Annotated in this window: 212 protein-coding genes, 2 tRNA genes and 2 pseudogenes (1 of these 216 only partly in view); 112 read left to right on the top strand and 104 right to left on the bottom strand. The window is 68.2% G+C overall.

Annotation, left to right across the window (positions count from 1 at the left end):
- Positions 1-186: 186 nt before the first annotated feature.
- From AB6807_RS23100 to AB6807_RS23075, 6 genes are all read right to left on the bottom strand, one after another.
- On the bottom strand, positions 187-747 hold the full coding sequence (locus AB6807_RS23100; RefSeq protein ID WP_371086378.1) for a bacterioferritin: 561 nt from the start codon (positions 745-747) through the stop codon (positions 187-189).
- Entirely contained in the window at positions 744-1259 is a 516-nt protein-coding gene (locus AB6807_RS23095; protein ID WP_371086377.1) for a hypothetical protein, read from the bottom strand. The genes AB6807_RS23100 and AB6807_RS23095 overlap by 4 nt, the downstream gene beginning before the upstream one ends.
- Positions 1246-1629, bottom strand: a complete 384-nt coding sequence (locus tag AB6807_RS23090) for a hypothetical protein (protein ID WP_371086376.1) — start codon at positions 1627-1629, stop codon at positions 1246-1248. The genes AB6807_RS23095 and AB6807_RS23090 overlap by 14 nt, the downstream gene beginning before the upstream one ends.
- Before the next feature lie 38 nt (positions 1630-1667).
- Positions 1668-2042, bottom strand: a complete 375-nt coding sequence (locus tag AB6807_RS23085) for a hypothetical protein (protein WP_371086375.1) — start codon at positions 2040-2042, stop codon at positions 1668-1670.
- A gap of 54 nt (positions 2043-2096) precedes the next feature.
- Positions 2097-2261, bottom strand: a complete 165-nt coding sequence (locus AB6807_RS23080; RefSeq protein WP_093133218.1) for a DUF1328 domain-containing protein — start codon at positions 2259-2261, stop codon at positions 2097-2099.
- A gap of 203 nt (positions 2262-2464) precedes the next feature.
- Entirely contained in the window at positions 2465-3793 is a 1329-nt protein-coding gene (locus tag AB6807_RS23075; RefSeq protein ID WP_371086374.1) for a CHASE3 domain-containing protein, read from the bottom strand.
- 131 nt (positions 3794-3924) lie between these two features.
- Here AB6807_RS23075 and AB6807_RS23070 point away from each other — a divergent pair, with 131 nt between their 5' ends.
- Positions 3925-4557, top strand: coding sequence for a response regulator transcription factor (locus AB6807_RS23070; RefSeq protein ID WP_007837167.1), 633 nt, complete (start codon positions 3925-3927; stop codon positions 4555-4557).
- Between the two features lie 52 nt (positions 4558-4609).
- Here AB6807_RS23070 and AB6807_RS23065 read toward each other — a convergent pair whose 3' ends face one another.
- The gene (locus AB6807_RS23065) at positions 4610-5014 is read right to left on the bottom strand and encodes a response regulator (protein ID WP_371086388.1); all 405 of its coding nucleotides are present in this window, start codon (positions 5012-5014) and stop codon (positions 4610-4612) included.
- A gap of 244 nt (positions 5015-5258) precedes the next feature.
- Here AB6807_RS23065 and AB6807_RS23060 point away from each other — a divergent pair, with 244 nt between their 5' ends.
- Positions 5259-7268, top strand: coding sequence for an AsmA family protein (locus AB6807_RS23060; protein WP_371086373.1), 2010 nt, complete (start codon positions 5259-5261; stop codon positions 7266-7268).
- Between the two features lie 9 nt (positions 7269-7277).
- Here the strand turns inward: AB6807_RS23060 and AB6807_RS23055 are convergent, their stop codons facing one another.
- The 3 genes from AB6807_RS23055 to gpmA all read right to left on the bottom strand — a co-directional run bounded on the left by AB6807_RS23055 (position 7278) and on the right by gpmA (position 10357).
- Positions 7278-8054, bottom strand: coding sequence for a ThiF family adenylyltransferase (locus AB6807_RS23055; protein WP_371086372.1), 777 nt, complete (start codon positions 8052-8054; stop codon positions 7278-7280).
- Positions 8055-8065: 11 nt separating this feature from the next.
- Positions 8066-9508 (bottom strand): S41 family peptidase, encoded by a 1443-nt coding sequence (locus tag AB6807_RS23050; RefSeq protein ID WP_116911108.1) that lies wholly within the window; start codon positions 9506-9508, stop codon positions 8066-8068.
- Between the two features lie 105 nt (positions 9509-9613).
- Positions 9614-10357, bottom strand: a complete 744-nt coding sequence (gene gpmA, locus AB6807_RS23045; protein ID WP_116910838.1) for a 2,3-diphosphoglycerate-dependent phosphoglycerate mutase — start codon at positions 10355-10357, stop codon at positions 9614-9616.
- Between the two features lie 105 nt (positions 10358-10462).
- On the opposite strand from gpmA, the gene AB6807_RS23040 reads away from it, so the two are divergent.
- The 6 genes from AB6807_RS23040 (at position 10463) to nadA (ending at position 14846) form a co-directional block, all read left to right on the top strand.
- The gene (locus tag AB6807_RS23040) at positions 10463-10846 is read left to right on the top strand and encodes a rhodanese-like domain-containing protein (RefSeq protein WP_371086387.1); all 384 of its coding nucleotides are present in this window, start codon (positions 10463-10465) and stop codon (positions 10844-10846) included.
- Positions 10847-10866: 20 nt separating this feature from the next.
- Positions 10867-11127, top strand: coding sequence for a glutaredoxin 3 (gene grxC, locus AB6807_RS23035; RefSeq protein WP_116910840.1), 261 nt, complete (start codon positions 10867-10869; stop codon positions 11125-11127).
- 127 nt (positions 11128-11254) lie between these two features.
- A complete protein-coding gene (gene secB / locus AB6807_RS23030) occupies positions 11255-11719 on the top strand; it encodes a protein-export chaperone SecB (RefSeq protein WP_116910841.1) in 465 nt (154 codons plus the stop codon).
- Positions 11720-11755: 36 nt separating this feature from the next.
- Positions 11756-12835 (top strand): NAD(P)H-dependent glycerol-3-phosphate dehydrogenase, encoded by a 1080-nt coding sequence (locus AB6807_RS23025; protein WP_371086371.1) that lies wholly within the window; start codon positions 11756-11758, stop codon positions 12833-12835.
- The gene (nadC, locus tag AB6807_RS23020; protein WP_371086370.1) at positions 12819-13691 is read left to right on the top strand and encodes a carboxylating nicotinate-nucleotide diphosphorylase; all 873 of its coding nucleotides are present in this window, start codon (positions 12819-12821) and stop codon (positions 13689-13691) included. Before AB6807_RS23025 ends, nadC begins: the two co-directional genes overlap by 17 nt.
- 30 nt (positions 13692-13721) lie before the next feature.
- Positions 13722-14846, top strand: a complete 1125-nt coding sequence (gene nadA, locus AB6807_RS23015; RefSeq protein WP_371086369.1) for a quinolinate synthase NadA — start codon at positions 13722-13724, stop codon at positions 14844-14846.
- 193 nt (positions 14847-15039) lie between these two features.
- On the opposite strand, the gene AB6807_RS23010 is transcribed toward nadA, so the two are convergent.
- From AB6807_RS23010 to AB6807_RS22985, 6 genes are all read right to left on the bottom strand, one after another.
- A complete protein-coding gene (locus AB6807_RS23010) occupies positions 15040-15402 on the bottom strand; it encodes a 6-carboxytetrahydropterin synthase (RefSeq protein WP_371086368.1) in 363 nt (120 codons plus the stop codon).
- A gap of 34 nt (positions 15403-15436) precedes the next feature.
- Positions 15437-16075, bottom strand: a complete 639-nt coding sequence (gene queE, locus AB6807_RS23005; RefSeq protein WP_371086367.1) for a 7-carboxy-7-deazaguanine synthase — start codon at positions 16073-16075, stop codon at positions 15437-15439.
- A complete protein-coding gene (panC, locus tag AB6807_RS23000; protein WP_371086366.1) occupies positions 16072-16923 on the bottom strand; it encodes a pantoate--beta-alanine ligase in 852 nt (283 codons plus the stop codon). Before panC ends, queE begins: the two co-directional genes overlap by 4 nt.
- 67 nt (positions 16924-16990) lie before the next feature.
- On the bottom strand, positions 16991-18577 hold the full coding sequence (gene nadB / locus AB6807_RS22995; protein ID WP_371086365.1) for an L-aspartate oxidase: 1587 nt from the start codon (positions 18575-18577) through the stop codon (positions 16991-16993).
- A gap of 10 nt (positions 18578-18587) precedes the next feature.
- On the bottom strand, positions 18588-19424 hold the full coding sequence (locus tag AB6807_RS22990; protein WP_371086364.1) for a ScpA family protein: 837 nt from the start codon (positions 19422-19424) through the stop codon (positions 18588-18590).
- Between the two features lie 48 nt (positions 19425-19472).
- Complete coding sequence (locus tag AB6807_RS22985; RefSeq protein ID WP_116910850.1) at positions 19473-19679, bottom strand: DUF3460 family protein; 207 nt, start codon at positions 19677-19679, stop codon at positions 19473-19475.
- A 69-nt stretch (positions 19680-19748) separates the two neighbouring features.
- On the opposite strand from AB6807_RS22985, the gene AB6807_RS22980 reads away from it, so the two are divergent.
- On the top strand, positions 19749-20234 hold the full coding sequence (locus tag AB6807_RS22980; RefSeq protein WP_116910851.1) for an outer membrane protein assembly factor BamE: 486 nt from the start codon (positions 19749-19751) through the stop codon (positions 20232-20234).
- A 35-nt stretch (positions 20235-20269) separates the two neighbouring features.
- Here AB6807_RS22980 and AB6807_RS22975 read toward each other — a convergent pair whose 3' ends face one another.
- The gene (locus AB6807_RS22975; protein WP_371086363.1) at positions 20270-21160 is read right to left on the bottom strand and encodes a LysR substrate-binding domain-containing protein; all 891 of its coding nucleotides are present in this window, start codon (positions 21158-21160) and stop codon (positions 20270-20272) included.
- A gap of 111 nt (positions 21161-21271) precedes the next feature.
- Between AB6807_RS22975 and AB6807_RS22970 the strand changes: the two genes are divergently transcribed.
- From AB6807_RS22970 to AB6807_RS22950, 5 genes are all read left to right on the top strand, one after another.
- Positions 21272-22294 carry a Bug family tripartite tricarboxylate transporter substrate binding protein gene (locus AB6807_RS22970; RefSeq protein WP_371086362.1) on the top strand — a complete coding sequence of 341 codons (1023 nt, stop codon included), beginning with the start codon at positions 21272-21274 and terminating at the stop codon, positions 22292-22294.
- 80 nt (positions 22295-22374) lie between these two features.
- A complete protein-coding gene (locus AB6807_RS22965) occupies positions 22375-23856 on the top strand; it encodes an FAD-dependent oxidoreductase (protein WP_371086361.1) in 1482 nt (493 codons plus the stop codon).
- Positions 23853-24731, top strand: coding sequence for a sugar phosphate isomerase/epimerase family protein (locus AB6807_RS22960; RefSeq protein ID WP_371086360.1), 879 nt, complete (start codon positions 23853-23855; stop codon positions 24729-24731). The genes AB6807_RS22965 and AB6807_RS22960 overlap by 4 nt, the downstream gene beginning before the upstream one ends.
- Positions 24718-25536, top strand: coding sequence for a shikimate dehydrogenase (locus AB6807_RS22955; protein WP_371086359.1), 819 nt, complete (start codon positions 24718-24720; stop codon positions 25534-25536). Before AB6807_RS22960 ends, AB6807_RS22955 begins: the two co-directional genes overlap by 14 nt.
- Complete coding sequence (locus tag AB6807_RS22950) at positions 25533-26429, top strand: alpha/beta fold hydrolase (protein ID WP_371086358.1); 897 nt, start codon at positions 25533-25535, stop codon at positions 26427-26429. The genes AB6807_RS22955 and AB6807_RS22950 overlap by 4 nt, the downstream gene beginning before the upstream one ends.
- Before the next feature lie 25 nt (positions 26430-26454).
- Here AB6807_RS22950 and AB6807_RS22945 read toward each other — a convergent pair whose 3' ends face one another.
- The gene (locus AB6807_RS22945; RefSeq protein ID WP_371086357.1) at positions 26455-26676 is read right to left on the bottom strand and encodes a hypothetical protein; all 222 of its coding nucleotides are present in this window, start codon (positions 26674-26676) and stop codon (positions 26455-26457) included.
- A 31-nt stretch (positions 26677-26707) separates the two neighbouring features.
- Positions 26708-28813 (bottom strand): methionine--tRNA ligase, encoded by a 2106-nt coding sequence (gene metG / locus AB6807_RS22940; protein ID WP_371086356.1) that lies wholly within the window; start codon positions 28811-28813, stop codon positions 26708-26710.
- A 149-nt stretch (positions 28814-28962) separates the two neighbouring features.
- Between metG and AB6807_RS22935 the strand changes: the two genes are divergently transcribed.
- The 4 genes from AB6807_RS22935 (at position 28963) to AB6807_RS22920 (ending at position 32154) form a co-directional block, all read left to right on the top strand.
- Positions 28963-29619: an LpxA family transferase gene (locus AB6807_RS22935; protein WP_371086355.1), complete on the top strand. Its 657-nt coding sequence runs from the start codon at positions 28963-28965 to the stop codon at positions 29617-29619.
- A gap of 72 nt (positions 29620-29691) precedes the next feature.
- Positions 29692-30723 carry an isocitrate/isopropylmalate dehydrogenase family protein gene (locus AB6807_RS22930; protein ID WP_116910860.1) on the top strand — a complete coding sequence of 344 codons (1032 nt, stop codon included), beginning with the start codon at positions 29692-29694 and terminating at the stop codon, positions 30721-30723.
- A 107-nt stretch (positions 30724-30830) separates the two neighbouring features.
- On the top strand, positions 30831-31520 hold the full coding sequence (locus AB6807_RS22925) for a YceH family protein (protein ID WP_371086354.1): 690 nt from the start codon (positions 30831-30833) through the stop codon (positions 31518-31520).
- Between the two features lie 109 nt (positions 31521-31629).
- Complete coding sequence (locus tag AB6807_RS22920; protein ID WP_371086353.1) at positions 31630-32154, top strand: hypothetical protein; 525 nt, start codon at positions 31630-31632, stop codon at positions 32152-32154.
- Here the strand turns inward: AB6807_RS22920 and AB6807_RS22915 are convergent.
- Positions 32096-32686: a TMEM175 family protein gene (locus AB6807_RS22915; RefSeq protein ID WP_371086352.1), complete on the bottom strand. Its 591-nt coding sequence runs from the start codon at positions 32684-32686 to the stop codon at positions 32096-32098. The genes AB6807_RS22920 and AB6807_RS22915 overlap by 59 nt on opposite strands.
- Positions 32687-32704: 18 nt before the next feature.
- Positions 32705-33214 carry an Lrp/AsnC family transcriptional regulator gene (locus tag AB6807_RS22910; protein ID WP_371086351.1) on the bottom strand — a complete coding sequence of 170 codons (510 nt, stop codon included), beginning with the start codon at positions 33212-33214 and terminating at the stop codon, positions 32705-32707.
- A 137-nt stretch (positions 33215-33351) separates the two neighbouring features.
- Between AB6807_RS22910 and AB6807_RS22905 the strand changes: the two genes are divergently transcribed.
- The 3 genes from AB6807_RS22905 to AB6807_RS22895 all read left to right on the top strand — a co-directional run bounded on the left by AB6807_RS22905 (position 33352) and on the right by AB6807_RS22895 (position 37726).
- The gene (locus AB6807_RS22905) at positions 33352-34521 is read left to right on the top strand and encodes a M20 aminoacylase family protein (protein ID WP_371086350.1); all 1170 of its coding nucleotides are present in this window, start codon (positions 33352-33354) and stop codon (positions 34519-34521) included.
- Positions 34522-34547: 26 nt separating this feature from the next.
- Positions 34548-35771, top strand: a complete 1224-nt coding sequence (locus AB6807_RS22900; RefSeq protein WP_371086349.1) for a diaminopropionate ammonia-lyase — start codon at positions 34548-34550, stop codon at positions 35769-35771.
- Positions 35772-35905: 134 nt separating this feature from the next.
- Entirely contained in the window at positions 35906-37726 is a 1821-nt protein-coding gene (locus tag AB6807_RS22895) for a hybrid sensor histidine kinase/response regulator (protein ID WP_371086348.1), read from the top strand.
- A gap of 39 nt (positions 37727-37765) precedes the next feature.
- Here AB6807_RS22895 and AB6807_RS22890 read toward each other — a convergent pair whose 3' ends face one another.
- Positions 37766-38965, bottom strand: a complete 1200-nt coding sequence (locus AB6807_RS22890) for a patatin-like phospholipase family protein (RefSeq protein WP_371086347.1) — start codon at positions 38963-38965, stop codon at positions 37766-37768.
- Between the two features lie 86 nt (positions 38966-39051).
- Between AB6807_RS22890 and apbC the strand changes: the two genes are divergently transcribed.
- The 3 genes from apbC (at position 39052) to AB6807_RS22875 (ending at position 42927) form a co-directional block, all read left to right on the top strand.
- The gene (gene apbC, locus AB6807_RS22885) at positions 39052-40143 is read left to right on the top strand and encodes an iron-sulfur cluster carrier protein ApbC (RefSeq protein WP_371086346.1); all 1092 of its coding nucleotides are present in this window, start codon (positions 39052-39054) and stop codon (positions 40141-40143) included.
- A gap of 3 nt (positions 40144-40146) precedes the next feature.
- Positions 40147-41100, top strand: a complete 954-nt coding sequence (locus AB6807_RS22880) for a LysR family transcriptional regulator (RefSeq protein WP_371086345.1) — start codon at positions 40147-40149, stop codon at positions 41098-41100.
- A gap of 123 nt (positions 41101-41223) precedes the next feature.
- Positions 41224-42927 (top strand): OFA family MFS transporter, encoded by a 1704-nt coding sequence (locus AB6807_RS22875; protein ID WP_116910872.1) that lies wholly within the window; start codon positions 41224-41226, stop codon positions 42925-42927.
- 25 nt (positions 42928-42952) lie between these two features.
- Here the strand turns inward: AB6807_RS22875 and AB6807_RS22870 are convergent, their stop codons facing one another.
- Complete coding sequence (locus AB6807_RS22870; RefSeq protein ID WP_371086344.1) at positions 42953-43414, bottom strand: molybdopterin-dependent oxidoreductase; 462 nt, start codon at positions 43412-43414, stop codon at positions 42953-42955.
- A gap of 244 nt (positions 43415-43658) precedes the next feature.
- Here AB6807_RS22870 and AB6807_RS22865 point away from each other — a divergent pair, with 244 nt between their 5' ends.
- Both AB6807_RS22865 and tsaA read left to right on the top strand, forming a co-directional pair.
- Complete coding sequence (locus tag AB6807_RS22865) at positions 43659-44006, top strand: winged helix-turn-helix domain-containing protein (protein WP_116910874.1); 348 nt, start codon at positions 43659-43661, stop codon at positions 44004-44006.
- Positions 44003-44497: a tRNA (N6-threonylcarbamoyladenosine(37)-N6)-methyltransferase TrmO gene (tsaA, locus tag AB6807_RS22860; RefSeq protein WP_371086343.1), complete on the top strand. Its 495-nt coding sequence runs from the start codon at positions 44003-44005 to the stop codon at positions 44495-44497. Before AB6807_RS22865 ends, tsaA begins: the two co-directional genes overlap by 4 nt.
- On the opposite strand, the gene AB6807_RS22855 is transcribed toward tsaA, so the two are convergent.
- Both AB6807_RS22855 and AB6807_RS22850 read right to left on the bottom strand, forming a co-directional pair.
- Positions 44458-45147 carry a nitroreductase gene (locus AB6807_RS22855; RefSeq protein ID WP_371086342.1) on the bottom strand — a complete coding sequence of 230 codons (690 nt, stop codon included), beginning with the start codon at positions 45145-45147 and terminating at the stop codon, positions 44458-44460. The two genes, tsaA and AB6807_RS22855, sit on opposite strands and share 40 nt — an antisense overlap.
- Before the next feature lie 8 nt (positions 45148-45155).
- Complete coding sequence (locus AB6807_RS22850; RefSeq protein ID WP_116910877.1) at positions 45156-45395, bottom strand: hypothetical protein; 240 nt, start codon at positions 45393-45395, stop codon at positions 45156-45158.
- A gap of 106 nt (positions 45396-45501) precedes the next feature.
- Here AB6807_RS22850 and modB point away from each other — a divergent pair, with 106 nt between their 5' ends.
- The 13 genes from modB to AB6807_RS22785 all read left to right on the top strand — a co-directional run bounded on the left by modB (position 45502) and on the right by AB6807_RS22785 (position 65718).
- A complete protein-coding gene (gene modB, locus AB6807_RS22845) occupies positions 45502-46185 on the top strand; it encodes a molybdate ABC transporter permease subunit (protein ID WP_116910878.1) in 684 nt (227 codons plus the stop codon).
- Between the two features lie 31 nt (positions 46186-46216).
- Complete coding sequence (gene modA / locus AB6807_RS22840; protein WP_116910879.1) at positions 46217-46975, top strand: molybdate ABC transporter substrate-binding protein; 759 nt, start codon at positions 46217-46219, stop codon at positions 46973-46975.
- The gene (locus AB6807_RS22835) at positions 46972-47760 is read left to right on the top strand and encodes an ABC transporter ATP-binding protein (protein WP_116910880.1); all 789 of its coding nucleotides are present in this window, start codon (positions 46972-46974) and stop codon (positions 47758-47760) included. The genes modA and AB6807_RS22835 overlap by 4 nt, the downstream gene beginning before the upstream one ends.
- Positions 47761-47794: 34 nt before the next feature.
- Entirely contained in the window at positions 47795-48076 is a 282-nt protein-coding gene (locus tag AB6807_RS22830; protein WP_116910881.1) for a YlcI/YnfO family protein, read from the top strand.
- Positions 48073-48387: a type II toxin-antitoxin system RelE/ParE family toxin gene (locus AB6807_RS22825; RefSeq protein WP_371086341.1), complete on the top strand. Its 315-nt coding sequence runs from the start codon at positions 48073-48075 to the stop codon at positions 48385-48387. The genes AB6807_RS22830 and AB6807_RS22825 overlap by 4 nt, the downstream gene beginning before the upstream one ends.
- 106 nt (positions 48388-48493) lie before the next feature.
- Entirely contained in the window at positions 48494-50842 is a 2349-nt protein-coding gene (locus AB6807_RS22820; protein WP_371086340.1) for an FdhF/YdeP family oxidoreductase, read from the top strand.
- Positions 50839-51144 carry a hypothetical protein gene (locus tag AB6807_RS22815; RefSeq protein WP_371086339.1) on the top strand — a complete coding sequence of 102 codons (306 nt, stop codon included), beginning with the start codon at positions 50839-50841 and terminating at the stop codon, positions 51142-51144. Before AB6807_RS22820 ends, AB6807_RS22815 begins: the two co-directional genes overlap by 4 nt.
- Before the next feature lie 19 nt (positions 51145-51163).
- Positions 51164-52036: a formate dehydrogenase accessory sulfurtransferase FdhD gene (fdhD, locus tag AB6807_RS22810; protein ID WP_371086338.1), complete on the top strand. Its 873-nt coding sequence runs from the start codon at positions 51164-51166 to the stop codon at positions 52034-52036.
- Between the two features lie 210 nt (positions 52037-52246).
- Positions 52247-54013, top strand: coding sequence for a ShlB/FhaC/HecB family hemolysin secretion/activation protein (locus AB6807_RS22805; RefSeq protein ID WP_371086337.1), 1767 nt, complete (start codon positions 52247-52249; stop codon positions 54011-54013).
- A 20-nt stretch (positions 54014-54033) separates the two neighbouring features.
- A complete protein-coding gene (locus AB6807_RS22800) occupies positions 54034-64149 on the top strand; it encodes a hemagglutinin repeat-containing protein (protein ID WP_371086336.1) in 10116 nt (3371 codons plus the stop codon).
- Positions 64106-64621: a hypothetical protein gene (locus AB6807_RS22795; RefSeq protein ID WP_371086335.1), complete on the top strand. Its 516-nt coding sequence runs from the start codon at positions 64106-64108 to the stop codon at positions 64619-64621. Before AB6807_RS22800 ends, AB6807_RS22795 begins: the two co-directional genes overlap by 44 nt.
- A gap of 179 nt (positions 64622-64800) precedes the next feature.
- Positions 64801-65229, top strand: a complete 429-nt coding sequence (locus AB6807_RS22790; protein ID WP_371086334.1) for a hypothetical protein — start codon at positions 64801-64803, stop codon at positions 65227-65229.
- A 207-nt stretch (positions 65230-65436) separates the two neighbouring features.
- Positions 65437-65718 carry a hypothetical protein gene (locus AB6807_RS22785; RefSeq protein WP_371086333.1) on the top strand — a complete coding sequence of 94 codons (282 nt, stop codon included), beginning with the start codon at positions 65437-65439 and terminating at the stop codon, positions 65716-65718.
- 612 nt (positions 65719-66330) lie between these two features.
- Here AB6807_RS22785 and mnmH read toward each other — a convergent pair.
- The 5 genes from mnmH to AB6807_RS22760 form a co-directional block, all read right to left on the bottom strand.
- Positions 66331-67383 (bottom strand): tRNA 2-selenouridine(34) synthase MnmH, encoded by a 1053-nt coding sequence (mnmH, locus tag AB6807_RS22780; protein ID WP_371086332.1) that lies wholly within the window; start codon positions 67381-67383, stop codon positions 66331-66333.
- A 39-nt stretch (positions 67384-67422) separates the two neighbouring features.
- Positions 67423-68241 carry a phosphonate ABC transporter, permease protein PhnE gene (gene phnE / locus AB6807_RS22775; protein ID WP_371086331.1) on the bottom strand — a complete coding sequence of 273 codons (819 nt, stop codon included), beginning with the start codon at positions 68239-68241 and terminating at the stop codon, positions 67423-67425.
- Positions 68238-69080, bottom strand: a complete 843-nt coding sequence (locus AB6807_RS22770) for a PhnE/PtxC family ABC transporter permease (RefSeq protein ID WP_371086330.1) — start codon at positions 69078-69080, stop codon at positions 68238-68240. The genes phnE and AB6807_RS22770 overlap by 4 nt, the downstream gene beginning before the upstream one ends.
- Positions 69077-69895, bottom strand: a complete 819-nt coding sequence (locus AB6807_RS22765; RefSeq protein ID WP_371086329.1) for a phosphonate ABC transporter ATP-binding protein — start codon at positions 69893-69895, stop codon at positions 69077-69079. The genes AB6807_RS22770 and AB6807_RS22765 overlap by 4 nt, the downstream gene beginning before the upstream one ends.
- A 154-nt stretch (positions 69896-70049) precedes the next feature.
- Positions 70050-70907 carry a putative selenate ABC transporter substrate-binding protein gene (locus AB6807_RS22760; protein WP_371086328.1) on the bottom strand — a complete coding sequence of 286 codons (858 nt, stop codon included), beginning with the start codon at positions 70905-70907 and terminating at the stop codon, positions 70050-70052.
- 74 nt (positions 70908-70981) lie between these two features.
- Here AB6807_RS22760 and selD point away from each other — a divergent pair, with 74 nt between their 5' ends.
- Positions 70982-72049, top strand: coding sequence for a selenide, water dikinase SelD (gene selD / locus AB6807_RS22755; protein WP_371086327.1), 1068 nt, complete (start codon positions 70982-70984; stop codon positions 72047-72049).
- A 141-nt stretch (positions 72050-72190) separates the two neighbouring features.
- Here selD and AB6807_RS22750 read toward each other — a convergent pair.
- From AB6807_RS22750 to AB6807_RS22715, 8 genes are all read right to left on the bottom strand, one after another.
- A tRNA-Sec gene (locus AB6807_RS22750) sits at positions 72191-72283 on the bottom strand.
- 17 nt (positions 72284-72300) lie between these two features.
- Positions 72301-74208: a selenocysteine-specific translation elongation factor gene (gene selB, locus AB6807_RS22745; RefSeq protein ID WP_371086326.1), complete on the bottom strand. Its 1908-nt coding sequence runs from the start codon at positions 74206-74208 to the stop codon at positions 72301-72303.
- Between the two features lie 292 nt (positions 74209-74500).
- Entirely contained in the window at positions 74501-75949 is a 1449-nt protein-coding gene (gene selA, locus AB6807_RS22740; RefSeq protein WP_371086325.1) for an L-seryl-tRNA(Sec) selenium transferase, read from the bottom strand.
- The gene (fdhE, locus tag AB6807_RS22735; RefSeq protein ID WP_371086324.1) at positions 75949-77004 is read right to left on the bottom strand and encodes a formate dehydrogenase accessory protein FdhE; all 1056 of its coding nucleotides are present in this window, start codon (positions 77002-77004) and stop codon (positions 75949-75951) included. The genes selA and fdhE overlap by 1 nt, the downstream gene beginning before the upstream one ends.
- A 24-nt stretch (positions 77005-77028) precedes the next feature.
- Positions 77029-77652: a formate dehydrogenase subunit gamma gene (locus AB6807_RS22730; RefSeq protein WP_371086323.1), complete on the bottom strand. Its 624-nt coding sequence runs from the start codon at positions 77650-77652 to the stop codon at positions 77029-77031.
- A gap of 10 nt (positions 77653-77662) precedes the next feature.
- Positions 77663-78679 carry a formate dehydrogenase subunit beta gene (fdxH, locus tag AB6807_RS22725; protein ID WP_371086322.1) on the bottom strand — a complete coding sequence of 339 codons (1017 nt, stop codon included), beginning with the start codon at positions 78677-78679 and terminating at the stop codon, positions 77663-77665.
- Positions 78680-78865: 186 nt separating this feature from the next.
- Positions 78866-81943, bottom strand: coding sequence for a formate dehydrogenase-N subunit alpha (gene fdnG / locus AB6807_RS22720; protein WP_371086321.1), 3078 nt, complete (start codon positions 81941-81943; stop codon positions 78866-78868).
- 100 nt (positions 81944-82043) lie between these two features.
- A complete protein-coding gene (locus AB6807_RS22715; RefSeq protein ID WP_116910899.1) occupies positions 82044-82385 on the bottom strand; it encodes a hypothetical protein in 342 nt (113 codons plus the stop codon).
- 211 nt (positions 82386-82596) lie between these two features.
- Here AB6807_RS22715 and AB6807_RS22710 point away from each other — a divergent pair, with 211 nt between their 5' ends.
- Positions 82597-85113, top strand: a complete 2517-nt coding sequence (locus tag AB6807_RS22710; RefSeq protein ID WP_371086320.1) for an ABC transporter permease — start codon at positions 82597-82599, stop codon at positions 85111-85113.
- Between the two features lie 96 nt (positions 85114-85209).
- Positions 85210-86766, top strand: a complete 1557-nt coding sequence (locus AB6807_RS22705; protein WP_371086319.1) for an AAA family ATPase — start codon at positions 85210-85212, stop codon at positions 86764-86766.
- A 4-nt stretch (positions 86767-86770) separates the two neighbouring features.
- Here AB6807_RS22705 and AB6807_RS22700 read toward each other — a convergent pair whose 3' ends face one another.
- Positions 86771-88135 (bottom strand): HD-GYP domain-containing protein, encoded by a 1365-nt coding sequence (locus tag AB6807_RS22700; protein ID WP_371086318.1) that lies wholly within the window; start codon positions 88133-88135, stop codon positions 86771-86773.
- Between the two features lie 38 nt (positions 88136-88173).
- Positions 88174-89088, bottom strand: coding sequence for a LysR family transcriptional regulator (locus AB6807_RS22695; protein ID WP_116910903.1), 915 nt, complete (start codon positions 89086-89088; stop codon positions 88174-88176).
- 112 nt (positions 89089-89200) lie between these two features.
- Here AB6807_RS22695 and AB6807_RS22690 point away from each other — a divergent pair, with 112 nt between their 5' ends.
- A complete protein-coding gene (locus AB6807_RS22690; protein WP_371086317.1) occupies positions 89201-90733 on the top strand; it encodes an MFS transporter in 1533 nt (510 codons plus the stop codon).
- A 24-nt stretch (positions 90734-90757) separates the two neighbouring features.
- On the opposite strand, the gene AB6807_RS22685 is transcribed toward AB6807_RS22690, so the two are convergent.
- The 4 genes from AB6807_RS22685 to AB6807_RS22670 form a co-directional block, all read right to left on the bottom strand.
- Positions 90758-91927 (bottom strand): hypothetical protein, encoded by a 1170-nt coding sequence (locus tag AB6807_RS22685; RefSeq protein WP_371086316.1) that lies wholly within the window; start codon positions 91925-91927, stop codon positions 90758-90760.
- A gap of 83 nt (positions 91928-92010) precedes the next feature.
- A complete protein-coding gene (locus AB6807_RS22680; RefSeq protein ID WP_371086315.1) occupies positions 92011-93276 on the bottom strand; it encodes a pentapeptide repeat-containing protein in 1266 nt (421 codons plus the stop codon).
- The gene (locus AB6807_RS22675) at positions 93273-96425 is read right to left on the bottom strand and encodes a metallophosphoesterase (protein WP_371086314.1); all 3153 of its coding nucleotides are present in this window, start codon (positions 96423-96425) and stop codon (positions 93273-93275) included. The genes AB6807_RS22680 and AB6807_RS22675 overlap by 4 nt, the downstream gene beginning before the upstream one ends.
- A gap of 110 nt (positions 96426-96535) precedes the next feature.
- Complete coding sequence (locus AB6807_RS22670; RefSeq protein ID WP_371086313.1) at positions 96536-97429, bottom strand: LysR substrate-binding domain-containing protein; 894 nt, start codon at positions 97427-97429, stop codon at positions 96536-96538.
- A 124-nt stretch (positions 97430-97553) separates the two neighbouring features.
- Between AB6807_RS22670 and AB6807_RS22665 the strand changes: the two genes are divergently transcribed.
- The 3 genes from AB6807_RS22665 (at position 97554) to AB6807_RS22655 (ending at position 99550) form a co-directional block, all read left to right on the top strand.
- Positions 97554-98306, top strand: coding sequence for an SDR family oxidoreductase (locus AB6807_RS22665; protein WP_371086312.1), 753 nt, complete (start codon positions 97554-97556; stop codon positions 98304-98306).
- Positions 98307-98345: 39 nt separating this feature from the next.
- Complete coding sequence (locus tag AB6807_RS22660) at positions 98346-99242, top strand: SDR family NAD(P)-dependent oxidoreductase (protein WP_371086311.1); 897 nt, start codon at positions 98346-98348, stop codon at positions 99240-99242.
- An 83-nt stretch (positions 99243-99325) separates the two neighbouring features.
- Positions 99326-99550, top strand: coding sequence for a SlyX family protein (locus tag AB6807_RS22655; protein WP_371086310.1), 225 nt, complete (start codon positions 99326-99328; stop codon positions 99548-99550).
- 64 nt (positions 99551-99614) lie between these two features.
- On the opposite strand, the gene AB6807_RS22650 is transcribed toward AB6807_RS22655, so the two are convergent.
- The 8 genes from AB6807_RS22650 to cyoA all read right to left on the bottom strand — a co-directional run bounded on the left by AB6807_RS22650 (position 99615) and on the right by cyoA (position 107294).
- Positions 99615-100301, bottom strand: coding sequence for a hemolysin III family protein (locus tag AB6807_RS22650; RefSeq protein WP_116910910.1), 687 nt, complete (start codon positions 100299-100301; stop codon positions 99615-99617).
- A 104-nt stretch (positions 100302-100405) separates the two neighbouring features.
- The gene (locus tag AB6807_RS22645) at positions 100406-100951 is read right to left on the bottom strand and encodes a response regulator transcription factor (protein ID WP_116910911.1); all 546 of its coding nucleotides are present in this window, start codon (positions 100949-100951) and stop codon (positions 100406-100408) included.
- Positions 100932-102353 carry an ATP-binding protein gene (locus AB6807_RS22640; RefSeq protein WP_371086386.1) on the bottom strand — a complete coding sequence of 474 codons (1422 nt, stop codon included), beginning with the start codon at positions 102351-102353 and terminating at the stop codon, positions 100932-100934. Before AB6807_RS22640 ends, AB6807_RS22645 begins: the two co-directional genes overlap by 20 nt.
- 53 nt (positions 102354-102406) lie before the next feature.
- Complete coding sequence (locus AB6807_RS22635; protein ID WP_371086309.1) at positions 102407-103198, bottom strand: SURF1 family protein; 792 nt, start codon at positions 103196-103198, stop codon at positions 102407-102409.
- The gene (gene cyoD, locus AB6807_RS22630; RefSeq protein ID WP_371086308.1) at positions 103198-103608 is read right to left on the bottom strand and encodes a cytochrome o ubiquinol oxidase subunit IV; all 411 of its coding nucleotides are present in this window, start codon (positions 103606-103608) and stop codon (positions 103198-103200) included. Before cyoD ends, AB6807_RS22635 begins: the two co-directional genes overlap by 1 nt.
- Positions 103605-104270: a cytochrome o ubiquinol oxidase subunit III gene (gene cyoC / locus AB6807_RS22625; RefSeq protein ID WP_371086307.1), complete on the bottom strand. Its 666-nt coding sequence runs from the start codon at positions 104268-104270 to the stop codon at positions 103605-103607. The genes cyoD and cyoC overlap by 4 nt, the downstream gene beginning before the upstream one ends.
- Positions 104263-106266 (bottom strand): cytochrome o ubiquinol oxidase subunit I, encoded by a 2004-nt coding sequence (gene cyoB / locus AB6807_RS22620; RefSeq protein WP_116910913.1) that lies wholly within the window; start codon positions 106264-106266, stop codon positions 104263-104265. The genes cyoC and cyoB overlap by 8 nt, the downstream gene beginning before the upstream one ends.
- Before the next feature lie 2 nt (positions 106267-106268).
- Positions 106269-107294: a ubiquinol oxidase subunit II gene (gene cyoA, locus AB6807_RS22615; protein ID WP_116910914.1), complete on the bottom strand. Its 1026-nt coding sequence runs from the start codon at positions 107292-107294 to the stop codon at positions 106269-106271.
- A 180-nt stretch (positions 107295-107474) separates the two neighbouring features.
- Between cyoA and AB6807_RS22610 the strand changes: the two genes are divergently transcribed.
- The 3 genes from AB6807_RS22610 to AB6807_RS22600 all read left to right on the top strand — a co-directional run bounded on the left by AB6807_RS22610 (position 107475) and on the right by AB6807_RS22600 (position 109905).
- Positions 107475-108812: an MFS transporter gene (locus AB6807_RS22610; protein WP_116910915.1), complete on the top strand. Its 1338-nt coding sequence runs from the start codon at positions 107475-107477 to the stop codon at positions 108810-108812.
- A gap of 83 nt (positions 108813-108895) precedes the next feature.
- Positions 108896-109579: an HAD family hydrolase gene (locus AB6807_RS22605; protein WP_371086306.1), complete on the top strand. Its 684-nt coding sequence runs from the start codon at positions 108896-108898 to the stop codon at positions 109577-109579.
- Complete coding sequence (locus tag AB6807_RS22600; protein WP_371086305.1) at positions 109576-109905, top strand: hypothetical protein; 330 nt, start codon at positions 109576-109578, stop codon at positions 109903-109905. Before AB6807_RS22605 ends, AB6807_RS22600 begins: the two co-directional genes overlap by 4 nt.
- Here AB6807_RS22600 and AB6807_RS22595 read toward each other — a convergent pair.
- From AB6807_RS22595 to AB6807_RS22575, 5 genes are all read right to left on the bottom strand, one after another.
- Positions 109848-110861 carry an isopenicillin N synthase family dioxygenase gene (locus AB6807_RS22595; RefSeq protein WP_371086304.1) on the bottom strand — a complete coding sequence of 338 codons (1014 nt, stop codon included), beginning with the start codon at positions 110859-110861 and terminating at the stop codon, positions 109848-109850. The genes AB6807_RS22600 and AB6807_RS22595 overlap by 58 nt on opposite strands.
- Positions 110858-111628 carry an amino acid ABC transporter ATP-binding protein gene (locus tag AB6807_RS22590; protein ID WP_371086303.1) on the bottom strand — a complete coding sequence of 257 codons (771 nt, stop codon included), beginning with the start codon at positions 111626-111628 and terminating at the stop codon, positions 110858-110860. The genes AB6807_RS22595 and AB6807_RS22590 overlap by 4 nt, the downstream gene beginning before the upstream one ends.
- Positions 111625-112335, bottom strand: a complete 711-nt coding sequence (locus AB6807_RS22585) for an amino acid ABC transporter permease (RefSeq protein ID WP_371086302.1) — start codon at positions 112333-112335, stop codon at positions 111625-111627. The genes AB6807_RS22590 and AB6807_RS22585 overlap by 4 nt, the downstream gene beginning before the upstream one ends.
- A 13-nt stretch (positions 112336-112348) precedes the next feature.
- Positions 112349-113044, bottom strand: a complete 696-nt coding sequence (locus AB6807_RS22580) for an amino acid ABC transporter permease (protein ID WP_116910921.1) — start codon at positions 113042-113044, stop codon at positions 112349-112351.
- 126 nt (positions 113045-113170) lie between these two features.
- Complete coding sequence (locus AB6807_RS22575) at positions 113171-113998, bottom strand: ABC transporter substrate-binding protein (protein ID WP_371086301.1); 828 nt, start codon at positions 113996-113998, stop codon at positions 113171-113173.
- A gap of 275 nt (positions 113999-114273) precedes the next feature.
- On the opposite strand from AB6807_RS22575, the gene fabV reads away from it, so the two are divergent.
- The 4 genes from fabV (at position 114274) to AB6807_RS22555 (ending at position 119432) form a co-directional block, all read left to right on the top strand.
- A complete protein-coding gene (gene fabV, locus AB6807_RS22570) occupies positions 114274-115470 on the top strand; it encodes an enoyl-ACP reductase FabV (RefSeq protein WP_371086300.1) in 1197 nt (398 codons plus the stop codon).
- Positions 115471-115497: 27 nt separating this feature from the next.
- Positions 115498-115917 carry a group II truncated hemoglobin gene (locus tag AB6807_RS22565; RefSeq protein ID WP_371086299.1) on the top strand — a complete coding sequence of 140 codons (420 nt, stop codon included), beginning with the start codon at positions 115498-115500 and terminating at the stop codon, positions 115915-115917.
- Between the two features lie 38 nt (positions 115918-115955).
- Positions 115956-117179, top strand: coding sequence for an NAD(P)/FAD-dependent oxidoreductase (locus tag AB6807_RS22560; protein ID WP_371086298.1), 1224 nt, complete (start codon positions 115956-115958; stop codon positions 117177-117179).
- Positions 117180-117362: 183 nt separating this feature from the next.
- A complete protein-coding gene (locus AB6807_RS22555; protein WP_371086297.1) occupies positions 117363-119432 on the top strand; it encodes a bifunctional 2',3'-cyclic-nucleotide 2'-phosphodiesterase/3'-nucleotidase in 2070 nt (689 codons plus the stop codon).
- Between the two features lie 151 nt (positions 119433-119583).
- Here the strand turns inward: AB6807_RS22555 and AB6807_RS22550 are convergent, their stop codons facing one another.
- Together AB6807_RS22550 and radC are read right to left on the bottom strand one after the other, a co-directional pair.
- Complete coding sequence (locus AB6807_RS22550) at positions 119584-120240, bottom strand: Smr/MutS family protein (protein ID WP_371086296.1); 657 nt, start codon at positions 120238-120240, stop codon at positions 119584-119586.
- Positions 120240-120917 (bottom strand): DNA repair protein RadC, encoded by a 678-nt coding sequence (gene radC / locus AB6807_RS22545; RefSeq protein ID WP_116910927.1) that lies wholly within the window; start codon positions 120915-120917, stop codon positions 120240-120242. The genes AB6807_RS22550 and radC overlap by 1 nt, the downstream gene beginning before the upstream one ends.
- A 108-nt stretch (positions 120918-121025) precedes the next feature.
- Here radC and AB6807_RS22540 point away from each other — a divergent pair, with 108 nt between their 5' ends.
- From AB6807_RS22540 to AB6807_RS22520, 5 genes are all read left to right on the top strand, one after another.
- Positions 121026-121469 carry a peptidylprolyl isomerase gene (locus tag AB6807_RS22540; RefSeq protein WP_116910928.1) on the top strand — a complete coding sequence of 148 codons (444 nt, stop codon included), beginning with the start codon at positions 121026-121028 and terminating at the stop codon, positions 121467-121469.
- Positions 121466-122431, top strand: coding sequence for a 4-hydroxy-3-methylbut-2-enyl diphosphate reductase (gene ispH, locus AB6807_RS22535; RefSeq protein ID WP_116910929.1), 966 nt, complete (start codon positions 121466-121468; stop codon positions 122429-122431). The genes AB6807_RS22540 and ispH overlap by 4 nt, the downstream gene beginning before the upstream one ends.
- Complete coding sequence (locus AB6807_RS22530; protein ID WP_371086295.1) at positions 122428-123393, top strand: threonine/serine dehydratase; 966 nt, start codon at positions 122428-122430, stop codon at positions 123391-123393. Before ispH ends, AB6807_RS22530 begins: the two co-directional genes overlap by 4 nt.
- Before the next feature lie 43 nt (positions 123394-123436).
- Positions 123437-124768: a serine--tRNA ligase gene (gene serS / locus AB6807_RS22525; RefSeq protein ID WP_371086294.1), complete on the top strand. Its 1332-nt coding sequence runs from the start codon at positions 123437-123439 to the stop codon at positions 124766-124768.
- 56 nt (positions 124769-124824) lie between these two features.
- Positions 124825-124914, top strand: a tRNA-Ser gene (locus tag AB6807_RS22520).
- A gap of 134 nt (positions 124915-125048) precedes the next feature.
- On the opposite strand, the gene AB6807_RS22515 is transcribed toward AB6807_RS22520, so the two are convergent.
- From AB6807_RS22515 to AB6807_RS22460, 12 genes and pseudogenes are all read right to left on the bottom strand, one after another.
- Positions 125049-125705 carry an energy transducer TonB gene (locus AB6807_RS22515; protein WP_371086293.1) on the bottom strand — a complete coding sequence of 219 codons (657 nt, stop codon included), beginning with the start codon at positions 125703-125705 and terminating at the stop codon, positions 125049-125051.
- Complete coding sequence (locus AB6807_RS22510) at positions 125702-126082, bottom strand: ExbD/TolR family protein (protein ID WP_371086292.1); 381 nt, start codon at positions 126080-126082, stop codon at positions 125702-125704. The genes AB6807_RS22515 and AB6807_RS22510 overlap by 4 nt, the downstream gene beginning before the upstream one ends.
- 66 nt (positions 126083-126148) lie before the next feature.
- The gene (locus AB6807_RS22505) at positions 126149-126577 is read right to left on the bottom strand and encodes a biopolymer transporter ExbD (protein WP_116910933.1); all 429 of its coding nucleotides are present in this window, start codon (positions 126575-126577) and stop codon (positions 126149-126151) included.
- 37 nt (positions 126578-126614) lie between these two features.
- A complete protein-coding gene (locus tag AB6807_RS22500; protein ID WP_371086291.1) occupies positions 126615-127502 on the bottom strand; it encodes a MotA/TolQ/ExbB proton channel family protein in 888 nt (295 codons plus the stop codon).
- Between the two features lie 33 nt (positions 127503-127535).
- Positions 127536-128792: an alanine racemase gene (locus tag AB6807_RS22495; RefSeq protein ID WP_371086290.1), complete on the bottom strand. Its 1257-nt coding sequence runs from the start codon at positions 128790-128792 to the stop codon at positions 127536-127538.
- A 23-nt stretch (positions 128793-128815) separates the two neighbouring features.
- Positions 128816-129601 (bottom strand): annotated as a pseudogene (locus AB6807_RS22490) (alpha/beta fold hydrolase); the annotation flags it as partial.
- A 159-nt stretch (positions 129602-129760) separates the two neighbouring features.
- Positions 129761-131197, bottom strand: a pseudogene (locus AB6807_RS22485) (M81 family metallopeptidase); the annotation flags it as partial.
- Positions 131194-132900, bottom strand: a complete 1707-nt coding sequence (locus tag AB6807_RS22480) for a serine hydrolase domain-containing protein (RefSeq protein ID WP_371086289.1) — start codon at positions 132898-132900, stop codon at positions 131194-131196. The pseudogene AB6807_RS22485 and the gene AB6807_RS22480, both read right to left, overlap by 4 nt.
- A 41-nt stretch (positions 132901-132941) precedes the next feature.
- Positions 132942-134393 carry an MFS transporter gene (locus AB6807_RS22475; RefSeq protein WP_371086288.1) on the bottom strand — a complete coding sequence of 484 codons (1452 nt, stop codon included), beginning with the start codon at positions 134391-134393 and terminating at the stop codon, positions 132942-132944.
- Position 134394: 1 nt separating this feature from the next.
- The gene (locus AB6807_RS22470; protein ID WP_371086287.1) at positions 134395-136884 is read right to left on the bottom strand and encodes a TonB-dependent receptor domain-containing protein; all 2490 of its coding nucleotides are present in this window, start codon (positions 136882-136884) and stop codon (positions 134395-134397) included.
- 112 nt (positions 136885-136996) lie between these two features.
- Positions 136997-138064, bottom strand: a complete 1068-nt coding sequence (locus AB6807_RS22465) for a FecR domain-containing protein (protein WP_371086286.1) — start codon at positions 138062-138064, stop codon at positions 136997-136999.
- Positions 138061-138618: an RNA polymerase sigma factor gene (locus AB6807_RS22460; RefSeq protein WP_371086285.1), complete on the bottom strand. Its 558-nt coding sequence runs from the start codon at positions 138616-138618 to the stop codon at positions 138061-138063. Before AB6807_RS22460 ends, AB6807_RS22465 begins: the two co-directional genes overlap by 4 nt.
- A 279-nt stretch (positions 138619-138897) precedes the next feature.
- Between AB6807_RS22460 and AB6807_RS22455 the strand changes: the two genes are divergently transcribed.
- Positions 138898-139197 carry an STN domain-containing protein gene (locus tag AB6807_RS22455; RefSeq protein WP_371086284.1) on the top strand — a complete coding sequence of 100 codons (300 nt, stop codon included), beginning with the start codon at positions 138898-138900 and terminating at the stop codon, positions 139195-139197.
- A 360-nt stretch (positions 139198-139557) separates the two neighbouring features.
- On the opposite strand, the gene AB6807_RS22450 is transcribed toward AB6807_RS22455, so the two are convergent.
- The 4 genes from AB6807_RS22450 to flgA all read right to left on the bottom strand — a co-directional run bounded on the left by AB6807_RS22450 (position 139558) and on the right by flgA (position 142131).
- A complete protein-coding gene (locus tag AB6807_RS22450) occupies positions 139558-140409 on the bottom strand; it encodes a winged helix-turn-helix domain-containing protein (RefSeq protein WP_371086283.1) in 852 nt (283 codons plus the stop codon).
- 35 nt (positions 140410-140444) lie between these two features.
- Positions 140445-140903 (bottom strand): flagella synthesis protein FlgN, encoded by a 459-nt coding sequence (locus tag AB6807_RS22445; protein WP_207786742.1) that lies wholly within the window; start codon positions 140901-140903, stop codon positions 140445-140447.
- Complete coding sequence (gene flgM / locus AB6807_RS22440; protein ID WP_371086282.1) at positions 140900-141256, bottom strand: flagellar biosynthesis anti-sigma factor FlgM; 357 nt, start codon at positions 141254-141256, stop codon at positions 140900-140902. The genes AB6807_RS22445 and flgM overlap by 4 nt, the downstream gene beginning before the upstream one ends.
- A 101-nt stretch (positions 141257-141357) precedes the next feature.
- Positions 141358-142131, bottom strand: a complete 774-nt coding sequence (gene flgA / locus AB6807_RS22435; RefSeq protein WP_371086281.1) for a flagellar basal body P-ring formation chaperone FlgA — start codon at positions 142129-142131, stop codon at positions 141358-141360.
- Positions 142132-142350: 219 nt separating this feature from the next.
- On the opposite strand from flgA, the gene flgB reads away from it, so the two are divergent.
- The 22 genes from flgB to flgL all read left to right on the top strand — a co-directional run bounded on the left by flgB (position 142351) and on the right by flgL (position 168337).
- Positions 142351-142758 carry a flagellar basal body rod protein FlgB gene (gene flgB / locus AB6807_RS22430; RefSeq protein ID WP_116910942.1) on the top strand — a complete coding sequence of 136 codons (408 nt, stop codon included), beginning with the start codon at positions 142351-142353 and terminating at the stop codon, positions 142756-142758.
- Between the two features lie 28 nt (positions 142759-142786).
- Positions 142787-143203 (top strand): flagellar basal body rod protein FlgC, encoded by a 417-nt coding sequence (flgC, locus tag AB6807_RS22425; protein WP_116910943.1) that lies wholly within the window; start codon positions 142787-142789, stop codon positions 143201-143203.
- A gap of 33 nt (positions 143204-143236) precedes the next feature.
- Positions 143237-143926, top strand: coding sequence for a flagellar hook assembly protein FlgD (locus tag AB6807_RS22420; protein ID WP_371086280.1), 690 nt, complete (start codon positions 143237-143239; stop codon positions 143924-143926).
- A gap of 41 nt (positions 143927-143967) precedes the next feature.
- A complete protein-coding gene (gene flgE / locus AB6807_RS22415; protein WP_116910945.1) occupies positions 143968-145188 on the top strand; it encodes a flagellar hook protein FlgE in 1221 nt (406 codons plus the stop codon).
- Between the two features lie 37 nt (positions 145189-145225).
- On the top strand, positions 145226-145972 hold the full coding sequence (gene flgF, locus AB6807_RS22410) for a flagellar basal-body rod protein FlgF (RefSeq protein ID WP_116910946.1): 747 nt from the start codon (positions 145226-145228) through the stop codon (positions 145970-145972).
- A 76-nt stretch (positions 145973-146048) separates the two neighbouring features.
- The gene (gene flgG, locus AB6807_RS22405; protein ID WP_116910947.1) at positions 146049-146831 is read left to right on the top strand and encodes a flagellar basal-body rod protein FlgG; all 783 of its coding nucleotides are present in this window, start codon (positions 146049-146051) and stop codon (positions 146829-146831) included.
- Positions 146831-147556, top strand: coding sequence for a flagellar basal body L-ring protein FlgH (locus tag AB6807_RS22400; RefSeq protein WP_116910948.1), 726 nt, complete (start codon positions 146831-146833; stop codon positions 147554-147556). The genes flgG and AB6807_RS22400 overlap by 1 nt, the downstream gene beginning before the upstream one ends.
- Before the next feature lie 2 nt (positions 147557-147558).
- Positions 147559-148686 (top strand): flagellar basal body P-ring protein FlgI, encoded by a 1128-nt coding sequence (locus AB6807_RS22395; RefSeq protein ID WP_286516372.1) that lies wholly within the window; start codon positions 147559-147561, stop codon positions 148684-148686.
- A 13-nt stretch (positions 148687-148699) separates the two neighbouring features.
- Positions 148700-149704, top strand: coding sequence for a flagellar assembly peptidoglycan hydrolase FlgJ (flgJ, locus tag AB6807_RS22390; RefSeq protein WP_371086279.1), 1005 nt, complete (start codon positions 148700-148702; stop codon positions 149702-149704).
- Between the two features lie 32 nt (positions 149705-149736).
- Complete coding sequence (locus AB6807_RS22385) at positions 149737-150258, top strand: chemotaxis protein CheW (RefSeq protein WP_371086278.1); 522 nt, start codon at positions 149737-149739, stop codon at positions 150256-150258.
- 42 nt (positions 150259-150300) lie between these two features.
- Positions 150301-151866, top strand: a complete 1566-nt coding sequence (locus tag AB6807_RS22380) for a methyl-accepting chemotaxis protein (protein WP_116910950.1) — start codon at positions 150301-150303, stop codon at positions 151864-151866.
- 8 nt (positions 151867-151874) lie between these two features.
- Positions 151875-152156, top strand: a complete 282-nt coding sequence (locus tag AB6807_RS22375) for a hypothetical protein (protein ID WP_116910951.1) — start codon at positions 151875-151877, stop codon at positions 152154-152156.
- An 8-nt stretch (positions 152157-152164) separates the two neighbouring features.
- Positions 152165-153901 (top strand): methyl-accepting chemotaxis protein, encoded by a 1737-nt coding sequence (locus tag AB6807_RS22370; RefSeq protein ID WP_371086277.1) that lies wholly within the window; start codon positions 152165-152167, stop codon positions 153899-153901.
- A 79-nt stretch (positions 153902-153980) separates the two neighbouring features.
- The gene (locus AB6807_RS22365) at positions 153981-155594 is read left to right on the top strand and encodes a methyl-accepting chemotaxis protein (protein ID WP_116910953.1); all 1614 of its coding nucleotides are present in this window, start codon (positions 153981-153983) and stop codon (positions 155592-155594) included.
- Positions 155595-155610: 16 nt separating this feature from the next.
- Positions 155611-157206: a methyl-accepting chemotaxis protein gene (locus AB6807_RS22360; protein WP_371086276.1), complete on the top strand. Its 1596-nt coding sequence runs from the start codon at positions 155611-155613 to the stop codon at positions 157204-157206.
- 44 nt (positions 157207-157250) lie between these two features.
- A complete protein-coding gene (locus tag AB6807_RS22355) occupies positions 157251-158873 on the top strand; it encodes a methyl-accepting chemotaxis protein (protein WP_371086275.1) in 1623 nt (540 codons plus the stop codon).
- A gap of 78 nt (positions 158874-158951) precedes the next feature.
- Positions 158952-159473, top strand: a complete 522-nt coding sequence (locus AB6807_RS22350; protein ID WP_371086274.1) for a chemotaxis protein CheW — start codon at positions 158952-158954, stop codon at positions 159471-159473.
- Positions 159474-159525: 52 nt separating this feature from the next.
- Complete coding sequence (locus AB6807_RS22345; RefSeq protein ID WP_371086273.1) at positions 159526-161286, top strand: methyl-accepting chemotaxis protein; 1761 nt, start codon at positions 159526-159528, stop codon at positions 161284-161286.
- Between the two features lie 64 nt (positions 161287-161350).
- On the top strand, positions 161351-163129 hold the full coding sequence (locus AB6807_RS22340) for a methyl-accepting chemotaxis protein (RefSeq protein ID WP_371086385.1): 1779 nt from the start codon (positions 161351-161353) through the stop codon (positions 163127-163129).
- A gap of 108 nt (positions 163130-163237) precedes the next feature.
- On the top strand, positions 163238-164977 hold the full coding sequence (locus tag AB6807_RS22335) for a methyl-accepting chemotaxis protein (protein ID WP_371086272.1): 1740 nt from the start codon (positions 163238-163240) through the stop codon (positions 164975-164977).
- A 133-nt stretch (positions 164978-165110) separates the two neighbouring features.
- Complete coding sequence (flgK, locus tag AB6807_RS22330) at positions 165111-167075, top strand: flagellar hook-associated protein FlgK (protein WP_371086271.1); 1965 nt, start codon at positions 165111-165113, stop codon at positions 167073-167075.
- Between the two features lie 50 nt (positions 167076-167125).
- Positions 167126-168337, top strand: coding sequence for a flagellar hook-associated protein FlgL (gene flgL / locus AB6807_RS22325; RefSeq protein WP_116910960.1), 1212 nt, complete (start codon positions 167126-167128; stop codon positions 168335-168337).
- A 36-nt stretch (positions 168338-168373) separates the two neighbouring features.
- On the opposite strand, the gene AB6807_RS22320 is transcribed toward flgL, so the two are convergent.
- From AB6807_RS22320 to fliF, 14 genes are all read right to left on the bottom strand, one after another.
- Positions 168374-169036, bottom strand: coding sequence for a hypothetical protein (locus AB6807_RS22320; protein ID WP_371086270.1), 663 nt, complete (start codon positions 169034-169036; stop codon positions 168374-168376).
- A 329-nt stretch (positions 169037-169365) separates the two neighbouring features.
- Positions 169366-170151, bottom strand: a complete 786-nt coding sequence (gene fliR / locus AB6807_RS22315; RefSeq protein ID WP_371086384.1) for a flagellar biosynthetic protein FliR — start codon at positions 170149-170151, stop codon at positions 169366-169368.
- 8 nt (positions 170152-170159) lie between these two features.
- On the bottom strand, positions 170160-170429 hold the full coding sequence (gene fliQ / locus AB6807_RS22310; RefSeq protein ID WP_116910963.1) for a flagellar biosynthesis protein FliQ: 270 nt from the start codon (positions 170427-170429) through the stop codon (positions 170160-170162).
- A 10-nt stretch (positions 170430-170439) separates the two neighbouring features.
- Positions 170440-171171: a flagellar type III secretion system pore protein FliP gene (gene fliP / locus AB6807_RS22305; RefSeq protein WP_371086383.1), complete on the bottom strand. Its 732-nt coding sequence runs from the start codon at positions 171169-171171 to the stop codon at positions 170440-170442.
- 23 nt (positions 171172-171194) lie between these two features.
- Positions 171195-171692: a flagellar biosynthetic protein FliO gene (gene fliO / locus AB6807_RS22300; protein WP_371086269.1), complete on the bottom strand. Its 498-nt coding sequence runs from the start codon at positions 171690-171692 to the stop codon at positions 171195-171197.
- Positions 171689-172135 carry a flagellar motor switch protein FliN gene (gene fliN, locus AB6807_RS22295; protein WP_116910966.1) on the bottom strand — a complete coding sequence of 149 codons (447 nt, stop codon included), beginning with the start codon at positions 172133-172135 and terminating at the stop codon, positions 171689-171691. Before fliN ends, fliO begins: the two co-directional genes overlap by 4 nt.
- Complete coding sequence (gene fliM, locus AB6807_RS22290) at positions 172128-173126, bottom strand: flagellar motor switch protein FliM (RefSeq protein WP_116910967.1); 999 nt, start codon at positions 173124-173126, stop codon at positions 172128-172130. The genes fliN and fliM overlap by 8 nt, the downstream gene beginning before the upstream one ends.
- A gap of 24 nt (positions 173127-173150) precedes the next feature.
- Positions 173151-173660 carry a flagellar basal body-associated protein FliL gene (gene fliL, locus AB6807_RS22285; RefSeq protein WP_116910968.1) on the bottom strand — a complete coding sequence of 170 codons (510 nt, stop codon included), beginning with the start codon at positions 173658-173660 and terminating at the stop codon, positions 173151-173153.
- Positions 173661-173795: 135 nt separating this feature from the next.
- Positions 173796-175250 carry a flagellar hook-length control protein FliK gene (locus AB6807_RS22280; protein WP_371086268.1) on the bottom strand — a complete coding sequence of 485 codons (1455 nt, stop codon included), beginning with the start codon at positions 175248-175250 and terminating at the stop codon, positions 173796-173798.
- A gap of 16 nt (positions 175251-175266) precedes the next feature.
- Positions 175267-175722, bottom strand: a complete 456-nt coding sequence (gene fliJ, locus AB6807_RS22275; RefSeq protein WP_116910969.1) for a flagellar export protein FliJ — start codon at positions 175720-175722, stop codon at positions 175267-175269.
- A 71-nt stretch (positions 175723-175793) separates the two neighbouring features.
- Positions 175794-177257 (bottom strand): flagellar protein export ATPase FliI, encoded by a 1464-nt coding sequence (gene fliI, locus AB6807_RS22270; protein ID WP_371086267.1) that lies wholly within the window; start codon positions 177255-177257, stop codon positions 175794-175796.
- A gap of 14 nt (positions 177258-177271) precedes the next feature.
- Positions 177272-178207 carry a flagellar assembly protein FliH gene (fliH, locus tag AB6807_RS22265; protein ID WP_371086266.1) on the bottom strand — a complete coding sequence of 312 codons (936 nt, stop codon included), beginning with the start codon at positions 178205-178207 and terminating at the stop codon, positions 177272-177274.
- Entirely contained in the window at positions 178194-179192 is a 999-nt protein-coding gene (gene fliG / locus AB6807_RS22260) for a flagellar motor switch protein FliG (RefSeq protein ID WP_116910972.1), read from the bottom strand. The genes fliH and fliG overlap by 14 nt, the downstream gene beginning before the upstream one ends.
- Positions 179185-180939, bottom strand: coding sequence for a flagellar basal-body MS-ring/collar protein FliF (fliF, locus tag AB6807_RS22255; RefSeq protein WP_116910973.1), 1755 nt, complete (start codon positions 180937-180939; stop codon positions 179185-179187). The genes fliG and fliF overlap by 8 nt, the downstream gene beginning before the upstream one ends.
- Before the next feature lie 296 nt (positions 180940-181235).
- Here fliF and fliE point away from each other — a divergent pair, with 296 nt between their 5' ends.
- From fliE to AB6807_RS22135, 24 genes are all read left to right on the top strand, one after another.
- Positions 181236-181559: a flagellar hook-basal body complex protein FliE gene (gene fliE / locus AB6807_RS22250; RefSeq protein ID WP_116910974.1), complete on the top strand. Its 324-nt coding sequence runs from the start codon at positions 181236-181238 to the stop codon at positions 181557-181559.
- Between the two features lie 176 nt (positions 181560-181735).
- Positions 181736-183394, top strand: a complete 1659-nt coding sequence (locus AB6807_RS22245; RefSeq protein ID WP_371086265.1) for a flagellin — start codon at positions 181736-181738, stop codon at positions 183392-183394.
- Positions 183395-183599: 205 nt separating this feature from the next.
- A complete protein-coding gene (locus AB6807_RS22240; protein WP_165840387.1) occupies positions 183600-183947 on the top strand; it encodes a flagellar protein FlaG in 348 nt (115 codons plus the stop codon).
- Positions 183948-184029: 82 nt separating this feature from the next.
- Entirely contained in the window at positions 184030-185469 is a 1440-nt protein-coding gene (gene fliD, locus AB6807_RS22235) for a flagellar filament capping protein FliD (protein ID WP_371086264.1), read from the top strand.
- Positions 185470-185501: 32 nt separating this feature from the next.
- Complete coding sequence (gene fliS, locus AB6807_RS22230) at positions 185502-185921, top strand: flagellar export chaperone FliS (RefSeq protein ID WP_116910978.1); 420 nt, start codon at positions 185502-185504, stop codon at positions 185919-185921.
- Positions 185922-185973: 52 nt separating this feature from the next.
- A complete protein-coding gene (locus AB6807_RS22225) occupies positions 185974-186306 on the top strand; it encodes a flagellar protein FliT (RefSeq protein WP_165840388.1) in 333 nt (110 codons plus the stop codon).
- Positions 186307-186369: 63 nt separating this feature from the next.
- Positions 186370-187680, top strand: coding sequence for a flagellar hook-length control protein FliK (locus tag AB6807_RS22220; protein ID WP_371086263.1), 1311 nt, complete (start codon positions 186370-186372; stop codon positions 187678-187680).
- The gene (locus tag AB6807_RS22215; protein WP_371086262.1) at positions 187677-187967 is read left to right on the top strand and encodes an EscU/YscU/HrcU family type III secretion system export apparatus switch protein; all 291 of its coding nucleotides are present in this window, start codon (positions 187677-187679) and stop codon (positions 187965-187967) included. Before AB6807_RS22220 ends, AB6807_RS22215 begins: the two co-directional genes overlap by 4 nt.
- A 346-nt stretch (positions 187968-188313) precedes the next feature.
- Complete coding sequence (flhD, locus tag AB6807_RS22210) at positions 188314-188694, top strand: flagellar transcriptional regulator FlhD (protein ID WP_116910982.1); 381 nt, start codon at positions 188314-188316, stop codon at positions 188692-188694.
- On the top strand, positions 188691-189281 hold the full coding sequence (gene flhC, locus AB6807_RS22205; protein ID WP_116910983.1) for a flagellar transcriptional regulator FlhC: 591 nt from the start codon (positions 188691-188693) through the stop codon (positions 189279-189281). The genes flhD and flhC overlap by 4 nt, the downstream gene beginning before the upstream one ends.
- Before the next feature lie 77 nt (positions 189282-189358).
- Positions 189359-190219, top strand: a complete 861-nt coding sequence (gene motA / locus AB6807_RS22200; RefSeq protein ID WP_116910984.1) for a flagellar motor stator protein MotA — start codon at positions 189359-189361, stop codon at positions 190217-190219.
- 42 nt (positions 190220-190261) lie between these two features.
- On the top strand, positions 190262-191158 hold the full coding sequence (gene motB / locus AB6807_RS22195; RefSeq protein ID WP_116910985.1) for a flagellar motor protein MotB: 897 nt from the start codon (positions 190262-190264) through the stop codon (positions 191156-191158).
- A 56-nt stretch (positions 191159-191214) separates the two neighbouring features.
- Complete coding sequence (cheA, locus tag AB6807_RS22190) at positions 191215-193347, top strand: chemotaxis protein CheA (RefSeq protein ID WP_371086261.1); 2133 nt, start codon at positions 191215-191217, stop codon at positions 193345-193347.
- A gap of 22 nt (positions 193348-193369) precedes the next feature.
- Positions 193370-194686: an EAL and HDOD domain-containing protein gene (locus AB6807_RS22185; RefSeq protein ID WP_116910987.1), complete on the top strand. Its 1317-nt coding sequence runs from the start codon at positions 193370-193372 to the stop codon at positions 194684-194686.
- 126 nt (positions 194687-194812) lie between these two features.
- Positions 194813-195679, top strand: a complete 867-nt coding sequence (locus AB6807_RS22180; protein WP_165840389.1) for a CheR family methyltransferase — start codon at positions 194813-194815, stop codon at positions 195677-195679.
- Positions 195676-196389: a chemoreceptor glutamine deamidase CheD gene (cheD, locus tag AB6807_RS22175; protein WP_371086260.1), complete on the top strand. Its 714-nt coding sequence runs from the start codon at positions 195676-195678 to the stop codon at positions 196387-196389. The genes AB6807_RS22180 and cheD overlap by 4 nt, the downstream gene beginning before the upstream one ends.
- 59 nt (positions 196390-196448) lie before the next feature.
- Complete coding sequence (locus AB6807_RS22170; RefSeq protein ID WP_371086382.1) at positions 196449-197483, top strand: chemotaxis response regulator protein-glutamate methylesterase; 1035 nt, start codon at positions 196449-196451, stop codon at positions 197481-197483.
- A gap of 31 nt (positions 197484-197514) precedes the next feature.
- The gene (gene cheY, locus AB6807_RS22165; RefSeq protein ID WP_172839779.1) at positions 197515-197910 is read left to right on the top strand and encodes a chemotaxis response regulator CheY; all 396 of its coding nucleotides are present in this window, start codon (positions 197515-197517) and stop codon (positions 197908-197910) included.
- A gap of 1 nt (position 197911) precedes the next feature.
- Positions 197912-198553 carry a protein phosphatase CheZ gene (cheZ, locus tag AB6807_RS22160; protein WP_116910989.1) on the top strand — a complete coding sequence of 214 codons (642 nt, stop codon included), beginning with the start codon at positions 197912-197914 and terminating at the stop codon, positions 198551-198553.
- A 154-nt stretch (positions 198554-198707) separates the two neighbouring features.
- Positions 198708-199889: a flagellar biosynthesis protein FlhB gene (gene flhB, locus AB6807_RS22155; protein ID WP_116910990.1), complete on the top strand. Its 1182-nt coding sequence runs from the start codon at positions 198708-198710 to the stop codon at positions 199887-199889.
- The gene (gene flhA / locus AB6807_RS22150; RefSeq protein ID WP_116910991.1) at positions 199886-201985 is read left to right on the top strand and encodes a flagellar biosynthesis protein FlhA; all 2100 of its coding nucleotides are present in this window, start codon (positions 199886-199888) and stop codon (positions 201983-201985) included. The genes flhB and flhA overlap by 4 nt, the downstream gene beginning before the upstream one ends.
- Positions 201982-204615, top strand: a complete 2634-nt coding sequence (gene flhF / locus AB6807_RS22145) for a flagellar biosynthesis protein FlhF (protein ID WP_371086259.1) — start codon at positions 201982-201984, stop codon at positions 204613-204615. Before flhA ends, flhF begins: the two co-directional genes overlap by 4 nt.
- Positions 204616-204628: 13 nt before the next feature.
- A complete protein-coding gene (locus AB6807_RS22140; protein WP_116910993.1) occupies positions 204629-205423 on the top strand; it encodes a flagellar biosynthesis protein FlhG in 795 nt (264 codons plus the stop codon).
- A gap of 31 nt (positions 205424-205454) precedes the next feature.
- A complete protein-coding gene (locus AB6807_RS22135; protein ID WP_116910994.1) occupies positions 205455-206189 on the top strand; it encodes an RNA polymerase sigma factor FliA in 735 nt (244 codons plus the stop codon).
- On the opposite strand, the gene AB6807_RS22130 is transcribed toward AB6807_RS22135, so the two are convergent.
- Positions 206173-208179, bottom strand: a complete 2007-nt coding sequence (locus AB6807_RS22130) for a type VI immunity family protein (RefSeq protein ID WP_371086258.1) — start codon at positions 208177-208179, stop codon at positions 206173-206175. The genes AB6807_RS22135 and AB6807_RS22130 overlap by 17 nt on opposite strands.
- A 345-nt stretch (positions 208180-208524) precedes the next feature.
- Here AB6807_RS22130 and AB6807_RS22125 point away from each other — a divergent pair, with 345 nt between their 5' ends.
- The gene (locus AB6807_RS22125; protein ID WP_371086381.1) at positions 208525-210423 is read left to right on the top strand and encodes a glycoside hydrolase family 15 protein; all 1899 of its coding nucleotides are present in this window, start codon (positions 208525-208527) and stop codon (positions 210421-210423) included.
- Here AB6807_RS22125 and AB6807_RS22120 read toward each other — a convergent pair.
- From AB6807_RS22120 to AB6807_RS22110, 3 genes are read right to left on the bottom strand one after another with little or no spacing between them, the layout of a single operon-like run.
- Positions 210392-210727, bottom strand: a complete 336-nt coding sequence (locus AB6807_RS22120; protein WP_371086380.1) for a hypothetical protein — start codon at positions 210725-210727, stop codon at positions 210392-210394. The genes AB6807_RS22125 and AB6807_RS22120 overlap by 32 nt on opposite strands.
- Positions 210728-210771: 44 nt before the next feature.
- Complete coding sequence (locus AB6807_RS22115; RefSeq protein ID WP_371086257.1) at positions 210772-211329, bottom strand: gluconokinase; 558 nt, start codon at positions 211327-211329, stop codon at positions 210772-210774.
- A 37-nt stretch (positions 211330-211366) separates the two neighbouring features.
- Positions 211367-212128 (bottom strand): SDR family oxidoreductase, encoded by a 762-nt coding sequence (locus AB6807_RS22110; RefSeq protein ID WP_371086256.1) that lies wholly within the window; start codon positions 212126-212128, stop codon positions 211367-211369.
- A gap of 215 nt (positions 212129-212343) precedes the next feature.
- Here AB6807_RS22110 and AB6807_RS22105 point away from each other — a divergent pair, with 215 nt between their 5' ends.
- Both AB6807_RS22105 and AB6807_RS22100 read left to right on the top strand, forming a co-directional pair.
- Positions 212344-213297, top strand: coding sequence for a 2-hydroxyacid dehydrogenase (locus AB6807_RS22105; protein ID WP_371086255.1), 954 nt, complete (start codon positions 212344-212346; stop codon positions 213295-213297).
- Positions 213298-213350: 53 nt separating this feature from the next.
- Positions 213351-214412 carry an L-idonate 5-dehydrogenase gene (locus AB6807_RS22100; RefSeq protein WP_371086254.1) on the top strand — a complete coding sequence of 354 codons (1062 nt, stop codon included), beginning with the start codon at positions 213351-213353 and terminating at the stop codon, positions 214410-214412.
- Positions 214413-214459: 47 nt separating this feature from the next.
- On the opposite strand, the gene AB6807_RS22095 is transcribed toward AB6807_RS22100, so the two are convergent.
- Together AB6807_RS22095 and AB6807_RS22090 are read right to left on the bottom strand one after the other, a co-directional pair.
- A complete protein-coding gene (locus tag AB6807_RS22095; RefSeq protein WP_371086253.1) occupies positions 214460-215425 on the bottom strand; it encodes a PLP-dependent cysteine synthase family protein in 966 nt (321 codons plus the stop codon).
- A gap of 27 nt (positions 215426-215452) precedes the next feature.
- Complete coding sequence (locus AB6807_RS22090; protein ID WP_371086252.1) at positions 215453-215857, bottom strand: MAPEG family protein; 405 nt, start codon at positions 215855-215857, stop codon at positions 215453-215455.
- A gap of 127 nt (positions 215858-215984) precedes the next feature.
- Here AB6807_RS22090 and AB6807_RS22085 point away from each other — a divergent pair, with 127 nt between their 5' ends.
- Complete coding sequence (locus AB6807_RS22085) at positions 215985-217016, top strand: GlxA family transcriptional regulator (RefSeq protein ID WP_371086251.1); 1032 nt, start codon at positions 215985-215987, stop codon at positions 217014-217016.
- Here AB6807_RS22085 and AB6807_RS22080 read toward each other — a convergent pair.
- The 3 genes from AB6807_RS22080 to AB6807_RS22070 all read right to left on the bottom strand — a co-directional run bounded on the left by AB6807_RS22080 (position 217013) and on the right by AB6807_RS22070 (position 220194).
- Positions 217013-218023, bottom strand: a complete 1011-nt coding sequence (locus AB6807_RS22080) for a LacI family DNA-binding transcriptional regulator (protein WP_116911005.1) — start codon at positions 218021-218023, stop codon at positions 217013-217015. The genes AB6807_RS22085 and AB6807_RS22080 overlap by 4 nt on opposite strands.
- 256 nt (positions 218024-218279) lie before the next feature.
- Positions 218280-219197: an alkaline phosphatase D family protein gene (locus AB6807_RS22075; protein ID WP_371086250.1), complete on the bottom strand. Its 918-nt coding sequence runs from the start codon at positions 219195-219197 to the stop codon at positions 218280-218282.
- A 97-nt stretch (positions 219198-219294) separates the two neighbouring features.
- Positions 219295-220194, bottom strand: a complete 900-nt coding sequence (locus tag AB6807_RS22070; RefSeq protein WP_165840390.1) for a LysR family transcriptional regulator — start codon at positions 220192-220194, stop codon at positions 219295-219297.
- Positions 220195-220440: 246 nt separating this feature from the next.
- Between AB6807_RS22070 and AB6807_RS22065 the strand changes: the two genes are divergently transcribed.
- Together AB6807_RS22065 and AB6807_RS22060 are read left to right on the top strand one after the other, a co-directional pair.
- Positions 220441-221406 (top strand): Bug family tripartite tricarboxylate transporter substrate binding protein, encoded by a 966-nt coding sequence (locus AB6807_RS22065; protein WP_371086249.1) that lies wholly within the window; start codon positions 220441-220443, stop codon positions 221404-221406.
- A 124-nt stretch (positions 221407-221530) separates the two neighbouring features.
- A complete protein-coding gene (locus tag AB6807_RS22060) occupies positions 221531-222853 on the top strand; it encodes an FAD-dependent oxidoreductase (RefSeq protein ID WP_371086248.1) in 1323 nt (440 codons plus the stop codon).
- 14 nt (positions 222854-222867) lie between these two features.
- Here AB6807_RS22060 and AB6807_RS22055 read toward each other — a convergent pair whose 3' ends face one another.
- Positions 222868-223269: a phage holin family protein gene (locus tag AB6807_RS22055; RefSeq protein WP_116911010.1), complete on the bottom strand. Its 402-nt coding sequence runs from the start codon at positions 223267-223269 to the stop codon at positions 222868-222870.
- A 257-nt stretch (positions 223270-223526) separates the two neighbouring features.
- Between AB6807_RS22055 and AB6807_RS22050 the strand changes: the two genes are divergently transcribed.
- Positions 223527-224921, top strand: a complete 1395-nt coding sequence (locus tag AB6807_RS22050; RefSeq protein ID WP_371086247.1) for a sensor histidine kinase — start codon at positions 223527-223529, stop codon at positions 224919-224921.
- 67 nt (positions 224922-224988) lie between these two features.
- On the opposite strand, the gene AB6807_RS22045 is transcribed toward AB6807_RS22050, so the two are convergent.
- The 5 genes from AB6807_RS22045 to AB6807_RS22025 form a co-directional block, all read right to left on the bottom strand.
- Positions 224989-225591 carry a response regulator transcription factor gene (locus AB6807_RS22045; RefSeq protein ID WP_116911012.1) on the bottom strand — a complete coding sequence of 201 codons (603 nt, stop codon included), beginning with the start codon at positions 225589-225591 and terminating at the stop codon, positions 224989-224991.
- Positions 225592-225669: 78 nt separating this feature from the next.
- Entirely contained in the window at positions 225670-227001 is a 1332-nt protein-coding gene (locus tag AB6807_RS22040) for a tryptophan--tRNA ligase (protein WP_371086246.1), read from the bottom strand.
- A 13-nt stretch (positions 227002-227014) separates the two neighbouring features.
- Complete coding sequence (locus tag AB6807_RS22035; protein WP_116911014.1) at positions 227015-227686, bottom strand: site-2 protease family protein; 672 nt, start codon at positions 227684-227686, stop codon at positions 227015-227017.
- A gap of 41 nt (positions 227687-227727) precedes the next feature.
- Complete coding sequence (locus tag AB6807_RS22030; protein WP_371086245.1) at positions 227728-228363, bottom strand: L-threonylcarbamoyladenylate synthase; 636 nt, start codon at positions 228361-228363, stop codon at positions 227728-227730.
- A gap of 16 nt (positions 228364-228379) precedes the next feature.
- A protein-coding gene (locus tag AB6807_RS22025; protein WP_116911016.1) for a DMT family transporter crosses the window boundary here: on the bottom strand, positions 228380-228676 show its 3' portion. Its footprint extends 681 nt past the window's final position; 297 of the gene's 978 nt are visible here — the last part of the coding sequence; its start codon lies beyond the right edge, outside the window; its stop codon occupies positions 228380-228382.

Raw genomic sequence — 228676 nt, 5'->3', positions numbered from 1 at the left:
TGAAAGTAGGTCATCGTCAGGCTCTTACAGCCCAGAAAACCCCAGTCAGAATTGACTGGGGTTTTTTGCTTTGCGCGTCAGATAACTGAAGTGAATTCGCAATCGAACTCGCAAAGCACTCAGGCAATAAAAAAAGCCCGGAAGGATCAACCTCCGGGCTTTTGTTATTAAGGACGAGGCTCGCAGTTAATGACCAAGCCAGTCCTTCAATTCATCCGCATGCTCTTCTTCATCGGAAAGAATGTCTTCCAACATGCGACGCGTCGTCGGATCCTTGTCACCGATCAGCACGATCATCTGCCGATACGACTCGACGGCGATGCGCTCGGCAATCAGGTTGGCACGCACCATCGCCTGAAGGTCCGTCGATTCGTCGTACGACGCGTGGCTGCGCTCGAGCAGGTGAGAGGGCGCAAAGTCCGGCTCACCGCCCAGTTGCACGATGCGTTCCGCAATTCGGTCGGCATGGCCGGACTCTTCATTGGCATGCACCAGGAATTCATCTGCAATGGCCGGCGACTCCACACCGTTGGCGGTGAAGTAATGGCGCTTGTAGCGCAGCACGCACACCAGCTCCGTGGCCAGCGCATCGTTCAGCAGCTTGACGACATCGTCACGCCATGGGCCATAGCTGGGCGTGACAGCGCCTTCGTCCAGGCTGTTGCGGGCAGCGTCCAGACCACTTTGATCGAGCACCAGGTGCTTATGTTCAGAGGCCTTGGGAGAAGAGGAAACATCGGCTTTCATGGAAGGTCCTTTCGTGGGGGGCTTGAGTTCTTCTGCATCAGCGTGTTGACAACGTCAGCCACGTCGGATGTCTTCAGTACCGCTGCCAGCACGGCCGTGACCGACAGCAGGCGCCACGGCTTCACGAGCACCACCACGGCGCCTGTAGCCGCGGCGATGGCCATGAGCTTGGCTGGCTGCTTTCTCGCGTAGCTTTCCAGCAGCGGGCGGGCCAATTGACCGACCGCATGGGCCGGATGCCTGCGCCACCAGCGTTCTGCGACGCTGCGGCCCATCGAGAGCCACACATTGCCGCCTGCGCCACGTGTATGCGCTTCGTGCGCGCCGTGCGGCGGCATTCCGGCCAACGACTCGTGATGCGCATATTCAAGATCGTCATCGGACTCGAAGCTAGCTGGCCCGCGTCCGATGTCTGGTTCGTCTTCGCCACCATGAAGCTGCCTCACCAGTGCACGACGCGACAGCGCCAAGCGCTGCTGCGGCGTCAGTGGCGAGCGCTCAATGCCGTTCATGGCGTGCGCCTGCTGCATGCAGGGCCTCGAGGTCGGCGTTGACCTGCGAGCGCAGGTCGTCGAATCCATGGCTTGGACTAGGCCGCATCGCGTACCAGGCGCAGAAGGCGGCTATCACCACAGCCACACCGGGCACAGCTACGAGCACCCAGTGAAAGCTGCCATGAAGCACGCCGAGCAGCACGGCAACGCCGATCAGCCCGAGGGCCAGCATGGCGCTGGCAGCCGCCAGAACGCCCGCGACGAGGCGGGCGACAAGGCTGCGCCCCGCTTGCACAGTTTCCTGGCGAACGAGGGCGGCGTAGTTGGCGATGTGGTCAGCGACGAGTTCCGGATGCCCGAGCACCGTGGAAAAAATCGGATGAAGCATGGTGCCGGGAATCGATGGAACGGCGGGTATTCAGCGGATCAGTAGTCGTCCCGGCTGCGGCGGCTGGCGAGCACGATCAAGGCCGTGATGGCGGCGCCGGCGGCAGCTGCAATCAGCACCGAACGAACAGGCTGGTCGGAGATGTAGCGGCCGGTCACGTCTGCGGCCTGTTCGAGGCGGCGCTGGGCGCGTGCGCTGGTGGTCGAAGCGGCATCGAGGCCGCGCTGCACGGCTTGCTGCACGCGGGCTGCGAGCTGCTCGACTGCGGGCTCTGCATCGCGGCGCAGGTCGCGGACCTTTTCGCCAGCCGCATTCACCGCATTCTGTGCGTAGGCGCGGGTGGATTCCACCGCCTCGTTGGCGGTCTGGCGCGCGTCGTCGGCGAGTTGCGAAGCGGTCTTGGTCGTGTTCATGTGAAAGTCCTTTCCGGGAAGATGAAATGCGAGAGCCTGTGGATCGTAACGACGCTACTTGCGTCGTAGCAAGCCGGCAAGGAAGCTGGCAATCGCGAGGATGGCGAAGATCACGAAAAGGATCTTCGCGATACCCACCGCGCTCGCCGCGATGCCGCTGAAGCCGAGCAGGGCGGCAATCAGCGCGATGACCAGAAACACCACTGCGTAATGCAACATGCGGAACTCCTTCGAGGCTGGCCTCGTGTCTTTGAAACAGCCCATCCAGCAACCCTGTGGGGAGTTCCGGATGGCACAGGAGTTACCTTAAGTGGGGGGCTGCCCGGGACCTGTCAGCGGTCGCGGGCGGGGTGCGTAGGAGATGGCCGAGTCACCCTCGCGCAACACCGTGAACAAGTGCCCAGGTGGCCGGATGCCGCGCGTCAGGCGCTTGCCGGCATCTTCACCAGCGGCAGCATCGCGCTCAGGCGCGTGCCGTGCCCTGGCGTCGAAGACACCGTGAGCTTGCCGCGCGCCGCCTCCACCCGGTGGCGCATGCCGGCCAGGCCGTGCGTCGACGGCCGCATGCGCTGCGTGTCGAAGCCCTTGCCGTTGTCCGCCACTTCCACCACCACGTGGTTCTCGTAGTTCTTCATCACGATGGTGGCTTCGCTGGCCTCCGCGTACTTGCCGATGTTGGTCAGGCTCTCCTGCACCATGCGGTAGATGGTGAGCTGGCGCGACTCGTCCATGCTCACCGGCTCGAGCGCCATCTCGATCTGCAGGCCCGAGCGCTCCGCGAATTCGCGCCCCAGAATTTCCAGAGACGCCACCAGCCCCAGGTTCGACAGCGACGAGGGCCGCAGGTCTTCGATGATGCGGCGCTTCAGCGCGATGCCGCTGTTCAGCAGCTCGGTCAGATGCTGCAGCCGCTGGATGGCGTCGGGTGCGTCGGCCAGCCGCGACTTCAGCCGCGCCACGTCCAGCTTGGCGGCGGTGAGCAACGACCCCAGTTCGTCGTGCAGTTCACGCGCGAGGTAGCCGCGCTCGGTTTCGCGCACGTCCTGCAGATGGGTTGCCAGCTCGGCCAGCGAGGCGGTGCGCTCGCGCACCTCGTCTTCCAGTGCGTTGCGTTCGCGCTGCAGGGCTTCCTGCTGGCGCTCGCCGATGGAGCGCAGCGCGTGGGTCTGGCGCAGGTACAGGTAGAACGCGAACAGCGCCGCCAGCGCCACGATGGCCGTGCCGATGCGCGCGAGCAGCAGCGAGCGCAGCACCTGCCCCTGGCTCTCGTGCAGGGTGGTGTTGCTGATCTTCACCAGCTCGCCGGCCGTGGCGCGAATGGCGTCCATTTCCTCGCGGCCGACGTCGGTGGTGATGACGAATTTCCACGCATCCTCCTTGCCGTCCTGCCGCAGGCGCACGCTCATGTCCATCTCGGCCACCTTGCGCAGCACGTGCTTCGACAGTTCCCCCAATTGATTCAGCTCGGCCGGGTGGCCGGCGTACAGGCGGCGCAGCGTGGCCAGGCGGCCGTCGACCTCCTTGACCGCCTTGTCGTAGGGTTGTCGGTAGCTGGTTTCGCCCGTCAGCAGGTAGCCTCTCTGTCCGGTCTCGGCGTCGAGCATGTTCTGCATGATCTGGTTGAGTTCGCCGCGCACCTGCTGCGCCTCGTCGATGTCGACGAGGGCGCGGCTGGACTGCCGGTACCCGGCCTCGTTGATCCCGACGAGGGCCAGCGCGGCGAGTGCCGCGAGCAGCAGGCTCAGGGCCATTTTTGGAGGTGCTAACCAGTGCATGAAACTTTCAGGGCTGCTTACTACGCAAGTTCGTGAATAATTGACAACAATCAGGGACCCGGAATGTTGCGACCCGCATGTCCGCAACACAACGACGAAAGTAACAGATGATCAAAATTGGAATTGTGGACGACCACGCCATCGTGCGATCGGGCCTCCGGCAGTTCTTCTCCGAGCACGTGGACCTGCGCGTGGCGGGCGAAGCTGCCAGCGGGCGCGAAGCCATCGAACTGGTGCGCACCACGGAGCTGGATGTGCTGGTCATGGACCTTTCGATGCCCGGGCAAAGCGGTATCGACGCGCTCGCCATGATCCGCGCCAAGGCGCCGGACGTGGGCATCCTGATCCTGAGCGGGTATCCGGAGGAGCACTACGCGATGAACCTGATCCGTCAGGGCGCGAGCGGCTACCTCAACAAGGAGTGCGATCCGATCGAGATCGTCAATGCCATCCGCACCATTTCGCTGGGCCGGCGCTACATCACGCCCGCCGTGGCCGAACTGCTGGCCCGCCAGCTCGACCGCAAGGACGACGCCGCGCCGCACGAGCAGCTGTCGGAGCGTGAGTTCCAGGTGTTCCTGAAGCTGGCCAAGGGCGAGACCGCTGGCGACATCGCCAAGACGCTGTCGCTGTCCGTGAAGACCGTGAGCACCTACCGCACGCGCCTGATGGAGAAGATGAACCTCTCCTCCAACAGCGACCTGACCTACTACGCGCTGAAGAACAAGCTGATCGATTGAGATCGCCCCCACGCCCTGACCGGCGCCTCTTGAGGCGCTTTTCAGGGCGTTTTCACTCCGCCTTGGGCGAAGGGTGCAACGCCCGGGCCTGCGAGAGGCAGAAGTCGACGAGTGCTTCGATTTCGTTCGACTTGTCGAACACCGCGTCGACCCCGAAGTCGGCGCAGCGCCGCCGGATGTCGGGCGTCGCGTAGTTGCTGAGCACCACCACTTTCTGGCCGGGCCCTCGCCGCTGGCAGGCCTGCAACACGCCCAGCCCGCTGCCTTGCTTGAGAAAAAGATCGACGACGATGAGGTTCCATCCCTCAGCGTGCCCGTCGAGCCAGGCACGCGCCACGCCTTCGGTCTCGGCAAAGCCGACGACCGTGGTGGGGGTGAGCTCTTCCAGCGTGCCAATGAGGTTTTCACGGATCGTGAGGTTGTCTTCGACAACGTAGGTCTGCAATCTGGAGTCCATGCCGAACCGCGTTTCCTCTGACGTTGGCAGGTGCATTCGCAGCGTTGCCGCTGCCTGAACGACCGTCTTGAAGAATGCAGCCGTTCCGACGCGCATCATGCAAGCTTCGCGGGCCGGGCGTTGTAGGCGGGTTCCGATGCTTTCACGGGACGTGCCTCGAAGCGCGCTTCGTAGGCAATCCCTCACGGGTTGTGCGGTCCATTGCCGACCCGAATGGCACGATCTCTGGGGTAACAAGGGCATCATGGCAACGAACATTTTCCGCACCCGGCCGCTCTGGCAAAAGCTGCTGGGCTCCGTCGTTCTGCTGTTCGCGGTACTGGTCGTCGTGCTCATGTTTTTCCCGTGGGATGTGCTGCGCGAGCCGCTGAACCGCTACGTCAGCGAGAAGACCGGGCGCAAGTTCGAGATCACGCGGCGGCTGGATGTGGGCCTCGGCTGGCGCCAGGCCACCGTCAAGTTCGACGGCATCGAGTTCGCCAACCCCGACTGGGCGCGCGACCCCTACTTGGTGAAGGCCGACCGCGCCGAGTTCGACATCCGGATCTGGCCACTAATTGGCAGCAAGATCGTCATTCCGCGGCTCGCGCTGTTCTCGCCGACGGTGGGTCTCCAAATGGAGGCCGACGGGCGACGCACTTGGGCGCTCGGCAAGGACACTTCCGATTCCGGCACGGTGCCCGACATCGGCCTGATCCAGGTCGACACCGGCGCCGTCGACTTCCTGGCCAAGCACCTCGGCGTGGACATCCATGCCGACCTGAGCTACGACTCCGGCCGCGGCGAGATGCCGCTCGACTACCGCATCAAGGGCCGCTACAAGGGCCAGCCGCTGACCGCGAACGGTCGCGCCGGCAACGTGTTGCAGATCAGCGCCGCGGGGGCGCCTCCGTTTCCGGTCGAGATCAACGCGGCTGCGGGCCAGACCAAGCTGAAGGCGGCCGGCACCGTGGCCGCCCTGTCTGACCTCGACGGCGTCGACGCCACCTTCGACATCCGGGGCCAGACGCTGGGCGCGCTGTACCCGCTGCTGGGCATCGCGCTGCCGCAGACATCGCCTTACGCCCTGAGCGGCAAGCTGGGCAAGCGCGGCAAGCTCTGGGAGGCCAACGCCCTCAAGGGCAAGCTGGGCCTTTCGGACATTTCCGGCGACATGAAGTTCGACCAGGCCGGCAAGCTGCCGCACCTGTCGGGCGACCTGCGTTCCCGCGTGATGGACATGGACGACCTCGGCCCGCTGATCGGCCTGCCGCCGACCGCCCGCACCGCCAACACCGTCGAAGGTGTGGCGCCGCCGCCGACTGTCACCCAGGTCAAGCGCCCGGGCGGCAAGGTGCTGCCCACCGCGCCGCTGGACTTCGAGCGCCTGCGCGCCATGAATGCCGACGTGAAGTACACGGCCGACAAGATCCAGAACGTGCGCGACATTCCGCTGGACCGCGGCAGCGTGCAGGTGAAGCTGGCCGACGGCGTGCTCACGCTCGATCCGCTCGACCTGGGCGTGGCGGGCGGCAAGCTGGCCGGCGCGATCCGCATCGACGCCTCGAAGAATCCGGCGGACATTCGTGCCTCGCTCGACGTACGCGCCATGCAACTGGCCCGGCTGATTCCCAAGCTGGAGACCACGGGCAACAGCGTGGGCCGGCTCGACGGGCGCGTCAATTTGTCCGGCTCCGGCAGCACCGTGGCCAACTGGCTGGGTGGGGTGTCGGGCGACGTGGCCATCATTTCCGGCCGCGGGCAGTTCGGCAACCTGCTCCCGGTGTTCGCGACGCTGGTGGGCGGCGACATCATCAAGTTCCTGCTGCGCGGCGACCGCAACGTCGAGCTGCGCTGCGCGGCCATCGCCTTCGACGTCAACAAGGGGCTGATGACCGGGCGCACGCTGGTGCTGGACACGACCAACGCCGTGTTCACCGCCACCGGCCAGGCCAACCTCGCGACCGAGGGCCTCGACTTCGTGGTTCGCCCGGAGCCCAAGAGCAAGAGCATCCTGTCGATCCGCACGCCGCTGGTGGTGGGCGGCACCTTCGGGGCGCCGCGCGGGGGCCTGCAGGTCACGCCGTTGGCAGAGCGCGGCCTGGCCGCCCTGGCCTTGGGCGCGATCAACCCGCTGCTGGCGTTGGCCGCGACCATCGAGACGGGCCCGGGTGAAGACGCCGATTGCAAGGGCGTGCTGGCGGACGCGAACAAGCCGACAGCTGGTGCGGCTGCCAACGGCGCCGCGCGGGCCAAGGGCGCAAAGCAGCCCTGAACCCTGGCCCTAGGCGGTTTCTTGTGGGAAGAGAGCAGGGCGCTGCGCGCAGACGCCGCATTGCGGGTCGCGCGCCATGCGCAAGGTGTCGAACGAGGTGCTGCGCCCGTCGAACATCAGCAGCTTGCCCGCCAGCGACGGGCCGATGCCAGCCAGCAGCTTGAGCGCCTCGCTTGCCTGCAGCGTGCCGATGGTGCCGACCACCGGGCCGAACACCCCCAGCACCGCACAGCGCGTTTCCTCGAACGCCGCATCGGGCGGGAACAGGCAGGCGTAGCAGGGTGAGGCGTCGTCGCGGGTGTCGTACACGCTCAACTGGCCGTCGAAGCGAATCGCCGCGCCCGCCACCAGCGGTTTCGCATGCATCACGCAGGCGCGGTTGACAGCCTGGCGGGTGACGAAGTTGTCGCAGCAATCGACCACCACGTCGGCCTCGGCGACCAGGCGCGACAGCAAGGCCTCGTCCGCGCGCCCGGCGTGGGTGGTGATGGAAATACCGGGATTGATGTCGCGCATCGCCTGCGCGGCGGAGTCCACCTTGGCCAGCCCGACACGCGCTTGCGTGTGCGCGACCTGGCGCTGGAGATTGGTGAGATCGACCTCGTCGTCGTCGACCAGCGTGATGTGGCCGACCCCCGCTGCCGCGAGGTAAAGGGCCACCGGCGAGCCCAGCCCGCCGGCACCTATGACCAGGACCCGTCCGGCACTGACGCGCTCCTGGCCGTCGATGCCGAACTCTTCGAGAAGGATGTGGCGCGAGTAGCGCAGCAGCTCGCTATCTTCCATGCGCCACCGGGTCAGTTTTCCTTCTTCTCTTCCTTGTTCTCGACGATCACCTGCGTCTTGCTGACCAGCACCGGCTGGCCCTTCAGGCGGTTGATGGCCTGCACCAGCGGAAAGTCCTTGTCGGTACCGAACTCGGGCGTCTTGCGGTCCTGCGGCGGCTTCTTGGCTTCTTCCTCGAGGCGCTTGCGGGCTTCGTCGCGGGCCTTTTCGCGTTCTGGGTCCTTCACTTCGGGGCCCTGGCCGCTGGCCAGATGCTTCTCGAGGTCGGCCTCGCGCATGCGCAGGGCGGCGAACGGGCTGCCTTCGGCGCTTTCGTCGACCAGCACGTTGGGCACGATGCCCTTGGCCTGGATCGAGGTACCGCTCGGCGTGTAGTAACGCGCCGTGGTGATCTTCAGGCCGGTGTCGGGGCCCAGCGGGCGCACCGTTTGCACGGAGCCCTTGCCGAAGGTCTGGCTGCCCATGATGACGCCGCGCTTGTGGTCCTGCAGGGCGCCAGCCACGATCTCGCTGGCCGAGGCCGAGCCTTCGTTCACCAGCACCACCAGCGGCACCGTTTTCAGCGCGGCCGGCAGGCTGCGCAGCGGGTCGCTGCCCGAACGGCGCTGGTAAAACTCCGGCGCCGCCTTGTAGACCGACTTGCTTTCGGCCAGCTGGCCGTCGGTGGTGACCACCGTGACGTTCTCGGGCAGGAAGGCCGACGACACCGCCACCGCCGCGTCGAGCAGGCCGCCCGGGTCGTTGCGCAGGTCGAGCACCAGGCCCTTGAGGTTCGGATCTTCCTTGTACAGCTCGTCGATCTTCTTCACGAAGTCGTCGACGGTGCGTTCCTGGAATTGCGAGAGGCGGATCCAGCCGTAGCCGGGTTCGATCATCTTGCCGCGCACCGACTGCGTGCGAATTTCCTCGCGCGTGATCGTCACGGGGAAGGTGCGGCTCTCGTCCTTGCGGAAGATGGTCAGCAGCACCTTGGTGTTGGCTTCGCCGCGCATGCGCTTGACCGCCTCGTTCAGCGACAGGCCGCGCACGGCGGTGTCGTCGATCTTGGTGATCAGGTCATTGGGCTTCAGGCCGGCGCGGAACGCCGGGGAGCCTTCGATGGGAGACACGACCTTGATAAGGCCGTCTTCCTGCGAAATCTCGATGCCCACGCCGACGAAGCGGCCGGTGGTGCCCTCGCGGAATTCCTTGAAGGACTTCTTGTCGAAGTACTGGGAATGCGGGTCGAGCCCGGCGACCATGCCCGAAATGGCGTCGGAGATGAGCTTTTTCTCGTCGACCGGCTCGACGTAGTCGCTCTTGACCATGCCGAAGACGGCAGCGAGCTGCTGCAATTCCTCGAGCGGCAGTGGCGCAAGCGATCCGCGTGCGACTGTCTGCAACGAGACGGTGGTCAGGACGCCTGCAACGGCGCCGGCGGCGACCCAGCCGGTGATCTTCAATTTCTGGCCCATCATGAGTGCTTGTCCTTGTCGGCGGCTGTCGAACCAATATACACAGCTTGGAAGCAATTTGTTTGCCGGGGTTCCACGGGGGAGCGGCAAGCGGGGGTTTTTCTTTCAGCCCTTGCCTTGCGAAGCCACCGCGGCGGCGGCCTGCTCGGCGGCCGCGGCATCGCCGAGGTAGTAGTGGCGCAGGGGCTTCAGGTCGTCGTCGAGCTCGTAGACCAGCGGAATGCCGTTCGGGATGTTCAGGCCGACGATGGCGTCGTCCGAGATGCCGTCGAGGTACTTCACCAGCGCCCGAATCGAATTGCCATGGGCCGCCACCACCAGGCGGCGCCCGGTGCGGATGGCGGGTGCCATCGATTCGTTCCAGAACGGCAGCACGCGCGCCACCGTGTCCTTCAGGCATTCGGTCAGCGGAATCTGTTCGGGCGACAGCTTGGCGTAGCGCACGTCGGAGCGCTCGCTGCGCGGGTCGTCGGCTTCCAGCGGCGGGGGCGGGGTGCCGTAGCTGCGGCGCCAGACCAGCACCTGCTCGTCGCCGTACTTCTTGGCCGTCTCGGCCTTGTTCAGGCCCTGCAGGCCGCCGTAGTGGCGTTCGTTCAGGCGCCACGAATGCACCACGGGCAGCCAGGTGCGGTCGAGCTCGTCGAGCGTGTGCCACAGGGTGCGGGTGGCGCGCTTGAGCACGCTGGTGTAGGCCACGTCGAAGTCGTAGCCCTCGGCCTTGAGCAGCCGGCCGGCCTGCTTGGCCTGCTCCACGCCGGTCTCGGTCAGGTCGACGTCGGTCCAACCGGTGAAGCGATTTTCGAGATTCCAGGTGGATTCGCCGTGGCGAATCAATACCAGTTTGTGCATGTGGGAGGCCTTTGGCAGCGCTTGCGAAACCTCGCATTCTAAAATCCCCGGTTTGCCATTCAAGGAACCCCCGTGAAATTGATCGAATTCGTCACCGCGAACTGGATGCTGATCCTGATCGCGCTCAGCTCGGGCGCCATGCTCGCCTGGCCGCTGGTGCGGGGCGCGGGCGGCGGAACGCTCACGGCGCAGGGTGCCGTGCAGCTCATCAACCGCGAGCGCGCGGTGCTGGTCGATGTGCGCGAGCCCGAGGAGTTCGCCACCGGCCACATGATCGGCGCCAAGAACGTCCCGCTGGCCCAGCTCGAAGAAAAGCTGGCCGCCGCCGTCAAGAACAAGAACGTGCCGCTGCTGCTGGTGTGCGCTACCGGTGCCCGCGCCCAGCGCGCCGTGGCCACCGCCAAGAAGCTCGGCTACGAGCAGGCCCAAGCCGTGGCCGGCGGGCTGAAAGCCTGGAAAGACGCTAACCTGCCGGTTGAAAAAGCTTAGGTCTTCCCAAGGTAAAGAGCATGCAAGCCGTCAAGATGTACACCACCGCCGTCTGCCCGTACTGCACCCGTGCGAAGCAGATCCTGAAGTCCAAGGGCGTCGAGCAGATCGAAGAGATCCGCATCGACAGCGACCCCCAGGCCCGCGCCACGATGATGGAAATCACCCAGCGCCGCACGGTGCCGCAGATCTTCATCGGCGAAACGCACGTTGGCGGCTGCGACGACCTGATTGCGCTGGACGGCCGCGGCGGCCTCGTTCCCCTGCTGCAGGGCGCCTGAAACACAAAGCAACCGGCGTCACGAAAGTGGCCCGGTCGGCGGGCGATAATCGTCCGCTCTTCCATCTGCAGCCCGCTGCGGGAACCTCTCCCCGGCGGGCATTGTTTTGATCCTCGAAAGTTCAGCCATGGCCGACCAGCAAGCCCAAGATCCCATCTTCCAGATCCAGCGCGTCTACCTCAAGGACCTGTCGCTCGAACAGCCCAATTCGCCCGCGATCCTGCTGGAACAAGAACAGCCCACCGTCGACATCCAGCTCGGCGTGGACGCCCAGCCCGTGGCCGATGGCATCTTCGAGATCACCGTGTCGGCCACCGTGCAGACCAAGATCCAGGACAAGACCGTGTTCCTGGTCGAAGCCAAGCAAGCCGGCATCTTCGAGATCCGCCACCTGCCCGAAGACCAGATGGGCGCCATCCTCGGCATCGCCTGCCCGCAAATCGTGTACCCGTACCTGCGCGGCAACGTGGCCGACGTGATCCAGCGCGGCGGCTTCCCGCCCGTGCACCTCGCCGAAATCAACTTCCAGGCGATGTACGAACAGCAACAGGCGCAGGCCGCCGGCCAAGCCGCTCCGACCCTCACGCAGTAAATCCCGGCGCACCGCCATGGATGCCGCCAAGGCACGATGAAGATCTGCGTTCATGGCGCCGGTGCCTGGGGCACGGCCGTCGCGGTCAACGCGGCGGCTCGCCACGAGGTCACGCTCTGGGCGCGCGACGCCGCCCAGGCCGACGCCATGTCGGCCGCGCGTGAAAACACCCGCTACCTTCCCGGGCTGGCACTGCCGGCCTCCCTGGCCGTGCGCGCCGGCGGCATCGCGCAGGCGCAGGCGGGTTCCGATCTCGTCATCGTCGCCACGCCCATGGCTGCCCTGCGTGAACAGCTTGTTGCATTGCGCGGCACCGCCGCGCAGGTGGCATGGCTGTGCAAGGGCGTGGAGCCTGCGCGCGACACATCTCCCGCATCTTTCGGCCTGCTGGCCCATGAAATCTGGGCGCAGGTAGCGCCCGAGCTGCGCGCCGGCGTGCTCAGCGGCCCCAGCTTCGCGCAGGAGGTCGCCGAAGGGCGCCCGACCGCGCTGGTGGCCGCCAGCCCGCATGCCAGCGTGCGCGACGCGCTGGTCGACGCCTTCCACGGACCGGCCCTGCGCGTCTATGCCAACGAGGACATCGTGGGCGTGGAGGTGGGCGGTGCGGTGAAGAACGTGCTGGCCATCGCCACCGGCCTGTGCGACGGCCTTGCGCTGGGCCTCAACGCCCGCGCGGCGCTCATCACCCGCGGCCTGGCCGAAATGACACGCTTCGGCCTGGCGCTGGGCGCCCGCGCCGAGACCTTCATGGGCCTGTCAGGCCTGGGCGACCTGGTGCTGACCTCCACCGGCGACCTGTCGCGCAACCGCAAGGTAGGCCTGCTGCTGGCCCAGGGCCGCACGCTGGCCCAGGCCGTCGATTCGCTGGGCCACGTCGCCGAAGGCGTGTACTGCGCCCGCACCGTGGTGCAGCGCGCGCGCGGCCTCGGCATCGAGATGCCCATCGCCGAAGGCGTGGTCGCCCTGCTCGACGGCCGTGTGAGCCCGCAGGACGCCGTCGCCGCGCTGACCGGGCGCGATCCCGTGCCCGAATCGGTCCAGCCCGGCGCGGTGCCTTCCCCCCCGTCAATCCCCCTAAAAAACGCAGAGACAAAGAGCCATGAGCCTTCGCTTTGATTTTTCAGCGTCGGCCGTGGCCGCGCTGGCCCTGTCCGACGCCACGCGCGCCTTGCAGGAAGACGTCGCCGACGGCGACCTGACCGCATCGCTGGTCGATGCCACCCGCACCGCCCGCGCCCGCGTGCTGGCACGCGAAGCCGCCGTGGTGTGCGGCGCGCCCTGGGTCGAGGCCACGCTGCGGCAGCTCGACCCCGGCGTGCGCATCCAGTGGCTGTGCGCCGAGGGCGAACGCTGCGCCGCCGACCAGGTCGTGCTCGAGATCGAAGGCACCGCCCGCGCACTGCTCACCGCCGAGCGCACCTCGCTCAACTTCCTGCAGCTGCTGAGCGCCGTCGCCACCAAGACCGCGCTGTACGCCGACGCCATCCAGGGCACGCGCGCGCGCATCGTCGACACGCGCAAGACCCTTCCCGGCCTGCGCTTGGCGCAGAAATACGCCGTGCGCACCGGCGGCGGCCTGAACCACCGCATCGGCCTGTACGACGCGGTGCTCATCAAGGAAAACCACATCGCCGCGGCCGGCGGCGTGGCGGCCGCCTTGCGCGCGGTGGCGCCGGTGGCCGCGCAGGCCGCTTTCGTCGAGGTCGAGGTCGAGACCCTGGCCCAGTTGCACGAGGCGCTGGAAGCCGGCGCGCGCATGGTGCTGCTCGACAACATGGACCTGCCCACGCTGCGCGAGGCCGTGCGCATCAATGACGCCGCGGGCGAGGCGCGCAAGGCCGTGCTCGAGATCTCGGGCGGCGTCACGCTCGACGGCCTGCGCGCCCTGGCCGATACCGGCGTGGACCGCATCTCGGTCGGCGCGCTGACCAAGGACGTGAAGGCCATCGACTACTCGATGCGCTTCCAGTAACCAGAAGAACACCACAAGAACGATTGCCCCATGACGACCGCTTCCGTCATCGACGTCGACTACGAGCAGCCCGCGGGATCGCAAGCGGGCTCCGTGTGCGACACCCGCCACGCCTGGGCCCGCGTGCCGCCCGAGCCATCGCCCGACGAGCGAACCGCGCTCAAGGCGCGCATTCGCCGCTTGTTGCATGACCGCAATGCGGTGATGGTGTCGCACTTCTACGTGCACCCCGACCTGCAGGACCTGGCCGAGGAAGCCGGCGGCATCGTGAGCGATTCGCTCGAAATGGCGCGCTTCGGCCGCGACCACGCCGCGCAGACGCTGGTGGTGTCGGGCGTGCGCTTCATGGGCGAGACCTCGAAGATCCTGTCGCCCGAGAAGCGTGTGCTGATGCCAGATCTGGACGCCAACTGCTCGCTGGACCTGGGCTGCCCGGTCGAGCAGTTCAGCGCCTTCTGCGACCAGCACCCGGACCGCACGGTGGTGGTCTACGCCAACACCAGCGCGGCCGTGAAGGCGCGCGCGGACTGGCTGGTCACCTCCAGCTGCGCGCTCGACGTGGTGAACGCCTTGCACGCGGCCGGGCAGAAGATCCTCTGGGGCCCCGATCGGCACCTGGGCGACTACATCCAGCGCCAGACGGGCGCCGACATGGTCAGCTGGAACGGCGCCTGCATCGTGCACGACGAGTTCAAGGCGCTGGAGCTCGAGCTGCTGATGAAGCAGCACCCGAAGGCCAGGGTGCTGGTGCACCCTGAGTCGCCTGCGGACGTGATCGCGCTGGCGGATGCGGTGGGTTCGACCTCAGCCATCCTGAACGCGGCGCAGCGCATGGACGCGACGGAATTCATCGTGGCCACCGACACCGGCATGCTGCACAAGCTGCGCACGCTGAACCCCGGCAAGACCTTCATCGAGGCGCCGACGGCGGGCAACGGCGGCACCTGCAAGAGCTGCGCGCATTGCCCCTGGATGGCGATGAACGGGCTGGTGGAGCTGGCGAACGCGCTGGAAACCGGCGCGGGCGAAATCCAGGTCGATCCGGCGCTGGGGCTGCGGGCGCGGGTACCGATCGACCGGATGCTGGCGTTCACCGCGGGGTTGAAGAATGGGGTGGCGCCGGGAAGCCTGGTGGCGGGCATCGGCGCGGCTTGAAGTGTTGTTCCCTCTCCCGCTTGCGGGAGAGGGTCAGGGTGAGGGCACGGGCCTCGGCGCATCGCGCGGCGTTCGATGCCGCTCACCCTCACCCCAACCCTCTCCCCGAGCGGAGAGGGGGCAAGACCCAAAAGCTCTGCCGCGCGGGAGTTCCCCGTATTGCTCCTCCCCCGGGAGGGGAGGGAGCAAGACCCTAGAACTCCACCGTGCAGGAATCCCCCAGCGCCTCCCGCCACACCTTCACCCGCGCCAGCGACCCCTGCAGATCCGGCAGCGCCTGCGCAATGAACACGCACAGGTTCTCCAGCGTCGGCGGGTTCAGCCCCGGCACATCGTCCAGCAGATGATGGTCCAGCCGCTCGCGCACCTCGTCCAGCCGCCGGCGCAGCAACCCCAGGTCGATCACCATGCCCGTCGCGGGATCGCGCTCGCCCGCAAGCCACACCTCCGCGTGGTACGTGTGGCCGTGGACACGGCGGCTGCCTTCGACTTCGATCTCGCGCTTCAGCGTGTGGGCGGCATCGAAGAAAAAGCGTTGGCTGATGGTGAATCGCATCGTCGAAAAAACTCAGGGAAAAAAGACGGCCGCCTCAACGGATGCCGGTGATCTTGTGGGTCTGCACGCTCAGGCGCCAGGCCGGCTGGCGCATGCACTGCGCAATGCACAGCTCGGTATTCGCGAGCCGGTCGGGGCCGTCCATCGGTTGCAGGAAGCGATGCGTGAACTCGCCGGTGCGCGCCACGGCGTCGAGGTCGAAGCCGGCCTGCGGCCACACCAGCTTGAGCTCCTGGCCGCGCTGCTGCACCCACGGCGCGCCGGCCTTGGGGCTGATGCACAACCAGTCGATGCCCTCGGGCGCCTCGACCGTGCCGTTGCTCTCCACGGCGATGCGAAAGCGCCGCGCGTGCAGCGCGTCGACCAGCGCCGCATCTACCTGCAGCAGCGGCTCGCCGCCGGTCAGCACCACCAGGCGGTGGTCGGCATCGTCGGCCGGCCATTGCGCGGCGATGGTGTCGGCCAGCAGGTCGGCGGTCTTGAACTTGCCGCCCAGCGTGCCGTCGGTGCCGACGAAGTCGGTGTCGCAGAAACGGCAGACGGCCGTGGCGCGGTCGCTCTCGCGCCCGCTCCACAGGTTGCAGCCTGCAAAACGGCAGAACACCGCCGGCATGCCGGCCTGGCCGCCTTCGCCTTGCAGGGTGTAGAAGATTTCCTTGACGCTGTAGCTCATGGCACGGAAGGAGCCTCGATCTCCAGGTTGTCGATCAGCCGCGTATTGCCCAGGCGCGCCGCGGCCAGCGCCACGAGCGGTTCGCCGGCGGCGTCCGCGGAGGGCGCCTGCAGGTCGGAGCGCCGCCGCAGCACAAGATAGTCCGGTTGCCAGCCGCGCTGCGCCAGCGACTGCATTGCCCGCGCTTCGATCGCGGCCAAGTCGCTCTCGCCCGCCTGCACCGTCGCCGCCATGGCCTGGAGCGTGCGCGACAGCTGAACCGCCTCGGCGCGCTCGTCCTTGTTCAGGTAGCCGTTGCGCGACGACAGGGCCAGGCCGTCGTCCGCGCGAAAGGTCTCGCCGCCCACGATCTCGATGGGCATCGCGAACTGCCGCACCATGTGGCGGATCATCATCAGCTGCTGGTAGTCCTTCTTGCCGAACACGGCCACGCGCGGCTGCACGCATTGAAAGAGCTTCATCACCACCGTGCACACGCCCACGAAGAAGCCGGGCCTGAAGTGCCCCTCCAGCAGGTCGGCCAGCGCCGGGTCGGGGTGCACCTTGCAGGTCTGGGGCTCGGGGTAGAGCACTTTTTCGGTGGGTGCGAACAGCACGTCGCAGCCGGCCGCGCGCAGCTTCTCGCAGTCGCTGTCCCAGGTGCGCGGGTAGGTGTCGAAGTCTTCGTGCGGCAGGAACTGCAGCCGGTTCACGAAGATGCTCGCGACCGTGGCGTCGCCCAGCGGGCGGGCCTGCTTCACCAGGGCGATGTGGCCCTCGTGCAGGTTGCCCATGGTGGGCACGAAGGCCGGGCGCTTGCTGGCGGACAGGCGCCCGCGCAGTTCTTCGATGGTGGTGGCGATGTACATGGTTGGGTTTCTCCCTGCGGGCGTCGGTGGCCGGGCATCCTTTGAAATCTGCAATCGGGTGGGTCGCTCAGTCGACCGGCGGCGCCAGCACCGTGGGTGCCGTCGGCTCGGCGAGCGAGGGGTAGTCGCGGCTGAAATGCAGGCCACGGCTCTCGTGGCGGGCCTGCGCGCAGCGCACGATCAGCTCGGCCACCTGCACCAGGTTGCGCAGTTCGAGCAGGTCGCGCGTGACATGGAAGTTCGCGTAGAACTCCTGGATCTCGGCCTGCAGCAGCGCGATGCGATGGCTCGCGCGCTCCAGGCGCTTGTTGGTGCGCACGATGCCGACGTAGTCCCACATGAAGCGGCGCAGCTCGTCCCAGTTGTGCGAGATGACCACGGCCTCGTCGGCGTCGGTGACGCGGCTGTCGTCCCAGGCGGGCAGGTCGGCGCGCTCGCGCACGGGCGCCTGCGCAATGGCGCTGGCCGCGGCGCGCGCGAACACCATGCATTCGACCAGCGAGTTGCTGGCCAGCCGGTTGGCGCCATGCAGGCCGGTGCAGGCGGTTTCGCCGATGGCGTACAGGCCCGCGATGTCGGTGCGTCCGCTCAGGTCGCTGAGCACGCCGCCGCAGGTGTAGTGCGCGGCCGGCACCACGGGGATGGGCTCGCGCGTGATGTCGATGCCCAGCGCCAGGCAGCGCGCCAGGATGTTCGGGAAGTGCGCCTGCAAGAACTCGGGCGGCTGGTGCGAGATGTCGAGGAGCACGCAGTCGAGCCCGTGCTTCTTCATCTCGAAGTCGATGGCGCGGGCCACCACGTCGCGCGGCGCGAGTTCGGCGCGCTCGTCGTGCGCGGGCATGAAGCGCGTGCCACCGGCCGATTCAGGCAATTTCAGCAACCCGCCTTCGCCGCGCACCGCCTCGCTGATCAGGAACGACTTGGCATGCGGGTGGTACAGGCAGGTCGGGTGGAACTGTATGAACTCCATGTTCGACACCCGGCAGCCCGCGCGCCAGGCCGCGGCGATGCCGTCGCCGGTGGCCGTGTCGGGGTTGGTGGTGTACAGGTACACCTTGCCCGCGCCGCCGGTCGCCAGGATGGTGTGCGGCGCGCGGAAGGCGACGACTTCGTCGGTGGCGTCGTCCAGCGCGTACAGGCCCACGCAGCCCGGGTCGGCGAGCCCGAGCTTGGTGCCCGTGACCAGGTCGACCAGCGTGTGGTGCTCGAAGAGGGTGATGTTCGGCGTGCCGCGCACGCGCTCGATCAGCACCTGCTGCACGGCCGCGCCGGTGGCGTCGGTCACGTGCACGATGCGGCGCGCGCTGTGGCCGCCTTCGCGCGTCAGGTGCAGGTCGCCGTCTTCTTCGGAGAAGGGCACGCCCAGCTCGCGCAGCCAGCCGATGGCCTCGGGCGCATGCTCGACCACGAAGCGCGTGGCCTCGGGGTCGCACAGGCCGGCGCCGGCCACCAGCGTGTCCTGCACATGGGCATCGAAGCTGTCGCCCGCGGCCAGCACGGCCGCGATGCCGCCCTGCGCCCAGGCGCTGGAGCCGTCGTTCAGCGCGCGCTTGGTCAGCACGGCCACGCGGTGCGTGGGGGCCAGGTGCAGCGCGGCCGAGAGGCCGGCGAGGCCGCTGCCGACGATGAGGACGTCGAAGTCGTGCAAAGCCATGAAGCGGGATTCAGCTCGGCGAGTACGCCAGCCGGACGTAGATGGGGGCGAAGGCTTCTGCCTGCGTGATTTCGATCAGCGTTTCCTTCGCCAGCTCCAGCATCGCGATGAAGGTGACGATCAGCACCGGCGTGCCGCGCGACACGTCGAACAGCTTCTCGAACTCAACGAAGCGCTGCCCCTGCAGATGGCGCAGCACCACGCTCATGTGCTCGCGCACGTTGAGCTCCTCGCGCGAGATCTTGTGGTGCTGCACGAGCTTGGCGCGCTTCATGATGTCGGCCCACGCGTCGCGCAGTTCCACCACGTCCACCTCGGGAAAGCGCGGCTTGAGCGACTGCTCGATGTAGACCTGCGCCTTCCAGAAGTCGCGCCCGTAGGTGGGCATGGCGCTGATGGCGGCGGCCTGCAGCTTGGTCTGCTCGTACTCCATCAGGCGGCGCACGAGCTCGGCGCGCGGGTCTTCGGCTTCTTCGCCGTCGGCCACCTTCTTGGGCGGCAGCAGCATGCGCGACTTGATCTCGATCAGCATCGCGGCCATCAGCAGGTACTCGGCCGCGAGCTCGAGGTTGGTCTGGCGAATCTCGTCGACGTAGCTCAGGTACTGCCGCGTGAGCCCCGCCATCGGGATGTCGAGGATGTTGAAGTTCTGCTTGCGGATCAGGTAAAGCAGCAAGTCCAGCGGGCCTTCGAAGGCCTCGAGGAACACCTGCAGCGCCTCCGGCGGGATGTACAGGTCCTTCGGCATGGCGAACAGCGGCTCGCCATAGAGCCTCGCGAGCGCGACCTGGTCGATCACGTCGGGCATGGCGACCACCAGCGCGCCGGTGTCCTCGTCTGCGCTCATGAACCGGTTGCTATGCTTTTAATAGCGAACTGCAATTCGGACCGCAATTTACTTGTTGTGCGTCTGGTAGACGTACGGCTGCATCGGAACGCGGCCTTCGCTGTACTCGTTCAGCAGGCTGCGGTCGAGGTGCTTGTCCCACAGCAGGGCGCGGCCGGCGCGCTGTTCGGCCTCGAGCGTGGGCTTCTTTTCCTTCATCTCTTCGATGAAGTTGGTGATCTCGGAGGAGTAGTGGGGGCGACGGAAGATGGACATAGACTGGACCTTTATGGCGCGAATTTTACCGGGGACGGCATGACGCAACGGCGAGGATGGCAGATTGGCATGGCAAGCGCGCTTCTGGCGGCCGCCTTGGGGCTCGCCGCGTGCGATTCGAAGAACATCAGCGAGCTGGAAGAGGGCGTCTCCACCGAGGCCGATGTGCGCGCCCGTTTCGGCCAGCCGGAAAACATCTGGGAAGCGCCCGGCGCCGCCGCCGGCAGCCGCGTGTTCGAGTACAACCGCCAGCCCGCGGGCCAGAAGAACTACATGATCACCATCGGCCCCGACGGCAAGATGAGCGCGCTGCGCCAGGTGCTCACGCCCGAAAACTTCGCCAGGGTGAAGCCCGGAATGATGATGGAAGACCTGCGCAAGCTGCTCGGCAAGCCCGCCAAGGTCACGCCCTATGCGCTGAAGCGCGAAACCGAGTGGGAGTGGCGCTGGGTGCAACCGCCGAACTCCCCCATGGTCTTCACCGCCACGCTGAACGACGACCAGCGCGTGGCGCGCAGCGGCTCCTCGCCCGACCGCGGCACCGAGGCGCCCTGAACCGGGGCCCTTGAACCGCCCCGCCCGCGCCAAGTTCACTTGCGCAGCTTCTGGATCAGGAAGGCCTCCAGCAGCTCCACCGCCTTGCGCCCCGGCAGCGGCACGCTGGCCAGCCACACCTCGGAGTCCGGCAGCGACGGCATGCCTTCCTTCGCGCCCAGGATCTTCAGCCGCTTCGAAATGGTCGCCTCGCGGAACACCCCCACCGCGATGCCCGCGCGCACCGCCGCCTCCAGCCCCGTGACGCTGGTGCTCGTGTAGGCGATGCGCCAGGGAATGCCCGCGCGGTCGAGCGCGTGCGTGGCCCAGTCGCGCAGCATCGCGCCCTCGGGGTTCAGCGCCAGCGGCAGCGGGCGCTGCAGGTGCGTGGCGGAGCCGGCGGTCGACGCCCACACGATGCGCGACTTGGTCAGCCGCAGCCCTTCGCCCGAGCCCACCGCGCCCACGCCGATGACCATGTCGTAGCGCGAGCCCAGCTCCGCGTGCATCACCGACGACACGCCGTGGTGCAGCTCCACGTGAATGCGCGGGTGCTGCCGGCAGAACTCCGCGATCAGCACCGGCAGCACGCGCGTGGCGTAGTGCTCGATGGAGCCGATGCGGATGCTGCCCGACACCTCCTGCCGGTCGACGTCGTGGAACAGCTGGTCGTTCAGGCTCAGCATCTGGCGCGCCAGCGGCAGCAGCTGGACGCCCTCGGGCGTGGGCGCGAGCTGGCGCGTGCCGCGCGCCACCAGCTGCACGCCGAGCTGCTCCTCGAGCCGGCGCAGCTGCATGCTGACGGCCGACTGCGTGCGCGACAGCGCCTTGGCGGCGGTGGTGAAGCTGCCGATGCGCACCACCGTGTCGAACACCCGGAGCAGGTCGATGTCGACCGTGTGGCTGCGCGGGGCGGCATGCGCTGAATGGATGTTTCTTGCGGGCACGGGCGTCTCCGGGTCATCACGAAGCGTGATGCGAAAGATCAGAAACCATCACGTTTCGCGCTGGATTGTGGGCCAAGAATGGCGCAACAAGACAGCAACCGGAGACAACACATGCGCGATGCCGATGCCAGCCACCCGATGGTTCCCTTCCTGCGCCGGCGCCGCCTGCTGCAGGGCGCCCTGGCCGCTACGGTGGCCCCCGCGCTGGTGCTGCCAGCACACGCGGCCGCGGCCTGGCCGCAGAAAGCCGTGCGCCTGGTCGTCGGCTTTCCGCCGGGCTCCTCGCCCGACGCCCTGGCCCGCACCGTGGCCGACCCGCTGGCGCAGGCGCTGGGCCAGGCCGTCATCGTCGAGAACAAGGTGGGCGCGGCCGGCACCATCGGCGTCAACGCGGTGGCGCGCGCCACCGACGGCCACACCATCGGCCTCACCGGCAACGGCCCGCTCACCACCGCCAAGGCGCTCAACCCCGCCACGCCCTACGACGTGGCGCGCGACCTGCGGCCCATCTCGCTGGTGGGCGCCAGCCCCTTCGTGCTCACCGGCAGCCTGGGCATGCCCGCCACCGACCTGCCCGGCCTGCTGGCGCACGCCAGGGCGCAGGGCGACCGCCTGAGCTACGGCTCGGTCGGGCCCGGCTCGGGCTCGCACCTGGCCATGGAACTGCTGAAGACACTCACCGGCATCCAGGCCGTGCACGTGCCGTTCCCCGGCTTTCCGCAGGTGGCGACCGCGCTGATGGGCAAGCAGATCGACCTGTCCTTCATGATCCCGTCGATCGCCGCGCCGCAGGCCAGGAGCGGGCGGCTGCGGCTGTACGGCGTGAGCACCGCCGCGCCCTTCGCGGCCTTTGCCGAGGTGCCTCCCATCCAGGGCGCGCTGGGCGCCGGCAAGGCCTTCGACATCGCCTCGTGGAACGCCATCTTCGGCCCCGCGGCCATGCCGGCGCCGGCGGCGCAGCGGCTGTCCGACGAAATCGCCCGCATCCTGAAGACGCCCGACGTGCGCCAGCGCCTGTTCGACCAAGGCTGGCAGGCGCTGGGCACCGCGCCCGAGGCGCTGTCGCGCCAGATCGCGCAGGACACGGCGATGTGGGGCGACGTCATCAAGCGCACCGGCGCGCGCAGCGAGTAGAGGCCCAACCTTCTCGCCGACCTCGCTGCAACCCTTGCCGCAACTTCATCTTCCTGAACCCCCTCCTGAAAGCACCACCCATGGGAACCCTCACCCCCGAAGAGCGCCACTTCTTCCGCTCCGACGTCAACGCCCGCGACAGCCAGCGCACGCAGCGACAGCCGCACGGGCACATCACCGAGCCCGCGCGCCAGGTGCCGGTGCACGAGCGCTGCGACGTGCTGGTGCTCGGTGGCGGCCCTTCCGGCGTGGCGGCGGCCGTGGCGGCCGCGCGCGGCGGTGCGCGCGTGGTGCTGCTGGAGCGCTACAACCACCTGGGCGGCCTGTCGACCGGCGGGCTGGTGATCTGGATCGACCGCATGAGCGACTGGTCGGGCGCGCACGTCATCCATGGCCTGGCGGCCGAGTTCATGGACCGGCTCGGCGGTTCGCCGCAACCGGCCGTCGCCGGCCCGCCGCGCGAGGACTGGGGCTCGCGCGACGCCGCCAAGGCCGAGCACTGGGCGCTGCGCACCGCGGCCTTCCACGGCGTGGTCACGCACTCGCCCACCATCGACCCCGAGATGCTGAAGGGCGTGTACCACCAGATGGTGCGCGAGGCCGGCGTCGACCTCATCCTGCACGCCTGGATGGTCGCGCCCATCGCCGAGGCGGGGCGCGTCACGGGCGCGGTGTTCGAAAGCAAGCAGGGCCGCCGCGCCATCCTCGCCAACGTGGTGGTCGACACCACGGGCGAGGGCGACCTGTACGCGGCGGCGGGCGCGGCGTTTTCGTCGGACATCGACGCGCACGACATCCACCACTGCATCAACACCTCGTGGCTGTTCGCGGGCGTGGACATGCGGCGCTGGCTCGACTTTCGCGCGCACCAGCCGCAGGCGTACTCGGCCTTCCTGGCGCAGGGCCGCGAGGCGCTGGGCAGCTTCGAGAAACCCATCGTCTCCTGGCGCGACGACGTGGCCACCTTCCTGGGGCCGCGCAAGTCGGGCTTCAGCGCGCTCGACGTCGACGAGATGACCCAGGTCGAGTGGGAGTCGCGCAAGAGCATGGCCGAGCACCTGGCCTTCTACCGCGCGCATGCGCCGGGCTTCGAGCGTGCCTGGGTCATGCTGATGGCGCCGCAGATCGGCACGCGCCACGGCCGTCGGCTGGTGGGCGTGAAGAGCGTGCGGCGCGGCGCATGGGACGCGGGCGCGGTGGAGGCCGACGAAATCGGCATCAGCCCGAGCCCTTCGCCCAGGTTCCCGAACATCTCGGTGCCCTACGGCGCGCTGGTGCCCGAGACGCTCGACGGCGTGCTCGCGGCGGGCAAGCACATCTCGTGCGACACCAACTCGCACGGCTTCATGCGCGAGATTCCGCAGTGCTGGCTCACGGGCCAAGCCGCGGGCACGGCGGCGGCGCTGGCGGCGGACAGCGGCGTGCTGCCGCGCGATGTCGACGTGAAGCGGCTGCAGGCGCTGCTGGCGGCGCAGGGGGTGCCGCTGCGGCAGGCAGCGGCCGACGCACTGCAGGCACCGCAAGCGCCGCAGGTCCAGCAGGTGCAGACTGCGCAGGCATGAACTTTCGCCTGTCGCTCGCCCACCTCGGCATGCTCGACGCCACGCCGCCCGTGCTGGTGCAGGCGGCGCACGCGGCGGGCTTCTCCGGCGTGGGCATCCGCCTGGCGCCGGCGCGCCTGGGCGAAGCGCCGTTCCCGATGGGCGTGGGCGGCCAGATGCTGCGCGAGACGTTGGCGCGGCTGAAAGACGCCGGCCTGTGCGTGCACGACATCGAGATCGTGCGCATCAAGCCCGGCTTCGATGCGGTGGCGCTCGCGGGCGTTCTCGACTCGGCGCAGGCGCTGGGCGCGCGCTGCCTCATGGTCAACGTGGACGACGCCGACACGGCGCGTGCCGCCGACAGCATCGGCGCGCTGGCCGAACGCGCACGGCCGCACGGGCTGGCGCTGGGGCTGGAGTTCATGGTCTACACCGCCATGCCTTCACTGGCGGCGGCGCGGCAGATGGTCGCGGCGTCGAAGCGGGACAACGTGCGCGTGGTGGTCGACGCGTTGCATTTCTTTCGCGCGGGCAGCGTGCCGGCGGACCTGCGCGCAGAAGGCGCAGAAGGTGCAGCGGGCGTGAAGGCCGCAGAAGGCACAGAGGCCGCAGGCCCCATCGACCGCCACTTCATGCAGCTCAACGACGCGCCCGCCCAGCGCCACCCCGGCCTGTCGGCCGCGGAAGAGGGGCGGGCGCACCGGCTCTTCGCGGGCGAGGGCGAACTGCCCGTCGCGCAGCTGCTGCAGCACCTGGCGCCCGGCGCGCGGCTGTCGGTCGAAGCCCCCAGCGCCATCCGCAGCGCCACGCTCACGCCGCATGCGCGCGCCGCGCTGGCCTTTCAAACGACCCTTCGATTCCTGCAACGCCATGGCCATGCACATGAACCCCGCTGACACCCTCGAATGGAGCGGCCTGAAGCTCGACGGCAACACCGCCGTGCTCGGCATCATCGGCGACCCCGTGGCGCAGGTGAAGGCGCCGCTGCCGCTCACGCAACTGCTGCAGCGGCGCGGCATCAACGCGGTGCTGGTGCCGCTGCACGTACCCGCCGCGGGCGTGGCGCCGCTGCTGCAGGCGCTGCTCGCGGTGCGCAACGTGGCGGGCATCGTCGTCACCGTGCCGCACAAGCAGCGGGTGGCCGGGCTGCCCATCGACACGCTGCGCGCCGCGCGCGAGGCGCAGGCGGTGAACGTCGTGCGCCGCGCGGGCGACGGCTGGCAGGGCGACCTGCTCGACGGCGCGGGCTTTCTCGCGGGGCTGGTGCGCAACGGCTTCGACGTGAAGGGCCGCAGCGTGGGGCTCGCGGGCGCGGGCGGCGCGGGCAATGCCATCGCCTTCGCGCTGGCCGCGGCGGGGGCGGCCTCCATCGACGTGCGCGACGCCGACGCCAGCAAGCGCGCCGACCTGGTCGACCGCCTGCGCGCGCTGGGCTACACCGCCGGCGAGTGGGACGCCGCGAGCCCGCGCGACCTGCTCGTCAACGCCACGCCGGCCGGTATGCGCGAAGGCGACGCGCTGCCCATCGCCCCCGAGGCCATCCGCGCCGGGCACACGGTGGCCGAGGTCATCATGGAGCCGCACACCACGCCGCTGCTGGCGCTGGCGCAGCAGCGCGGCGCGCGCACCGTGCACGGCCGCCACATGATGGACGAGCAGCTCGAGCGCATGGCCGACTTCTTCGCGGAGGCATTGCGATGAGCGCGGCGTTCTTCCCCGGCTTCGCGGTGCACGACGTGGCGCTGGGCGATGCCGTCATCCACGCCGAGGTCGGCGGCAGCGGACCGCCGCTGCTGTTGCTGCACGGCTACCCGCAGACGCACGTGGCCTGGCACCGCATCGCGCCCGCGCTGGCGCGGCACTTCACCGTGGTGGCGCCCGATCTGCGCGGCTACGGCGACAGCACCGGCCCGGCCGGTGACCCGCTGCACGTCAACCACTGCAAGCGCACGCTGGCCGCGGACAAGCTGGCGCTCATGCGCGCGCTGGGCTTCGAGCGCTTCGCCGTCATGGGCCACGACCGCGGCGCCCGCGTGGGCTACCGGCTGTGCCTGGACACGCCCGAGGCCGTCAGCTGCTTCGTCTCGCTCACGGTGGTACCGACCGAAGAAATGTGGAAGCGCGCGGGCATGGCCTTCGGCCTGAAGGCGTTCCACTGGTACCTGTTCGCGCAGCCCTTCGACCTGCCCGAACGCATGCTGGCGGCCGAGCCCGCGTACTACCTCGACTGGACGCTGCGCAACATGGTGCAGAAGGTGGATGCCGTCACGCCCGAGGCGCTGGCCGAATACCACCGCGCCTTCGCCAAGGCGTCGGTGCGCCACGCCATGGTGGAGGACTACCGCGCCGCCGCCGACATCGACCTGCGGCACGACCGCGACGACCTGGCGGCGGGCCGGCGCGTGGCGTGCCCGGTGCAGGTGCTGTGGAGCGCGTCGAACACCGCGAAGCCCGATCCGCTCGACATCTGGAAAACCTGGGCGAACGAGGTGGAGGGCGGCACCATCGACTGCGGCCACCTGATGGCGGAAGAAGCGCCCGACGAGGTGTTGGCGCGCGTGCTGCCGTTTCTGCAGCGGTACGCCGGCGGCTGAGCGCGAGCGGTTCGGGCGGCCGCGCTTACTGGCTGTCCGGAATCACCGCATCGGCCGCCGCGCCCACGGCCTTGCCCGTGATGCGCACGGTGCCGATGGCGGCATCGGCGGCCAGGCCCACCGCGCTGGCGCCCACGCTCACCGCGGTGCCCGCCACGGTGACCACGGCGCAGCCGCCCAGCGCGGCTGCGAGGGAAAGCGACAGCAGCAGGAGGGCGCGGCGCGGCAGGGTCATCGTGATCGTCATGGCAGGGCGGGGTCCTTGTCTGCGTCTTCGCTCAGCGAACGCGCATGCCCGGCGTTGCGCCCGGCCAGGGTTCGAGCACGTGGATGCCCGGGTGGGCCTTTTCGTCGCCGTGGCTGGCGGCCAGCACCATGCCTTCGCTCACGCCGAACTTCATCTTGCGCGGCGCCAGGTTGGCGACCAGCACGGTGAGCTTGCCCACCAACTGCTCGGGCTGGTAGGCCGAGGCGATGCCGCTGAACACGTTGCGGGTCTTGCCTTCTCCCGCGTCCAGCGTCAGGCGCAGCAGCTTGGTCGAGCCCTCGACCTTCTCGCAGGCCACGATCTTCGCGATGCGCAGGTCGATCTTGGCGAAGTCGTCGATGGTGATGGTGGGCGCGATGGCTTCGCCGCCCGGCAGGTCTTGCGCTGCAGCGTCGGCGGTGGCGGCGATGGCCGTGGCGGCAGACTCCGGCACGTCGAACAGCTTGTCGACCTGCTTGGGGTCGGCGCGCTGCATCAGGTGCTTGTAGTCGCCGATGGCGTGGCCGGCGGGCAGCGGCTGCGCCGCATCGGCCCATGCCAGCGGCGAGATCTTCAGGAAGGCCTCGACGTTCTTCGCCAGCGCCGGCAGCACCGGCTTCAGGTACAGCGTGAGCAGGCGGAAGGCCTCGATGCACACGGTGCACACGTCGTGCAGCCGCGCCTCGGCGCCTTCCTTCTTGGCCAGCTCCCAGGGCTTGTTCTGGTCGACGTACTCGTTCACCTTGTCGGCCAGCGCCATCACCTCGCGCAGCGCGCGGGCGTAGTCGCGTGCGTCGTACAGCGAGTACAGTTGCGCCGCCGCGTCGCGCAGCGCGAACAGCAGCGCGTCGCCGTCGGCCGATACCTCGCCCAGCTTGCCCTCGAAGCGCTTGCCGATGAAGCCGGCCGCGCGGCTCGCGATGTTGATGTACTTGCCCACGAGGTCGCTGTTCACGCGCGCCACGAAGTCCTCGGGGTTGAAGTCGATGTCCTCGTTGCGGCCGTTGAGCTTGGCGGCGATGTAGTAGCGCAGCCACTCGGGGTCCAGCCCGATCGACAGGTACTTCAGCGGATCGATGCCGGTGCCGCGGCTCTTGCTCATCTTCTCGCCGCTCACCGTCAGGTGGCCGTGCACGTACACGGCGTCGGGCGCCTTGCGGCCGCTGAAGTGCAGCATCGCGGGCCAGAACAGCGTGTGGAAGGTGATGATGTCCTTGCCGATGAAGTGCACCTGCTCCAGCTCGGGGTCGGCCATGTACTCGGTGTACGAGATGCCGTCGCCGCCCAGCTCGATGCAGCGCTTGTCCAGCAGGTTCTTCAGCGATGCCAGGTAGCCCACGGGTGCATCGAGCCACACGTAGAAGTACTTGCCCGGCGCATCAGGGATCTCGATGCCGAAGTAGGGCGCGTCGCGGCTGATGTCCCAGTCGCCCAGGCCGCCCTTGCCTTCGTCGTCCTTGTAGAGCCATTCGCGGATCTTGTTTTGCACCTCGGACTGCACATGGCCGGGGGCGGCGGTCCATTCCTTCAGGTAGGCCTCGCAGCGCGGATCCGACAGCTTGAAGAAGAAATGGTCCGAGCTGCGCAGCTCGGGCTTGGCGCCCGACAGGGCCGAGTAGGGGTTGATGAGCTCGGTGGGCGCGTACACGGCGCCGCACACCTCGCAGTTGTCGCCGTACTGGTCCTTGGCGTGGCAGTTGGGGCATTCGCCCTTGATGAAGCGGTCGGCCAGGAACATGCCCTTTTCAGGGTCGTAGAACTGCTCGACGCTCTTGGTCTCGATGAGGCCGTTGGCGCGCAGGTCGCGGTAGATGTCCTGCGCGAGCTGGTGGTTTTCGGGCGCGTCGGTCGAGTGCCAGTTGTCGAAGGAGATGAAGTAGCCGTCCAGGTAGGGCTTGCGGCCCGCGGCGATCTCGGCCACGAAGGCCTGCGGCGTCACGCCGGCCTTGTCGGCGGCGATGGTGATGGCCGCGCCGTGCGCGTCGTCGGCGCACACGAAGTTGACCTCGGCGCCATTCATTCGCTGGTTCCGCACCCAGATGTCGGCCTGGATGTACTCCATCATGTGGCCGATATGGAACTTGCCGTTGGCGTACGGCAGGGCGGTGGTGACGAAGAGCTTGCGCGGGGCGGACATCGGGGAGGGCGCTTTCGGAGTGGTACGGGAGGGGTACGGACGGAACCGGGCATTTTAGGTGGCCGCGTCGGCGCCGGGGGTTTCACGGGTTTGAGCAGGGTTGAACGGGGCTGAACGGGGCTGAACCGGGGGCATGGCAGCATCGCCCGATGCCACACGCCATCGACCTCGGCGACTACATCGCCGGATTTGCCGCTTCCGTCCTCGCGCCCTGGGCCGGCGCGCTGCCCTGGGAGCTGCCGCCACGCGCGCCCGACATCGTTCGCCAGCTGCTGGCCGCGTTGCCGGCCGGCGAATACGCCATCGACGGCGACGTGGCCGTCCACCGCAGCGCCACGGTCGAGCCCGGCGCGGTGCTCAAGGGCCCGCTCATCGTCGGGCCTGGCTGCTTCGTGGCCGCAGGCGCCTACCTGCGCGGCGGCAACTGGCTCGACGCGCGCTGCAGCATCGGCCCGGGCGTGGAGCTGAAGTCGTCCTTCGTGTTCGCGGGCACGGCGCTTGCGCACTTCAACTTCGTCGGCGACTCGGTGCTGGGCGCGGGCGTGAACATGGAGGCCGGCAGCATCGTGTGCAACCACCGCAACGAGCGGGCCGCGAAGGAGATCTTCGTGCGCAGCGGCACGGACGACGACAACGGCAAGGGCGCCGCGCTGCAGCCCACCGGGTGCGAGAAGTTCGGCGCGCTGGTGGGCGACGGCGTGCGCATCGGCGCCAACGCGGTCATCGCGCCGGGGGCGCTGCTGAGGCCGGGGCGCGTGGTGGGGCGCGCCTCGCTGATCGACCCCGAGCTGCCCGGCCACGAGTGACCCACGGCGGCGCAGGGTGTCTTGCGCCAGACGTATGCTGCATTCCCCGATACACCCAGAGAGACCCTGCCGATGACCACTCCCATTCCCGCAACCCTCATTCCCGGCGATGGCATCGGCCCCGAGATCGTCGACGCCACCCTGGCCGCGCTCGACGCGCTGAAGGCGCCCTTCGTGTGGGACCGCCAGATCGCCGGCCTCGGCGGCGTGGTGGCCGCCGGCGATCCGCTGCCCGTGGCCACGCTGGACAGCATCCGCCGCACCCGGCTGGCCCTGAAGGGCCCGCTGGAAACGCCCTCGGGCGGCGGCTACCGCTCGTCGAACGTGCGGCTGCGCGAGGAGTTCCAGCTGTACGCCAACCTGCGCCCGGCGCTCACCATCGTGCCCGGCGGGCGCTTCGACAAGATCGACCTGGTGGTGGTGCGCGAGAACCTCGAGGGCCTGTACATCGGCCACGAGCACTACGTGCCGATCGACGGCGACCCGCACGCCGTGGCCATGGCCACCGGCATCAACACCCGCCAGGGCAGCCGGCGCCTGCTGGAGTACGCCTTCGAGACGGCCGTGGCCACGGGCCGCAAGAAGGTCACCATCGTGCACAAGGCCAACATCATGAAGGCGCTCACGGGCATCTTCCTGGAGACCGGGCTGGACCTGTACGAGAAGAAGTACAAGGGCAAGTTCGAGCTCGACACGGTCATCATCGACGCCTGCGCCATGAAGCTGGTGCTCAACCCCTGGCAGTTCGACATGCTGGTCACCACCAACCTGTTCGGCGACATCCTGTCCGACCTGGTGGCGGGCCTGGTGGGCGGGCTGGGCATGGCGCCGGGCGCCAACATCGGCACCGACGCGGCGATCTTCGAGGCCGTGCACGGCTCGGCGCCCGACATTGCCGGCAAGGGCATCGCCAACCCCACCGCCATCATGCTGGCCGCCGCGCTCATGCTCGACCACGTGAAGCTGCCCGAGCTGGCCACGCGCCTGCGCAAGGCCATCGACGACACGCTGAACATCGACAAGGTGCGCACCGGCGACCTGGGCGGCACGGCGGGCACGGCGGCGTTCACCAAGGCGCTGGTCAGCCGCATCAACGGCGGCTGAGGCTGCTTGCCGCACCGGGGCAGGGGACCGGCCCTGCCCGGTGCCCTCACCGAACACGTGTACGCTGCCGGGGCCATGCTCCGGTGGCGTTTCTTTTTTGAGCTGTCATGTCCTCGACATCCCTTCCCGTCCTGTCCCTCCTCGAAACCCGTGTCCTCGGCGTGCTGGCCGAAAAGCAGCGCACCGTGCCCGACAGCTACCCGCTCACGCTCAACTCGCTGGTGTCGGGCTGCAACCAGAAGACCAGCCGCAACCCCGTGCTGGAGCTCAGCGAGTCGCAGGTGCAGGCCGCCATCGACAGCCTGAAGGGCTACAGCCTCGTCGCCGAGACCAGCGGCGGGCGGGCCTTTCGCTACGAGCACAACGTCGACCGCGTGCTGCGCATTCCGTCGCAGTCGGTCATCCTGCTCACGGTGCTGATGCTGCGCGGGCCGCAGACCGCGGGCGAGCTGCGCATCGCCTGCGACCGCATGCACAACTTCGCCGACATCTCGTCGGTCGAGGGCTTCCTGAACGAGCTCGCCGAACGCCCCGCCGGCGGGCTGGTGGTGAAGCTGGCCCGCCTGCCGGGCGCGCGCGAAAGCCGCTGGGCGCACCTGCTGAGCGGCGAGCCCGCGGAAGAAGTCGCCGGACCGGCCGGTGCTGCGGGCGAGGGCGCGCATGCCTCGCACGATGCATCGCTCGGCGAGGTCGCCGCGCTGAAGGCCAACGTGGCGCGGCTGGAGGCCGAGGTGGCGTCGCTGAAGGCGCTGGTGGCACGGGTGTGCTCGGAGCTGGGGATTTCCGCGGAAGGCTGATCGGCTCCATCAGCGCCATCCGTAACACGCGTTCACACCGGCTTCACGCAGAACGCACATTGCCTGCCTACCTTCGGTTCCCATTGCAGACCTCAATGGAGCACCGGCCATGGACAACGGACACCTCGCAGCGTGGCGCGACCACATGCCCTTCGACGACATCACCCGGCGCGCGCTCGGGTGGCTCGCCATGCTGGCGGGCATCGCGAGCCTCTATGCCTTCTTCTGGTGGGCCGCGTCGGCCACCGGCTTCTTCCTGTTCGACGGCTGGCGCCACACCTGGCAGGGGCTGGGCACGGCGCTGGCGTTCCGCGACATGGACACGGTGTACTACCTGTCGAGCTGGACCTTCTCGGTGTTCGGCGGCCTGTTCGGCTGGGCGGCGCTGATCGGCTTCGCCGTGGCGCACCGGCGCGGCTGGGACGCGGTGGCACCGTGGATCAAGCTGGGCTGCGCGCTCGGCGTGGCGGCGGGGCTGGCCTTCGAGCCGGGCCGGCTGCTGGCGCTGGCGCCCATCGTCTGCGCGGTGGCGCTGCTGCTGCGTTCGATGCTGGTGCCCGGCGGCGACGCGGCGGTCAGCCCGCAGGCGCGAGCCGCCGGTACAGCCGCACCACCAGCCCGCCGCCCAGGTTGAGCGCAAAGGCCCACAGCGCGCGCCCGGGCACCACGAAGCTCAGCGCCATCGTGAGCAGGCACGACACCAGCAGCACCAGCAGCGACACGCGCCGCTCCACCCAATGCGCGTCGCGCACCGGCTCGGGCAGCAGCGACATCAACAGGAACCCGATGAGCGCGAGCGCGCCGATGTTGGCCGCGTAGATCACCGTGGCGGTGGCGTGCGAGGTGAAGCGGCCCATCAGCACCGTCGAAAAGGGCACCAGCGTCACGAACAGCAAATAGAACAGGCTCCACTTGGCATAGGCCTCGCCCACGGTTTCGCCGCGCGAGCGCGCCTTGATGAGCGACAGCCAGCTCACCCCCAGCACGTAGAAGCTCAGCAGGTACGGCAGCAGCTTGGGGCCGAGCGCGAGCAGCGCCTGCAACAGCGAAGCCTCGTCGGCGCCCACGGCGGCTTCGTCGGGAATGCGCAGGTCGAGCACGAGGATGGTCATGCCCACGGCGAAGATGCCGTCGGTGAGGGCGTCGAGGCGGTTCTTGGGGTACATGGCGTGTCCGGTGGAGGTTCAGGCGGCTGGCACAACGGGTGCAACCGGCACGACGGGCACGACGGGTACTACGGGTACATCCAGCCCGAGCTTCACCGCGTCCATCGTGACCAGCGTGCGAAAGCGCTTGACGTTGTTGCTCTGGAAGAAAAGCTGCCGCGTCAGCGCGGTGTACTGCGCCATGTCGCGCACCACGAACACCAGGATGAAGTCCCACTCGCCGGTCACGTAGTAGCACTGCTGCACCTGCGGGCAGGCCTTGAAGCTGCGCTTCATGGCGTCGAGCAGGTCGATCTGCTCGCTCTCGGTTTCCACCTCGGCCACGATGGTCAGCGGGTGTCCCAGCGCGGCGGGCGACAGCACCGCGCCGTAGCGCTGGATCACGCCCTCGTCGCGCATGCGCTTCAGCCGCCGGTTGACCGCCGCGGTCGACAGGTGCACCCGCTCGCCCAGCTCGCTCTGCGGCATGCGGCTGTCGGCCTGGATCAGTTCGAGCAGGCGGAGGTCGAGGGCGTCGAGCGGGGTCATGGGTGGAGAGCGTCGAGAGCGTGGAGAGCGTGGAGAGCTTGGAGAGGGTCGGATCCGGCCTGCGCCGCGCAAAAACGTTGCGCGAACAACGCCGATTTTGCGCGCCTGTCTCGCACCGTAGTCAATAGCATCTCTCCATGAACTCCACCGACGCTCCCCTGCGCGACACCCTCACCGGCTGGCGCCGCCAGCTGCATGCCATGCCCGAGACCGGCTTCGAGGAGGCGAAGACCTCGGCCTTCGTCGTGCGCGTGCTCAAGGCGCTGGGCCTCGACGTGCACACCGGCATCGGCGGCACCGGCCTGGTCGCCAACCTGAAGGTGGGCCAGGGCCGCGGCGTGATCGGGCTGCGCGCGGAGATGGACGCGCTGAACATCACCGAGCTGCCCACCGACCGCGCCTACGCCTCCGCCACGCCCGGCAAGATGCACGCGTGCGGCCATGACGGCCATATGTCGATGGTGCTCGGCGCGGCGCAACTGCTGCGCGAGCGGCAGGACTTCGACGGCACCGTGCGCTTCATCTTCCAGCCGGCCGAGGAGCATGGCCGGGGCGCCAAGGCGATGATGGACGACGGCCTGTTCACGCGCTTTCCGGTCGACGAGATCTACGGCCTGCACAACATGCCCGGCATGCGCGCCGGCACCATCGCCACGCGCACGGGCGGCATCATGGCCAGCGAAGACAACTTCACGATCCACGTGAAGGGCCGCGGCACGCACGCCGCGCGGCCGCACATGGGCGTGGACGCGATCGTGATCGGCGCGCAGATCGTGCTGGCGTTGCAGACCATCGTCTCGCGCACGCTCGACCCGGGCGCGCAGGCGGTGGTGTCGTGCACCGAGTTCGTCACCGACGGCATCCGCAACGCGATGCCGTCGAACGTGGTCATCAAGGGCGACACGCGCAGCTACGACCCCGCCGTGCAGCGCATGCTGGAAGACCGCATGCGCGAGATCAGCGAGGGCATCTGCCGCATGCACGGCGCCGGCTGCGAGTTCAGCTACACGCACGAGTTCGCACCCACCGTGAACTGGGCCGAATGCGTGCCCACGGCGGTGGCCGCCGCCACGGCCGTGGTGGGCGCGGACCAGGTCGATGCCAACGTGGCGCCGATGATGATCTCGGAAGACTTCGGCGCCTTCCTGAAGGTGGTGCCGGGCGCCTTCGTGTTCCTGGGCAACGGCGCCGAGGGCGAGGCGGGCAGCACGCCGCTGCACAACGGCAGCTACGACTTCAACGACGCGGTGCTCGCCACGGGCGCGCGCTACTTCGCGGAAATCGTCCGCCTGCGCCTGCCGCGCTGAACACCGCAACATTCGAAATCACACCCATGCTGGTCACCAACACGAACGCCGTGCGCGCCGCGTACCCGCGCGAGCTGCAACACATCATGAGCATTGCCGAGGCGCAGCGCACGCGCGACTGGCTCTCGGCCTGGCCGATGCTTTCGCGGGCGCCCACGCCGCTGTGGCCACTGCCCGACATGGCGCAGTCGCTCGGCGTGGCGGGCGTTTTCGTGAAAGACGAATCGAAGCGCTCCGCGCTCGGCAGCTTCAAGGCCCTGGGCGCACCGGCCGCGCTGGTGCGCCTGGTGCTGCGCGCCCACCCCGCGTGGGAGCCGAAGGCCGTGCTGCAGGGCGCGTACGCCGAGGCGCTGCGCGGGTGGGTCGTCGTGAGCGCGACCGATGGCAACCACGGCCGCGCGCTGGCCGCGGCCGCCCGCGATGCCGGCGTGCGCTGCGTGATCGTGCTGCACAAGCACGTGAGCGCTGAACGCGAGAGCGCCATCGCCGGCTTCGGCGCGGAGGTGGTGCGCATCGAGGGCAACTACGACGCCTCGGTCGCGCACGCCGCGGCGCTGGCGCGGGAACACGGCTGGCAGGTGGTGTCCGACACCTCGTACGCGGGCTACGAAGACATTCCGCGCGACGTCATGCAGGGCTACGGCACGCTGGTCGACGAGGTGCTGGCGCAGCATGCGCGGCCTTTCACGCACGTGATCCTGCAGGGCGGCGTGGGCGGGCTGGCCGCGGGCGTGGCCAGCTACATGTGGGAACGCTTCGGCGCGCGGCGCCCCACGCTGGTCGTGGCCGAGCCGCGCCAGGCCGACTGCCTGCTGCAGAGCGCGCTGGGCGGCCGGGCCGCGAACGCCACGGGCACGGTCGATTCGGTGATGGCGGGCCTGGCCTGCGGGGAAACCTCGCCGCTGGCCTGGCGCTTCCTGCAGCCGTCGATCGATGTGTTCATGACCATCGAGGACGACGACGCCATCGACGCCATGCGCCGGCTGGCCCGGGGCTCGGTGCGCGACGTGCCCATCGAGAGCGGCGAGTCGGGCGCCGCCGGGCTGGCCGCGCTGCGCGTGCTGGCGCTGTCGCAGGCACACCGCGCGCACCGCACGCAGATCGGGTTGGCGGCGGACGCCAACGTGCTGCTGATCAACACCGAGGGGGCGACGGCGCCGTCGGTGTACCGGGAGCTCGCCGGCCTGGACGCCGAAGAGGTATTGCGCCTGCAGCGCCTGCATGGCGAGCGGCTCGGGGCGAACCCATGACGTACCCATGACCAACCCATGACCAATGGCACTGTCGCGCGACCACCCCGCCGATAGCATGAGCGGGTGACCACCCGCGACCTTCTCATCCCCCGCTGCTCCAACCCGCGCCACTGCCCGCGCTGCGCCGGGCCATGACATCGGCCGCCGGCGCGCCGCTGGACGACCGCGCGCTCGGCCAGCGCGTGCTGCGCGAGCACGTGGCCTCGGTGTATGCCTCGCGCCGGGTGTCGGTCAGCGCGCACCTGTGCTTTGCCTGGGCGCTGGGCGTGGCCTTCTACTGGCAGTACGGCACGCAGTGGGCGCTGTTCTGGCTGGCGCTGATCACGCTGGTCGACCTGTACGCGCTGCTCACGCCGGGCTGGCATGCGGGCATCGCGGCGGACCGCAGCCCGTACTGGGCGCGCAAGTACACGCGGCTGGTCACGCTGGTCAGCAGCGCCACGGCGCCGGCGCCGCTGTTCGTGATTTCCAACGACAACCTGCCCATCACCACGCTGCTGGTGGTGGTCATCATGAGCAGCTGGACCCGCGCCATGCAGGCGCTGTGGCCGTTGAAGCCGGCGCTGTTCGGCTACGGCCTGCCGATGATGCTGGGGCTGATCGTGGCGCTGGCCTGGCAGCGCGACGCGCTGCATGTGTTCCTGGCGGTCTTCGGCGCGGCGCACCTGGGGCTGACCTTGCGCACCGGCATCGAGCAGAACCGCATCCTCACCGACGCGCTGATCCTGCGCTTCGAGAACGAGGCCCTGGCCGGGCGCCTGGGCGAGCAGATTGCCGCCACCGAGCGCGCCAGCGCCGAGAAGACCCGCTTCCTGGGCACCGCCAGCCACGACCTGCGCCAGCCGCTGCACGCCATTGCGCTGTTCGGCGCGGCGCTGCGCAATGAGCTCAGCGACCGCCCCGAAGGGCAGAACGCCGAGCGCCTGATGCGCGCCGTCGATGCGCTGGGCATGTCGCTGGACACCATGCTGGACGTGTCCCGGCTCGACGCCGGCGTGGTCACGCCGGTGGTGCGCCCGGTGCAGCTCGACGCGCTCTTCTTGCGGATGAACTTCAGCTTCGGCCCGCTCGCCGAGCAGAAGGCGCTGCAGCTGCGCGTGCGCGCCAGCCGCCTGTGGGTGCGCAGCGACCCCGAGCTGCTGCACCGCATGCTGTCGAACCTGGTCGACAACGCGCTCAAGTACACCGCGCGCGGCGGCGTGACGGTCACGGCGCGCGAGCGCGGCGAGGCGGTGTGGATCGAGGTGCGCGACACCGGCATGGGCATAGCGCCCGAGCAGTCGGGGCGCATCTTCGAGGAGTTCTACCAGGTGGGCAACCCGGGGCGCGACCGCTCGCGTGGGCTGGGCATCGGGCTGTCGATCGTGCAGCGGCTGTCGCGCTTGCTGGGGCATCCGGTGCAGTTGCATTCGCGCCTGGGGCGCGGCACGCACTTCAGGGTGGTGGTGCCCAGGGTGGCGCCGCCGCCGGGCGCGGCCGCCAGCGCACTGGCCGATGCCGCTTCGCTGGCGCCGGCGAGCGCGGGTGTGGCCGTGGGCGCCGATGCGGCCCCGGCGTTGCCGCGCCGGGTGCTGCTGGTCGACGACGAGGCCGACATTCGCGCCGCCATGACCGGCCTGCTGCGCTTTCATGCGATCGACGTGCGCACCGTGGCCGACGAGGCCGGTGCGCTCGACGAGCTGGCGCGCGCCGAGGCCGAGCGCCAGCCCTTCGACATGCTGCTGTGCGACTACCGCCTGGCCGACGGCGCCGACGGGCTGGACGCCGGGCTGCGCCTGCAGCAGCGGCTGAACAGCGGCGTGCCCCTGCTGCTGGTGACCGGCGAGACCGCGCCCAGCCGGCTGCAGCGCGTGCGCGAATCGGGCGTGCCGGTGCTGTTCAAGCCGGTGGTGGCCGAGAAGCTGCTGCAGACGATGTCGGCGCTGGTGTCGGGGCAACGTGCCGGGCACTGAAAGGCCGGCGAGCGCTCAGGCTGCCAGCCTATCAGATGGTCAGGCGGCGTTCCAGCCGAAGAAGCGCAGCACCTCGTCGTGCTGCTTCATGGCGTCCGCGCGCCCGAGCGCCATCAGCTCGCGCGTGTAGCCCGACTCGAACAGCAGGTAGCTCGCCAGCGCGCCGCCCTTCACGTCGGCCGCCACCCTGGAGCCGCCCAGCAGGTGGCGCACGGCGCCGGGCAGGGCGTCGACATGGCGCGCGGCAATCACGTCCAGCCGCTGCGACGGCGAAATCACCAGCAGGTCGAGCGGGCGCAGCGCGCTCGCCGCTCGCGCTTCTTCGGGAATCAGCCCCAGCGTGTGGTTGATGCGGCGCAGGCGCTCGATGTCCACCGCCAGCGCATCCAGAAAGATGCTCGACAGCGCATGGCCGGCGATCTGCGCCATGGTCGGGTAGCCGCTGTGGGTGTTGGGCGCGGCGGTTTCGCGCGGCTCGTGCATGCGGCCCGCGCCGATCACCAGGATGCGCTGCGCGCCCAGGTGGATGGCCGCCGCGATGGGGGCCGACTGCCGCATCGAGCCGTCGCCGAAGTACTCGGTGTGGCCCTGCTGCATCGGCAGCGCCGTGGCCGGGAACACGAAGGGAATGGCCGAGGACGCCAGCAGGTGCGTGTGCGTGATGCGGTCGCGCACCGACAGCCGCTGCGAGCGTACCCAGGGCTCCATGGGCACGGCCGCCTCGAAAAAGGTGACGTGCTCGCCCGAGCTGTAGCTCGACGCGGTCACGGCCAGCGCCTGCACGTGGCCGGCGGCCATCAGCCCGGGCAGCCGCTCCAGCGGCACCAGGCGGCGCAGCAGCTCGGCCAGCGGCCGGTTGTCGAGCAGCGACTTGGGCTTGATGCGCATCCAGTTGGCCGCGAAACGCCCCAGCCCGAGCAGCATGCGCCAGCGCGCGCCGCTGCCGATGACCGAGAGCGAGTCGGCGCGGTACACCTGCTCGGCGCGGAACTCGCTCCACACCTTGGCGATGTGCGCCACCATGGCGTCGAAGTTGTCGGCGCCGCAGGCCAGCGCCGCCGCGTTGATGGCCCCGGCCGAGGTGCCGGTGATGACGGGAAAGGGGTTGTGCGTGCCGGTGACGGCGGGGCCGGCGGCGCGCCGGATGTCTGCAATGGCCTGCAGCACGCCCACCTGGTAGGCGGCCCGCGCGCCGCCTCCGGTGAGCAGCAGGCCGGTGACGGGGCTTGTCTCGGGCATTTTTTATTCGTTTCAGGCTTTTGGGAGGCCGATCGATGAGGGCTTAGGGAGCGAACTAGACTACCGGCCATTCAGGAGTTAGATCAATGGCACTCACCCCAGAAGGGCTCACCGACGCGCTCAAGGCCGTCGCGGACCCTAACACCGGCAAGGAATTCGTGGCGAGCCGGTCGCTCAAGAACCTGCAGGTCTCGCAAGGCGATGTCTCGTTCGACATCGAGCTCGGCTACCCCGCCCGCAGCCAGCACGCGGCGATCCGCGCGGCGCTGGTCGCCGCCGCCAAGGCGGTGCCGGGCGTGGAGAACGTGTCGGTCAACATCGTCACCAAGGTCACCAGCCATGCGGTGCAGCGCGGCGTGCAGCTGCTGCCCAACGTGAAGAACATCATTGCCGTGGCCTCGGGCAAGGGCGGCGTGGGCAAGAGCACCACCGCGGCCAACCTGGCGCTGGCGCTGGCCGCCGAAGGCGCCACCGTGGGCCTGCTGGACGCCGACATCTACGGCCCGAGCCAGCCCATGATGATGGGCATACAGGGCCGCCCCGACAGCGCCGACGGCAAGACCATGGAGCCCATGGAGCGCCACGGCGTGCAGGTGATGTCCATCGGCTTCCTGGTCGACCAGGACCAGGCCATGATCTGGCGCGGCCCCATGGCCACCCAGGCGCTGGAGCAGCTGCTGCGCCAGACCAACTGGAAAGACCTCGACTACCTCATCGTCGACATGCCCCCGGGCACCGGCGACATCCAGCTCACGCTGAGCCAGCGCGTGCCGATGACGGGCGCGGTGATCGTCACCACGCCGCAGGACATCGCGCTGCTCGACGCCAAGAAGGGCATCAAGATGTTCGAGAAGGTCGGCGTTCCCATCCTGGGCATCGTGGAGAACATGGCGGTGCACATCTGCTCGAACTGCGGGCACGCCGAGCACATCTTCGGCGCCGACGGTGGCAAGAAGATGGCGGCCGAGTACCAGATGGACTACCTGGGCGCGCTGCCGCTGGACATCAGGATCCGCCTGCAGGCCGACAGCGGGGCGCCCACCGTGGTGTCCGAACCCGACAGCGACGTGGCCGCGCTCTACAAGGACGTGGCGCGCCGCGTGGCCGTGGGCATCGCCGAGAAGGCGAAGGACTTCTCGGCGAAGTTTCCGACGATCTCGATCAGCAAGAACACCTGAGGCATGAACCTGCTCGCCTCCATGCGCTACCTGGTGGCGCTGAACGAGCACAAGCACTTCGGGCGCGCCGCGCAGGCCTGCCACATCACGCAGCCCGCGCTGTCGAACGCGCTGCGTGCGCTGGAGAGCGAGTTCGGCGTGGTCATCGTCAAGCGCGCGCGGGTGTACGTCGGCCTCACGCACGAGGGCGAGCGCGTGCTGGCCACGGCGCAGCGCATGCTGCGCGACAACGAGGTGCTGCTGCAGGAGCTGCGCAGCGAAGCGGGTGACCCGCACGGCCGCCTGCGCATGGCGGCCGTGCCCACGGCCGTTCCCATGCTCTCGCGCTTCGCGGCCATGCTGCAGCAGCGGCACCCGGGCATCGTGCCGGCGGTGCTGTCGATGAGCTCGCAAGACCTGGAAACGGGGCTCGAGAGCCTGTCGGTGGACCTTGCGCTGGGCTACACCGAGCGCATGCACCTGCCGGGCATCAAGCTCACGGCGTGGCCGCAGAGCATCGAGCACTACTTCCTGCTGCGCCGCGCGAAGAAGGCGTCGGCCGACCAGCTGCGCATCGGCAAGCCCATGACCTGGGCCGAGGCCGGCAAGCTGCCTCTGTGCCTGCTCACGCCCGACATGCACAACCGCACCATCGTCGACCAGGCGCTGCGCGAGGCGGGCGTGCCCGCCGCGAATGCGTCGCCCGCCATCGAGACCAATTCGGTGCTCACGCTCGCGCTGGCCGTGAGCGTGGGCACCGTGAGCAGCGTGCTGCCCGGCGGCATGGTGGCCGCGGTGCGCAGCCACCGCGAACTGGAGGCGCTGCCGCTGGTGGCGCCCGAAGTGCGCACGCCCATCGGCTTCATGACGCAGGAGGGCGTGCGCCCTTCGCGCGCGCTCGACGCCGCGCTGGCCTTCATGAAAACGCCCGAGTGGCAGTCACAGGTGCAGCAGCACAGCGGCACGCTCGGCGAATAGCGGTCCATTTACTTATTGAATCGGGCCATGCGTTGATCGAATTTGACGCACATCAAAGCGTTCACTCACACTCCGCGGCCCGGATCAGCAACAACCTTACACATCCGGCGAACAAGGAGATATATGGCAGGCTCATCTGCAGGCGTTCTCGAGGGAGATCGCATCAACGGAGGCGGACTGCAGCAGCAGCCCGGCTTCCTCGACAAGGAACGCATCATCGCGGGCCCGGGCTTCAACCGCTGGCTGGTGCCGCCGGCCGCGTTGGCCATTCATCTTTGCATCGGCATGGCCTACGGCTTCTCGGTGTTCTGGCTGCCGCTGTCGAAGGCGCTGGGTACCGCGGGCACCGGCGCGCAGGCCTGCGCGAAAGACATGAGCTTCTTCGCGGAGCTGTTCGCCACCACCTGCGACTGGCGCGTGGCCACGCTCGGCTGGATGTACACGCTGTTCTTCGTCTTCCTCGGCTGCTCGGCGGCCCTGTGGGGCGGCTGGCTCGAACGCGCCGGCCCGCGCAAGGCCGGCGTGGTGTCCGCGCTGTGCTGGTGCGGCGGCATGCTGCTGTCGGCGCTGGGCATTCACCTGCACCAGTTCTGGCTGATGATCCTCGGCTCGGGCGTGATCGGCGGCATCGGCCTGGGGCTGGGCTACATCTCGCCGGTGAGCACGCTGATCAAGTGGTTCCCCGACCGCCGCGGCATGGCCACCGGCATGGCCATCATGGGCTTCGGCGGCGGCGCGATGATCGGCTCGCCGCTGGCGGTCGACCTCATGAAGCGCTTCGGCACCGCCACCGACGTGGGCGTGATGCAGACCTTCGTGGTGATGGCCATTGGCTACTTCGTCTTCATGATGGCCGGCGCGCTGGGCTACCGCGTGCCGCCCTCGGGCTGGAAGCCCGAAGGCTGGACGCCGCCCCCGGCGCAGACCGCCAACACCATGATCACGCAACGCCACGTGCACGTGAAGAAGGTCTGGGGCATTCCGCAGTTCTGGCTCGTGTGGCTGGTGCTGTGCATGAACGTGAGCGCGGGCATCGGCGTGATCGGCATGGCCTCCCCGATGCTGCAGGAAGTGTTCGGCGGCGCGCTGATCGACCTGCCGGCCAAGTACGGCCAGCTCGACAAGACCCAGCTCGCGGCCATCGCGGTGGTGGCGGGCGGCTTCACGGCGCTGCTGTCGCTGTTCAACATCGGCGGGCGCTTCGTGTGGGCCAGCCTGTCGGACAAGCTGGGCCGCAAGCTCACCTACACGGTGTTCTTCGTGCTCGGCGGCATCCTGTACGCGAGCATTCCGTCGTCGGCCGGCGCGGGCAGCAAGCTGCTGTTCGTGGGGGCGTGCTGCGTGATCGTGTCGATGTACGGCGGCGGCTTCGCCACCGTGCCGGCCTACCTGGCCGACCTGTTCGGCACGCAGTTCGTGGGCGCCATCCATGGCCGCCTGCTCACCGCGTGGGCCACGGCCGGCATCCTGGGGCCGGTGGTGGTGAACTACATGCGCGAGTACCAGCTGGGCCTGGGCCTGCCGCGCGAGCAGGTCTACAACCAGACCATGTACATCCTGGTGGGCATGCTGGTCATCGGCTTCATCGCCAACCTGCTGGTGCGCCCGGTGGCCGACAAGCACTTCATGAGCGACGCTGAACTGGCGGTGGAGAAGAAGCTGGCGCACGAGAAGGCATCGGCCGCCGAGGTGGGCCTGGGCAGTGGCTCGGGCCGCGTCGACGCGGTGAGCCCGCTGGTGGTGGCGCTGGCGTGGATCGCCGTGGGCATTCCGCTGGCGTGGGGCGTGTACAAGACCCTGGTCAGCGCGGCCAAGTTCTTCGGCTGACCCGCCGAACCAACCGTGTGACGGTTCAGCGGCCCGAAAGCTGCGCGGCGAACACCTCGATCGCCGCCAGCCGGGCCACCGAGCGGCCCGGCTTCACATCGCCGGGCAGCACCAGCCGCGCCATGCCGTTGCGACCCAGCGGCGCGCCGTTCAGGCTGTAGGCGACCAGCGCCGCGCGGTTGCCCGACTCGGGTGCGATCTCTGCCAGCGAGACCACCGCGCGGTAGCCGTCGCTGCCGACCAGCACCGCATACATCGAGAGCACCGGGTTGCGCACCGCGGTGTCGGGCTTCAGGCCCACCGACGCATCGTTCAGCAAGGCCCACAGGCTCACGCCGGTGTAGCTGTTGCTGCCCACCGTTTGCGTGACGGCGGGCAGCGCCTGCAGGGCGGCGAGATCGAAGGTGGCGCGCCTGGCGACGGCGCCGGAGACGGTGAAGGAGGGCGACGCGCCTTCGCTCGCGGACGTATGGGGTGTCGCGGACATCGGGGCCGCGGCTGGTGTTGCCGGTGCCGCGCTTCCCGAAGCCGACGGGCCGCCCGCGCAACCGGCAAGGGCCACCAACGCCGTTGCCGCGGCGGCGCGGCCAAGCCATCGGGTGGGCAGGAACAGGTGGCGGTCTTTCACTGGAACTCTCCTCGTTTCCCCGTCGCGGGTGCGTCGTATTCATTCTTGCACGACGCTGCGAAACGACAATGGCGGCCCGCATTGGTTTACGCTTGGCGCCCACATGAAATCCAAAGTCCAGTTCCGCCTGCGCGTCTACCGGGACGACACCATCGCCATCGGCCCCGGCAAGATCGCCGTGCTCGAGGCCGTGGCTGAGACCGGCTCCATCTCCGCGGCCGCCCGGCTGCTCGGCATGTCGTACCGGCGCGCCTGGATGCTGATCGACGAGATGAACCACGCGCTGGCCTCGCCGGCGGTGAACACCGCGGCGGGCGGCTCGCGCGGCGGCGGCACGGCGCTCACGCCGGTGGGCGAAGACATCGTCAAGCACTACCGCGCCATCGAAAACGCGGCACGGCTGGCCACCGCGGCCGACATTCGCGCGCTGACGCGCCTGCTGGCGCCATGAATCCGGAAGCTGCCGACGTCGTCAGCCGCCCCGTGGGCATCGTGCGCAGCCGCTTCACCGAAGCCACCGGCATGCCGATACAGACCGCCGGCGCGCCCGACGAGCCCGGCAGCCTCGAGGTGTTCGCCGAGTTCGCGCCGGGCCTGCGCGACATCGAGGGCTTCGACTACCTGATCCTCGTCACCCACCTGCACCGGTGCGCGCACGAGCGGCTGGAGGTGGTGCCCTTCCTGGACAACGAATCGCACGGCGTCTTCGCCACCCGCGCGCCCGCACGGCCCAACCGGCTGGGCCTGTCTATCGTGCGGCTGCTGTCGGTCGAGGGCACCACGCTGCGATTCAGCGGCAACGACATGATGGACGGCACGCCCGTGCTCGACATCAAGCCCTACGTGCCGGCGTTCGACGTGCGCCAGACCGGGCGTGTCGGCTGGTTCGGCGCCAGGCTCGATCAGTTGCCGCGCATCCGCTCCGACGGCCGGATGGGCTGAGCGGGCGCCGGGCCCGGCAACTCGGGTGGCTCGGGCAACTCTGGCAAAGCCTGCAGCGCATTCCCTTGCCAGCACGACCACACGTTCTGCGACAGCAGCTCGCGCGCCTGCGGCGGCGCCTCCCTGATGGTGCCCATGCTGATGAAGCCCACCAGGTACTCGCCCGGCAGCACGCCCACCTGGCGCGCCAGCGTCTCGTCGAAGCAGCGCTCGCCGCTCAGCACGATGGCGCCGTAGCCCAGCTGGTGCGCCGCGCTCAGGATGTTGCCCAGCGCCGCGCCCGCGCCCAGCCACTGTTCGCGCGCCGGTATCTTGCTGCGCTCGCGCGGCGACACCACGAAGCCCAGCAGCAGCGGTGCCCGCGTGGCGTGTTCGCGCGCGCGCTTCAGGTCGGCCGGCGCGGCCAGCGGGTCGCGCCGCAGTTTTTCCTGCTCGAAGCACCAGGCCAGCGCCTCGCGGTTCTGCGCGCGGAACTCGATCACGCGCCACGGATGCAGCGCGCCATGGTCGGGCGCGCGCAGCCCGGCCTGCAGGATGGCGTCGAGCTCGTCGGGGTTGGGCGCGGGCGCCTGCAGGCGGCGCGGCGACACGGAGCGGCGGGTGAGCAGCACTTCGAGAATGCGCTGCGCGCCCGTCATGTGCCGGGGCATGGGGTGGGTCACTGCGCCCGGTGGTCGATCCACGCCGCCTGCCGGCGCAGCACTTCGCCGATGTCGTTGGCGTCGGCATCGGCCACGAAGAAGCACTGGCTCTCGCCGTCGGGGCCGGTGATGGAGAGCACGAAGCCGTGGGCGTCCATGGCGCGCTCGATGCGCCACTCCTGCACCTGCGTCACATGGCGGCGCTCCGGGCGGCCGGAGATCGAACGAACAACCGTGTCTTGGGCGGATGGGCGCATGGGGACTGTCTCCGACGCTGTATTCCTCAGTATATGGAGACTCATGGCTTTGCGCATCCCCGTGAGAACCTTGAGCCTCATCATGTAACAATCCCGCCGTATTTTCATGAACACGACGAACTCGCTCATCGCCTCGACCGACTGGTTTCCGCTGGTGCTGTCGCTGAAGGTCGCCGCCGTGGCGACCTTGATGGCGCTGGTGGTGGGCGTGGCGCTGGGCTGGGTGTTCGCGCGCAAGCGCTTCTTCGGGCGCACCGTGCTGGAGGCCGTGTTCATGCTGCCGCTGGTGCTGCCGCCCACGGTCATCGGCTACGCCATCCTGGTGGCGGCGGGCCGGCGCAGCCCGCTGGGCGCCTGGCTGCGCGAGCACCTCGACTACACCATCATCTTCAGCTGGCATGGCGCCGTGGTGGCCTCGGCCGTGGTGGCGCTGCCGCTGGTACTGAAGTCGGCCAGCGCCGCGTTCGCGGGGGTCGACCGCTCGCTCGAGGCCGCCGCCAGCACGCTGCGGCAGTCGCCGTGGTCGGTGTTCCTGCGCGTCACGCTGCCGCTGGCGTGGCCCGGCATCCTGGCGGGCACGCTGCTGGCCTTCGCGCGCGCCATGGGGGAATTCGGTGCGTCGCTGATGGTGGCGGGCTCCATTCCCAAGCAGACCCAGACGCTGTCGATGGCCATCTACGACGCGGTGCAGGCGGGGCACGACGACCTCGCGCTGCTGCTGGTCATCGTCACGTCGGTGCTGTCGATCACCGTGCTGGTGCTGTCGAACCGCTTTTTCTCGCTTCGCTGATTTCGTTCCTCATTCCTATAAGGAGTTGCACATGCGTCCGTTCCGCCTCTTGTCCCTTGCCACCGCCGTGGTGGCCCTTGCGCTGCCGCTGGCCGCCGCCGCGCAGCAGATCACCGTGTCGGCCGCCGCCAGCCTGACCGATGCCTTCAAGGAAATCGGGCCCAAGTTCGAGGCCGCCAAGTCGGGCGCCACGGTGCGCTTTAATTTCGCCGCCTCGGGCGTGCTGCTGCAGCAGATCGGCCAGGGCGCACCCGTGGACGTGTTCGCCAGCGCCGACCAGGACACCATGAACCGCGGCGTCGAGCAGAAGCTGGTCGACACCGCCACCCGCAAGGACTTCGTCACCAACAGCCTGGTGCTGATCGAGCCCGCGCAGGGCGCGGTGGGCGTGAAGACGCTGCAGGACCTCGGCGGCGCCAGCGTGAAGAAGATCGCCGTGGGCAAGGTCGCCACCGTGCCGGTCGGCCGCTACACCAAGCAGGTGCTCGACGGCGCCAACCTGTGGACCACGCTGGAGCCCAAGTTCGTGCAGGCCGACAGCGTGCGCCAGGTGCTCGACTACGTGAGCCGCGGCGAGGTCGAGGCCGGCTTCGTCTACCGCACCGACGCGGCCGTGGCCGGCGACAAGGTGAAGATCGCCTTCACCCCCACCGGCCACACGCCCGTGACCTACCCCATCGCCGTGGTGGCCGACAGCAAGCAGAAGGCGCTGGCCGGCGACTTCATCGCCTTCCTGTCGAGCCCCGCCGCGCAGGAAGTGCTCACCCGCTACGGCTTCGGCAAGCCATGATCGACGTCGATCTGAAGCTGTCGGTGCAGGACGGGGCGCGCCGCTTCGACCTGGCCGTGCGCTTTCAGACCGACGTTCCCTTCGCCGCGCTCTACGGCCCCTCGGGCGCGGGCAAGTCGCTCACGCTGCAGGCCATTGCCGGCCTGCTGCACCCCACCTCGGGCCATGTGCGGCTGGACGGGCGCACGCTGTACGACTCGGCCCGGCGCATCGACGTGCCCGCGCCGTCGCGCCGCGTGGGCTACCTGTTCCAGGACTACGCGCTGTTCCCGCACCTCACGGTGCGCCAGAACGTCGCCTTCGGCCTCACCGCCTGGCACCGCCGCAAGCCCGCCGCCAGGGACGCCGAGCGCGTGCAGGCCCTGCTCGACAGCTTCGGCCTGGCGGCGCTGGCCGACAGCCGCCCGCGCAACCTGTCGGGTGGCCAGCAGCAGCGCGTGGCCCTGGCCCGCGCGCTGGCCTGCGAGCCGCAGGTGCTGCTGCTCGACGAGCCCTTTGCCGCGCTCAACCCCATGCTGCGCGCCGAGCTGCGCAACGAGCTCGCGCAGGTGCGCAAGGACTGGGGCATTCCGGTGCTGATGATCACGCACGACATCGAGGACGTGCTCGCCCTGGCCGACGTGGCCTTCGTCTACAGCGACGGGCAGGTGGTGCGCGAGATTGACCTGCACAACGCCGAAAGCCGCGACTTCGCGCTGCGCGACGTCGCGGGGGTGCAGGATGTCGAAGACACGCCGCTGCGCAGCAAGTTGCGTGGGTTGTTGATGCAGGACGTGCGGGGATGAGGTCCGTGTATCGCATAAGCGATACACTTTGGCGATGAAAACCGCCACCATCCCTTCCGTGCGTGTCGAGCCCGAGTTTCGGGACGAGGTCGAGCAAGTGCTCGGCAAGGGCGAGTCCTTGTCCCAATTCGTCGAGACGGCCGTTCGCGCCTGTGTGCTCCAGCGAAAGAGCCAGGCCGAATTTGTGACGCGCGGCATGAAGTCGCTCGCCAGTGCGCGCCGCAGCGGTGACTATGTGGATGCGGGCGAGGTGGTTGATCGCCTGAAGGCAAAGCTCGAATCGGCGAAGAAGCGGCAGGACGCGGCGCGTCGGTGAGCTACGCGATCCGGTTCACGCGCCAGGCGGCCGAAGACCTGGAGCGGCTGTACGACTTCGTTCTTGAACGCGAGCTCGACAGAAACGGCGACCTGGCGCTGGTCTCACGCGCCCTCGAAGCCATCGAGCACGGTACTTCCGCCCTTGCTTTTTCGCCGTTCACTTGCCGCAAAGCGGGCGACAGCCCTTTCATCCGCGAACTCGTGATTAACTTCGGCGCCAGCGGCTATGTCGCCTTGTTCGAAATAGAGGCAAGCGACTCGATCGTCGTGGCCGCCGTGAGGCACCAGCGCGAAGACGATTACCACTGAGCTGCGACGGGCGGCTGCTCGGCGGGCGCTGCTTCATTTCCATTTTGAATCACCGCATGTGCGGATCCAATTTGACTGCGGCCCCCCAGCGGCGAACACTCCCGCCATGAGCGAGCAGAAGATCGAGTTTTACAAGGGCCCCGCCGGCGGCTGGGGCGCGTTGCGCAGCGTGACCAACGCGCTGCTGCGACAGGACATTCCCATCAAGGGCGCGAAGACGCTGCTGTCGGCCAACCAGCCCGACGGCTTCGACTGCCCGGGCTGCGCGTGGCCCGACCGCAACCATGCGTCGACCTTCGAGTTCTGCGAGAACGGCGTGAAGGCCGTGGCCGCCGAGGCCACCGCGCGTCGCGCCGGCCCGGAGCTGTTCGCGAAACACACCGTGTCCCAGCTGGCCGAGCAGAGCGACTTCTGGCTCGAGGACCAGGGCCGCCTCACGCACCCCATGGCCTACGACGCGGCCAGCGACAAGTACGTGCCCATCGAATGGGACGACGCCTTCGCGCGCATCGCCGGGCACCTGAACGCGCTGCCCGACCCGAACCAGGCCATCTTCTATACCTCGGGCCGCGCGAGCAACGAGGCGGCTTTCCTGTATCAGCTGTTCGTGCGCGAGTACGGCACCAACAACTTTCCCGACTGCTCGAACATGTGCCACGAGCCCAGTGGCAGCGGCATGCGTCCGCAGCTGGGCGTGGGCAAGGGCACGGTCACGCTGGAAGACTTCGAGAAGGCCGACGCCATCTTCATCTTCGGCCAGAACCCGGGCACCAACCACCCGCGCATGCTGGGCGAGCTGCGCGCGGCCTCCAAGCGCGGCGCGCGCATCGTCAGCTTCAACCCGCTGCGCGAGCGCGGGCTGGAGCGCTTCGCCGACCCGCAGGACAAGCTCGAGATGGCGACGATGGGCTCCACGCCCATCAGCACGCACTACTTCCAGCTGCGCGTGGGTGGCGACTTCTCGGCCATCAAGGGGATGATGAAGCACGTCATCGAGCGCGAGGACGCGGCCGTGGCGCGCGGCGCGCCGAGCGTGCTCGACCACGAATTCATCGCCACCCACACCACCGGCTTCGAGGCGCTGGCCGACGACCTGCGCGCCGAGTCGTGGGGCATCCTGGTGCAGGAGTCGGGCCTGAGCGAGGAGCAGATCCGCGCCGCCGCCGACGTGTACCTGGGCGCGAAGCGCGTCATCGCGTGCTGGGGCATGGGCATCACGCAGCACCAGCACTCGGTGGCCACCATCCAGATGATCGGCAACTGGCTCATGCTGTGCGGCCACATGGGCCGCGAAGGCGCGGGCGCCTGCCCGGTGCGCGGCCACAGCAACGTGCAGGGCGACCGCACCATGGGCATCTGGGAGAAGCCGCCGGCCGCGCTGCTCGACCGGCTGCAGAAGGTGTTCGGCTTCGAGCCGCCGCGCCAGAACGGCGTGGACACGGTCGAGGCCATCCGGCTGATGCTCGACGGCGGGGGCAAGGTGTTCTTCGCGCTCGGCGGCAACTTCGCGGCCGCCACGCCCGACACCTACCAGACCTGGAAGGGCCTGCAGAAGTGCGACCTGACGGTGCACGTGACCACCAAGCTCAACCGCAGCCATGTCATTCACGGGCGCGAGGCAATCATTCTTCCGTGCCTGGGCCGCACCGAGATCGACATGCAGGCGGCCGGCCCGCAGGGCGTGACGGTGGAAGACTCGATGAGCATGGTGCACATCTCCATGGGCATCAACCCGCCCGCGTCGGAGCACCTGCTGTCGGAGCCCGCCATCGTGGCGCGGCTGGCCGCGGCCACCATCGGCGCGCGCAGCAAGACGCCGTGGCTCTGGCTGGTGGAGGACTACGCGCGCATCCGCGACAAGATCGAAGCCGTGTTCGACGACTTCAAGGACTTCAACACCCGCGTGGCGCACCCCGGCGGTTTCCGCCTGCGCAACACCGCGAGCGAACGCGTGTGGAACACCGCCTCGAAGAAGGCCGTGTTCTTCACCCACGCCGTGCCGCTGGACACCCACTCGCACCGCGCCCGCGCGCGCTTCGCGAAGAAGGGCGACACCATCGTCTTCACGCTGCTGACCACGCGCTCGCACGACCAGTACAACACCACCATCTACGGCATGGACGACCGCTACCGCGGCGTGTTCGGCCAGCGCCGCGTGGTGTTCATCCACAAGGAAGACATCCGCAAGCTGGGCATGAAGGACGGTGACTGGGTCGACATCCAGACCGTGTGGAGCGACGGCCAGGAGCGGCGCGCCGACCGCTTCAAGCTGGTGGCGTACGACATTCCGCGCGGCAACCTCGCGGCGTATTACCCCGAGACCAACCCGCTGGTGCCGCTGTCGTCGGTGGCCGAAAACGCGGGCACGCCCACGTCCAAGTCGATTCCCGTGGTGCTCACGCTGCACGCGGCGCACGCTCCCGCGCCTGCCGAAGCGGACGCCGTCGCCGCATGACCGGTGCCGCAGCGTTCGACGCCGATGCCTTCGCCGCGGCCATCCTGCGCGCGCTGGCGGAGGCACCTGGCGAGGGCGGCATGTCGCTGCCGCGGCTGGGCAAGCGGCTGGGGCAGGGCGCGAGCGTGGTGATGCGCCAGCTCACGCTGATGGGCGATGCCTCCATCGGCGGCACGCGCGGACCCGGCTGGGTGCGTGTGGTGCAACTGGACGACCGCTGGGTCGCGCACCTGACGGACGCCGGGCGCACTGTCGCCCAGGCCTTGCCCTTGCCCTCGCCGGCTGACGAAAACCCCCGCTGAGCGGAGAATGGCCGCGGCCATGCAAGACACTCCAGACCCCGATTCGTTGCCGTCGCTCGCGCGGCATGCCGTGCATGTCTTCGGCGAGCGCGGCCTCGCACCCGAAGGCGTGGTGCGCGACGACACGCTGGCGGCCGAGGTGCCGGTGGCGCTGGTGTTCAACGGCGTGTCGCACGCGGTGATGATGGCCACGCCGCAAGACCTCGAGGCCTTCGCGCTGGGCTTCGCGCTCAGCGAGGGCATCCTCGACACCGCCGCCGATTGCCGCGGCATCGAGGTGCGGGTGGTCGATGCCTCCGACGCCGGCCTGCCCGAAGGCATGCCCGGCATCGAGGTGCAGCTGGAAGTTTCCACCCGCAGCTTCGAGCGCCTGAAAGACCGTCGCCGCAGCCTCGCGGGCCGCACCGGCTGCGGCGTGTGCGGCGTCGAGAGTTTCGCGGGGCTCGACCTTGCGCCGCAGCGCGTGCCGCCACGCGCGTGGATCGAACGCATCGACCTGGCCACCGTGCTGCGCGCGTTCGCCGCGATGCCGCCGCGCCAGGTGCTCAATGCCGAAGCCGGCGCGATCCACGCCGCCGCGTGGGCCACGGTCGACGGCGAACTCACCGACCTGATGGAAGACGTGGGACGCCACAACGCGCTCGACAAGCTGCTGGGCAAGCTCGCGCGGGCAGGGCGGCTTGAAGAGCCGGGCTTCGTGCTGATGTCCAGCCGCGGCAGCCACGAGCTGGTGCGCAAGTGCGCACGCCTGGGCGTCGCTGCAATGGCGACCATCTCGGCGCCGACCGCGATGGGGGTGCGCATGGCGGAACTCAGCGGGTTGCGGTTCTGGGGCTTGTGCAGGGCGCCGCGTGGGGTGCTTTATGCGGATGGGCGAAGCGGCGGCAGCTGAAGCTTCGCGACCGTTTCGAATCGCGTGCAATTGATAACAAGAGCGTTGGCTTTTGTTGGCTTTCTGCTCGCCGCGCGATGCAACGGTGTTGCATATCTAACGAAAAACACCCGAATTCTCTAGTTCACTTTTGGCCACATATGTGCAGCCAAACGCCCCCTGAAAATCCGCGCCCGCAGCGTATTCCTCGCTGCATCAGCCCGGATTTTCATGTTCCTGTGTCCACACGCTCGCGCGCCGCAACTGCGTCGCGCCGTTTATCTCGCTTGCCTGTTGCTGGTCACGTCGTCCGGCGTCATCGCACAGGCGAATCCGTCGGCTCCTGATCCTTTTGTAGAGCAACTGCGAAGGCAGGAGCGCGAGCAGGCGCTGCGCGAGCAGCAGGAGAAGTCGATAGACGCTCGCCTGCCGGGTGCACCGAAGACCAGCCCGGCCCGCTTGCCGGAGGTCGAGTCACCCTGCTCGCGCATCGACCGCCTCGTGCTGGCGGGCGAGCGTTCGGCGGACTTTGAGTGGGCGCTTCAGGCTGCAGCAGGCGACGAGTCGAACGACAGCCCGCTCGGGCGGTGCCTGGGCACGCAGGGTGTCAATGTCGTCATGGGCCGCCTGCAGCAGGCACTCATTGCGAAGGGTTTCGTGACCACCCGCGTGTTGGCCGCGCCGCAGGATCTTTCAGGCGGAACCCTGACGCTCACGCTCGTACCGGGCCGCATCGCCGCCATTCGCGCAACGCCTGACGCCAGCAGCCGCTTCGGCGGGCATCGGTCGCTGCTTGCAAGCGCCATTCCCGCCGCGCCGGGCGACCTGCTCGACTTGCGGGACATCGAGCAGGGCCTGGAGAACCTCAAGCGAGCGCCTACGGCCGAAGCCGATATTCAGATCGAGCCATCGACCGCACCCGATGCCCGCCCCGGCGACAGCGACCTGCTCGTCAAGTACGTGCAAGCCCGCGTCTTCCGCGGCACGCTGAGCACCGACGACAGCGGCACGAAGTCGACCGGCAGGTACCAGGCGGGCGCCACCGTGTCGGTCGACAACCTTTTCGGGCTCAACGACCTTCTTTACCTGAACGCCAACCACAGCGTCGACGGGCACGCCCTGGGCAACCCGCGCCACGGTACCGAAGGCCAGACCTTTCACTACTCGCTGCCCTGGGGCTATTGGCTCCTCGGGTTCACCGCGTCGAACAGCCAGTACAGCCAGACCGTGGCCGGCCTGAACCAGGACTACGTCTATGCAGGCAAGGCCAACAACGCCGAGCTGAAGCTTTCGCGCCTCGTCTATCGCGACCAGCGCCGCAAGACCACCGTGGCCGTGCGTGCCCTGCGGCGCGAGTCGCGCAGCTTCATCGACGACACCCAGATCGACAACCAGCACCGCGTCGTCGGCGGCTGGGAGGCCAGCCTGAACCACAAGGAATTCATCGGCGAGGCCACGCTGGACGGCAGCCTCGCATTCCGGCAGGGCACAGGCGCATTCGGTGCTCGGCGCGCCCCGGAAGAGGCCTTCGACGAAGGCACGAGCCGCTTTCGGCTCATGACGGCGGACGTGAGCCTCAACGCGCCTTTCAAGCTCGGCGAACAGAAGCTTCGCTACGCAGTTCAGTGGCGCGCGCAATGGAACCGCACCCAGCTCACCACGCAGGACCAGTTCGGCATCGGCGGGCGCTACACCGTGCGCGGCTTCGATGGCGAGAGCAGCCTGCTCGGCGAGCGCGGCTGGTTGCTGCGCAACGACATCGGCTGGGCGCTGGGGCAGAGCGGCGCCGAGCTCTACGCCGGCATCGACTACGGCCACGTGGGCGGCAGGTCGGTCGCGTTGCTGCTGGGCAACCACCTGGCGGGGGCGGTGATCGGCGTGCGCGGCGCATGGAAGGGCTTGAACTTCGACGTTTTCGTCGGCGCGCCTGTCAGCAAGCCCGAGGGGTATCGCACGGCCAGGGTCACGACGGGGTTCAACCTCAATTTCAGTTTCTAAGGCGCAGGGAGAAAGACACAATGAACAAGCACCTTCACCGGATCATCTTCAATGCCGCGCGCGGCGTGCGCATGGTGGTTCACGAAACCGCGACCAATATTGGCAAGGGGGTCTCGAAAGGCACTTCCAAAGCCGCCGGCACGACGACGATTGCGGCCTCGGCCACGCTCTTCGGTGTGCTGGTGGCGTTGCCCGGCCAAGCCCAGATCGTCTCCAACCCATCGGTGCCAGGCCCTCTGCGCCCGACCGTCCTGGTGGCGCCCAACGGCGTGCCGCTCGTCAACATCCAGACGCCTTCAGCCGCAGGCGTGAGCCGCAATGTCTACCAGCAGTTCGACGTGATGCGCAACGGTGCCATCCTGAACAACAGCCGCGTCAATGTGCAGACGCAGCTCGGCGGGTTCGTGCAAGGCAACGCCTGGTTGGCCAAGGGACCGGCGCGCGTCATCCTCAACGAAATCAACAGCGACAGCCCGACGCAACTGCGCGGGTACGTCGAGGTCGGCGGCCAGCGCGCTGAAGTGATCGTGGCGAACCCGGCCGGCATCAGCGTGGATGGCGGCGGCTTCATCAACGCGAGCCGCGCCACGCTGACCACCGGCACGCCGCAACTCAACGCGATGGGCGGACTCGACAGCTTTCTGGTGCGGGGCGGCACTGTCAGCATCGACGGTGCGGGGCTTGATGCCGGCAAGACGGACTACGCGGCTATCCTGGCGCGCGCCGTGCAGGTGAACGCGGGCATATGGGCGAGCGAGCTGAAGGTGGTGGCCGGTGCCAACCAGGTATCGGCGGATTCCGGGCAGGTCACGCCTTTGACCGGCACCGGCGCTGTGCCGACGTATGCGCTCGACGTGGCGGGGCTGGGCGGCATGTACGCGCAAAAGATCACGCTCGTCGGCACCGAGGCCGGGCTGGGCGTGCGCAATGCGGGCATTGTCGGCGCGAGTGCGGGCGGCCTCGTTGTGACCGTGCAAGGTCGGCTGGAGAACACAGGAACGCTCGAGGGGCCGCGGGTCGAACTCGCCAGCAGCGGCGACATCGACAATCGTGGGGGGACGATTCGCCAGACCAGCATGGCCGCGCTCACGATCGATTCGCCGGTGCTGAGCAACACGCGGGGCGGCGTGATCGGGTTCGAACCCATGACCGCAACCACGCCCGCTGCCGGTACAGGCGCGACGGGTTCGACCGGCGCCGCAAATTTTTCGAGCGGCGGTACGGAAAACACCGGCACGACGGCCTCGTACCTGCCCCTGTCTCCAGGAAGCATCACAGCAGCAGGCACGCTCCGGAACGACGGCGGCAAGATCTACGCAGGCGGCCCCATCACCCTGCACAGCGCCAACATCAACAACAACGGCGGCACGCTCAACCTGGCGAGCATGGCCGTCAACCAGCCGACGTTCGACAACCACGGCGGCACGATAACGGTCAGCAACGGCTTCAGCGCGAAGGTCGATCGCTTCGACAACACGGGGGGCAAGCTGAATGCGGGCACCCTGGCGATCGCGGCGACCGGTGACCTGCTCAACGTCGGCGGTGCGTTGACCAGCGCGGCCGACGCGAGCTTTACGGTTGGTGGCAACGCGGACAACACGCGAGGCACGATCGCGGCGAACGGTGCGCTGACGGCTTCCGTCGCGGGTGCCACGAACAACGGCGGCGGCGCCCTGGCTTCCAACCAGCGAGTGGCGTTGAACACAGGGTCGCTTGACAACACCAAGGGCAGCATACTGTCAGCGCAGGCGGGCGTGCAAATCACTGCGATTGGGATGATGGTCAATGGCGTCGGTGGCTCGATCGACGCAGCCACCGACCTGAAACTGAACGCGGGAACGCTCACCAACAACGGCGTGCTGCGCGGCGAGAACGATGTCGACGTGGTGGTCGGCGATGTGCTCGTCAACAACGACAGCATCACGGCGAGGCGTCACACGACGATTGCCGCGGGGCGCGTGCTAAGCAGTGCCGATGGTGTGCTTGCCGCTGGGGTGCAGAGCGACGGACAACTCGGCAGCGCGGGCGATCTGCGCGTTATCGCCACCGGTACTCTGGTCGCCAACGGCACCAACCTTGCCGCCGGCAACGCGACGCTGCGGGGCGCAAGCGTCGATCTCTCCGGCAAGCGGACGAGCGCGGAGAACATCGCCGTCACCTCGACGAGAGGCGATGTGAAGACCAGCAGAGCGACGATCGCGACGCCTGGCGCATTGAGCATTCTTGCCAACGCACAGGCCGGCCAAACGCTGGTGAACGACGGTGGCAAGCTCAATGCCGCTCGGTTGAACCTGAAGGTGTCGAACATTGCCAATACGAACAATGGCGAGATCGTGCAGACGGGGACGGGTGCCTCCGCCATTGCGACGTCCGGCGCCTTGAACAACGATGGTGCGCGCATTGCCAGCAACGGCCAGGACCTGAGCCTGCGCGGCGCGACCGTTACCAATGCGGGCGGCAGAATCGAGCATGCCGGCTCAGGCACGCTGAACATCTCGGGCGGCAACTACAGCGGGACGAATGGACAGGTCACGGCCACTGGCTCGTTGGTCGTCGGCATGACGGGGGCCTTCAACCAAGACGGCACCAAGTCCGGCACGAGCGCGAAGCGCATCACGATCGAAGCGGGCTCCTTGAGCAATCGTAGAGGGCAGATCGTGCAGACCGGTACCGATGCGATGCGCATCACGGTGGCCGGTGCGGCGGACAACTCGGGCGGTACGATGGCCGGCAACGGGAACACCACGCTGGTGGCCGCTACGCTGGACAACAGCAGCGGGACCGTGTCGGCAGTCAAGGGAAATCTGAGCGCCACGACCACGGGCAAGACCACCAACGATGCCGGCGTCCTGCAGGCGGGAGCCAGGACCACGCTGTCCGTGGGCGGGCTCGTCAATAGAGGCGGCAAGGTCTTCGGCGACATCCTGAGTGTCGACGCCGGCGGCAACACCTTAGACAACAGCCTCAAGGGCACACTGGCGGCGACCACCACGCTTGACGTGACGTCAGGCCTGCTGAACAACGACACCGGCCTGATCCAGTCCGGTGGCGCGATGACCATCGACACGAACGGCAAGGCGCTCGTCAACACCCATGCGGCCGGCTACACCACGCAGCAGGGCGGCATCAGCAGCGCCGACACCCTCGCGCTGAAAAACGTGGGGGCTGTCGACAACACAGCCGGCTTCATCGGCGCCAAGAATGCGCTGACTGCCAGGACGCAGGCTTTTACCAATACGCTAGCCGGTACAGTGCTCGGCCAATCCAATGTGGAGATCGATACCGGCGGTGCGCGCTACGACAACACCGAAGGCCGGACGCAGGCCGTGAACGACCTGCGCATCGATGCCGGCGGCCTCGTCAATACGCGAGGCCTGATTCGCTCCGGCGCTAGGACCATGGTCAACGCAGGCAGCGTCGTCAACAATAAAACCCAGGGAGAGAGCCAGGGCATCGAAGGCAAGAACGTCGTCATCGGCGCCGCAGGCCTGGACAACACCTCGGGTGCCATCCGCGCCGAACTCGACGCAAGAATCAGCAGCGGCGGCCGTGTCGACAACACGAAGGGCCTGATGTCCGCGAGCGGCACCTTGGCTGTGGTCGACCCCAACGCAGCGAAGCCCGGCGCCAAGACGCTCGACCTCGTTAACACCGGCGGCACTTTGGTGGCAGACAAGCACCTTCTGGTGGACGGTGCGGCGTTCAGTGGCGATGGCCGTGCCGTCTCGGCAAAAAATCTGAGCATGGCGCTGACGCAGGACGTCGTCAACAACGGCGAAGTCGCCGCCAACGGAAACCTCAGCTACACCACCACCGGCACGTTCACGAACAACGGCAAGCTGATGGCCGGCCAGAGGCTCACGGTGGGCGGCGCCGACGTCGACAACACCGCAAACGCGGAAATGTCAGGCACCGACACCGTGGTCAACGCTAGTGGGAGCCTGACCAACCGCGGTCTGATCGACAGCAAGGGAAAGACCCAGATCAACGCAGGCACCCTGAAGAACATAGGCACCGGGCGGATCTACGGCAACGCGGTTTCCGTCGGTGCGGTGGCAGTCGAGAACAGCGCTGAAACGCTCAATGGCGCAACCAAGGCAGCGACCGTCGCTGCGCGCGACACACTTCACATCGGTGCGCAGACCGTCGGCAATCGCGAAGGTGCCCTGCTTTTCAGCGTTGGCGCCATGTCCATTCGCGGCGCGCTGGATTCCGGGCGGCTGGCCACGGGCACGGGTGTGACGCTCGACAACGAGAGCGCCAGCATCGAATCGCTGGGCAAGATGACCATTGCCATGCGCAATATCAACAACGTCGATACGCATCTGAAGGTGGCGACCAACAGCAGCACGGTGTTGGTGCCCAGCATCATCACGATGGACGCGAAATCATGGAGTCCCGCAGACACCTGGGGCGAGGTCGACACGCGCTTGGTTCGTCACAGGGGCGCCGATGGCACGGTGAGCGTGATCGGCAAAGGATGGACGGACGCAATCACCAACACGACAGTCACCGAAGACGCGGTCGCTGTCGGTAGCGCTGCACCGGCGCGCATCGTCGCCGGCGGCAACATGACGCTTGACGGGCATCTTTTCAACCGCGACAGCCAGGTGATGGCGGGTGGCGAACTCAATGCGCCCGACGTGGACAACCAAGCCACGCCAGGAAAGCGGGAAACCAGCGTGAGCGCGGTATGGACTGGCTACAACCCCAATCTGCCCGGAAAGGGGCCGGAGAAGCCGCTGTTCATTCCCGCGACAAGGACGGTCGAGACTTACAGGCTCACCGATTACAAACCGTTGTCGCATCTGAACGCGACCCAGGGCTACAACGCTGGCGCTGCTGGAAGCACCCTCGTCGGTGATGCCGCAGGTGGCACAGGCAAGGTCGCTTTCAGCGAGCGCCAACGAGTCATCGTCGAGGTCGCCTCCGATGTAAAAGGCGTGGTCAAGGCCAGGCCGGTGAGTGCGGGTGCGGTCGTCGAAGGTCTCGAAACCGGCAATGCTGGAAGTCGGACGGTGCCGATGGTGGTTCGCACCAGCGTGCCCGATGTCACTGTGCCTCGGGCCAGCCTGTTCGGCTTGAATACAGGCGGCCGGTATCTCATCGAAACCGACCCGCGCTTCGCCAACTACCGCCAGTGGCTGAGCAGCGACTACCTGCTGGCCAACATGGGCGTCGACCCGAACGCCACGCTCAAGCGCCTGGGCGACGGCTTCTACGAGCAGAAGCTCATTCGCGAGCAGGTGGCGCAGCTCACCGGCTATCGGTACCTGGAAGGTCAGCACAACGACGAGGCGCAGTACACCGCCTTGATGAACAGCGGCGCGACCGTTGCCATGCAGTACGGGCTGCGGCCCGGCATTGCCCTGACGGCAGCCCAGATGGCGCAACTGACCAGCGACATCGTCTGGCTCGTGGAGCAGATGGTGACCTTGCCCGACGGCAGCACGCAGAACCTGCTGGCACCGCAGTTGTATGTGCGCGTACGCCCGGGCGACATTGACGGTTCCGGGGCACTGCTGAGCGCCGACGCCACGGTCATCGAACGGGGAGGCGGCGATCTTGTGAACACCGGAACCATCGCGGGCCGCGCGATGGTGAAGATCGACAAGGACAACGTCCACAACCTGGGCGGACGCATCGCAGGCGGTGACGTGAGGGTCCATGCCGCCGGAGACATCGACAACATCGGTGGAAGCATCGTGGCCGGCGACTCGGCGGTGCTGACGGCCGGGCGCGACATCAACGTTCGCACGACCACGCAGACACAGGGCGGGGCGCAGGCCAACCGGACGAACATCGATCGGGTGGCCGGGGTGTATGTGAGCAACCCGAAAGGCATTCTGGTGGCTTCGGCTGGGCGCGATGTCAATTTGGTGGGCGGCATTTTTGCGAACGCCGGTGCGGAGAGCGAAACGCTGTTGAAGGCCAAACGCGACATCAACGTATCGACAGTCAAGGAAGCCGTGCACCAGGAGCAGGGCCGTGGCACCGCTCGGTTCCTCAGCCAGAGCAGCAGCCGGGAGATCGGCAGCCAGATCGTCGGTGACGGTGCCGTCACTCTCGATGCCAGGAAAGACATCCGCATTCGCGGCTCGGCCATCAATGCCCAGGGCGATCTGACCCTCAAGGCCCGGGAAGGCAACGTGCGCGTCGAAGCTGGTCGCGCCACCGTGGCCCTGGACCTGGCGAGCGACAGCAAGATCAAGGGCTTTCTTTCCAGCAAGACGGACGCACAGCGCGACAGCCTCCGCGAAGATAACGCTGTCGGCAGCGCGCTCGGCGGGCACAACGTCGGGGTTTCGGGCCAGAACGTCACCGTGTCGGGCAGCGAGGTCATTGCCGACGAGAGCCTGGCGATCGTCGCCAAGCGCGATCTCACGATCGAGGCTGCCCGGAACACCCGCTCGGAGAGCCGCTACCAGGGCACCGCCAAGTCCGGGCTCATGGGCTCGGGCGGCATCGGCTTCACCGTCGGCAGCCGCAGCGAGAGCACCGACACACGCGGCGAGAGCACCAGCGCGGCGGCCAGCACCGTGGGCAGCATCGGCGGCAACACGACGCTCATCGCCGGCAACCAGTACAGCCAGACCGGCAGCCATGTGGTCGTACCTGATGGCGACGTGACCATTGCCGCGAAGAGCATCAAGATTCAGGAGGCTCGCGAAACCAGCGGAACGCAGACCGTGCAGAAGCAACAATCCGGCGGCCTGACTATTGCGTTGACCGCGCCCGTCGCCAGCGCCGTGCAAGGCATAGGCAACACCGCCAAGGCGGTGCAACGCACCGGCAGCGGTCGCATGCAAGCATTGGGCGCAGCCTCCATGGCCGCTGAGGCCAAGGGTGTCGCGGACGCCCTGGCCAACGCCAACACCGCGAACCTGGCGGAGTCGATGGGCGTCAACCTGTCGATCAGCCTGGGCGGCAGCCAAAACGTCAGCAAGCGCAATGAGACCAGCGACAGCGCAGCAGGCAGCCGGGTCGAAGGCAGGAACGTCAACCTGCTTGCCTTGGGCGGCGGCAAGAGCAGCAACATCGTGGTGCAAGGCAGCGACATCGTTGCGCGCGACACCGCGAGTTTGGTGGCGGAGAACCGCATTGACGTTCTTGCAGCCAAGAACACCAGCGAGCGGCAAGGCGCCAACAAGGGCAGCGGCGGCAGCGTGGGCGTGAGCTTCGGCACCAACGGCCTGATGTTCAACGTCAGCGCGAACGCAAGCCAAGGCAAATCGGATGGAACCGATACCAGCTACACCAACAGCCATGTGAGCGCCGGCAAGGCTGCAAACCTTGCGAGCGGCGGCGACATGACGATCCGTGGCGGCGTGATCGAGGCCGACCGGGTCGCCGCCAAGGTTGGCGGCGACCTCAAGATCGAAAGCCTGCAAGACACCAGCACCTCGACCAGCAAGCAGCAAAGCGTCGGCGGCTCGTTGAGCGTGGGATACGGTGTGTGGAGCGCGAGCGTGAACGCAAGCAGCGCCAAGGCCAGCAGCAACTACGCGAGTGTGAAGGAGCAGTCGGGCATAAAGGCCGGAGATGGCGGCTTCGATGTCGACGTGAAGGGCGCCGCGGGCTTGAAGGGCGCGGTGATCGAGAGCACCCAGGCGGCCGTAGATGGCGTGAAGAACACCTTCAAGAGTGCCAGCCTGAGCACCAGCGATATCCAGAACGTCGACACGCACAAGGCAAGCGGTGCGAGTCTGGGCATGGGCGTCTCGGGCCAGCAGCCCAAAGGCGAGGACAAGCAACCCATCGCGGGCTCGGATTTCAACGTGGGCGCGGGCGGCGGTGCGGGTGCGGGCAGTGCGTCGGGCAAGCAGGCCAGCGTGACGAAGTCGGGCATCAGTGGCATCGCGGGCGACCAGAGCGTGCGCACGGGGGTGGACAGCACGAATGCGCTGGCGAAGAAGTGGAGTACCGACCAGCTTCTGGGCGAAGTACAGGCCCAGGCGCAGATCACGCAGGCGTTCGGGCCCAAGGCGGCAAAGGCGGTCGGCGACTATGCCGGCACGCAGATCGACAAATACGAGCGGGCTCAACTACAAGCGCAGCAGGCGAACAAAGTCTTGAACGACCCGGGCGCAAGCGACGGACAAAGGGCGCAGGCCGCTGCTGATCTGGCCAATGCCAACAGCACGCTTGCAGCGGAGCAGCAGAACTACGACAACTGGAAGGAGGGTGGCGCCTCGCGTGTTCTGGCGCATACCTTGGTTGGAGGGCTCACTGGCAATGTGCAAGGTGCGGCGGGTGCTGCGCTGGCGTCGGCTGCGGCGCCTGTGCTCGAAGGCCTGACGAAAAATTTGTCGGATGGCGTGAAGGGCGCAGTGAGCGCAGGTCTGGCCGCCGGGCTGGGTGCAGGGATCGGAGGAATGGGCGGCGCAGCAGCCGGAATCAACGCGGAGTTCAACAACAGGCAGTTGCATCCGACAGAGGGCGTGCTGATTAGGGGTAACGCCCAAGCCTACGCAACCCAACGCGGCATCAGCATCGAACAGGCCACAACCGAGTTGACCGAGCAAAGCTTGCGCCAAGTCGACAGCGTGTGGGCCAGTCGCATCACGGACAATCCGCAGGCCGCCGCTTTCTTGCGGGAGATTGCGCGAAATGCAGTGCCCAGCGATATGGGCGGGGGCAGACTTTTCGATGCCAGCGGGACGTCTTCGTATACCGACCACACGGCCAATGCCAGTGCGTTGGGGCAGACATCGGACTTGTACAACCGCATCACCAATCGCAATGCAAGCGGCATCGTGCCGGGCGTGCGCGGCGCTTATGTGGCGTACGCCGACGCTGGAACCGATCCCGGGCTCGCCCAGAACACACCCGAGCAAATTCAGCAGTTGCTGAACACCGGGCGACAGCTGAGGCAGGAAGGTCAGAGCGTGCGGGAAGGGTTCGCCGTCAATGCAGCCAATCTCGGCATATCGCAGACCGTGTTCACTTCCGGGTTGGCACGTCCTGGAGATGGCAGCAGTTTGACCGACAGAGCGGTTGGCGAAACTGGTGAAGCTGCGTTGTCTGGGCTGCCGAGCGAAGGCGGGGCGGTCACTACGCTTACGCGAGGGATGCGAGCGGGAACTGTAGGTGCAGGCGCAAGCCGCGAAGGTCGCCCCGGCGTAGGCCCAGAAGATGTCGGCCCGCCCAAGCCGCAGAGCAATCGGCGCACAGGCAGCGCCACCTGTTCGTTCCGTGGGGACATGCTGGTCAAGACCAGAACCGGCTACGCGCAGATCAAGGACGTACAGGTGGGCGACAGCGTCTATGCCCGCGATGAAGCCACGGGGCTGTCGGACTACAAGGCCGTGTTGGCGCACTACAGCAATCCGTACAAGGAGACGGTGTACGTCAGCGTAAAGGATGCAGCGGGCCGGGTGCAGGTCATTGTCTCGAACACCATTCATCCGGTTTTTGCGCAGGTGCCGGGCACGCAAGCTGGTGCTGTGCTGCCGAAGGCGTCCCAAGGTCACGATTACCTCGGACCTATCCTTCATGCGCAGTGGGTCGATGCAGCGAATCTGAAGGTCGGGTATCGACTTCTCGGGAGTGAGGGGAACTGGCTGGAGGTCTCACGACTTAAGAGAACACAGGAGCCGCTGCGGGCATACAACCTGACTGTTTCCGACTTTCACACCTACTTCGTTAAAGGCAAGGACGGATTGGACGGTGTCTGGGTTCACAACGATTGCTGGAGTGAACTGCCAAAAGATGCTGTCGCAACTGGCAAGACAACGCCTGATGGGCGCACTCTCTATACCTTCAAGGATGCAGAAGGAAAACAGGTTACCGCATACAGAGGCAGCCAAGACCGGTGGTATGACCCGAAGGTATATGCACCCGGTCTTCCCGTATCAAGTGGCATTGCAGTTAAATCTGCGCCAAAACCAATAATCGGACGCTTGCCGACAATTACACGTGCTGATCAGGCGTCTTCTCTTGGCTTTGATAGGCGAATTTCGCCTTCGCGCGTACCATTTAATTCGCACGGCCAAGAGGCGTATTTCGATGGGAAGAATTACATAACGCCAGATGTCGATGCACACAACGTATCCGGCGGGTGGAAAATGTTTAATTCGAAAGGGGAGAGAATTGGAACATATCCAGCGGACCTCAAAGAAAGAATTAAAAATTAATAAATTCAAAATTTGCTTGCTGGAAAAAAGACAGCAATACGATGAAACTTATGCCCGTGGTCAAATTCATATCGATGGATTTTGCGAGAGCTTTCTTTCTCCATTGGCATTTTGGAAAAAGATCGATTATTACGAAAACTGGATTGACCAACTGTCACGGCTTGATGTGACTGGCAGAGCTTTTTTGCCGACGACAATGTATCCTGTTGAAGTCACAAATTTCATATTTGGATGGTCGATCTACATCGAGGGCGAGGCTGCCTATTTGCAGAACAACATGATCATTGCAAACGATATTGTGGGAAATTATGATATTCATGCGCTGGAGAAGGTGCTGCGTCCTAGAGCCATCATTACAGAGGACGGGCTCAAAATTTCCGAATGGAAAACCACTCGAACTGCGATTTCTGATTTTTTATTGCGCTTGCGAAAAAAGATCAGTTGTCATCCTTCCCGCGGCAGAAAAACATGACGAAGCTGGGACTTGAGATGGCGCGTCTATGACTTCTAGAGTATCTTGCTTTAAAAATGAGCAGGATAAAGTTCCGGGGGCGGTATCAGACGAAAACTGTCGCGTTTAGAGGATCAATTTAGGTTGCAGCCAACAGGTCAGCAGGCAAAATTCAAGTTTCCAAAACATGAGCTGTGCAAATGAATATTCCTCCACTTGTTCTGCTCGAGTACCAGAAATCTTTGATCATTGCTGCCCTCGATTATTTTTCTCCTAACGATTTGATTTCCAATGCTTTTGGAGGGCAGTTTGGTCAGAGCTTGTCGCTTTGGAAAGAGGCTGCGGTCGAATTTTTGCGCGTGAACATCGAGTCTGGCTTTATTGAATTTGCAAAAGCAGATAAAAGTCTGCTCCCCGTCGACCAGCAAGAGTTTCTTTGCAAACTGTCTCAGTCGAATCCGCATGAAAATGTGGAGCTGTGGATGGCGGTTCGCTTTGAAAGCACTGAAAAATTAAATCTTCTCGTGGCCAGCCACGGGCTTTTAAGCTGGGAAAGCCTTCATAAAGAATTAAACAAGGATTTCGTCGATTCTGTTTTTAAAGCCTATTCAAAATTTCGAGATGGTTGATTATGGTTCCAGTTTGATGGATTTGCTAAAAACGGGGTCACCAAAGATGCGGCACAACATCAGACATGATGGCTTACCGGGGGGGCGCAAGCGCGTATTCCCTAAGAACACCCATCCATAAATTCCCACACGCTGGTATTTTTTCAGTAGTCCAATTCAAAGCTAGATCAGCCACAACCTCAATCCTCTGGCTAACTAAGGTATGAAATGAAAGTGTCTAAGGATTTTGGAATTGTCATCAGGCGAGATGTGCTTGCAAAAAAAGCAATAGACCTGAGTTCTGTAATGAATGATTCTAATTTTTCAAAAAATTTCGATGACTCGTTGGAATTTATTTCCTTAGGCCCATTTTATGGTAGTGATAATGCAGAAGATTGCATGAGAGCGCTTGAGCGGCAGGGCCTTGTTTATATAGATGATTTTTTTATCCTGGAAGGCTATTTTCCAGAGTGGTGCAGGGTTGAGGTCTTTGGTGCTAATGGATCTTGATCGCATGAAAAGCAGGTCAGCCCGACGGAGGCGAGCGGCGTGATAGGGATCGGCACCGCACCGCGGCAACTGTGGTAGGCGCGGCAGTCATCGCCGGGTTGGCAAGCACTGCCACGCAGCATTTTTGGAGGACCAATGAAAGAATGGCATGAGTGGAATTGACGATTTAAGTAGGTGCGAGCCAGACACAGAAGTCTCGAATATTTACTTTAGAGACAATTTTCTTCGCCACAATATCGAGTGACTACAAAGATATATCGAGCTTGCGAGTCGCGTCTCCCCGGGGGGCAGCTCGAGCGGAAATACTTTCGTTTTGTACGGGAAGTGCAAGTACAGCTTTGGAAAGGATGAGAGCCTTTCAATTTTTTTTGAAGCTGGTCAATACGTGCATTTTCTAGAAGGGAGCTATCGAATAGACCCTTTGAATCAACAGAATGCTGAGATTGCCTTTGTCTGGAATCTTGTAGATCTGCTCCGGGAAAATTTTCTGAGCCATCCCGACGCGATTGTTTGAGTGTTTGTGTGGCTAAGGCTAAGCAACATGATTCACCAAGCGGTGCGACGCTCTTGATTGCGACAGCCCATTGCTCACCCAGCGCCCAAGCACTTTTTTCAGCAGTCCAAGCCCAAAACCGCATCTGCCACAGCTTCGATCCCCTGATCCGACAGATCGGTCGTCGCCACACTGCGCCGCCGGTCCCACGCCTTGAAATGCATCTCCTGCGACTTCTCATAATGCGGGTCGTAATGCAACGCCATCAGCTCCGCAAACAAGCGCGGCAAATTCGCCTCCCGCGCCCACTGCTGCCAGCGCCCCACCGTCTCCTTGCCCTGCAGTTCCTTCAGCGCCCCTAGCTTCTCCGCGAGCGCCTCGCGGTCATCCCCCAGGTACGCGTAGTCGCGCAACAGATAGTCCAGCCGCGCCTCGGGCGTCGCGGACACCTCGATGCAGGCCGCCGCGCGCATCTGTGCCACCAGCGGCAACGGCAGCGACAGCCTGCCGATGCGGATGCTCTCCCCCTCCACGTACAGCGGCCGTTCCAGGTCGACGGCCTCCAGCACGCTCGCGATGCGCGTCTCGAAGTGCTTCTGCGACGGCTGCGCCACCCCCGGCAGCGACCCCAGCAGCGAGCCCTTGTGGCTCGCGAAGTCTTCCAGGTCGAGCACCTGCGCCCCGCGCGCGGCCAGCGCATGCAGCACGCGTGTCTTGGCGCTGCCGGTGGCGCCGCAGACCACGCGCAGGTCGAGCCGGGGCGTGAGCGCGTCGATCTGCGAAATCACGTGCCGGCGAAAGCTCTTGTAGCCGCCCGCGAGCTGCTGCGCGTCCCACCCTACGAGCCGCAGCCACGTCACCATCGAGCCGCTGCGCATGCCGCCGCGCCAGCAGTACACCAGCGGCTTCCACTTCTCGGGCCGGTCGGCCAGCGTGTCGCGCAGGTGCCGCGCAATGTTGGCCGCGACCATGGCGCCGCCGATGCGCCGGGCCTCGAAGGCGCCGGTCTGCACGTAGGTGGTGCCGACGATGCGGCGCTCTTCGTCGTCGAGCACGGGGCAGTTGATGGCGCCGGGAATGTGGTCGAGCGCGAACTCCGCCGGCGAGCGGGCGTCGATCAGGGTGTCGAAGGCGTGGCGGTCGGGCACGCGCACGGGTTGGCGATGGCTCATGGCGGGTTCGGGCTCATGGGGGCATTGTGTGCCTGCCGGTCAGGCATACGCGGGCCCGAGGCCGCGGCGCAAGCGAGCGCTCGCCAGGTCGACGAAGGTGACGAGTACGAACATGGCGATCAGCACGCTCATGGCCTGCTGCTGCTGGAAGATCGACAGGTGGAAGTACAGCAGCTGCCCCAGCCCGCCGCCACCCACGAAGCCCAGCACGGCGGCCATGCGGATGTTCATCTCCCAGCGGTACAGGGTGTAGGCCACCCACTGCGGCAGCACGATGGGCAGGCTGGCGTAGCTGAAGGCGGCGACCGGGCCGGCGCCCGACAGGGTCAGCGCATGCTCGGGCTCGCGCGGCGCGTTCTCCAGCGCCTCGGCGAACAGGCGGCCCAGCACGCCGGTGGTGTGCAGCGCCAAGGCCAGCGCGCCGGCGAACGGGCCGATGCCCGCGGCCAGCACCATCAGCGCGGCCCATACGAGCTCGGGCACGCTGCGCAAGAAGTTGAGAACAAAGCGCGCGCCATGGCGCAGCACGCCGCCCGGCCCACCCCCTCGCCCCGAAGCCGGCAGTGCCAGCGCCGCGCCCGCGAGGGCGGCCAGTACCGTGCCCAGCGCCGAGACAGCCAGCGTCTGCAGCGCGCCGTGGCCGACCTTGGCGAGGAACTCCGGCGACGTGTCCGGCGGAAAGAACTCGGCGATGAACTTGCCCATGAGCCGCAGCGACTCGGCCGAGCCCAGCGCCCGGTAGTCGATGCCCAGGTAAACAAAGCTCGCGACCACGGCCGCGCCGATCAAGAGCAGCGCGATGCGGCAGCGCCAGCAGGGCGGCGGAGAACTCGGTAGGGAGGGCGGGAACGTGCTCATGCGAGCAGCCTTCGCAACGCGTTGCTCAGCACGTCGGCCAGCAGCACCAGCGCCAGGAACACCAGCAGGATGCTGCTGGCCTCGCCGCCGTTGAGCATCTTCATCGACTGGTCCATCAACTGACCCAGCCCGCCCGCGCCCACGAAGCCCATCACCACCGACGCGCGCACGGCGCATTCCCAGCGGTACACGGTGTACGAGGCCAGCTCCTGCGCGGTGTTCGGCAGCAGCCCGTAGCACAACGCTGCGAGCCGGCCGCTGCCGCCTTCGAGCAGGGCGCGCGCGGGGCGGGTGTCGGTCGACTCGAGGATCTCGGCATACACCTTGCCGAGCATGCCGCCGTAGGTGATGGCCAGTGCCAGCACGCCCGACGCCGGACCGAGCCCGAGCGCGCGCACGAACAGCAGCGCCCACACGATCTCCGGAATGGCGCGTAGCACCATCAGCACCCAGCGCGCGGCCTGGCGCACCACTCCGGCCTGCACGCGACCCGGCCCCGGGCCGATGCGCGAGATCGACAGCGCGCGCGTGGTCACGAAGCCGAGCGGCGCGCCGATCAGCAGCGCCAGCGCGGTGCCGGCCGTGGCCATGGCGAGTGTCTCCAGCGTGGCCTTGAAGAGCAGGGCCAGGAAGTCGGGCGCGGCGGCCGGCGGAAAAAAGCCCGCCAGGAAGCCACCGATGACAGCGAGGTTGCCGCCTTCGAACAGCGCCCACGGCTTGAATTCGGACAGCGCCAGCATCGGCCACGCAATGACCAGCGCGGCGAGCCATGCGGCCAGCCGGCGTGCCACGGCCGGATCGCGCGGTGTGGCGGCGGTGACGGCGGCGGCGGCGTTCATGCGCAATCGGGCCGCTGGAAGGCCGCTTCGGTCGCGGTGCCCGGTGGCGCCGGCCGCTGCTGCGTTGCGAGGCCGCCTTCGCTCGCATACAGCGCGTCGAGCATGGCGGGCGTGACCTGCGCGGCCGGCAGGTCGAACATCACCTGCCCGTTGCGCATGCCGACGATGCGCGGGAACCAGCGCAGCGCCAGGTCGACCGCATGCAGCGACGCCACCAGCGTGGCGCCGGTCGCTTCGCTTTGCGCCACGAGCTGCGCGATGGCGGCGTCGGCCAGCGTGGGGTCGAGCGCGGACACCGGCTCGTCGGCCAGCAGCAGCGCGGGGCGCTGGTACAGCGCGCGCGCGATGCCGACACGCTGCAGTTGGCCGCCCGAAAGGCGGTCGCAGCGATCGAACAGGCGGTCTTCCATCGACAGGCGCGACAGGGCCTCGTGCGCGCCGGCGATGTCCGACGGATGAAAGAGCGAGCCGAGCGCGCGCAGCGTCGACCATTCGCCGAGCCGCCCTGCGAGCACCGCGGTGACCACGCGCAGGCGCGGCGCGATGGGCGGCGACTGGTGCACGGTGCCGATGCGGGCGCGCAGTTGCTTCAGCGCGGCGGCGTTGAGTTGCCAGGGCTTCACGCCCAGTGCTTGAATTTCTCCTTCGGTGGGGCGCAGCGCGGCGCCGAGCACGCGCAGCAGCGTGGTCTTGCCGGCGCCTGAAGGGCCGATGACGGCGATGCGTTCGCCTGCAGTGGCGGACAGGGTCACGTCGGACAGCGCGCGGTGGCCGTTGGGGTGGACCATGCCGAGGGCTTGCAGGGAGAAGCTCACGTCGCGCGATGTCCCGAGGCTGCTCCGTCACCCCAGCCCGCTTCCGCGAGTGGGAGAAGGAGAGGGCGCCCATGCAAACAGCCAAGCCCTGTCTTGCCCCCTCTCCCGCCTGCGGGAGAGGGTTGGGGTGAGGGTCCCCCCGCCTTCCACGGAATCACTTGATCAACCCAGCCGACTTTCCCGCCGTCTCGATCCCGTCGTAGTTCGACGACTTCGTCGGAATGAACTTGCTCGCGCGTTGCAGCGCCATGATCTCCTTGTGCGCCGGGTTCGCCGGGTCGAGCTTGAGGAACGCGTCGGTCAGCTTCTTCTGCAGCGCCGGGTCCATGCCGGGGCGCACCGTCCAGTTGTAGTCGTAGTAGGTCGGCGTGGTCGCCAGCACGCGCACCTTGGCGGCGTTGGGGTTCTTGGACTCCACCAGCTTGTCCCACACCGAGGCGTTGAGCACGCCGGCTTCGGCGCGCGACGCGGCCACGAAGGCCACCGTGGCGTCGTGCGCGCCCGAGAAGGCGACGGTCTTGAAGTCTTTCTCGGGGTTGATGCCCGCCTGCAGCAGGAAGTAGCGCGGCATCAGGCTGCCCGAGGTGGACGAGGGCGCGCCGAAGGCAAAGGTCTTTCCCTTCAGGTCGGCCAGGGTCTTGGCGGGGCTGTCGATGGGCACGATGAACTTGCTGGTGAACACCTCGTCTTCCGCGCGCTGCACGATGGGCACCGCGCCGCCGTTGGTGCGGATGCGCGCCTGCACGTAGGTGAAGCCGCCCAGCCAGGCCAGGTCGATCTTGTTGGTGGCCAGGCCCTCGACCACGGCGGCGTAGTCGGTCACGGGCGTGAACTGCACGTCCATGCCGGTCTCCTTCTTCAGGTAGTCGCCCAGCGGCGTGAACTTGCGCTGCAGCTCGGTGGGCGCCTCGTCGGGAATGGCCGACACGCGCAGCACGCCCTGGGCCAGGGCGCCGAGGCTCGCGACGGAAAGGGCCAGCGCGATCGCTGCATGGGTGAGAGTCTTCTTCATGGATATGCCTCCGGCACGTGGGGGATGGGAAAGGACGGGGTGGTCAAAAAGAGGGGCGCTTCGATAATCGGCCGATGAACCCAACGCTCATGAACCCGCTCGCGCCGTTGCGCCTCACGAGTTTCTCGCATGGCGGCGGCTGCGGCTGCAAGATCGCGCCGGGCGTGCTCTCGCAGATACTGAAAAACCACGCGGGCGGCATGATTCCGCCCGAGCTCATGGTGGGCATCGAGACCGCCGACGACGCGGCCGTGTACAGGCTCAACGACCAGCAGGCGCTGGTCGCGACCACCGATTTCTTCATGCCCATCGTGGACGACCCGTACGAGTTCGGCCGCATCGCCGCGACCAACGCGATCAGCGACGTGTACGCGATGGGCGGCCGGCCGATCATGGCGCTGGCGCTGGTGGCCATGCCGATCAACCAGCTTCCGGTGGAGGTCATCGCCGAGATCGTGCGCGGCGGACAGGACGTGTGCCGCGCGGCCGGCATCCCCATTGCGGGCGGCCACACCATCGATTCGGTGGAGCCCATCTACGGCCTCGTCGCGCTGGGGCTGGTGCACCCCGAGCGCGTGCGGCGCAACGCCGACGCCAGGGCCGGCGACGTGCTGGTGCTGGGCAAGCCGCTGGGCGTGGGCGTGCTGTCCGCGGCGCTGAAGAAGGAGCAGCTGTCGGAGACGGGATACCGCCAGCTCATCGACAACACGACGCGCCTGAACACGCCGGGCATCGCGTTGTCCGCGCTCGATGGCGTGCATGCGCTGACCGACGTGACCGGCTTCGGGCTGGCCGGGCACACGCTGGAACTGGCGCGCGGTGCCAGGCTCACCGCCGTCGTCGAATGGTCGAAGGTGCCCTTGCTCGACAACGTGGTGGCGATGGCCGCGGCGGGTTTCGTCACCGGTGCGTCGGGGCGCAACTGGGCGGGCTACGGCGCCGACGTCGCGCTGGCTGCCGGGTTGCCCGCCACTGCGCGGGATTTGCTGAGCGATCCGCAGACCTCGGGCGGGTTGCTGGTGAGCTGCGCACCCGAGGCGGTCGATGCGGTGTTGAAGATCTTCCGCGACGAAGGGTTCGCGAAGGCTGCGGTGATCGGGCGTGTAGAGGCTGGCGAGCCGGCGCTGCGCGTGGTTCCGTAGCGCTTCGTGTTTCTCCCTCCCCCTCTCGGGGAGGGCAGGGGTGGGGGCATGCGGCGGTCGATGAAGCACCGCGGCAGAACCAGCGCCGCTTGCCCCCATCCCAGCCTTCCCCCAAAGGGGGAAGGAGCAAGACAAATACGGCGGAAGAGCGAAGGAGTCGAACCTTCCCGGCGACGACTGGCGCCACCCACCGGGTTTGAAGCCCGGCCGCCCCACCAGGGACGATCCCCTCCCATGACTGCGTTCGTCGTTCACGGCGTCGCCCCGAACAACGAGGTGTCGGGCCGCAGCAGGTGCGTGTCCTTCACGCGCCTGGTCAGCCCCACACGGTCGAAAAACTCCAGCAGCTGGATCGCGCGCTTGCGCCCCAGCCCCGTCGCGTCGCGAAAGCTCGCGGCCTGCAAGCCTTCGGGCCCCGCGAGCGCATCGCGCGCGATGGCCGCGAGCCGCTCGACGGTGGCCAGCGGATAGTACAAGTCCTTCACCACCTGAAAAGCCTCGCCCCGGCGCGCGAGGCCGGCCAGCGTCTGCCGCACCATCTGCTCGCTCGCCGCGCAGTCCTTCGCCAGGTCACGCACCCACGGCGGATCGAAGCCGCCGTCGGCCAGCCTGGGCAACAGCTTCTGCGCGAGCTTCTGCTCGGCCTCGTTCAGGCGCGCCGCATGGTCCGGCAGGTGCAGCCACGTGCCGCTGCGCACCAGCGCGCCGCGCGCGAGCAGCGTGTCGATCGCATGGCGCCACAGCGCATCGCCGGTGCGCGGCGCGGCCAGGCGTTTCAGGCGTCGCGCGTCGGGGCCGACCTCGTCGGGCGACCCGCGGTGGAAGTCGGCGAGCCGATCGACGACCTGCGCTTGCAGCGCGTCCAGGTGCGTTTGCGCGATGGCCGTGTCGGCGATGCGCACCGCGTCGTCGGGCCACTGCAGCGCCGCTTCGTTCGCCAGCGACAGCGCACGCGCCAGCCGCTCGGCGTCGATGCCCAGCGGTGCGCTGTGCAGCAGCGCGGCCACGCGCGCGGCACCGTCGTCGACGGCCCATGCCGCCAAGGTTCGCAGCCGCTCGGGCGTGCGCCGATAGCGCACCGGCGCGAACGGGTCGAGCACGCGCACGCCGGCCACCGTGCGCGTGGCCGACGCGTCGCGCAGCACGCCCCGGTCGCCGTGCCATGCGCCCACTGCTTCGCGCAGCACCAGTTGCGCCGGCGCGGTCTCGCCGGGCGCGAGCGCGTCGCGGTCGAGCAGCGCGACCGAGGCCATCACGTCGCTCGCGCCCAGGTGCGCATGCACCGCGGTGCCCGAGCGAAGCGGCCTGGCCTCGCCGGGCCACAGCGTGAGCAGCACGTCGATGCGGTCGCTCGACAGCGCGACCTCGCGTGCGCAGACCCAGTCGCCGCGGTGCATCTCGTCTTTCGCGACGCCGGCCAGCGCGAGCGCGCAGCGTTGCCCCGCGTGCGCGGCTTCGGCCTGCTGGTTCTGCGCATGGATGCCGCGCACGCGCACCGTGCGCTCGCCGGGCACCACGCGCAACTCGTCGCCGATGCGCGCGCTGCCGCTGAAGACCGTGCCGGTGACGACGGTGCCCACGCCCGAGAGCGTGAAGCTGCGGTCGACCGCCAGCCGGAATGCGAGCGCGTCTTCGTGCGTGCGCTCGCCGCGCGCCACGTCGAGCAGCCGCTCGCGCAGCGCCTCGATGCCTTCGCCCATCGTGGCCGACACCGCGAGCATCGGCGTCTGCGACAGGGCCGTGGGTGCGAGCAGGGCCGCGACGTCGGCACGCACCTCGGCAAGCCTCCGGTCGCGAAGGCCGGCGTCGATGCGGTCGATCTTGGTGATGGCGACGGTGGCTTCGCGCACACCGAGCAGCGAAACCACCGCCAGGTGCTCGCGCGTCTGCGGCATCACGCCGTCGTCGGCAGCGACCACCAGCAGGGCGTGGTCGATGCCCGTGGCGCCCGCCAGCATGGTGTGCAGCAGGCGCTCGTGGCCGGGCACGTCGACGAAGCCGAGCGACACGCCGTCGGGCGCGTGCAGGTAGGCGTAGCCCAGTTCGATGGAAATGCCGCGGCGTTTTTCCTCGGGCAGGCGATCGGTGTCCACGCCGGTGAGCGCGCGCACGAGCGTGGTCTTGCCGTGGTCGATGTGGCCTGCGGTGCCGATGATCATGGCGCGCGGTTTTGCTCCTTCCCCCTTTGGGGGAAGGCTGGGATGGGGGTAGGCCTTCGATGAGGCGTCGGGCTTTTTCGGAGACCGTCGTGCCCCCACCCCGGCCCTCCCCCAGCGGGGGAGGGAGGAAGGCGGGGAAGGGCCACGCTCACGGTCCGGTCTTGCTCCTTCCCCCTTTGGGGGAAGGCTGGGATGGGGGCAGGCCTTCGATGAGGCGCCGCGCTTTTTCGGAGGCCGTCGTGCCCCCACCCCGGCCCTCCCCCAGCGGGGGAGGGAGGAACGCGGGGGCCGTTCATGACAACCGCTCCTTCAACAGCGGCAACTGCGCCACGAACGGCCCGCTGTCTTCCAGGCATCGCAAATCGAGCAGCAACCTGTCTTCCGCGATGCGCCCGATCACCGGCAGCGGCAGGCCGCGCAGCGCCGTGGCGAGCGCGTCGAGCGCAGTGCCCACGCCCTTCTTCGACGCGCCAGCCGGCGCAAGGGCCAGGCCCGCCGAAGGCAGCCTTTCCACCGGCAGCGAGCCCGAACCGATCTGCCCCAGCAGCGGCACGACCTGCACCGTGAAGCGCGGCGACACGGCCGCCTGCACCGCGGGCAGCAGCGCCTCGGCCATCTCGTGGATCGCCTCGGCGGGCCGCGTCAGCAGCCGCAGCGTGGGCAAGTCCTGCGCGAGCCGCTCTGGCCGCAGGTACAGCGACAGCGTGGCCTCCAGCGCGGCCAGCGGCAGCTTGCTCATGCGCAGCGCGCGCTTCATCGGGAACTTGCGGATGCGGCCCACCGCCTCCCTGCTACCGACGATGAGTCCGGCCTGCGGACCGCCCAGCAGCTTGTCGCCCGAAAAGGTGACCACGTCGCAACCGGCCGCGAGCATCTCCTGCGGCAGCGGCTCGCGCGGCAGGCCGTAGTGCGCCAGGTCGACCAGCGAGCCGCTGCCCAGGTCGGTGGCCAGCGGCACGCCGCGCGCGTGCGCGATGCCCGCGAGCGTGGCTTCGTCGACCGCGGCGGTGAAACCCTGCACGGCGTAATTGCTGGTGTGCACCTTCATCACCAGCGCGGTGTTCGCGTTGATGGCGCGCTCGTAGTCCTGCGGGTGCGTGCGGTTGGTGGTGCCGACCTCGACCATGCGCGCGCCGGCGCTGGCCATCACGTCGGGCATGCGGAAGGCGCCGCCGATCTCGACCAGCTCGCCGCGCGAGACGATCACCTCGCGCTCGCGCGCCAGCGCCGCGATGGTCAGCAGCACGGCGGCGGCGTTGTTGTTGACCACCGTGGCCGCCTCGGCGCCGGTGATGGTGCACAGCAGCTCTTCCACCAGCGAATCGCGGTCGCCGCGGCTGCCGGTGGCCAGGTCGTACTCGAGGTTGTTCGGCGACGTCATCACCGCCAGCAGCCGCTGCAGCGCGGCATCGGCCAGCAGGGCGCGGCCCAGGTTGGTGTGGATGACGGTGCCGGTCAGGTTCAGCACCGCGCGCATGCGCGGCGCGAGGCGGGCCTGCACGCGTGCGGCCAGTGCGTTGCCCAGCGCTTCGTGCTGCACCGCGGCCGCCTCCAGCGTGCCTGCCAGCGCCTGCGCGCGCAGCGCGTCGAGCAGGGCGCGCGCCTCTTTCACCACCAGCGTGTGGCCATGCGCGCCCAGCAAGGCCGCCGGGCCGGCGAGGCGCAGCAGTTGATCGACAGAAGGCAGATCCTGGGGCCTTGCCGTCGAGCCGTGGACCACGGACTCTTTCGGCGTGCCCATCAGCCGCCCCCGCCGTCGTTGATGGCGTTGCTTTCGTCTTCCGCAGCTTCCACGGCTTCAGGGGCGCCGAACAGCAGCATCAGGTTGTGCCCGCTGCGCTGGTGGCCGGCGTCGGACACCAGCAGGTCCAGCGTGACGCTGGCCAGGTCGTCGGCCACGGGCTCGACCTCGGGGTCTTTTTCCATGGCGACCTGCTTGAGGTAGTGGCCGCAGCTGTCGCAACACTCGGCCTTCACCGCGCCTTCGCGCGCGCCGGTGGCGGGCAGCTCGACGCCGGGCTGCGGCGACAGCGATTCGAAATGAATGCCCTTGGTGCTCTCGCAGTGCGTGCACTTGATGCGCACGTAGTGCCACTCGGTGCTGCACAGCGAGCAGTGCAGGTACCTGAAGCCCGCCTCGTCGGCGCCGATGCGCGTGATGCTCACGGTCGGCACGCAGCCGCAGCAGGGGCACTCGGTGCCGGGGTCGGTGCGCCCGAAGATGTTCTCTCCCTCGCGTTCGGCCACCTGCAGCACCAGCTGCGCCCAGTAGGCCTGCAGCCCGGCGGCGATGAGCGGCGCCGCGGCCAGGTCGAGGCCGAGCATGAGGCGGCGCGACAGCTTGTCGGCCTGTTGCTCGATCCACGCGTCGTCGGCCGCCATCACGCGCTCCAGCGTGTCGCGCGCCGGGCCTTCGGGCAGGCGCGCGCGGAACAGCGCCAGCAGGCGGCGCAGTTCCGTGAGCCACACCGCGTCGCGCGTCCAGCCGAAAGCGGGCATCGGCGGCTTCAGCAAGGTGGCGGCGGCTTCGAGCGCTTCATGCGCAGGCAGCGCGACCGCCGCGTAGTCCTGCAGCACCTGGTGCTGCGCGTGCGCCAGGTCGGCGATGAAGATGAGGTACTCGCGCATTGGGTGCGAGGCCGCGAGCTGGCGCAGGCGCAGCTGCCGGTCGAAGAACACGAGCGAGCGAACCGGCAAGCGCAGGAACGGCATTTGCCGTCCGGCCTGCATCGCGATCTGCTCGGGATCGAGCACGCGCGTGGTCCGAAGCGGTGAGGAGCCGGGGGGGCTGTTCATTGGGTCACTCTACAGCGATCCGCGCTATTCACCACGCGTCATCTTCCGGTGCCACAGCGGGTGGTTCAGCTTGGCCCAGCCTTCGGTGACGGTGCCGCGCGTCATCGCGCGCATCGTGCCCTTGACCCAGATGGCCGCGTAGATGTGCGTGATGACCGACAGGATCAGCACCACCGCCGAGACCGAATGCACCACCACCGCGATGCGCCGCACGAGGATGGGAAAGAAGCCCACGAACCACGGGCTCCAGAACATGAAGCCCGTCGCGAAAAGCAGCAGCAGGCTCACGCCGAAGGCCCAGAACACCAGCTTCTGCCCGGCGTTGTACTTGCCCACCGGCGGCATGCCCGACTTGTCGCCCTTGAGCATGCGCGGCGCGTTGGCGATCCACTCGCCGTCGACCTTGTCGAACACGTTCTCGCGCCACATCGTGAAGAACAGGAACACGAAGCCGAACACCATCAGGAGGCCCATGAACGGGTGCAGGATGCGCGTCCACGGCCCGCCGCCGAACAGCGTGCTCAGGAAGAACAGCGCGGGGTGGAAGAAGGCCAGCCCCGAGAGCGCGGCCGCGAAGAACATGATGGCGACGAACCAGTGGTTCATGCGCGTGGCGTCGCGGTAGCGGCGAAGGTAGTAGCGGGTCATCGCGTTCTCCTCATGCACGGGGCAGTGGGGGCGGCGGCGCTGTCACGGGCGTCGCGGGCGTCGTGGCCCAAGGGGGCGGGGGCTCCCCCGGGCGCACCGGCGGCGGTGCCTCGATCACCATCACGTCGTCGGGCCGGCCGTCGCGGTCGGCGTCGGGGTGGTCTTCCTTCGGCTCGATGGGGCCGGCCTTCATGTAGTGGAAGAAGCTGCCGACCACCGCGCCGATCATCGCGACCATGGCCAGCGGCTTGGCCACGCCCTTCCACAGCGACACCAGCGGGCTGATGCGCGGGTCCTTGGGCAGGCCGGCGTACAGGCCCGGGCGGTCGGCGTGCTGCAGCACGTACATCACGTGGGTGCCGCCCACGCCGGCCGGGTCGTACACGCCGGCGTTGGCGAAGCCGCGGTCCTTCAGGTCGACGATGCGCTCCGAGGCGTACTCGTGCATGTCTTCCTTGGTGCCGAAGTGCAGCGCGCCGGTCGGGCAGGCCTTGACGCAGGCCGGCTCCAGGCCCACGCCCACGCGGTCGGAGCACAGCGAGCACTTGTAGGCCTTGTTGTCGGCCTTGCTGATGCGCGGCACGTCGAAGGGGCAGCCGGTGACGCAGTTGCCGCAGCCCACGCAATGCTCGCTGATGAAGTCGACGATGCCGTTGGCGTACTTGACGATGGCACCCGGCGAGGGGCACGACTTCAGGCAGCCGGGGTCGTCGCAGTGCATGCAGCCGTCCTTGCGGATGAGCCACTCGAGCTTGCCGGCCTCGGGCTCGACCTCGGAGAACTTCATCACCGTCCATGACGAAGGCGTGAGGTCGACCGGGTTGTCGTAGGTGCCGTGGTTGGTGCCGACCTCGTCGCGCAGGTCGTTCCATTGCATGCACGCGACCTGGCAGGCCTTGCAGCCGATGCAGGTGGACACGTCGATGAGCTTGGCCACTTCCTGCACCTGCGGCCGGTGGCGGATGTCGGGCGAGGGCGTGGTGGTGGCCGAGCGGGCGGCGATGTCGAGGGTCTGGAGGGAGGACATCAGCGGCTCCGGTCTTCGTGTTGTCCCCTCTCCCGTTGCGGGGAGAGGGCTAGGGTGAGGGCTGCGGCCTCGCAGGCGCCTCGGGTCGAACCATGGCCGCCGGCCCTCACCCCCGCCCTCTCCCGCACGCGGGAGAGGGAGCAAGTCAGGGTGATGCCATGTGTGAACTGAGGGCTGTGCTTCATCTCACGCCTTCTCGATATTCACGGTGAACGACTTGTACTCCGGCGTCTGCGTGTTCGCATCCCCCACGAACGGCGTGAGCGTGTTCACCAGGTACCCCGGCTTCGCGATGCCCACGAAGCCCCAGTGGTTGGGCAGCCCCACGGTGTGCACCGTGCGCCCGTCCACCTGCAGCCCGACGATGCGCTTGGTCACCACCGCCACCGCCTTGATGTGGCCGCGCTTGCTCCACACCTTGACCATGTCGCCGTGCGCGATGCCCTTGTCCTTCGCGAGCTCCTCGCCGATCTCCACGAACTGCTGCGGCTGGATGATGGCCGAGGTGCGCACGTTCTTCGTCCAGTAGTGGAAGTGCTCGGTCAGCCGGTAGCTGGTGGCCACGTACGGAAAGTCCGCCGGCACGCCCAGCCGCTCGAGGTCGCCCTTGAAGATGCGCGCCGCCGGGTTGGCGCGCGCCACCGCGTTGTTCGGGTGCATCAGGTTGTTCACCAGCGGCGACTCGAAGGGCTCGTAGTGCTCCGGCAGCGGCCCTTCGGCCATGCCCGTGGGCGCGAAGAGCCGCGCCACGCCCTCGGCCGTCATGATGAAGGGGCGTACCGCGTCGGCCTCCATCGGGTTGGCGTCGGGGCGGATGTCGGGAATGTCCGAGCCGGTCCACTGCTTGCCGTCCCACGCGATCAGCTTGCGCCTGGCGATCCAGGGCTTGCCCGTGGTCGGGTCGGTGGAGGCGCCGTTGTACAGGATGCGCCGGTTCGCCGGCCAGGCCCACGCCCAGTTCAGCGCCTGGCCGATGCCGTACGGGTCGGCGTTGTCCCGGCGCGCCATCTGGTTGCCGGCCTGCGTCCACGCGCCGCTGTAGATCCAGCAGCCGCTGGCGGTGCTGCCGTCGTCGCGCAGCAGGCCGAAGCCCGAGAGCTGCTCGCCGGCTTTCGCGGTCGGCGGCTTGCTCGGGTCTTTGGCGTCGAGCAGGTCGGTGAGCGCGCGGCCGTTGTATTCCATCGCCAGTTCCTGCGCGGAAGGCGAGTCGGGAATCTTGTAGGGCCAGGTCAGCTTGACGATCGGGTCGGGGTACGCGCCGCCGTCCTTGATGTAGGCCTGGCGCATGCGGTTGAACAGGCTCGCCACGATCTCGATGTCGCCCTTGGCCTCGCCGGGCGGCTCCGCGCCCTTCCAGTGCCACTGCAGCCAGCGGCTGGAGTTGGTGAGCGAGCCGTCTTCTTCCGCGAAGCAGGTCGACGGCAGGCGGAACACCGTGGTCTGGATGTCGGCCGTCTTCACGTCGTTGAACTCGCCGAAGTTGCGCCAGAACTCGCTGGTCTCGGTCACCAGCGGGTCGATGGTGACCAGGAACTTGAGCTTGGAGAGCCCGTCGACGATCTTCTTCTTGTCCGGGAACGAACCCACCGGGTTGAAGCCCTGGCAGATGTAGCCGTTGAGCTTGCCCAGGTTCATCAGCTCGAAGGCCTGCAGCACGTCGTAGAGCTTGTCGATCTTGGGCAGGTAGTGAAAGCCCCACTCGTTCTGCGCGGTGGCCGCGTCGCCCCACCACGACTTCTGCATGCTGACGAAGAACTTCGGGTAGTTCTGCCAGTAGCTCATCTGGTTGGGGCGCAGCGGCTTCAGGGCGCGGGTCTTGTAGTAGTCCTCCAGCGTCTGCTCGCTGTCACGCGCCAGCGACATGTAGCCCGGCAGCGAGTTCGACAGCAGCCCCAGGTCGGTCAGCCCCTGGATGTTGCTGTGCCCGCGCAGCGCGTTCATGCCGCCGCCGGCCACGCCGATGTTGCCCAGCAGCAGCTGCACGATGGCGCCGGTGCGGATCATCTGCGAGCCCTGGCTGTGCTGCGTCCAGCCCAGCGCGTACATGATGGTCATGGTGCGCGTGGACGTGCTGGTGCTCGCGATGTACTCGCACACCTTCAGGAACTTGTCCTGCGGCGTGCCCGTGATGCGGCTCACCATCTCGGGCGTGTAGCGCGCGTAGTGGCGCTTCATGACCTGCAGCACGCACTGCGGGTCCTGCATGGTCATGTCGACCTTCGCCATGCCGGCGTCGTCGAGCGCGTAGTTCCACGACTTGGGGTCGTAGTTGCGCTTCTCGGCGTTGTAGCCGCTGAAGATGCCGTCCTCGAACTTGTAGTCGGGCCCCACGATGAACGGCGCGTTGGTGTAGTTGCGCACGTACTCGGTCTGGATCTTCTCGTTGCTCAGCAGATAGTTGATGACCCCCGCGAGAAACGCGATGTCCGAGCCCGCGCGCACCGGCGCGTAGTAGTCGGCCATGGCGGCCGAGCGCGTGAAGCGCGGGTCGACCACCACCAGGCGCGCCTTGTTCTGCTTCTTGGCCTCGATCACCCACTTGAAGCCGCAGGGGTGCGCCTCCGCCGCGTTGCCGCCCATGATCAGCACGACGTCCGCGTTCTGGATGTCCTGCCAGTGGTTGGTCATTGCGCCTCTGCCGAACGTCGGGGCCAGACTGGCCACCGTGGGTCCGTGTCAGACGCGTGCCTGGTTGTCGAACACCAGCATTCCGGTCGAGCGGAATGCCTTGTGGGTGATGTAGCCCGTTTCGTTGGAGGAGGCCGACGCGCACAGCATGCCGGAGCTGGTCCAGCGGTTGACGGTCTTGCCGTCGGCGTTGGTGGTCTGGAAGTTGGCGTCGCGGTCGGCCTTGAGCAGCCTGGCGATGCGGTCGAGCGCGTCGTCCCAGCCGATGCGCTTCCACTCCATGCTGCCGGCCTCGCGCACTTCGGGGTACTTCAGGCGGTTGGGGCTGTGCACGAAGTCGAGCAGGCCCGCGCCCTTGGGGCACAGCGTGCCGCGGTTGACGGGGTGGTCGGCGTCGCCCTCGATGTGCAGGATGTCGGACACCACGTTCTTCGCCTTGTCGCCCAGGCTGTACATGATGAGCCCGCAGCCCACCGAGCAGTAGGGGCAGGTGTTGCGCGTCTCGGTGGTGCGCGCGAGCTTGAAGTTGCGGGCCTCGGCCAGCGCGGCGGTCGGCGAGAAGCCGAGCGCCACGATGCTGGAGCCGACCAGCCCCGCGCTGCTGACGCGGAAGAATTGCCGGCGGTTCATGTCCATGACCTGACCTCCTGCATCGCTGAAGTGGGGTGTTTCATCGGGAGCTTCTTCTTTGCGTGGGGAAACTGGGGCTGGGTTCTCTTGTTCTCTTGGTGTGCAGCTACTTCGGCGCCGTGCCGTCGCCGCCGCTCGGCGCGGGCGCCGCACCGCCTGCCGCGCCGCCCCCGTTCGGCCCGCTCATGCCGCCGACGGCCGCGCCGCCTTCGGAAGGGCCCTTGTGGGCGGTGGATTCGTCGACCTTGTCGCCGGAGTCGGCGGGCTTGATGCCGCTCGGGCTGGCGCCGGACTGGCCCGCGGAGGCTTCGGGCGCCTTCGCCGTGGGGCTGGAAGTGGAAGTGGCCGTCGCAGTTGGCTTGGGGTCGCAGGCGCTCAGCAGGAGGCCCAGGGCCAGGCACGCTGCAAGGCAGGGGCCCAGGGTTGGCAGGCGCTGACTTCTCGGCATCGACACTCCTTCGGGGAAAGGATGGCCAGGCAGTGGAATGTTGTTCTGTTCACCCGCTGCGCCGGCAAGACGAGGCCCCGTGGGTGCCGCAAGGTGTTTTTTGCATCATGCGGCAGTGCCCCGGTGCGATCAAGTAGGCCAAGGCCTGCAATCGCTTGGCAATAACCCTTGGATGCCGCCGTGTGCGGGGCTCTCGGCTATCGTCGCGGCCATGAATGCCTCCCTCCGCCTGGGTTGGCGCACGCTCTGGCGCGACCTGCGCGCCGGCGAGTTGCGCCTGTTGATCGTTGCCGTGCTGCTGGCCGTGGCCGCGCTCACGGCCGTCGGCTTCTTCGCTGACCGCCTGCAGGGCGGGCTGAAGCGCGATGCGCGCCAGCTGCTGGGCGGCGACGCGGTGGTGGTCAGCGACAACCCCACGCCCGAGGCCTTCGTGGCGCAGGCGAAATCGCTGGGCCTGGAAGGCACGGGCACCTACGGCTTTCCGACCATGGCGCGGGCCGAAGAAGCCCAAGGCGGCGCCAGCAAGCTGGTGGCGCTGAAGGCGGTGGCGACCGGCTACCCGCTGCGCGGCAGCCTGCAGACCTCGACCACGCTGGACGGCGCGGGCGCGGTGACGCGCGACATTCCGCCGGCCGGCGAGGTGTGGGTCGATGCCTCGCTGCTCGACTCGCTGGGCCTGAAGGTGGGCGACACATTGCTGCTGGGCGACACCGGCCTGCGCGTGGGCCGCGTGATCACGCTGGAGCCCGACCGGGGCGCGGGCTTCATGAGCTTCTCGCCGCGCGTCATGCTCAACCAGGCCGACGTGGCGCGCACCGCGCTCGTGCAGCCGGCCAGCCGCGTGGGCTACCGCTATGCGGTGGCCGGCAACGACCTGGCGGTGAAGCGCTTCACCGACTGGGCCGAGGCCTCCATCAAGAAGGGCGAGCTGCGCGGCGTGCGGCTCGACTCCTTCGAGGGCGGCCGCCCCGAAATGCGCCAGACGCTCGACCGCGCAGAGAAATTCCTGAGCCTGGTGGCGCTGCTGGCGGCGCTGCTGTCGGCCGTGGCCGTGGCGCTGGCCGCGCGCGGCTTCGCGGCCAGCCACCTGGACGACTGCGCCATGCTGCGCGTGCTGGGCCAGAGCCAGCGCACCATCGCGATGGCCTATTCGTTCGAGTTCGCGGTCATCGGCCTGGTGGCCAGCGGGCTGGGCGTGGCCATCGGCTTCGCGGTGCACTACGTGTTCGTGCTGCTGCTGGCCGGGCTGGTCGAAACGGCGCTGCCGGCCGCCACGCTGTGGCCGGTGGCCTTCGGCCTGGGCATGGGGCTGACGCTGCTGTTCGCCTTCGGCCTGCCGCCGGTGCTGCAGCTGGCCAAGGTGCCGCCGCTGCGCGTCATCCGGCGCGACGTGGGCGGGCTCAAGCCGGCCTCGCTCGCGGTGCTGGGCGTGGGCGTGGCGGGCTTCGCGGCCTTGCTGATGGCGGCCAGCAGCGACATCAAGCTGGGGCTGATCGCGGTCGGCGGCTTCGCCGGCGCGGTGGCCGTGTTCGCGCTCTTGAGCTGGCTGGCGGTGAAGGTGCTGCGCCGCAGCGTGAACGAAACCACCGCGCCGCGCTGGCTGGTGCTGGCCACGCGGCAGATCTCGGCGCGGCCGGCCTACGCGGTGGTGCAGGTCAGCGCGCTGTCGGTGGGCCTGCTGGCGCTGGTGCTGCTGGTGCTGCTGCGCACCGACCTGGTGGCCAGCTGGCGCCAGGCCACGCCGCCCGACGCGCCGAACCGCTTCGTCATCAACGTCATGCCCGACCAGAGCGACGCCTTCCAGAAGTCGCTGCGCGACGCGGGCGTGGGCAAGTTCGACTGGTACCCGATGATTCGCGGCCGCCTGGTCGCCATCAACGACAAGCCGGTAACGCCCGACGACTACGCCGAAGACCGCGCCAAGCGCCTGGTCGACCGCGAGTTCAACCTGAGCAACGCGGTGCAGGCGCCCGAGCACAACGCCATCACGGCCGGCAAGTGGACGCCCGGCGCGGCCGGCGAGGTGAGCGTGGAAGAGGGCCTGGCCGAAACGCTGGGCCTGAAGCTGGGCGACACGCTGCGCTTCGACATCGGCGGCATGCAGAACGACGCGCGCGTCACCTCGCTGCGCAAGGTCGACTGGGGTTCGCTGCACGCCAACTTCTTCGTGATGTACACGGTGGCCTCGCTGGCCGACGTGCCGGTGACCTACATGGGCGCCTTCCGCGCGCCCGAGACGCGTGGCTTCGACAACGCGCTGGTGCGCAGCTACCCCAACGTGACCAACGTGGACATGAGCGCCACCATCAACCAGGTGCAGCGCGTGCTCGACCAGGTGATTCGCGCGGTCGAGTTCCTGTTCGGCTTCACGCTGGCGGCCGGGCTGGTGGTGCTGTTCGCGGCCGTGACGGCCACGCGCGAAGAACGCGCGCGCGAGTTCGCGGTGATGCGCGCGGTGGGCGCGCGCGCCAGCCTGCTGCGCCAGGTGCAGCGCGCCGAGCTGGCGGGCGTGGGGCTGCTCGCGGGCTTCCTGGCAAGCATCGTGGCCTCGGTGATCGGCTGGGCGCTGGCGCGCTATGTGTTCGAGTTCACCTGGACCGCTTCTCCGCTGGTGCCGGTGGCCGGCGCGCTGGCCGGCGCCGTGCTGGCGCTGGGCGCCGGATGGTGGGGCCTGCGCGACGTGCTGCGCCGCCCGGTGGTGGACACGCTGCGGCGCGCGGCCGAGTAATTTTTTTCTGCGCCGGGGCGGCGGTCGGGGCTGTACGGGGCCGGGGATGCAATACATTCCCCGACCCCGTATCCAATTCAGAAAAGAAACCCCTGCATGCGCTTGGCGTCATTCCAGATCACCAACTTTCGCTCGATCAACGACAGCGGCCTCATCCATTCCTCGCAGATCACGGCGATCCTCGGTCGAAATGACAGCGGCAAGTCGAACCTGCTGCGCGCGCTCCACAGCCTGAACCCCACCGAGGGCCTGGCCGAACTCAGCCCCATCAAGGACTTTCCGCGGCACCGCCGCCTCGACGAGTGCACGGGCGACACGCCGGTGGTGTTCACGCGCTGGGCGCTGGACGAGGCCGAGCAGGCCGTGCTCGCCGAGATGCTGCCGCGCGCGGCCGGCGTGCGCCACGTCACCGCGAGCCGGGGCTACGCCGCGGTGCGCCAGGCCGGGCTCGAAGGCCTGGCGGCGCTGTCGCTGGACGTGAGCGACATCAAGGCCAAGGTGCGCAAGATCGTGCCGGCCGTGAAGGCCGCCGCGGAGAAGGTCGCCGAAGAAGCCAAGGCCCTGCTCGAGCAGGAGGCCGACACCTTCGACGCCGCGATGATCATGAGCCCCGACTACATCCGCTGGTCCGCCGGCGCGGTGCAGGCGGCGCAGGCGCTGCGCAAGGCGCTGGCCGTGGCCGGCGCCGAGCTCAGCGACAAGCAGGAGCAGATGCTGGGCGAGCTGGAGGACATGGCCCTGGCCATCGCCAACGACGCGCCCGCGCTGGCCCGCGCCCAGGCCTGGGTGCTGCAGCAGCTGCCGCGCTTCGTCTACGTCGACGAATACCCCGCGCTGCCCGGTCGCCAGAACATCGCCGAGTACCTGGGCCGCGAAGGCTGGGGCCAGCGCACGCCCGCGCAGCGCAGCTTCGGCAAGCTGTGCAAGGTGGCGGGGCTCGACCCGCGCCAGCTGCAGGCGCTGCTCGAGAAGAACGACCTGGCCACGCGCAACCAGCTGGTCAACCGCGCCGGCGCGGTGGTGACGGCGCAGATCCGCCGGCTGTGGAAGGACCGGCCGCTGAAGGTGCGCTTCAACCTCGACGGCCAGCACCTGGACACGCTGGTGTCCGACCCCGACGACGCCTACGAGGTGGAAGTGAACCTCGACGAGCGCAGCCGCGGCTTCCAGTGGTTCTTCGCGTTCTACATCGCGTTCTTCGCGGACACCCGGGCCGACACAAAGGCCGACCGCCAGGGCGGCACCCAGGGCGCGGTGCAAGCCGCCGTGCTGCTGCTGGACGAGCCCGGCCTGCACCTGCACGCCCACTCGCAGGCCGACCTGCTGGCGCATTTCGAGAACGACTTCGGCAACCAGATCCTCTACACCACGCACTCGCCGTTCATGGTGCCCACGCACCGGCTCGACGCGGTGCGCACGGCCTGCATGACCGAGGCCGGTGGCACCACCGTGAGCAACACCGCCGAGGGCGACGCGCGCACGCTGTACCCGCTGACGGTGGCGCTGGCGTTGAGCAGACTAGCGGCTGACAACACTGCATCGGCTGCCGCTGCCGCTGCCGCTGCCGCTGCAGCGCCGGTGCCTGCACGCGCCCCTGCGCCTGCAGCCCCGGTGCCCGCAACCGCCCCGGCGGCTGTGGTCGAGCCGGCCTGACCCGTCAGGCGACGATGCGCTGCAGCGCATCGAAGCAGGCCGGGTCGATCGCCGTGCCCACGCTCGCGGCCATCACCGAGAGCGCCTGGGCCACCGGCATCGCCGCGCGGTGCGGGCGGCTGGCGCACAGCGCGTCGAAGATGTCGGCGGCCGTGATGATGCGTGTCTCCAGCGGAATCTGCGGCGCCTTCAGCCCGCGCGGGTAGCCCGTGCCGTCGAGCCGCTCGTGGTGGGCCGCCGCCACGCGCCCGAGGTCGCCGAAGGCGCCCACGCGCGAGAGGATCGCCTCGGTGTGCTGGGCATGCCGCTTCATGGCGGCCAACTCGGCGCTGTCGAGCTTGCCGGGCTTGTCGAGCACCGCGTTGCTCACGCCGAGCTTGCCCACGTCGTGCAGCAGCGCGCCGCGGCGCAGCCAGCGCCGGCGCGCGGGCGCAAGGCCGAAGTGCTGGGCAATGCCGTCCACGTTGCCGGCCACGCGCGCGCTGTGGCCGCTCGTGAACGGGCTCTTGCCGTCCACCACCTGCCCGAAGGCCTCGGCGATGTCGTCGAGGTAGTCGTCGTCCACCGCGACCCGGCCCCTGGCGGGCTCCATGGCGAACACGCGGGCCTCCAGCGCCGGCGATGCCAGCCGGTGCCAGAACAGCGGGTCGAGCGCCACGTGGTCGAAGGCGGCCACCAGCGACGGGTCGAACCAGCTGCCCGCGCGGGAGCGCGCCTCGTGAATGGCCAGCGGCGCATGCCCCGCCGTGTGGTGCACGTCGACCGCCTGCGCCAGCAGCGCGACGCGCGCGGTCAGCGGAATGGCGTCGCCCCGGCGCTGCTGCGGGCGGCCGCTGCCGTCCCAATGCTCGTGCAGGCTGGCAATGCCGTGCTGCACCGCTTCGCTGAAGCGCAGCTGTCGCGCGATGGCGGCGCCCTGCGTGCAGCGCGTGCGCATCAGCTCGTCGGCAATCTGCGGGCCGTTGCGCAGCACGTTCATCAGGCTGCGCAGCCGCGCCGGCAGGCTGGCCTTGGCGCCCGTGTGGGTGAAGACGAAGCGCAGCATGCGCGGCCAGCTGTCGCCGACCTGCTTGAGGTCGCGCTTGAAGCGCAGGTCGTCGGTAAGGTACAGCTCGGAAATGCGCGCCGCATTGCTGCTGCAGCCCAGGTCCTTCAGGAGCACGGTGTAGTACACGTCGCGCAGCGCCAGCTCGTCCAGCCCGAGCTGGCGGCCGATGTTCATGCCGATCCAGCAGGAGCGCACCGCGTGGCCCCGGGGCTGGCCCGAGGTGAGGTCCAGCGCATGGCTGAGCGAGCCGATGAGCGGGGAAAGCCCGAGGTTTTCGGTCGCGAACGCCTGGGGGTCCGGGGAGGCGTTGGGAGGCAGCATCTTCGTTTTATCGGCAGGGCCGGTGGAAACTTGAGAGCTTATTTCGTAATTTGGCCGGTGGCAGCGTCTTCGACGGTTTCCTTGAACATGTGCTCGCCCGCGAAATCGACGAACGCCCGCACCTTGGGCGAAAGCTGCCGGCTCGACGGCCACAGCGCCGAGAACTGCCCCTGGCGCACAAGGTGCGCGGCCAGCACGCGCTGCAGTTCGCCGCGCGCCAGCGAGTCGCGCGCCAGGAAGTCGGGCATGTAGGCCACGCCCAGCCCCGCGATGGCCGCGCCCAGCATCGCCTCCATGTTGTTGCACAGCAGGCCGGGCGGCAGGCGCTCGGGCAGGCCGGGCAGGTCCCATTCCTCGACCTTGCCGCCGGTGACGAACTTGTAGCGCAGGCAGGCGTGCCGCGCGAGGTCGGCCGGCACCTGCGGCACGCCCTGGCGCGCCAGGTAGGCCGGCGAGGCCACCAGCACGAACTGGAACGGCCCCAGCCGGCGCGCGACCAGTTGCGAGTCGACCAGCTCGCCGCTGCGGATGGCCACGTCGACGCCCTCGGCGATCACGTCGACCAGGCGGTCGTTGAAGTCGAGGTCGAGCTCGATCTCGGGGTAGCGCGCCTTGAAGGCCGGCAGCACCGGCAGCAGGAAGCGGTAGCCGATGGTCGGCAGGCTCACGCGCAGTCTGCCGCGCGGTGCGGCGATGGCGTCCTGCATCATGGCGCGCGCATCGTCCAGCTCGTCGAGGATGCGGCGGCAGCGCTCGTGGAACAGCGCGCCTTCCTGCGTGAGCCGCGTGTGGCGCGTGGTGCGGTTGAACAGGCGCACGCCGAGCTGCTGCTCGAGCCGCGCCACGTTCTTGCCCACGGCGGAGGCCGAGATGCCCAGCAGCCGCCCGGCCTTGGCGAAGCTCAGCAGGTCGGCGGCGCGCACGAAGGATTCAAGGCCGGCGAAGCTGTCCATATTGGCAACCTTTGGTTGGGAGTCTGAGGATCGTCGCGGCTATTTTGATTTCATTCAATCCTTTTTATCTTCGTGCTTTCGTTTTTGCGTGAAAGCACCCGCGATGTCCTCGATGTCTTCGTCCCTGTCGTCAACGTCTTCCAGGAACTGGCTGCTCGCCGCCGTCTGCCTTGCCGCGCTGGGCATGCCGCTGAGCTTCACCGGCCCGGCGGTGGTGCTGCCCGCCGTGCACTCGGCGCTCGGCGGCAGCCCGGTGCAGCTCAACTGGGTGACCAACGCCTTCATGCTGAGCTTCGGCGCCACGCTGATGGCCGCCGGCGCGCTGGCCGACGCCTACGGGCGCAAGCGCGTGTTCCTGCTCGGGCTGGCGGTGGTGGCGCTGAGCGCGTCGCTGCTCACGCTGGCGCCGGGCATCGTGGCCTTCGACCTCGTGCGCGCCTTGCAGGGCCTGGGCTCGGCGGCCGCCTTCGCCGCGGGCACGGCGGCGCTGGCGCAGGTGTTCGACGGCCCGGCGCGCATGCGGGCGTTCAGCGCCATCGGCACCTCGTTCGGCGTGGGGCTGTCGTGCGGCGCCATCCTGTCGGGCTGGCTGGCCGAGCGCTTCGGCTGGCAGGCCGTCATGCTGAGCCCCGGCGCGGCCAGCCTCGTGGCGCTGTGCATTGCCGCACCCAGCATGCGCGAGTCGCGCAACCCGAACGCCATGGGGCTCGACGGGCCCGGCACCCTGAGCTTTACCACCGCGCTGAGCCTGCTCACGCTGGGCGTGCTGCAGGCGCCAGAAAGCGGCTGGGGCAGCCCGTGGGTGGTGGGCTTGCTGGCCGGCGCGGCGCTGATGGGCGCGGCCTTCATCGCCATCGAGCGGCGCGTGGCGCACCCGATGCTCGACCTGTCGCTGTTCCGTTTTCCGCGCTTTGTCGGCGTGCAGCTGCTGGCCGCCGCGCCGGCCTACGGTTTTGTCGTGTTGCTGGTGCTGCTGCCGATTCGCTTCATCGGGCTGGAAGGGCGCAGCGCGCTGGAGGCGGGCAGCTTCATGTTCGCGCTGTCGGGGCCGATCCTGGTGGTGCCGACATTGGCCGCATGGCTGGCGCACCGGTTCTCGGCGGGCGCGATCTCGGCGGTGGGACTGCTGGTGTGCGCGGCCGGGCTGGCGTGGCTGAGCCGCTGCGCGCCCGGTGCGCCGCTGCATGAACTGGCGGGTGCGCTGCTGCTCATCGGCGCGGGCATCGGCCTGCCGTGGGGGCTGATGGACGGGCTGGCCGTGAGCGTGGTGCCGCGCGAGCGGGCGGGCATGGCGTCGGGCATCTTCAACACCGTGCGGGTGGCGGGCGAGGGCATCGCGCTGGCGCTGGTGGGCGCGGGGCTCACGGCGCTGGTGGCGGGGCGACTGGGGCATTCGGCCGCGGGCCCGCAGGCAGTGTCACAGGCGGCGCAACGCATGACGACGGGGGACTTGTCGCAGGCATTGGCCCTGCTGCCGGATGTGGACCGCGCGGCGCTGCTGCAGGCGTACGGCGCGGCGTTCGGTAGCTTGCTGTGCGTGCTGGCGGGAGTGACGGTGCTGACGGCGCTGGTGGTGTTTCTGTTCTTGCGGCGGGAAGGGCGTGGGGAGGAACAGGCGGTGGGGTTGGAATCGCCTGCGTGTTGATGTCGAAGGGGCTCCTCGCGTCTTTCAGCGGGGCTTGATGTTGGAACCTTCGAGCTTGACCTGTCCTTTGGCGAAGGGCTGGACCTTGCTTTCCCTGGCTTGGGTGTTGGTGAAATCGACCGAGCGGGCGATGGTGTTGGCGGCGAGTTCCAGCCGGGCGATGCGGCTGTTCGAAAGCACCAGGCTGTCCAGCGTGCAGCCCTGCATCTGGAACAGCGAAGTGTGGATATGGTGCGTGTTCAAACGCGGCACCTTGCTCGCTTGAATGACGACGCTGTCGTTGACGCGCGCTCGCACGTTGGCCAGGTCGAGGCCCGTGCCGCCGGCGATGGTGACGGGTTCGGTGGCGAGGTCGCCGCCGAACACGACGTTGTCGATGTCGATGGCCCGGATTCCGCCGGCGTACGCCTCGAAGACCTTTGTGCCGTTACCGAAGATCTGGCTGTTTCGCACGCTGAGGCGCCCGGCTTCCTTGACGTAGGCGTTGATGTAGCCGCCTTTGACGCGTTCGAAGAGGATGGTTTCCTTGACGGTGGCGTCCGTGAGATCGAGCTCTTCCAACACGGTGTCTATAACTTCGAGCGAATGCAGGTTGCTTGCAGTCAAGTCGAACTTGCCCCTCAGCTTGCTCCCGATGATCTGTACTTTTGGGACGATGCCGTTCGATTCCCTCGCGTCGATCGGGCACTCCATCGAGTCGAACTCACAGTTTCGAATCACCAGTGCCGAGTGCCCCAGCACGCCGAACCACTTCCCTCTGCAGCCATCGAACGCTGCTTCCCCGTAGCTTCCGATGCTGCCCCAGTGATTCGAGTCTTCGCTGGTTCCAATGAAATTGCATCGCTCGTACACCACCGCGCTGCTGCCTTCGGCACCCCACAGGTGCGAAGCGCCGGCCACGCCGCAATCGCTGAAGCGCACCGACTTCTGCACGCCCCAGGCGAAGATGCCGGAGAACCGGCACCCGCTGAATCTGCAGTCGCTCATCGATGCGAGCTTGACTTCATAGGCGCCAAGGAAGTCGCAATTCTTGAACAGCACGTTTCGCCACGCCAACCCCTCGAATCGGACGCCGTGGACTTCAGCGTCTTCAATGGTCAGCAAGGCGTCGCCGGTTTCCTTGCGGCGGAGTTCGGGGTCTTGCAGGTACGCAAAGGCCTTGCCGAGACTGTCGATCCTTCGTTTTTTTCTCACGGTGTTTCCGGCTCGCGTTGATGATGAAAGTGTTCCGAATGCGGCTGCACCGGCAATGAGAAATCGGCGACGTTGCATACGGGCTATTTGCCTTTGATGACGGCACCCGGCATTCGAGTCGCCTGCCTGTTGATGTTGGAGCCTTCGAGCTTGGCCTGTCCTTTGGCGAAGAGCTGGACGTTGCTTTCCCTGGCCTGGGTGTGGGTGAAATCGGCCGAGCGGGCGATGGTGTTCCCCACTAGTTCCAGTTTGCCGATACGGCCGTGGGAAATGTTCAGGCTGCCGATCGTGTTGCGCTCGAAACGGAGATGCCGGGTTTCAAGCCACGAGGCGTCCACCACCGGCAAGCTGCAATCGCGGATGACCGTCAGTTCGTTCAGCGGTGTCGTACTCCATTCATCGGCCTGCAGAGGACGCCCCGGCCCCAGGTTGACCTTCATCGTCATCGGCGTGCCGAAGCTGCTTCTCTCGAGCAGGACTTGCTGGGCGCTGTCCATTGCCATGACGAAAGAAACATCCCGCCCGCTGCCCCGGATCTCACTGTCGCGGACCGTGAGACTGCGAGCCGAAGCCACGCTCGCATCGATGAAACTCGCCTTGACGCGCTCGAAGAGAACGTCGCCCTTGACCTTTGCGTCGGAGAGGGTCAGTTCTTCGAGCACGGTGTCGCGGATGGTGAGCGAACGAAGCGTCGCGGGCGTCATGTCGAACATGCCGCGCAGCGTTGATTTTTCGATCCACACGTCGGAGCCGCCGCCGTCCTTGCTGACGTTGCAGTCGACGGTGTCGAAGTCGCAACCGACGATCATGTGCCGCGTCTCACTGATGACGTTCGTCCATTTCATCTTGCAACGCGTGAACTCCGTCTCGCCATAGGACCCCATGCCGCCCCAGCGATTGGGGTCGGGGTCGACGCCAGTGAAGCTGCAGTCCACGAAGCGCACGCCCTTGCTCGCCACGCCGCCAACGACGAAGGTGTTGGCCCTGGCGCTGCAGCGCAGGAAGTCGACGTTCACGAGCTTCCCGAAATTGAATATCCCGGCGAATCGGCAGTTCGAAAACTCGACGCCCTCCATGTCTGCCTTGATCTCGTAGGCCCCCACGAAATCGCAATCGACGAACCTGATGTTTCGCCATGAGGCATCGACAAAGCTGACGCCGGACACCTCGACGTCGCGGATCTCCAGAACCGCATCGCCCGTCTCCCTTGCTCGGAGGGCCGGGTCCTGGAGGTATGCCCATTTCTTGTCGAGCGTGCGTACGTTGTTTTTTCTCATGGCGAACCCTGTTGTTGGCGCGGCGAACGCCGTGATGAGCAATGCGGCGGTCGTGAAGACGCGGCGCTTCATTGCTCGGCGTCCCGTTGTTGTTCTTGCTTCTTGCCGGTGATGACTTCCGCCGCCGGCACATAGCCTCTGTTCTCGCAGTGGGTGGCGAGGAACTTCCAGTCCGGCACTTCTCCGCGCTCCTGCGCTGGCCGAAAGAAGTGCCACGAGCGCACACCAAGGCTCGACGCGCCCATTCGCACGCCGAGCGGGAACACCCAGGGGTCCAGGCAGTCCATGTCCTTGCTCCAGTCGTGCTCGCCGACCGTGGGCTGCTTGAGCAGCACCTCGCAAAAGCCTTGCACGATGGCTTTGCCTCCGTTGGCGTTGATGGCGCGCGCCAGGGCGGCCAAGTCTTCGGCCGTGAATTCGAGCGCAGGGTTCTTCGCATTCACGTGAAAAACCGGGGTCAGTGCGTTCCAGCGCTTGGTCGCGTGACGGCCCGCGCCAGACTTTTCGAACGCCCATATCCGCACCCCCGCAATGCAATCCAGCTTCGCCATCGTCCGGCTCAGCACCACCGGCACGCGGCCGCCTCCGGCGCCCAGGTCCACCGACTTGAAGGACAGCGGCGCGACGATGTGCTTGTCCGGGTTGCGGCTCATCACCGCCATGTAGTCCAGCGCGACGCACAGCCGCGGCTTTTCGTTCAGCGGCGCGCCGGCGCTGCGGCTGGCACGCTGGGTGCTGACCTGGCTGATGAGGCCCGTCAGCGGGTCCAGGTGCGTGCCGGCGGGCGGGCGCAAGGTCCAGCCGTCGAGTTCGCGCTCGAGGTTCTGCTTGCCGATGGGCCCGCCGCAGCTGCTGACGATGAAGCGCGTGCGCTCGCGTGCAGGCGCTTTCACCGTTTCACCCTTCTTCAGGAGGCCAGGGTCCCTGGCCCGGGTGACTTCGAGCATCGGCGAGCCGTGGGGCGGATGCCGCCACGCCACGTCGTACACGCCGCTGCGGTGGCTGTGGCCGCTGAAGTGCCAGTCGACGGCGCTGGTCGTGCCTGCCGCGTCGGTTCCGCGCGCGGCGTTCGCGCCCTCGACGAACACGTGGCGCGCGAAGTACGCGTCGAGGTTGATCTCGCAGGTGCCGGTGTTGACGTGGTTGAAGCCCGGTTGCATCCGGCCCGGCGCGGCCAGGGGGCTGCTGGACGGAACGAAGCGAACCTCCGCGCCCTTGGCCGAGTACGGCACGAACTCGTCGTAGTTGACGATGGTGAAGTGCGTCGCCACCGTCAGGCTGGCACGCGGGCTGGCCTGCTTGTGGCGCCGGGCCTGGTCGAGCACGGCCAGCTGATGGAGGCTGAACGATTGGTTGGCGCGCGGCAATATGCCGGTTCCCTGGCGGTCGGTCGCGGTCACGGCGATGCCGCTGAGCGTCAGGTTCTTGAAGTTCTCTCCCTGGCCCCATCCCAAGGCCGCGATCACTTGCGTGGCCGGGCCGCTGCGGTCGGGCTCCACCGCCAGGGCGACCACCACGTCCTCGAGCGGGGTGAACAACACATGGAACCAGTCGTAGTGCGCGGTGCCGTAGTTGTTGCCCGTGAGCGCCTGCGCGTAGGTGGGGCCGTAGGCCAGCGTGGCCTCGTAGATGGTCATGTTGTGGTCGGCCGCGATGCCTTCGTTGGCCTTGTTGTCGTGCCATTGGCTGGCGCTGTCGAAGTCGCGGTAGGTCTGCGCGAGGTCCTGGATGTCCAGGTTCTTGTTCGCGTTGACGACCCGTCTCCCTGCGTCGGCCACCGGACCGATCCTGCTGATGGCATGCGCACCGCTGCCGACCCCGACCGTCGCGACGGGGTCGAAGGCGCGCTCCTTCGCATAGCGGTCCGTGCCCAGCGTGTCGGTCGTGTCTTCGAGCACGCCCATGGCCGCGCCCCAGGCATTGATGCGGGGGCTGATGCCATAGGGCAGCAGGTAGGCCTCGTGGTTGCCGCTGGTCATGAACACGGGCAGCTTCAGGGTGTTGTACGCGTAGCGCACCAGGCTGAAGGCCAGCATGTCGTCCTGCCCGCGCGGATAGAGCCCCGGCGTGTTGAAGTTGTTCAGCACGTTGAACTTCTTCCACTGCCCGCCGATGTCGTCGGGCACCTGCGCGGGATCGATGTTGCGGTTGAAGTCGATCAGGTCGCCGGTCAGCAGCAGGGCGGTGTCCGGCTTGCCGCCGGCGCCGACGCGGTCGAAAAGCTCCTTCAGCGCATTGAAGCTGTTGCACACGCGCGAACCGACGGGGCCCTGCGAATGCTGGCTGTCTTCGATGACGCGCGCGGGCGACTTGGCCAGCGCGTTGTGCCGCACGTTGATGTGAACGTCGCTGAGGTGCCCGAGCTTCAGCGGGCCATCGTCACCCAGGCGAATGACCGGGTGCCATGCGGCAAGGCGCTGCGCCCCGTTGGCCACCAGCGTGCGTGCGTTGCGCGCCGTCTGCGCGACGTCGTATTCGACCAGGCAGGTCTCCTGGCCCCTGCGCGTGTGATTGGCGTTGGCGGCCTGGTGTGCGTGGCCGGGGCTCTCGACCTGCGAGACCAGAAAAGACTCGACCAGAAGGTCTTGTGCGTGAACGGTGGGCGCTGCGCACAGCGTCGGCAGGCTCGCCTTCTGTGCCTTCGTGGGCGCGACCATCCACGCAAAGCTCATGAAACGGTCAGCCCGGGGCTGGACGCGCAGCTTTGCAAGCTCGAGTTCGACCTCGTAGACGTAGCCACCCGCAAAGCCCGCCTCGACGTACGCCTTCACAGCCTGCGGGCTGAGCGTGGCGGACACCTCGCCTTTCTGGTTGTAGATGAGCGCTCCCGCTTCGAAGCGGCCGACGCGCCAGACCTTGATGGCGCTCTTGGCCGTGGCGCAGTCCTTGCCGTCGCCGGTGAGCTCGCCAATGCCGATGTCGGCAGGGGGCTTGGGGCCCGTCATGCCGACAAGGCGCAGATGGCGCGAGACCGTCGCGGCCGCCGTTTTTTCGGGGTCGCCATCCATCGCGAAGATGTGCGAGCGTCCATCCAGCGTGATGCGGCGGTTCGCGGCATTGGCAACCCCCAGCGACGCCATGGCGATGAACAGGCTGCATTTCTCCTGGCTCGCAGCGAGCAGCAGCGGCGTGCCGAGGCTGGGGTACAGAATCACAGCCACCTTTTGGGCCGGGTCGCTGCAATCGCATACCGCGCTGGCGGTGCGGGGGGTGTGGGGCATGGGCTTCGCGCTCCGGGTGGGTCCATCGGGTCGCGGCAGTTTGCGTGCGCCATGGCGCAGGCACTGCAAACAATGGTCACCTCGCGCCGGCGCTCCGGGCGCGCCCGACCTCAGGTTTCAGCGGTCTCGAACACATCCCGCAGCCACTGCGTGAACACCCGCACGCGCGACGACAGCTGCCGGTTCTGCGCATACAGCACCGACACCGGCATCGGCGGCGGTGCGAAGCCGGGCAGCAGCACCTTCAGCCGGCCGTCCGCCACTTCGCTCGCCACGCGGTAGCGCGGCACCTGCACCAGCCCCAGGCCCGCGACGGCGCAGCCCGTGTACAGGTCCGCACCGGTCACCGACACGGCGGCCGGCAGGTGCACGGTCGTCACCTTGCCGTCGACGGTGAACTCCAGCGGCACCGCCTTGCCCGTGCCGCTGGAGATGTAGTCGACGGCGCGGTGCGAAGCCAGCGCCTCCAGGCCCTCGGGCTCGCCGTGCGCCGCCAGGTAGCCGGGGCTCGCCACCGTCACCTGCGGCAGCAGCGCCACGCGGCGCGCGACCATCGACGAGTCTTGCAGCGTGCCCGCGCGCAGCACGCAGTCGACGCCCTCGCGCACCAGATCCACCAGCCGGTCGTCCTCGCCGATGTGCAGTTCCAGCCCGGGGTGGCGCGCCAGGAAGGCCGGCAGCGCGGGCACCACGAAGTGCCGCGCCAGCGTGCCCTGCAGGTTCACGCGCAGCAGGCCCTTGGGTGCCTCGTCGCGGAACAGGCCTTCGGCCTCCTCGACGTCGGCCAGCAGCCGCACGCAGCGCCGGTAGTAGGCCTCGCCGTCCTGCGTGAGGCGCACGGTGCGGGTGGTGCGCTCCAGCAGCCGGGTGCCGATGCGCTGCTCCACCCGCTTGATCAGGTTGGTGACGGTGGCACGCGGAATCTGCAGGTCTTCGGAGGCCTGCGTGAAGCTCTGGCGCTCGGCGATGCGCACGAAGGCCTGCATTTCCTGGAAACGGTCCATCGGGCTGCGCTCGCATTCATTGTTGAAGTAAATGGAATAGTAATGGCGATACGGGCGTGATTATCTTTCGGGTGGAACGATCGATCATTCGTTCATCCCACCACTCCCTGCCAAGGAACGCACCATGAACACCCCCGCCCACATCGCCAACTCCCGCGTCGCCGTCGTCACCGGCGCGTCGCGCGGCATCGGCGCCGCCATCGCGCAGCGGCTCGCCCAGGACGGCTTTGCCGTCGCCGTCAACTACGCATCGAGCTCGGCACAGGCCGACGCCCTGGTCGCCGAACTGCAGGCCGCGGGCGCCAAGGCCATTGCCGTGAAGGCCGACGTGGCCAGCGCCGAACAGGTGCGCGCCATGTTCGATGCCGTCGAGGCCCAGCTCGGCAAGGTCGATGTGCTGGTCAACAACGCCGGCGTGCTCAAGGCCGTGCCGCTGGCCGAGCACACCGACGCGCTGTACGACCAGACCTTCGACATCAACGTGCGCGGCACCTTCAACACCCTGCGCGAAGCCGCCACGCGGCTCAACGACGGCGGGCGCGTCGTCAACTTCTCGAGCACCACGCTCGCGCTGAACATGCCGGGCTATGCGATCTACAACGCCACCAAGGCCGCGGTCGAGGCCTTCACGCATGTGTTCGCCAAGGAACTGCGCGGGCGCGACATCACCGTGAACGCCGTGGCGCCAGGCCCGGTCGCCACCTCGCTGTTCCTCGACGGCAAGACCGACGAGCAGGTGCAGGCCTTCGCCAAGATGCCGCCGCTGCAGCGCCTGGGCCAGCCCGGGGACATCGCCTCGGTGGTTTCGTTCCTGGCCGGCCCGGACGCGGGCTGGGTCAACGGCCAGGTCCTGCGCGCCAACGGCGGCGTGGCCTGAGCCGCCAGGTTCAAGAGCGAACGCTTCGGAGAAAACACCATGCAGAAACAGATCGTCCTGGTCACCGGCGCGGGCACCGGCATCGGCAGGCTCACGGCCCTTTCGCTGGCGCAGGCCGGCCACGTCGTCTATGCGTCGATGCGCGACATCGCCGGCCGCAACGCCGGCCGCGCCGCCGAATTGCGCGCGCTGGCCGCGACGCAAAACATTCAGCTGCACCCGCTGGAGCTCGACGTGCTCTCGCAGCCATCAGCCGATGCCGCCGCCGCGACCATCGTGCGAGAGCAGGGTCACCTCGACGTGGTGATGCAGAACGCCGGCCACCTCGTGGTCGGCCCCACCGAGGCCTTCACGCCCGAGGACATCATGAAGGTGTTCGACACCAACGTGCTCGGCGCCCAGCGCGTGAACCGCGCGGTGCTGCCGTACCTGCGCAGGCAGGAGTCGGGGCTGATGCTGTGGATCAGCAGCACCACCACCAAGGGCGGCTTTCCGCCGTTCATGGGGCCCTATGGCGCGGCCAAGGCGGCGATGGATTCGCTGGCGGTGACGCTGGCCTACGAGATCGCGCGCTTCGGCATCGAGACCTCCATCGTCGTGCCCGGCGCCTTCACCCAGGGCACCGATCACTTCCCCAGCGCGGGCAAGCCGGCCGACGCGGCAACCGCATCCGCCTATGCCCGCTACGACGGCGTGATGGACCAGATCGGCGAACGCCTGTCGGCCCTGACGCCCGCCAACGCCGACCCGCAGGCGGTGGCCGACGACATCGTGCGCATCGTGGGCTTGCCCGCAGGCACGCGGCCGATGCGCTCGCTGATCGACTTCGTGGGCGACGGCGCGGCGGAGGTGTTCGAGGTGTCGGAGCGCGTGCGCATCGCGTTCGCCAGGCGCATCGGCATGGGCGACCTGCTGGAGGCCAGGGTGCGCCGCTAGCCCCTAACCGCTAATTGCTAACCGCAGGCCGTCGGAAAACGGCGTCACAAAAGACGCGTCGGTCTTCCTGTCCAATAGCGTCCATGGAAAACCAACCCGACGCCCTTGCCGAACGCGTGACCGAGCTCGAGATCAAGTCGAGCTACGCCGAAGACCTGCTCGACCAGCTGAACATGACGATCTACCGCCAGCAGCAGCAGATCGACCGGCTGATCCTGCATGTCACGCAACTGCGCGAGCAGAGCGCGAACGCGATGCAGGACGGCGCGGGGGGCAATCCGCGCGACGAGTTGCCGCCTCATTATTGAGCAGCTGCACGGAGAATTTGTCTGAGGGCATCGGCGTGTTGGCCCCTGAACCCGCGGCGACGAATCAGCCGTGCGAATGCCAGAGCACCGCGAAGAAGTGGCAGGTGCTGCCGGCCAGCACGAACAGGTGCCACACCGAATGCGCGAAGCGCACCTTGTTGTCGAACAGGAACACCACGGCGCCCGCCGTGTAGAACAGCCCGCCGGCCACCAGCCAGCCCAGGCCCGCCGCCGACATGCGCTCGTACAGCGGCACGGCCGCCATCAGCGCCATCCAGCCCATGGCCACGTACAGGCCGGTCGACCACAGCGGGTGCTGCAGCCGGTTGAACAGCTTGGCGCTCACACCCAGCACCGCCGCCGCGCAGATGGCGCCGAACAAGGTCCAGCCCAGCGGCCCGCGCAGCACGCCGAACAGGAAGGGCATGTAGCTGCCCGCGATGAACAGGTAGATGGCCGCATGGTCCAGCCGGTTGAACCAGGCCTTGGCCCGGCCCATGGGCAGCGCGTGGTACAGCGTGGAAATCAGGTACAGCACGATGGCTGTGCCCGCGAACAGGCAGGCGCCGACCACGCCCGCGGCCTGGCCCTGGTGCGCCGCGCTGTAGACCAGGATGGGCAGGGCCGCAATGGCCAGCGCCAGGCCCAGGCCGTGGCTGAGCGCGTTGAAGAGTTCTTCCATCGCCGTCTGGTCGCGTGCCGCCAGGACGGCGGCGCGGGGCGGGCTTTGCGTGTGCGAACGGGTTGTCATCGGTACCTCCTGCGAATGGGGTGGATGTGGCGTGCGGGCTTGCAAGAAGCGCACCGCGCGCGCCCGGTTTGATCGACCTGTTGAAGAGCTGCTTGAGCGACCTTCTACTTGACCTGCTGCTTGCCCAGCTTGCGCGCCAGCGTACGCCGGTGCATGCCGAGCCTGCGCGCGGTCTCCGAGATGTTGAAGCCGGTCTCGGCCAGCGTTTCGTGAATGCGCTCCCATTCGAGCGTCTTGATCGAGGTCGAGCGGTTGGTCAGCTCCACCTCGGTGGTGCCGGCCGCGCGGCCGAAGGCGGCCTCGATGTCGTCCGTGTTCGACGGCTTGGCCAGGTAGTGGCAGGCGCCCAGCTTGATGGCCTCCACCGCGGTCGCGATGCTGGCGAAGCCGGTGAGCACCACGATCAGCATCTTCGGGTTGTGCTGGTGCAGCATCTGCACGCAGGCCAGGCCCGAGGCCTCGCCGTTGAGCTTCAGGTCGACCACGGCATAGCCCGGCGAGCCGGCGGCCAGCAGCGCCTCCACCTCCGCGAGGTTGCTCGCCTGTTTCACGCCGTAGCCGCGGCGCTCGAAAGAGCGGCCGAGCGCGCGCGCGAAGGCGTCGTCGTCCTCGACGATCAGCAACTGGCGCTCAGCTTCGGTTTCTGTCATGGCCTTCCGATTCGATGGTTCCGTCCTGCGGGAGGGCGTCGTCGCCGATGTAGGCGACGTCCTCGTCCTCCACTTCTTCTTCCTCGAGCACGATCGCCGCCAGCGGCAGCGTGATCTTCACGATGGCACCGCCCTCGGGCCGGTTCAGCGCCGCCACGCGCCCACCCACGGTGCGCGCCACGTTGACGACCAGGAACAGCCCCAGGCCGCCGCCGGGGCGGCCCTTGCTCGACTGGTAGGGTTTGCCGAACTCCTTCAGGATGGCCGGCAGGAAGCCGGGGCCCGCGTCCGTGACCGTGATCGTCAGCGTGTCGGCGTCGTGCGCCGCTTCCAGGCGCAGCCAGTGCGGCGACGCCTCCAGCGCATTGTCGAGGACGTTGCAGATCATCTGCTTGAGCGCCGAGTCGGAAACCATGGGCAGGTCCCGGCCAAAGCGGTTGTCGTACTCGAAGTCCTCGATGGGGCGGGTGGTGCGCCACTCCTGCACCAGGTCGTCCAGGAAGGTGCTGACGGTGGTTTCCTCGGACGACTCGCCGCGCGCCTCGCCGGCCGACAGCAGGATGCCGCTCACGATGCTCTTGCAGCGCTGGATCTGCAGCTCCATCTCGGCCACCTCGGTGAGCAGCTCGGGGTCGGAGTTGAAGTGCGGCAGCCGGCGCCAGTCGCCCAGGATCACGGCCAGCGTGGCCAGCGGCGTGCCCAGCTCGTGCGCGGCGCCCGAGGCCAGCAGGCCCATGCGCACGATGTGTTCTTCTTCGGAGGCGCGCTGGCGCAGGTCGGCCAGCCGCGCGTCGCGCGCGCGCAGGTTGCGGCTGATGCGGGTGATGAAGATCACCAGCAGCGCCGCGTTCAGCGCGAAGCACACCAGCATGCCCTGCACGTAGGGGCTCGCCAGGCCGCGGTGGTGGTCCAGCGGCAGCGCCAGCGGGCGCGAGAACAGCGCCAGCAGCGCAAAGCACAGGCTGGTGATGACCACGATGGTCCAGGTCGACCAGGGCTTGAGCAGCACCGCGCCCAGCGTCACCTGCAGCAGGAACAGGAAGACGAACGGGTTGGTCGCCCCGCCGCTCAGGTAGAGCTGCGCGGTGAGCGTGGCCACGTCGATCAGGAGCGCCAGGAACAGCTCGCCGTTGGTCACGCGCCGCGGGCTGCGCGAGCGCCACAGGCTGACCACGTTGAACAGCGCCAGGCAGGTCAGCACCTGCAGCATGTGGTCCAGCGGCAGCCGGATGGCGAAACCGTAGTGCACCAGCAGGATGGTGACCACCTGCCCGACCACGGCGAACCAGCGCAGCTGGATCAGCTGCAGCATGTTCTGGTGGCCGGTGGCGTTGTCCAGGTTGGCGAACCCGACGCGGGGCGCGTGCAGCTCGCCCGCGACCGCTTCGGTCGTGGCGAACATCTTGGGTGGGGTGGGCGTCGGCATGGGCTGCATTTTCGCCGCACCCGAAGCGCTCACCCGGGCGCGCCCGGCTGTCGCGCTCGGCGCTTCTCGTCGCGCCAGACGAACCAGGCCGCGCCCAGCACCATCAGCGCCAGGCCGTACCAGGTGAAGGCGTACACGGCGTGGCTGTTGGGAAAGGCGATGACCGTGAGGCCGCCGGCAGGCCAGGCGGGGGTGTCGGCAGTGGCAGTTGGCTGCGTTGCCTGTGCCGCCTCGGCGTCGATGAAGTAGGGCGCCACGTTGCCCAGGCCGCGCGCCGCGGCAATCGCTTGCACGTCGCGCGAGAACCAGCGGTCGGCCGCCGGGTCGTTCTTGCGCAGGAAGCCGCCCTTGGGCTCGCTCAGGCGCAGCAGGCCGGCCACGGTGGTCTCGCCCTGGGGCTCGGGAGCGGTACGCGCCGCGCGTTCACGCGCTTCTGGCGGCACGAAGCCCCGGTTGACCAGCACCACGGTGCCGTCGGCGGCCTTCAGCGGGGTCAGCACCCAGAAGCCGGCGCCGAGCCGGGTGCTGGCCTGCACCAGCGTTTCTTTGTCGTGAAGGAAGGTGCCGGTGACGCGAAGGTGCCGGTACTCGTCGTTGGCCGCACTGATGGTGGGCCATTCGGCTTGCCTGGGGGCCGCGGTGGCCGGGGCGTGCACGCGCTGGTCGACGCGGGCGATGAGGTCGAGCTTCCAGGCGCGGCGCTCGACCTGCCAGGTTCCCAGTGCGAAGAACCCGGCGAAGGCAACGGCGGCAAGGACCGCCAGCACCACCCGCGCCGTGCGCGAGGAAGAGGAACGCTGGCGGACTGCCGGTGCCGCCATCAGGGCATGTTCTTCATGTCGTGCATGGACGGCATCATGTTGGTGTTCATGTGATACATGACCCACAGCGAGCCGGCCAGCGTGATGACCACGACCACGATGGTGAAGATGAGCGCCAGCAGGTTCCAGCCGCCTTCGGACTTGGCGTCCATGTGCAGGAAGTACACCATGTGCACCACGATCTGCACCACCGCGAACGCGAGGATGACGAGGGCGGTGGTGTTCGGCTTGTCGAACACCTTGGCCATCACCAGCCAGAACGGAATGGCGGTCAGGACCACGGCCAGCACGAAGCCGGTCATGTAGCCCTTGAAGGTGCTGTGGCTCACGGGGCCGTCGTCATGGCCGTGGTCGTCGTGGCCATGGCCGCCATGTGCGCCGTGGCCGGCGTTGTCGATATGCGCGCTCATTGCAGCGATCCCATCAGGTACACGAAGGTGAAGACGCCGATCCAGACCACGTCCAGAAAGTGCCAGAACATCGACAGGCACATCAGGCGGCGGCGGTTGGCGGCGGTGAAGCCGTGCTTGGGCAGCTGGAACATCAGCACGATGAGCCAGACGATGCCGAAGGTCACGTGCAGGCCGTGGGTGCCCACCAGCGCGAAGAACGACGACAGGAACGCGCTGCGCTGCGGGCCGGCGCCTTCGTGGATCAGGTGCGCGAACTCGTACAGCTCCAGGCCGATGAAGCCCGCGCCCAGCAGGCCGGTGATGGCCAGCCACACCAGCACGCCGCCCATGCGGCGCTGCTGCATCTGCAGCATCGCGAAGCCGTACGTGATGGACGACAGCAGCAGCAGCGAGGTGTTGATGGCCACCAGCGGCAGGTCGAACAGGTCGGCGCCCGAGGGGCCGGCCGCGTAGCTGCGGCCCAGCACGCCGTACACCGCGAACAGGCACGCGAAGATCAGGCAGTCGCTCATCAGGTAGAGCCAGAACCCCAGCAGGGTCCCGTTCTCCGGATGGTGGTCTTCGTTGCGAACGTTGAACAGCTCGAACGTGGGCACGCTCGAGGCGTTGCCCACGGTGTTCGTGTGGGCGGAGGAGGGGAGGGCGGTGCTGTTAGACATGGGCGGCCAGGAGGCGCGTGCGCGCGTCTTCGGTACGAACGACTTCATCCGTGGGGATGTGGTAGTCGCGCTTGTAGTTGAAGGTGTGGACGATGATGGCCACGAGCATGGCGACGAAGCCGATGCCGGCCAGCAGCCACATCTGCCAGATCAGGGCGAAGCCCATCACCGCGCTGAGCGCCGCGATGATGAAGCCGGCGGCCGTGTTCTTGGGCATGTGGATCGGGCTGAAGCCTTCCAGCGGGCGCTGGTAGCCGCGGGCCTTCATGTCCGACCAGGCGTCGTTGTCATGAATGCGCGGGGTGAACGCGAAGTTGTAGGCCGGCGGGGGCGACGAGGTCGACCATTCGAGCGTGCGGCCGTCCCACGGGTCGCCCGTGGTGTCGCGCAGCGAGTCGCGGCGGATGTAGCTCACCACCAGCTGGATGATGAACGAGGCGATGCCCAGCGCGATCAGCACGGCACCGAAGGCGGCGACCTGGAACCAGATCTGCAGCGACATGTCCTGGAAGTGGCTCATGCGGCGCGTGACGCCCATCAGGCCGAGCACGTACAGCGGCATGAAGGCGGTCCAGAAGCCGACGATCCAGAACCAGAACGAGCACTTGCCCCAGAACGGGTCCAGCTTGTAGCCGAAGGCCTTCGGGAACCAGTAGGTGATGCCCGCCAGCATGCCGAACAGCACGCCGCCGATGATCACGTTGTGGAAGTGGGCGATCAGGAACAGGCTGTTGTGCAGCACGAAGTCGGCCGGGGGAACCGCCAGCAGCACGCCGGTCATGCCGCCGAACACGAAGGTGATCATGAAGCCGATGGTCCACATCATGGGCAGCTCGAACCGGATGCGGCCGCGGTACATGGTGAACAGCCAGTTGAAGATCTTCGCGCCCGTGGGGATCGAGATGATCATCGTCGTGATGCCGAAGAACGAGTTCACGCTGGCGCCGGAGCCCATGGTGAAGAAGTGGTGCAGCCACACGAGGTACGACAGGATGGTGATCACCACCGTGGCGTACACCATCGAGGCGTAGCCGAACAGGCGCTTGCCGGAGAAGGTGGAAACCACTTCCGAGAAGATGCCGAAGGCCGGCAGGATCAGGATGTACACCTCGGGGTGGCCCCAGATCCAGATCAGGTTCACGTACATCATGGCGTTGCCGCCCATGTCGTTCGTGAAGAAGTTGGTGCCGACATAGCGGTCCAGCGACAGCAGGGCCAGCACGGCGGTCAGTACCGGGAAGGCGGCAACGATCAGCACGTTGGTGCACAGGGCGGTCCAGGTGAAGACGGGCATCTTCATCATGGTCATGCCGGGTGCGCGCATCTTCACGATGGTTGCGAGCAGGTTCACGCCAGAGAGCAACGTGCCCACCCCCGCTATCTGCAACGACCATATGTAGTAGTCGACCCCCACGTCGGGGCTGAAGATGATGCCCGAGAGCGGCGGGTAGGCCAGCCAGCCGGTCTTGGCGAACTCGCCCACGAACAGCGACGCCATCACGAGGCCGGCGCCGAAAGTGGTCATCCAGAAGCTGAAGTTGTTCAGGAACGGGAATGCCACGTCGCGCGCGCCGATCTGCAGCGGCACCACGAAGTTCATGAGGCCCGTGACCAGCGGCATCGCCACGAAGAAGATCATGATCACGCCGTGGGCGGTGAAGACCTGGTCGTAGTGGTGCGGCGGCAGGAAGCCGGCGTTGTCGCCGAAGGCCATCGCCTGCTGGGCGCGCATCATCAGGGCGTCGGCAAAGCCGCGCAGCAGCATCACCAGGCCCAGGATGATGTACATGATGCCGATCTTCTTGTGGTCGATGCTGGTGATCCAGTCACGCCACAGCGGGCCCCACAGCTTGAAGTAGGTGAGCGCGGCCAGGACGGCGATGCCGCCCAGCACCACGCCGGCAAATGTCGCGAGCAGGATGGGCTCGTGCAGGGGAATCGCCTCCAGTGAGAGGCGACCGAAGACCAGCTTCGTGAGGTCGAGGTGTTCGAGCATCGTTATTCTTCGGTGGTGCACATCGCCGTGACGTACTTGCGCTTGGGCGAATTGATGTTGTCGGGCTGCCAGGCTTGCATGGTGGCCACGTTGAAGGCGCCGGGCTTGCCCAGTCCGCCGTCGGCGTCGATGGCCATCATCTGCTTCATGCACATCTTGCTGCTGTCGACGCAGCGGTTCAGGATGGCTTCGTACAGGTCGGGTGCCACGGTGGCGTAGTGGCGCACGGGCTCGCGCTCGCTGGGCGCTTCCAGCTTCTGGTACAGGGCGCGGTCGAGGCCGCCTTCCTTGTTGCTCTTGACCTTCTCGACCCACTGGTCGAAGTCGCCGTGGCTCAGGCCATGGAACTTGAAGCGCATGCCCGAGAAGCCCGCGCCGCTGTAGTTGGCGGAGAAGCCGTCGAACTCACCCGGCTTGTTGATCACCGCGTTCAGCTTGGTCTGCATGCCCGGCATGGCGTAGATCTGGCCGGCCAGCGCGGGGATGAAGAAGGAGTTCATCACCGAGGAGGCCGTGATCTTGAACTCGATCGGGCGGTCCACCGGGGCGGCCAGCTCGTTCACCGTGGCAATGCCCTGCTCGGGGTAGATGAAGAGCCACTTCCAGTCGAGTGCCACCACTTCGACCACCAGCGGCTTGGTGTCCGCGGGAATGGCGCGCTGGGCGTCGATGCGGCGCAGCGGCTGGTACGGGTCCAGCGTGTGGGTGCTGATCCAGGTGATCGCGCCGAGCGCGATGATGATGAGCAGCGGCGCCGCCCAGATCGCCAGCTCGAGCTGCGTGGAGTGGTCCCAGTCGGGGCTGTAGACCGCCTCCTTGTTCGACTGGCGGTAGCGCCACGCGAACAGGATGGTCAGGGCGACCACCGGGATGATGATGATCAGCATCAGCACGGTGGAGACGACGATGAGTCGTCCCTGCTGATGGGCGATGTCGCCGGAGGGGTTCATCAACACCGTGTTGCAGCCGGCCAGGAGGACGACTGGAAGCAGCAGGAGTGATCGGCGAAGGTTCTTTAGGATGTGCATGCCGTGGGGAAAAGAGGTGCGAGGTCGGCGCAAAATGACCCCACAATCTACGCCGTGAGACGGGTTTTGCCTATTGGACGTTTTGTCCTATGGCGGTAAACGTGTTTCAGTGCGACGCTATAGGCTCTCCATGATCTTTTTGTGTCGCGTCCCGGCGTGGCATTCGAATTACAGCAAGCAATGACGACGTCCAGCATCACTCCGCAAGGCGCCCATCCGCTGCCGAGCTCGCCCGAACGCGACGCCCGGCAGATCGACGACCACTCGCACATCGCCCCGGGTGAAATCGCTGTCGGCGTGATCATCGGCCGTGCCTCCGAATACTTCGACTTCTTCGTCTACGGCATTGCCTCGGTGCTGGTGTTCCCGGCCGTGTTCTTCCCGTTCGAGCAGCACCTCGAGGGTGTGCTGTATTCGTTCCTGATCTTCTCCTTCGCCTTCATCGCGCGTCCGTTCGGAACTGTCATCTCGATGGCCATCCAGCGACGTTTTGGGCGAGAGGCCAAGCTCACGCTGGCGCTGTTCGTGCTGGGCACCTCCACGGCCGGCATCGCGTTTTTGCCCGGCTATTCGAGCATCGGCTTCACGGCCATCGTGCTGCTGTCGCTGTTCCGCTTCGGCCAGGGCCTGGCGCTGGGCGGCTCGTGGGACGGCCTGCCTTCGCTGCTGGCGCTGAACGCGCCGGCCAACCGCCGCGGCTGGTACGCCATGCTGGGTCAGCTGGGCGCGCCCATCGGCTTCTTCATTGCCAGCGCGCTGTTCGCCTACCTGTACTCCAGCCTGCCCAGCGAAGACTTCCTGGACTGGGGCTGGCGCTACAGCTTCTACGTGGCCTTCGCCATCAACGTGGTCGCGCTGTTCGCCCGCCTGCGCCTGGTGGCCACCGACGACTACTCGCGCCTGCTCGAAGAGCGTGAACTGGAGCCCACCAGCGTCACCGAACTGGTCGGCTCGCAGGGCGGCAACATCCTGATCGGCGCCTTCGCCGCGCTGGCCAGCTACGCGCTGTTCCACCTGATCACCGTGTTCCCGCTGTCGTGGATCACGCTGTACTCCGACCAGTCGGTCACCGAATTCCTGGTCGTGCAGATGATCGGCGCGGTGCTCGGCGCCGCCGGCATCGTGGCCTCGGGCCTGCTGGCCGACCGCATCGGACGCCGTTTCACGCTGGGCGGCCTGGCCGCGGTGATTGCCGCCTTCAGCGGCTTCGCCCCCACGCTGCTCGACGGCGGCCGTGTCGGGCAGGACATCTTCATCCTGGTGGGCTTCGTGATCCTGGGCCTGTCGTACGGCCAGGCGTCCGGCGCCGTGACTTCCAATTTCGCGCCCAAGTACCGCTACGTCGGCGCCGCCCTGACGGCCGACGTGGCCTGGCTGGTCGGCGCGGCCTTCGCCCCGCTGGTCGCCCTGGGCCTGTCGGCCCACTTCGGCCTGGCTTATGTAAGCGTCTACCTGCTGTCGGGCGCGGTCGCCACGCTGGCCGCGCTGGGTTTGAACCGGGCGCTGGCACGCGACTGAGCGGCCGCTGTCGTTCTGTTTCAATCCAAAAGGGGCCTTCAGGCCCCTTTTTCTTTAGGTCCCTTTTTCATTAGGATGCCCGCATGTTCGCCGCCGCCATCTTCGACATGGACGGGCTGCTGATCGACTCGGAGCGCCCCATCATGGCGGCCTGGATCGACGCCGCCCGCACGCTCGACATCGAGCTTTCGCACAGCCAGTACATGCAGGTCGTGGGGCTCTCCACTTCCGAATCGCAGGCCGTCCTGGCGGCGCTGCTGGGCGGCGACGAGGCATACCTGCACGCCATCGACCAGGTTCGCCAGCGCCTGCAGCTGGAGCGCTCGGACGGCGAGCCGCTGTTTCCCATCAAGACCGGCGCGGCCGAGTTCCTGGACGCCTTGCGCGCCCGGGGCATCCGGTGCGCGGTAGCCTCGTCGTCCACCCGCGGGCAGATCCAGGCTTGCCTCGGCAGCCTCGACCTGCTGCACCATTTCTCGGCTTTCGCGGGCGGCGACGAAGTGGCACGGGCCAAGCCCGACCCGGCGCTCTACCTGCTCGCCGCGCAGCGGCTGGAGGTGGCCCCGGCGGACTGCATCGCTTTCGAAGACAGCGAGAACGGCGCCAAGGCCGCGCTGGCCGCCGGCATGCGCGTCGTCGTGGTGCCCGACCTCAAGCACCCGCCCGCGGCCATTGTCGAGCGGGCGTTCCATGTGCTCGAGTCGCTGCACCACGCCGTGCCGCACCTGCCGCTGTGGTTTCCCGCGGAGACCGCGAGGCTGCCGTGATCAAGATCGGCACGCTCTGCCATGTGGTCGACAGCTGCCAGGCGTCGCCTTTCACGGAGCGTGCGGTGGGGCGGATCGTCGAGGTGGTGTCGGCGCCCTACGAGGCACCCAGCGAGCGCTACCTGCCCGGCACCTACTACGACGTGCTGTTCGAGGGCTGGACCTTCTATTGCCGCAGCGACAAGCTCATTCCCATCTCCGATCCCGATGCCGAGGTCGAACGCTGGGAAGACGCCTTCCTGGAAGAACCGGTGCCAACGCCCGCCGTTCAGAGCACTTCGTCGCGCAACTGTGGAAACACCTTCGAGACCTTCGCCAGCAGGTAGTCGCCGTAGCGGCCGCTGAAGGCGTGCACGTTGGCGCGGTCCCAGCGCTCGGCGCTGTCGTCGCGCGCCGCGGCGCCCTCCAGCCCCTCGATGCGTTGCACGCGCGCCTCGAAGTTCGGGTCGAAGAACAGCGGAAAAGACAGCCGGTCGTGGCCCGAGATGTTGCGCTTCACGCGGTGAGGCGTCGACTTGTACAGCCCGCCGGTCATGCGGTCGAGCATGTCGCCGATGTTGCAGACGAAAGAGCCGGCAACGGGCGGCGCGTCGATCCAGCCGCTGGGCGTGTGCACCGCCAGCCCGCCGATATGGTCTTGATGCAGCACCGTCAGCAGCCCGTAGTCGGTGTGCTCGCCCACGCCCCACTGCACGTCCAGCCCCTCGGGCACGGGCTGCGAGGGGTAGTTGAACAGGCGGAAAAGAACGAGCGGGTCGGCCGTGTAGCGTTCGGCGAAGTAGTTCGCGTCCAGCCCCAGGCTCAGCGCAATGCCCTCCATCAGCCGGTGGCCCAGCTGCGTCACCGCCGCCATGTACGCGAGGATGGTCTCGCGAAACTCCGCCAGCCCGGGCGCATCGGGAAACAGGTTCGGCCCGTGCACCGGCGTCTTCGCGAGCACCAGCGGGTGCGTGGCGGGCAGCTCGGTGCCCAGGTAGAGGCCTTCCTTCCAGTCGGGCCGGCCCGAGGTCAGCTCGCCGCCGAGCGGAAAGTAGCCGCGCCACGCGCGGCCGCCCAGCGCCATGCGCCACTGCATCTTGGTGTCTTCGGGCAGCGCGAAGAAGCGGTGGCTCAGCGCTTCGAGCCGCTGCACCAGCGCCGCATCGACGCCGTGGCCCGTCACGTAGAAGAAGCCGTGCGCGCGGCAGGCGGCGCCGATCTGCGCCGCGACGGCGTCGCGCCCGGCTGTTGTGCCCGCAACGAGCGGCGCCACGTCGATGAGGGGGAGGGATGAAGCGGTCATGCGTCTCGTGGGTCTCTTGGGTCTCGTGGGTCTTGCGAGAACGGCGATCGGATGTCGGACAGGAACTGCTGCGCCCGCGGATGCTGCGGGCGGTTGAAGAAGTCGTCGGGCGTGGCGCGCTCCAGCACCTTGCCTTCGTCCATGAACAGCACGCGGTCGGCCACCTCGCGCGCGAAGCCCATCTCGTGGGTGACGCACACCATGGTCATGCCGTCGCGCGTGAGGTCGCGCATCACCAGCAGCACCTCGCCGACCATCTCGGGGTCGAGCGCGCTGGTGGGCTCGTCGAACAGCATCAGCGGCGGCTCCATCGCGAGCGCGCGCGCGATCGCCACGCGCTGCTGCTGGCCGCCGGAGAGCTCGCTGGGCCACGCGTCGGCCTTGTGCGACAGCCCCACGCGCTGCAGCAGCGCCATCGCGCGCTCGTCGGCCTCCTTGCGCGACAGGCCGCGCAACTGCATGGGCGCCATCGTGCAGTTCTGCAGCACCGTGAGGTGCGGGAACAGGTTGAACTGCTGGAAGACGAAGCCGATGCGCGAGCGAAAGGCGTTCACGTCCAGCCCCGGCGCGTGGATGTCCTGCCCGTCGACCACGATGCGGCCCGACTGGATGGGCTCCAGCCGGTTGAAGGTGCGGATGAGCGTCGACTTGCCCGAGCCCGAGGGCCCGCACACCACGACGACCTCGCCCTTGTGGATGGTTTCGGTCACGTCGACCAGGGCGTGGTAGCTGCCGTACCACTTGTTGACTTTGTCGAGTTCGATCATGCGGGCACCTTGGCGGTGGCGGTGGAAATGCCGCGGCGCGCGAGCCGGCGTTCGAGCCAGTAGGCGAAGCGCGACAGGCCGAAGCACAGAATGAAATACGTGCCACCCAGGATCAGGTAGATCTGCGCCGGCTTGGTGAACACCTGCGTGTTGATCTGCGTGGCGATGAACGACACCTCGGCCAGCCCGATGATGTAGCCCAGCGAGGTCTCCTTGATGGTCGAGACGAACTGGTTCACCAGCGAGGGCAACATGCTGCGCAGCGCCTGCGGCAGCACCACGAGGCGCATCGCGCGGCCATAGCCCAGGCCCAGCGCGCGGGCCGTTTCCATCTGCCCGCGCGGCAGTCCCTGGATGCCGGCGCGCACGATTTCCGCGAGGTAGGCCGCATCGAAGATGACCAGCGCGATCAGCATGGTGGTGAACTGGTCGGTCTTCACGCCGGTGACGCTGGGCAGGAAGAAGTAGGCCCAGAAGATCACCATCAGGAGCGGCAGGCCGCGCACCACGAACACGAAGCCCGTGACCGGCCAGCGCAGCCAGCGCCACGGGCTCGTGCGTGCCAGGCCCAGCGCAATGCCCAGCGGCAGCGCCAGCACCAGCCCGCAGGAGGCCAGCAGCAGCGTGAGCACCAGCCCGCCGAGCGGGCCGTTGGGGTACTGCCCGATGAGGAAGTAGACCCAGTAGTCGTTGATGATCTGAAGCATCGTGTGGCCGCCCTCAGACCGTCCGCACGGGGAAGCGGTGGTGGTACCAGGTCGCCAGCCCCGTGATGGCCAGCGACACCGTCAGGTAGGCCGCGCTCGCGAACGCGAAGGATTCGAAGCTGCGAAAGGTCGCGCTCTCCACTTGCCCGGCCTGGTACATCAGCTCGGCCACGCCGATGACGGTGGCGATGGAGGTGTTCTTCCACAGGCTCAGCGTCTGCGAGATGAGCGGCGGCACCGTCACGCGCAGCGCCTGCGGCAGCACCACGCGGCGCATGGTGGCGAGGTAGCTGAAGCCCATCGCGCGCCCGGCCTCGAACTGCACCGTGGGAATCGCGCGGATGCCGCTGCGGATGTCTTCGGCCATGAACGCGGCGGTGTACAGCGCCAGCGCGATGATGGCGCTGTAGGCCTCGATGTGGCCCGCGTAGAGCCACTGCTTGATGCCCTCGGGCAGCAGCTCGGGCGCGCCGAAGTACCAGAACAGCATGTGCGCGAGCAGCGGAATGTTGCGGATCGACTCCACGTACGCAAAGCCGAGCCAGCGCAGCGGCGCGAAGGGCGACAGCCGCAGCATGGCCACCACCAGCGCCAGCGGCAGGGCCAGCACCAGCGCGGCCACGAGCAGCTGCAGCGACAGCAGCAGGCCCGCGACCAGCATGTCGTGGTACTTGCCGGTGAGCAGCAAGGAATAGTCGAACAGGGGCATGGGGGGCGACAGTATCACTGCCCGCAGGGGGCGGCGGCGCTTGTTGGAGTGCGGCGCTCATGTGAGGGCCGCTTGCCCCCATCCCGGCCTTCCCCCGGGAGGGGAAGGAGCAAGGCGGGAGCCCGCTCAGTCGATCTTGTCGCTATCGAGCTTGAAGTCGCGCGTCTCGAAGCCCGAGGCCGTCGTCGGGCCGTACCACTTCACGAAGATCTTCTGCGCCTCGCCCGACTTCTCGAGCTCGCGCAGCGTGTCGTCCACCACCGCCTTGAGGCCGCTCTCGCCCTTCTTGATGCCGATGGCCAGCGCCTCGGTGCTCAGGTTCTGCTTGAGCACCACGTACTGCGCCTTCTGCGGGCCCAGCTTGGCGTAGCTGCGCAGCAGCGCGGCCTCGTCGTCCACGTAGCCCACGCCCTTGCCCTGCTGCAGCGCCTGGAAGGCCTGCTGGCTGGTGTCGAAGGTCACGACCTCGACGTTGGGCACCGCCTTGCGGATGTTCGGCTCCTGCGTGCCGCCGCGGATGGTCAGCACCTTCTTGCCCGCGAGCTGCGACACCTCGCCGATGCCGCTGTCCTTCTTCACGATGGCCTTCTGGCCGGTCACGAAGGTGGTGAGCGAGAAGTCGATCTGCGCCTCGCGCTCCTTGTTGTGCGTGAGGCCGGCGGCCACCAGGTCCACATGGCCCTGCTGCAGCTCGGGAATGCGCGCGGCCACCGCGATCTGCTTGAGCACCGGCTTCACGCCGATCTTCTTCGCGATGGCAGTCACCAGGTCGACTTCGTAGCCGACGATCTGGCGCGTCTTCGGGTCGACGAAGGTCGCGGGCTCGTCGGTGCCGAGCACGCCGACGACCAGTTCGCCCTTCTTCTTGATGTCGGCCAGCTGGTCGGCGTGCGCGAGCGTGCCGAGCAGCAGGGTGGAAGCGGCCAGGGCCGCGGCAATCAGGTTCAAGCGCATGTTCTTCTCCTTGAGAGATGGCAGGGCGAGACCATATCAATAAAACCGCAGATCATTAAATGGTCAATTCATATATCGACATGTGTGCGTGGCTATGAGCGCGAGGCGGGTGGCGCCACGGCATTTCGCCTGTGTGGCTGCTGAAGGCGCGGCCGGCGGGCTGGGTTAAATTCGCGGCGCCCAACGCACGCCGGCTGCGCTCTTGCAGCCCCTGTGCCGCGCCTCGCGGCGCCTCACCGAACGCGCCTCACCGAACATTGACTAGCGAGCTTTCCATGATCATCAAACCCCGCGTGCGCGGCTTCATCTGCGTCACCACCCATCCCACCGGCTGCGAAGCCAACGTCGCGCAGCAGATCGCCTACGTGAAGGCGCAGCCGCCCATCGCCGGTGGTCCGAAGAAGGTGCTGGTGATCGGCGCGTCGACCGGCTACGGCCTGGCCGCGCGCATCACCTCGGCCTTCGGGTGCGGCGCCGACACGCTGGGCGTGTTCTTCGAGCGCGCCGGCAGCGAGACCCGGCCCGGCTCGCCCGGCTGGTACAACACCGCCGCGTTCCACCGCGCCGCGGCCGCCGAAGGCCGCTATGCGAAGAGCATCAACGGCGACGGTTTCTCCGACGCGGTGAAGCAGCAGACCATCGACACCATCCGCGCCGACCTCGGCCAGGTCGACCTCGTGGTCTACAGCCTGGCCGCGCCGCGGCGCACGCACCCGAAGACCGGCCAGGTCTTCAACTCGGTGCTCAAGCCCGTCGGCAAGTCGGTGAACCTGCGCGGCCTCGACACCGACAACGAGACCGTGAAGGAGACGGTGCTCGACGCCGCCACGCAGGAAGAAATCGACAACACCGTGGCCGTCATGGGCGGCGAAGACTGGCAGATGTGGATCGACGCGCTGCAGCAGGCCGGCGTGCTGGCCCCGGGCGCGAAGACCACGGCCTTCACCTACCTGGGCGAGCAGATCACGCACGACATCTACTGGAACGGCTCCATCGGCGCGGCCAAGAAAGACCTCGACCAGAAGGTGCTGGGCATCCGCGAGCAGCTGGCCGCCACCGGCGGCGATGCGCGGGTGTCGGTGCTGAAGGCCGTGGTCACGCAGGCCAGCTCGGCCATTCCGATGATGCCGCTGTACCTGTCGCTGCTGTTCAAGGTGATGAAGGAGCAGGGCACGCACGAAGGCTGCATCGAGCAGGTGCACGGCCTGTATGCGCAAAGCCTCTACGGCGGCGCGCCGCACCTGGACGCCGAAGGCCGCCTGCGCGCGGACTACAAGGAACTGGCGCCGCAGGTGCAGGTGCGCGTGCAGGAACTCTGGCCGCAGGTGACCAACGACAACCTGTACGCGCTGACCGATTTCGCGAGCTACAAGACCGAGTTTCTGCGGCTCTTCGGCTTCGCGGTGGAAGGCGTGGACTACGCGGCGGACGTGAACCCCGACGTGGCCATTCCGGGCCTCGTCCAGGTCTGAAGAAGCGCCGGAGAGATACTCCCGCCCATGCAGATTCAAGACAAGCCGCCCGCCGGCACGCCCTTCGAGTGGATCGGCGGCGAACCCAGGGTGGAGGCGCTGGTGGAGCGCTTCTACGATTTGATGGACCTCGAGCCCGACTACGCGCAGCTGCGCGCCGTGCACGGCACCAGCCTCGACAACGCGCGCCAGCGCCTGTTCTGGTTCCTGTGCGGCTGGCTCGGCGGCCCGCAGCACTACACCGAGCGCTTCGGCCACCCGATGCTGCGCGCGCGCCATTTGCCGCAGAGCATCGGCGGCCACTCCATCGGCATCAAGGAGCGCGACCAGTGGCTGGCCTGCATGGACCAGGCCATGGGCGAGACGGGCGTGCCCGAAGACCTGCGCGAACGGCTGCGCGACTCCTTCTTCAAGACCGCCGACTGGATGCGCAACCGCGGCGAATGAACGACCTCACAACGATTTCGAAAGACGCTTCTCTCATCATGAATTCCATCGTCATCATCGGCGGCGGCCACGCCGCGGCCCAGCTCTGTGCCGGCCTTGCGGAAGCGGGGCAGGGCGCGCGCGTGCACCTGGTCTGCGAAGAGGCCTGCGAGCCCTACCACCGCCCGCCGCTGTCCAAGGCATTTCTCAAGAGCGCCGACGAGCCGACGCAGCCGCACAAGGCCGCCGACTGGTACCGCGAGGCAGGCATCACGCTGCACCTGGGCGACGCGGCCGTGTCCATCGACCGCGACGCGCACACCGTCACGCTGCGCTCAGGCGCGGTACTGCCGTGGGAGCGCCTGGTGCTGGCCACCGGCACGCGTGCCCGCCAGATGCCCGAGCTGAGGCCGGGCCTGGAGAACGTCGCGAGCCTGCGCGCCGTCGAGGAAGCGCACCGCCTGCGCGCGCGCCTCGCGGCGGCCGAGCGCGTCACCGTGCTCGGCGGCGGCTTCATCGGGCTCGAAGTGGCGGCCACCGCCAAGGCGCTGGGCAAGTCGGTGCAGGTCATCGAAAGCGCGCCGCGCCTGCTGGGCCGTGCCGTGTCGCCCGAGCTGTCGGCGCACGTGCTCGCCACGCACCGCGCGGCGGGCATCGACATCGTGCTCGGCGCGCAGACCGGCGCGTTCGAGGTCGAGGGCGACCGGCTGCTGTCGGTGCAGGTCAACGGCGTGAAGCAGCCGGTCGACCTGCTGCTGCTGAGCGTGGGCGCCGTGCCCGAGACCGCGCTGGCGCAGGCGGCCGGCATCGAGTGCGCCGACGGCATCGTGGTCGACGCGCAGATGCAGACCAGCGCGGCCGGCGTGCTCGCGGTGGGCGACTGCACGCGCTTTCCGGACCGCCGCGCGGCCCGCGCGCTGCGGCTGGAATCGGTGCAGAACGCCAACGACCAGGCACGCACGGCCGTGGCCACGCTGACCGGCGCGGCACGCGACCACGACGCGGTGGCATGGTTCTGGTCCGACCAGGGCAGCATGCGCCTGCAGATGGCGGGCCTGATGCCGGCCGAAGGCACGCCGGGCCTCGCCAGCGTGCGCCGCCCGGGGCCCAAGCCCGAGGCGTTCTCGCTGTTCCACTATGTCGACGGGCAGCTCGTGTGCGTGGAGTCGGTGAACGCGCCGGTCGACCACATGATGAGCCGCAAGCTGCTCGAAGCGGGCCGCAGCCCCGACGCGGCGGCGGTGGCGGACGTGTCAATACCACTAAAGAATCACCTGTCGTAAAGCCGCCGCACGCGGGCGCGCGTCAGGCAGGGTTCACCAACCTGTCACTGCGCTTTCAGAGACTGGTCTTCCTCGAATTTGCAGGGAGATCTCTCGATGAACAATGCAGCTACTGCGGCCCTTTCCCCGGCGCGCCCGGCATCCCCGGCCTCGCCACGTTCACCACACTCGCGCCTCGTGCCCATGACCACCTGTGCCGCCGTGCTTGCCGCCGTGCTCACCGCCTGCGGTGGCGGCAGCGACGGCGGCAACGTGGTGCTGCCACCGGCCCCTCCGCCCACCACGCCGCCCGCGCCAGCGCCCGCGCCGGTGGCGGCAGGCACGCGCGCCACGGTGGCTTTGCTGGAAACCACCGACCTGCACTTCAACGTGCGCAGCTACGACTACTTCAAGCTCGCCGAAGACAAGTCGTACGGCTACGAGCGCACCGCCACGCTCATCAACGCGGCGCGCAAGGAATTCGCGAACACCATGCTGTTCGACAACGGCGACACCATCCAGGGCACGGCGCTGGCCGACTACGAGGCGCTGGTGAGCCGCATTCCGTGCACGCAGCCGCTGTCGGTCTACAAGGCCATGAACGCCACCGGCTACGACGCCGGCACGCTGGGCAACCACGAGTTCAACTACGGGCTGGACTTTCTCAACCAGGTGCTCGGCGGCGGGCTCGATGTCGACGGCGTCGATGGCACCAAGAAGTGCGCCGGCCCCGCCTTTCCGATGGTGCTGGCGAACGTGCAGAGCGTGAAGAGCGGCAAGCCGCTGCTCGCGCCGTACACCATCGTCACCAAGCAGTTCACGGCCACCGGCCCCGACGGCAAGGCCGTGACGGTGCCGGTGAAGGTCGGCGTCATCGGCTTCACCACGCCCGGCATCCTGAACTGGGACAAGCGCTTTCTCGAAGGCAAGGTGCGCACCGAAGGCGCGGTCGAGTCGGCCACCAAATACATTCCCGAGCTGCGCGCGCAGGGCGCCGATATCGTGGTCGCGCTGCAGCACGGCGGCCTCGACGCATCGCCGTACTCGCCGACCATGGAAAGCCCCGGCCTGTACCTGTCGAAGGTGCCGGGCATCGACGCGCTCATGATGGGCCACCAGCACGGCGTGTTCCCCGACCGCGGCACCAACCCGGGCTACAAGCAGGCCGGCGTGGACAACGCGGCGGGCACCGTCAACGGCGTGCCCGCCGTCATGGCCAGCTCGTGGGGCAAGGCGCTGGGCCTCATCCGGCTCGACCTGGTGTACGACGGCAAGGCCTGGAGCGTGGACAAGACGAAGACCGACGTCCAGCTGCGCTCCACGCAGACCGGCAAGGACGGCGCGGGCAAGGCGATCTACGTGGACGCCGACCCGGCCGTTGCGCCGCTGGTCGAAACGCAGCACCAGGCCGCCATCAACTACGTGAAGACGCCCATCGGCAGCACCGACTTCCGCATGAACACCTACTTCGCGGACGTGGGCGACCCCGGCGCGATCCAGATCGTGAACCAGGCGCAGGCCGACTACGTGAAGGCCTACCTGCAGGCCAACCTGCCGCAGTACGCGAGCTTGCCGGTGCTGTCGGTGAGCGCGCCGTTCAAGTCGGGCTACGAGGGCGGGCGCGACTACACCGACGTGGCCGTGGGCAACCTGGCGATCTTCAACGCGGCCGACCTCTACCTGTACCCGAACACCGTGTACGCGGTGAAGGTGACGGGCGCTGAAGTCAAGGCCTGGCTGGAGGCCGCGGCCAAGCGCTTCAACAAGATCAGCACGACAGCCACGGCCGACCAGCAGCTCATCAGCACCTTCCCCGGCTACAACTTCGACATGTTCACCACGCCCGACGTGCAATACGAGATCGACGTGACGCAGGAGGTGGGCAGCCGCATCAGGAACCTGACGTACCTGGGCGCGCCCATCGACCCGGCGAAGGAGTTCGTCATCGCGACGAACAACTACCGCGCGACCAGCGGCGCGAGCTTCATTCCGGCGCTGGACGGCCGCGCGACGATCTATGCGTCGCCCGATGCCAACCGCGACGTGCTGATCGACTATGTGAAGACGCACAAGACCATCACGCGCGCGGCCAACGGCGCGGCCCGCAGCTGGCGCTTCACGCAGGTGACGACGGCGGGGAACGTGGTGTTCACGTCGGGACAGGGGCAGCTGAGCGCCGCGACCGATGCGGGGTTGGGCAATGTGTCGCTGCTGATGGCGGATGACGGGAGCGGGAAGGGGCGCTCGGTCTACAAGCTCGATTTGAGCAAGTAAGTGGTTGTCTTTTTCCCTCTCCCCTCGGGGAGAGGGCCAGGGTGAGGGCAGGTGCCTTCGACAAGGCGCGGCCTGGACGCAAGTGCTGCTCCCTCACCCCAACCCTCTCCCCAAGGGGAGAGGGGGCAGGAGAAGAAGCGGGGAAAACGCCTCAGCGCCGCACCGGCGCCAGCAACACCACCAGCGCCCCGGCCCCGCCTTCCGCCGGCTTCGCCTGCACGAAGGCGATCACCTCGTTCTTCTGGATCAGCCAGCGCTGCGTCTTGGTCTTCAGCACCGGCTGCTTGCCCGGCGAGCCCAGCCCCTTGCCGTGCACCACGCGCACGCAGCGCAGCCCCTGCTTGTGGGCCGTGCGAATGAAGCCACCCAGCGCCTCGCGCGCCTCGTCGCTGCGCAGGCCGTGCAGGTCGACCTGCGCCTGGATCGACCATTCGCCCTTGCGCAACCGCGCCGTCACGTCGGTGCCGATGCCGGGGCGGCGAAAGCTCATGGCGTCGTCCACGTCCAGCAGCGTGGTCACGTCGAACTCGTCGGAGAGCGACTCGCGCAGCACGCGCTGCTCGTCGAGCTGGTGTTGCACCGGAATGGGGGCGGGCGGCTCGGGCGCGAGCGGCACCGAGGCCTTGCGGCGCAGCGGCTCGGTCGCACCGATGGCGCGGGTGAACAGGTCCTTTTCGGCGGCGCGCCTGCGTTCGGCCGCGGCCTTGGCGGCCGCTTCAGCCGCCTCGCGCTCGCGGGTTTCGGCGATCACGCGCTGCACCTGCTTCAGGTCGGCCAGGTTCTTCAGGGAGGGGGGACGCGAAGCCATCAGAGCAGCCCTTCTTCGGCCATCGAGAAACTGCGTCCGGGGCTCACGATGACGTGGTCGAGCACCCGCACGTCCACCAGGGCCAGCGCGGCGCGCAGCGTTTGCGTGAGCGAATGGTCGGCGCGCGAGGGCTCGATGCTGCCGCTCGGGTGGTTGTGCGACAGCACCACGGCCGAGGCCTGGTGGTGGATGGCGCGGGTGACCACTTCGCGCGGGTACACGCTGGTCTGCGTGAGCGTGCCGCGGAACATTTCCTCCAGCGCCACCAGCCGGTGCTGCACGTCGAGGAACAGCACCGCGAACACCTCGTAGGGGCGCGAGCCGATGTGCAGCTGCAGGTATTGCTTGACGGCGTTGGGCGAATCGAACACCGCGCGCTCCTTCAGCGTCTGGCCCATGGCGCGGCGGGCCAGCTCGAGCACCGCCATCAGCTCGGAGCGCTTGGTGCTGCCGCCCATGCCCTTGACGGTCTTCAGGTCGTCGGCGCCGGTTTGCAGCAGGCCCGCCAGGCCGCCGAAGCGCTCGAGCAGCTGCTGCGCCAGCTGCAGCACGTTCTTGCCCGCCACGCCGGTGCGCAGCAGCAGGGCCAGCAGCTCGGCGTCCGCCAGCGCGGAGGCGCCTCGTGCAATGAGCTTTTCGCGCGGGCGGGCGTCGAGAGGGAGATCCTTGAATGCCATGAAACCCTGGGTGAAACCTTGGCGGAACCGGGTGGAAGCCCCGCTCCGTAAAATGAGGGCCAGTTTATCGGGACACCCACCTTGTCTTTGCCCACCTCTGATGCCCTCATGTCCCAAGTTGTGACTTCCGGCTCCTTCCTGACCCTGCACTACCGGCTGGCCGGTCCTGCGGGCGACATCATCAACACCTTCGCCGACAAGCCCGCGACCCTGTCGCTGGGCACCGGCGAGCTTTCTCCGGCCATGGAGCAGCGCCTGATGGGCCTGGAAGAGGGCACCCACGCCACCTTCGAGCTGCCCGCCGGCGAGGCTTTCGGCGAGCGCAACGCCGACATGCAGCAATGGGTGGCCCGCAAGCTGCTCGCAAAAATGGGCGACCCCGACGAGAAATACGCCGTGGGCGACGTCGTGCAGTTCCCCACGCCCGACGGCACCGGCAGCTACGCCGGCGCGGTGGTCGAGTCCAGCGACACCGCGGTGCGCTTCGACTTCAACCACCCGCTGGCCGGCCAGCCCGTCACCTTCGAAGTGAAGCTGATCGGCGTGCTATGACCGGCATCTCGGAAGTCCTCCTGGCCGAGCCGCGCGGCTTCTGCGCGGGCGTCGACCGCGCCATCGAGATCGTGGAGCGCGCGCTGGCCAAGTTCGGCGCCCCCATCTACGTGCGCCACGAAATCGTGCACAACACCTACGTGGTGAACGAGCTCAAGGCCAAGGGCGCGATCTTCATCGAGGAACTCTCCGACGTGCCGCCCGGCGCCACGCTGGTGTTCAGCGCGCACGGCGTGAGCAAGGCGGTGGAGCAGGAGGCGCGCGACCGTGGCTTCGCCATCTTCGACGCCACCTGCCCGCTGGTGACCAAGGTGCACGTCGAGGTGGCCAAGCTCGCGAAGGAGGGCTACGAGTTCATCATGATCGGCCACAAGGGGCACCCCGAGGTCGAGGGCACGATGGGCCAGCTCTCCAGCGGCATCCACCTGGTCGAAGACGTGGCCGACGTGGCCAGGGTCTCGCCGGGGCAGACCGACAAGCTCGCGGTGGTCACGCAGACCACGCTGAGCGTGGACGACGCCGCCGAGATCGCCGCCGCCGTGCGTGCGCGCTTTCCGGCCGTGCGCGAGCCCAAGCAGCAGGACATCTGCTACGCCACCCAGAATCGCCAGGACGCGGTGAAGATCATGAGCCCCCAGGTCGACCTGGTGATCGTGGTCGGCAGCCCCACCAGCTCCAACAGCAACCGGCTGCGCGAACTGGCGCAGCGCCTGGGCACCGAGAGCTACATGGTCGATTCGGCCGAAGAGCTCAAGCCCGAGTGGTTCGAGGGCAAGACGCGCATCGGCCTCACCGCCGGCGCCTCGGCGCCCGAGGTGCTGGTGCGCGAAGTGATCGACCGCGTACGCGCGCTCGGCGCGGTGTCGGTGCGCAAGATGGACGGCATCGAGGAAACCATCAAGTTCCCGCTCCCCAAGGGCCTCAAGCTCGACGACATTCCCCCTCCCGGACACATCTCTTGAACGACAAGAACACGAACGACTGGCGCGCCGACATCGAGAGCGCCGCCACCCGCATCGACGAGCGCGCCACCCACTTCCTGCGCCAGACGCCGCTGTGGAAGCTGCCGGCCGCCGCCTTCGGCGTGAAGGCGCCCGGTGCCGAGGTGTGGCTCAAGCTGGAGCACATGCAGGTCAGCGGCAGCTTCAAGGCGCGCGGCATGATGAACCGGCTGCTGGCCAACGACATTCCCGCCAGCGGCGTGGTCGTGGCCTCGGGCGGCAACGCCGGCATTGCCACCGCCGCCGCGGCGCAGGCGCTGGGCGTGCCCTGCCAGGTGTTCCTGCCCGGCGTATCGCCCGAAGCCAAGCGCGCGCGCCTGCGTGCGCTGGGCGCCGAGGTGGTCGTGGTCGGCCAGCTGTACCCCGACGCGCTGGCCGCCTGCCTCACGCGCCAGAAGGAATCGGGCGCCTTGCTCACGCATGCCTACGACCAGCCCGAGGTGGTGGCCGGCGCCGGCACGCTGGGCCGCGAGATCGAAGCGCAGGGCGGCCTGCCCGACTCGGTGCTGGTGAGCGTGGGCGGCGGCGGGCTCATCGGCGGCCTGGCCGGCTGGTTCGAGAAGCGCGCCCGCGTGGTGGCGCTCGAGCCCGAGAAGGCGCCCACGCTGTACCGCGCCCGTGAAGCGGGTGAGCCGGTCGACGTGGACGTGAGCGGCATCGCCGCCGATTCGCTGGGCGCGCGCCGCATCGGCAACATCGCTTGGGAGATCACGCAGCGGCAGGTCGAACACGCGCTGCTGCTGTCCGACGAGGCCATCCGCGCCGCGCAGCAGTGGCTGTGGAAGGAGCTCAAGCTCGCCGTGGAGCCCGCCGCCGCATTGCCGCTGGCCGCGCTGCAGACCGGCGCCTACGTGCCGCGCGAGGGCGAGAAGGTGTGCCTGATCGTCTGCGGCGCCAACGTCGACCCCGCCACCGTCGCCTGACGGGCCGGCGAACTCTTCAAGACCCGACCTCTAAAATCGACCGATGCTCGACATCACCCTGCTCCGCAAAGACCTGGCCTCCGCTGTGGCCGGCCTCGAAAAACGCAAGAAGAACCAGCCCTACCTCGACGTGTCGGCGTTCACCGCGCTCGAGGCCGAGCGCAAGACGCTGCAAACCCGCACCGAGGAAATCCAGGCGCGCCGCAACACGCTGAACAAGCAGATCGGCCCGCTCAAGGCCAAGGGCGAGTCGGTCGACGCGCTGATGACCGAGGTCAACGCGCTCAAGGCGGAGCAGGAATCGCAGCTGAAGCGGCTGGAAGAAATCCAGCCCGAGCTGCATGCGCTGCTGCTCGCCGTGCCCAACCTGCCGCACGCCAGCGTGCCGCTGGGCGAGGACGAGACCGGCAACGTCGAGATGCGCCGCTGGGCACCGCAAGGCGGCGCAGGCGCCAACGCCGTGCCGCTGGCTTTCACGCCGAAGGACCACGTCGACCTGGGCGCGCCGCTGGGCCTGGACTTCGAGATGGGCGCCAAGCTCGCCGGTTCGCGCTTCACCGTCATGAAGGGCCCGATCGCACGTCTGCACCGCGCGCTCGCGCAGTTCATGATCGACACGCAGACCGAGAAGCACGGCTACACCGAGTGCTACGTGCCCTACATCGTCAATGCCGCCACGCTCAGCGGCACCGGCCAGCTGCCCAAGTTCGAGGGCGACCTGTTCGCCGCGAAGAAGGGCGGCCAGGACGGCGAGCCCGCGCCCGACCATTCGGCGCTGTACCTCATTCCGACCAGCGAAGTGCCGCTGACCAACTTCGTGCGCGACGAGGTGGTGGCCGAGTCGCAACTGCCCATCAAGCTCACGGCCCACACGCCGTGCTTCCGCTCCGAAGCCGGCAGCGCCGGGCGCGACACGCGCGGCATGATCCGCCAACACCAGTTCGACAAGGTCGAGATGGTGCAGGTGGTGCACCCAGAGAAGAGCTACGACGCGCTCGAGCAGATGACCGGCCACGCCGAGGCCGTGCTGCAGGCGCTGGAGCTGCCGTACCGCGTGGTGCTGCTGTGCACCGGCGACATGGGCTTCGGCGCCACCAAGACCTACGACCTGGAAGTGTGGCTGCCCGCGCAGGATACGTACCGCGAGATCAGCTCGGTGTCGAACTGCGAGGCCTTCCAGGCGCGCCGCCTGCAGGCGCGCTTCAAGAACGCCAACGGCAAGAACGAGCTGGTGCACACCTTGAACGGTTCCGGCCTGGCCGTGGGCCGCGCGCTGGTGGCGGTGCTGGAGAACCACCAGAACGAAGACGGGTCGATCAACGTGCCGGCGGCGTTGCGTCCGTACATCGGCGGCGCTGAAACTTTGCGGGCTTGATTCTTTTTGTCGAAACGACAGAAATTACCCGTATAATCGAAGGCTCGACAGACACCGGAGAGGTGGCAGAGTGGTCGAATGTACCTGACTCGAAATCAGGCGTACTAGCGATAGTACCGAGGGTTCGAATCCCTCCCTCTCCTCCAAGAATGGCCCCGCAAGGGGCTATTTTTTTGCCTGCACGTTCCCGAGCCGCAAACAAATCCGCAAACAAAAAAAAGCATTGCGCGGGGACAGGCCCCGGCGCAACGCCCCGGTCGCAAAAGCAGGTCCCCCCCGCCTATTCGATCTTGAACACGAACTCCTGCGTCGCCAGGATCTCCGCATCCCCCGTCGTCTGGCACTCGTAGCGCATCATGGCCGAGCGCACCGCCGATTGGTACACCTTCGGCCCCGACAGGAAGCGCACCTCCGTCACGTGCCCGCCCTTGATGCGCACTTCCGCCTTCACCACGCCGCTGATGCCTTCGTCCAGCGCCTTGCGCGGCATCTCGGGCTTCACCTGGCGCGGGCAGGCCACGGCGATGTCGGTCGAGGTCGCCTGCGCCGGAGGGGCCGGCGGCGCGGGGGGCGCAGGCGGTGCGGCCGGCGGCGGCGCGACGGGCTCGGTGGTCTGCACCGCGGTGATCGCGGGCGCGGTGCTCGGCGGCGGGGTCACGGCCGGCGGCGGCACGTAGGCCGGCTTGGGCGGGGGCGGCGCCTTGGGCGTCTCCTGCTTGATGACCTTCTTCGGTGGCGGTGGGGGAGGCGGCGGGGGCGGCGGCAGCTTGACCTCCGCGATGATGGTCGCGTCCATCGGCTTCTTGATCATCTCCACCGCCTGGCGCGCCAGGCCCGAGACCAGCGCGTAGCCGACCAGCACATGAAACAGCACCATCACGCCGATGCCCACGGGGCCGAAGCGGGACTTGGGGTCGAAGTCGTTGGTGCGGCTCATGGAATGAACTGCTCCGAACCCATGATGCCCAGCTTGGTCAGGCCCGAGCGTTGCGCCGAGGCCATCACGCCGGCCACCACGTTGTACTTGGCGGCCTTGTCGGGGCGCAGGTGCACCTCGGGCTGCACCGGCTGCGCGGCCACCTGCTCGAAGCGCCGCTCCACCTCCGTCAGCTCGGCCACCGCCTCGCCGTTCCACAGCACGGTGCTGCGCGCGTCGATGTCGATGCGCAGCACCTCGGGCTTGATGTCGCTGGGCGGCGGGTTGCCGTTGGGCATGTTCAGGTTCACCGCATGCAGCTGGATCGGGATGGTGATGATCAGCATGATCAGCAGCACCAGCATCACGTCGATCAGCGGGGTGGTGTTGATGTCCATTATGGGCTCGTCGGACGGGGTGCCGCTGCGGCGCCCCTGTTTTTCTTTTCGCATGGCTGTGCCTTCTCAGTTGCGCGCGGGGGGCTCGGTGATGAAGCCCACCTTCACGATGCCGGCCGACTGGCACGCGAAGATGATCTTGCCGACGGGCTCGTAGTCGGAGTGCCAGTCGCCGCGGATGTGCACCTCGGGTTGCGGCGTCATCGCGGCCACCTTCTTCAGCTTGTCCGCCAGGCTCGCCACGTCGCGCACGGGGGTGTCGTACCAGTAGATGCGGCCCGCGGCGTCCACCGACAGCACCACGGTCTCGGGCTTGCTTTCGCGCACCTCGTTGCGCTGCTTGGGCACGTCCACCGGCACCGAGTAATTGACCACCGGAATGGTGATGAGGAAGATGATCAGCAGCACCAGCATCACGTCGACCAGCGGCGTGGTGTTGATGGCGGCAATGGCCTGTTCCTCGTCGCCGCCGGCGGATGGGATGTTCATCGCCATGGTGTGGGTCGCTCGCTTGCGTGCGGTCGTGCGGCGCTCAGGCCGGGGCGCTGCCGGCCAGGATCACCGAGTGCAGCTCGCCGCTGAACTCGCGCACGTCGTCCATCACGGTGATGTTGCGCCGCAGGAGCCAGTTGTAGCCCAGCACCGCGGGCACGGCCACGGCCAGGCCGATGGCGGTCATGATGAGCGACTCGCCCACTGGCCCCGCCACCTTGTCGATCGACGCCTGCCCCGCGATGCCGATGGCGGTGAGCGCGTGGTAGATGCCCCAGACCGTGCCGAACAGGCCCACGAAGGGCGCGGTCGAACCCACGGTGGCCAGCAGCGACATGCCGTTGCTCAGCCGGCGCTGCACGCGCTCGGTGGCGCGGTGGATGCACAGGTCGACGAAGTCGGCGAAGTCGACCTTGCCGCGCAGGCCGTCGTGCTTCTTGGTGGCATGCACGCCCGCGTCGGCAATGAAGCGGAAGGGGCTGCCCTCCGCCAGCCGCGCGGTGCCGGCCTGCACGGTGCCTTCGTTCCAGAACTCGTTGTCGACCTCCTTCGCCTGGCGGCCCATGCGCATCTGCTCGAGCAGCTTGGTGACGATGACGTACCAGCTGCCCATCGACATGATCGCCAGGATGAGCAGCACGGTCTTGGCCACCAGGTCGCTCTGCGCCCAGAGCGCGCCCACCCCGTAGGGGTTGTCGACCTTCGCCGCGGCGGGTGCTGAAGCGGTCGGGGAGGCGGCGGTGGAGGCGGTCGGCGCCGTGGGAGCCGATGCAGCGGGGGCGGGGGCGTTCGCCGTCGTGGGCTCGGCAACGGCAGATGGAGACGCCGGAGCTTGCGCATCGGCCGCATGCGGCGTGGCCGCCAGGGTGAGTGCCAGAACGAAAGGGGCTGCGACGGCCATCAGCCTGGCGCGGAAGGTTTTCATCATGAGTGACTCCAAAAAAACAGAACGTGTCTCGAATCAGGCCGCTGCTGCTGCAGCAGTCGCCGCGCCATGTCCGGTCGCGGGCGTCGCCGCGTCGTGCCAGGCCGCGGGCGTTGCCGCGTGCCAGCCCTGCGCCTTCCCCCACACGGCGTGCACGCCCGCGCCGTTGCCGCGCACGACGTGGTACCGGTCGTAGGGCGCGGCGGTCATGCAGGCGTGGTGCGGCAGGATGCGCACGCGGCTGCCCAGGGGCAGCGCGTCGAACATGGCCTGCACGCCGGCCTTGCCATCGCCTTCACAGGCGACCAGCCCGTGCTCCTGGTGCAGCTCCGCCACCCGCAGCCCGCCCAGCGGCGTCGTGCCCTGCGCCGCGCACACCAGGCCAAAGCCCAGCCCGTCGCGAAACTCCGCGCCCGATTCGTCCTTCGACAGGGCGAGCGCGCCCGCGTCGATCAGCACCCGGCGCGAGCGCGGGTTGTGGCCGATCACCGTGGCCAGCACCGACAGCGCGATGTCCTCGATGCGGCAGATGCCGCGCGCGGCCTGGTCGAGGTCGAAGAAGGTGTAGACGCCGGGGCGCATCTCGGTGACGCCGTCGAGCCGGTCGGCGCACACCGCGGTGGGCGTGGCGCCCACGCTGACCGTGCCCACCTCGAAGCCGGCCGCGCGCAGCCGCGCGGCTGCATGCACCGCGCCGGCGCGCTCGGCCTCGGCAATGCCGCGAATGGCCGCCAGCCCGGCGGCGTGGTAGCTGTGGCCCGCATGCGTGAGCACGCCGGCCAGCCACAGCGACTCGCTGGCCTGCACCTCGCGCGCGACGGCCAGCAGCGCCTCGTCGTCGGGCGCGACGCCGCCGCGGCCGCCGCCGGTGTCGATCTCTACCAGCAGGCCGAAGCGCGCGCCCAGCGTGCGCGCCCGCGCGGCCGCGGCCCGCACCGCCTCGACGCGGTCGGCCAGCAGCGTGATGCGCGCCCCGTGCGTGCGCTGCACCAGGTGCAGCGCATCGATCTTGCCGGCGGCAATGCCCACGGCGTACGTGATGTCCAGGAAGCCGTGGCGCGCGAAGTAGTCGGCCTCGGCCACGGTCGACACCGTGATCGCGCCGCTGTGCCCGCGCGTGGCCAGGCGCGCCACCTCGGCCGACTTCGAGGTCTTCAGGTGCGGGCGCAGCGCCACGCCGTGGCGTGCCGCGCGCTGCGCCATCGCCTCGCAGTTGCGCTCGAGCACGGTGGCGTCGAGCAGCAGCGCGGGCGTGGTGAGTTCGCCGAGGGCGGTGCGGGAAAGCTGGGTCATCTGCATCGTTCGCTCGATCTCCATTACCGCGCCCATCCGAGCTCGGCCATCATCAAATCGACCGCCTGCGCGATCTGCTCCACGAACGGCGGCAGCATCACCAGCGTCATGTGCGCGGCGCCTTCCACCAGCTGCACGCGGCCGCGCGTCGACAGCGCGGCATGGTCGTGCTGGTACTCGGGCCAGCGCCGTTGCACGTCGGCTGCCGCGCCGGCACCGGGCGGCAGCGGGGGCTGCGCCGCCCACAGCACTGCGAGCGGGCGCGCGCCCAGGTCGGGCGATGCCGCGGCCTGCTGCGTCACCTTCGGCAGGCCGGTGTGCTCCGTCACCATCGTGTCGATGGCCTGGGCCGTGTAGGTCGCCTTCAGCTGCCGCACCACCTCGGGCATGTCCGCGAAGACGGCCTCGATCGGCGCCATTTCCGGCGGCGGCTCGCCACCGGCCTGGAAGGCGATGCGCTTCGCGCGCTCCGCGTCCAGGTGCGCCTGCGGCAGCGGTTGCCTGAACAGTTCGCACTGGTCGGGGTGGCTGGCATCGAGCATCACCAGGCCTACCACCTGCGCGGGGTACAGGCCGGTGTAGATGCGGTTCAGCAGGCCGCCCAGCGAATGGCCGACCAGCACCACAGGCCCCGTCACGCCGGCGGCGCTCAACAGCGCATGCAGCCGGTGCGCGTTGCGCTGCCCGTCGAAGGGCTCGGGGTCGGCTTCGCTCCAGCCCATGCCGGCGCGGTCGTAGCTGAGCACGGGGTACTTCGCCGACAGCACCTGCTGCAGCCGCCCGTAGAGCGACGAGGCGCAGCCGCCGCCCGCCTCGATCACCAGCGTGGGCTGCAGCGCGCCGGCCGGCGCCGGGCCGCTGCGCTGCAGGTGCATGGCGCGCCCGTCGATGGCGTACAGCTCGCCGGGGGCGTCCAGCGTCCACGGGCCGGCCGCCTGCGCGGGCCGGCGCTTCGGGTGTTCCACGCGCGGCCAGTAGTCCAGGTCGCGCACGCGGTAGGGCAGGTTGGCGAAGTCGTTGCTCAGCGCCGCCGGCGTCGACACGTACAGCACCGCCTTGGCAAGCGGCGCGAACTGCGCATGAAAGTGCTGCGCCGACTTCACCACGATCAGCTTCTTGCCCTCCAGCGCAATGCCCAGGCCGGTGAACAGGTCGGGCGACATCACCTGGTTGCGCTTGCTGATGAGCACGATGTCCACGCCGTTCGCGGCCTGCACCCACACGCAGGCGCCCATGGGCGTGCGCGTGCCGGCGAGGCCGCCCTGCGAATGCGCTTCCACCACGCCCCGGACGGTCACGCGCAGGTCGATCGGGTCGCCCGAGGTGGGGCCGCACTTGCCGCCCAGGCGCAGCTCGAAGCTCGCGCCCACGCCCGCGTCGCGGCACAGCTGGATGGCGCCCAGGTCCCACACGCCGCCCAGCGCCACGTCGGCGATGCCGCGCTCGACCACCGCGCGCAGCACGAAGGTGCTGTCGCTGGTGGCGCCGCCGCCGGCGTTGTCGGCCATGTCTGCAATCACCACCGGACCACCCTGCAGGGCCATGGCTTCGTCGAGCGTCTCGTCCACCGAGGGCGCGCGCGCGCCGGTCTGGTGGCGCAGCGCCCAGAACTCGCGGCCCAGTTCATCGGCCAGTTTGGCGGCCAGCACGGGGTCGTTGTCCGTCACCACCCACAGCTTGGCGCCGGACTCGGGCACGTCGGCCCACGGAAAGCCATGGCCCAGCGACACCGACAGCACGCCCGTCAGCTTCTCGCTGGCCTCCATGCGGCGCACGAAACCGGCCATCGGCTCGCGCGTGGTGTGCCACAGGCCCACCATGCGGCAGTCGTGCACGGCGGTCACCGGTTGCACGCGGCCCTGCGCGGCGTCCACCACGATGCGCACCAGCTCGCGCAGGCGCAGCACCGCGTCGGTGTGCGGATATTCCTTGTAGCCGACGATCACGTCCGACTCGGTCAGCATCTGCTGCGTGAAGTGGCAGTGCAGGTCGAGCTCCACGCCGATCGTCACCTTGGGCCCGACGATGGCGCGCACGCGCGAGATGAGGTCGCCCTCGCAGTCGTCGTAGCCGTCGGCCACCATGGCGCCGTGCAGCACCAAAATCACGCCGTCCACCGGGCCGGCCTTGCGCAGGTCGTCCAGGATCTCGTCGCGCAGGCTTTCGTACACCGTGCGCACGGTGCGCCCCAGCGGCTGCGCGAAGGCCAGCAGGCTCTCGACCATCTCGTGGCCCTCGGCGGCGAGCAGGTTGCGCACCTCGATCGCGAACATGCCGTAGCCGTCCGCGTTGCGCGTGCTGGAGTCGCCGTGGAACACGCCGTATTCGTTGAAGCTGCCCCAGCCCGTGGGGGCGGAGACGAAGGTGTTGGTCTCGGTGGCGAGCAGGGCGGTGAAGAACTTCATGCGCGTGACTCCTGACGGGCAAGGTGGATGTTTCGGGTGCGCAGGGTGTCCAGCCGCAGTCCCACGACGCGGCCGGCCTTGCGCTCCACGTTGAGGACCGACTTGCCCATGCGGGCGAGCACGGGGTCGTTCGAGGTGAGCGTCATCACGTCGGCCGACAGCGGCGTCAGCGCGCACACGTGCTGGCCGTGGCGGCCCTGCACCGTGAGCAGCAGCGTGCCGTCGACCAGCGCCATGCGCGCGGTCGCGTCGAGGTCGGAGCTGGCGTAGTCGCCGCACAGCGCGTCGGCCAGCGCGGCGGCATCGGGCGCGGGCTCGGCCAGGCGCTCGAAGCGGCGCGGCAGGCCACCTTCGTGCAGCACCAGCGTGTCGGGTGCGGCCGTGCGGTCGCCGCGCGCATCGATGTCGGCGGCGTCCAGCACCAGGTCGTTCACCGGCAGGTCCTGCAGGCCCAGCCACAGCTTGCCGTCGCCCTGGTGCAGCGGCTGCGCGGGCGAAGCCTGCCACGACATGGCCAGCTTGCCCGCCACGTCGGCAAAGCCCAGCACGCTGCCGGTGGACGGCGCGTGGTAGTGCTGGCCCACCAGCGCGGAGAAGTCGCTGGCCAGCGGCCGCACCTCGGGTGCCTCGAGCGCGTCGCCCAGCAGCAACTCGACCACCTTCAGCGCCAGCGGCGAAGGCGCCACGGGCGCGCCGTTCACCATCACGATGATGTCCAGCCCATGGGCCGGCACGCTGAGCATCTGCGAGGTGGCGCCGAGCACCGCGCCCGCGTGGTGGACGATGTCGACGCCGCGGTACGGGTGGCGCGCCAGCCCGAAGCCGTAGTGCACCTGTGAGCCCGACGACAGCGTGGTCGGCGCCGACAGCAGCGCCCAGCTCTCCGCGCTGCCCACGGTCTTCTTTTCGGCGCGCATGTGCGCCTGCCAGCGCAGCATGTCGTCCACCGTCGACACCAGCGAGCCGCCGCCGTCGAGCTCGCAGGGGTACACGCCGCGCTGCCATCCGCCGCCGGGCGCGGGCATGTAGAGGCCGGCCAGGCCGGGCACCACGTCGAGGTCGGTCGCCACCGAGAAGGTGTCGGGCATGCCCAGCGGGCCGAACAGGCGCGCTTGCAGGAAGTCGTTGAAGCCCTGCTTGCTCACGCGCTCCACGATCTTCGCGAGCAGGTGGTAGCCGCCGTTGCTGTAGACCATGTGCGTGCCGGGCTCGAAGTTGAGCTCGCCCTGGCGCGCCATGGCGGGCAGCCCCGGCCCCGGCTGGGTGAAGGTGAGGCCGTGCGCGATGGCCCACAGCTCGTCGTGGCCGCGCCAGCCGCTGGTGTGCGCCAGCAGGTGGCGCAGCGTGGGGCCGTTGGCGCTCAGGCGCGGCATTTCGGGCAGGTGCTTGTGCACCGGGTCTTCCACGTCGAGCAGGCCGTCTTCGGCCAGCAGCAGCACGGCCATGGCGGTGAAGTGCTTGCTGGTGGAGGCGATGCGCATGCGCGTGGCCGGCGTGAGGGCCACGCCCATTTCCAGGCTGGCCATGCCGGCGGCGCGCCGGTACAGCAGCCGGCCGTGCCGCGCGATGCCGATCACCAGGCCGGGGGCGTCGCTGCGGGCGAAGGGCGCCAGCAGCGCGTCGATGGCGGCCAGCGCGGTGGCCTCGGCTCCGTCAACGGCGGAGGGTTCGGAGTCGGTAAGAGAAGAATTTGGTTGTGGCATGAAAGGCAACGAGAGGGGGTGTGAGCGAAACCGCGAAACGGTCAGTTGGCTTGCGCCGCGCGCATCAGGCGCACGAACGGGCCTTCGGTGGCGCGCAGCACCAGCGCGCCGAGGCAGCCGCCGACCAGGGTGGTGGCCACGATGGAAATCGCCAGCCCGTTGGGCACCGACTTCAGGGCGTCCGACAACATGCCGACCACCAGCGGCCCCACCACGCCGAAGGGCAGGCTGGCCATGGTGAGCAGCGCGATGGTGCGGGCGCGCAGGTGCGAGGGCGCGGCGTCCTGCAGCACGTTGGGCAGCAGCACCGCGCCGCTGATGAGCGGCACCACCAGCAGCGCCAGCAGCATGAAGGCGTCGTTGGCCGAGCGCGTGAACAGCAGCAGCGTGGACAGCAGCGCCGCCGTCAGGTTGCCCAGCATGATGATGCGCAGCGCCGCGGCCGGCCCCATGCGCGGCTGCACGTAGCGCATCGACGCCACGCCCAGCAGGCCGCCCACCACCGTGCCGCACAGGAAGGCCAGGCCCATGCCTTGCCCCATCTGCGCCGGCGTGGCGCCGTACTCGCGCGCCGCCACGATGGGCAGCCAGGTGCCGATCGAGCTCAGCCCGATGCTGGCCAGCCCCACGCCGATCACCAGGCCCGAGAAGGTGCGCCAGTGCTTGCGCAGGTGATCGCGAAAGCCGATGTCGTTGGCCGCATCGGGTTGTCCACCCGACAGCGTGGCGAGCGGCGCGAAGCCCGAGGGCGCGTCGTCCGCATGCGAGTCGGCCACTGCTTTCGCAGACGTTGCAGGTGGCGGCACGCTGCGCCGCGTGCGCCGTATCGACAGCACCAGCAGCGCCACCGGCACGCCCGCGGACGCCATCACGAAGAAGGTCAGCCGCCAGGGTTCCAGGTGCTGCATCGAGGCGGGCAGCCAGTGGCGCAGGTCGTCCGTCAGGTGCACCACGGTGCCGCCCACCAGGGCGCCCAGCGCGCTGCCGAAGATGGCCGACAGCGCGAACACCGCGTTCGCCAGCACCCGCTGCGCGCGCGGGAACAGGTCGGGAATCATGCTGTTGGTGATGGGCGTGAGGCCGGCTTCGCCCACGCCCAGGCCGATGCTGGCGATGAACAGCACGCCGTAGTCCATGGCGGTGCCGCGCATGGCGGTGGCGGCGCTCCACAGCAGCACGCAGGCCGCCAGCACCACGCGCCGGTCGTAGCGGTCGCTCAGCCAGCCCAGGGGCAGCGTGGCGATGCCGGTGAACAGCACGATGCCCGCGCCCTGCAGCAGGCCCAGTTGCGTGTCGGAGAGCGTCAGCGCAATGCGCATCGGCTCGGTCAGCAGCGTGAGGATGACCTTGTCGACCGAGCCCAGCACCGTCGCGATGACCAGCACCGCCAGCGCGTACCAGGCGCTGGGCAGTGCTTTCTGCGTCTTCTCGTGTGCTGCGGGCCCCGTCGCGTCCGGCGGCAAGGCGGCCGCCAGCGGAGTGAGGCTGGACATCTCAGAACGGCACGGTCACGGTCATGCCGACGGTGCGCGAAGGCGCCAGCGCCGCCTGCACCAGGTTCGGGTTGGCCGACAGGCCCGTGTCGATCGACAGGATGCCGCGCTTGTTGGCCAGGTTGCGCACATAGGCCGAGAGGCTGAAGCGCGGAAAGTCGATGCCCGCCTGCAGGTCGACCACGGTGAAGGCCGGCATGACGATGCTCGGGATCGTCGCGCTGCCGCGGTAGCCCGCGTCGCGCTTGCCGGTGTAGCGCGCGCTCACGCCGAAGTAGGCCGGCCGGTCGCTGATGCTGAAGTTGCGCGTCACGCCCAGCGTGGCCGAGAAGCGCGGGGTCTGCGGCAGGCGGGTGCCGGCCTTGGCGTCCAGGCCGGCCGCGTCTTCGGTCAGGCGCGCGTCGATGGCCGCGCCGTTGGCGGTGAAGCGCCACTCCTTGCTGGGCTTCCAGGCGAGGGTGAGCTCGCCGCCCTTCACGCGCGCCGCGCCGGCATTGGTCACGAACACGAAGCCGCCGCTGCGCGTGGGCTGCTGCACGTCGCGCCATTCGATGTCGTACAGCGCGGCCTCCAGCGACAGCGTGCGGTCCAGCAGGTCGGCCTTGTAGCCGAGCTCGTAGCTCCACAGCGAGTCGGACTTGAACATCGGCTGCACGATGTTGCGGTTGGTGTCCGGCTTCAGCATGTTGGGGCCGCCGGGGCGGTAGCCGCTGGCCGCGCGGAAGTAGGCGGTGCTGGTGTCCGACAGCGTGTACTTCGCCGCGGCCAGGTAGGTGGTCGGGCTTTCCGACGAGGTGCCGCTGGCGGTGGAGGTGGTCGGGCCGATCAGCATGCCGCTCTGGCGGCTGCCGTAGGTCTGGCTGTTGCGCGCCAGGCGCACGCCGCCGGTGAACGACAGCGCGGGCGTCACGTTCCAGGTCACGTCGCCGTAGGCGGCCGTTTCGCGGTAGCGCGAAGACTGCGAGGACGACAGCAGGTTCAGGCTGCCGAGGCCGCCGACCAGGCCCGCGTCGATGCCGCCGTCGGTGCTGCCGCGTTCGCGGTTGAGGTACAGGCCGGCCAGCCACTCGAAGGTGGTGCCCGAGCGCGAGGTCAGCCGGAACTCCTGGCTGATGCGGTGCTGCCCGATGTCGTTGGCCAGCGGCACCGAGGCCACCGGCAGGCGCAGCGCGCTCGCCAGCGGCGCGTACAGGGCGGTGAGGTCGGCGGCGTTGGAAATCTTCACGTCCTGCGCCGAGGTGATGGAGTTCAGCCGCGCCCAGCCGAAGTCGTACTCCACGTCCAGGCCGAACAGCTGCGTCTTGTTGCTGTAGGGCTCGCGCAGCGACAGCTGGCGCGTGCGCTCCAGGCCCCAGGGGCGCAGGGTGCGCCGGTCGATGTCCTCGAAGCCCAGGCCCTTGCGCTTCACGTCCTGCACGGTGCCCGTGAGGCGCACCGTGAGTTCGCGCGTGGGCGTCAGCAGCAGCGACACGCGCCCGCCGTCGGTGTGGCCGCGGTCGATGTTCTTGCCCCAGGCCGGGCCCGAGGCGTTGTAGCTGCCGCCGAGCTGGTCGGTGAAGGCGGCGAAGCGCACGGCCGCCACGTCTTCCTTCAGCGGCACGTTCAGCACCGCGCTGGTCGTGAAGCCGGGGCCGCCGCCCTGGGTCCACGAGGTGCCCAGCTTCACCGAGCCCGCGAACTCCATGGTGTCGGGCTGGTTGGTCACGTACTTCAGCACGCCGCTCATGGCGCCCGCGCCGTACAGCGTGCCCTGCGGCCCGCGCAGCACCTCGATGTGGTTCAGGTCGAGCATGCCCATGTCCAGCGGCGTGAAGCCGCCGAGCGCGCTGGACGAGCTCAGCCCCGTGGCCACGTCGTCGACGTACACGCCCACGGTGGCAATGCCCTGCACCGGGCCGGTGGTCAGCCCGCGCATGGTCAGGATGCCGCCCACGCTGCCGCTGCTCGTGAGGTTCACGCCCGGCTGTTCGGCGATGTAGTCGGCCAGGTTCTTGGCACCGGCGCGCTCCAGCGTCTCGGCCTTCATCACGTTGACCTGCATGGGCACCTCGCGCACCGGTTCGCGGCGCCGCGTGGCGGTCACGGTCACGCTGTCGAGCGACTGCGGTTCCTCGGTGGTGGGGCGCGTGACCACGGGCGCCGCGGTGTGGACCACGATGGCGCCGTCGTCGCCGCGGCGCGTGACCAGCGGCGTGCCTTCGAGGATGCGCGCGAGCGCCTCCTGCGGCGGCAACGCGCCCTTCACGCCGCGCGTGGCGAAGCCCTTCACGTCGTCGACCTTGTAGATCAGTTGCACCCCGCCCTGGGCCACGTAGGCGTCCAGCGCGCTCTTCAGGTCGCCGCCGGCGATGTCGAAGCTCTGCGGCGCTTGAAGTTGTGCCTGGCTTTGCCCCTGGCCTTGCGCCTGTGCCTGCGTGGAGAGCCCGCCGATCAGCGCGCAGCTGCCCGCGATGACCCAGGGGCGGAGGGTGACCCGTTTGCTCTTCTTCACGGACGGCACGGAAGGCAGGGTAGCGCTTTGCTCGATTCGATTCATGATCTACAGCGTGGTATTTGTTTGGGTACCCACTGAGACGAATGCCCCGTCACATTCCGGTAATAAGCTAGTTTGAAATTCGAATTTCATTGCCGCTGTCTTGCACGGCCAGCCCGAAGCCCTGCTTGAGCAACGCCACGAAGCCGTTCATGTTGTTCGCGTCGAAGCTGCCGCCGATGCGAATGCGCGCAATGGCCGCATCGGCGATCACCAGCTTGCGCGTGTTGTAGCGGTTGAACTGCGTGGCCGCGTCGCCCAGCGTGGTCTGGTCGAACACCAGCTTGCCCTGGCGCCAGCTGAGCTCGTCGTCGATCTGCTTGGGCGCCTTGGGCATCACCAGCACGTTGCCCGCATGGGCCACCGCCGCCTGGTTGCGCACGATGACGGTCGGGGGCGCATCGCCTGCGCCGGTGCCTTGCGCCGAAGCGATCTGCACGCGGCCTTCTTCCACCACCACGTTCACCTGCTCGCCCTGGCGGCGCACCACGAAGCGCGTGCCCAGCACGGTGATGCGGCGGTCGCCCGCGATCACCACGAAGGGGTGCTTCTTGTCGTGCGCGATGTCGAAGTAGGCCTCGCCGTCTTCCAGCCACACCTTGCGCCCGCTTTCGTTCACCAACGTGCGCAGCTGCGTGGCGGTGTTCAGCGTGAGCACCGAGCCGTCGGCCAGCGACACCTGCTGGCGCGCGCCCACGGCGGTGGCGTAGTGCTCGCTTTGCCAGTCCTGCGTGTAGCGCCAGCCCAGCCAGCTGCAGGCGGCCGCCGCGAGCACCACGCTGGCGGCGATGCGCTGGGTGGAGAAGCGCGGCAGCCAGCGGGCGCCGGCGCGCCGTGGCGATGCGGTCGATGTCCCGGTCGGTGCAGCGGTCGGTGCACGCGTCGGCAGTGGAATGGGCACCACCGCGGGTGTCGCGGGTGTGGTGGGCGCCGCGGCCGGCACCGTCGGCGCGCGCAGGGCGCCCAGCCGGTCGGCGCGCTGCCATGTGCTTTCCAGCCGCAGCCAGGCGATGCGGTGCGAGATCGACTCGGCGATCCAGGCGTCCAGCCGCTGCTGGTCGGCGGGTTCCCAATGGCCGCTGTCGCGGCGGGCCAGCCAGTCGGCGGCGGCGGATTCGATGCGTTCGGCTTCGGTCATGGCGAGAGCCTCTTGTCGTTCTGTGCCCGGCCGAAGGCCTTGGTGTGCAGCTGCACGCCGCTGGAAAGCATGGCGTCGGCCAGCGCGCGCACGCCGCGCGACACCTGGCGCTCCACCGTGTCTTCGGTGATGCCCAGTTGCGTGGCCACCTCGCGCTGCGAGAGGCCGTCGATCTTGCGCATTTCCACCACGCGGCGGCATTTGGAGGGCAGTGCGTCGAGCGCGGTCTGCAGCAGCCGCAGCTCGCCGCGCCCCGCGGCATGGCGCTCGGGCGTGAGCTCGTCGGCGGAGAAGTCGAGCGCGTCGAGGTCGGCAATGATTTCGATGGACACGATCTGGGCCCGCCGTGCGCGGTCGATCAGCAGGTTGCGGGCGGTGGTGAAGACAAAGGGCTTGACCAGGTCGGGGAGGGCTTTGGCAGCCGATTCATAGATACGCACGTAGACGTCCTGGCGCAGGTCGGGTATTTCGGCGTCGTCGCGCCAGTTTCGGCGAAGAAACCGCGTGAGCGCGGCCTCCATCGGCAGCACTTCGCTGACGAACCAGGTGTCCAAGTCACTGAGAACCAAAAGAGCGCTCCTGGGATGGCCGGATGGGGGTTTCGACGGGTCGCCGGGATTGGCGACAGACAGTGAGACGAACGGCCGGAAGATTTCCGGTAACGCGCGACGGAAATACCGGAAACCACGGGCTGGCTCGTCTCACAAGGGTCACAAGAAAAAACACATCGCGGGAATCACATCCAAATGAATCGAATCGGGAGGCTCGCTGTCACCGCCCCTGCCGCAGCCCGGCGCTACGTAGGACATCTGAGGCATCCGGGGCACCTTGCCGTGGGCCTCGCGCTGGGCGCCGCCCTGCTGGCGCTGCCGACCTCGACGCTGGCGCTGGCCCGCGAGTTTGACGTGGCCGGCGGCGCGCTCAAGCCCGCGCTGGACACCTTCATCGCCCAGTCGGGCGTGCAGCTCATCTACAAGGTGGAAGACGTGAAGGACCTGTCCACGCGCGGCATCAAGGGAAGCATCGCGCCCGACGCGGCGCTGGACCGCCTGCTGGAAGGCACCCGGCTGCGCATCCGGCGCGGCCAGGACGGCGCGATGGTGCTGATTGCGCCGGCGGAGCGCAAGCCCTGAAATCATTCAGTCTGGCTTAAGTTTGGCCGCTGATACTGGCCTGGACGGTCAGCTGGCGCTGGTAGAGGTCGCTCAGGCACCCGCCCATCAGGGGTGGTTCCTCGAAGCCGGCGGTCGTCCCAATTTCACCGGCGCGGCGTTCCTTTCAGGGGGCGGCGTGCCGAGTTGTCCAGGTGCTCATTCCGCAGGCACCGCGTTGCAGGCCACGCCAGGCAACGATCTCGCCCGAACTCCGCACGGTTGTCCCCAGTGTTGTCCCCAATCGGCGGGGACAACCCGAGAAGACTCGAAAAGACCGGCTGCGGGTCGCCCAGGAGCCTTCAGCGGCCTTCGGCGGGCTTCAGGTCGCTTCGGCCGCGTTCAAGCCCAGGCCCGCGCCTCGTCTTCCACGCGCCAGGCCGGCTCGTTCGAGGTGTCGGGGTAGCGCGAGCTGTCCGCCGGTTGCACCAATATCGGCGAGGCCTCGGCGCGCACGGGCAGGTGGCGCAGCTCGTAGCCGCGCCCGTACACCGAATGCAGCACGAACTCGCTCTGCTTGTGCAGCGACAGCTTGCGCCGGATGTTCGCCACGCAGCAGTCGAGCACGCGGCTCTTGCGCTCGATGCGCGAATCCATCCACAGCGAGGCCAGCAGCCAGTCGCGCTCCAGCAGGCGACCGGCGTTGCGGAACAGCAGCAGCGCCAGCTCGAACTCGCGCGGCTTCAGGCGAATGTCCTCGCCCTTGTGCACCACCACCTTGCGGCTGCCGATGAACTGGTAGTCGCCGAAGCTCGCGCTCACCGACTGCGGATGCAGCAGCGTGTGGTTGCGCCGCAGCGACTCGCGCACGCGCAGTTCCATCTCGAAGTCGTCCACCGGCAGCACCGCGAAGTCGATGGTGGCGCCGTGGGGCTCGGTGTCCACCGCCGCCAGCGCCTCGACCAGCAGGTCGCGCTGCAGCGCATGCGCCACCAGGAAGATCGGCAGGCGCAGCGCCTTGCACATCGAAGTCAGCACCGGCCACGCGGCCTGGTCCTTCAGCACCACCAGCAGCAGGCCGAACTGGCTGCCGTGGGTCACGGCCAGCAGAAAGTCGGTGCTGGTGTCGAAGCGCGCCGTGGTGCACCCCATCAGGTGCAGCCGGTGGCTCCACGCCTGTGCCTGGGCGGCGTCGCAGCCCACCATGGCCACCTGGCGCGAGCCGAGGCTGTTCTTCGTGTCGATAGCTTCCATGGAGTGCAAAAGGGGGAATGGGTGCGACGGCGGGCTCAGCCGGCCGCCAGGCGGGTGCCGGTGCCGGCCTGCGTCTTGCGAACGCCGTCCGGCCCGTAGAAGAGTTGCGCGCTGGCCTGCAGGAAGTGCAGCGCCTGCTGGGTGAAGTCGAGGTGCGCGTACACCATGGAGCCGTTGCGCAGGTTGTGGCTGCGCGCCTGCACGGCCAGCACCAGCAGCTCGGCCCAGGCCTGCTGCACGGCGCTGCCGCCGGCGGCGGCCGCCGCGTCGGCACCGGCGCGCCCGGGCGCATGGCCCAGCGACACCTGAAGGGTCTCGCGGTCGAGGTCGAGCGCGGCCATGCGGTCCAGCAGCTGGGTCTTGCGCGCGGCAATGCCGGCCAGCTCGCCGAACACGTTGTCCGACATGGCCTTGGCCTCCTGGTCGAGCACGGCCAGAAATTCCTGGATGCAGGCGGTTTCGGTGCGCAGGTGCGCCAGCAGGGAAGCGGTCATTCGCGGTTTTCCGGATCGGGGTTGGCCTTGCCCTGCACCTGGGCCGGCAGCTCGGCTTGCGGGTCGAGCAGGTTGCGCACGCTGGCCAGCAGGCCGTCGGCGATGCGCTCGGGGCGGATCTGGTAGCGCCCGGCCCGGATGTCCTCGCGGATCGCGGCCACCCGGGCGGCGTCGAAGTCGCTGCCGCCCACGGCGCTGGGCATGGTGTGGACGTGCGCGGAGGGCTGCGCCGCCTCCTTGGGGCGCGCCGCGGCAGTGGCGGCGGCCGTTGCCGTTGCCGTGGCAGGGGCCGCGCCCGTGGCGGGCGTTCGTTGCAGGGGCGTGGCCGAAGGGGCGGGTTGATCGATTTTCAAGGTGATTCCTCAGGGGCTGACCCGTATATCGGCAGCGCGGGCAATAACTTTAGAAGCGGTGTGCAACAAAGCGTACGGCAGAACGTCGCGGGCCGGCCGGTTCACTGGGCCAGCTGGATCTGCCCCTGCATGTCGGCGATGCCGCTGACCAGCCGCCCGTCCTGCGTCTTGGCCTGCACCACGGCGCCCACCGTGGCCCCGCTCAGGGCCTTGGCGTCGGTGCTGACCACGAAGCCCTGGCCCTGGGCCACCACCTTCACGGCCTGGCCCTGCTGGATCACGGTCACGCCGCGCACCAGCTCCTTGCGCAGCGGCGCGCCCGGCGCGATGCGGTTGGACGCGACCACCCCGGCCAGCTCGGCCGCGCTGGTGATCACCGAGCGCGGCAGGCGCGACAGGTCGCCGGTGCGCTCGCTGTAGTCGCCCGCGGCCAGCGGCCGGCCCGCGTCGATGGCGCGCGCGGCCACGAAGTAGCTGCCTTCCACCGCGACGTGGGCCTGCACATAGCGCATCCAGGGCCGTTCGGTCTGGCAGCGCACGCCCACCGACACCCGGCCCCACGGCGAGGCGCCCGGCGGCAGGAAGACCTCGGGGTTGTCGCAGGCGGGCAGGGCGGAGGTGCCGCGGCCTTCCAGGCGGATCGTCACCTTGCCCGGCAGGCCGGCGGTCTGCACCTGCAGGTACCTGGCGATGGCGAGCTCGGCCGCGGCGATCGACGCGGCGGTGGGGGGGGAGTTCTGCGCGCCTTCATGCACGGCCTCCTGTGCCCACGCGGGCGCCGCGCAGCAGACAGTCAGCAGCAGGGCCGGCAGCAAGGCCGGCTGCCGCGCCGGCGTGGTGCGCGGCAGGCGCTCGCGGAGCTTCAGGAGGTTCATCGAATGTGTTGGAAAGGGGCTCGGGCTGCGGCACGGATGCCCTGGAGGGCACAAGCCGCCGCCCGCAAATTCTAGAAATTCGCCCCCGGATCGAAGGTGCGAGCAGCACCACAAAACCCCCTTTGTTCGAACGATTGCAAAAGCGGCTCATGCATAGACTCGCTTTCCATCTGTCGCCACGCCATGCGCGAACGCGACGCTTCAACAGATGGAACTCAGATGATCGACAAGCTGGATGCGGCGCTTCGCTTCAACCGCGAAGCCCTCAACCTCCGGGCGGAACGCCAGGAGGTGATTGCGGCCAACATCGCGCACGCCGACACGCCCAACTACAAGGCGCGCGACTTCGACTTCAGCGCCCGGCTGAGCGACGCCGTGGAGCGCGGGCGCTCCTCGCAATCGATGTCCATGGCCACCACCTCGGCGCGCCACATCGAGGGCCAGGCCCAGGCCGCGTCCGACAAGGACCTGCTCTACCGCACGCCCAACCAGTCGAGCATCGACGGCAACACGGTCGAGATGGACGTCGAGCGCATCGCCTTCGCGGACAACGCGCTGCGCTACGAGTCGAACCTCACGGTGCTCAACGCCAAGATCAAGTCGCTGCTGTCGGCGGTCGCTCCGTAAACCCCGCAGGACACACAGGACGCACCCCATGCCCTTCAACAGCACATCCATGAACATCTTCAACGTGGCGGGTTCCGCCATGACCGCGCAGTCGCAGCGCATGAACGTGACCGCCAGCAACATGGCCAACGCCGAGAGCGTGGCCGGCCCCGACGGCATGCCGTACCGCGCCAAGCAGGTGGTGTTCGAGGTTGCTCCCTCGGGCATGCAGAACATCGGCGGCGTGCGCGTGGCCGGCGTGGTGGAAGACCCCTCGCCCCCGCGCATGGTGTTCGACCCCAAGAGCCCGCACGCCAACACCGAAGGCTACGTGGCCATGCCCAACGTCAACGTGGTCGAGGAAATGACCAACATGATCTCGGCCTCGCGCAGCTACCAGGCCAACGTCGAGGTGCTCAACACGGCCAAGACGCTGATGGTGAAGACGCTCACCCTCGGCCAGTAAACCTTTCTCTTCTTCCAAAGAAACCCCAACGCCATGGCCATCTCCGACACCTCGTCCATCACCGGGCAGAACGCCACCAGCGCCGCCGGCAGCAGCAACACCAGCGTCAGCAACGAAGACAGCGAGCAGCGCTTTCTCAAGCTGCTGGTCACGCAGCTGAACAACCAGGACCCGCTCAACCCGATGCAGAACGCCGAGCTCACCTCGCAGCTCGCGCAGATGAGCACCGTGAGCGGCATCGAGAAACTCAACACCACGCTGTCGGGCCTGGTGAGCCAGACCGGCTCCAACCAGGTGCTGCAGTCGGCCTCGCTCATCGGCTACAACGTGCTGTCGCCGGGCGACGTGCTCACCACCAAGAAGCCAGAGGACGGCAAGGACCCGGCCACGCAGGCCTTCGCCGTGGAGCTGCCCGGCACCGCCGCCAACGTCGACATCAAGATCGTCGACGCCTCGGGCAACGTGGTGCGCACCATCAACGCAGGCTCCATGAAGGAAGGCGTCAACGCCGTCACCTGGGACGGCAAGGACGACGCCGGCAACGTGGTGCCCGCGGGCGCCTACCAGTTCACCGTGGACGCCACCAACGGCGGCTCGGCCGTGAAGGCCACCGCGCTCACGTTCTCGCAGGTGGCCGCCGTCAAGCAGGGCACCGGCGGCGTCACGCTGGAGCTGTCTTCGGGCAACAACATCGGCCTGTCCGACGTGCGCCTGTTCCTCTGAGTCATTCACCGCATCCAACGCAAACCAATCAAGGAAACATCATGGCTTTTTCCCAGGGCATCAGCGGGCTCGGCGTGGCCGCCGCGAACCTCGACGTCATCGGCAACAACATTGCCAACTCGAGCACCATCGGCTTCAAGTCGGCCGCCGCCACCTTCCAGGACGTGTACGCGGGGTCGCGCATCGGCCTGGGTGCCTCGGTGGCCGGCGTGACGCAGAACTTCACGCAGGGCGTGACGCAGACCAGCAGCCGCCCGCTGGACGTGGCCATCCTGAACGGCGACGGCTTCTACCGCCTGACCAGCGAAACCGGCGAGGTCATGTACTCGCGCAACGGCCAGTTCACGCGCGACAAGGACGGCTACATCGTCAACACCCAGGGCCTGCGCCTCACGGGCTACGGCGTGAACGCCAACGGCACCATCAACGGCGGCACGCCCTCGGCCATCCAGATCCCGACCGCGCCCATGACGCCCAAGGCCACCACCAACGTGAAGGCCGAGTTCAACCTCGACGCACGCCTGGCGACGCCCACCAAGACGCCGTTCAACTCGGCCGACTCCGACACCTACAACTACTCCAACGCCGTGGGCCCCGTGTACGACTCGCTGGGCAACCCGCACGACGTGGCGGTGTACTTCGTGAAGGCGGCCACGCCGGCCAACACCTGGAACATGTACGGCACCTCCGACGGCGCACCGCTGAGCGGCGGCGCCGCGCTGAGCACGCTGACCTTCGACTCCAGCGGCAAGATGACCGCCCCGGCCAGCGGCGCGCTGAACATCGGCCCCATCACCTTCACCAACGGCGCCGCGCCGCTGAGCGCCAAGGTCGACCTGTCGGGCACCACCCAGTTCGGCTCGGCCAACGGCATGAGCAAGCTCGCGCAGGACGGCTACCGCTCGGGCGAGCTGACCTCGTTCTCGGTCAACCCCGACGGCACCCTCACCGGCAAGTTCTCCAACGAACAGACCCAGCTGCTGGGCCAGGTCGTGCTGTCGTCGTTCGCCAACCCCAACGGCCTGGAGCCCAAGGGCAACAACGTGTGGGCCGAGACGCTGGCCTCGGGCACCGCGCTCACCGGCACGCCGGGCGAGGGCACCAAGCTGGGTTCGCTGCAGGCGGGCGCGCTGGAGTCGTCGAACGTCGACCTCACGTCCGAGCTGGTGAACCTGATCGTCGCGCAGCGCAACTACCAGGCCAATGCGCAGACCGTGAAGACGCAGGACCAGGTCATGCAGACGCTGATGAACATCCGCTGATGCGCCGCCACTGAACGACCGACACCAGGAACACCCAGTGGATCGCATGTTGTACGTCGCCATGAGCGGCGCCAAGCAGGTCATGGAGCAGCAGGCCTCGGTCGCCAACAACATGGCGAACGTCTCGACGCCAGGCTTCCGTGCGCAGATTGCCAACTTCCGGGCCGTGCCCGTGGTCGGCGCGGAGGCGCAAACGCGCGCCTTCGTGGCCGCCACCACGCCCGGCGCCGACTTTTCCCACGGCCCCATCACCGAGACCGGCCGCTCGCTCGACGTGGCCGTGAGCGGCTCCGGCTGGCTGGTGGTGCAGACGCCCGACGGCGGCGAGGCCTACACCCGCGTGGGCAACCTGCAGATCGGCGCCGACGGCCAGCTCACCACCATGGGCGGACGCCCGGTGGTGGGCGACAACGGTGCCATGACGGTGCCGCCCGGCTCGTCGCTGACCATCGCCTCCAACGGCCTGGTCGCGGCGCGCGACCCGGCCTCGGGCACGCTCACCGGCATTGCCGAGGTGGGCCGCCTGAAGCTGGTGAACCCGCCCACGGCCAATCTGGAGCGCGGCGACGACGGGCTCTTTCGCATGCGCGCGGGCCAGCAGCCGGCCGAGGCCGACGAGGCCGTCACGCTGGTCAGCGGCGCCATCGAAGGCAGCAACGTGAACCCGGTCGAGGCCATGGTGGCCATGATTTCCAACGCGCGCAGCTTCGAGATGCAGATGAAGTCGCTGCAAAGCGCGGACATCAACGCGCAGTCGGCCAACAAGCTGCTGTCGTACGGCTGATGCGGCCGCGCCGCCGCAGCCGCCCCGACACCGAAGTGCAGACCCGCACGCCATACATCCACAGGATTTCCCTCCAATGATTCGCTCCCTCTACATCGCCAAGACCGGCCTCGACGCGCAGCAGACGCAGCTCGACGTGGTCTCCAACAACCTGGCCAACGTCGGCACCACCGGCTTCAAGCGCAGCCGCGCCGTGTTCGAAGACCTGGTCTATCAAAACCTGCGCCAGAGCGGCGGCCAGTCGTCCGACCAGACCCGCCTGCCTTCGGGCCTGCAGGTGGGTACCGGCGTGCACGTGGTCGCCACCGAGCGCATCCACTCGCAAGGCAACCTCACCAAGACCGACAAGCCGACCGACGTGGCCATCAACGGCGGCGGCTTCTTCCAGGTGCTGATGCCCGACGGCACCACCTCGTACACCCGCGACGGCTCGTTCCAGAAGGACCGCGACGGCCAGCTGGTCACGGCCAGCGGCTTTCCGGTGCAGCCGGCCATCACCATTCCGGCCAACGCCACCAGCATCACCGTGGGCCGCGACGGCATCGTGTCGGTCGTGCAGGCGGGCAGCACCAACACCGTGCAGGTCGGCCAGCTCCAGCTCGCCACCTTCATGAACCCCACCGGCCTGGAAAGCAAGGGCGAGAACCTCTACGCCGAAACCGACGCATCGGGCGCGCCCAACCAGGTGAACCCCGGCGTGGACGGCGCGGGCACGCTGAGCCAGGGCTACGTGGAAGCCTCGAACGTGAACGTGGTGGAAGAGCTGGTGAACATGATCGCCACCCAGCGTTCGTACGAAATCAACAGCAAGGCCGTGCAGACCTCCGACCAGATGCTGCAACGCCTGGCGCAGATGTGATGAGCGGCGTGCGTCTTCTTCATCGCCTGGGTGGCATCGCGCGCTCTCGCGCGATGCTGCTGGTGTCCCTTGCCGCATGGGCCGCGCTGGGCGCGGGCTGCGCGCAGGTGCCGCGCGAGCCGCTGGTGCACCAGCCGATGACGGCGCGCGCCGAAAACTACGCGGCGCTGCAACCGCGCCGCGCCCCCGGCGCCATCTTCCAGGACGGCCCCGGCGCCAACGCGCTGTTCGAGGACCGCCGGCCGCGCAACGTGGGCGACATTCTGACCATTCTCATCAGCGAGAAGGTCAACGCCACCAAGAATTCCGGCGCGAACGCCAGCCGCGCGGGCAGCACCGCCAGCGTGTTCGCGGCCATTCCCAAGCTCATCGGCGGCCTGCTCGACGGGCAGGACACCAAGCTCAGCGGCACCAACACGCTCACCGCCAAGGGCGGCGCCAATGCCAACAACACCTTCAACGGCGTGATCACGGTCACCGTGACGGACGTGATGGGCAACGGCAACCTGCTGGTGAGCGGCGAGAAGCAGATGGGCATCAACCAGGGCACCGAGTACATCCGGTTCTCGGGCGTGGTCAACCCGCGCACCGTCTCGGGCAACAACACCGTGCCCTCCACGCTGGTGGCCGATGCGCGCATCGAGTACTCGGCCAAGGGCTACATCGACGAGGCACAGACGATGGGCTGGATGCAACGCATCTTCCTCAACGTCATGCCCTTCTGAACATGAAAAATATCCTGGCTTCACGCACCTCTGCGCTCCTGCGCACCGCGGCCCTCGCGGTGCTCGGCACGCTGTGCCTCGCACCCGTGCATGCCGAGCGGCTCAAGGAGCTCGCCACCATCCAGGGCGTGCGCGACAACCCGCTCATCGGCTACGGCCTGATGGTGGGCCTGGACGGCACCGGCGACCAGACCATGCAGACGCCGTTCACCACGCAAAGCCTGAACAACATGCTGCAGCAGCTGGGCATCACGATTCCGCAAGGCGTGAACATGCAGCTGAAGAACGTGGCGGCGGTGATGGTGACGGCCACGCTCCCTTCGTTCGCGCGGCCGGGGCAGAACATCGACGTCACCGTGTCCTCCATGGGCAATGCCAAGAGCCTGCGCGGCGGCACGCTGCTGATGACCCCGCTGAAAGGCGTCGACGGCGCGACCTACGCGGTGGCGCAGGGCAACATGGTGGTCGGCGGCGCGGGCGCCGCGGCCAACGGCAGCAAGGTGCAGATCAACCAGCTGAGCTCGGGCCGCATTCCGGCCGGCGCCTTGGTGGAGCGCACGGTGGAAGCACCGGTGGGCGCCGAAGGCACTTTCGCCATCGAGCTGATGCGCTCCGACTTCGGCACCACGCAGCGCGCGGTGGACGCCATCAACCGGCAGTTCGGCCCGGGCACGGCCGAGGCCATCGACGCGCGCGCCATCCGCGTGCGCGCACCCGAGCCACAGCAGCGCGTGGGCTTCCTCGCGCGGCTGGAAGACCTCGAGGTCACGCCCACGCAGGCCAGCGCCCGCGTGGTGGTCAACGCACGCACCGGCTCGGTGGTCATGAACCAGGCCGTGCGCGTGAAGGACTGCGCCATCGCGCACGGCAACCTGTCGGTGGTGATCAACACCGAGCCGGTGGTCAGCCAGCCGGGCGCGCTCTCGGGCGGCAGCACGGTGGTGGCGCAGACCTCGCAGATCTCGGTGAACCAGGGTGGCGGCGCGCTCCAGATGGTGCGCGGCGGCGCCTCGCTGTCGGACGTGGTCAAGGGCCTGAATGCCCTGGGCGCGAACCCGCAGGACCTGGTGTCGATCCTGCAGGCCATGAAGTCGGCCGGCGCCCTGAGCGCCGAGCTGGAAATCATCTGAGGACGACCCCGCCATGACCGTTTCTGCCACCGGCGCCTGGAACGGCGCCGACGCGGCCAGCCGCACCGGCGCGCTCGACCAGCGCTTCGCCCTCGACGTGCAGGGCGTGGACGCTTTGCGCCGCACCGTGCGCACCACGCCCGAAGAAGGCCTGCAGCAGGTCTCGCGCCAGTTCGAGGCCCTGTTCATGAACATGGTGCTCAAGAGCATGCGCGAGGCCACGCCCTCCAGCGGCCTGCTCGACAGCCAGGACCAGAAGGTCTACATGTCGATGTTCGACCAGCAGCTCACGCAGAACCTCTCGGGGCGCGGCGTGGGCCTGGCCGAGTCCATGCTCGCGCAGCTGCGCCGCCAGCTCCCCTCGGGCCCCACCGACTTCGAGGCCGACGCGGCCATCGGCACCAAGCCGATGTCGCTGGAGCCGCGCGGCGGCTTCCCCTACGCGCCCAACGCGGGCATTCCGCTGGGCTCCGCGCCCCCCGGCCGCACGGGCACGCAGGCCGACCTGAGCGTGTACCAGTTCAACAGCGACCGCCGAAGCGCTGGGGGTGGCGACGCCTCGCTGCAGGGCAAGGTCGACGACTTCGTGGGCCGCATGGGCGCTTCCGCGCAGGCGGCCAGCACCGCCAGCGGCGTGCCCGCGCCGCTCATCCTGGCGCAGGCCGCGCTGGAGTCGGGCTGGGGCAAGCGAGAGATCCGCGCCGACGACGGCACGCAGAGCTTCAACCTGTTCGGCATCAAGGCCGACAAGAGCTGGAAGGGCGCCACGGTGGAAACCACCACCACCGAGTACGTCGACGGCGAACCGCAGAAGGTGCGCGCCAAGTTCCGCGCCTACGGCTCGTATGAAGAGGCCTTCACCGACTACGCGCAGTTCATCACGCGCAACCCGCGCTACGCCAACGTGCTGGCCACCGACGACCCGGCCGCGGCGGCGCACGGCCTGCAGCGCGCGGGCTACGCGACCGATCCGAAGTACGGCGAGAAGCTGGTTCGCATCATGCAGAAGTTCGGTTGAGCCGCGCGCGGCCCACCCTCGAAGGAAATTCCATGACAGACATCGCGGGCACCGCCCACAAGCAGCTGCAGCAGACACAGATCCATGCCGCCGCGGGCACCGCCCGCCTGGAGGTCGTGACCTTCAAGCTGGGCGAAGAGGAATACGGCATCGACATCCAGAAGGTGCAGGAGCTGCGCGGCTACGACGCGGTGACGCGCATCGCCAATGCGCCGGACTACATCAAGGGGGTGGTGAACCTGCGCGGGATCATCGTTCCGATCATCGACATGCGCATCAAGTTCAAGCTGGGCGACCCGACGTACGACCAGTTCACGGTGGTGATCGTGCTGAACATCGGTGGCCGCGTGGTGGGCATGGTGGTGGACAGCGTGTCGGACGTGATCACGCTGACGGCGGAGCAGATCAAGCCGGCGCCGGAGATGGGCTCGGTGCTGGACGCGGACTACCTGATCGGGCTGGGCACGCTGGACGAGCGGATGCTGATTTTGGTGGACATCGACCGCCTGATGTCCAGCGACGACATGGGCGTGATCGCAAAGATCTCGGCCTGAGACAGAACAACAAAGACACAGGGTCCGCGAGGAAAGAGACACATGAAGAATTGGAACGTCGGCCGGCGCCTGGGCGCCGGCTTTGCGCTGGTGCTGGCCCTGGTGCTCATCACCTCGGGCATCGCGGTGCTGCGGCTGCAGCACGTGGGCGAGGCCACCGACGAGATGGCCAAGCGCTCGCTGGTCAAGGAGCGGCTGGCCGCGGCCTGGCAGCTGGGCACCAGCACCAACAGCGTGCGCACCTTCTCGCTGCTCAAGAGCAACGACCCCGCCGTGCAGGCCTACCTGCAGAAGAACATCACGGCCACCAGCGCCGCCATCAGCGAGACGCAGAAGAAGCTCGAGGACATGCTCGACACGCCCGCCGAGCTGGCGCTGAGCGCTGACATCAAGAAGAAGCGCGGCGACTACGTCGAGCTGCGCAACCGCATCCTCAAGCTCAAGGCCGACGGCAAGGGCGAAGAGGCCGCCCAGCTCACCGACACCCAGCTGCTGTCGGCGCTGGACGCCTACGACGCGAGCATTCGCGCCATGGTGGCGCAGCAGCAGCAGGACATCGACCGCACCGCGGCCGACATCGACACGCAGTACCGCTCGGGCCGCGTCTACGTCATCACGCTCACCATGTTCTCGCTGGTGGCGGGCGGGGTGATTGCGTGGGCGCTCACGCGCAGCATCGTCGCGCCCATCGGCGAGGCGCTGCTGATTGCCGAGACCGTGGCCTCCGGCGACCTGAGCAAGGACTTCGAGACCGAGCGCGGCGGCGACTTCGGCCGCCTGCTGCGCGGCATGGGCGACATGGAAGACACGCTCACCGAGCTGGTGACGCGCATCAAGGCCTCCACCGATTCGATCGCGGTGGCCTCGCGCCAGATCGCGGCCGGCAACGAAGACCTGTCTTCGCGCACCGAGCAGCAGGCCAGTTCGCTGGAACAGACCGCGGCGTCGATGGAAGAACTCACGAGCACCGTGAAGCAGAACGCGGACAACGCACGGCAAGCCAACCAGCTGGCCGTGTCCGCATCGGAAGTGGCCGTGAAGGGCGGCAGCGTGGTGTCGCAGGTCGTGGGCACCATGGGCTCGATCAATGCCTCGTCGAAAAAGATCGTGGACATCATCGGCGTCATCGACGGCATCGCGTTCCAGACCAACATCCTCGCGCTGAACGCCGCGGTGGAAGCCGCACGTGCCGGGGAACAAGGCAAGGGCTTCGCGGTGGTCGCGTCGGAAGTGCGCAGCCTGGCGCAGCGCTCGGCCTCGGCGGCCAAGGAAATCAAGACCCTCATCGGCGACTCGGTGGAGAAGGTCGAAGAAGGCAGCAAGCAGGTGGCCGAAGCGGGCCGCACCATGGACGAGATCGTGGGCAGCGTGCGCCGCGTGACGGACATCATGGGCGAGATCACCTCGGCGAGCCAGGAACAGACCTCGGGCATCGAGCAGATCAACCAGGCCATCTCGCAGATGGACCAGGTCACGCAACAGAACGCCGCGCTGGTGGAGCAGGCCTCCGCCGCCGCACAGTCCCTGCAGGAGCAGGCCGACAACCTGGTGAGGGCCGTGAGCACGTTCAAGCTCGACGCCGATGAAACCGATGCCCAGGCGGCCTGAAGAACTTCGTGCGCAATCGTCTCAGTCCCAAGCGCGCCCTGCGTACAGGTGTCGGCTTTTCCATTCTCCTGTTCATGCTGGCCGGCGCGCTCAGCCTCGGCTTCAAGGCCGGCGCCGGCTACGAGTGGGCCCGCCACGCGGTGTTCGCGCTGGCGGTGATCGCGCTGCTCACGGGCGTGCTCGTGGCCTGGCGCATCACGCGCTCCCTGGCGCGCTCGGTGCGCGACGCCGAGCTGGTGGCCCAGCGGCTGGACCGCGTCTTCAAGAATTTCAAAGCTAGCGACTCCTGACCCTTTTCATGAAATCACTCCTCAATCTCAAGATCGGCACCCGTCTCGGCATCGGCTTTGCCGCGGTGCTCCTGCTGCTGGCCGGGCTGGTCGGCCTGGGCATCGATGCCATGGGCGGCATGCAGTCGCGCCTGGAAGGCATCGTGGGCAGCAACAACGTGAAGGTGGCCGCGGTCAATCGCATGATGGACGCGATACGCGACATCGCCATCTTCGACAGCAACCTCATCCTGCTGAGCGACGACGCGGCCATGCGCGAAGAAAGCAAGAAGATCACCTCGGCGCGCGACCGCTACACCGACTCGCGCGCCCAGCTGGCCAAGCTGCTGGTCACGCCCGCGGGCAAGACGCTGCTGGTCGCCATCGACGAGAAGGTGGCCGTGCTGGTGCCGCTGAACACGGCGCTGTCGGAGTTCGCGCTGCAGAACAAGAACGACGAAGCGACGATGCTCTTCATCACCAAGTTCCAGCCGGCCGTGAAGGCCGTGATCGTGGAGCTGGACAACCTGGCGGCGCACGAAGACCGGCTTTCCGAGGCCGCCAGCGTACAGGCCCGCGACGGCTATGCCTGGGCACGCACGCTGATGCTCTCGCTGGGCGCGCTGGCGGTGCTGCTGGGCGCGGCCATTGCGTGGTTCATCACGCGCACCATCACCGGCCCCATCGGCCAGGCCGTGGAAGTGGCCGAGAAGGTGGCTGCGGGCGACATCAGCTCGCGCATCGACGTGCACTCGAAGGACGAAACCGGCCGCCTCATGGCCGCGCTGAAGGCCATGAACGAAAGCCTGGTGCGCATCGTGCGCGAAGTGCGCACGGGCACCGACACCATCGCCACGGCGTCCAGCCAGATCGCCTCGGGCAACCAGGACCTGTCTTCGCGCACCGAGGAGCAGGCCAGCTCGCTGGAAGAAACCGCCGCCTCGATGGAAGAGCTCACGAGCACCGTGAAGCAGAACGCGGACAACGCACGCCAGGCCAACCAGCTGGCCGTGTCGGCCTCGGAAGTCGCGATGAAGGGCGGCAGCGTGGTGTCGCAGGTCGTGGACACGATGGGCTCCATCGACGCGTCGTCCAAGAAGATCGTGGACATCATCGGCGTCATCGACGGCATCGCGTTCCAGACCAACATCCTCGCGCTGAACGCCGCGGTGGAAGCGGCGCGTGCCGGTGAACAAGGCCGCGGCTTCGCAGTCGTCGCCTCCGAAGTGCGCAGCCTCGCGCAACGCTCGGCGGCAGCCGCCAAGGAAATCAAGACGCTCATCGGCGACTCGGTCGAGAAGGTCGAGGCCGGCAGCAAGCAGGTCGAAGAAGCCGGTCGCACGATGGACGAAATTGTCGGCAGCGTGCGCCGCGTGACGGACATCATGGGCGAGATCACCGCCGCGAGCCAGGAACAGACCTCGGGCATCGAACAGATCAACCTCGCCATCTCGCAGATGGACCAGGTCACGCAGCAGAACGCCGCCTTGGTGGAAGAAGCCTCCGCAGCGGCCCAGTCGCTGCAGGAACAGGCCGGCAGCCTGGTGAAGGCCGTGAGCGTGTTCAAGCTGGGCGACCAGCCCGCGGCGCCCGCGCGCCCCGGCTTCACGCGCATCACCCCCATCAAGCCCATCGCACCGGTCACGAAGCATGGCAGGCCCGCGGCACAGGCCGCGTCGAAGGCGCTGCCGGCCCAGCGCCGGGCCTCCACGGCCCCGCAATTGGCCATGGCGGGCGACGCCAAGGGCGACTGGACGGAGTTTTGAGAAAAAAGGTCTCAAGTCTGGCGACCTGATGCCGATAACAGAGGGTGGACCCATCCCCCGTTATTGAAGGAAGCGCGCAATGAGTTTGAAGGATCTGAAAATCGGCACCCGCCTGGGCCTCGGCTTCACGGTGATGCTGCTGCTGATGGCACTCATTGCGGGCACCGGCGTGGTGCGGCTCACCAACGTGGGCAAGGCCACGGACGACATGGTGTCGCAGTCGCTGGTGAAAGAGCGGCTGGCCACCGAGTGGCTGGCCAACCTGCGCTCCAACACGGTGGCCAACTTCGCGATGGTGAAGACCACCGATCCGCAGATTGCGGCCTACTTCGCCAAGACCCAGGCCGAAGGCTCGGCCCGCATCAGCCCGGCGCAGAAGAAGCTGGAGTCGATGCTCGACACGCCCGAGGAGAAGGCGCTGTACGCCAAGGTGGCGGCGTCGCGCGCGGTGGTGCTCGAGACCGTGGGCGTGCTCAACAAGCTCAAGGCCGGCGGCCAGCAGGCCGAGGCCAACACGCTGGTCGACACCAAGTTCACCGACGCGCTGGCCGTGTACAGCGGCGCGGTCGAGGCGCTGGCCAAGCACCAGCGCGAGAAGATCGATGCCACCGCCAAGGGCATCGACGCCGATTTCCTGACCGGGCGCACCACGCTGCTGGTGCTGGCCGCCATTGCGCTGGTGCTGGGCGCGCTGTTCGCCTGGCGCCTCACGCTGGGCATCGTGCGCCCGCTGGGCCATGCCGTGACGGTGGCGGAAACCGTGGCCGCGGGCGACCTGAGCGCCCGCATCGTGGTCGAGAGCCGCGACGAGGCCGGCCAGCTGATGCACGCGCTGCGCGAAATGAACGCCAGCTTGGCGAAGGTGGTGGGCGAGGTGCGCATGGGCACCGACACCATCGCCACCGCCTCCAGCCAGATCGCCTCCGGCAACCAGGACCTGTCCGCGCGCACCGAGCAGCAGGCCAGTTCGCTGGAGCAGACCGCGGCTTCGATGGAAGAGCTGACCTCGACGGTGAAGCAGAACGCCGACAACGCGCGGCAAGCCAACCAGCTGGCCGTGTCCGCTTCTGAAGTTGCAGTGAAGGGCGGCAACGTCGTGTCCCAGGTCGTGGACACCATGGGCTCGATCAACGCCTCGTCGAAAAAGATCGTGGACATCATCGGCGTCATCGACGGCATCGCGTTCCAGACCAACATCCTCGCGCTGAACGCCGCTGTGGAAGCGGCTCGCGCGGGCGAGCAAGGCCGCGGCTTCGCGGTCGTCGCCTCCGAAGTTCGCAGCCTGGCCCAACGCTCGGCCGCGGCCGCCAAGGAAATCAAGACGCTCATCGGCGACTCGGTCGAGAAGGTCGAAGAGGGCAGCAAGCAGGTCGCCGAAGCCGGCCGCACGATGGAAGAAATCGTGAGCAGCGTGCGCCGCGTGACGGACATCATGGGCGAGATCACCGCGGCAAGCCAGGAGCAGACCTCGGGCATCGAGCAGATCAACCAGGCCATCACGCAGATGGACCAGGCGACGCAACAGAACGCGGCGCTGGTGGAAGAGGCCTCGGCCGCCGCGCAGTCCATGCAGGAGCAGGCGGGCAGCCTGTCGCAGGTGGTGGGCGTGTTCCGCCTGGACGGCAACGCCGTTGCCGCGCAGTCGCGCCATTCATCGCAATCGCTGTCGCAAATTTCAGCACCAGCACTATAAAAAGGGAGAACAGACAATGCAGTGGTTCCAGAATCTTCGCGTCACCGTTCGGTTGATCCTCAGCTTTCTCGTGGTGGCGGCGATAGGCGCGGCGGTCAGCGCGCTCGGCATCTATCACATGGGGCGCATCAGCGCCTCCACCGAACAGCTCTACGCGAACGAGCTGCACGCGCTGCAGGCCGTGCAGGAAGCCAACATCCACCTGCTGTACGCCAGCCGCGCGCAGATGACGCTGCTGTCGGCCGGCACGCGCGGCGAGCGCAACGCGGGCGCGAACGAACTCAAGGCCTCGCTGGAAAGCCTGGCTTCGCGCGCGTCGGAGGTCAGGTCGTTCTTCCAGGAGAGCGAAGAGGGCATCAAGCTCTGGGGCCAGTATGAAAGCCTGGCCGGCCCGCTGGAAAAGCGCATGAGCGACTTCGTGGCGCTGGTCAACAAGCAGCCGCTGGACAGCTCGCAGTTCGACAACCAGGTGAGCGAGGACAGCACGCGCCTCCTGAAGGAATCGCGCGGTCTGGAAGACGTGCTCAAGGGCATGGTCGCGTACAGCAAGGAGCTCGCGCGCGTGCGCGCCGAGCAGGCCGACGACATCTACAAGACCTCGCGGCTGATGATGCTGGTGCTCGCGCTGGCGGGCATCGCGATCAGCGTGGGGTTGGGCCTGGTGGTCGCGCGCCTGATGGGCCGGCAACTGGGCGGCGAGCCGCAGTACGCCGCCGACGTGGTGGGCCGCATCGCCAATGGCGACCTGTCGCTGGCGGTCGAGGCCGACACCGCGCACGACGGCAGCCTGCTGCACTCCATCAAGCAGATGCAGGCGCAGCTGACCTCGATCGTCGGGAAGATCAAGGATTCGAGCGACACCATCGCCACGGCCTCGGGCCAGATCGCGGCGGGCAACCAGGACCTGTCTTCGCGCACCGAAGAGCAGGCCAGCTCGCTGGAGCAGACGGCGGCTTCGATGGAAGAGCTGACCTCGACGGTGAAGCAGAACGCGGACAACGCGCGGCAAGCCAACCAGCTGGCGGTGTCGGCTTCGGAAGTGGCTGTGAAGGGCGGCAGCGTGGTCTCGCAAGTGGTCGACACGATGGGCTCGATCAACGCGTCGTCGAAGAAGATCGTCGACATCATCGGTGTCATCGACGGCATCGCGTTCCAGACCAACATCCTCGCGCTCAACGCGGCTGTGGAAGCCGCTCGTGCAGGTGAACAAGGCCGCGGCTTCGCAGTGGTCGCATCCGAAGTTCGCAGCCTCGCGCAACGCTCTGCAGCCGCCGCCAAGGAAATCAAGACGCTCATCGGCGACTCGGTCGAGAAGGTCGCGGAAGGCAGCAAGCAGGTGGCCGAAGCGGGCCGCACCATGGACGAGATCGTGGGCAGCGTGCGCCGCGTGACGGACATCATGGGCGAGATCACCGCGGCCAGCCAGGAACAGACCTCGGGCATCGAGCAGATCAACCAGGCCATCACGCAGATGGACCAGGTCACCCAACAAAACGCAGCGCTGGTGGAAGAGGCTTCGGCCGCCGCGCAGTCGTTGCAGGAGCAGGCAGGCAGCCTGTCCGAGGTCGTGGGCGTGTTCCGCCTCGGCACCACGCAACCTGCCCTGACCTGACCTGACCTGACCTGAACCGATCTGAGAGAGAAGCAAGCAGCATCATGCGTGTCAACCTGCCCATCACCGGCGTCGAATACGAACTCCCGCCAGGCGCAGCCCTGGTGTCCCGCACCGACCTGAAGGGCCGCATCACCTACGTCAACCCCGCCTTCGTCGAAGCCAGCGGCTTCGCGGTGGGCGACCTCATGGGCAAGGCGCACAACATCGTGCGCCACCCCGACATGCCGCCCGAGGCCTTCGCCGACATGTGGCTCTCGCTGGGCCAGGGCCTGCCGTGGACCGGCCTGGTGAAGAACCGGCGGCAGAACGGCGACTTCTACTGGGTGCTGGCCAACGTCACGCCCGTTCGGCGCAACGGCCGCGTGCAGGGCTACATGTCGGTGCGCAGCAAGCCGGGCCGCAACGAAGTGGCCGAGGCCGATGCGCTGTACGCCCGCCTGCGCGAAGGCGGCGGCAAGAACATCGAGATCGTGCAGGGCGAGGTGGTGCCGCGCGGCTGGCGCAACCCGATGGCGCGGCTGCGCCGCATTCCAGTGCGCCAGCGCGTGTTCGGCGCGACCACCGTGGCGGCGGTGCTGTCGCTGGGCCTGGGCGCCGCGGGCTGGAACGAAGCCTCGCGCATGGTGGCCGCGGCCGGCGCGCACAGCTGGCTGCCCGGCGCGCTCGCCGCGGGCGGCACGGGCTTCGCGCTCGCATGGCTGGGGCTGGGCCAGTTCCTGGCCCGCACCGTGTTCCGCCCGCTGGACGAGGCCGTGCACGTGGCGCGTTCCATCGCCGGGGGTGACCTGGCGCGCTTCGAGATCCGGCGCGGCGACGAGATCACCGGGCTGCTGCGCGCGCTGAACCAGATGAGCGCCAACCTGTTCGCCATCGTCTCGGACGTGGGCGAGAACGTGGCAGGCGTCATGTCGGCATCGACCCAGATCGCCTCGGGCAACGAAGACCTGTCTTCGCGCACCGAACAGCAAGCCAGCTCGCTGGAGCAGACGGCGGCGTCGATGGAAGAACTGACTTCGACGGTGAAGCAGAACGCCGACAACGCGCGGCAAGCCAACCAGCTGGCCGTGTCCGCCTCGGAAGTGGCGGTGAAGGGCGGCAGCGTGGTGTCCCAGGTGGTCGACACCATGGGCTCGATCAACGCCTCGTCGAAAAAGATCGTCGACATCATCGGTGTCATCGACGGCATCGCCTTCCAGACCAACATCCTCGCGCTGAACGCGGCGGTCGAAGCCGCGCGCGCCGGCGAGCAGGGCAAGGGCTTTGCGGTGGTCGCGTCGGAAGTGCGCAACCTCGCGCAGCGCTCGGCCTCGGCGGCCAAGGAAATCAAGACGCTCATCGGCGACTCGGTGCAGAAGGTCGAGGCCGGCAGCAAGCAGGTGGCCGAAGCGGGCCGCACCATGGAAGAGATCGTGGGCAGCGTGCGCCGCGTGACCGACATCATGGGCGAGATCACCACCGCGAGCCAGGAGCAAACGTCCGGCATCGAACAGATCAACCAGGCCATCTCGCAGATGGACCAGGTCACGCAACAGAACGCGGCGCTGGTGGAAGAGGCCTCGGCCACGGCCCAGCTGCTGCAGGAACAGGCCGACGGCCTGGTGAAGGCGGTGCGGGTGTTCCGCGCCGACGCGGGCCAGGTAGCCGAAGTTGCCGAAGTGGCCTGAAGCCCCAGACCGCCTCAGCCGCCACCCGAACCCACACAGACACACACACACAACAGATTCAACCCGGAGAAGATCATCATGCTCAACAAGGCCAAAGACCCACTGAAACAAGCCGCCTCGGCATCGTCCGCCGCCGCGGGCACCGCCCGCCTGGAGGTCGTGACCTTCAAGCTGGGCGAAGAGGAATACGGCATCGACATCCAGAAGGTGCAGGAGCTGCGCGGCTACGACGCGGTGACGCGCATTGCCAATGCACCGGACTACATCAAGGGGGTGGTGAACCTGCGCGGGATCATCGTTCCGATCATCGACATGCGCATCAAGTTCAAGCTGGGCGACCCGACGTACGACCAGTTCACGGTGGTGATCGTGCTGAACATCGGTGGGCGCGTGGTGGGCATGGTGGTGGACAGCGTGTCGGACGTGATCACGCTCACGGCGGAGCAGATCAAGCCGGCGCCGGAGATGGGCTCGGTCTTGGACGCGGACTACCTGATCGGGCTGGGCACGCTGGACGAGCGGATGCTGATCCTGGTGGACATCGACCGCCTGATGTCCAGCGACGAAATGGGCCTGGTCGAGGCGGCCGCCACGGCCTGACGCGCCGACCAACCGAACGACGCCTGCACGCTCCATTGCCAGAAGCACGCTCATGAACTTCCTCGCCAACCTCCGCATCGGCTCCCGCCTGACCCTGGCTTTCGCCGTGGTGCTGGGCCTTACCGTGATCTCGACCGCCATCGCGCTGGTTTCCGCGCGCAACAACGCGGAAGCCACGCGCGTGATGATGCAAAGCCCGCTCGCCAAGGAGCGGCTCATCTCCGACTGGTACGTGCTCACGTACTCGGCCATCGCGCGCACCTCGATGATCGCGCGCACCACCGACGAGACCCTGCCCGTCACCTTCGCCGACGTGATCGCCGAGAGCGTGAAGAAGGGCAGCGAGACCATCGCCAAGGTAGAGCCGCTGCTGTTCACCGACGAAGAGAAGGCGACCTACAAGTCCATCATCAACCTGCGCGCGAAGTACCAGGCCGGCAAGGACGAGGTGAGCAAGGCCAAGGCGAGCGGCAACGCGGTGGACACCGCGCGCGCGTTCAAGGAAGTGTTCCAGCCGGCGGCCAAGGCCTACGAGAACGGCGTGCTCGAGCTGCTCTCCATCGAGCGCCGCGACATCGACCGCATGAGCCAGGACATCGACGCGGCGAACACCCGCAGCTTCAACCTGCAGCTGCTGCTGACCGTGCTGACGGTGGTGAGCGGCGCCATCTTCGCGTTCTTCATCTCGCGCAGCATCGTGCGGCCTCTGGCGCGTGCCGTCGAGGTGGCCGAGACCGTGGCCGCCGGCGACCTGAGCGCCGACATCCGCGTGGACAGCCGCGACGAGTCGGGCCAGCTGATGCAGGCGCTGAAGAACATGAACGCCAACCTGGCGAAGGTGGTGGGCGAGGTGCGCACGGGCACGGAGACCATCGCGACCGCTTCAGGGCAGATCGCGGCGGGCAACCAGGACCTGTCGTCGCGCACCGAAGAGCAGGCGAGTTCGCTGGAGCAGACGGCGGCTTCGATGGAAGAGCTGACCTCGACGGTGAAGCAGAACGCGGACAACGCGCGTCAGGCGAATCAGCTGGCTGTGTCGGCATCGGAAGTTGCAGTGAAGGGTGGCAGCGTGGTCTCGCAAGTGGTCGACACGATGGGCTCGATCAACGCGTCTTCCAAGAAGATCGTCGACATCATTGGCGTCATCGACGGCATCGCCTTCCAGACCAACATCCTCGCGCTCAACGCGGCTGTGGAAGCCGCTCGTGCCGGTGAACAAGGCCGCGGCTTCGCTGTCGTGGCATCGGAAGTTCGCAGCCTCGCGCAACGTTCCGCAGCCGCCGCCAAGGAAATCAAGACCCTCATCGGCGACTCGGTGGAGAAGGTCGAAGAGGGCAGCAAGCAAGTGGCCGAAGCGGGCCGCACCATGGACGAGATCGTGGGCAGCGTGCGCCGCGTGACGGACATCATGGGCGAGATCACCGCGGCCAGCCAGGAGCAGACCTCGGGCATCGAGCAGATCAACCAGGCCATCACGCAGATGGACCAGGTCACCCAACAAAACGCAGCACTGGTGGAAGAGGCTTCGGCCGCCGCACAGTCGCTGCAGGAGCAAGCCGGCAGCCTCGTGCAGGCCGTGAGCATCTTCAAGCTGGGCGCGGGCGAACCCGCGCTGGCGCGCCCGGCGGCATACGCGCAGTTCGGTGCGCGTTCCGGTGCGCGTTCCGACATGCGTTCAGTTCCCCACGATCGTTCCGCGCAGATCCCTGCGAAGACCAAGGCCAAGGCGCTGCCCACCGCGCGCCCCAAGCCGTCGTTGCCCGCCGCGCCGCAACTGGCCGCGGCTGGCAGCGGCGACTGGACCGAATTCTGAGCCTGCCGCGGAACAACAACACACAACAGGTCATTCGGGGCCCGCGGCCCCCAAAGGAAAAATCATCAAAGCCTTCTACAACCTCAAAATCGCGACCAAGCTGCTTGTGTCGTTCATCGCCGTCCTTGTGCTGACGGCTTGCGTCGGCGCCGTGGCGTTGCTGCAGCTGTCCAAGGTGCACGACATGTCCACCGACCTGGCGACCAACTGGATGCCGGCGACCCGCTCGCTGCTGGAGATGAAGAACCTGGTGTCGCGCTACCGCACGCAGGAGCTGCAGCACATCCTGTCGGGCTCGTACGACGAGATGGCCACCTACGAAAAGTCGATGGACGTCACCTGGGCCGCGCTGCAGAAGAACCGCGCCGAGTACCAGGCGCTGATCTCCGAGCCTGAAGAGCGCGAGGTGTACCCCGTGTTCGAGAAGCTCATGAACGAGTACGCACTGGAGCACAACAAGGTCATCGCCATCTCGCACACGCAGGACACCGAGCAGGCCACCACGCTCAGCCGCGGCAAGTCGCTGCAGCTCAACCGTGAGATGAATACCGCGCTCGACAAGCTGACCGAGGTGAACGTGGCCGGCGCCGTGCGCGCGGGCCAGACCGCCGACACGGTGTACGCGGAAGCGCGCCTGTGGGTGCTGGGCCTGCTGCTGGGCTGCATCGTGCTCGGCCTGGGGCTGGCGCTGTGGATCGCGCGCATCGTCGCGCGTCCGCTGGCCGAGGCCGTGAAGGTGGCGCAATCGGTGGCCGCCGGCGACCTGACCAGCCACATCGAGTCGCAGACGACCGACGAGACCGGCCTGCTGCTCGAAGCACTGCGCGGCATGAACCAGAGCCTGGTGAACATCGTGGGCGAAGTGCGCACGGGCACGGACACCATCGCGACGGCGTCGAGCCAGATTGCCTCGGGCAACCAGGACCTGTCGTCGCGCACCGAAGAGCAGGCGAGCTCGCTGGAGGAAACAGCCGCTTCGATGGAAGAGCTGACCTCGACGGTGAAGCAGAACGCGGACAACGCGCGCCAAGCCAACCAGCTGGCCGTGTCGGCGTCTGAAGTGGCAGTGAAGGGCGGAAGCGTGGTCTCGCAAGTGGTCGACACCATGGGCTCGATCAACGCGTCGTCGAAGAAGATCGTGGACATCATCGGTGTCATCGATGGCATCGCGTTCCAGACCAACATCCTTGCATTGAACGCCGCTGTGGAAGCCGCTCGCGCAGGTGAACAGGGCCGCGGCTTCGCAGTCGTCGCCTCCGAAGTTCGCAGCCTCGCGCAACGCTCGGCCGCAGCCGCAAAGGAAATCAAGACGCTCATCGGCGACTCGGTCGAGAAGGTCGAAGAGGGCAGCAAGCAGGTCGAAGAGGCCGGGCGCACCATGGACGAGATCGTCGGCAGCGTGAAGCGCGTGACGGACATCATGGGCGAGATCACCGCCGCGAGCCAGGAACAAACCTCCGGCATCGAGCAGATCAACCAGGCCATCACGCAGATGGACCAGGTCACGCAGCAGAACGCAGCGCTGGTGGAAGAGGCTTCGGCAGCAGCCCAGTCGCTGCAGGAGCAAGCCGGCAGCCTCGTGCAGGCCGTGAGCATCTTCAAGCTGGACCACAACGCGCTGGTGGCGCGCCCGGCGTTCACGCGCATCACGCCCATCGCGAATTCGGCGAATTCGGCCAAGTCGGGCAAGCCTGGCCTGTCCGGCATGCCTGGCAAGCCGACCGCCAAGCTCTCGCCTCAACGCGCCGCCAAGGCCCTGCCCACGCGCCGCGAACCCGGCGCGGGCGGTTCGCCCCAGCTCGCGGCGAGCGCCGACGCGAAGGGCGACTGGACCGAGTTCTAAGGCAACGAGAGACAGGCTCAATACCGGCGGGCCCGTGCCGATAAACGAATCGACAACGCCGCATGTCGCGGTGGGATTCGCACCCGTTCTGAAAGAGAAGAAAACAAAATGAGTTTGAAGAACATGAAAATCGGCGCCCGCCTGGGCCTTGGCTTTGCGGCCATGCTGTTGTTGATGGCGGTGATTGCAGGCACCGGCCTGCTGCGCCTTGCCAACGTGGGCAAGGCCACGGACGAAATGATCGAGCACGCGCTCGTGAAGGAGCGCCTGGCCAACCAGTGGTCCAACCTGCTGGGCCCGACCATCGTGCGTTCCTTCGCCATGGTGAAGGCCACCGACCCCACGGTGGTGGCCTACTTTGCCAAGGCGCGCGCCGACAGCTCGGCGCTCATCAACCCGGTGCAGAAGAAGCTCGAGGAAATGCTGACCTCGCCGGAAGAAAAGAAGCTGTACGCCGGCGTGGCCGATGCGCGCGCGGTGGTGCTGGAGATCATCGAAAAGATCAACAAGCTCAAGGCCGCCGGCCAGAGCGACCAGGCCACCGCCATGGCGGACAACCAGTTCGCCGCCGGCCTGGTGGTCTACGAAGAAGCCGTGGCCAAGCTGGCCGCGCACCAGCGCGAGAAGATCGACCTGCTGTCCAAGGGCATCGCGGCCGACCACGCGGGCGGCCAGATGATGCTGCTGGCGCTGTCGGCCATTGCGCTGGTGCTGGGCGCGCTCTTTGCGTGGCGCCTTACGCTGGGCATCGTGCGCCCGCTGGGCCACGCCGTGACGGTGGCCGAAACCGTGGCCGCCGGCGACCTGAGCTCCGACATTCGCGTGGAAAGCCGCGACGAAGCGGGCCAGCTGATGCAGGCGCTGCGCGAGATGAACGCCAGCCTGGCGAAGGTGGTGGGCGAAGTGCGCACCGGCACCGAGACCATCGCGACCGCGTCGGGGCAGATCGCCTCGGGCAACCAGGACCTGTCTTCGCGCACCGAGGAGCAGGCGAGTTCGTTGGAGGAAACAGCCGCTTCGATGGAAGAACTGACCTCGACGGTGAAGCAGAACGCCGACAACGCGCGCCAAGCCAACCAGTTGGCCGTGTCGGCGTCGGAAGTCGCGGTCAAGGGCGGCAGCGTCGTGTCCCAGGTGGTGAACACCATGGGCTCGATCAACGCGTCTTCCAAGAAGATCGTCGACATCATCGGCGTCATCGACGGCATCGCGTTCCAGACCAACATCCTCGCGCTGAACGCCGCGGTGGAAGCTGCTCGTGCGGGTGAACAGGGTCGCGGCTTCGCAGTCGTGGCATCCGAAGTTCGCAGCCTCGCGCAACGTTCCGCAGCAGCCGCCAAGGAAATCAAGACGCTCATCGGCGACTCGGTCGAGAAGGTCGAGGAGGGCAGCAAGCAGGTCGAAGAGGCCGGGCGCACCATGGACGAGATCGTCGGCAGCGTGAAGCGCGTGACGGACATCATGGGCGAGATCACCGCGGCGAGCCAGGAGCAGACCTCGGGCATCGAGCAGATCAACCAGGCCATCACGCAGATGGACCAGGTCACGCAGCAGAACGCGGCGCTGGTGGAAGAAGCCTCTGCAGCGGCCCAGTCGCTGCAGGAGCAGGCCGGCAGCCTCGTGCAGGCCGTGAGCATCTTCAAGCTGGACCGCAACGCCGTGGCGTCCCCGCGCGCGGCGTTCACGCCCATCACGCCGATTCCCAAGGTCGAGCGGCCGGCGGCCCGTCGGGGCGGCAGGCCGCTGCCGGGGCGCACCGATGCGCTCAAGGCGCCCAGGGCGGCCAACGCCGCGACGCCCCAGTTGGCCATGCCCGGCGACGCCAAGGGCGACTGGACCGAATTCTGACCCTCAACTTTCGGCCGGTGCTGCCGATATAGAGAGCAAGGCACCGGCCAGCGCGCGCAACGCAGCGAACCGATGCCACCCCTACACCCACCATTCACCCACCATTGACTGGTAAAGAGACAGGTAACACCCGATGTCCGGAAGTTTGTTCTACACAGGCCTGAGCGGCCTCGGCGTCGCCCGCACGGCGCTCATGACCACGGCCCACAACACGGCCAACGTGTACACCGCCGGCTACAGCCGGCAGGTGGCCGAGATCGCCACCGGCGGCGCCATCTCCAGCGGCTCCGGCTTCATCGGCTCGGGCGCCAACGTGACGACCGTGTCGCGCAGCTACGACCGCTACCTGACGGCGCAGCTGGGCACCGCGCAGTCGGCCTCGGCCGCGCTGGCCACCAACAGCGTGCAGATCAACCGCATCGACACGCTGCTGGCCGACAAGACCTCGGGCCTGGCACCGCTGATGCAGAGCTTCTTCACCAGCGTGCAGGGCGTGGCCAACACGCCGGCCGACCCGGCCGCGCGCCAGCAGATGATCAGCTCGGCGCAGGCGCTGGCCAGCAAGTTCCGCTCGACCGACCAGTACCTGAGCGACCTGAACTCCTCGGTGAACGAGCAGATCGTGGGCAGCGTGGACCAGATCAACACCTACGCCAGCAAGATCGCCAGCCTGAACCAGCAGATCAGCCAGATCAGCGCCATGGCCGGCGGCCAGCCGCCCAACGACCTGCTCGACCAGCGCGACCAGCTCGTGAGCGACCTGAGCCAGGTGGTCGACGTGAAGGTGCTGCAGCAGGACAACGGCAAGTACAACGTGTTCATCGCCACCGGCCAGTCGCTGGTGGTGGGCGACTACGCCTCGCAGATGGCCGCGGTGAACTCCGCCGCCGACCCGTCGCGCAAGGCCGTGGCGCTCAAGGGCTTCGCCGGCAACGTGTCGGAGCTGTCGGACACCGCCATCACCGGCGGCGTGCTGGGCGGGCTCATGAGCTTTCGCCGCGACACGCTCATTCCCACGCAGAACGCCATCGGCCGGCTCGCCATGTCGGTGGCCGACTCGGTGAACGCGCAGCACAAGCTGGGCGTGGACCTGAACGGCGCGCTGGGCACCGACTTCTTCTCGCAGGCCACCCCTGGCGTGATCGTCAACGCCAAGAACACCGGCTCCCTCGAAATCGGCGCTTCGCTGACGGATGCCTCCAAGCTCACCACCAGCGACTACAACGTGAGCGTCACCGACGTGGCCGGCACGCTCTCCTACTCGGTCACCCGGCTTTCGGACAAGACGTCGATGGGCACTTTCACTTCCTTCCCGATCACCTTCGACGGCGTGAGCCTCAGCGCCGCCAGCGGCACCGCTGCGGCCGGCGACTCGTTCCTGGTGCAGCCCACGCGCACCGGCGCGCGCGACGCCAGCGTGCTCACGCTCGACCCGGCCAAGGTGGCCGCCGCCTCGCCCATCTCGACCGGCAACACCGCCGGCAACAAGGGCAGCGGCGCATTGAGCGCGGCCACCGTGGACGCGAGCTACCCCGGCACCCCGCTGGCCGCCAAGGTGACGCTGAGCTACGACGCCGCCACCGGCAGCCTGTCGGGCTTTCCGGCCACCTCGCCGGTGACCGTGACGCTGGCCGACGGCACCAGCAACACCTACGCCGCCGGCACCGCCGTGCCCTACACGGCCGGCGCGAAGATGAGCTTCGACGGCATCACCGTGAGCATGACCGGCGCGCCCACGCAGGGCGACACCTTCACCATCGGCAAGAACGTCTCGGGCGTGTCCGACAACACCAACGCGCTGGCGCTCGGCGCGCTGCAGCGCAAGACCACGATGTCCGGCGGCACGGCGACCTTCAACGGCGCCTACTCGCAGCTGGTGAGCGACGTGGGCAACCGCGCCATGGCGGTGAAGGTGGCGGCCACCACGCAAGACAGCGTGACCACGCAGATCAAGGCCAGCCAGCAGTCCATCTCGGGCGTGAACCAGGACGAGGAAACCGCCAACCTGCTGATGTTCCAGCAGATGTACCAGGCCAATGCCAAGGTGATCCAGACCGCGTCGACCATCTTCGACGCGATCCTCGGCATCAGCAACTGAGCGGCACCCGCCTTCTGAGCCCCCCACACGTACAGACCCAGGACACCGCGATGCGCATCAGCACCCAATCCTTCTACGACCAGAACGTCAGCGCCATGGGCTTGCAGCAGCAGAAGCTGTTCCGCGTGCAGCAGCAGCTGGCCACCAACTCCAAGTTCCTGACCGCCGGCGACGACCCGGTGGGCGCGGCGCGCGCGCTCGGCGTGACGCAGACGCTGTCGGAAAACGCGCAGTACGCCACCAGCCGCCAGCGCGCGTCGCTGTCGCTGTCGACGGAAGAAAACGCGCTGAACTCGGTCACCTCGATCCTGCAGAACATCAAGACGCTGACCGTGGCGGCCGGCAACGGCACCATCTCGGACGCCGACCGCGGCTCGCTCGCCACCACCATCCAGAGCGCGCTCGACCAGCTCGTGGGCGTGGCCAACTCGGACGACGGCAACGGCCAGTACCTGTTCGGCGGCTACAAGAGCGGCACGCCGCCCTTCGTGGCTTCCAACGGCGGCGGCGTGCAGTACGTGGGCGACCAGGGCCAGCGGCTGATGCAGGTCGACGTGGCGCGCCAGCTGTCCACCTCGGACGACGGCCGCAGCGTGTTCCAGACCGTGCAGGGCGGCGCGGGCTACGTGACCGCCGGCGCGGCCGGCAACACCGGCACCGGCGTGTTCGGCTCGGTGGGCGTGAAGGACGCCACCGACCCGAACTACGGCAAGGATTTCAGCATCAGCTTCTCCGGCGGCAACTACTCGGTGTCCACCAAGGACACGCCCCCCGTGGTGGTGGCCGGCGGCCTGTACACCGCGGGCCAGCCGATTTCCTTCGGCGGCGTGCAGACCACCTTCACCGGCACGCCGGCCGACGGCGACAGCTTCGACGTGTCGACCGCGAAGAACGCGGGCACCGACATCTTCGCGTCCATCAGCGAGCTGGTGAGCGCGCTGCGCACCCCGCTCACCGGCGGCGGCGCGGCGGCCCAGGCCAAGCTGCAGAACGCACTGAGCACGGCCAACGTGAAGGTCACCAACGCGCACGACAACGTGCTGACCGTGCTGTCGTCGGTGGGCTCGCGCCAGACCGAGATCGACGCGCTCGACACCGCCGGCGCGGCCAGCAAGCTGCAGGAAGAAAGCTACCGCTCCAGCATCGAAGACCTGGACCCGTACAGCGCCATCGCCGAGTTCTACCAGCGGCAGTCGTCGCTGCAGGCGACGCAGATGACGTTCGCGAAGCTGAACAGCATCGCGTTGTTCAACTACCTCTGATCGGGTGGGCGCTGCGGCCGTGACGTCGAGAGAACGTCAGGGCGGCTTGGCAGCAATGAGAACCGATGCCGATTCATTGGCATGCATCCACGCTGCTGTGTGAACGCATCGAAAGCCGATGAGTTCATGCGCCTTTTGCAGATCGTTCGCCAGGCTGCGCGCGAAGATGGGCTCGTGGTGCGCAATTCGGTTGCGAAGCCCGCGAAGGCTTTCCAGGTCGACGCGTATCCGCATGCGCGCTTGCTGCACCGTCAGCGCAGGTTCGATGAACGGCAGCACGTTTCGCATGTGGGGGTTCCACAGCCGGGCGTCGAAGCGGCCGGTGAACATCGTCTCCCAGAACTTGAACTTGAGTTCGGCGATGACCTTGCCGGTTGTAGGCTGCGCCGCGCCGGTGTGCAGCAGGTCTCGCTTGGGGCTGTATGTGGGGGCTGGCGGGTTTGTCAGGCTGGAGAGAAAACCGGCCGACCAAGGCCAGTCCGGGCCGTAGACCTGCGTGATGGCTTCCGACACCGCGTTGCGCACAGCGACTTCGCACACGTGCAGGGGATACATCAGGGCCGCGGAGAGCTGGGCGTTCCACGTGTAGAGCGCGATGGCCCCCGTCAACGCAGGAGTCACGTTCGTGGCCGCCTCGTAGGTGCCCATCCGGGGCGCGGACAGGGCCAGCTTGATGGCTTGGTGGGATGCAGGCGACATTCGGTTCTAGGGTTAGAATTTCGGCACTAGCCACTGGGAATCGTTGGTGCAAGAGCCTCCCCCCAGGGACGTACGACAGTCAGTTGAAAAGCCCGCTCACGCGGGCTTTTCCATTTCTGTGCGGGATACCGATGCGGCGCCTGCGTCCTGCAAGATGCCGTCGCCGAAGACCGGTCGGTTGCCGGTCACAAGAATTTCGCGTTCCATTGAGTACTCCCGAGTTGATGCTCTGGAGGTGTACGCGGATGCGGCGGCTACAACTGTTGTCTATGGTGAGCCGGCCCGGAATTTGTCACGCTGGGCCAGCTATTTCGGCCATCCGGCCACGCTCAAGGCCGCAACCCCTGCGTGAACCGCAGCATGTTCGCAATCGACTCCGCGAACCGCGGCTCCAGGAACGCCGCCAGGCTGGGCATCAGCAGCTGCAGCATGAAGATGCCCGCCAGCAGCGTGAGCGGAAAGCCCACCGCGAAGATGCTGAACTGCGGCGAGGCGCGGTTCAGGATGCCCATGGCCAGGTTCAGCGTGAGCAGCGCGGTGATGAGCGGCAGCGCCAGCATCAGCCCGCTGGCAAAGATGTCGCCCGCGGCCAGCACCAGGAACATCCAGCCGCCCGAGGCCATCTGGCCCTGCGAGATGGGCAGCGTGCCGAAGCTCTCGGCCAGCGCGTTCACCATCAGCAGGTGGCCGTCGAGCGCCAGGAAGATCAGCATCGCCAGCATGTTCAGGAGGCGCGACACCACCATGGTGCTGCCGTGGCTCATGGGGTCGAAGAAAGACGCGAACGACAGGCCCATCTGCAGCCCGATGTACTCGCCCGCGGCCAGCACGGCGGTGAACACCAGCTTCATCGAGAAGCCCATGGCCGCGCCGACGAGCACCTGCTGCACGATGATCCAGGCGCCCTCGGCCGACACGACCGGCACGGCGGGCAGCGCGCCGATGGTGGGCGCGATGACGAAGGTGAGCATGACCGCCACCGCCACCTTCACCGGCCGCGGCACCCAGGCCTCGCCGAAGATGGGCGAGGTGCTCACCAGCGCGAGCATGCGAACGAAGGGCCACAGGAAGGCCACCATCCAGGCCTCGAGCTGGGCCGAGGTGACCGAGATGATCGACGGCGTCACGCCACCAGCTGCGGAATGCCTGCGAACAGGGCGCGCATGTAGTCGAGCATGCGGTCGAGCATCCACGGGCCGGCGATGACCAGCGTGGCGAACACCGCGAGCAGCTTGGGAATGAACGACAGCGTGGCTTCGTTGATCTGCGTGGCGGCCTGGAAGATGCTCACGATCAGGCCGATGATGAGCGCCACCAGCAGCAGCGGGGCGCCCAGCAGCAGCGAGATCTCCATGGCCCGGTGGCCCATGGTCATGACGGATTCGGGTGTCATCTCTGCGTACCTAAAGGTAGAAGCTCTGCGCCAGCGCGCCGATCAGCAGCTGCCAGCCGTCGGCCAGCACGAACAGCATCAGCTTGAAGGGCAGTGCGATGGAAGCGGGCGGCACCATCATCATGCCCATCGACATCAGCACGCTGGCCACCACCAGGTCGATGATGAGGAACGGAATGAAGATGGTGAAGCCGATCTGGAAGGCCGTCTTCAGCTCGCTGATGACGAACGACGGCAGCAGGATGCGCAGCGGCACGTCCTCGGGGCCCTGCATGTCGGGCACCTTGGCCAGCCGCGCGAACAGGGCCAGGTCGCTCTCGCGGGTCTGCTTGAGCATGAAGGTCTTGAAGGGGGCGATGCCGCGCTCCAGCGCCTTGTCGGCGCTGATCTTGTTCTCGGAGAAGGGCACGTAGGCGTCGGTGTAGGCCTTGTCCAGCACCGGCGACATCACGAAGAAGGTGAGGAACAGCGACAGCCCCACCAGCACCTGGTTGGGCGGCGAGGTCTGCGTGCCGATGGCGGTGCGCAGCAGGCCCATCACGATCAGGATGCGCGTGAAGCTGGTCATCGACAGCAGCATCGCGGGCAGGAAGGTGAGCGAGGTCAGCAGCACCATGGTCTGCACGCTCAGCGACCAGGTCTGGCTGCCGCCGGGGCCGGGCATGCTGGTGATGCCGGGCAGGCCCTGGGTCCAGGCCACGGCGGGCAGCGAGGCGGCGGCAAGCAGCAGCGCGGCTCGCAGGCCGCGGCGCAATGCGGGGTGCGTCATGGGGCGGTGTGCGTCTTGCCCGAGAGGGATTCGCGCAGTTTCCGGGCAAAGAGTTCGACGGGGTTGTTCAGCGCGTTCGGCGTGCCTGCACCGCCTGTGCCATTCGCGGCGGGCTGCGCCTGCGCCGGCAGCGTGTGCAGCATGTTGACCTGGCTCGACGTCACGCCCAGCACCAGCCACTGGTTGGCCACCTCGACCACGACCACGCGTTCGCGCTGGCCGACCGAGGCGCTGGACACCACCTTCACCAGATGGCCGCCGCCCAGGCGCTGCAGCCCGAAGCGGCGCGCCAGCCAGGCGCACAGGAAGATCAGGCCGACCACCACCGCCATGCCGAAGCCGGCCTGCAGCAGGCCCGAGGCGCCGACCGCGGACGGCTGGGCTTCGTGCACGGGCGTAGGCACCGTGGGCAGCGCGGCATGCGCGGTGTGCACGGCATGCGCCGCGAGCAGGCACAGCGCCGGCAGCGCGCGAAGGTGGCGGCGCAGGTTCATGAGCGCGCGAGCTTCTGCATGCGCTCGGAGGGGGTGACGATGTCGGTCAGGCGAATGCCGTACTTCTCGTTCACCACCACCACTTCGCCCTGGGCGATGAGGTAGCCGTTGATGAGCACGTCCAGCGGCTGGCCGGCCAGGCCGTCGAGCTCCACCACCGAGCCCTGCGACAGCTGCAGCAGGCTCTTGATGGTGATGCGGGTGCGGCCGATTTCGGCGGTGAGCTGCACCGGCACGTCGAGCACGCGCGCGATGTCCACCGCGGTGGTGCTGGCGGGCACGGCGGGCGCGTCCTGGATCTGCTGGAAGACCTGGGCGGTGGCCGGGGCCACGGCGGGTTCGGGCGCGGCCGGGGAAGCCGGCGCGGTGGCTGCCGTCTGTTCGGCCAGCGCGCTGGCCCAGTCGTCCGCGTCGCTGCTGGCGGAAGAGGTGTTGTCAGTCATGGTCGTTCTTCGAGTCGGTGTCTTGGTGGGAGATCATGTTTTGCACGCGCAGGGCGTAGCGTTCGTTCGCGGTGCCGTAGCCGCACTCCATCACGGGCACGCCGCCGACCTTGGCGACCACCGTGGTGGGGAGCTCGATGGGAATCACGTCGCCGACCTGCAGCTTCATCACGTCGCCGAGGGTGGAGGGCATGGTCACGAAGTCGGCGATGAGCTCGACGTCGGCGGCCTGCATCTGGCGCGACATCTGCTTGACCCAGCGCTTGTCGACCTCGACCTCGTCCTGGATCGGGTTGGACAGCAGGTCCTTGATGGGCTCGATCATCGAGTAGGGAATGCACACGTGCAGGAAGCCGCCCACCGGGCCGAACTCGATCTGCAGCGTGGTGTTGATCACCACCTCGTTGGGCGCCACGATGTTGGCGAGCTTGCCGTGCATTTCGGCGCGCACGTAGTCGAAGTCCAGCGGGAACACCGGCTGCCAGGCGTCTCCGTAGCACTGCAGCGACAGGTCGAGCAGGCGCTTGATGATGCGCTGCTCGGTGCGCGTGAAGTCGCGGCCTTCCACGCGCACGTGGTAGCGGCCGTCGCTTCCGAACAGGTTGTCCACCACCAGGAATACCAGCTTCGGGTCGAACACGAACAGCGCCGTGCCCCGCAGCGGCTTCAGGTGGATCATGTTGATGTTCGCGGGCACCGGCAGGTGCCGCACGAACTCGCCGTACTGCTGGATCTGCACCGGCCCCACCGAGATGTCGGGGCTGCGGCGCATGAAGTTCAGGAGCGCGCTGCGCAGGCCACGCGCGAAGCGGTCGTTGATGACCTCCAGCGTGTGCATGCGGTTGCGCACCACGCGGTCGGGCGCGCCGAGGTCGTAGGCCGGCAGGCCGTCCTTGGGCGGCGGGGGTGCGACCGCCTGGTCGACTTCGCCGGTGACGCCTTGCAGAAGCGCATCGACCTCGTCCTGGGAGAGCACCTGTTCATACGCCATGGATCGCTTGTCCGAAGGAGGGGGTCACTGCACCACGAAGGTGTTGAAGGACACGTTGGAAATGCCCAGCGGCGGTTGCCCGGCGGCCAGAGGCGTGTTCAGCGTGGTACGGATCTCTTCGGCCAGCTTGGCCTTGCCCTCGGGCGTGACCAGCGTGTCGGGCGTGCGGTTGGACAGCAGCATCAGCAGGCGGCTGCGCAGCTCGGGCATGTACTCGACGATCTGCGCCTTGGTCTTCTCGTCGGGCACGCGCAGCGCCATGCCGATCTGCAGGAAGCGCGCGCGGCCTTCGGACTGCAGGTTGACGGTGAGCGGCTCGAGCATCAGGAAGATCGGCTTTTCGGGTGCGGCCACCTTCGCCGGCTCCGCGGTTTCGGAGGCGGGCTTCATGAAGTGCGGAACGAAGGTGTAAGCGGCTGCGGCGGCAGCGGCGAGGCCGACGACGACGACCGCGGCGATCAGCAGCTTGGAAGAGCGCTTCGAGGGCAGTTGGGCGGCCGGGACGGCGGTTGCAGCGGGAGTGGAGGTAGCCATGGTGATGCGGGTTTTCGTGTCCGATCTATTCTTTGCGAAGTCCCTCGCGAACGAACGGCCGAACAAGCGCACAAAGGCGTGTCATATCCGTTCATTGCAGGCGCCGCGCGGGCGCCCCGAGGGGAAGGGCGGGCGTCAGGCGAAGGTGTCGACCCCCGCGCTCGCGTGGGTGGCAGGCGCCGCGCGCGCGGCGGCCACGGGCGCGACCGGCGCGCTGGCGCCGGGCCGGCTGGCACCCGGATAGCTGGCGGTCTGCTGGCGCGCGGCGTTCTGCTGTTGTTGCTGCTGCTGCGCGAAGGCGGCGTCCTGGCCGCTGGCCTGGCGCGTGTCGGCGCCGACGGAGGCCTGGCCCAGGGTGATGCCCTGTTCCGACAGCGAGGTGCGCAGCTGCGGCAGCGCGGCTTCCACGGCCTTGCGCACGCTTTCATGGGCCGAGACGAACATCGCCTGGGCCTGGTTGTCGCCCAGCGACAGCGTGACCTTCAGCGGGCCGAGGCCGGCGGGGTTGAGGTTGAGCTCGGCCGTGTGGTGGCCGGTGGTGCTCATGCGCGCCAGCTGCTGGCCCAGGGCCGGGCCCCATTTGTCGGTGCCGACCTCGGGTTCGATGGTGTGCACCGAAGGGCGGGCGGCCGCGGCCTCTTCGGCGCGGGCGGCCGATGCCGCGGTGGCGGAAGCCTGTTGCTGCGCGAACGGGTTGGCGGCGGTGCCGGACGAGGCGTCGCCGGATTCGGTGTGGGTGTCGGCGCCTGCGGCGGTGACGGGCGCCGAGATGGCTGCCACCGCGGCGGCGGTGCCCTGGGTGGCCTCGCCGCCCTTGGGCTGCGCGGCGCTGGCGAGCTGCTCGGCGGTGGTGGCGCTCACGGCGCCGCGCGGTCCGGCGCGGCCGGCGGCACCGGCGGGGTTGGCGCTGCTGGCTGTCGTGGCGCCGGGCTTGGCGGTGCCCACGTTCATGGCCTGCGCGGCGACGGCGGCGCGCACCACGTCCTGGATGGAGGCGGTGGGTGCGGCGTCGGCCGCGCCGTCCCCTGCTGCTGCTGCTGCGGTGGCGGAAGGCTTGGCGGCGTCCTTCAAATCCTTGGCATCGGCGTCCGGCACCGCCTTGGCGTCCGCGGCCACGGCTGCGGCGTCCGGCAGGGTCGCCTGCACCTTGGCGAGCGGGTCGGTCACCGCGGCGGTGGCGGCAGTGGCGGCAGCGGTGGCGCCGTCCACGGGAACGTCGCTCACGCCGGCGGCACCGTCGGCGGCTGCCGCGCCCCTGGCGGCCGCGCGGCCGGCGAGGGTCAGCGCATGCAGCGGGCTGTTGGGCTGCGGCAGGAAGGCGAGGTTCGGGTCGGCGGGCAGCGCGTCCTTGCTGTCGTCGTCGGCACCGGGCTTGCGCGCGGGTTTGCGTTCGGCGCTGGCGGTGCCCGCCGTGCCGGCCTCGTCAGCGGTCTTCGTGCGCTGCGAATTGCCGTTGGCACGCGAGCGCTCCAGCGCGGCGCCGAAGCCCTGGCCCTGCGTGTCGTCCGCGCCGCGGCTGCGCGAGCCGGCCTGGGTGGCCGGCTGGCTGGCGCTGTTGGCCACGACGGGGGGCGAGATCATGGATGGCATGTCGGTTCCTGGAGATTCAAAGGGTCGGGTGCGAGGCGCGGTCGAAGAACTTGCGCGCGGCGCGCTCGTCGCTGTCGCGCTGCTCGCGCTTGTTCGCGGCCATCAGCTCTTGCGCGCGCACGCGCTCGGCCAGGGTGTCGAAGGAGCTCAGGCGGCGCTTTTGCTGCTGCCAGTCGATGCGCCCGCTGTCCAGCCGGCTCTCGGTCTGGGAGGCGATGGCGCGCTGCTGCTCGATGGCGCCGTCCAGCGTGCCCAGGAAGTTGCGGTAGTTGCGCCACTGCGAAGAGGGCAGGCCGTCGCGCATCAGCGCGTCGAGCTGGTCGTGGTAGTCCTGGCGGTACTGCAGCAGCAGCTCGAGTTTCTGGCTGGCGCTCAGGTGCGCGCTCTGCAGCGTGCCCAGGCGCCGCGCGGCGTCGTCGGTCTGCGTGTGGGCCAGGTCGATCAGCATGCCGAGGGGGAGCTTGCGGGTCATGGGAGAAGTCCTTGCAGGAAGTCTGTGGAGATGTGTGGGGGTGTGTCGGGTGGCGGTCGGCTTCGACGGCTTCAGGCGCGGCGCTGCTCGGGCACGAACAGCCCTTCGAGCTGCCCGATGGAGTCCTCGTAGCCGGTGCGCTCGTGCATCGACTGCTGCAGGAAGGACTCGATGCGCGGGTACATCGCGATGGCCTGGTCCAGCTGCAGGTCGTGGCCGGGCGCATAGGCGCCCACGCTGATCAGGTCGCGGTTGCGCTGGTAGCGCGACAGCATCTGCTTGAAGCGGCGCACCGTGTCGAACTGCGTCGAGGGAATCAGCGCGGTCATGGCGCGGCTGATGGACGCCTCGATGTCGATGGCCGGGTAGTGCCCGGCCTCGGCCAGCGTGCGCGAGAGCACCACGTGGCCGTCCAGGATGGCGCGCGCCGAGTCGGCGATCGGGTCCTGCTGGTCGTCGCCCTCGGAGAGCACGGTATAGAAGGCGGTGATGGAGCCGCCGCGGCCCTGCGCGTCGCGCGCGCCGTTGCCGGCGCGCTCCACCAGCGCGGGCAGCTTGGCGAACACCGAAGGCGGGTAGCCCTTGGTGGCCGGCGGCTCGCCCACGGCCAGCGCGATCTCGCGCTGCGCCATGGCGTAGCGGGTGAGCGAGTCCATGATGAGCAGCACGTCCTTGCCCAGGTCGCGAAAGTGTTCCGCCAGGCAGGTGGCATAGGCCGCGCCCTGCAGCCGCAGCAGCGGGGAGTTGTCGGCCGGCGCTGCCACCACCACGGCACGCGCCAGGCCTTCTTCGCCCAGCGTGTTCTCGATGAAGTCCTTCACCTCGCGTCCGCGTTCGCCGATCAGTCCGACCACGATGACTTCGGCACTCGTGTAGCGCGCCATCATGCCCAGCAGCACGCTCTTGCCCACGCCGGAGCCGGCGAACAGGCCCATGCGCTGGCCGCGGCCGACGGTGAGCATGGCGTTGATGGCGCGCACGCCCACGTCCAGCACCGAGTCGATGGGCGCGCGCGTGAGCGGGTTGACCGGCGGCGAGCTCAACGGCACCTTGCGCGTGATGTCCAGCGGGCCCAGCCCGTCGAGCGGGCGGCCGACCGCGTCGACCACGCGCCCCAGCATGCCTTCGCCCACGGGCAGGCGCTTGGTGTGGGCGTTGCCGCCCAGGCCGGAGCCTGCGGCTTCGCCGGGGTCCATGGCCACCGGCCGCGCGAACACGCGCGCGCCGGGCACCAGGCCGGCCACCTCGGTCTGCGACATCAAAAACAGGCGGTCGCCCGCGAAGCCCACCACTTCGGCCTCGGCGTAGCGCTGGGCGTTGCCCGGCGGCAATTCGATGAGGCAGTCGCTGCCCACGGGCAGCTGCAGGCCCACGGCCTCCAGCACCAACCCGACGGCGCGCGTGAGCCGCCCCGAAGTGGTGGTGGTGGTGCACTGCGCGACGCTGCCGCGCGCCTTCTCCAGCGTGGCGCGCACGTTGCGCAGGTGGACGTTGGGGGTGGCTATTGCTGTAGCTGTGGCGGTGGCGGCTTGCATGGAGGACCTGGGGTTCAGAGGAATTCGCCGCCGTCGGAGGCGTTCTCGCGCAGCACCGAGGCCACGCGCTTCCAGCGCGTTTCCAGCGTGCCGTCGAGCTCGCCGTTGGCCGACTGCACGCGGCAACCTCCGCGCGCGAGCGTGTCGTCGCTGCGCACCTGCCAGCCGGCGGCCTCGATCTCGTGGCCCAGGCTGTTCTTCACCAGCGCCACGTCGTCGGGGTGCAGCAGCAGGCGCGGTTCGCCGCGCAGGGCAGGTTCGCTGTTGAGCAGGTCGCGCACCAGCGGCAGCACCCATTCGGGCTCGGCCTTCAGCGTGCGGTGCACCACCTGGCGCGCCACGTCGAGCGCGAGCGCCAGCACGGTGTCGGTCAGCTCGCCTTCTGCGCGGCGCAGGGCGTCGGGCAGCGAGAGCGCGAGCGCGCGCAGCCGTTCGGCATGCACGCTGGCAGCCGCCAGGCCGGTGGCCAGGCCTTCGGTGTGGCCGACCTTGCGGCCTTCGGCCAGGCCCAGCGCGCGGCCCTCGGCCTCGCCGGCGGTGCGCGCCTCCTTGCGGATGCGGGCGAGTTCGGCCAGGTCGACCTTGGGCGGAGGCGGGGCCACGGGCGCGACCGGCGCCGCCACGGGGCTGCGGCCGCCGTTGCGGTTGAACTCGGCGGCCGCGGCGGCCCTGCGGCTCGCGGGCACCGAGGGCTTGCCGTCGAGCGTGTTCATCTCCCAGCGTTCCCACGCGGAGAGCGCGGGTCGCGAGGCATCGGCTGCGTGCGATCCGTGCGATGCGTGCGACAGGTGAGGCACCGCGGCCTGCCGCGCGGCGGCGTGGATGGCGGCCAGGCGCTCGCGCGCCCCGCCGAAGCTTTCCGATGTCACCGAGGCCGCCGGGGCGCCCGGGTTGAACGGCGCGAGCGGGGAGGTGGATGCGCCCTGGGCGCCGCGGTCAGACGAAGTCATCGGTGCCAGGCGCCGCAATCACGATTTCGCCGGATTCCGCCAGGCGGCGGGCCACCTGCAGGATGGTCTTCTGTTCGGTCTCGACCTGCGACACGCGCACGGGACCGCGCAGCTCCATGTCCTCGCGCAGCGTCTCGGCGGCGCGTTGCGACATATTGTTGAGGAACTTGTCGCGCAGCTCCATCGGCGCGCCCTTGAGCGCGATGATGAGCGAGTCGCTCTCGATGTCCTTCAGCAGGCGCTGGATGCTCCTGTCTTCCAGGCCCAGCAGGTTCTCGAAGACGAACATCTCGTCCACGATGCGCTGCGCCAGCGCCTCGTCCTGTTCGCGCACATGGGCGATGGCTTCTTCTTCCACCGCGGTGCTCATCAGGTTGACGATCTCGGCCGCGGTGCGCACGCCGCCCAGTCGGCTGCGGCGCAGGCCCTGGCCCGCGAGCATCTCGGTGAGCACGTCGGTCAGCTCGTTGAGCGCCGAGGGCTGCACGCCGCCGAAGGTGGCCACGCGCATGATCACGTCGTGGCGCAGGCGCGCGGGCAGCTTCTCGAGCACCTCGGAGGCCTTCATGCGGTCCAGGTGGACCAGCAGGGTGGCCAGGATCTGCGGATGCTCGTCGCGGATGAGCTCGGCCACTTCGCCGGCTTCCAGCTCGTTGAGCCGCTCGATGCCGCCGTGCGGCTCGTCGGGCGCCAGGATGTCTTCCAGCAGGTTGCTGGCGCGGTCTTCGCCCAGCGCCTTCTTCAGCACCGCGCGGATGTAGCTGGTCGAGCCCAGGTGCAGGGCCGAGAGCTGCTCGGTTTCCTGGCGGAACTCGGCCAGCACCTCGGCCAGCTCTTCCCGGGAGACGGAGGTGAGCTTGGACATGGCCAGGCCCAGCGTCTGCACCTCGGAGGTGGGCAGCTGGTGCAGCGCGGCGGCGGCGCGGTCTTCGCCCAGCGCCATCAGCAGGATGGCGCTCTTGCGGGTTCCCAGTTCGTTACTCATCGCTGTTCATCCAGTGCTGGATCAGGGCCGCGACCAGCTTGGGGTCCTTGTCGGCGATCTGGTGCGCATAGTCCATGTCGGCTTTCTTGCGATTGGCCTCGCGTTCGCGCAGGCTTTCTTCCGGCGTGGGCGCATTGGCGTCCGCGACGGCGGGGGGCGGGGTGTCCGCGTCGGCATCGGTGCTGGCAACCGGCAGCGGGGCCGGCGGCGGCGGCGCGTGGCGGCGCATCAGCGGACGCACCACGGCCAGCCAGGCGAACAGCGCGATCAGTGCGTACAGCAGGTACTGGCCCACCGACTTGCCGATCTCGATGTTGTCGCGGTCCTTCCAGAACGGCACCTCGGGGCCCGGGCCGCTGTCGGCGTCGCGGGCAAAGGCGCTGTTCACCACGTTGAGCGAGTCGCCGCGCTCCGTGCTGAAGCCCATGGCTTCCTTGGCCAGGTTGCGGATCTGCTCCACCTCGGCCGGCGTCAGCGCGCGGCTGGTGGTCTTGCCCGCGGCGTCCACGCTGTCGCGGTTGTTCACCACCACGGCGACCGACAGGCGCTTCACGCCGCCGGCGGCTTGCTGCACGTGGCGGATGGTGCGGTCGAGCTCGTAGTTGGTGGTGGTGTCCTTGCGGGTGCTGCTCGGGCCGGTGCTGGCGGTGGAAGTGGTCGCCGCAGCGGCGCCGGCCGTGCCGACCGCGCCCGGTGCGCCAGGCGTTCCCGGTGGCGGGGTGCCCGGCGCGTTCGGTGCGCGCGGGCCCACGATGGGCGCCGTCGGGTTCACCGGCGGCTGGTTCGACAGCGCGCCCGGCACGCCGCCCGGTGCGCCGCCGCCGTTCTGGGCCGACTCGCTGCTCTGCTGGCTGCGCACGGCGGCCTGCTTCGGGTCCTGGTTGGGCGTGTACTTCTCGTCGGTGTGCTCCACCACCGCGAAGTCGATGTCGGCCGCCACCTGGGCGCGCACATTGCTCGCGCCCACCAGCGGCTGCAGGATGGCCTCGATGCGGCGGATGTAGCCGGCCTCGATCTCCTGCGCATATTTGAGCTGGCTCACGTCCAGCCCGCGGTCGGTGCCGCGCGCCGAAGAGAGCAGGTTGCCGCGCTGGTCGACCACGGTCACGCTCTTGGCGTCCAGGTCGGGCACGCTGCTGGAAACCATGTGCACGATGGCGCTGACCTGGCCTTCGTCGATGCTGCGTCCGCGCAGCAGCGTGAGGATCACCGAGGCCGAAGGCTTCTTCTGGTCGCGCACGAACAGCGACGGCTTGGGCAGCGCCAGGTGCACCCGGGCCGCCTCGATGGTGCCGATCGACTCGATGGAGCGCGCCAGTTCTCCTTCGAGGCCGCGCTGGTAGTTCACCTGCTCGGCGAACTGGCTGGTGCCGAACTTCTGGTTGTCCATCAGCTCGAAGCCCACGCCGCCGGCCTTGGGCAGGCCCTGCGCGGCGAGCTTCAGGCGGGTTTCGGCCACCTTGTCGCCCGCGATCAGGATCGCGCCGCCGCCTTCGGCGAACTTGTAGGGCACGTTCATCTGCTGCAGCGACGCGATGATCGCGCCGCCGTCGCGGTCCGACACATTGGTGTAGAGCACCTTGTAGTCGGGCGCGCGGCTCCACAGCATGAACGCCGCGGCGGCCGCCACGATGGCCGCGCCGCCCACGATCAGGGGCAGCTTGGGCTGGGCGCGCATGCGTTCCAGGATGGGGGGCAGGCCGTTGCCGGATGCCGGCATGTCGCCCGTGGGCACCGCCGTGCTCATGGGCGCACCTTGTGGGGAACGCCCGGTTGGCCGCAAGCGGCCAAAGCCATGGAGAGAGAGGGATTTCGGTGTTGAGAGTTCATTCCGGAGGGCCGGTGAAGTCGTCCACGGCCTGTTCGTTTCGCAACGATTGTCAACAGAGCATGCGAATTCGAATGGCCGAACAGCCGGGGTTTTCGCCCTCAGTTGCGCGCTTGAATCGGGGTCTTCCCTTGATACGCTGCACGCCAGCCGGAGGACCCAGCGTTCTCCTTGTCAAGTCACGCAGAAGTGTTCACACAGGAAGAAGAGATCCCATGTCGATCAGCGCCATCGAATCCGTCTTGCAGCAAATGCGCGTCACCGCGCTCAACACCGGCATCGGCCCGGCCAGCGGCGCCGCCGCCCCTGCCGAGGCCGGCGGCTTTGCCGCCGAGCTGAAGCGCTCGCTCGCCAACATCAGCGGCGCGCAGCAAAGCGCCTACGCACAGGCCGAGTCCTTCGAACTGGGCAAGCCCGGCGTCGCCCTGAACGACGTCATGGTCGACCTGCAGAAGGCCAACGTGGCGTTCCAGACCGGCCTGCAGGTCAGAAACCGCCTGGTGACGGCCTATCAGGAAGTGATGAACCTGCAGGCTTGAGGGGCCTGGTTGGGTGACTGGCGCGGCCTGTGCAACTTTTTTGTACGCCGCCCTAAAGGTTTGAAGGCACCCGCCGATAACCAATTCAACGATGGCTTGAGTCTCACAGCGGAAGCGGGTCCAGCGTTACGGCCGATGGCCGGAGTCACACAACCTTTGTCAATCAGGAGTCCAACATGACGCAAGTCATCAACACCAACAGCCTTTCGCTGCTCACGCAGAACAACCTCAACAAGTCGCAGTCGGCGTTGAACAGCGCCATCGAGCGCCTGTCTTCTGGCATGCGCATCAACAGCGCCAAGGATGACGCTGCCGGCCAAGCCATTGCCAACCGTTTCACGGCCAACATCAAGGGCCTGACGCAAGCAACGCGCAACGCCAACGACGGCATCTCGATCGCTCAAACGACCGAAGGCGCTCTGACCGAAGTCAACAACAACCTGCAACGCATCCGCGAACTGTCGGTGCAAGCCGCCACGGGCACGAACTCGTCGACCGACCTGGACTCGATCCAGTCGGAAATCGGCCAGCGCCTGGACGAAATCAACCGCGTGTCGGACCAGACCCAGTTCAACGGCGTGAAGGTCCTCTCGGCCGACGCTGGCAAGCTGACGGTTCAAGTCGGCGCGAACGACGGCGAAACCATCGACATCGACCTGCAAGAAATCAGCGCCAAGACCCTGGGTCTGGACGGTTTCAACGTGAACAACACCGGTTCGAAGAACAAGGCTGCCACGTCTTCCGACCTGCTGGTCGCCGGCTTCGCCGCAGGCACGACCACCAACGGCGTCACGCCTTACACCCGCACGCTGACCGCCGCCAAGAACGGCGCCACGGCCAACGACGTGCTGGCCAAGATGCAAGACGGCGGCACGGTCACCTCGACCGGCGGCGCAACGTACACGTACAGCGCAGCCACCAAGAGCTACACCGCGTCTGAAGCCGCGCGCAGCCAAGCCAACACGCTCGCATCGCTGACCCCGCCGGCTGGCACCAGCGTGACCGCCACGGTCAAGCTCGGCACCCACTCGATGGACGTCAAGATCGACAGCAACGGCGCCCTGACCGACGCTGCCGACGGCTCGGCCCTGTACCTCGACACGTCGAAGAACCTGACGAAGACCGGCGGTGGCACGACGACCGCTGCAACCCTGTCGGCCGTGCTCGAACAAGCCACCGGCATGGCCGCCGCTGGCGACTCGATCACCATCGGCGCTACCGGCGCTTCGTACACCGTGGTGACGGCAGCTGCCGGCGCCAGCACCTTCGCGGTCGCCGGTGAAAAGGCTTCGGCCGACCAGGTCGCAGCGAAGATCAACGGTGGCGCTGGCTCCATCGACATCGACGGCGCTGGCGCTACCACTGCCTACGCAGTGGCAGCAGCTGGTGGTGCAGTGACCGGCGCCTTCATGGGCGTGAGCGGCCTGACGACGGTCGCCGCCGAATCGATCAACCTGAACGCCAACGGCGTGGTGACCGACGCGCAAGGCAGCACTGTGTACGCCGACTCGACGAAGGCCGGCAAGCTGACGACCAACGCAGTGAGCGACGCCAAGTCGACGGTCGACCCCCTGAAGACCCTGGACGCCGCCCTGTCGAAGGTCGACAAGCTGCGCTCCTCGCTGGGTGCGGTGCAGAACCGTTTCGACTCGGTGATCGCCAACCTGGGCACCACGGTGACCAACCTGTCGTCGTCGCGTTCGCGCATCGAAGACGCTGACTACGCCGTGGAAGTGTCGAACATGACCCGCGCGCAGATCCTGCAACAAGCCGGCACCTCGGTGCTGTCGCAAGCCAACCAGACCACGCAAGGCGTGCTGTCGCTCCTGCGTTGATCGACAAGGGCTAGTTAGAAGCAAGGCAAGGCCGGGCACCACCCGAACAGGGTGGGGTCCGGCCGGTGCAGGTCCCCGGAAGCAAGCCGGACCCGGCCTGCGCTGTCCTCTGCGGCCATGCCCTCGGCAACGGGAGCGAGGCCGCAGAGGACAGCGAAGAACAAAGAGCAGTCAAACAAGTCAGGTGGAAAAAATGTCGAACCCCGTGCCAGCAAACCCAGTGAAGGACAACCCGTGGACGCAGATGCTCGTCGGCGGCGCCTCGGGTGCGAGCGCGGGCGTGCGCGGCCTTTCCACCGCGACGAAGAGCGAAGCAAAGGAAGAGGCTTCGCCGGTGCAGGTCGAGCAGGCCGTGCACCAGGTGAACGAGTCGCTCGCGCTGCGCGAGGTCGGCCTGCAGTTCGAGGTCGACAAGGACACCGACAAGCTCATCGTGAAGGTCGTGGACCGCAGCAGCGGCGAGGTCATCCGCCAGATTCCCAACGAGGAAGTCGTGCGCATCGCCAAGCTCATGAGCGACGGCAAGGGGCTGCTGGTGGACCACGCGGCCTGAAGCCGCCTGAATCCGCCTGACCCCTCCTTGAAGCCACATTCGATTTTTCATCTGCAATCGCAGTAATCAGGAATACACACACATGGCAACGATCAGCAGCCTCGGCGTTGGCGCCAACCTCGACCTCGCCTCCCTGCTCACGCAGCTCACCACGGCAGAAAGCCAGCCGCTGGTGGCATTGCAAGCCAAGGCCAAGAGCTACACGAGCAAGCTGTCGGCCTACGGCACCATCCAGAGCGCGCTCAGCACGCTGCAGGCGGCCGGCAAGAAGCTGGGCGACCCGACGCTGTTCCAGAGCGTGACCGGCACGCCCACCGTCAGCGGCATCCTGTCGGCGACGGCCACGGACTCCAGCGCCGCCGGCAACTTCACCATCGACGTGAAGCAGCTCGCGCAGGCGCAGACCGTCATCAGCGCGGGCCAGGTCGACACCAAGACCGCCATCGGCAACGGCAAGATCACCATCGACTTCGGCCAGGTCACGGGCGGCACGCTCGATGCCACCACCGGCAAGTACACCGGCGCCACCTTCACCGCGGACGCGAGCCAGCCGTCGAAGTCGATCACCATCGACCCGACCAACAACACGCTCGAAGGCATCCGCACCGCCATCAACAACGCCCAGGCCGGCGTGACGGCCACCATCGTGAACGACGGCAGCGGCGCACCCAACCGGCTGGTGCTGACCTCGTCCACCACGGGCGAGAAGTCGAGCATGCGCATCTCGGTGGCCGGCGACGCGCCGCTGCAGAACCTGCTGAACAACGACCCGGCCGGCACGCAGAACCTGAAGCAGACCTCGGCCGCGCAGAACGCGCAGCTGAACGTGAACGGCATCGACGTCACCAGCTCGACCAACACCGTGAAGGAAGCCATCCAGGGCGCCACGCTCACGCTGGTGAACACCGGCAAGACCGGCCTGTCGATGAAGGAAAACACGGCGGGCGTGAAGTCGGCAATCACCGATTTCGTGAACGCGTACAACGCCCTGCAAAGCAGCGCCAAGTCGCTCACCACCTACGACGCCGACACCAACACCGCCGCCGCGCTGGTGGGCGACAGCACGCTGCGCAACCTGCAGACGCGCATCCGCCAGGCGCTGACCACGCCGCAGGCCGGCGGCCCGAACGACATGAAGGTGCTCACCGAGATCGGCGTGGCCTTCCAGAAGGACGGCACCATCGCCATCGACGCCACCAAGCTCGACAAGGCCCTGGCGACCAACCTGAAGGGCGTGGCCAACCTGTTCTCCAGCGCCACCGGCAGCACCGGCGGCTACGGCAAGCAGATCGACGCGCTGGTGACCGACTTGAACAACGGCGCGCTGAAGATCGCCAGCGACGGCGTGACCTCCACCATCAAGCAGCTCGACACGCAGTACGACGCGATGCAGCTGCGCGTGGACTCCACCGTGGCCCGCTACAAGGCGCAGTTCACGCAGCTCGACGTGATGATCAACAGCATGAACAACACCAAGACCTACCTCACGCAGCAGTTCGAAGCGATGAGCAGCAGCAAGTAATTCAGCAGAACGAAAAACTGGAGCAGCAGCCGATGTACACCCCCCACAACCTTCGCACCGGTGCCGGCGCGTATGCGCGCGTCGGCGTGGAAACCAGCGTGATGAGCGCGTCGCCGCACCAGCTCATCGTGATGCTGTTCGACGGCGCCAAGACCGCCATCGGCATGGCGCGGCACCACATGGTGAGCGGGGAGGTCGAGGCCAAGGGCCAGTCGATCTCCAAGGCCATCGGCATCGTGGACAACGGCCTGAAGGCCGCCCTCGATGCGAAGGCAGCCGGGGAGGCCGGCGCCGAACTCGTGGGCAACCTGTCCGCGCTGTACGACTACGTCGTGCGGCGCCTGTTCCAGGCCAACCTGCACAACGACGTGCAGGCCCTGGACGAGGCCGGGCAGCTGCTCGAAAACGTCGCTTCCGCATGGCGGGAGATCGACGAGCGCAACCGCGGCTGACCAGCGCAGCCGCGGAGGGAGATCACAAATGACAACAGAGATAGGGAACAACATGGCAGTCCGGAGTGAGGTCGTTCATTGCTATGAAGAGCTGGCCGCCAGCGTCGCGCTGATGCTGGTGCTTGCACGCTCGAAGGAATGGGGCAAGCTGCCCGAGATCGAGACGCGTTGCTCGGGGCTGGTCGAGCGCTTGCGCGCCATCGAGCCGCTGGAGACGCTGGACGCGATCCAGATCGAGCGCGTGCTCGCCTTGCTGGACCGCATCCGCGAAGACCAGGCCGAGGTGTCGGGCCTGATCAAGCCGCAGCTGGACGACCTGATGACCCGCATGGGCCACCTGCACAAGCAGAAGAGCGTGGGACGCGCCTACGGTTCGACGCATTGAGCATTGCACCGAGCGCCCGACCTGCCTTCCCCCGCCTGAATTTCCTTACCTGACGCCACCCCCATGACTGGACTCGCCGGACTGATCGACGCACTGCTGGCCGCACGGCTCGCGCCGCGGCTCGACGTGCTGGGCATCAAGGGCGAGACCACCATCGGCGCGCCGGGTGCGGCCGTGCCCATCGGCAAGGTCGACAACGACGTGCGGCTGCCGTCCAACGCGGCGCTCGACCGCCAGCTGCCGGGCGCGCTGCTCGGTGGCGCGGTGCACGCCGGCGGCGGCGCACCGTCTTCGGTGGACACGCGGCTGTCGGTGGCGGCACGCGTCATCGGCGCGGTGCTGGCCGACCTGCAGGCCGAGCCCGGCCCGGTGCGCGGCACGGTGCCGCTGTCGGCCTCTGGCCAGCAGCCCGCCAGCGCCGCGGCACTGGCCGGCGCGCTGGCACGCACGGTGTCCGACAGCGGGCTCTTCTATGAATCGCACCTGGCGGAGTTCGCCACCGGCACCCGCACGCTCGCGCAGATGACGCGGGAGCCGCAGGTGCGCTGGGCCGGTCCCGTGGTGGCGCAGCCCGCCGCGGCGGCGGCAGCGCTTGCCGCGGTGCCTGGCGTGGCCGATGCGTTGCTGCCGGCTGCCGCGGCCGCGTCGACGCCGGCTTCTGCCGGTGAAGCGCAAGGCGATGCGGCGCGTGCCGCTCCTCAAGCGGGCACCCCCCACACTGCGGCGCCGCATGCGGCCCCGGCGAATGCCGCGGCCCAACCCGGCGCCGCGCAAACACATGACGCGGGCGCATCGGTCGACGCGTCGCGCCTGCAGGCTGCCTACGGGCAGGCCGACGGTGCTGGCGGTCGCGCCACGGTCGATGGCGACGCGCCGTCGCACCGTACTGGCGACATCGCGCGCCTGTCCGACAGCGCAGCCGCATCGTCAGCGTCCGCATCGCCCGCATCGGTGACGGCGCCGCGTGGCGAAGTCATTCACCCGCAAGCGGTCACGCTGGTGCACCAGCAGCTCGACCTGCTGGCCACCGCCGCCTTCCGCTGGAGCGGCCAGGCCTGGCCCGACGTGCCGATGACCTGGTCCGTCGAGGAAGAACAAGACAAGCCCGCCGCCCGCGAAGGCGCCGGCGCGGTGGAAGAGGCCGAGCGCCGCTGGTCGACCACGGTGTCGCTGGCGTTGCCGCGGCTGGGCGAGGTCGAGTTGCGGCTGAGCCTGGCGGGCGCGTCGGTGCAGGCGCACCTGTCGGCGCGCGAAGCCACCACCACGGCGCGGCTGCGCGGCGATGTGGGCCAGCTTGCCAAGCGCCTGGAGGCCGCGGGCCTCGAGCTGCAGCAGTTGCAGGTGACTGAAAAAACCATGGCGGAGGCGGCATGAGCGGCCCCGCCCTGAACGAAGCCCTGGACGACCGTACGAGCGCCATCGCGCTGTCGTACGCCGACAAGGGCAAGGCGCCCGTCGTCGTGGCCAAGGGCTACGGCGTGGCGGCCGAATCGATCATGCGCGAGGCGCGCGCGCACGGGCTGTACGTGCACTCGTCCGCCGACCTCGTGAAGCTGCTGATGCAGGTCGACCTCGACCAGCAGATCCCGCCCCAGCTGTACCTGGCGGTGGCCGAGGTCATGGCCTGGCTCTACGGTCTCGAAGGCCGTGCGGCGAATTAATCAAGGCAGTAGATCAATGCAAAGTCATGGGCATTCATCCGACCGGTTTGGAGCCGCATAAAACGCCATTCCCCGAATGGACGAAATGCCCATAGTCTTTATTAATTCGCCAATTGAAATGAATACATTACTGCCGAAAGTGTATCTTTGTAACCACTGGTTGCAGGTCGCTGCTCGCACCCTCGTTGGCAACTTTGCCACTCTGACAGAGGGAGTGAGTCACCTTGATGTCAGACTTGTCCTACTTTTTTTGTCGCCATCTCTTACAAAGTTCTTCAAAGTGTAAAACTTTGTGTATAGAATGTATACACGATTGATTAGAACCATTGTGGACTGGAGATCGGAAATGGAAAAAGACGTGGAAAATAGCAATTTCAATGCAGGCGGCGTGATTTCTAAGGAAATCGGCGAGATCAACCTGGCCTATATGCTGCTCGCGCAGAAGCTGGTCAAGCAGGACCGGGCCGAGGCCATGTTCAGGCTCGGCGTCGGGCGAGAGCTCGCCGACCTGCTGGCGAACATGTCGCTCAGCCAGATCGTGAAGCTCGCGGCATCCAACTTCCTGCTGTGCAGCTTCCGCCTGGACGACCGCCCGATGTTCGCGGTGGTCGGCGAAGGCAAGGAGCCTGCATTGCAACAGGCTCATATGTCGATCCTGATGGCGGCGCGACAGATCCAGGCCCAAGGCCAGGGCCAGATGCGCGACCTGGGCGTGGCGGCTGCATGACCCCCCGCAAGAGCGTCCTTGGCGAAGTCCGTGAAGTGCAGCTCGCTGTCGAGCTGATCGGGCTCGGTGCAAGACTGCAGTTCCTCGAGGCGGCGGTCACGCTGAGCCGCGAGCGGCTGATCCGCCTGTACAAGGAGCTCAAGGGCGTCTCGCCGCCCAAGGGTCTGCTGCCGTTTTCTACCGACTGGTACATGACGTGGCTGGCCAACATTCACTCGTCGATGTTCTACAACATCTACCGCTTCATGCTCGATGAAGCCGACGAGAACGAACTGCCTGCGCTCATCAAGGCCTACAGGCTCTATGTGGAACAGGTTTCGTCGCAGGGCGGCGAAGTGGTGCTCGACTTCACGCGCGCCGAGACGATGGTGCGCTTCTTCGACAGCGACATGCTGCAGCTGAGCCCGTGCAGCCGGTGCGGTGGCCACTTCGTGGCGCATGCGCACGATCACAAGAATGGATATGTGTGTGTCTTGTGCCGGCCGCCTTCGCGCGCGGGCAAGGCACGCAAGCCCAAGGCCGTGGAAGTGCGCCGGGGCGGACTGGTGGCCGTGGGCCCGACGCTCGACCTCGGCGGCGCGGTCTAGGGGAAAGTGCCTCGCGTCCGGTTCGTGGACGTCGGGGTTTGGTTTGTTTGACGCCCGAGGGCGATGAGGGGTAGCCCGTGCTGGTTCTGGTTGGATACATCGTGGTGATCGGTGCCGTGTTCGGTGGCTACGGCCTCATGGGCGGGCACTTCGGCGTCCTGTTCCAGCCGATCGAACTGCTCATGATCGGGGGCTCAGCATTGGGCGCGTTCATCGCGGGCAACAACGGCAAGACCATCAAGGCGACCATCAAGGAGCTGCCGCTGCTGCTGCGCACCTCCAAGCACAACCGCCAGCTCTACATGGACCTGCTCGCGCTGCTGTACGAGCTGCTCGCCAAGGCCCGCAAGGAAGGGATGATGAAGCTGGAGTCCGACGTGGAGGACCCGGCGCAGAGCGAGATCTTCTCGCGCTACCCGAACATCCTGGGCCACGAAGGGATCACCGTCTTCCTGTGCGACTACCTGCGCCTGGTCATCAGCGGCAACACCGACGCCCACGAGATCGAGGCCCTGATGGACCACGAGATCGAGACCATCCAGCACGAGGCCATGGTGCCCGGCCACAGCCTGTCCCGCGTGGGCGACGCATTGCCCGCGCTGGGCATCGTGGCGGCCGTGATGGGCGTGGTGCACGCGCTGGCCTCGGCCAACCTGCCGCCCTCGGAGATGGGCGCGCTCATTGCGCACGCCATGGTGGGTACCTTCCTGGGCGTGCTGCTGGCGTACGGCTTCGTCTCGCCGCTGGCCTCGCTCATCGAGCAGAAGGTGTCCGAGGGCATGAAGATCTACCAGTGCGCCAAGGTCACGCTGCTGGCCAACCTGAACGGCTACGCACCGCAACTGGCGGTGGAGTTCGGCCGCAAGGTGCTGTTCTCGACCGAGCGCCCCTCGTTCACCGAGCTGGACGACCACGTGCGTGAAGTCAAGGCGCGCTGACGCTCGCACCGCAAGAAGAACCGAGCGAACGAGCAAGCGACCATGAGCGAAGGCAAGCCGAAGATCATCATCAAGCACGTGCACAAGGCGCACGGCGGCGGCCACCATGGCGGTGGCTGGAAGATTGCCTATGCCGACTTCATGACGGCGATGATGGCGTTCTTCCTGGTGATGTGGCTGCTGTCCATCTCCAGCCCCAAGCAGCGCGACGGCATTGCCGAGCACTTTCGCATGCCGCTGCGCGTGGCCATGAACGGCGGCGACAAGAGCAGCCTGAGCAGCAGCATGATTCCCGGCGGCGGCGCCGACGTGATGCACGTCGAGGGCGAGGTGAAGAACACCGAGGCCACCAGCGAGGACGAGGCCGACGCCAACCGCCTGGCCGAGATGAAGCAGCAGCTCGAGGAGCTGATCGCCAAGAGCCCGGTGTTCCAGCAGTTCCGCTCGCAGATCCTGATCGACATCACCACCGAGGGCCTGCGCCTGCAGATCGTGGACACCGAGAACCGGCCGATGTTCGAGCTGTCGAGCGCGCGCGTGGTGCCGCACATGCGCGCCATTCTTCGCGAGCTGGCGCCGGCGCTGAACGTGCTGCCCAACAAGATCACGCTGTCGGGCCACACCGACGCCATCGTCTACACCAACGACCGCTCGTACGGCAACTGGGAGCTGTCGGCCGACCGCGCCAACGCCTCGCGCCGCGAACTGATGATCGGCGGCATGGCCGAGGGCAAGGTGCTGCGCGTGATCGGCCTGGCCGACAGCATGCACCTGGACAAGGCCGACCCGCGCAACCCCATCAACCGGCGCATCAGCATCATCCTGCTGAACCACCGCACGCAGCAACGCATCGAGCGCGAGAACGCGAACGAACCCGTGGGCACGCGCATCGGCAACGTGCCCCCGGCAGCTCCCAAGGCGACCGTCGCGTCGCGATAACGAAGACAAGCAACACCCAGGGGCCGGCGCGAGAGCGGCGGCCCGGAGCACACGAGATGGACCTCAGTCAATTCACCCAGGCATTCTTCGTCGAAGCCATCGAGCTTCTCGCCGAGATGGAGCAGCTGCTGCTGCAGCTCGACGTCGACGCGCCCGACAGCGAACAGCTCAACGCCATCTTCCGCGCGGCCCACTCCATCAAGGGTGGTGCGGCGACGTTCGGTTTCACCGCCTTGACCAACACCACGCACGTGCTCGAATCGTTGCTGGACCGCGCCCGCCACGGGCAGCTGGTTCTCAGCGCTCCGATGATCGATGCCTTTCTGGAAACGAAGGACGCCTTGCAAGAACAACTCACCGCCTACCAGGCCGGCAAGGAGCCGGAAGCCGACATGGTCGCGCACATTTGCGGCGTGCTGCAAAAGCTCGCGCTGGAAAACGCCGGCGCGGCCTCCGCGCCAGCGGCCGCACCGGCCCCCGCGCCGAAGCCCGCACCGAAGCCCGTTGCCGTGGCCCCTGTGCCGGCACCCGCACCCGCGTCCGCCGAGCCCGAAGCGGCCGCCTCCGGCGACGGCGTGCTGCGCATCCGCTTCGCGCGCCTGTCCGACAGCGAATGCGAGCTGCTCGCCGGCGAGCTCACCAACCTGGGCACCGTGCGCTCGCGCACCCGCACCAACGACCAGCTGACCGTGCTGCTGGAGACCTCCTGCGACCCCGACGACATCGTGGCGGTGTGCTGCTTCGTCATCGACGAATCGCAGATCGATATCAGCCGCGAGGGCGCCGGTGCGCCTGCCGAAGCGACCGCCGAGGTCGCCGCCGAGGTCGCCGCCGAGCCGGAACCCGCCGTCGCGGTGGCGCCTGAGCCCGAACCCGAGCCCGAGCCCGTGGTGGTCGCCGATGCACCCGCCCGCCTGGCCGCGGCACCCGCGGCCTCGGCACCGGCGGCACCGGCCGGCGCCAAGGAATCCAGCTCCATCCGCGTGGACGTCGAAAAGGTCGACCAGCTCATCAACCTCGTGGGCGAGCTCGTCATCACGCAGTCGATGCTCACGCAGGCCGCCACCATGCTCGACCCCGTGGCGTACGAGCGCTTCCTGAGCGGCCTGGGCCACCTGGAGCGCAACGCGCGCGACCTGCAGGAATCGGTCATGTCCATCCGCATGATGCCGATGGACTACGTGTTCAGCCGCTTCCCGCGCGTGATCCGTGACGTGAGCGCCAAGCTGGGCAAGCAGGTGCGCCTGGACACCTACGGCAAGGAGACCGAGCTCGACAAGGGCCTCATCGAGCGCATCGTCGATCCGCTCACGCACCTGGTGCGCAACAGCCTGGACCACGGCATCGAGACGCCCGAGGTGCGCCTGGCCAAGGGCAAGGACGCCACCGGCCAGCTGCTGCTTTCGGCACAGCACCATGGCGGCAACATCGTGATCGAGGTGAGCGACGACGGCGCCGGCCTCAACCGCGAGCGCATCCTGGCCAAGGCCCTGCAGCAGGGCATGGCGGTCAGCGAGAGCATGCCCGACGAGGAGGTGTGGCAGCTCATCTTCGCGCCCGGCTTCTCCACCGCCGAGCAGGTCACCGACATCTCGGGCCGCGGCGTTGGCATGGACGTGGTCAAGCGCAACATCCAGGAAATGGGCGGCCACGTGGAAATCCACTCGCGCGGCGGGCAGGGGACCACCACCCGCATCGTGCTGCCGCTGACGCTGGCCATCCTGAACGGCATGTCGGTCAAGGTGGGCAGCGAGGCCTACATTCTTCCGCTGAGCTACGTCATCGAATCGCTGCAGCCGCTGCCGGAGCACCTGCATTCCATTACCGCCGAAGGCCACGTGATCCGCGTGCGCGGCGAGTACCTGCCGCTCATCGAGCTGCACCGCGTGTTCGACGTGAGCGGCGCGCAGACGCAGCCCACGCAAGGCATCCTGGTGATCGTGCAGGCCGACGACAGCCGCTTCGCGCTGCTGGTGGACGAGCTGCTCGGCCAGCACCAGGTGGTGGTGAAGAACCTGGAGACCAACTACCGCAAGGTGCCGGGCATTTCGGCGGCCACCATCGTGGGCGACGGCAGCGTGGCCTTCATCGTCGACGTGGGCGCCATGCCGCGCATCCAGCGCGCGCAGGCCGCGAGCGCCGCCGCCCTGGCGGGCGCCGCCCGGAGGACCGACGCCATCGCTCTCTGACACCCAAGACGGAGACTGCTGCATGCGTTTCGATTTCTTCCGCCGCTCCGGTTCGGGCGACGCCAACGACAAGGGCGCGAATGCCGCGCTGGTCTCCAACGAGCCCGGCGCCCATGGCAACGTGGCCTACGAGATGCTGCTGGACGCGCAACGCCGCGTCATCGGCTACCGCATGGCATGGCGCGCACCGGGCGACCAGCCCGGCTCGCGCGCGGCCGCGCCGGCCGCCGGCGTCAAGGCGCTGATGGACACGCTGGCCCTGCACCTCAACCCCGAGAAGTCGGGCTGGCTGCTGGGCTCGCAGGTGCTGTTCGTCGACGTGGCCGTCGACGCGCTGTTCCAGGGCGAGCTGCAGTCGCTGCCCGCGCACAACGTGGTGCTGTGCATGGGGCCCGACGACCTGCTCGACGCGGACATGCGCTCCATCTTGCTGTTCATGCGCGAGCAGGGCTTCGGCTTCATGCTGTGCGGCGCCAAGGCGCTGCCCGAGGACACCGAGCTGCGCGCCATCGTCACGCACTTCGAGGTGGAGGCGAACGACGCGGCCACCGTGTCGCTGCTGCGCCAGGAAATGCTGCTGGGGCACCCGAGCGTGGAGATCATCGCGTCGCGCGTTCGCACCTGGAAAGAGTACGAGGCGTGCATGGCGCGCCGCGTGAACGTGTTCATCGACGGCGCTTTCGGCAACCCGCCGGTGCGCGAGGCCGAAGACGCGCTGCAGCCCGAGTCGCTGCTCATCGTGCAGCTCATGCAGATGATCCAGCGCAACGAAGACGTGCGCACCATCGAGGCCGCGCTCAAGCACGACGCGGCGCTGACCTACCGGCTGCTGCGCTACATCAACTCGCCCTCGGTGGGCGTGGCGGTGGAAATTCATTCGCTGCGCCACGCGGTGACCATGCTGGGCTACTCGCCGCTGTACCGCTGGCTGTCGCTGCTGCTGGCCACCAGCAACAAGGCGGGCTCGCCCTTCATGATGAAGAAGGCCATCCTGCGCGGGCGCTTCGTCGAGCTCATGGGCCAGGGCATGCTGCCGGCCAGCGAGTCGGACAACCTGTTCGTGGCGGGCATGTTCTCGCTGCTCGACCAGCTGCTGGGCGTGTCGATGGAGGGTGTGCTGCGCAAGGTGCAGCTCACCGAGGCCGTGCAGCAGGCCATCCTGTCGCGCGGCGGCCTCTACGGCCCCTTCGTGGCATTGGCCGAGGCCTGCGAGCTGGACAACGGCGAGGCACCGCGCCTTTCGGAAGCGCTGTTCGTGAGCGCGGCGCAGGTGAACGCGGCGCAGCTCACCGCGCTGGTGTGGTCGCAGGACGCAGGCCCCGCCGCGTCGGGTCCCTGAGCATGGCGCGACGCATGACCACCAGGCAACCTCGAGCAGCACTGCAGGCAGGACTGCAGGCACGACTGCAGGCAGAACTGCAAGGTGTTGCCGCGTCTTATCGGCTCATTGGAAACAGGGAGTGCTATGTACATTGAAAGCCACATTTCCAAGGCTGCCGTGAACTCCGAGTTTCTTTTTACCGACAGCGATTTCTCCCGAATCCGCACCCTCATCCATCGCCGCGCGGGCATCGCCCTGGGCGAGCAGAAGCGCCAGATGGTGTACAGCCGGCTGTCGCGCCGCCTGCGCGAACTGCAGGTGCCGGAGTTCTCCACCTACCTCGACTGGCTCGAACAGCGCCAGGACGGGGAGGAGTGGCAGTTGTTCATCAACTCGCTCACCACCAACCTCACCTCGTTCTTTCGCGAGGCGCATCACTTCCCGACGCTGGCCGACCATGTGCGCAAGGCGCAGCAGCCCGTCACGGTGTGGTGCGCGGCGGCGTCGACCGGGGAGGAGCCCTATTCGCTGGCCATCACGCTGATGGAGGCGCTGGGCGACAAGGCGGCGTCCGCGCGCGTGATCGCCACCGACATCGACACCGCGGTGCTGGGCAAGGCCGCCACCGGCGTGTTCACCACCGAGCAGGTGCGCCGGCTTTCGCCGGACCGGCTGCGGCGCTTCTTCAACAAGGGCACCGGCGCCAACGCGGGCAAGGTGCGCATCCGCCCCGAAGTGGCGGCGCTGGTGAAGTTCTCGCGCCTGAACCTGCTCGACAGCTCGTGGGCGGTGAAGGAGCCGGTGGACGCCATCTTCTGCCGCAACGTGATGATCTATTTCGACAAGCCGACGCAAAAGAAGGTGCTCGACCGCTTCGCGCCGCTGCTCAAGCCGGGCGGCCTGCTGTTCGCCGGGCATTCGGAGAACGCGTCGCTGGTGAACCCGGCGTTCCGCCCGCTCGGGCAGACCGTGTACGAGCTGGCGCGCGCGAAAGCCTCCGGCCTGCCATGACCGCGACGCACGTGGGCGCGCCGGGGGCGGTCGCCAGCCACCACTACTTCGACCGCGACGTCGGGCTCATGGCCGTGAAGCTGCTGCCCTCGGAGTACTACGTGACCTCGAGCGACACCGTGCTGAGCACCGTGCTCGGCTCGTGCGTGGCCGCCTGCCTGCACGACCGCGAAGCGGGCGTGGCGGGCATGAACCATTTCATGCTGCCCGACGACGGCGAGGCCGGCCCGGGCGCGCCCCGGCGCGACGCCACCGAGTCGATGCGCTACGGCGCCTACGCCATGGACGTGCTCATCCGCGAGCTGGTGCGCGTGGGCGCGCGGCGCGAGCGGCTGCAGGCCAAGGTGTTCGGCGGCGGCGCGGTGCTGGCCAACATGACCACGCTGAACATCGGCGACCGCAACGCCGACTTCGTGCTGCGCTACCTGCGCAACGAGCGCATCGAGGTGGCGGCGCAAGACCTGCGCGGCCCGCATGCGCGGCGCGTGTGCTTCCTGCCGTCCACCGGCAAGGCCATCGTGCGCAAGCTGCGCGCGCAGACCGAGGTGCTGGCGGTGCAGAACGAAGAAGGCGAACTGCTGCGCAGGCTGGGTGGCCTGCGCACGGAAAGCGACCCGCAACGATCGGGCCATGGTTCGGCCGCCCTGGCCACCCCGGCCACCTCCGTACCGCGCAAGGTCCCGGTGGCAGCAATCAAAGGAATCCGGTGAGCGTCAACAAGAAAATCAAGGTGCTGTGTGTCGACGATTCGGCACTGATCCGCAGCGTGATGACCGAAATCATCAACAGCCAGGCCGACATGACGGTGGTGGGCACCGCGGCCGACCCGCTGGTGGCGCGCGACCTCATCAAGGTCACCAACCCCGACGTGCTCACGCTCGACGTGGAAATGCCGCGCATGGACGGGCTGGAGTTTCTCGAGAAGCTCATGCGCCTGCGGCCCATGCCGGTGGTGATGGTGTCGTCGCTCACCGAGCGCGGCTCGGAGATCGCGCTGCGCGCGCTGGAGCTGGGCGCGATCGACTTCGTGACCAAGCCGCGCCTGGGCGTGCGCGACGGGCTGCTGAACTACACCGAGCTCATTGCCGGCAAGATCCGCACGGCCGCCGGCGCGCGCCTGCTGCCCAGCCGCCATGCCACCGCCCGCGCAGGGCAGGGCGCCGTGGCCGAGGCGCCGCAGGAGTCGCTGCTGCGCAGCCCGCTGCTGAGCACCGAGAAGCTCATCATCATCGGCGCCTCCACCGGCGGCACCGAGGCCATTCGCGAGGTGCTGCAGCCGCTGCCGCCCGATTCGCCCGCGGTGATGATCGCGCAGCACATGCCGGCCGGCTTCACGCGCTCGTTCGCGCAGCGGCTGGACGGCCTCTCGCGCATCAACGTGAAAGAGGCCGAGCACGGCGAGCGCGTGCTGCCCGGCCATGCCTACATCGCGCCCGGCGGCTTTCACCTGTCGCTGGCGCGCAGCGGCGCCAACTACGTGGCCCACCTGGACCAGGAGCCGCCGGTGAACCGCCACCGCCCGTCCATCGACGTGCTGTTCGACTCGGCGGCCAAGCACGCCGGCAAGAACGCCATCGGCATCATCCTGACCGGCATGGGCAAGGACGGCGCCGAGGGGCTGCTGCGCATGAAGCGCGCCGGTGCCCACACGCTGGCGCAGGACGAGGCCAGCTGCGTGGTCTTCGGCATGCCGCGCGAGGCCATCGCGCTGGGCGCGGTGGACGAGGTTTCCCCATTGAGTGAAGTGAGCCGCCGGGTTCTGGCGCACCTGCGCACGTTCGGTGAACGTGCGAACCGAGTTTGAATAACGACCTGTTGGAGTTGGAAATATCGTGATCGACAAGAGCATCAAAATCCTGGTTGTGGACGACTTCCCGACCATGCGCCGCATCGTGCGCAACCTGCTGAAGGAGCTGGAGTTCCTCAACGTCGACGAGGCCGAGGACGGCGCGGCGGGCATCGAGAAGCTGCGCGGGGGCAACTTCGGCTTCGTGGTGTCCGACTGGAACATGCCGAACATGGACGGCCTGACCATGCTGCAGACCATTCGCGCCGACCCCGAGCTGAAGAAGCTGCCGGTGCTGATGGTGACGGCCGAGGCCAAGAAGGAAAACATCGTGGCGGCCGCGCAGGCGGGTGCCAACGGCTACGTGGTGAAGCCCTTCACCGCCGCCACGCTGGAAGAGAAGATCACCAAGATCTTCGAGAAGCTGGCCAAAGAGGCGGCCTGACATGAGCCAGACCGCCACGGAGGCCGCGGACTCCACCAACACCGCCGAACAACTGCTGGGCCGCATCGGCCAGCTCACGCGCCAGCTGCGCGAGGGCCTGCGCGAACTGGGCCTGGACAAGGAAGTGGCCAAGGCCGCGCAAGCCATTCCCGACGCGCGCGACCGCCTGAGCTACGTGGCCGAGACCACCGAGCGCGCGGCGCACCGCGCGCTCAACGCCATCGACGTGGCCCAGCCGCTGCAGGAAGCGCTGGCCGCCGACGCCAAGGGCCTGAGCCAGCGCTGGGACAAGTGGTTCGAGAACCCCATCGAGCTCGACCATGCGCGCGAGCTGGTGCTGGACACGCGCGGCTATCTCAACGAGGTGCCCCAGCGCGCCAGCGCCATCAACTCGCAGCTGATGGAAATCCTGATGGCGCAGGACTTCCAGGACCTGACGGGCCAGGTCATCAAGAAGATGATGGAAGTGGTCAACGACGTGGAGACGCAGCTGCTGCAGGTGCTGATCGACAACTCCCCGCCCGAGAAGCGCACCGAGGCCGCCCACAGCCTGCAGAACGGCCCCCAGGTCAAGCCCGGCAACCCCGACGCGGTGACCGACCAGGCGCAGGTCGACGACCTGCTGGAGAGCCTGGGTTTCTGAGCCCGCGCGCGTCCCGGCCTGCCTCGGCCGCGGCGCGCTGATTGTGCGAAGAGCAGGGCGATCAGGGCCCTGATCGACAGATTGTTCCGGACGACCGAATTCAATAATTTGGTTCTAGGCAAGGCGTAGTCCGCCACTGCCGTCCGGAGCATGAATGTCTGAGGAAAGCGATCTCGAAAAAACGGAACCCGCCTCCGAGCGGCGCCTGGAAAAGGCGCGCGAGGAAGGCAACGTTGCCCGTTCACGCGAACTCACCACGTTCGTGATGCTGGCGACCGCCAGCGCGGGCCTGTGGCTCGCCGGCGACTCGCTCAGCAGGAGCATGGACGGCGCGCTGCGCCGGGCCCTGCAGTTCGACCGCGCCAGCGCCTTCGACCCGCAGCACATGCTGGCCCAGACCGGCCTCATGGGCATGCAGGCGCTGATGGCCGTGGGCCCCTGGTTCGGCATGATGGTGGTGGCCGCCGTGGTGGCGCCGCTGATGCTGGGCGGCTGGATGTTCTCCACCAAGGCCATCGCGTTCAACGCCGGCAAGCTCAATCCGCTGGCCGGCATCGGCCGCATGTTCTCGGCGCAGTCGCTGGCCGAGCTGGTGAAGGCGCTGGCCAAGTCGGCGCTCATCGGCTGGGTGGCGTGGTGGGTGGTGTCGCGCGACATCGAGGCGCTGATGGCGCTCATGGCCCAGCCGCCGCACTACGCGCTGCCGCACGCCATGGTGCTGGTGGCCAAGCACTGCGCGCTCATCGCCGCCACGCTGTTCCTGGTGGCGCTCATCGACGTGCCCTTCCAGCTCTGGAGCTACTACCGCAAGCTGCGCATGTCGCGCGAAGACCTGCGCCAGGAGCACAAGGAAAGCGAAGGCGATCCGCACATCAAGGCGCAGATCCGCCGCCAGCAGCAGGCCATGGCGCGCCGCCGCATGATGGCCGAGGTGCCCAAGGCCGACATCGTGCTGACCAACCCCACGCACTACGCGGTGGCCCTGCAGTACCTGGACAGCGACATGCGCGCGCCGCGCGTGGTGGCCAAGGGCACCGAGCTGGTGGCCGCGCGCATCCGCGAGCTGGCCAAGGAGCACAACGTGCCCATCCTCGAAGCGCCGCCGCTGGCGCGCTCGCTCTACAAGCACACCAAGCTGGGCCAGGAGATTCCGGCCGGGCTGTACACGGCCGTGGCCGAGGTGCTGGCCTGGGTCTACCAGCTCAAGCGCTGGAAGAGCGACGGCGGTGACCAGCCGCGCACGCCGAGCGACCTGCAGGTGCCCGCCGACCTGCAGTACGCAGACACCCCTGATACCCCTGACACACCGAACCCCGTGGAAGCCCAAGCCGCATGAACGCGATGACCAATTTCCTGCGCCTGCCGCCGAACCTGTTCGGTGGCACGCAGTTCAAGGGGCTGGCCGGGCCGGTGCTCATCATCCTCATCCTGAGCATGATGGTGCTGCCGCTGCCGCCCTTCCTGCTCGACCTGCTGTTCACCTTCAACATCGCGGTCTCCGTGATGGTGCTGCTGGTGAGCATGTACACCATGAAGGCGCTCGACTTCGCGGCCTTCCCGGCGGTGCTGCTGTTCTCCACGCTGCTGCGCCTGTCGCTGAACGTGGCCTCCACCCGCGTGGTGCTCATGCACGGCCACACCGGCCCCGACGCCGCGGGCAAGGTGATCGAGGCCTTCGGCCACTTCCTGGTGGGCGGCAACTTCGCCGTGGGCGTGATGGTGTTCATCATCCTGGTGCTCATCAACTTCATGGTGATCACCAAGGGCGCGGGCCGCATCGCCGAGGTGGGCGCGCGCTTCATGCTCGACGCCATGCCCGGCAAGCAGATGGCCATCGACGCCGACCTGAACGCCGGCCTCATCGGCGAGGAAGTGGCCCGCAAGCGCCGCCAGGAAGTGGCGCAGGAAGCCGACTTCTACGGCTCCATGGACGGTGCCAGCAAGTTCGTGCGCGGCGACGCCATCGCGGGCCTGCTGATCATGGTCATCAACATCATCGGCGGGCTGGTGGTGGGCATGCTGCAGCACGGGCTCGACTTCTCCACGGCCGGCAAGACCTACACGCTGCTGGCCATCGGCGACGGCCTGGTGGCGCAGATTCCGGCGCTGGTGATCTCCACCGCGGCCGGCGTGATCGTCTCGCGCGTGACCACCGACGAGGACGTCGGCAGCCAGCTCACGGGCCAGCTCTTTTCCAACCCGCAGGTGCTGTTCCTCACGGCCGGCATCGTGGGGCTGCTGGGCATGATCCCGGGCATGCCCAATCTGGCCTTCCTGCTGATCGCGGGCGGCCTGGTGTGGCTGGGCCGCCGCCTGATCCTGCGCAAGCCGAAGGAGGCCGCGCAGCAGGCCGCCGCCGCCGCGCAGGCCGCCAGCGTGTCGCCCGCCGCCGAGATGGCCGAGGCCACCTGGGACGACGTGGCCATGGTCGACCCGCTGGGCATGCAGGTGGGCTACCGCCTCATTCCGCTGGTGGACCAGTCGCAGCAGGGCGAGCTGCTGGGGCGCATCAAGAGCATCCGCAAGAAGATCGCGCAGGAGGTGGGCTTCCTGGTGCCGGTGGTGCACATCCGCGACAACCTCGAGATCAACCCCAATACGTACATCATCAGCCTGAAGGACGTGGAGATCGGCCGCGGCGAGGCCTACCCGAACCAGTGGATGGCCATCAACCCCGGCCAGGTGACGGGCTCGCTGCCCGGCACGCCCACGCGCGACCCGGCCTTCGGCCTGGCGGCGGTGTGGATCGACGCCAGCCTGCGCCAGCAGGCGCAGGTGTACGGCTACACGGTGGTCGATGCCTGCACGGTGATGGCCACGCACCTGAACCACCTCATACAGACGCACGCCGCCGAGCTGCTCGGCCGCCAGGAAGTGCAGCAGCTGCTCGACCAGATCGCCAAGACTGCGCCCAAGCTCACCGAAGATCTGGTGCCCAAGGTGCTGTCGCTCAGCACGCTGCACAAGGTGCTGCAGAACCTGCTCGACGAAGAGGTGCCGATCCGCGACATGCGCACCATCCTGGACGTGATGGCCGAGCACGCGCCGACCATCAAGGACCCGACCGAGCTCACCACGCTCACCCGCCTGGCCCTGGGCCGCGCCATCACGCAGCAGCTGTTCCCGGGCGAGACCGAGATGCAGGTCATCGGCCTGGACGGCTCGCTCGACAGCGTGCTGCAGCAGGCGCTCACCAGCAGCAGCGGCATCGAGCCCGGCATTGCCGACAACCTGCTGCGCCAGGCGCAGGCCGCCATCGTTCGACAGGAGCAGCTGGGCCTGGCGCCCGTGCTGGTCGTGCAGCACGCGTTGCGCGTGCTGCTGTCCCGTTTCCTGCGGCGCAGCCTGCCGCAGCTCAAGGTGCTTTCGCATGCGGAGATTCCTGACTCCCGCACCATCAAGATCACTGCCGCCATTGGAGGACGCGTTTGAATTCCCAGCAGACCGACGTGCGCACCACCGCACGCAAATTCGTCGCGGCCACCAGCCGCGAAGCCCTGAGACTGGTGCGCGAGGCGCTCGGCGCCGATGCCATCGTGCTCAGCCACCGCGTGGCGCCGGAAGGCGTCGAGATCGTCGCCATGGTGGAAGGCGACATGCAGCAGGTGGTGGGTGATGCCGCGCCTGTGAAGCCGGCCCAGCCGGCGGCACCGGTGGCCTATGTGGCGCCCGTGGCCGCGCCGGTGGCACCGGCCGCGATGCGCGCCGTGCCGTTGACGCCCATTGCCGTCGCGCCCATTGCGGTCGCGCCTGTTGCCGTGGCACCATCAGCCCCTGTGGCGCAGGTGGCGCATGTGGCGCACATGGCCCCGGTCGCCGCCGCCGCACCGGTCGTGCAGGCTGCGCCTGCCGCCATGCCCGCGCCCGTGGCCCACACGGCACCCGCAGCCACGCTCGCTCCCGCATCCGACACCGTGCTCAACGAGCTGCACTCCATGCGCGGCATGATCGAAGAGCAGCTCGCCAGCGTGGTGTGGAACGACAAGCAGCGCCGCGACCCCGTGCGCGGGCGCCTGCTGCGCACGCTGCTCGGCGCCGGCTTCAGCGCCAAGCTGTCCAAGGCCATGCTCGAGAAGCTGCCCACCGGCCAGACCTACGCCGAAGGCATGGCCTACGTGCGCTCGGAGCTGATCCGCGCCGTGCCCGTGCACGAAGACGAAGACGCGCTGTTCGCGCAGGGCGGCGTGTACGCGCTGATGGGCCCCACCGGCGTCGGCAAGACCACCACCACCGCCAAGCTGGCCGCGCGCTGCGTGATGCGCTTCGGCGCCGACAAGCTCGCGCTGGTCACCACCGACAGCTACCGGATCGGCGCGTACGAGCAGCTGCGCATCTACGGCCAGATCCTGAACGTGCCGGTGTACGCCGTGAAGGACGCGGCCGACCTGCACCTGGTGCTGCAGGACCTGCGCGACAAGCACATGGTGCTCATCGACACCGTGGGCATGAGCCAGCGCGACCGCGCCGTGCCCGAGCAGATCGCCATGCTGGGCCAGAGCCCGCGCCCGGTGAAGCGCCTGCTGCTGCTGAACGCCACCAGCCACGGCGACACGCTCAACGAGGTGGTGCACGCCTACCGCCACGGCAACGAGCTGACCGGCTGCATCTTCACCAAGGTCGACGAGGCCACGCACCCGGGCGCGCTGATCGACACCGTGATCCGCCACCGCCTGCCGGTGCACTACATCTCCAGCGGCCAGAAGGTGCCCGAGAACCTGATGCAGGCCGACCGCGCGCAGCTGGTGGACAGCGTGTTCCAGCCGCGCCAGCACAACCCGCTGTTCGTGCCGGCCGAGAGCGACCTGCAGGAAGAGGGCGCCGGCGCCAACAGCGCCGCGGCCTCCGCGCAGGTGGTGCAGGCCCAGGGCGAGACCGACCGGCTGCGCCTGAAGTACCAGAACCTCATTCGCGCCATGGCGCACGACGCGCAGGAACTGGCCACCGCCGCCAGCGCGCTGGCCGGCGCGCAGATCGGCTTCGAGCGCGCGCGGGGCCTGTGGCGCCTGGCCGGTGACGAGCAGGTCGGCCAGAAGACCCTGCTGCAAGACCTGGCCGTGCATGCGCGCAGCGAGGTGGCCGCGGGCTGCGAGCAGCATGTGCTCGCGCTGTCGGGCCAGATCGGCCTGCGCTCCAACGAGGGCGGCGACGCCTACGAATGCCATGGCAGCCTGCTGCTGTCGGACCGCACGGGCCTGCCGCTCGCGGCGCCCAACCAGTGGCTGGCCACCGCCGCCACGCGCGGCATGAAAGACCCGGCGCGCAAGCCCGGCGCGCGCCAGGCGCCCTGGCTGCGCCAGCAGGACTTCGGCGCCAAGCCGGTGGTGCATGTGCTCACGCGCCTGCCCGGCATCGAGGCGATGGTGCAGTGGCATGCCGCGGGCCAGCGCTGGCTGGCGCGCGCGCCGGGCTCCACCGCCGTGATCGATACGCGCACCGGCGCGCCCGACACGCTCGCGCGCATGGACTTCGAGTTCGGCGAGACCCGGCCCGTGCGTTTCCGCGGCAAGGCCGCGCTGCAATGCGAGGCGCACGTGGACGTGGTGCTGCGCTTCAACACCGCCGCCGCGGCGGCCGGCGTGGCACGCGAGGCCATGCCCGCGCTGCGCTGCGTGGCCGTGCGCACGCTCGATGCGCGCACCGGCAACGTGCTGTCGCTGTCGTTCGCGCTGTCGAACGTGGGCACCGACGTGCCGGCGCGCCAGCTGGCGCAATGGCAAGGCTGGGCCAACGAGGCCGAGCCCTGCTTCCGCCTGCTGCGCGACGGCGTGCAGCTGGCCGGCGGCATCGGCGAGCTGGGCGACCCCGACAACATGAAGCGCCTGCTGATCGCCGGCCAGGTCACCACCACCGTGTGGCGCCTGCTGCACGCCGAGGGCGAGTGGGCCGACCGCACGCGTGCGCTGCTGGGCCAGCTCACGGCGCGCCCGGTGCGCAACGGCCGGCTCATGAGCGGCAGCGCGCTGTACGCGGGCGTGGGCAAGCTCTTCTTGCTGCTGGAGGCGCTGGGCACCGAATCGACCGCGCCCACGCAGGCGCCGCGCGCCATGGAGCAACTGGGCTGATGAGGAGGACGGAATGAGCAAGCTGGTTGCCGACCAGGCCGACGGACTGCGGCGCCTGCTGGCGCCGAAGCCCACGCGCGTGGTCGCCGTGGCGGGCATGGGGCAGGGCGCCGGCGGCACCACCGCCGCCATGAACCTGGGCGTGGCCCTGGTGCAGCAGGGCAAGCATGTGCTGCTGCTGGACGAACACTGCCCGAAGGAAGGCTCGGCCTGCGAGGTCTGGGCCATCGACCCGCTGGGCAGCCTGGCCGACGTGGCCAGCCACCGCCTCACGCTGGACGGCGCCGAGGTGCGGGCCGACTGCGGCGTGCACGTGCTGCCCGCGCCGCCCGGCGTGGCGCCCGAAGACACCGACCCGCGCGCGCTGTGGCCCGACGGCGTGGTCATCGTGGACGCGGCCTTCGACAGCGAGGGGCGGCTGTCGCCGCTGGCGCGCGCCGCGGACGACCTGCTGCTGGTGCTCAAGCCGCACCCGGCGTCGATCACCTCGGCCTACGCGGGCATCAAGAACCTGCACTACGCGCACGGGCTGAAGCAGCTGCGCTTCCTGATCAACGGCGTGGTCGACACCGAGGCCGCGCAGCAGATCATGAACAACCTGGCCAACGCCGGCAGCCGCTACCTGGCGCTGTCGCTGCAGCCGGCCGGCATGGTGCGCTTCGACGCGCGCATCCCCGACGCCTGGCGGCTGAAGCAGACCATTGCCGAGGCCTTTCCCGCGAGCGCGGCGGCCGTGGACTTCCGCCGGCTGGCCGACGACATGGGCCGCTGGCCCTGGCGCGCGGCCATGCCGCTCCAGGCCGCCTGAGCCGCCGACCCCCCAACGGAAAAGGACGGCCGTGTACACCGCACAGGGAACCATCGAGAAATCGCACCTGCTGGCGCAGCATCAACCGCTGGTGCGCCGCATCGCGCTGCAGATGATGGCCAAGCTGCCCGCCAGCGTGGAGCTGGACGACCTCATCCAGGCCGGCATGCTGGGCCTGCTGGACGCCTCCAGCCGCTACCAGGACAACCGCGGCGCGCAGTTCGAGACCTTCGTCAGCCAGCGCATCCGCGGCGCCATGCTCGACGAGCTGCGCGCCAACGACTGGGGCTCGCGCGGCCTGCGCCAGTCGTCGCGCGGCGTCGAGAAAGCCATTCACGCGCTGGGCCACCGGCTCGGGCGCGCCCCCACCGAAGGCGAGATCGCCAAGGAACTGAAGATGGACCTGGAGGCGTACCAGTCGCTGCTCCAGGAGATCCAGGGCTGCCAGCTGCTGTACGTCGAAGACTTCACCAAGGACGATGCCGACAACCCGTTCCTGGACGCGCATTCGCAGGAGTCGCGCAAGGACCGGCGCAGCGGCAACGACCCGCTGGAGCAGTTGCTGGAAAGCGGCTTCAGGCACCAGCTGGTCGATGCGATCTCGGCGCTGCCCGAGCGCGACCAGCTGCTGCTGAACCTGTACTACGAGGAAGAGCTGAACCTGCGCGAAATTGGCGCCGTGCTCGAGGTGAGCCAGTCGCGCGTGTGCCAGCTGCACAGCCAGGCGATCAGCCGGCTGCGCGCCAAGCTCAAGGACGTGCTGTAGCGCGGCCTGCGTCCAGCTCGCGCGGCCATTGGCTGGCCGTGTCGAAGCGCTGCAGCCAGAGCGCGGATGACGCCGGCGTGAAGATGTCGGCGCTCGCGGCGTTCGGCGGATAGCTGGTCATCCACAGCCTGTCGAGCCGCACGGGGATCAAGGCCTCGGCCAGCGCGCGCAGGTGGCGGGGCACGCCTTCTTCCACCGGGTACAGCGCCGGTGCATCGCCCGCCTCGATCCACAGGCCGCCGCCGTCCATGCAGGGCTGCAGGCGCATGCCCGGCACCTTCTGCAGCCGACGCTGCAACGCGTCCGTGCCGCCCAGCCGCGTGGCGAACTCACCGCTCACCAGCACGCCGAAACCCGGCGTGCGCATGCCGCATTCCAGGCTCATGCCGTCGGGCCGGCTGGAACGCATGAAGAAGGGCTTGTCCACATCGAGCCCGAGAAAGCGCCGCGCCAGCGCGAACTCGGCCGTGTGCTGCAGCGGGTAACGCTCCAGCACCGGCGGGCGGCCGATGCCCAGGCCCATGTAGGCCTGCACGGCCTGCAGCCGCTGCAGCGCGCCCAGCCACCACGCACGCACCTCGTTGTGATGCGCGGCCCAGAAGTCCAGCGGAAAGTGAAGCGCCAGGCAGTCCAGCCCCGCGGCGGCCCGCGGCATGCGCGCGCGCCGGAACTGCGCCACGGCCTGGAACTCGAAGCGCGACGAGCTCTCCTTCGTCGGCGCGTCGAAGCCCTGCAGCGAGACGATGTCGTCAGCGTGCTTGAGGTACTGCGCCTCGATGTCTTCCTGCGCGTGGCCCTTGCGCGCGACCGCGCCGCTGCGAAAGCCCATGTAGCGGGTGAGCGCGTGGCCGGTGAGCTGCTGGAACTCGTCGTGCAGCTGCGGCAGCAGCGTGGCCAGCCGCCCGACGTCGGCCTTCGAGCGAAGGTGGAAGAACGCCGAGGCGGACATGGCCAGCCGCCAGGTGGCTGGCGTCTGGAACAGCCCGGCCGCATGCTGCGGCGCCACCGTGGCGGTCGCGTTGGCATCGGTGCGCAGGGCGGTGATCCAGCCGTCGAGTTCCAAGGGCGACAACGGAGACGGCGTCTGCAACTCCGGCGCGTACAGCAGGTGGAAGCGGTCGCGTCCGAACAGGTCGATGTGGTTCTGGCTCTGGTTCAAGCCCAGCGAATCGGCCGTGAGCTTGAGCTCCACCGCATGCGCCACCCTCGACGCATGGCTGGGGTGCGACGCGGGCGGCACCGTCGGCACCACCGCGAAGTCCGGCGACAGGCTGCCCTTGGGCTTGCGCCAATGGCAGTCGCCCTTGCGCGCGGGCCGCGGCGAGGGGCTCCCGATGTAGGGCATGCCGCTGGCCGCGAAGGCCAGCTCCGACTTGAAAGGCGCGTTCCACCAGCCGGCCTGGTAGTCGCAGGCGTCCAGCAGCGTGGCGAAGCTGCGGTGCGCGTCCTGGCGCACCTTGGGCTTGTCGTCGCCGCCGGCATGCAGCACCGATTCCTCGCCGGGCTGCGGCTCGTAGCGGCGCGAGTCGGCGCGCACCGGAAAGGCCAGCGCCAGGGTCGCCAGCGCGTGGAACAGCGGCAGGAAGGGCAGTGGGCGGCCAAAGGTGTCCGGTGGGTTGGTTTCGTCTCCCGTGACCGGTTCATCGGGTGCATCGGCCACGTAGCGGCCCAGGCTGTCGAGCACGCGCACCAGCACGTCGAGCGCGCCGCGCAGGCCGGCCTCTTGCCACTTCAGGTCCGGGTAGAGCAGCAGGCTGCGCTCCAGGTCTTGCTCGAGCAGCACGGCGATCGGCTGCGTGGGCGCTGTGTCCGCGCACAGCAGCTTGCCCAGGCGGTACATCAGCACGCCCATCGGGCGGCGCAAGCCGGCGATGCCGTCGGGGCCCAGTGCCTGGAGGACGGCCAGCGCGTCCTCGATGTGGTCGAGGCTGGACTCGCTGGATGTCTCTAGAGAAATCGCTGATGAAGAGGTCGGGTGTGCATGCGCCATCTATGAATTCCGGCTTAGGGGAAAAAAGGTCGGCGCAGTCTGCGAGGCGGTGGGTGCTCGCTCTGCAAACAATGGTGAACAAGTCTTTGCTGCCTGAAAAATCAGCGGCAGACCGCGAACAAATCCGCAGGGCGCTGCGATCAGGCTTTGTCCGGCAAGGCTTCGGGCCGCTCTCCGTCGCGCGGCAGGACCAAGAAGCACGACCCTTCACCCTTGCCAAAGACCGCCACCTCCACCCCCAAGTCCGCCGCCAGCGCGCCTGCGTCTGCCAGGCCGACGTCCAAGTCGACGGCCAAGCCATCGCCCAGGTTGCTGCCCAAGCCGTCGCCCAAACCGCCTTCCAAGCTGGTATCCAGGTCGCGCAAGCTGCACGCCCATCGCCCCATCGGCGACTACGCGCTCATCGGCTCCACCCACAGCGCCGCGCTGGTGCACCTCGGCGGCGACATCGAGTGGCTGTGCCTGCCGCGCTTCGATTCCGCCGCCATGTTCGCCAGCCTGCTGGGCGACCAGCGCAACGGCCACTGGACCCTGCGCGCGAAGAACCCGAGGGCGCGCGTCACGCGGCGCTACCTGCCGGGCACGGTGGTGCTCGAAACCACCATCCACACCGCCAAGGGCACCGCCACCGTCACCGACTTCATGCCGCGCCCCGGCCCCGGCGGCACGCACGAGGTGGTGCGCATCGTGCGGGGCGTGCGCGGCACGGTCGCCATGCACACCGAGCTGCGCATCCGCTTCAACTACGGCGAGTGGTGCCCGTGGGTGGAGCGGCGCGACGGCGCGGTGTACGCCACGGCCGGGCCGGACGCGGTGCGCGTCAACTCGGGCGTGCCGCTGGTCAACGAGAACTTCGCGAGCTTTGCCGACTTCAGCGTGTCGGCGGGCCAGTCGATCGCGTTCTGCCTCGAATGGTTTCCCTCGCACCAGACGCCGCCGGTCACGCGCGACGCCAGCGCGCTGCTGGCCCGCACCGTGGCCGAGTGGAGCGAGTGGACCGGGCGCAGCGGCTACCAGGGCGAGTTCCGCGAGCCGGTGATGCGCTCGCTGCTCACGCTCAAGGCGCTCACCTACGAGCCCACCGGCGGCATCGTCGCCGCGCCGAGCACTTCGCTGCCCGAGCTGCCGGGCGGCGAGCGCAACTGGGACTACCGCTTCTGCTGGTTGCGCGACGCCGCGCTCACGCTCTATGCGCTGCTGGCCTCGGGCTACGTGGAAGAGGCCAGCGCCTGGCGCTGGTGGCTGATGCGCGCGGTCGGCGGCTCACCCGAAGAGCTGCAGGTGATGTACGGCCTGCACGGCGAACGCTCGCTCACCGAACTGGAACTCGGCTGGCTGCCGGGCTACGAGGGCAGCCGGCCGGTGCGCATCGGCAACGGCGCGCACGGGCAGCGACAGCTCGACGTGTACGGCTCGGTCATCGCGGCCTTTCACGCGGGGCGCAAGGCCGGCCTGTCGGAGATGGACAAGGTGTGGCCGCTGGAGCGCGCCATCGCCAAGCAGCTGATGGTGCTGTGGAAGGAGCCCGACTGCAGCCTGTGGGAGGTGCGCGGCGAGCCGCGCCACTTCGTGCACTCCAAGATGATGTGCTGGCTGGCCTTCGACCGCATGATCGCCAGCGCCACCGAGTTCGGGCTGGAAGGCCCCATCGACCAATGGCGCGCGGTGCGCGACGAGATCCACGCCGAGGTGTGCGCGCGCGGCTACGACGCCGCGAGCAATTCCTTCGTGCAGTACTACGGCGCCGACACGGTGGACGCGGCCCTGCTGTGGATGCCGCTGATCGGCTTTCTGCCGATCCACGACCCGCGCGTGCAGGGCACCATCGCGCGCATCGAGAAGGAGCTGATCTTCAACGGCCTCGTGTACCGCTACCGCACCGAGAAGGGCGTGGACGGGCTGGAGGGCGGCGAGGGCGCCTTCCTGGCCTGCAGCTTCTGGCTGTCGAACGTGTACGTGGCCATGGGCAAGCTGCGCAAGGCGCGCGCGCTGTTCAAGCGGCTGCTGGCGCTGGGCAACGACCTGGGGCTGTTCGCGGAGGAATACGACCCGGTCGGCAAGCGGCAGCTGGGCAATTTTCCGCAGGCGTTTTCGCACATCGGGCTGGTGAACAGCGCGCACGCGCTCGAGTCCGCGGCGGGTGGCGTGTGGGAGCTGGCGGACCTGGATGGCAAGGCATCCGAAAAGAAGCCGGTGAAGCCTAAGCCCAAGCCTATGCCGCGATCGCGAACTCCTCGGCGCTGAACACCGTGTGGAAGACGGTGCCGTCGAACATCTCGAACAGCTTCTTCGAGACCTCGCGGCTCTCGTAGCGCACGGGCGAGTCGAGCGCCGTGGCAATGTCCTCGCGGCTCGCATAGCGAATCGACAGCACCATCGCCAGCTCGGGGTCGCTCACGTCGCTTTCGAGCTGGCGCAGCACGCGCACCTCGAGCGCGCCCGGAAAGCGCGTCCACAGCGGCACCAGCTTGTCGTGCACATGGCGCTCGAAGGCTTCCTGCATGCCGGCCTTGACCTGGCCCTTGAAGAACGCGCAGCGGATGAACATGGGTGTGTCTTTCGTGTTGGAAATCTTCATGCGGGAACCTGCGGTCATGCCGAAACTTTGGTCGTGGGGTCGCTTGCCGTGCGTTGCAACAGCTGCGCGCCCACCTCCGCCACGATCCGCGCGACCGGCGTGTCGATGCGGGCATGCAGCACGTCGGCTTCGCTCGCGTCGGGTGCTTCCAGGGTTTGCAGCTGGCTTTCGAGCAGCGCGGGCGGCATGTAGTGGCCGCTGCGTTGCGTCATGCGCTGGCGGATGAGCGCGGGCGGGCCGTCGAGAAACACGAACTGCAAGCACCGGGGGGCGGGCGACGCGGCGCGCAGCCGGTCGCGGTAGGCGCGCCGCAGCGCCGAGCAGGCCACCACCACGCCATGCGGCGCGGCTGTGGCGTCGACCAGGCAGGCGCCGATGCGGTCCAGCCAGGGCCAGCGGTCTGCATCCGCCAGCGGCTGGCCGGCGCGCATGCGTGCCACGGCGTCGGGCGTGTGCAGGTCGTCGCCGTCGATCCAGGGCACGCCCAGCAGCTGCGCCAGGCCGGCGGCCACGCTGCTCTTGCCGGTGCCCGACACGCCCATGACCACCACGCTCAGGCGCGGTCGTGGCATTGCGACAGGTCCATGGCGGTGGCGGCGGTGGTGGTGGTCAGAGGCTCGCGGTGATGCCGCCGTCCACGTACAGGATGTGCCCGTTCACGAAGCTGGAGGCGTCCGAGGCCAGGAAGATGGCCGCGCCGCCCAGCTCTTCCACGTCGCCCCAGCGCCCGGCCGGCGTGCGGCCCGACAGCCAGCCCGTGAAGGCCTCGTCGGCCACCAGTGCCTGCGTGAGCTCGGTCTTGAAGTAGCCCGGGCCCAGGCCGTTGACCTGGATACCGTACTTGCCCAGGTCGATCGCCATGCCCTTGGTGAGCATCTTCACCGCGCCCTTGGTGGCGGCGTAGGGAGCGATGCCCGGGCGGCCCAGCTCGCTCTGCACCGAGCACACGTTGATGATCTTGCCGCGCTTGCGCTCGATCATGCGTTGCGCCACGAAGCGCCCGACCAGGAACACGCTGTCGATGTTGGTCGTGGTGATCTTGTGCCACGCGTCGATGGGGAACTCGGCGAACGGCCCGCGGTGCTGCATGCCGGCGTTGTTCACCAGGATGTCGATGGCGCCCACGCCGGACTCGATGGCGGCCACGCCGGCTTCCACCGCGGCGGCGTCGGTCACGTCGAAGGCCGCGGCCTCCGCCGCGATGCCCTTGGCGCGCAACGCGTCGCGCGCGGCGTTCAGCGAGGCGACATCGCGTGCGTTGAGCACCACGCGGGCGCCCGCGTTGCCCAGCGCCTCGGCCAGAGCGAAGCCGATGCCCTTGCTGGAGCCGGTGACGAGGGCGGTGCGCCCGGAAAGATCGAACAGTTTCAAGGCGGAAGCTCCTGGGCGAAGGTTGGCGCGGGGTGACGCTGGTGACGCTGCTGGATGGAAACGTCAGCGGATGGCGGCGTAAGTTACCGGTATCTTTGAGCGGCGTCAACCGGTGAAACCTGTGATGGCGTTCTCGTCTGCAGTCAGTTAAAGTTACCGGTATCTTTTTTGGCCCAGTGCCCATTTCCCGCTTCGCTTCCCCAGGAGACACCCGCTTGACCGCCAATGCCAACGCCCCGCACGTGCTCATGACCGGCACCTACCCGGAATGGGACATGACGCCGATGCAGTCCGCCTACACGCTGCACCGGCTCTGGGAGGCGCCCGACCGCGCCGCCTTTATCGCCGAGCACGCCGGCAGCATCCGCGCCATTGCCACGCGCGGCGAGCTGGGCGCCAGCGCCGAGCTGATCGCGGCGCTGCCGAAGCTGGAGCTCGTCGCCTGCTACGGCGTTGGCACCGACGCCATCGACCTGGCTGCCTGCCGCGCGCGCGGCATTCGCGTGAGCAACACGCCCGACGTGCTCAACGGCGACGTGGCCGACCTGGCCGTGGGCCTCACGCTGGCGCTGCAGCGGCGCATTCCGGCGGGCGATGCCTTCGTGCGCAGCGGCGCCTGGGCCGAGGGCGGCGTGCCGCTGGCCACGCGCGTGTTCGGCCAGCGCGTGGGCATCGCGGGCTTCGGTCGCATCGGCGGCACCATCGCGCGGCGGCTCTCGGGCTTCGACGTGGAGCTGGGCTACTTCAGCCGCAGCCCCAAGGCAGACAGCCCGCACCGCCACTTCGCCAGCCTGGAGGCCATGGCCGACTGGTGCGACGTGCTCATCGTCATCCTGCCGGGCGGCGACGCCACGCGCGGCATCGTCGGCGCGCAGGTGCTGAAGGCGCTGGGCCCCAGGGGCTGGCTGGTGAACGTGTCGCGCGGCACCACCGTCGACGAAAGCGCGCTGTTGCAGGCGCTCGAGCAGAGGAGCATCGCCGGCGCGGCGCTCGACGTGTTCCTGAACGAGCCGCGCATCGACCCGCGCTTTGCCGCGCTCGACAACGTGGTGCTCACCCCGCACCAGGGCAGCGGCACCGAGCAGACGCGGCGCGCCATGGGCGAGCTGGTGCGCCGCAACCTGGAGGCCCACTTCGCGGGGCAGCCGCTGGTCACGCCCGTGGCCTGAGCCGAACACGAACTTGAACCCGAACCCGAACCCGAACTGAAAGAAGAAACATCATGCGTTTGCGTTGCATGTGCCTCGTGATCCACGCGCCCGACGACCTGCGCCTGGACGAACAGGACGCCGGCGAGATCGGTCCCGGCCAGGTGCTGGTGAAGGTCGGCATGGGCGGCATCTGCGGCTCCGACCTGCACTACTTTCACAACGGCGGCTTCGGCACCGTGCGCATCAAGGAGCCGATGGTGCTGGGCCACGAGGTGGCCGGCACCGTGGTGGCGGTGGCGCCGGGCGTGCAGAACGTGCGCATCGGCGACAAGGTGGCCATCAACCCCAGCCGCCCCTGCGGCGCCTGCAAGTTCTGCCTCGAAGGGCTGCCCAACCAGTGCCTGGACATGCGCTTCTACGGCAGCGCCATGCGCACGCCGCACGTGCAGGGCGCGTTTCGCAACATGCTGCTGTGCGAGGCCACGCAGTGCGTGAAGGTGGCCGAGCACGTGCCGCTGCGCCTGGCCGCGCTGGCCGAGCCGTTTTCGGTGGGCCTGCACGGCGTGTCGCGCGCCGGCCCGCTGCTGGGCAAGCGCGTGCTGGTGTCGGGCTGCGGGCCCATCGGCGTGCTGGCCATTGCGGCGGCGCGCGCGCACGGCGCCGCCGAGATCACCGCCACCGACGTGGTCGACGAGCCGCTGGCCATTGCGCGCGCCATGGGCGCCGACCAGGTCATCAACGTCGCGAAAGACAAGGAGTGGGTGTCGCGCTACTCGCCCGACAAGGGCACCTTCGACGTGATGCTCGAATGCTCCGGCAACGAGCGCGCGCTGCGCGACGGGCTGGAGGTGATGCGCCCGCGCGGCGTGGTCGTGCAGCTGGGCCTGGGCGGCGACGTGAGCATTCCGCAGAACATGGTGGTGGCCAAGGAGCTCAGCATCTGCGGCTCGTTCCGCTTCCATGCGGAGTTCGCGCTGGCGGTCAAGCTCATCAACGAAGGGCGCGTCGATTTGTCGCCGGTGGTGACTCACACCTTCCCGATGCTGCAGGCGCGCGCCGCCTTCGAGCTGGCGAGCGACCGGCAGAAGGCGATGAAGGTGCTGATCGATTTCGCGGACCCGGTGGCGGCCTGACGGTCCGGGGTTGCGGGGCCCGGCAGACCAGGTTTAGTGGTCCGGGCTCAGTGGTCCAGATGCTGCGAGAACGCCTTCAGGTACTTCATGCCGGTGTCGCACATGATCGTCACGACCGTGGCATCGGGCCCGAGGCGTTCGGCCAGCCGCAGGGCGGCCGTCACGTTCGCGCCGGTCGAGGTGCCGCAGAACAGGCCTTCCTCCGCCGCCAGGCGAAAGGCCATGGCCTTCGCCTCGTCGGTGGACACGCGCTCGATGTGGTCGGCGATGCGGTCGTGCCACAGCGGCACCACATAGCCCGCGCCCACGCCGTCGATCTTGTGCGCGCCCGAGGGCCCGCCCGACAGCACCGCCGACTCGGCCGGCTCCACCGCCACCACGCGAATGCGCGCGTCGCGCTCGCGCAGCGTCTGCGAAATGCCGCGCAGCGAAGCGGCCGTGCCCACGCTCTGCACGAAGCCGTCGATGCGCCCGCCCGTCTGCTCCCATATTTCGCCGGCCATGCGCGTGTAGGCGTGCAGCTGGTCGGGGTTTTCCATCTGCGCGGTGATGTAGGCGCCGGTGCGCTGCGCGATGCGATGCGCCTCGCTGATCATGTCGCGGGTCAGGCGCTCGGTCTGCTTGCCGTTGTCGCTGGGCACCAGCGTCAGCTGCGCGCCCAGCAGGCGCATGTGGTCGAGCTTTTCCTTCGAGAAGGCGTCGGAGGACACCAGGTGCAGCGGATGCTTCAGCACCGCGCACACCAGCGCCAGAGACACGCCGGTGCTCCCGCCCGTGTACTCGACGACGGCGCCGCCCGGCTGCAGCCGCCCGTCGGCGCGGGGCGCCTCGATCATGGCGAGCGCGATGCGGTCCTTCATGCTGCCGGTCGGGTTGCGGCTTTCCAGCTTCAGCAAGACGCGCGCGCCGTTGGCGGGAACGACGTGGCGCAGCGCGAGCAGCGGCGTGTCGCCGATGGTGTCGAGCACGCTGCCCTGGATGGCGTTGTCGATGGTTCGTGCAGCTTGGTTCATGGGTGTTCTCCGGTTGATTGAGTCGGGCTAGACGCGCGCAAGCAGCACCCACGCGAACACGAGCGTGGCCGCCGAGCCGCACAGGAAGGCCAGGGTGCGCACGCCCGGAATGCCCGCGGCGTAGACCACGTAGTGCGCCAGCCGCGCCCCCAGGTAGAGCTGCGCCGCGAACACGGTGGCCGGGCTGCCGGCACCCACGGCGTGGGCCACCAGCACCAGCGGCGCGAACACCGCCAGGTTCTCGATGGCATTGGCATGGGCCTGGCGCGCGCGTTGCGCCCAGGCCGGCAGCGGCGGGTTCGACGCAGCGGGGTTGGCCAGCGTGCGCCCCAGGCCCTGGCCCAGAACGCGCGCGACCACGTAGGGCACCCACATCAGCGCCGTTGCGAGCACCACCAGGGTGAGGAAGAAGAGTTCGGGTGTGAGTGTCATGAGGGGCCTGGTTCCGTCGGCGGATCGATTGAAAGCCTGCAAGCAGGATGGCTTGTGCGCCGCAGTGTAGGCAGCGCACCCGTCGCGGGCTATAGTCGTAAATGACATTAATAGAGGTGTTTGCGACATGAAGATTTGCGTGCTCGCGCTGGACGACGTGTTCGACACCGGTCTTACGGCGGTGCTCGACATCCTCTCCACGGCCAACGAGCTGGCCGCCGCGCAGGGCTTTGCCGCGCCGCCCTTCGAGGTCGAGCTGGTCGGCATGCGCCGGCGCATCCGCACCGCGCAGGGCTTCTCGGTTTCGGTGCAGCCCGCCGCGGCGGTGCAGCGGCCCGACTGGGTGTTCGTGCCCGCGATGAACGCCAGGCAGCCCGACTCGCTGGCCGCCGCGCTGGACCGCCCCGACGCGCGCGAGGCCCGCCGGCACCTGCGCACGTGGCACGCCAAGGGCGTGGGCATCGCGGCGGCGTGCATCGGCACCTTCCTGCTCGCGGAGGCCGGCCTGCTCGACCACGGGGAGGCCACCACCACGTGGTCGCTGGCGCCGTTTTTTCGGCAACGCTATCCGCAGGTGCGGCTCGAGGAGTCGCGCATGATCGCCGCCTCGCGGCGCGTGGTGACGGCCGGGGCCGCCATGGGCCACCTCGACCTGGCGTTGTGGCTGGTGCGCCAGGCCAGCCCCGAGCTGGCCGCGCTCGTCGCGCGGTTCCTGCTGATCGACCGGCGCTCGTCGCAGGCGCAGTACATCATTCCCGACCACCTGGCCCATGCCGACCCGCTGATCGCGCGCTTCGAGCGATGGGCCCGCGACAACCTGAGCCGCGGCTTCTCGCTGCAGGAAGCGACGGGCGCGCTGGCCGTCGGCACACGCACCTTGCAGCGCCGCACGGAGGCCGTGCTGGGCAAGTCGCCGCTCGCGTTCGTGCAGGACCTGCGGGTGGAGCGCGCGCAGCAGCTGGTGGCGCTGGGCCGCGACCTGGACAGCATCGCGACCGAGGTCGGCTACGCCGACTCGGCGACGCTGCGCACGCTGCTGCGCCGCCGCCTGGGGCGCGGCGTGCGCGAGTTGCGCGCGGAGCGGCTGGGGCAGGCGCGCGTGCCCGCCTCAGCCCGGGCGCCTCTATCGAGGGGTGGGACGGGTGCGACGGGTGTCTAGGAGCTTTCGCGCTGCTCGATGTGGAACGGGATCAGCACCGTTTCCGCCGGCGGCCGATGCCCTTCGCGCGTGCCGTCGATCACCCGCAGCAGCAGCTCGCCCGCGGCCTTGCCGATGCCCACGCAATCGACCGCTACGGTAGTGATGCGCGGATGGCAGGCGCGCGCCACTTCGAAGTCGCCGAAGCCCGCGATCGCGATGCGGCCCGGCACGCTCCAGCCCTGGCGCTGGCATTCCATCAGCGCGCCGAAGGCCGACAGGTCGGACACGCAGAGCACCGCGTCCACGTCCGGCCATTGGCGAACCAGCTGCGCCACCGCCTCGCCGCCTTGCGCCATCGAGATCGGCGGCTGGCCGAAGCTGATGACGCGCCCGTCGGGCAGGCCGAGCTCGCGAATGGCCTGCGCATAGCCGCGCTGGCGGTCCGCGCCGCGCGTGTCGCGGTTCGAGGTGCCGCCGATGTACGCGATGCGCCGGTAGCCCTTGCCGTGCAGGTGCCGCACCATCGCCGCGGCCGCTTCCGCGTTGGAGAAGCCGACCGTGTGCTCGACGGGCGTGGCCGGCAGGTCCCATGTCTCGACCACGGGCACGCCGGCGGCCTGCAGCATGGCGCGGGCGGCGGGCGTGTGCGCGCCGCCGGTGAGGATCACGCCTTCGGGCCGGCGCGCGAGCATGGCGCGCAGCAGGCGCTCTTCGGTTTCCACGCGGTAGTCGGTGTAGCCCAGCAGCACCTGCAGGCCGCGCGCCTCCAGCGCGGCGGTGATGCCCTGCGCGGTCTCGGAGAAGTTGGAGTTGTTCAGCGACGGGATCAGCACCGCGATGAAGCCCGAGCGCTTGCTGGAGAAGGTGCGCGCCGTCTGGTCGATGACGTAGCCCATCTCCTCGCAGGCCTGCAGGATGCGCTGGCGCAGCGCCTCGGACGTGACGCGGTCGCTGCTGGCGCCGCGGTTGAGCGCGCGCGACACCGTCATCTTCGACACGCCCACGCGCGCGGCCACGTCGGCCATGGTCGCCGGGCGGCTGAGGGGGGCGGGGGCTTTGGTCGAGGGCAAAGGGGCTGTCCTTGGGGTCTTGGTGCAATGCACTGCGCGGCAGGTACCGATACCTTGTAAACGGCACCTGCAGTGCAGCGGAGGATACCTTGGACAGCCGCACGTGCAAGAGTGAAGAACACCCCCGCGGCAGACGTTCGACGTGCCTGGGTTACCGATATCTGAATGCGCCCCGGCAGGGCGGGGGCGCAAGGGAAGCAGGCAGCCCCGGCTACCTGATTTCCTGGTGCTCGAACGTGGCGTTGTCGATCACGTTGTGGTGCTCGAGCCCGTGGATGTCGTAGAGCTTGATGTCCGTGCGCTCGGGCGTGTAGTCGAGGATGCCGAAGTTCTCGCGCTTGCCCACGAGCTTGTACTTGGTGACGAAGGCGCCGGAGGAGATCACCTCGAACATCTTCGTGGCGCCCGCGGGCGGCAGGAAGGCGTTTTCGTGGATGTCGCCCGACAGGAAGACGATGTTGCGCATGTAGATGAGCTGGCGCAGCCGGGCGTAGTCGTCGCGGTAGCGCATCCATCCATTGCCGGTGGCGCGGATCGGCATGCCGGCACAGAGCAGCACCAGGCCTTGCTCCTGCTGCAGTTCGTGTTCGAGAAACTTGAACTGCGCTTCGCCGAGCAGGCGCTTTTCGTCGCCCGGCTCCTGGCTGTACCACCGCGTGTCCAGGAAGATGGCCCGCCCGATCCGCTCGCCCGCATGGCTCAGGGGAATGGAGTAGTAGATGCCTTCGACCGGCGGGTCGATCTGCATGAAGCGTGCGAACAGCTCGCGCGAAATACCTTTCTTCGTGGCGCTCACCTGCGAACCGCTGGCGTTGTTCCACGCGAAATCGTGGTCGTCCCAGGTGCCGTACACGCCGCCCTGCGGGCCCTGGCGATCGCGCATGGCCGCGAACAACTCCTTGAAGCCCGGCGTGTTCCATTGCGCCGTGTACTTGTCGGTCATGGCCTGGCGAAAGTACGCGTCCGACCACTGCCTGGGTTCTTCCAGGTGCGGAAAGAAGTCCATGTAGATCTGGTCGCCGAGCAGGAACAGGTAGTCGGGCTGCTCCTGCGCGATGCGGTTCCACACGCGCTGGTCGCCGCCGGGCCCGGCTTCGAAGTTCATGCAGGAGGTGAAGGCGATCTTCATGGGACTTGTCTTTCGCCGGTGGGGTGGCCGGATGGGCCGGATGATATTCAGCCTGCGCGTGCTGTCTCTCGGCAGAACATGGGATGGCGCCGCAGATTCAGGTGCGCTCCTTCTTCAGCTGCCGCAGCGCCGCCTGCGCATGCGCGATGAAGCGGCCCGCCAGCAGCGAGGGCGCGAAGTTGTCGTTGGTCACCGCGAAGATGTCGAAGGAGGGCGCCTTCTGTATCGGCCTGAAGCTCAGCCGGTCGGTCATGCAGCCGCGCGCGGTGAGATCGTCGACGATGGCCACGCCCGCGCCCGCCGCGGCCATCGCGCAGGCGCTCTGGCCGGCGCGCACCTCGATGCGCGCGTCGGGCTCGCAGCGTTGCTGCACGCACCAGTCGGCAATGATGCGGCCCTGCGGCGTGTCGGGGCTGAAGGCGATCATGCGTTCGCCCAGGATGTCGGCAGGCCTCAGCGTGCGCCGTGCCTCGAGCGCATGGCCGCGCGGGAACACGCCGGCCAGCGTCCACTGGCCGATGGGCCGCGCGGTGAGCAGCGGGTCGTCGATGGCCAGCGTGGAGATGGCCACGTCGGCCTCGTGCGCGGCCAGGCGCTTGACCATCTCCCTGGCCAGCAGCACCTCGAAGTAGATGCGCGCCGCCGGAAATTCCTCGCCCAGCGCGGTGAGGGCGCGCGGCACCATGTCCAGGCCGGTGCTGGGGCTGCACAGCACGCGCAGCGTGAGCATCTTGCCGTCCTTCAGCGCCTGCGCGCAGTCGTCGATGCGCGCCACGCCGCGGTACACCTGCTCGACCTCGGCGAACAGCGCCTGCGCCTCGGGCGTGGCCAGCAGCTTGCCCTTGCGGCGCTCGAACAGGCGAAGCCCGAGCTGCAATTCGATGTGCGACAGCATGCGGCTGATGCCCGGCTGCGACACGTGCAGCGAGCGCGCCGCGTCGGTGACGGAGCCGGCGAGCATGACGGCGCGGAAGACTTCGATCTGTCGGAGGTTCATGACTTGGCCCCGCACGATGGCGTTGTTCGATAACGCGATGTTATGGGCTTGCGATATGTTGGTATTTGCGGCGCGGGCGGGTGCTTTCTACGATCAGGGCTCTTTCCTGCACAAAAACCGAAGAGGCAACGAGACATGGTTTCAGCTACCGCCCTGCGTGGCATCACGAGCAGCGCCTCCCCTGGCATAACCCCTGGCATCACCGCTGGCGTTACCGCTGGCGTTACCCGCAGGCATGCGCTTTCCATGCTGTCGGCCGCCGCGCTGGCCGCCACCGCCGGCATGCACGCCGGCAACGCGGCGGCTGCCGATGCCTGGCCCACCAAGCCGGTGCGCATCATCGTGCCCTTCGCGCCGGGCGGCGGTGCCGACGGTTCGGCGCGCGTGCTGGCCGAGGTGCTGGCGCCGCAGCTGGGCCAGGCGGTGATCGTGGAGAACAAGCCGGGCGCGGGCAGCGCCATCGGCGTGGCGGCGGCGCTGCAAAGCCGCGACGGCCACACGCTGCTCATGGGCAGCAACAGCATGGTGATCAACCCCTCGCTCAACCCCAAGCTCACCTACGACGTGGCACGCGACTTCGACGCCATCGGCATGGTCTCGCAGCAGCCGCTGGTGCTGGTGGTGCCGGCCGAATCGAAAGCGAAGACCGTGGCCGACCTGGTGGCCCAGGCCAAGGCGCAGCCGGGCAAGCTGAGCGCGGGCAACAGCGGCACGGGCACGCTGGCGCACCTGACGGCCGAGCTGTTCGCGCAGGAGACGGGCACGTCGCTGGTCAGCGTGCCCTACAAGGGCGAGAGCGCGCTGATGCCCGACCTGATCTCGGGGCTGGTGTCGATGGGCTTCCTGAACCTGCCGAGCGTGATCGTGCACATCCGCTCGGGCCGGCTGCGCGCGTTGGCGGTGTCGTCGGCGCAGCCGGTGGCCGAGCTGTCGAGCGTGCCGACCTTTCGCAGCCTGAAGCTGCAGAGCCTGGAAGTGGAAGGCTGGGCCACGCTGGTCGCGCCCAAGGGCAGCATTCCGGCGGACGGGTTGGCGCGGCTGGAGAAGCTGCTTGCGGCGGCGCTGCAGTCCGAGGTGGTGAAGAAGCGCTTCGACGCGCTGAGCCTGGAAACTTTCACACGGGGCCGCGAGGCCACTGCGCAGTACCTGAAGGCCGAAGGGGGCCGGTGGGGGCAGGTGGTGAAGAGCCGCGGGATTCAGATCGATAACTAGGTTTCTGGGTTCGTTGTCCAGGGCGTGATCGTTGGGCAGTGCAGTCGTTGATTGCAGATCACCCGCCCCGGACGACAACGACCGAACCAGGTAAAGCAAACAGACACAGCAGCGACCCACTGAAATGAACACAGACATCAACAACAGCCACAGCGTGGAAGCCGACGTCGTCGTCTGCGGCGGCGGCGTGGCGGGCACCATGGCGGCGGTGGCGGCCGCCAGGCAGGGCGCTTCGGTCGTGCTGGTCGAGCGCTACGGCTTCCTGGGCGGCAACGCCACGGCCGGCGCGGTGGCGCAGTTCAACAGTTGGCAGACCGGCAACGGCCGCAAGGTGGTGGCGGGCCTGGCCGACGAAGTGGTCGCGCGGCTGCGGCGCTACGGCGGGGCGCGCGAGCACGAGCGCTTCGTGATGTCCACCGGCCACCACATGGACCGCGTCGAGTACGCGCCCGAAGTGCTGAAGCTGGTGCTCGACGACATGGTGGCCGAGGCCGGCGTGCGGCCGCTGCTGCATGCGAACCTGCTCGACGTCGAATGCGTCGCCAGGCGCGTCGTCGGCCTGCGCGTGCTGACCAAGGGCGGCGTGCTGCAACTGCGACCGCGCGTGCTGGTCGACGCGTCGGGCGACATGGACGCGCTGAAGCAGGCCGGGGCGCGCTTTCTCGACCTGGGCGACGGCGAGGCGCTGCAGCCCGCCACGATGATGTTCCGCTTCGGGCCCATCGACTTCGAACGCTTCGGCGCGCTGACCAAGCCCGAACTGGCCGCGCTGGCCGCACAGGGCTACGCGCAGGGCGGGCTGGCGCGCGCCGCGCTGCATTCGAGCCGCGACCCGTACTCGGACGACGGCTGGTTCAACATCAGCCGCCTGGGCATCGACGCCACCGACCCCATGGCCCTGGGCGCGGCCGAGATCGAAGGGCGGCGGCAGGCATGGAAGGCCGCGGCGTTCCTTGCGGCGTCGGTGCCCGGCTGCCAAGAGGGCCGGCTGCGCGCCTTCGCCACGCAGGTGGGCGTGCGCGAAACGCGGCGGGTGGAAGGCGACCATGTGCTCACGGCCGGTGAATTGCTCGAACCCGTGCAGTTCGACGACGCCATCGCGGCCGGGGCGTACCCCATCGACATTCATCCGGCACAGGGCGGCGCGCTGCACTACGTGCCGATGGACGCCGACCACGCGTACCAGATTCCGTACCGCAGCCTGGTGCCAAGCACGCTCGACAACGCGTTGGGGGTGGGGCGCGGCATTTCGGCCAGCCACGAGGCGCTGGCGGCGATACGGGTCATGACGATCTCGATGGCCGTCGGGCACGCGGCCGGCATTGCGGCGGCCATGGCGGTGAAAGAGGCGGACAGCGAAGGCTGGATGGGCGGCGCGCAGGTGCGCGCGGTGCCGGTGGCGGCGCTGCGCGAGGCGCTGCTGCGCGACGGCGCCGTGCTGGCCTAGAACTGCTCAGGCGCTCAGAGCCAGTTGCCGCTCTGCGGCATCTGCACCTTCTCGGCCGGGTCGTTGCTCGTCACGAACGAGCCGATGACGATGCTCAGCAGCGAGATGAAGATGCTCGCGAACAGCGCCGTCCAGAAGCCCGACACCCGGAAGCCCTTCACCAGCGCCGCCACCAGCAGGATCATCAGCGCGTTGATGACCAGCAGGAACAGCCCGAAGGTCACCAGCGTGAGCGGCAGCGTGAGCACGATCAGCAGCGGCTTGACGACCGCGTTGGCCAGCCCCAAGAGCAACGCCGAGACCACCAGCGCGCCGGTGCTGTCGAACTTGAGCCCGCGAAAAAGGTGGCTGGCCACCCACAGCGAAACGGCGGTGATGGCCCAGTGGATGAGGAAGGGGGTCAGGTTGTTCAGCATGTCGGGGCAGGTGTGGCGAAGAGGACGCGCCATGGTAGTCGGGCTGGTCGGGATGGGCGCGAAGCCCGAGCCCGGGCGGCCCGGGATTATTTCGGCGGGCGTTCATGGGGGTTGATCGATTGTTACCCCGTGAAACAATGGCGAACTGACCGGTAAACTCGCCGCTTTCGCGCCCCGGGGCCAGAGCGACCGGGGCTTTCTTTTTCGCCTGATCAACGAGGACCGTGCGCCCTATGGCCAATGCGTCGATCGCCAGCATGACCCCCGCCCCGGCCTCGGCCGACGAGGCCGAATCGTGGGTGCGCGGCGAGCTCATCCGCAGCCTGATGCGCTCCGCGAAGGGCTCGTACCTGGTGTCGGCACTGCTGATGCCGGCCATGGTCGGGCTGAACTGGGGCTACGCGGCCCGCTGGGAGCTGTTCACCTGGCTGGTGGCCGGCATTCTGGCCACGGCCTGCCGCGCCTGGGGTGCGCGCGTGTACGCGGTGCGCTACGCCGGTCGCAGCGCGGTGGCGCAGCAGCAGTTCACCGAGCGCTACGGCTTCGTCTGGAGCACCAGCGCGGTGGTCTGGGGCTTCTCGGTGATGCTGTTCTTCGAGCGCTCGCCGCAGGTCAACCAGTTCATGAGCTGGCTCATCGTGGCCGGCGTGGGCACCTTCCCGCTCAACGGGCTGGCGCTGCACCCGCCGCTGCTCAAGCGCTACGTCAACACGCTGTTCATCACCATGCTCGGGGCGGTGGTGGTGCGCATGGTCACGCTGCAGATGCAGCACCCGCAGTTCCAGTACGGCTACCTGATGCCGGTGCTGCCGGTGCTGCACTGGTTCCTGCTGCTGCGCGCCGGCCGGCACATCTACGAGACGGCGCGCAACAGCCTGGAGCTGCTGTTCCACAACCACATCCTGATCAAGTCGCTCACGCAGCAGCGGCAGGCGGCGGTGTCGGCGGTGGCCATGAAGAACCGCTTTCTGGCCAGCGCCGCGCACGACATGCGCCAGCCGGTGCTGGCGCTGTCGCTGTACGCCGACTGGCTGCGCAACGAGCCCGAGCTGGTGCTCGAGCTGGCGCCGAAGATCGTGCGCGCCACGCACGCGGTGAACGCGCTGTTCGACTCCATGTTCGACCTGGCGCGCATCGACTCGGGCCAGGTGCGCCTGCACGTGGAGCGCGTGGACGTGCCCGAGCTGTTGCACGACCTGGAGCTGCAATACCGCCCGGTGGCCGAGAGCCGCGGCCTGGACTTTCGGGTGCACGTGTGCGAGGGCTCGTTCCTGACCGACCCGATTCGCGTGCGCCGCATGATCGGCAACCTGCTGGCCAATGCCATCAAGTACACGACCGAGGGCGGCGTGCTGCTGGCCGCGCGCACCACGCGCGAAGGCCTGCGCGTGGAGGTGTGGGACACGGGCATCGGCATTGCGCCCGAGCACCTGCGCGACGTGTTCCTGGAGTTCTACAAGGTGGCCGACCATGCAGGCACGTCCGACGGCTTCGGCCTGGGCCTGGCCATCGTGGCGCGGCTGTCGCATGTGCTGGGGCACCCGGTGAGCGTGCGTTCGCGGCTGGGCAGCGGCAGCGTGTTCCGCGTGGCGCTGCACGACGCCGACGAGGCGGTGGCGCAGGCGCGGGTGACGGCGTCGGGCGGCGGGTGAGCGGCCAGGGCGGCCACCCATAAAAAAACCGCGCACTGCGCGGTTTTTTCATTTTCGGAAACGGAGGTCAGCCCGAGAGCAGTCCGTTGGTGCGCGCGTAGTGCAGCGCCTGCGTGCGGCTCTTCACGCCCAGGCGGCGGAACAGGCGCCACAGGTGGACCTTCACCGTGTGCTCGCTGATTTCCAGGTCGGTGGCGATGTCGCGGTTGCTCATGCCCTTGTCGAGCATGGCGATGAGCTGCGTCTGGCGCTTCGACAGCTTGCCGCTGTTGGCGGCCGGGGCGTCGTCGGTTTCCTCTTCCGAGCCGGCCATCAGCAGGCCGCGCAGGGCGGCTGCCAGCTCGTTGGAGCTGGCCGACTTCTCGATGTAGGTGTCGGCACCGGCCTCGATGCAGGCGTCTTCCATGTCGGCCGCGGGAGCGGCCGAGTACACGGCGATGGGCACGTTCGGGTAGACCTGCTTGACCGCGATCACGCCCGACACGCCGTTGGTGTCGGGCAGCTTCAGGTCCAGGCAGAAGAGCGTGGGGGCGCCACGCTGCTGCACGGAGCCCGCCAGCTTGTCGAGGCGCTCGAGTTCGACGATGTTCTCGGCCGGGCGCAGGCGCCGCAGGACCATCACGATCGCGTCGCGCATCAGGGGGTGGTCGTCGATGACATAAATGCTCATGTTTTCTTCCTTTGTGATCGCACCGTCTTCTCTCTCTGTTTCCTGCTCACCAGCGGATGGCCGATGGGCTCTTCCGGGTCAACTCCCTGGGTTGGTGGGCGTTGCCTCCGCCAGTGCCTCCAGCGCCTCGGTGACGGCGCGTGTTCCTTGTGTGTCGATGGGTTCGAGCTGGGCGGCCAGCGAGGCCAGGGCCTCGCCGCGCTGCGCCTGCAAGAGCGCGATGGTACGGCCCGCTTCCTGCGGCGATGTGAAACCACGGCTCTGCAGCAGGGTTTCGCCGCGCGCGTCCAGCAGCTTGAAATAGAAGAGGCCGTCGGCCTTCTCGCGGTACTGCTTGAAGCTCGGCCTGGCGACCTTCGCCGCCTTGGCCCCGGCCTTGTCCTTGCCGGCGGCCAGGTTGCGCAGGCCCACGGCGTGGCGCAGGCTGGTCATGAAAGGCTTCGACAGCGCGCGGGCCTTGTCGGCGCCGATGAGCAGGATGCGCTCGATTTCGGCGGGGTCGTTCATCAGCGCTTCGTAGCGCGCGCGCAGCGGGGCCACTTCCTGGTCGATGCGCTCGAACAGCGTGTGCTTGGCGTCGGCCCAGCTGATGCCGTCGGCATACGCCTTGCGCAGCGCCTCGGTTTCCTCGGCGCTGGCAAAGGCCTGGTAGATCTGGAACAGGGCGGAGCCTTCGGTGTCCTTGGGCTCGCCGGGCGCGCGCGAGTCGGTCACGATGCTGGAGATCTGCTTTTGCAGCTGCGCGCGCGGCGCGAACAGCGGAATCGTGTTGCCGTAGCTCTTGCTCATCTTGCGGCCGTCGAGGCCGGGCAGGGTGGCGACGGCGTCGTCGATCTCGGCGTCGGGCAGCGTGAAGTGCTCGCCGTACTGGTGGTTGAAGCGCTGCGCCATGTCGCGCGCCATCTCGATGTGCTGCACCTGGTCGCGGCCCACCGGCACCTTGTGCGCGTTGAACATCAGGATGTCCGCGCCCATGAGCACCGGGTACATGAACAGGCCGGCCGTGACGTCGGCGTCGGGGTCTTCGCCCTTGGCCACGTTCTTGTCGAGCTGCGCCTTGTAGGCATGCGCGCGGTTGAGCACGCCCTTGCCGGTCACGCAGGTCAGGAACCAGGTGAGCTCGGGGATCTCGGGAATGTCCGACTGGCGGTAGAAGGTGACGCGCGCCGGGTCGAGCCCGCAGGCCAGCCAGCTGGCGGCGATCTCGAGGGTGGAGCGCTGGATGAGCGCCGGCTCCTGCACCTTGATGAGCGCGTGGTAGTCGGCCAGGAAGAAGAAGCTCTGCACACCGGGCGCGACGCTTTGCCGCACCGAGTGGCGGATCGAGCCGACGTAGTTGCCGAGGTGCGGCGTGCCGGAGGGCGTGATGCCGGTCAGGACGCGCAGGGGAGCTTGGGAAGACGAGGCCATGGAACGAGGAAACTTAGAGCAGCAATGCCTTGAGCGGGGTGATGAGCAGGTTGATGACGTAGTAGCCCACGTCCATCAGCGGGCGCAGCCAGTAGTTGCTGACCACGCCGGCAATGACGAGGCCCATCACGATGAAGAAGCCGTAGGGCTCGATGCGCGCCAGGAACTGTTGCGCGGGGCCGTTGGGCAGCAGGCCCGCCAGCACGCGGCCACCGTCCAGCGGCGGCAGCGGAAACAGATTGAAGGCCCACATCACGAGGTTGACCAGGATGCCGCCTTGCGCCATCTTGATGAAAAAGGTTTCATTGACGCCGGAAGCCACCAGGGCCACCAGCACCAGCGCCCACAGAATGGCCTGGATGAAATTGGACACCGGCCCGGCCAGCGCCACCCAGATCATGTCGCGCTTCGGATGGCGCAACCGCCCGAAGTTCACGGGCACCGGCTTGGCATAGCCGAACAGGAAGGCGCCCGAGGTGGCGAAGTACAGCATCAACGGCATCAGGATGGTCCCGATGGGGTCGATGTGCTTCATCGGGTTGAGGGTGACGCGTCCCATGACCTCGGCCGTGTTGTCGCCGAAATGGCGCGCCACATAGCCATGAGCCGCCTCGTGCACGGTGATTGCGAAGATCACCGGCAGTGCGTAGATCAGTACGGTCTGTATCAGATTGGAAATATCCACCGGGCGATTGTGTCAGACGGAACGTGCAAAACAGCCCGAATTCACAGGCCCAGCACGGCCAATGCGCCGCGTCCCTGGCGCACCACGACCGGGTCGTCGCCCGTGCCCATGGGCGTCAGGTCGACCACGGTGGTGGGCTCGGACGCGCAGGCGCCGGCGTCGATGACCGCGCCGATCTGCTTCTCGAAGCGCTCGCGGATGGTCTGCGCGTCGTTCAGCGCCTCGGTCTCGCCGGGCGGGATCAGCGTGGTGGCCAGGAGCGGCGCGCCGTGCAGCGCCAGCAGCTCCAGCAGCACCTTGTGGTCGGGCACGCGCAGGCCGATGGTCTTGCGCTGCGGGTGGCTCACGCGGCGCGGCACTTCCTTGGTGGCTTCGAGCAGGAAGGTGTACGGGCCCGGCGTGGCCGCCTTCAGCAGCCGGTACTGCTTGTTGTCCACGCGCGCGTAGTTGGCCAGCTCGCTCAGGTCGCGGCACAGCAGCGTGAGGTGGTGCTTGTCGTCGACCTGGCGGATGCGGCGCAGCTGGTCGACCGCGTCCTTGTCGTCGAGGTGGCAGGCCAGCGCGTAGCTGGAGTCGGTGGGCACGGCCACGATCTCGCCACGCTCCAGCAGCGCAACGGCCTGCTTCAGCAGGCGCTGCTGCGGGTTCTCGGGGTGGACTTCGAAGTACTGGGCCATGTCTGGATTCTCCTGGTCAGGATTCGGCGGGTTCGATGGGCACGCGGCGCTCGCGCACCGTGAGCCATGCGCCGGCGGCGCCGCAGACCGCGATCATCGCCATGCCGATGAGCGAGAAGCGGTCGGGCACATGCGAAAAGATGAGCCAGCCGCCGAGCATCGCGAACGCGATCTGCGCATAAAGATAAGGGGTGAGCGTGGAGGCCGGCGCGCGCTGGTAGGCCAGGATGAGCATGAAGTGCCCCACCGTGCCCATGAACCCCATGAGGCACAGCAGCGCCCACCATTCCCACGAGGGCAGGGCGCTCCATGC

This window comes from Variovorax sp. RCC_210 (assembly GCF_041355175.1).
In the GTDB taxonomy this organism is placed as follows: Bacteria; Pseudomonadota; Gammaproteobacteria; order Burkholderiales; family Burkholderiaceae_C; genus Variovorax.
The sequence above is the reverse complement of the archived record's forward strand: the minus strand, read 5'-3'. Positions and strand labels throughout refer to the sequence as shown.

Coding starts and splice junctions, on each gene's coding strand:
- AB6807_RS23100 (WP_371086378.1), bottom strand. CDS start 747: ATGAAAGCCGATGTTTCCTCTTCTCCCAAGGCCTCTGAACATAAGCAC.
- AB6807_RS23095 (WP_371086377.1), bottom strand. CDS start 1,259: ATGAACGGCATTGAGCGCTCGCCACTGACGCCGCAGCAGCGCTTGGCG.
- AB6807_RS23090 (WP_371086376.1), bottom strand. CDS start 1,629: ATGCTTCATCCGATTTTTTCCACGGTGCTCGGGCATCCGGAACTCGTC.
- AB6807_RS23085 (WP_371086375.1), bottom strand. CDS start 2,042: ATGAACACGACCAAGACCGCTTCGCAACTCGCCGACGACGCGCGCCAG.
- AB6807_RS23080 (WP_093133218.1), bottom strand. CDS start 2,261: ATGTTGCATTACGCAGTGGTGTTTCTGGTCATCGCGCTGATTGCCGCC.
- AB6807_RS23075 (WP_371086374.1), bottom strand. CDS start 3,793: ATGGCCCTGAGCCTGCTGCTCGCGGCACTCGCCGCGCTGGCCCTCGTC.
- AB6807_RS23070 (WP_007837167.1), top strand. CDS start 3,925: ATGATCAAAATTGGAATTGTGGACGACCACGCCATCGTGCGATCGGGC.
- AB6807_RS23065 (WP_371086388.1), bottom strand. CDS start 5,014: ATGGACTCCAGATTGCAGACCTACGTTGTCGAAGACAACCTCACGATC.
- AB6807_RS23060 (WP_371086373.1), top strand. CDS start 5,259: ATGGCAACGAACATTTTCCGCACCCGGCCGCTCTGGCAAAAGCTGCTG.
- AB6807_RS23055 (WP_371086372.1), bottom strand. CDS start 8,054: ATGGAAGATAGCGAGCTGCTGCGCTACTCGCGCCACATCCTTCTCGAA.
- AB6807_RS23050 (WP_116911108.1), bottom strand. CDS start 9,508: ATGGGCCAGAAATTGAAGATCACCGGCTGGGTCGCCGCCGGCGCCGTT.
- gpmA (WP_116910838.1), bottom strand. CDS start 10,357: ATGCACAAACTGGTATTGATTCGCCACGGCGAATCCACCTGGAATCTC.
- AB6807_RS23040 (WP_371086387.1), top strand. CDS start 10,463: ATGCTGATCCTGATCGCGCTCAGCTCGGGCGCCATGCTCGCCTGGCCG.
- grxC (WP_116910840.1), top strand. CDS start 10,867: ATGCAAGCCGTCAAGATGTACACCACCGCCGTCTGCCCGTACTGCACC.
- secB (WP_116910841.1), top strand. CDS start 11,255: ATGGCCGACCAGCAAGCCCAAGATCCCATCTTCCAGATCCAGCGCGTC.
- AB6807_RS23025 (WP_371086371.1), top strand. CDS start 11,756: ATGAAGATCTGCGTTCATGGCGCCGGTGCCTGGGGCACGGCCGTCGCG.
- nadC (WP_371086370.1), top strand. CDS start 12,819: ATGAGCCTTCGCTTTGATTTTTCAGCGTCGGCCGTGGCCGCGCTGGCC.
- nadA (WP_371086369.1), top strand. CDS start 13,722: ATGACGACCGCTTCCGTCATCGACGTCGACTACGAGCAGCCCGCGGGA.
- AB6807_RS23010 (WP_371086368.1), bottom strand. CDS start 15,402: ATGCGATTCACCATCAGCCAACGCTTTTTCTTCGATGCCGCCCACACG.
- queE (WP_371086367.1), bottom strand. CDS start 16,075: ATGAGCTACAGCGTCAAGGAAATCTTCTACACCCTGCAAGGCGAAGGC.
- panC (WP_371086366.1), bottom strand. CDS start 16,923: ATGTACATCGCCACCACCATCGAAGAACTGCGCGGGCGCCTGTCCGCC.
- nadB (WP_371086365.1), bottom strand. CDS start 18,577: ATGGCTTTGCACGACTTCGACGTCCTCATCGTCGGCAGCGGCCTCGCC.
- AB6807_RS22990 (WP_371086364.1), bottom strand. CDS start 19,424: ATGAGCGCAGACGAGGACACCGGCGCGCTGGTGGTCGCCATGCCCGAC.
- AB6807_RS22985 (WP_116910850.1), bottom strand. CDS start 19,679: ATGTCCATCTTCCGTCGCCCCCACTACTCCTCCGAGATCACCAACTTC.
- AB6807_RS22980 (WP_116910851.1), top strand. CDS start 19,749: ATGGCAAGCGCGCTTCTGGCGGCCGCCTTGGGGCTCGCCGCGTGCGAT.
- AB6807_RS22970 (WP_371086362.1), top strand. CDS start 21,272: ATGCGCGATGCCGATGCCAGCCACCCGATGGTTCCCTTCCTGCGCCGG.
- AB6807_RS22965 (WP_371086361.1), top strand. CDS start 22,375: ATGGGAACCCTCACCCCCGAAGAGCGCCACTTCTTCCGCTCCGACGTC.
- AB6807_RS22960 (WP_371086360.1), top strand. CDS start 23,853: ATGAACTTTCGCCTGTCGCTCGCCCACCTCGGCATGCTCGACGCCACG.
- AB6807_RS22955 (WP_371086359.1), top strand. CDS start 24,718: ATGAACCCCGCTGACACCCTCGAATGGAGCGGCCTGAAGCTCGACGGC.
- AB6807_RS22950 (WP_371086358.1), top strand. CDS start 25,533: ATGAGCGCGGCGTTCTTCCCCGGCTTCGCGGTGCACGACGTGGCGCTG.
- AB6807_RS22945 (WP_371086357.1), bottom strand. CDS start 26,676: ATGACGATCACGATGACCCTGCCGCGCCGCGCCCTCCTGCTGCTGTCG.
- metG (WP_371086356.1), bottom strand. CDS start 28,813: ATGTCCGCCCCGCGCAAGCTCTTCGTCACCACCGCCCTGCCGTACGCC.
- AB6807_RS22935 (WP_371086355.1), top strand. CDS start 28,963: ATGCCACACGCCATCGACCTCGGCGACTACATCGCCGGATTTGCCGCT.
- AB6807_RS22930 (WP_116910860.1), top strand. CDS start 29,692: ATGACCACTCCCATTCCCGCAACCCTCATTCCCGGCGATGGCATCGGC.
- AB6807_RS22925 (WP_371086354.1), top strand. CDS start 30,831: ATGTCCTCGACATCCCTTCCCGTCCTGTCCCTCCTCGAAACCCGTGTC.
- AB6807_RS22920 (WP_371086353.1), top strand. CDS start 31,630: ATGGACAACGGACACCTCGCAGCGTGGCGCGACCACATGCCCTTCGAC.
- AB6807_RS22915 (WP_371086352.1), bottom strand. CDS start 32,686: ATGTACCCCAAGAACCGCCTCGACGCCCTCACCGACGGCATCTTCGCC.
- AB6807_RS22910 (WP_371086351.1), bottom strand. CDS start 33,214: ATGACCCCGCTCGACGCCCTCGACCTCCGCCTGCTCGAACTGATCCAG.
- AB6807_RS22905 (WP_371086350.1), top strand. CDS start 33,352: ATGAACTCCACCGACGCTCCCCTGCGCGACACCCTCACCGGCTGGCGC.
- AB6807_RS22900 (WP_371086349.1), top strand. CDS start 34,548: ATGCTGGTCACCAACACGAACGCCGTGCGCGCCGCGTACCCGCGCGAG.
- AB6807_RS22895 (WP_371086348.1), top strand. CDS start 35,906: ATGACATCGGCCGCCGGCGCGCCGCTGGACGACCGCGCGCTCGGCCAG.
- AB6807_RS22890 (WP_371086347.1), bottom strand. CDS start 38,965: ATGCCCGAGACAAGCCCCGTCACCGGCCTGCTGCTCACCGGAGGCGGC.
- apbC (WP_371086346.1), top strand. CDS start 39,052: ATGGCACTCACCCCAGAAGGGCTCACCGACGCGCTCAAGGCCGTCGCG.
- AB6807_RS22880 (WP_371086345.1), top strand. CDS start 40,147: ATGAACCTGCTCGCCTCCATGCGCTACCTGGTGGCGCTGAACGAGCAC.
- AB6807_RS22875 (WP_116910872.1), top strand. CDS start 41,224: ATGGCAGGCTCATCTGCAGGCGTTCTCGAGGGAGATCGCATCAACGGA.
- AB6807_RS22870 (WP_371086344.1), bottom strand. CDS start 43,414: ATGTCCGCGACACCCCATACGTCCGCGAGCGAAGGCGCGTCGCCCTCC.
- AB6807_RS22865 (WP_116910874.1), top strand. CDS start 43,659: ATGAAATCCAAAGTCCAGTTCCGCCTGCGCGTCTACCGGGACGACACC.
- tsaA (WP_371086343.1), top strand. CDS start 44,003: ATGAATCCGGAAGCTGCCGACGTCGTCAGCCGCCCCGTGGGCATCGTG.
- AB6807_RS22855 (WP_371086342.1), bottom strand. CDS start 45,147: ATGCCCCGGCACATGACGGGCGCGCAGCGCATTCTCGAAGTGCTGCTC.
- AB6807_RS22850 (WP_116910877.1), bottom strand. CDS start 45,395: ATGCGCCCATCCGCCCAAGACACGGTTGTTCGTTCGATCTCCGGCCGC.
- modB (WP_116910878.1), top strand. CDS start 45,502: ATGAACACGACGAACTCGCTCATCGCCTCGACCGACTGGTTTCCGCTG.
- modA (WP_116910879.1), top strand. CDS start 46,217: ATGCGTCCGTTCCGCCTCTTGTCCCTTGCCACCGCCGTGGTGGCCCTT.
- AB6807_RS22835 (WP_116910880.1), top strand. CDS start 46,972: ATGATCGACGTCGATCTGAAGCTGTCGGTGCAGGACGGGGCGCGCCGC.
- AB6807_RS22830 (WP_116910881.1), top strand. CDS start 47,795: ATGAAAACCGCCACCATCCCTTCCGTGCGTGTCGAGCCCGAGTTTCGG.
- AB6807_RS22820 (WP_371086340.1), top strand. CDS start 48,494: ATGAGCGAGCAGAAGATCGAGTTTTACAAGGGCCCCGCCGGCGGCTGG.
- AB6807_RS22815 (WP_371086339.1), top strand. CDS start 50,839: ATGACCGGTGCCGCAGCGTTCGACGCCGATGCCTTCGCCGCGGCCATC.
- fdhD (WP_371086338.1), top strand. CDS start 51,164: ATGCAAGACACTCCAGACCCCGATTCGTTGCCGTCGCTCGCGCGGCAT.
- AB6807_RS22805 (WP_371086337.1), top strand. CDS start 52,247: ATGTTCCTGTGTCCACACGCTCGCGCGCCGCAACTGCGTCGCGCCGTT.
- AB6807_RS22800 (WP_371086336.1), top strand. CDS start 54,034: ATGAACAAGCACCTTCACCGGATCATCTTCAATGCCGCGCGCGGCGTG.
- AB6807_RS22790 (WP_371086334.1), top strand. CDS start 64,801: ATGAATATTCCTCCACTTGTTCTGCTCGAGTACCAGAAATCTTTGATC.
- AB6807_RS22785 (WP_371086333.1), top strand. CDS start 65,437: ATGAAAGTGTCTAAGGATTTTGGAATTGTCATCAGGCGAGATGTGCTT.
- mnmH (WP_371086332.1), bottom strand. CDS start 67,383: ATGAGCCATCGCCAACCCGTGCGCGTGCCCGACCGCCACGCCTTCGAC.
- phnE (WP_371086331.1), bottom strand. CDS start 68,241: ATGAGCACGTTCCCGCCCTCCCTACCGAGTTCTCCGCCGCCCTGCTGG.
- AB6807_RS22770 (WP_371086330.1), bottom strand. CDS start 69,080: ATGAACGCCGCCGCCGCCGTCACCGCCGCCACACCGCGCGATCCGGCC.
- AB6807_RS22760 (WP_371086328.1), bottom strand. CDS start 70,907: ATGAAGAAGACTCTCACCCATGCAGCGATCGCGCTGGCCCTTTCCGTC.
- selD (WP_371086327.1), top strand. CDS start 70,982: ATGAACCCAACGCTCATGAACCCGCTCGCGCCGTTGCGCCTCACGAGT.
- selB (WP_371086326.1), bottom strand. CDS start 74,208: ATGATCATCGGCACCGCAGGCCACATCGACCACGGCAAGACCACGCTC.
- selA (WP_371086325.1), bottom strand. CDS start 75,949: ATGGGCACGCCGAAAGAGTCCGTGGTCCACGGCTCGACGGCAAGGCCC.
- fdhE (WP_371086324.1), bottom strand. CDS start 77,004: ATGAACAGCCCCCCCGGCTCCTCACCGCTTCGGACCACGCGCGTGCTC.
- AB6807_RS22730 (WP_371086323.1), bottom strand. CDS start 77,652: ATGACCCGCTACTACCTTCGCCGCTACCGCGACGCCACGCGCATGAAC.
- fdxH (WP_371086322.1), bottom strand. CDS start 78,679: ATGTCCTCCCTCCAGACCCTCGACATCGCCGCCCGCTCGGCCACCACC.
- AB6807_RS22715 (WP_116910899.1), bottom strand. CDS start 82,385: ATGCCGAGAAGTCAGCGCCTGCCAACCCTGGGCCCCTGCCTTGCAGCG.
- AB6807_RS22710 (WP_371086320.1), top strand. CDS start 82,597: ATGAATGCCTCCCTCCGCCTGGGTTGGCGCACGCTCTGGCGCGACCTG.
- AB6807_RS22705 (WP_371086319.1), top strand. CDS start 85,210: ATGCGCTTGGCGTCATTCCAGATCACCAACTTTCGCTCGATCAACGAC.
- AB6807_RS22700 (WP_371086318.1), bottom strand. CDS start 88,135: ATGCTGCCTCCCAACGCCTCCCCGGACCCCCAGGCGTTCGCGACCGAA.
- AB6807_RS22695 (WP_116910903.1), bottom strand. CDS start 89,088: ATGGACAGCTTCGCCGGCCTTGAATCCTTCGTGCGCGCCGCCGACCTG.
- AB6807_RS22690 (WP_371086317.1), top strand. CDS start 89,201: ATGTCTTCGTCCCTGTCGTCAACGTCTTCCAGGAACTGGCTGCTCGCC.
- AB6807_RS22680 (WP_371086315.1), bottom strand. CDS start 93,276: ATGAAGCGCCGCGTCTTCACGACCGCCGCATTGCTCATCACGGCGTTC.
- AB6807_RS22675 (WP_371086314.1), bottom strand. CDS start 96,425: ATGCCCCACACCCCCCGCACCGCCAGCGCGGTATGCGATTGCAGCGAC.
- AB6807_RS22670 (WP_371086313.1), bottom strand. CDS start 97,429: ATGGACCGTTTCCAGGAAATGCAGGCCTTCGTGCGCATCGCCGAGCGC.
- AB6807_RS22665 (WP_371086312.1), top strand. CDS start 97,554: ATGAACACCCCCGCCCACATCGCCAACTCCCGCGTCGCCGTCGTCACC.
- AB6807_RS22660 (WP_371086311.1), top strand. CDS start 98,346: ATGCAGAAACAGATCGTCCTGGTCACCGGCGCGGGCACCGGCATCGGC.
- AB6807_RS22655 (WP_371086310.1), top strand. CDS start 99,326: ATGGAAAACCAACCCGACGCCCTTGCCGAACGCGTGACCGAGCTCGAG.
- AB6807_RS22650 (WP_116910910.1), bottom strand. CDS start 100,301: ATGACAACCCGTTCGCACACGCAAAGCCCGCCCCGCGCCGCCGTCCTG.
- AB6807_RS22645 (WP_116910911.1), bottom strand. CDS start 100,951: ATGACAGAAACCGAAGCTGAGCGCCAGTTGCTGATCGTCGAGGACGAC.
- AB6807_RS22640 (WP_371086386.1), bottom strand. CDS start 102,353: ATGTTCGCCACGACCGAAGCGGTCGCGGGCGAGCTGCACGCGCCCCGC.
- AB6807_RS22635 (WP_371086309.1), bottom strand. CDS start 103,198: ATGGCGGCACCGGCAGTCCGCCAGCGTTCCTCTTCCTCGCGCACGGCG.
- cyoD (WP_371086308.1), bottom strand. CDS start 103,608: ATGAGCGCGCATATCGACAACGCCGGCCACGGCGCACATGGCGGCCAT.
- cyoC (WP_371086307.1), bottom strand. CDS start 104,270: ATGTCTAACAGCACCGCCCTCCCCTCCTCCGCCCACACGAACACCGTG.
- cyoB (WP_116910913.1), bottom strand. CDS start 106,266: ATGCTCGAACACCTCGACCTCACGAAGCTGGTCTTCGGTCGCCTCTCA.
- cyoA (WP_116910914.1), bottom strand. CDS start 107,294: ATGCACATCCTAAAGAACCTTCGCCGATCACTCCTGCTGCTTCCAGTC.
- AB6807_RS22610 (WP_116910915.1), top strand. CDS start 107,475: ATGACGACGTCCAGCATCACTCCGCAAGGCGCCCATCCGCTGCCGAGC.
- AB6807_RS22605 (WP_371086306.1), top strand. CDS start 108,896: ATGTTCGCCGCCGCCATCTTCGACATGGACGGGCTGCTGATCGACTCG.
- AB6807_RS22595 (WP_371086304.1), bottom strand. CDS start 110,861: ATGACCGCTTCATCCCTCCCCCTCATCGACGTGGCGCCGCTCGTTGCG.
- AB6807_RS22590 (WP_371086303.1), bottom strand. CDS start 111,628: ATGATCGAACTCGACAAAGTCAACAAGTGGTACGGCAGCTACCACGCC.
- AB6807_RS22585 (WP_371086302.1), bottom strand. CDS start 112,335: ATGCTTCAGATCATCAACGACTACTGGGTCTACTTCCTCATCGGGCAG.
- AB6807_RS22580 (WP_116910921.1), bottom strand. CDS start 113,044: ATGCCCCTGTTCGACTATTCCTTGCTGCTCACCGGCAAGTACCACGAC.
- AB6807_RS22575 (WP_371086301.1), bottom strand. CDS start 113,998: ATGCGCTTGAACCTGATTGCCGCGGCCCTGGCCGCTTCCACCCTGCTG.
- fabV (WP_371086300.1), top strand. CDS start 114,274: ATGATCATCAAACCCCGCGTGCGCGGCTTCATCTGCGTCACCACCCAT.
- AB6807_RS22565 (WP_371086299.1), top strand. CDS start 115,498: ATGCAGATTCAAGACAAGCCGCCCGCCGGCACGCCCTTCGAGTGGATC.
- AB6807_RS22560 (WP_371086298.1), top strand. CDS start 115,956: ATGAATTCCATCGTCATCATCGGCGGCGGCCACGCCGCGGCCCAGCTC.
- AB6807_RS22555 (WP_371086297.1), top strand. CDS start 117,363: ATGACCACCTGTGCCGCCGTGCTTGCCGCCGTGCTCACCGCCTGCGGT.
- AB6807_RS22550 (WP_371086296.1), bottom strand. CDS start 120,240: ATGGCTTCGCGTCCCCCCTCCCTGAAGAACCTGGCCGACCTGAAGCAG.
- radC (WP_116910927.1), bottom strand. CDS start 120,917: ATGGCATTCAAGGATCTCCCTCTCGACGCCCGCCCGCGCGAAAAGCTC.
- AB6807_RS22540 (WP_116910928.1), top strand. CDS start 121,026: ATGTCCCAAGTTGTGACTTCCGGCTCCTTCCTGACCCTGCACTACCGG.
- ispH (WP_116910929.1), top strand. CDS start 121,466: ATGACCGGCATCTCGGAAGTCCTCCTGGCCGAGCCGCGCGGCTTCTGC.
- serS (WP_371086294.1), top strand. CDS start 123,437: ATGCTCGACATCACCCTGCTCCGCAAAGACCTGGCCTCCGCTGTGGCC.
- AB6807_RS22515 (WP_371086293.1), bottom strand. CDS start 125,705: ATGAGCCGCACCAACGACTTCGACCCCAAGTCCCGCTTCGGCCCCGTG.
- AB6807_RS22510 (WP_371086292.1), bottom strand. CDS start 126,082: ATGGACATCAACACCACCCCGCTGATCGACGTGATGCTGGTGCTGCTG.
- AB6807_RS22505 (WP_116910933.1), bottom strand. CDS start 126,577: ATGGCGATGAACATCCCATCCGCCGGCGGCGACGAGGAACAGGCCATT.
- AB6807_RS22500 (WP_371086291.1), bottom strand. CDS start 127,502: ATGATGAAAACCTTCCGCGCCAGGCTGATGGCCGTCGCAGCCCCTTTC.
- AB6807_RS22495 (WP_371086290.1), bottom strand. CDS start 128,792: ATGACCCAGCTTTCCCGCACCGCCCTCGGCGAACTCACCACGCCCGCG.
- AB6807_RS22480 (WP_371086289.1), bottom strand. CDS start 132,900: ATGCCACAACCAAATTCTTCTCTTACCGACTCCGAACCCTCCGCCGTT.
- AB6807_RS22475 (WP_371086288.1), bottom strand. CDS start 134,393: ATGTCCAGCCTCACTCCGCTGGCGGCCGCCTTGCCGCCGGACGCGACG.
- AB6807_RS22465 (WP_371086286.1), bottom strand. CDS start 138,064: ATGACCGAAGCCGAACGCATCGAATCCGCCGCCGCCGACTGGCTGGCC.
- AB6807_RS22450 (WP_371086283.1), bottom strand. CDS start 140,409: ATGGAAGCTATCGACACGAAGAACAGCCTCGGCTCGCGCCAGGTGGCC.
- AB6807_RS22445 (WP_207786742.1), bottom strand. CDS start 140,903: ATGACCGCTTCCCTGCTGGCGCACCTGCGCACCGAAACCGCCTGCATC.
- flgA (WP_371086281.1), bottom strand. CDS start 142,131: ATGAACCTCCTGAAGCTCCGCGAGCGCCTGCCGCGCACCACGCCGGCG.
- flgB (WP_116910942.1), top strand. CDS start 142,351: ATGATCGACAAGCTGGATGCGGCGCTTCGCTTCAACCGCGAAGCCCTC.
- flgC (WP_116910943.1), top strand. CDS start 142,787: ATGCCCTTCAACAGCACATCCATGAACATCTTCAACGTGGCGGGTTCC.
- AB6807_RS22420 (WP_371086280.1), top strand. CDS start 143,237: ATGGCCATCTCCGACACCTCGTCCATCACCGGGCAGAACGCCACCAGC.
- flgE (WP_116910945.1), top strand. CDS start 143,968: ATGGCTTTTTCCCAGGGCATCAGCGGGCTCGGCGTGGCCGCCGCGAAC.
- flgG (WP_116910947.1), top strand. CDS start 146,049: ATGATTCGCTCCCTCTACATCGCCAAGACCGGCCTCGACGCGCAGCAG.
- AB6807_RS22400 (WP_116910948.1), top strand. CDS start 146,831: ATGAGCGGCGTGCGTCTTCTTCATCGCCTGGGTGGCATCGCGCGCTCT.
- AB6807_RS22395 (WP_286516372.1), top strand. CDS start 147,559: ATGAAAAATATCCTGGCTTCACGCACCTCTGCGCTCCTGCGCACCGCG.
- flgJ (WP_371086279.1), top strand. CDS start 148,700: ATGACCGTTTCTGCCACCGGCGCCTGGAACGGCGCCGACGCGGCCAGC.
- AB6807_RS22385 (WP_371086278.1), top strand. CDS start 149,737: ATGACAGACATCGCGGGCACCGCCCACAAGCAGCTGCAGCAGACACAG.
- AB6807_RS22380 (WP_116910950.1), top strand. CDS start 150,301: ATGAAGAATTGGAACGTCGGCCGGCGCCTGGGCGCCGGCTTTGCGCTG.
- AB6807_RS22370 (WP_371086277.1), top strand. CDS start 152,165: ATGAAATCACTCCTCAATCTCAAGATCGGCACCCGTCTCGGCATCGGC.
- AB6807_RS22365 (WP_116910953.1), top strand. CDS start 153,981: ATGAGTTTGAAGGATCTGAAAATCGGCACCCGCCTGGGCCTCGGCTTC.
- AB6807_RS22360 (WP_371086276.1), top strand. CDS start 155,611: ATGCAGTGGTTCCAGAATCTTCGCGTCACCGTTCGGTTGATCCTCAGC.
- AB6807_RS22355 (WP_371086275.1), top strand. CDS start 157,251: ATGCGTGTCAACCTGCCCATCACCGGCGTCGAATACGAACTCCCGCCA.
- AB6807_RS22350 (WP_371086274.1), top strand. CDS start 158,952: ATGCTCAACAAGGCCAAAGACCCACTGAAACAAGCCGCCTCGGCATCG.
- AB6807_RS22345 (WP_371086273.1), top strand. CDS start 159,526: ATGAACTTCCTCGCCAACCTCCGCATCGGCTCCCGCCTGACCCTGGCT.
- AB6807_RS22335 (WP_371086272.1), top strand. CDS start 163,238: ATGAGTTTGAAGAACATGAAAATCGGCGCCCGCCTGGGCCTTGGCTTT.
- flgK (WP_371086271.1), top strand. CDS start 165,111: ATGTCCGGAAGTTTGTTCTACACAGGCCTGAGCGGCCTCGGCGTCGCC.
- flgL (WP_116910960.1), top strand. CDS start 167,126: ATGCGCATCAGCACCCAATCCTTCTACGACCAGAACGTCAGCGCCATG.
- AB6807_RS22320 (WP_371086270.1), bottom strand. CDS start 169,036: ATGTCGCCTGCATCCCACCAAGCCATCAAGCTGGCCCTGTCCGCGCCC.
- fliQ (WP_116910963.1), bottom strand. CDS start 170,429: ATGACACCCGAATCCGTCATGACCATGGGCCACCGGGCCATGGAGATC.
- fliO (WP_371086269.1), bottom strand. CDS start 171,692: ATGAACCTGCGCCGCCACCTTCGCGCGCTGCCGGCGCTGTGCCTGCTC.
- fliN (WP_116910966.1), bottom strand. CDS start 172,135: ATGACTGACAACACCTCTTCCGCCAGCAGCGACGCGGACGACTGGGCC.
- fliM (WP_116910967.1), bottom strand. CDS start 173,126: ATGGCGTATGAACAGGTGCTCTCCCAGGACGAGGTCGATGCGCTTCTG.
- fliL (WP_116910968.1), bottom strand. CDS start 173,660: ATGGCTACCTCCACTCCCGCTGCAACCGCCGTCCCGGCCGCCCAACTG.
- AB6807_RS22280 (WP_371086268.1), bottom strand. CDS start 175,250: ATGCCATCCATGATCTCGCCCCCCGTCGTGGCCAACAGCGCCAGCCAG.
- fliJ (WP_116910969.1), bottom strand. CDS start 175,722: ATGACCCGCAAGCTCCCCCTCGGCATGCTGATCGACCTGGCCCACACG.
- fliI (WP_371086267.1), bottom strand. CDS start 177,257: ATGCAAGCCGCCACCGCCACAGCTACAGCAATAGCCACCCCCAACGTC.
- fliH (WP_371086266.1), bottom strand. CDS start 178,207: ATGACTTCGTCTGACCGCGGCGCCCAGGGCGCATCCACCTCCCCGCTC.
- fliG (WP_116910972.1), bottom strand. CDS start 179,192: ATGAGTAACGAACTGGGAACCCGCAAGAGCGCCATCCTGCTGATGGCG.
- fliF (WP_116910973.1), bottom strand. CDS start 180,939: ATGAGCACGGCGGTGCCCACGGGCGACATGCCGGCATCCGGCAACGGC.
- fliE (WP_116910974.1), top strand. CDS start 181,236: ATGTCGATCAGCGCCATCGAATCCGTCTTGCAGCAAATGCGCGTCACC.
- AB6807_RS22245 (WP_371086265.1), top strand. CDS start 181,736: ATGACGCAAGTCATCAACACCAACAGCCTTTCGCTGCTCACGCAGAAC.
- fliD (WP_371086264.1), top strand. CDS start 184,030: ATGGCAACGATCAGCAGCCTCGGCGTTGGCGCCAACCTCGACCTCGCC.
- fliS (WP_116910978.1), top strand. CDS start 185,502: ATGTACACCCCCCACAACCTTCGCACCGGTGCCGGCGCGTATGCGCGC.
- AB6807_RS22225 (WP_165840388.1), top strand. CDS start 185,974: ATGGCAGTCCGGAGTGAGGTCGTTCATTGCTATGAAGAGCTGGCCGCC.
- AB6807_RS22220 (WP_371086263.1), top strand. CDS start 186,370: ATGACTGGACTCGCCGGACTGATCGACGCACTGCTGGCCGCACGGCTC.
- AB6807_RS22215 (WP_371086262.1), top strand. CDS start 187,677: ATGAGCGGCCCCGCCCTGAACGAAGCCCTGGACGACCGTACGAGCGCC.
- flhD (WP_116910982.1), top strand. CDS start 188,314: ATGGAAAAAGACGTGGAAAATAGCAATTTCAATGCAGGCGGCGTGATT.
- flhC (WP_116910983.1), top strand. CDS start 188,691: ATGACCCCCCGCAAGAGCGTCCTTGGCGAAGTCCGTGAAGTGCAGCTC.
- motB (WP_116910985.1), top strand. CDS start 190,262: ATGAGCGAAGGCAAGCCGAAGATCATCATCAAGCACGTGCACAAGGCG.
- cheA (WP_371086261.1), top strand. CDS start 191,215: ATGGACCTCAGTCAATTCACCCAGGCATTCTTCGTCGAAGCCATCGAG.
- AB6807_RS22185 (WP_116910987.1), top strand. CDS start 193,370: ATGCGTTTCGATTTCTTCCGCCGCTCCGGTTCGGGCGACGCCAACGAC.
- AB6807_RS22180 (WP_165840389.1), top strand. CDS start 194,813: ATGTACATTGAAAGCCACATTTCCAAGGCTGCCGTGAACTCCGAGTTT.
- cheD (WP_371086260.1), top strand. CDS start 195,676: ATGACCGCGACGCACGTGGGCGCGCCGGGGGCGGTCGCCAGCCACCAC.
- AB6807_RS22170 (WP_371086382.1), top strand. CDS start 196,449: ATGACCGAAATCATCAACAGCCAGGCCGACATGACGGTGGTGGGCACC.
- cheZ (WP_116910989.1), top strand. CDS start 197,912: ATGAGCCAGACCGCCACGGAGGCCGCGGACTCCACCAACACCGCCGAA.
- flhB (WP_116910990.1), top strand. CDS start 198,708: ATGTCTGAGGAAAGCGATCTCGAAAAAACGGAACCCGCCTCCGAGCGG.
- flhA (WP_116910991.1), top strand. CDS start 199,886: ATGAACGCGATGACCAATTTCCTGCGCCTGCCGCCGAACCTGTTCGGT.
- AB6807_RS22140 (WP_116910993.1), top strand. CDS start 204,629: ATGAGCAAGCTGGTTGCCGACCAGGCCGACGGACTGCGGCGCCTGCTG.
- AB6807_RS22130 (WP_371086258.1), bottom strand. CDS start 208,179: ATGGCGCATGCACACCCGACCTCTTCATCAGCGATTTCTCTAGAGACA.
- AB6807_RS22120 (WP_371086380.1), bottom strand. CDS start 210,727: ATGTTCATCCGCTGCGCGTTCTTCAAGGGCCAGGTCAAGGCCGGCATG.
- AB6807_RS22115 (WP_371086257.1), bottom strand. CDS start 211,329: ATGCCACGACCGCGCCTGAGCGTGGTGGTCATGGGCGTGTCGGGCACC.
- AB6807_RS22100 (WP_371086254.1), top strand. CDS start 213,351: ATGCGTTTGCGTTGCATGTGCCTCGTGATCCACGCGCCCGACGACCTG.
- AB6807_RS22095 (WP_371086253.1), bottom strand. CDS start 215,425: ATGAACCAAGCTGCACGAACCATCGACAACGCCATCCAGGGCAGCGTG.
- AB6807_RS22090 (WP_371086252.1), bottom strand. CDS start 215,857: ATGACACTCACACCCGAACTCTTCTTCCTCACCCTGGTGGTGCTCGCA.
- AB6807_RS22085 (WP_371086251.1), top strand. CDS start 215,985: ATGAAGATTTGCGTGCTCGCGCTGGACGACGTGTTCGACACCGGTCTT.
- AB6807_RS22080 (WP_116911005.1), bottom strand. CDS start 218,023: ATGGCCGACGTGGCCGCGCGCGTGGGCGTGTCGAAGATGACGGTGTCG.
- AB6807_RS22075 (WP_371086250.1), bottom strand. CDS start 219,197: ATGAAGATCGCCTTCACCTCCTGCATGAACTTCGAAGCCGGGCCCGGC.
- AB6807_RS22070 (WP_165840390.1), bottom strand. CDS start 220,194: ATGAACCTCCGACAGATCGAAGTCTTCCGCGCCGTCATGCTCGCCGGC.
- AB6807_RS22065 (WP_371086249.1), top strand. CDS start 220,441: ATGCTGTCGGCCGCCGCGCTGGCCGCCACCGCCGGCATGCACGCCGGC.
- AB6807_RS22060 (WP_371086248.1), top strand. CDS start 221,531: ATGAACACAGACATCAACAACAGCCACAGCGTGGAAGCCGACGTCGTC.
- AB6807_RS22055 (WP_116911010.1), bottom strand. CDS start 223,269: ATGCTGAACAACCTGACCCCCTTCCTCATCCACTGGGCCATCACCGCC.
- AB6807_RS22050 (WP_371086247.1), top strand. CDS start 223,527: ATGACCCCCGCCCCGGCCTCGGCCGACGAGGCCGAATCGTGGGTGCGC.
- AB6807_RS22045 (WP_116911012.1), bottom strand. CDS start 225,591: ATGAGCATTTATGTCATCGACGACCACCCCCTGATGCGCGACGCGATC.
- AB6807_RS22040 (WP_371086246.1), bottom strand. CDS start 227,001: ATGGCCTCGTCTTCCCAAGCTCCCCTGCGCGTCCTGACCGGCATCACG.
- AB6807_RS22030 (WP_371086245.1), bottom strand. CDS start 228,363: ATGGCCCAGTACTTCGAAGTCCACCCCGAGAACCCGCAGCAGCGCCTG.